We start from the raw sequence: 230,210 nt of genomic DNA on the forward strand, positions 1-230,210 counted from the left end.
GCTGACGGCAATCCCGCTGCTGACCCGGGGTTGCACAAACCACTGGCGCGCAGCGGATTCGCGATGGGTCACCGCGCAGGTCAGCACCACCGCCACCAGGGTGTTGGTGATCACGGTGAAGTAGCTGAAGAAACTCACCAGCCCGCCCAGCAGGCTGGCGCCGACACTCAGCCGTGCGAAGAAAATCAGGTACAGCTGAATCCCCAGCCCGGCCCAGCCCAGCACCGCGACCGAAGCGATCAGGCGTCGCCGCCATAGGGCGTTCATCTCAGAGCGGTCGCTTGGTGCGCATCAGCTTCACGTACAGACGCTCAACCTTTTCCCGCGCCCATGGCGTCTTGCGCAAAAAGGTCAGGCTCGACTTGATGGTCGGATCGCTCTTGAAGCAGCGGATGTCGATGCGCTCGGCCAGGCCCGACCATTCGTAGTGGGTTACCAGTGCATTGAGGATCTGTTCGAGGGTCACGCCGTGCAGCGGATCGGGATTGTGGTCGTTCATGCCGGGCCTTTGGGCGAAGTGAAAATGCAGAAGCCGCGCACCTTAGCCGAGGGGCAGAGCCGGTGGAAGGCCTTCCTTCAAATGTAGGTGAACCGCACAAGATCGCAGGCTCCATCATCCCGGGCAATGTGATCGATTGCCGCACTGTTACCGAATCCGAAAGGGTTCATGTCTGCAAAAGCACTTTGTGTTTTTGTAACAGGACATTATCCTGCCGCCCTTCTGCTGAATCGCTTCACTGCCTGCGTCAAATCGTAGCGGCCAGCTTATCCCCAAAAAGATCAAGAAAGACCTATTCAATGCTCGATTTTCCGCTCTCCAGAGACAGCGCTATCTCAACCCTGCGCCTGATCGGCGGCTGCACCGCCCTTGGCCTCGCCACCTGCACCCAGGCCGCCTCGGCCTTCGACAGTGAATCACCGTGGATGCTCGGTGACTGGAACGGCACCCGCAGCGAACTCTCGGCAAAAGGCATCGACTTCAAGCTCGACTACACCGGTGAAATGGGCAGCAACCTGCACGGCGGCTACGACCACGACCGCACCGCGCGCTACAGCGACCAATGGGGCCTCGGCACTCATCTGGACCTGCAAAAACTGCTGGGCTGGGATGACGCCGAATTCCAGCTGACCGTGACCAAACGCAGCGGCAACAACATCAGCAACGACCGCATCAACGACCCGCGCGTCGGTGGCTTCACCTCGGCCCAGGAAGTCTGGGGCCGTGGCCAGACCACCCGCCTGACGCAGATGTGGTACCAGCAGAAATTCTTCGATCAGAAACTCGACATCAAGGTCGGCCGCTTCGGCGAAGGCGAAGACTTCAACAGCTTCCCGTGCGACTTCCAGAACCTGGCGTTCTGCGGCTCGCAGGTCGGCAACTGGGTCGGCGGCATCTGGTACAACTGGCCGGTCAGCCAATGGGCAATGCGCGTCAAATATCACCTGACGCCGGAGCTGTACGCGCAAGTCGGCGCCTATGAGCAGAACCCGTCGAACCTCGATCGCGGTAACGGCTTCAAACTCAGCGGCAGCGGCACCCAGGGCGCGATCCTGCCGATCGAACTGGTATGGAAGCCGAAACTGAACGGCCTGCCGGGCGAATACCGCGCCGGTTATTACTACAGCAACGCCAAGGCCACCGACGCCTATAAAGACAGCAACGGCCAGCCGGCGGCCCTGAGCGGCGAAGCCTATCGCAGCGCTTCAAGCAAACACGGTGTATGGCTCGGCGTGCAGCAGCAGATCACCAGCGTCGCCAGCGACAACTCTCGCGGCTTGAGCGTGTTCGCCAACGGCACGATGCACGACAAGAAGACCAACGCCATCGACAACTACGTCCAGGCCGGCGTGGTCTACAAAGGCCTGTTCGACGCCCGCGCCAGGGACGACATCGGTTTCGCTCTGGCTCGGGTTCACGTCAATCCGGCCTATCGCAAGAACGCCGAAGCGACCAACCAGGCCCGCGCCGTCTACGACTACGACGATCCGTCCTACCTGCCGCCGCAGGACACCGAATACAGCGCCGAACTCTATTACGGCGTGCACGTCACGAACTGGCTGACCGTGCGCCCGAACCTGCAATACATCCGCCATCCGGGCGGCGTGGACAAGGTCGATGACGCGCTGATCGGCGGGATCAAGATCCAGTCGTCGTTCTGATCGACACCGCCCTGCACGAAATTTAGCTAGCTACACAAGTTTTACTTGAACCATGCCCACGCCAAATCGTCATCTACAGTGACTACAGCGCGGGACTACATAAACGTCACGGAGAATCACACTATGAGCACTGAAGGTGCTTCGAGTCGAAGCCGTCTTCTGCCGAACCTGCTCGGCATTCTGCTTCTACTGATGGGCCTGGCCATGCTGGCCGGGGAATCAAGCTGAGCACGCTCGGCGGCTCGCTGTACTACCTGCTGGCCGGCATCGGCATCACGCTGACCGGCATTCTGATGTTGATGCGCCGTCGCGCAGCACTGGGCCTGTACGCCATCGTGCTGTTCGCCAGCACCGTCTGGGCGCTGTGGGAAGTCGGCCTGGACTGGTGGCAACTGGTGCCGCGTCTGGCGCTGTGGTTTGTCCTCGGCTTCGTGATGCTGCTGCCGTGGTTCCGTCGTCCGCTGTTGCTCGCAGGCCCTGCGCCGATGGGCACCGGTGGTTTGACCGTGGCCGTGATTCTGGCCGGCGTCACCGCTCTGGCCAGTCTGTTCACCCACCCGGGCGAAACCTTCGGCGAACTGGGTCGCGACACCGCCGGTACCACCAGCACCGCGCCAGCCATGCCCGACGGCGACTGGCAGGCCTATGGCCGCACCGAGTTCGGTGATCGCTACTCGCCTCTGAAGCAGATCACCCCGGCCAACGTCGGCAAGCTGCAAGAAGCCTGGCGCATCCAGACCGGCGACCTGCCGAGCGCTGATGACCCGGTCGAGCTGACCAATGAAAACACCCCGCTGAAAGCCAACGGCATGCTCTACGCCTGCACCGCCCACAGCAAAGTGCTGGCGCTGGACCCGGACACCGGCAAGGAACTGTGGCGCTTCGACCCGCAGATCAAGAGCCCGGTCGGCTTCAAGGGCTTCGCCCACATGACCTGCCGTGGCGTGTCGTACTACGACGAAGCCGCGTACGCCAAGTCGCAAAACGCTGCGTCCGCCGTCATCTCCGAAGCCGGCAAAGCCGTCGCCCAGGCCTGCCCGCGTCGCCTGTACCTGCCGACCGCCGATGCACGCCTGATCGCACTGAACGCCGACACCGGCAAGATCTGCGAAGGCTTCGGCACCAACGGTGTGGTTGACCTGACCCAAGGCATCGGCCCGTTCACCGCCGGTGGTTACTACTCCACCTCGCCAGCCGCCATCACCCGTGATCTGGTGATCATGGGCGGCCATGTCACCGACAACGAGTCGACCAACGAGCCATCGGGCGTGATCCGCGCCTTCGACGTGCGCGACGGTCACCTGGTGTGGAACTGGGACAGCGACAAGCCTGACGCCACCGAGCCTTTGGCCCCGGGCGAGACCTACAGCCGCAACTCGGCCAACATGTGGTCGCTGGCCAGCGTCGATGAAAAACTCGGCATGGTTTACCTGCCACTGGGCAACCAGACGCCAGACCAGTGGGGCGCCGACCGCACCCCGGGCGCCGAGAAATTCAGCGCCGGCGTCGTCGCCCTGGACCTGGCCACCGGTAAAGTGCGCTGGAACTACCAGTTCACCCACCACGACCTGTGGGACATGGACGTCGGCAGCCAGCCAACCCTGCTGGACATGAAAACCGCCGACGGCATCAAGCCTGCACTGATCGCCCCGACCAAACAGGGCAGCCTGTACGTCCTCGACCGTCGTGACGGCACGCCGATCATCCCGATCCGCGAGATCCCGGTTCCGCAAGGCGCCGTGAAAGGCGACCACACCGCCCCGACCCAGGCCCGTTCGGACCTGAACCTGCTGGCCCCGGAACTGACCGAAAAAGCCATGTGGGGCGCCAGCCCGTTCGACCAGATGCTGTGCCGCATCCAGTTCAAGGAACTGCGCTACGAAGGCCAGTACACGCCTCCGTCGGAACAGGGCAGCCTGGTTTATCCGGGTAACGTCGGCGTGTTCAACTGGGGCGGCGTATCGGTCGACCCGGTTCGCCAGATGCTGTTCACCAGCCCGAACTACATGGCCTTCGTCTCGAAAATGGTGCCGCGCGAAAAAGTCGCCGCCGGCAGCAAGCGCGAGAGCGAAACCGCTGGCGTGCAACCGAACACCGGCGCGCCATACGCGGTGATCATGCACCCGTTCATGTCGCCACTCGGCGTACCGTGCCAGGCCCCGGCCTGGGGCTACGTCGCCGGTATCGACCTGACCACCGGCAAAGTCGTCTGGAAACGCAAAAACGGTACCAGCCGCGACAGCTCGCCAATCCCGATCGGCTTCACCCTGGGCGTGCCAAGCATGGGCGGCTCGATCGTCACTGCCGGCGGCGTCGGCTTCCTCAGCGGCACCCTCGACCAGTACCTGCGCGCCTATGACGTGAACACCGGTAAGGAACTGTGGAAATCGCGTCTGCCGGCCGGCGGCCAGGCGACCCCGATGACCTACACCGGCAAGGACGGCAAGCAATACGTTCTGCTCGTTGTCGGCGGTCACGGTTCGCTGGGCACCAAGATGGGTGACTATGTGATTGCGTACAAACTGCCGGAATAAGTTTTAGCGGCGGTAAAAGCAAAGGCGACGCCCTGCCAAGGGTGTCGCCTTTTTTGTGGGCGCCAATCGCCAATCGATATAAAAGACTGTCAACTCTGACAGGCGCGGTTCTGCTCATTTGCTCCGATCATCAACCCTGAGAAGCGGTTGAATCATGGAGCCAGCGATGCCCGCCCCCCACCACTTTGGCAACCACTGGATCGAGTCTCTGGTCAACGGACAGACCCGGCTCCATCAGTTGCCCGCACACCTTGCGCCCGATGAAGCCAACCTGATACGACGCGAGGCCCTGCAACGAATCAACGGGTCGTCCCTGCAGGCGATCGGCGAATATCAGCACGACGCGCGACCGGTTCATTGCGAGAACCGCATCGGCTCCATACAGATTCCGCTGGGTGTCGCCGGACCGCTGCTTGTCAAAGGCCAGGCCATTACGGCTCAGGAACCGGTCTATGTGCCCATGGCCACCACCGAAGGCGCGCTGATCGCCAGCACCTCGCGCGGTTGCCGCGCCTTGCATGCCGCCGGCGGCGCCGTAGTGCGGGTCGAGGACGTGGGCATTACCCGCGCGCCTGTGTTTCGCACCAGCGGCATTGAACAGGCCCAAACCTTTCTCGCCTGGATTCGCGACCACTACCCGCAGATCAAGCAATGTTGCGAACAGGACAGCCACTATCTGCAATTGCAGGAAATCGTGCCGGCAGTGGTCGGCAGAACGATTTACCTGCGTTTTCGCTTCCACAGCGCCGATGCCATGGGCATGAACATGGCAACCCTTGCCTGCGACCGAGCGATTATCCAGTTGATCAGCCCGGAAACAGGCGTGCCCTGCATCAGCATCTCGGGCAACTATTGCACCGATAAAAAAGCGGCAATGGTCAATTTCCTCAACGGACGCGGCCAGCGCATTCATGCCGAAGCCCACCTGAGCGCCGACATCCTGCGCGATATTCTCAAAACCAACTCCACCGACCTGTGCGAACTGCAATACCGCAAGAACCTGCTCGGTTCCGCCATGGCCGGCGCCATCGGCCACAACGCCCATCACGCCAATATCCTCGCCGCGTTTTTCATCGCCACGGGTCAGGATGTCGCTCAAGTGGCTGAAAGTGCGGTAGGCATTACGTGTATCGAAGCCTGTGAACACGGAGCCATTTACGCCTCGGTCCTGTTGCCGGACACGCCGTTGGGAACAGTCGGCGGCGGTACCGGGTTGTCCACCCAGCGCGAAGCCCTGGCCTTGATGGGGATCGTCCCGGGCAGTAAAAAACCAGGCGTCGACACCCGGCGGCTGGCGGAAATTCTCGGTGCGCTGGTACTGGCGGGGGAACTGTCGATCATGGCCGCCCAAGCCTCGCATCAGCTGGTTTCAGCCCATCAGCGATTGGGGCGCTGAGCATGCCCGTGATCCATGCCAGAGCGCCCGGCAAAATCATCCTGATGGGGGAACATGCCGCGCTGCATGGATGTCCGGCCATTGCCTGTGCCGTGGGGCTTTACTGCAACGTGTGGATATCCCCGCACGAGAGCCGGCAGATCGACGTGCAACTGCCCGACCTTGCGTTCCAGCACCGCTATGACCCCGAGCAATTGGCCGACTACATCCGCCATGTTCGTCTGGCCTGGGCGCATTATCGGCGCGTCCCGAGTACCTCCAGTTTTGCGCGACTCAACGTCAGCGCCCCCGACCACCTGATCAAATGCGCCATGGGTGAAATCCTGCTGCGACTCGCGCCCGCCAACTGGCAGGGCTTTGTCCTGCGGGTGCAATCACAGATTCCGACCGGCGCCGGCTTCGGCAGCTCCGGCGCACTGGCCGTCACGCTCATGGCTGCACTGTCACAGCTGTTCCGGCTGACAGAAGCCGATTGTCCGCTCGAACAGTTGGCCCTGGCGGTTGAACGCTATCAGCACGGCGAACCTTCGGGCATCGACCACAACACCAGCCTGCTGGGCTCGGTTGTCATAGGCCGGCGTGACGCGCAGGGCCCGTTCAATCTGCGCACGCTACCCGACAGCCCTGTGCTCCTGCCGCCCGGCACGTTGCGAGTGTTCAACACCGGAACCGCCCGCGAGAGCACCGGCCAAGTCATCGCCGCCACCCGATACCGGCTCGAAGGTGCCAACAATCCATTGCTGGCCAGCATGCAACGCAATACCGAGCGCTTCTGTTCGCTGCTGCAACAATCGCGACCGATGCCGGAAACGCTTCGTGCGGTGATACGCGATTACCAGGCGGATCTGGAAAAGCTGGGCGTCGTCCCCGCCGCCGTCGCCCGGTTGATTCGCTCGATAGAAAACGCAGGAGGAGCAGCCAAAATCTGCGGCGCGGGAGCCCTGACCGGTCACCAGGCCGGCGCGCTGCTGGTGACGGGCGCAGAAGAGGTGCCGCAGCTTTCGCGGTATCAACGAATCGACGCACCGCTCGCGGTGGCGGGACTCGAGATCATCCGTTCATGAATCGCACCAGCGTCTCGTCCCCGGCCAACATTGCACTGATCAAGTATTGGGGCATGCGCGACGCTCACAACACCTTGCCCAATAACGCCTCGCTTTCGATGACCCTGAGCCGCTGCGTCAGTATCTGCACGCTGGCGCCATTGCCCGGTGGCTCGGCCGATGAATTTCTATGGAAAAACAGGCAAGGCGCACTGGTACCGGCCGATCCCACCCTGCGCGCCGGGATCGAACATCACCTGCACGCCTTGCGCGAACATTTCGATCACTGGCAACCGCTACGCATCGCAACCACCAACAGTTTCCCGACCGGCGCCGGCATCGCCTCGTCGGCAGCGGGTTTCAGCGCACTTGCAGCGGCATTTGCCGTGTATCGCGGACACTCGCTGACGCATCCCACCCTCAGCGATCTTGCGCGCCTGTCCGGCTCCGGCTCGGCGGCGCGCTCGGTCTGCGGTGGTTTTGTGCAGTGGCCCGGCAATGCGCAGCTGCTTTCGGGGCCGGCCCTGCAAATCGCTCCCGCACGCCACTGGCCACTGCATGATCTGATCGCCGTGGTCGATGCCCGACACAAAACCGTCAGCTCCCGCCAGGGTCATCTGCTCGCCACCAGCAGCGAGTTTTATCCGACCCGTTTGAAGCTGCTGCCGGAGCGTCTGGAACAAGTGCACCGCGCCATTCTCGAACGCGACTTCACCCGACTGGCCGATGCCGTGGAGCGCGAAGCCATCGAACTGCACCTGATCGCCATGACTTCGCAGCCACCGGTTTTCTATTGGCATCCGGCGACACTGGCCGTGCTGGAACAGGTCCGCCAACTGCGTCGCGAAGGCCTGGACGTCTGCGCCACCCTCGACGCCGGCCCCAACGTACATGTGCTGTGCACGCCACAACATTCCCCCCGCGTGTTTGCTGCACTGCGCAAACTGCCTGACATCCAGCGCTGGATACTCGATAGAGCGGGCGACGGGCCCCGGCGGCTGGAGCAGCATCTGTTCTGATGCTTGCGTCCTACAGATGAGGTGTTTTTTGGGGACGATTCCGACAAGTCGCGTCGGTTGTCCCTAGGAAACGGGGTGGATAGGCTTCGGGGGTCGCTGAAACATTCAGCGATGGGGCGTCGCGGCCCGATAACTGATGCATAATCGCCAACCTCACGGCACCCCGGTGCCTGTTGTTTGTGTCATGGCGGCTGTGCGCGGGATACCTTCTCTGGAGGTATGCCGATTCCTCAGTTATCGGTCCGCGAACCCGCGTACAGCTGCCACCTCAGATTGCGTCGCGGCAATCGAAGGCAGCTCCAACTTCACCAACTGAGTATTCACCATGAAAAAACCAACACCCAATCCCCCCGAATCAAACGACGCATCGCCCTACGAATCGCCAGATTCCAAAAAACTCCACGAAGCCGCCGAGCGCGCCCTCGACCACTACCTGAAACCCAACGCCACCACCCTGCGCTTCCATAAACCCAGCACCATGTTCCAGGCCGCCCCCGATCAGGACAGCGAAAGCCTGCTGGTGCACGCCTGCGAATCACTGGCACAGGCCAGCCTCATGACCAGCGACATCGCCGCACACATCGACCTCCCGCAGCGGCGGACGATTCTGGCCATTCAGCAAATCATCATGCTGGCTGAACTGGCGGTGAATCGGGTGCTGGATAATGTTGAGGTTGATCGGTATCCAGCCTGATTATTGAAAATACCGCTGCGCGAAGAAGGGCTTGTGGTGCGTTCTGCCTGAGGCACCACGAGCCCTTCCGACCGTCATATCCGTTGTTTTTTGACAATGCCCGGAGCCAGCCGGTTTTTATCTCACCCTGATCATTTGCAGATCGTGTTCAAGCATATTGATCAAGTTCTGCAGGTATTTGAATCGCTTATCTTTTTTCTCCCAACGATCAATGAACAGCAAGCCGTGATCGTTGACCTGGATCGGTGTCTCGACGATTTCACCGGTCCTGGATTTATGCACCAGACGGAGCGCACTCGTGTCTGAACTGTCGATCATGAACATCCCGGCACCGGTCAGTTTGCTGCGGCTGACAGACTGCACCGGGACTGGTTTTTCCCCTCCGGCGACGGCCACCTCCATCAAGAAATCGCTGCGCAGGGCGCGGCTAGTGGTTCCCATCCTGCCGGCCACAACTTCCCACCCCCCGCGATGGATACCTTTGGCCAGTTCCGGAGCGGTGTCGCGCACATGGAGACTGACTGCCGAGAGGGTATCCGCCAGCCCCGGTACACCCAGGTTGTAATTGGTGTGGGCACTGCCGATCAGGGCCACCCATTTATGCGGTCCGTGTGCCAGTTGGTCGGCTTTGATCACCTGAGTGGCGAAATAGCTGAACATCTCGTTGCGAGAAATATCGGTGTCACGCAAGCCCTTGACGTGGTACGACGCCGTGCAATCGAGTGCCCTGATACGGATGTTGTACTTGGCCGCCGCCTGACAGACCTCTGTGTACGTATCGTTACCGGCATGGGTGGGCATCTGGCCACGGTCCTGAACGCGCAGATAAGCCTTCAGTCGGTCCGGCATGCGCTGTGTCCGGTAAAAAACATCCAGGTCAGCCTGATGCAGATCGGTGAACAGATGCTCCATGTACAGCGTGTCATACCCGGCTTGCTTGAGCGCCTTCATGTGTTTTTTCAGCAGCACTTTGCTCGATACGTCGCTATGGGCCTCGCCGATCAGCAGGTTCAAGCGTCCGTCAGCCAACTGCCGCAAAAAACCTTCGAATGAGGTGTCTGAGGTGATTGTCGGGAGCCTGGCAGCTGCGGGGGGAGTGTACTGAGCAAAAGTGTCCCGGGCTTTTTTCCCGAGACGCTCGCGGTTGGTGATGAATGCATCATGCGCCGGTCTTTCTTTAGGTGCGGACGGGGAATAACGTGAATCCAAGGCATGGCGTTGGTGCAACATGTTCGCGATATCGTCACGCAGGGAGGCCGGGATATCGTAGTCGCTGAAATGCTCGACAACAGAAGCAATCGGAGCGGGCCTGGAGACGGGCTGGGGAGCCTTGTATGCCGTCGGCCATTGCACACGATAATCGCCCTTGGCAGCCGCATCCCCCGCGTTTGTCCCGGCCGAATCGAGGCTGATACGTGCTGACTGATCCAGGGCAACGTCTTCTACACGCACGGCGACAGCAGCATGCAGGTCAGCCAGGCCAGGGGTTTTGTCGGAGGTGCACATGCGTGATTGTTCAGTGAGAACCACCCAGCGCTCCTCGGGCGCATCGGCGATATCGGCGGCCAGCGTCTTGTGTGAATAGAAATTTCTGATGAGGTTGCTTCGAGGGGTCAATGGCGAGACATCGGCCAGGACCAGAGCCCCGTCCAGGTTGTAGCTGGTCGAAGCATCCAGCGCATGGATTTTCAGACCTTTTTCGCGAGCCGCACGCACCAGTGCCAGATACGAGTGTGGTGCGTCTTTCTCATGTCCCAGTGCACGGTCGACGGCTTCAAGATGAGTTTTGATGTGCTTCCAGGTTCCACCCTTGTTCATTTTTGCCAGCTTGACATTGAAGACATCACCCGCCAGGTATTCCACGTAAAGCCGCTTGTAGCCGTGACTGACGAGTGCGTCCAGATTATCGATCAGCAGTTGTTTGCTGGCGATCGAATCGGGCCGGGCGCCGATCACCAGATTTTTCCCTTTGACAGTATCGCTGCCGATCAACCGGGCAAATGACAGGTCGCCGGCGACTGCCGGGACTTCGGCGCGGGCTGCCAGCGGGGCAAGTCCGGCGAAATGAGCAGTGGCGTCTGCGCTGAGCTTTTCGACCTGCTTGAGGTATGCGGTGCGTGTCGAGGCAAGCTCATGGGCGGCGCCTTCCATGACGACGGCGGGCGTGATGGCTATATCGTCCTGACTGCGCAGGAGGATGTTCTGCCTGGTTTGCGGATTCATCACCGTTTCGATGCGTTCCCGGTACTTGGGCTCTACGCCATAGTCCTTATACGGTCCGGGGGTCTCTGGTACAGGCTCATACTTGGGCGCTCCACCGACCATGCCACTACGTACCAGAACGCCATCGGAATTGCGCACGGTCAGAATGCCGGTAGAAACGAGTTCGCTGGAATCCGGCTTGAACCGATAGAGCAAATAACGACCGAGTTCGTCAGGACTGTTCCTGGTATAGAACAGTTGGTTTCTGAAAGACACCACATGCATGTCTTTCAAATGAGGTTGGGTTGCCACGTCATCAATCACGGCCATGACATGTTCCAGTTGATTTCTGGCGCTGGCACTGGAGAGGCGTGGCAGCAAAAGACTGCGTGTGGGTTTGAGCGGTTTCAACATCGGACGCAGGTCGGTCAGTACCGCCCCGGCACTGTTGAACAGATAGCCGAGCCAACGCTCAAAAGCTTCACCGTGGTCACCCTGGCGATAGGCGTGCAGGGCGAGCATGCCGTCCTTGAAAGCCAACAGCAGACCGCTACTCAGGCTCAGCAGCGGGAACGGCGCAGTGGCAATGGCGGTGAACAGTTCGACAGTGATCCATACCAGACCGGCGATCATTCCGGCACGGCTGGTGGTGGTCGCGTTAACGTCGTCGATCCGACGTTGCAGCTTCATGTTGTAAAGGGCAAAGCGCAGATCACTGACTGCCGCGACCGCGTGGGTCGAGTCGTAACGCGCAGGGCTGGGTGTCGTTTTATTGAGGCCTGCGGGCAGCTCCTTCCTGATATTTTCAAGGTACTTGCTTACACGGGGCCGGGCGCTGACGCTGACTCGCGAGACCAGGTATTCGAGCATGCCGGACAGCTGTTTAAGCAGGTAGTTGAACAGCCGCGCCTCGCGAAAAACCACGCCGTCGGGCGCATCGGGTGTGTAGAGCAGGACCGGGTTGTCGCCGTGGCTGAACAGCCACGTATCGATCACCCACTCGCCGTCGATCATCAGACGGTGAAGCGCATAATTGGTGCGCGTGGCACCTGAAGTCTCACCCATACTGTCAATACTGCGCTCCAGCCATTGCAGGTCATGACTGGCAATATGGCCTTGCAGCTGGCACTCCAGCGCGGCGTTTTTCATCTGGAGCCGGGTAATCGCCAGGGTCGCATTACGCCTGAAGTCATAGCCTTCGCTTGTCGAACTTTGCAGCTCGGCCTTGACTTTGTCGATGTAGCGTTGGCCGATCCATACACCGGTGACCGAACGCGCGACATTCTCTGCGGTCAGGTTGCTGATATCGATCCCCTGCGGACCTCTGAAGCGCGCCGAGCGGGAAAATTTTTCATCGAGAAAACCGACGCCGTCGGCGTAACCGTCGCGATAAAGCTCCGTGTACGTCAAAGGTGCCGGTGTCCACGAGGGCATGATGGAGGTCGGCGAGAATGCCCAGACGGTATCCGGGTCGACATCGTTGGCCGTGCGTTTGAGCAAGCGATTCAAGCTTATTTTTGCTTGCTCGTGCACATAGTCATCAAAGGTCGGAAAGCGACTGCCCGACAAGGCGTGGCTAATGAACGCACGCAAGACTCCGTCGGCGCCTTCGCCATGGGTCGTCAGTTTCCGGCGGTTGACGGAGGTGGTCGAGCGATACCACAACGGTGTACTGAAATCGTAGTCGTCGGTCCGTGTAGCGAGCATGTGCCTGGCCATCGCACCAAGGCAATCAAGATGACTGCCGTGAGCGAACGTGACCTTGTGATGCTCGTGCGCCTCTGGCTTGAAACTCAGTCCGGACAACACCTGGCGCACCTTCTGGCGAAAACGCATGGGCGCGCGACGGATCAGATAGCCGGCCATGCTGTCGGCGACACTTTGCCGGGCCCAGCCAAGCAAGTGAGTCTGGCATTCGAGCTCACTGTCGAAAGCCTGGAATTGCTGCTCTCGCGGCGCCTCTGGCGTACACAGCAACAACCGTTTGATCGCGCCGCCGTCATCGTTCTGGCACAGCACCCACAAGTCCTGTAACTGTGCGCCGTGCAGCGACACGGTGGCGGCGCGCAGGCGGGAATCGCGGCCGTCACGCAGGCGCTGGATCAGTTGCAGGTCACTGTCGAGCAGATGCCCTTGCAGCACTGCCGTGTGAGCGAGGGCGACGATACGGTGATCGAGCATCTGCTCGATGGCGGACTTGATCGCAGGCCTGGCCTGTAGCGCTTTTTGCAAGTCATAGAAATCAGTTCGAGGCTGCAGTTCCAGGGCTTGCTTGATCAGCCACGCTGGTGTCACGTCAGCGTAGGCTGGTGGCAAAGGCTCGTCATTGTAAGTGAGGGTGGTGTGCTTCAAAAACGCCGAGTCCGGTAATTCATCGCCGGTGTGCGGGCCGCGCAAGGTCAGCTCAAGCAAACTGCTTTGTTGCACATAATTACCGTATCCCGGTACTTGACGAACGGTGGATAGGCTTAATTTTTCGGGCTCGATATCGTCGATTTCCAGATCTTCGCTCAGGCGCTCCAGCCATTGCTGGCGGGCCAGGGCCGTCAGGCTGCCTGCCGGTCCCATCAGGTCGAGCAGGTGTTGCCGCCTCTGCTGGTAGTTGCGCAGGTGCTGCGTCAGTGCGTTTTTTTGCGCAGTGCTGGCGCTCCGATACCAGTGCGGTGCGCTATCGCGCAGATGGCGTTCGAACAAGGATTGCGCGCGCAATTCCATACGCGACGTGAGATCCGGCAATGCGGCGGCAATTGCGCGCTCCAGGGCCGCGAGCAATAGCGTGGGGTCTTGCAGCGGGTTATCGGAGAAGCTCAAGGCGCGCTCGATATCCTGCGTACGTTTTTCGATCAGCGCATCGTAGATGTGTTCGAACAAGGGCTTGCTGTCGATCGGTACGAGCGACAGCGGCCAGATACCTGCTGCGCCCACAGCGTGATAGCGCGTCGGCAGCATGTGCATGAATTCTTGGCTTGCACTGGCCTGGTTCAGTGACGCGCGCAACTGGTTGTCGAGATCAGCCAGGGAATTGAAGAATTCGATGCCCCTTGCGGGGGTGAACAGCAACGCGTAACCCATGCCTTGGTCTGTCTGCAGATCCTTGACCTGGCGGGTGTTTTTTTCCGTGACGAGGAAGGCGCCGGCCAGCTCGACGATGGTGTCCTGGTAGCTGAACTGCAGCGCGTAAGTGGCTGGACGCAGCATAGGTACCCTATTGAGTTTTTGAAGAAGCTCGCCGGCTTGCGGGTGCAGCAGGCGGTCGCTGACGGCTTGCCTTGCTTCGTTGCCGATGGCGGTGAAGCCCGCGTCATATACGAGGAAGCTTTTCGCCGGTTTGCCGTCGATGCGGTCGCGCATGTCCATGCCGGCCAGTTGGCTAGCCAGTCCGTTTTTCAGCGTTGCGATCAACTTTTTGCCGTCGGCGCTTTTCAGATCGCTGTTTTCCACCACCTGATACAGCGCGCGACTGCGTTGCAGGTAGCTTGTACGGTAGGTTTTCAGTTGCTCATCGAGGCGTTTCAGGAAGGCCTGTTCGCTGGTCGGTTTCTGTGCGGGAAGCAATGGGGTTGGGGTATTGAACAAATAATGGGCGATCACGTTGAGATCGTTTTTGATCTCTTCGGGTGTGGGAGGGGTGGTGATACTCATTGGCACACGTCCATGTTGAGAATGAGGGCGCAGCATGGCGAAGGGCAGTCCTGACAAGGTGGTACACATACACTTCCAGACGAGGTCCTAAACCTGTCAAAGCCCTGAACACACAACCAGAAACACCCACCCCATTGAAACCACCAAAACCCTGCCCCATCTAACAGCCATACCCCATTGCGCAGGTGCCCCATGAGCGACCAGCAAGAATTCCCCGAGAACCCCGACGACATCACCGAAACCGACGCCGAACACATCGAACACCACGTCCCAGGCAAAGGTCTGGCCCTGCCCGGCCAGAACCTGCCGGACAAGGTGTACATCATGCCGATCCACAACCGCCCGTTCTTCCCGGCTCAGGTCCTGCCGGTCATCGTCAACGAAGAACCCTGGGCTGAAACCCTCGAACTGGTCAGCAAATCCGAACACCACTCCCTGGCCCTGTTCTTCATGGACACGCCCCAGGAAGACCCGCGCCACTTCGACACCAAGGCACTGCCGCAATACGGCACCCTGGTCAAGGTGCACCACGCCAGCCGCGAAAACGGCAAACTGCAATTCGTCGCCCAGGGCCTGAGCCGCGTCCGCATCAAGACCTGGCTCAAACACCACCGCCCGCCGTATCTGGTGGAAGTCGAATACCCGCACCAGCCCACCGAGCCGACCGACGAGGTCAAGGCCTACGGCATGGCGCTGATCAACGCGATCAAGGAACTGCTGCCGCTCAACCCGCTGTACAGCGAAGAGCTGAAGAACTACCTCAACCGCTTCAGCCCCAACGATCCGTCGCCGCTGACCGACTTCGCCGCCGCCCTTACCTCGGCGACCGGCAATGAGTTGCAGCAAGTGCTCGACTGCGTGCCGATGCTCAAGCGCATGGAAAAAGTCCTGCCGATGCTGCGCAAGGAAGTCGAAGTTGCGCGCCTGCAGAAAGAAATCTCCGCCGAAGTGAACCGCAAGATCGGCGAGCATCAGCGCGAGTTCTTCCTCAAGGAACAGCTCAAGGTCATCCAGCAGGAACTCGGCCTGACCAAGGACGACCGCAGCGCCGACCTCGAACAGTTCGAGCAGCGCCTGGAAGGCAAAGTCCTGCCGACCCAGGTGCAGAAGCGTCTCGAAGAAGAGATGAACAAACTGTCGATCCTCGAAACCGGATCGCCGGAATACGCGGTCACCCGCAACTACCTCGACTGGGCGACCTCGGTGCCGTGGGGCGTGTACGGCGAGGACAAGATCGACCTCAAGCACGCGCGCAAGGTGCTGGACAAACACCACGCCGGCCTCGACGACATCAAGGACCGGATCCTCGAATTCCTCGCGGTCGGTGCCTACAAAGGTGAAATCAGCGGCTCCATCGTGCTGCTGGTCGGCCCGCCGGGCGTGGGTAAAACCAGTGTCGGCAAATCGATCGCCGAATCGCTCGGCCGGCCGTTCTACCGTTTCAGCGTCGGCGGCATGCGTGACGAGGCCGAAATCAAGGGCCACCGCCGCACTTACATTGGTGCGCAGCCGGGCAAACTGGTGCAGGCGTTGAAAGACGTAGAAGTGATGAACCCGGTGATCATGCTCGACGAGATCGACAAGATGGGCCAGAGCTACCAGGGCGATCCAGCCTCGGCGCTGCTGGAAACCCTCGATCCGGAACAGAACGTCGAATTCCTCGACCACTATCTGGACCTGCGGATGGACCTGTCGAAAGTCCTGTTCGTCTGCACCGCCAACACTCTGGATTCGATTCCCGGCCCGTTGCTGGACCGGATGGAAGTGATTCGCCTGTCGGGTTATATCACCGAAGAAAAAGTCGCCATCGCCAAGCGTCACCTGTGGCCGAAACTGCTGGAAAAGGCCGGCGTGTCCAAGGGCAGCCTGAGCATCAGCGACACGGCGCTCAAGGCCTTGATCGACGGTTACGCCCGTGAAGCCGGCGTGCGTCAGCTGGAAAAACAGATGGGCAAACTGGTGCGCAAAGCGGTGATGAAGCTGATCGACGACCCGAAAGCGGTGATCAAGATCGGCCCGAAAGATCTCGAAGCGTCCCTCGGCCATCCGGTGTTCCGCAACGAACAGGTGCTGTCCGGCACCGGCGTGATCACCGGCCTGGCGTGGACCAGCATGGGCGGCGCGACTCTGCCGATCGAAGCCACGCGGATTCACACGTTAAATCGTGGTTTCAAACTCACCGGGCAACTGGGCGATGTGATGAAGGAATCGGCCGAGATCGCCTACAGCTACGTCAGCTCGCACCTCAAATCCTTCGGTGGCGATACGAAATTCTTCGATGAAGCTTTCGTCCACCTGCACGTGCCGGAAGGTGCAACACCGAAAGACGGCCCGAGCGCCGGCGTGACCATGGCCAGTGCCTTGCTCTCCCTCGCTCGTAACCAGCCGCCGAAAAAAGGCGTGGCGATGACCGGTGAATTGACACTGACCGGGCATGTACTGCCGATTGGCGGGGTGCGCGAGAAGGTGATTGCGGCGCGGCGGCAGAAGATTTTCGAGTTGATTCTGCCGGAGGCGAATCGCGGCAACTTCGAGGAACTGCCGGATTACCTGAAAGAAGGCATCACCGTGCATTTCGCCAAGAAGTTTGCGGATGTGGCGAAGGTGCTTTTCTAACCCTCCCCTGCTGATCGTTCCCACGCTCCGCGTGGGAATGCATCCTTTGACGCTCTGCGTCACGCTTGCAAAGGACGCAGAGCGTCCCGGGCGGCATTCCCACGCGGACGCGTTCGACGCCTCGACGTGGGAACGATCACGCCAAGCCTGGCGTTGTCACACTTTGTCTCATCTTCAGTTATGCTCGCCGTTCGTCGCCAACGCCGGAGCCTCTGAATCCATGTCCCCCCTTCGCCTGTTTGTCCCCCTGTCTCTCGCCCTGCTGGCCGCCTGCGCCACGCAACCGAAAACCAACGTGACCGTGGAAAAACAGAGCGAATGCCCGGTGCAACTCACCAATGGGCAAAACCTGATCGTCATGCTCCCGAGCAACCCCACCACCGGCTACCGCTGGGCTATCCAGGATTCCGCCGGCGGCGTATTGCGCGCCCTCAGCCCCGAGGTCTACAGCAATCCGGAAGATGCCGGCGTGGTCGGTGCGGCCGGTCTCTCGACCTGGCGCTTCCAGGCTTTCGCCACCGGCACCGGTCGTCTGCGTCTGACTTCACAGCAACCATGGGCACCGGAAGTGTTGCCGGTGGAAACATTTGACTGCGCCATTTCGGTGAACTGATCGTGGGCTGGCTGATCCTCGCGCTGATGGGCGCCGTGACTTTTCTCTACGGCGTCAGTACCCACGCGGCGTTGCTTTGCCTGCTGGTCAAACCGCTGCCGGTGCTGGCATTGCTCGGCTGGTTGCACGATGCGCCGCCGAGCGAATATCGCCGCTGGATCAGCCTCGGACTGATTTTCTCGTTGATCGGCGATGTGCTGCTGGCGTGGCCGGGGGATTTGTTCGTCTTCGGCCTGGGTGCGTTTCTGGTCGCGCATCTTGCGTATCTCAAGACTTATCTCAGTGATTGCCGGCGCCTGGCATTGCTGCCGCTGATCCTGGCGCTCAGCGTCGGCGCCGTGCTGTTGGGCATTCTGATTTCCAGTGGACTGGGTCCGTTGACCGTGCCGGTGATCGTTTACGGCACCGCCATCAGCGCCATGCTCTGGCGCGCCCTGGCCCGGCTCGGCAGCAGCGTGCCGCAGCGCTCGGCATTGCTGGCGGCGGGTGGCGCAGTGGCGTTCGTGTTTTCCGACAGCGTGATCGGCATCGATCGTTTTGTCGCACCGTTCCACGCTGCTCCGTATGTGATCATCCTCAGTTACTGGCTGGGGCAGTGGGGCATCGCCGCCTCGGCATTTTCCCAGAGCAAACGTCCGGCCCTTTGACCCGGCGGTTTATCAGACAACCCGCGCATCTGCGCGCCAGTTTGGCTAAAATGCCGGCCTTTTCATCGACACCGCCGGAACCGCCGTGAGCAAAGAACCCGATCGCATTTTCGCCCAGCCGATGGCCCAGGTGCCTGACTTCGCCTTCAACGAAGACGTGGTGCGGGTGTTCCCGGACATGATCAAGCGTTCGGTGCCGGGTTACCCGACCATCGTCGAAAACCTCGGCGTGCTCGCCGCGCAGTTCGCCCAGCCGAACAGCGTGCTCTACGACCTCGGCGCCTCTCTCGGTGCGGTAACCCAGGCCCTGCGCCGGCACGTGCGCACCGACGGTTGCCGGGTGATCGCGGTGGATAACTCGGCGGCGATGGTCGAGCGCTGCCGCGAATACCTCAACGGTCAGGATTCGATGTTCCAGGAGTTGCTGCCAGTGGAGGTGATCGAAGGCGACATCCTCGCCCTCGATTTCAAACCGGCCTCGGTGGTGGCGCTGAACTTCACTCTGCAATTCATCGCCCCGGATCAGCGCACCGCGTTGCTGTCGCGCATTCGCCAATCGTTGCTGCCGGGTGGCGCGCTGATTCTGTCGGAGAAGCTGCGCTTCAACGATGCCGAAGAACACGCGCTGCTCACCGATCTGCACGTCGCATTCAAACGCGCCAACGGCTACAGCGAACTGGAAATCGCCCAGAAGCGCAGCGCCATCGAAAACGTCATGAAGCCCGACAGCCTCGAAGAACACCGCGAGCGTCTGCTGGCGGCCGGGTTCTCGAAAGTCGTGCCGTGGTTCCAGTGTCTTAACTTTGCCTCGTTGATTGCCTTGCCATGATTGATCTGTCTCCCCTCGCCCGCCGTCTGGCCGGTACGCCGCTGGCCGAATGGGCCAACACCCTGCAAGTGCAGCTCGACAAGAAAATGGAGAAAGGCCACGGCGATCTGGAACGCTGGCAAAGTGCGCTGGACGCTTTGCCGAAGCTCCAGCCGACCGAAGTCGACCTGCTCGACGGTCTGAAGCTGGACACCGATTGCGACGACGCAACCCGCGCACAGATGCGCACCGCGCTGATGGGCCTGTCGCCGTGGCGCAAGGGGCCGTTCGATCTGTTCGGCGTGCATGTCGACACCGAATGGCGCTCGGACTGGAAGTGGTCGCGGGTTTCTCCGCATCTGGACCTAAAGGGCAAGCGCATCCTCGATGTCGGTTGCGGCAACGGCTACTACATGTGGCGCATGCTCGGCGCCGGCGCCGACAGCGTGATCGGCGTCGACCCGAACTGGCTGTTCTTCTGCCAGTTCCAGGCGGTGCAACGTTATCTGTCAGAGCCGAATGCCTGGCACCTGCCGTTCCCGTTCGAAGACCTGCCGCCGAACCTGGAAGGCTTCGACACGGTGTTTTCCATGGGCGTGTTCTACCACCGTCGTTCGCCGATCGAGCATTTGCTGGCGCTGAAGGATTGCCTGGTGAAGGGTGGCGAACTGGTGCTGGAGACATTGGTGATCGAAGGCGACAAGCATCAAGTGCTGGTGCCGGAAGACCGTTATGCGCAGATGCGCAATGTGTGGTTTTTGCCATCGGTGCCGGCGCTGGAACTGTGGCTGCGGCGCGCGGGTTTCACCGATGTGAAATGTGTGGATGTGAGCACCACCACCGTCGAAGAGCAGCGCGGGACCGAGTGGATGAAGTATCAGTCGTTGAGCGACTTCCTCGATCCGCAAGATCACAGCAAGACGATCGAAGGGCTGCCGGCGCCGATGCGCGCCGTCATCGTCGCGAAGAAGTAACGACCCCTTCCAGACACTGCAAAAAATTGTGGGAGCTGGCTGGCCAGCTCCCACAGGGTTTGATGTTGTGCTTCAGTCTGCGGGTTTCGCCCGCCGCGCCCTGAAGAACTCGGTCAACACCGCCCCGCACTCCTGCGCCAACACCCCACCTTCATACAGCACTCGATGGTTGAGAAAGCCCTGAGTGAAGAACTGCCCCTGACTCTGCACAATCCCGGCCTTGGGCTCCAGCGCGCCGTACACCACCCGCGCAATCCGCGAATGCACGATCAGCCCGGCGCACATGCTGCACGGTTCCAGCGTCACGTAGAGCGTACTGCCCGGCAGGCGATAGTTGCTCACAGCCTGAGCAGCGGCGCGGATCGCGACCATTTCCGCATGAGCACTCGGGTCACTGGCGCTGATCGGGCAATTGAAGCCGCGACCGATAATCTCGCCATCCTGCACCAGCACCGCGCCCACCGGCACTTCGCCGAGGGCTGCGCCTTGGGCCGCCAACGCCAGGGCTTCGCGCATGAAGTCGCGGTCACGGCTGCGGTCGATGATCGCCGCAGGGCGAATCTGGCGCATCACTTCACCTCGATGGCGGCCATCAGGCCGGTTTCCATGTGGTCGATCACGTGGCAGTGGAACATCCACACGCCAGGGTTATCCGCCACCAACGCCACTTGCGCGCGCTCGTTTTTGCCCAGCAGATAAGTGTCGGTGAAGTACGGCACGATCTTGTGCCGGTTCGACGCAATCACCTTGAAGCTCATGCCGTGCAGGTGGATCGGGTGCTGGTACTGGGTCATGTTCTTCAGTTCGAAAATATAGCTCTGACCCAGTTTCAGGCTGGCGATCGGCCGGTCGGCGCAGGTCTTGTCCGTGATGTCCCAGGCCTTGCCGTTGATCTGCCACAGGCTCGGCGGCTTGCCGTTATCAACATTCACCGACACCGAACCGACCCATTCGAAATTGAAGTTGAGTTTCTCGGCATTGGCCAGGTCCGGCTCGGCCACCGGGTTGGCCGGCAGTGCGTTCGGCCAGTCGGTCGGCGCGTCATTGTTGGCTACCGAACGCAGAGTGCCCAGGCGAACCGGGCCATTGCGCAGCGACAGTTCTTCACCGGCAGCCGGCGCCTTGATCGCCAGACAGATGCGCATGCCCGGGCCGAGCCAGTATTCCTTGCCCAGCGGGCGCGGCTCGACCGGGTTGCCGTCCAGCGCATAAATCTGCGCTTCGACGCCGGGAATATTGATGCGATAGGTCAGGGTATTGTCGAGGTTGAGCAGGCGCACGCGGGTGATCTGCCCCGCCGGCAACTCGATCACCGGCGAAGGCACGCCGTTGATGGTCGACAGCCTTCCTGCCGTACCGCCCCGGGCCGCTTCACGCGGGATGCTGAATTCGACGAAATTGCCCTCGTCGTCGATATGCCAGTTCTTCAGGCTCAGGGTCTTTTCGTACTTGAACCCGGTCGGCTCGCGCTCCTCGACAATCAACGGCCCGACCAGCCCGCGACCGAGTTCTTCGCTGCTGCTGACGTGCGGGTGATACCAATAGCTGCCGGCGTCCGGCACACGGAATTTGTAATCGAAGTATTCGCCCGGCAGCACCGGCAATTGCGACACATACGGCACACCGTCCATTTCCAGCGGCAGGCGGATGCCGTGCCAGTGAATGGTGGTCGCGACCGGCAGATGATTGATGAAGCGAACCCGCAACCACTCGCCCTGACGCACGCGCAATTCGGTGCCCGGCGCCGACGGGCCGAACGCCCACGCCTCGGTCTTGTGCCCCGGCACCAACTCGACATCCAGTGGCGCGGCGATCAGCTCGTAGTCATGCCCCGCATCGGCATCGGCCATCTTGCCCAGCCAGTAACGCGACGCGCCCCCCGCTCCCACGCCAACGACAACAAGACCGGCCAGGCCACCGAGGATTTGGCGACGGGTAAAGGACATGAACTCAACTACCTCACGTATCTGCGGCGGGCCCGCAGGCCCGTAAAGGGCGAATACGATACACCTGCAAATGAGAAAGAAACAGCAACGCGGCCGTGACCACAGGCCGCAGGGGCATCACCCCACTCCACTCGCGAAGCAGCTTGTTACTGTTGAAAAACACAGCAACCTGACAAAAAGCGAAAACCTTCCGTAGAATGCCGGCGTGGCTATGGAGCACCTTCCTTCTAAACCCTATGAACTAGGGGCTCCGCTCTCCACACCGCGCCTGCTCTTAGCAGGCGTTTTCATATCCGCTGTAGACACTATGCTGCAGCTCGCTCACGACGGCGACAAAAGGAGAAAATCAAGCATGAATCAGGAGCTGTTCCTGCGTCGCCGTAGCAAAGTTCACGTTCCGATGGGCACTGGCGGTGCCACCCGCGCTCAGGTCGCGTCGGCTGTCCGGGAAATCGCGGCGTTCCGATGCGTACTGTCAGAGTCTCTGATTGAGCAAATCGGCCGGTTGTCGGCGACAGAACTCAACTCCTGGTTGCGTGACATTGTCAGAGTGCTTCGGCGCAGGAGTGGCGCTCATGTGCACCATCGGCCGTTTTATCCTGACTTTCCAGAGCAGGTTCTGACGACCTCGGAGGCCGAGCTGTACCTCAACGCCGTCATGCATTACCTCACGCTGCGACGTATACCAGCGACTGAAGAGTCTCGCCCCCCACTGCTTGAAGGCAACTTCATTTCCTGGGTTATCGAACCGGGAAGCATCCCTGAGTTCGAGTCACTGCTTGAGCCTCTGGTTTCATCACGCACCTCGCTCTCCGAGGAGGAAGCGACCGATGTCATCTGGTTTATCCGCGAGTACAAAAGTGATGTGTTCCGTCTGCTGCCTGAAGTCGTCCCGTTCCGGGAGATCCGGGCACAGGTTGGCGGCGCACTGATCCGGTATGTAGCCGGCGATACTCGGATAGATACATTCCTGGAGCAAAACGTCGAAACGGCGACTGACGTGCTACGACTGGCGATCGCGCTGCATGGAGGAGACGTGTCGCTGGCGACCGCTACGACACGTTTCAAAGCGATGAAGCGCTCGATGCGCCGCCTGCTGTTGAGTCTGCTCGATCAAATACCCAACGCTACAGAAGACGTGATGCGGCAAGCCGAGCGATGGAAACGCCTGGCTGAAGTGCTTCATCCGGGCGATTACGCCGATAAATACCCAAGAGCGCTGGCCGCCATCACCGCAGCGCGTCGCAACGAAGCGCTCGCCTCATTTGGTTCACGTGTCGAAACACTGTTCGCCCAGCGCGATATTGCCGAGCTTGTGTCCGTGCTCCAGAGTCGTCCCGGTGAGTTCGCACGACGGCTGGACGCGACCCTGCGGCGCGCGACGCAACCGGGGCCGGTTCTCGATGCGTTCGAGGCTGTTGCGGCACAAGTTGCCTCGCCTGTCCTGCTGCAGTTGCTGGCCCAGTCACGTGCGCCACGCCCCTTGCCTCTTAGAGGGTTCACACCCAAGGGTTCGTTCGCCAAAGTCTATGGCATCAAGGATGACCGAGAGCTTCTCGCACCCGAGGTGCTGGCCCGTGCAGCCCGAATCTGCGAGGACGCTCTGGTAACGCGGTTTGCGACACTACCGCCATTGGGTCGCTGTTACATCGATCCGGAATTAAGCGAATTCAGGGTACCGCTGGCACAACGCGCGTCTTCAAAATCGCTACGGACACTGGTGCGGGGCAGCCGATTGCCGATGCCTGACACACGTTTCATTCGTCTGTTCCTTTGGTGGAAAAACGGTCGTTCACGCACGGACATCGATTTGTCCGCCGCATTTTTCGATGCCAACTTCGTGTTCAGGGAAACGGTTGCGTACTACAACCTGAAAGATTACGGCGGCTGCCACAGCGGCGACATCGTCGACGCACCCGAAGGGGCTTCGGAGTTCATCGACCTTGACCTTGAAGTCCTCGTCGAGAAGGGTATCCGTTATGTCGTCACGTCCATCAACTCGTACACCCAGCAACCGTACTGCGATCTTCCAGAATGCTTCGCTGGCTGGATGGCCCGCACCGATACGGCATCGGGTGAAATATTCGAGCCGCGAACAGTGTTCGATCGTATCGATATTGCATCCGACACACAGATCTGCCTGCCATTCGTGATGGACCTGCAGGAGCACCGAGTGATCTGGGCTGACCTGGGACTGACCTCAGCTCCCCGGTGGAACAACGTCGGGAACAATCTCAGCGGAATATCGTTGATGCTGCGGGCTTTGGTACATACACCGCGGCCTGATCTGGAGACATTGTTCGATTTGCACGTACGTGCACGAGGCGAACGAGTGGCTTCGCCGCAGCATGCACAAGCGGTGTTTGCACCTGATCAAGGAATAACGCCGTTCGATACGGATTTGATTCGGTCACAGTTCCTCTAATACCTGCGCCCGCCTCCGCACTTTCCGCCCAAAAACAAAAAAGCCAGTCAGATTAACTGACTGGCTTTTTTATAACCCCTTTTGCGCCTCTGCGAATCCAAACTTGAACTCTAGAGGGCGCGACGCAGGATCACTCCCACTCAATGGTCGCCGGCGGCTTGCTCGACACGTCGTAAGTCACGCGGGAAATACCTTCGATTTCATTGATGATGCGGCCGCTGACAGTTTCCAGCAGTTCGTAAGGCAGGTGTGCCCAACGCGCGGTCATGAAGTCGATGGTTTCCACGGCACGCAGCGCCACGACCCAGGCGTAACGACGGCCATCGCCGACCACGCCAACCGATTTCACCGGCTGGAACACGACGAAGGCCTGGCTGACCTTGTGGTACCAGTCGGCCTTGCGCAGTTCTTCGATGAAGATGTGGTCGGCGCGACGCAGCAGGTCGGCGTATTCCTTCTTCACTTCACCGAGGATCCGCACGCCCAGGCCCGGGCCCGGGAACGGGTGGCGGTAGACCATGTCGTACGGCAGGCCCAGTTCCAGGCCCAGACGACGGACTTCGTCCTTGAACAGTTCGCGCAGTGGCTCGACCAGTTTCAGGTTCATTTCTTCCGGCAGGCCGCCCACGTTGTGGTGCGACTTGATCACGTGGGCCTTGCCGCTTTTCGCGCCAGCCGACTCGATCACGTCCGGGTAGATGGTGCCCTGGGCCAGGTACTTGATGTTTTCCAGCTTGCAGGATTCGGCATCGAACACGTCGATGAAGGTGCGGCCGATGATCTTGCGCTTCTTCTCCGGATCGGCTTCGCCGGCCAGGTTGTTCAGGAACTGCTCTTCAGCGTTGGCGCGGATCACCTTGACGCCCATGTTCTCGGCGAACATGGCCATCACTTGCTCGCCTTCATGCAGACGCAGCAGGCCGTTGTCGACGAAGACGCAGGTCAGTTGATCGCCGATGGCCTTGTGCAGCAGCGCCGCAACTACCGAGGAATCCACACCGCCGGACAGACCCAGCAGCACGTTGTCGGTACCGACCTGTGCGCGGATGTTGGCGATGGCGTCTTCGGCGATCTTCGACGGAGTCCACAGGGCTTCACAGCCGCAGATGTCGAGAACGAAACGCGACAGGATGCGACCGCCCTGCTTGGTGTGGGTCACTTCCGGGTGGAACTGCACGCCATAGTAAGCACGCTCGTCGTTGAACATGCCGGCGATCGGGCAGCTCGGGGTGCTGGCCAGAATGTGGAAATCGCCTGGCATTTTGGTGACCTTGTCACCGTGGCTCATCCACACGTCGAGGCCGAACAGGCCGTCGGCGTCGATGTGGTCTTCGATGCCGTCGAGCAGGCGGCTCTTGCCGACCACGTCAACGCGGGCATAACCGAACTCACGCAGTTCGGAGCCTTCAACCTTGCCGCCCAGCTGCTCGGCCATGGTCTGCATGCCGTAGCAGATACCGAAAACCGGTACGCCCAGATCGAACACCGCTTGCGGGCAGCGCGGGCTGTTGGCTTCGTGCACGGACTCGGGACCGCCGGCGAGGATCACGCCTTTTGGCGCGAATTCGCGGATCGCATCCTCGTCCATGTCGAACGGGTGCAGTTCGCAGTACACACCGATCTCGCGCACGCGGCGGGCGATCAGTTGGGTGTATTGCGAACCGAAGTCGAGGATCAGGATGCGGTGAGCGTGAATGTCGAGGGCCATGATTCAGTCTCGTCTAAGTAATTCAGAAACAGTCTTGATTCAGAAACAACTCGGGGCTGAATAAAACAGCCCCGGTCATTTGACGTTTTGCTTGAAGCCTCAACCTACGCGGTAGTTTGGCGCTTCCTTGGTGATCTGCACGTCGTGGACGTGGGATTCGGCCATACCTGCACCGGTGATCCGCACGAACTCAGGCTTGGTGCGCATCTCTTCGATGTTGGCGCTGCCGGTGTAACCCATCGAGGAACGCAGACCGCCCATCAACTGGTGAATGATCGCGCTCAGGGTGCCCTTGTAGGGAACACGGCCTTCGATGCCTTCCGGAACGAGTTTCTCGGCGCCTGCCGAGGAATCCTGGAAGTAACGGTCGGAGGAGCCTTGAGCCTGGGACATGGCGCCCAGCGAACCCATGCCGCGATAAGCCTTGTAGGAACGGCCCTGGAACAGTTCGATCTCGCCCGGCGCTTCTTCGGTACCGGCGAACATCGAGCCCATCATCACGCAGGACGCACCGGCCACGATGGCCTTGGACAGGTCACCGGAGAAACGGATGCCGCCGTCGGCGATCAACGGAACGCCAGTGCCTTCAAGGGCAGCGGCAACGTTGGCGATGGCACTGATTTGCGGAACGCCGACACCGGCGACGATACGGGTGGTGCAGATCGAGCCAGGGCCGATACCGACCTTGACCGCGTCGGCGCCAGCTTCGGCCAGAGCCTTGGCGGCTGCGCCGGTGGCGATGTTGCCGCCGATCACCTGCACTTCAGGGAAGTTCTCCTTGACCCAGCGAACGCGGTCGATCACGCCTTTGGAGTGACCGTGAGCGGTGTCGACCACCACCACGTCCACACCGGCATTGACCAGGGCAGCAACGCGGTCACCGGTGTCTTTACCGGTACCGACCGCAGCGCCGACGCGCAGACGACCCTGGTCGTCCTTGCTGGCCAGTGGGTAAGCCTTGGCTTTTTCGATATCTTTGACGGTCATCATGCCTTTGAGGGCAAACTTGTCGTCGACGATCAGGACTTTTTCCAGACGGTGCTTGTGCAGCAGCTCGCGGACTTCGTTCTTGTCGGCGCCTTCGCGAACAGTGACCAGACGCTCTTTGGGCGTCATCACTTCGCGAACGGTGGCGTCCAGACGGGTTTCGAAACGCACGTCACGGGAAGTGACGATGCCGACCAGGTCGCCATCGTGCAGAACCGGAACGCCGGAAATGTTGTGCATGCGGGTCAGTTCGAACAGATCACGAACCGTGGCGTCAGCCTCGATGGTGATTGGGTCCTTGACCACACCGGCTTCGAACTTCTTGACCTTGCGAACTTCGGCAGCTTGCTGCTCGATGGTCATGTTCTTGTGGATAATGCCGATGCCACCTTCCTGAGCCATGGCGATTGCCAGACGGGCTTCGGTAACGGTGTCCATGGCGGCAGAAACCAGAGGAATGTTCAGCTCGATGCCACGGGTAAGGCGGGTCTTCAGACTGACTTCGTTAGGAAGCACCTCGGAATAACCGGGCACTAGGAGAATGTCGTCGAAGGTCAGAGCTTCTTGGCTGATACGCAGCATCGCGGGGGCTCCCGAGCGGGAAAATGGAAGCGCGCCATTATAGTCAGACACCCCCTCGGGTTCAATGTAAAACTTGTCTTATATCAATGTTGCTGATGTACGGAAAAAGCGGCCTCTAAAGCTCGACCTTGACCCAGCTCACCGGCTGATCCAGCCAGTCGGCGAATTCGTCTATGAAGCTCTGCTTGAACCCCGCCTCCAGCCAGTTGTTGAAGATGAACCCGAGGTTGGAAAAACCGCACTCCTGCAAATACAGAAAGCCGTTGATGTCGTCTTCATGCCCGCACTCAGGGCAGGTGAAGTTGTCAGTGCGGCCCGGCATCCAGTCTTCCAGGCTTTCGAACAATGCTTCGCCGATTTCCTGACGACACTCGGCACAACCAGCCTCCTCGAGAAAACCCTTGGCTGGCGTGTAGATACAGCGCTTGGTGATGACTTCCAGCCCATTGATCGGCTCACCGAACGGCAACGCCTCGGGGTATAGCACCACCGCGCGGGCGCCATCGGCGATGGCGTAGGCCATGCGATTGCCGGTGCGTCCACAGGTGCTCAGCTCTTCCTTGACGATGTTCTTGCGCACCAGCCAGCGCAGGATCGCCCGGGCCCGGGGCTCGTGCACCGGCAGGTTGGAGATTTTCGGGACGATGATGCTTTGGGAATTCATGGTGCAAGCCTGCTGCGTCAAAGGATGTTCTGCGACGAACGCGGCCGGCAGCTTAATCCCTGACAAAATCCGGTCAAGTGCTTAAATAGCGGCCGATCAGCGCAATCCCGCTTGCCAGCACCAGCCAGGTCACCAGCCGCACGAAGGCCTCGCGGGACAGGCGCATGGTCAAGCGCCGCCCGCCCCACAAGCCCAGCGCCATGGCTGGCAACAGGCACAGCGCAAGCATCAACAAGGGTAGCTCGGCATACACACCGGCGATGGCGAACAGGCTCAAACGCACTACCGTGCTGCAACTGATCAGCGCACTTTGCGTGGCCCGGGCTGCGTCCTTGGGCAGTCGGCTGTTGAGGTAGATCGCATAAAGAAAGCCACCACTGCCGAACAAAGCCCCGAACAGCCCGCCCACCGTGCCCATCGGCAATGCCCACCCGGCGGACAACTGCGTCGGCCGTGCCTTGATCCACAAGCTGTAGATCGCATAGGCACTGATGAACAGCCCCATCAACAGCAGCAAAAGATCGGATTTGAGGTTAAGCAGAAAAATCACCCCCAGCGTGCAACCGACCGCCATGCACGGCAGCAGCCGCAGCAATTCCGGTTTCGCCACATCCCGCCGCGAAGGCAGCAAATTGCCGAACGCCGCGACGAAATCCAGCAACACCAGCAACGGCACGATTTTCGACAGCGGCATGAACAGAATCAGAATCGGCCCCGCCACCAGCGCCGTACCGAAACCGGCAATCCCGAAGACGATGTAGGCCAGCGCGATGGCCAGTCCGATCACCACCCAGCCCTGCGCGCCCCACGACCATTCGCTCAACAAACCCGCCACGCTCATCCATTCGCTTCCTTTATAGACCTGCGATGACTTTAGCCAGCGCCGAGGGTTGCGACTAATATCATCGAATTCGCCAAGCCATCTCGAAAAGGCATGCCTCGTGCTTTCAACCCGTCAATTGCGCTACTTCGTGGAAATCGCCGAAAGCGGCAGCTTCAGCGCCGCAGCCGAACGGCTGTTCATCGCTCAATCGGCGTTGAGCCGGCAGATCAAGGACATGGAAACCCGACTGCAAACACCGCTGTTCGAACGCACCGCGCGTCAGCCCCGGCTCACCGCTGCTGGCGAAGCGTTCCTGCCCCGGGCGAGAAACCTGCTCAATGAACTGAACAAGGCCAGCACCCTGGCCACGGAGATCGGCCAGGGCCAACGCGGCACTTTGCGCGTGTGTCACTCCAGTACCGTCCCGATCAGTGGCCGGCTGCTGAGCGACATGAGCGCATATCTTGAGCAACAACCCGGCGTTTCGCTGGACATCGGCACGCTCTCCTCGGAAGCACAACTTGAAGAACTGGCCGAGGGCCGGCTCGACATCGGCCTTCTGCGTCTGCCAGTACTGCGCCAGCGTGAAGGCGTTCAGGTTGTGCCGCTCTATACCGAGCGCCTGCTGCTTGCCGTGCCGATGAATCATCGACTGGCGTTGGTGGAGGCAGTCGACTTGGCGCAATTGAGAGACGAAGCGTTTATCTCCATCCCGCATCCGCAGCGCGGCGGGCTGAGTTATTTGTGCGCCGACCTGTGCATGCGTCACGGTTTCTTCCCTCAGGCTGCGCGGGTGATGTCGCGCAAGACCACGCAACTGCAGTTGATCCAGGCCGGATTCGGCATCGCGCTACTGCCGGAATCGATGCAGGATATCGCGCCCGCCGGTGTGAGATTTGTCCCGCTGACCGGCGATTGCCAGAGCACCGTCGCCCTCGCCTCTCGGCAAAATCCCACAGCTCTGGTGCAACACTTCCTCCAGACATTCACCGGCGAATGCCTTTAAACTGCGCCCCATGATTAAAGATCCCTTTGCAAGACTCGGCCTGGACCGCGAAGTCCTGACCGTCAGCCAGCTCAACGGCCGCGCGCGGGTGTTGCTTGAAGACGTGTTCAGTAACATCTGGGTCGAAGGCGAAATCTCCAACCTCGCCCGCCCGGCGTCCGGCCACGTGTATTTCACGCTCAAGGACAGCGGCGCGCAGGTGCGTTGCGCACTGTTCCGCCAGAATGCCGCGCGGGTGCGTCAGGCGCTGAAGGATGGCCTGGCGGTCAAGGTGCGCGGCAAGGTCTCGCTGTTCGAAGGGCGTGGCGACTATCAGCTGATCCTCGACACCGTGGAGCCTGCCGGTGACGGCGCCCTGCGCCTGGCCTTCGATGCGCTGAAGGAAAAGCTCAGCGCCGAGGGCCTGTTCAGTGCCGAGCGCAAGGTGCCGCTTCCGGCGCATCCGCAACGCATCGGCATCATCAGTTCACCGACCGGCGCGGTGATTCGCGACATCATCAGCGTGTTTCGCCGTCGCGCGCCGCAAGTGCAACTGACGCTGATTCCGACTGCCGTTCAGGGCCGTGAAGCCACTGCGCAGATCGTCCGCGCTTTGAAAATGGCGGATGCCCGTGGCTTCGACGCGCTGATCCTGGCCCGTGGCGGCGGCTCGCTGGAAGACCTCTGGTGCTTTAACGAAGAGGCCGTGGCCCGGGCGGTGGATGCCTGCATCACGCCGATCGTCAGCGCAGTCGGCCATGAAACCGATGTGTCGATCAGCGACTTCGTGGCCGACGTGCGCGCCCCCACGCCGTCCGCTGCTGCTGAACTGCTTGCACCGGACTCCAGTCACCTGATCCGTCAGGTCGAAAGCCTGCATCGCCGACTGGTGATGCGCATGCGTGATCGCCTGATGCGCGATCGACTGCGGCTCGAGGGCGTGACCCGCCGCTTGCGCCATCCCGGCGAACGTCTGCGCCAGCAGGCACAGCGTCTGGATGACCTCGACATGCGCATGCGCCGTGCCTTCGAGCGTCAGCTCAATACCCGCCGCGAACGCCTGATCCGCCTGGAAACCCGCCTCGCCGGGCAACACCCGGGACGCCAACTGGCCCTGTTGCGCCAACGCCTCGACAGCCTCGCCGAACGCCTGCCACGCGCCATGAACGAAGGCCTGAAACGCCGTCGCCTGCAGCTGCAAAGCCAGATGCAGACGTTGCACGTGGTCAGCCCGTTGGCGACGCTCGGCCGTGGCTACAGCATTCTGCTGGATGAGCGCGGCAACGCGATCCGCAACGCCGCGCAGACCCACACCGGCCAGCGCCTCAAAGCCAGACTGGGCGAAGGCGAGCTGCAAGTGCGCGTCGAGGACAACCACCTGACGCCCGTCACTCTTTCTTTACTGGACTGATCCATGCCGCGTTTTCTCGCTCCGCTGCTGTTGCTGTGCCTGACCTTCAACGCCCACGCCGACAGTTACATCACCCGCCTGCTAAACAAACCGGTGCCGGGCGGCGTGGCAGTCGTCAATCTGGGCAGCGCCGCGCAAGCGCCGAAAGCCACGTACCAGGGCAAACCGGTGCTGGTCGTCAAGGAACAGAACAACTGGCTGGCGATTGTCGGCGTTCCGCTGACCGTCAAACCCGGTATTCAACAGATCAGCAGTGGCGGCCGTAACCTCAACTTCAATGTCGGCAACAAGAAATACCCGGAACAGCACATCACCCTGAAGAACACTCAGCAGGTCAATCCGAACCCGGCCAATCTCAAGCGCATCGAGAGCGAACTGGCCGAGCAGATCAAGGCCTATCGCAGTTTCAGCCCGAACACCCCAAGCAACCTGCTGCTGGACAAACCGGTCAACGGGCCGCTGTCGAGCAAGTTCGGCGTGCGCCGTTTCTTCAACGGTGAAGAGCGCAATCCACACGCAGGTCTGGACTTCGCGGTGCCGGCGGGCACGCCGATCAAGACCCCGGCGGCGGGCAAGGTGATCCTGATCGGCAACTACTTCTTCAATGGCAACACGGTGTTCGTCGACCATGGCCAGGGCTTCATCAGTATGTTCTGTCATATGTCGAAGATTGACGTGCAGAACGGCCAGCAACTGGCGCGTGGCGCGGTGGTTGGCAAAGTGGGCGCCACAGGTCGGGCGACCGGACCGCATATGCACTGGAACGTCAGCCTGAACGATGCGCGGGTCGATCCGGCGATTTTCATCGGGGCTTTCCAGCCTTGATTTGCGGGTGAGGCGACGGCCCTCATCGCGAGCAGGCTCGCTCCCACAGCGATTGCGCACGACGAACGGACTGCGCAATCTCTGCAAACAATCAATCTGATTCAGAGAATAAAATCTCGGAAAAAACCGCTTTCCGAGTATTCCTCTCAATTTTTTTCGACTGCTTGCCATCCTCATCCCCCGCGGTTAGGGTTGAGGGCATGAAAACCTCTCACACCCTCATTCAGCTTCGCCAGCACCGCAGCCTGTGCCTCGTCAGCGCACGACTGCCGGGCTGAATCGCTGCGCCTCGTCCCACGCTTTTCCAAGAACGTTCGTTCCACCGGCAGGCCGCCTCTTTTCGGCCCAGACAATAAGGAATTTCCCGATGAGCATGCTCAAAGACCCGTCTTCGAAATACCGCGCGTTTCCTGTGATCAACCTGCCGGACCGTACCTGGCCATCGAAAACCATCGATGCCGCGCCGATCTGGTGCAGCTCCGACCTGCGTGACGGCAACCAGTCGTTGATCGAGCCAATGGACGCGGTGAAAAAGCTGCGCTTCTGGAAAACCCTGGTGCAGGTAGGCGTGAAGGAAATCGAAGCCTCGTTCCCGGCCGCTTCGCAAACCGACTTCGACTTCGTGCGCACCCTGATCGAAGACGGCCACATCCCGGACGACACCACCATCCAGGTGCTGACCCAGGGCCGTGAAGACCTGATCGAGCGCACTTTCGAATCCCTGCGCGGGGCGAAGAAAGCCATCGTTCACCTGTACAACGCCACCTCCCCTTCTTTCCGTCGCATCGTGTTCAACCAGGACAAGGACGGGATCAAGGCCATCGCCGTCAACGCCGCCAAGCTGTTCGTCAAATACGCAGCCATGCAGCCGGACACCGAGTGGACATTCGAATACTCGCCGGAAACCTTTAGCGCCACCGAGCTGGAATTCGCCAAGGAAGTCTGTGATGCGGTGATCGAGGTCTGGAACCCGACGCCTGAGCACAAGATCATCCTCAACCTGCCGGCCACCGTTGAATGCGCGACCCCGAACGTCTACGCCGACCAGATCGAGTGGTTCCACCGCAACATCAACCGTCGTGACAGCGTGATCATCAGCCTGCACACCCATAACGACCGTGGCACCGGCGTGGCCGCCACCGAACTGGGCCTGATGGCCGGTGCCGACCGCGTCGAAGGCTGCCTGTTCGGCAACGGCGAGCGTACCGGCAACGTCGACCTCGTGACCGTGGCACTGAACATGTACACCCAGGGCCTTGACCCGCAACTGGACTTCTCCGACATCGACGGCGTGCGCAAAGTCGTTGAAGAGTGCAACCAGATTCAGGTTCACCCGCGTCACCCATACGTCGGCGACCTGGTGCATACCGCATTCTCCGGCTCCCACCAGGACGCAATCCGCAAGGGCTTCGCCCAGCAGAAACCGGACGCACTGTGGGAAGTACCGTACTTGCCGATCGACCCGGCCGACATCGGTCGCAGCTACGAGGCGGTGATCCGCGTCAACAGCCAGTCGGGCAAGGGCGGCATCGCTTACCTGCTGGAACAGGAATACGGCATCAGCCTGCCGCGTCGCATGCAGATCGAATTCAGCCAGGTCGTGCAGCGTGAAACCGATCGCCTGGGCCTGGAGATGACTGCACAGCAGATCCACGCGCTGCTGCACAGCGAATACCTGCAAGCCAATACCCCGTACGCGCTGGTCAGCCATCGCTTGCAGGAAGAAAACGGCAATAGCGCCGTCGAAGTGGAAGTGGCGAGCAAAGGTCAGGGCGAAACCAACCTGCACTGGCGCGGTAAGGGCAACGGCGCGCTGGAAGCGCTGGTGGCCGGTCTGCCGATTCCGGTGGAAATCATGGACTACAACGAACACGCCATCGGCGCAGGCACCAACGCCAAGGCGGCGGCCTACATCGAACTGCGTGTGAATGGCGAGCGTGCGGTGCACGGTGTGGGTATCGATGAAAACATCACCACCGCCAGCTTCAAGGCCCTGTTCAGCGCGCTGAACCGCTCGCTGAGCCAGCCGGAAGCGAAAGCGGCGTAACTGATCGCTGCAATGCAAAAGGCCCCGGAGTTCGCACTCCGGGGCCTTTTTATTTTCTATCTGATCGTTCCCACGCGGAGCGTGGGAACGATCTAGGTGATCTGGGCTATCAGGTGAACTCGAAGGTGTCCGCATCCAGATTCGCCGGAAACCGCTCGCGGTAAGCCGCCAGCGAAGCCGCTTCCAGAACCACCTTGAACACCCCGTCAGCCTCTCCGGCCGCGAGCAACGTCTCGCCCTGGAAGTCCAGCACCTGACTGTCGCCTGTATACGCAAAGCCTTTGCCATCGGTGCCAACCCGGTTGACCGCCGCTACATAACAAAGGTTTTCAATGGCCCGGGCCGGTAGCAGCCGGTTCCAGTGCTGACGCCGCGCGCCCGGCCAGTTGGCGGTGTACAACAACAGATCGGTGTCCTGCGCGTCGCGGCTCCACACCGGGAAGCGCAAGTCGTAGCAGATCAGCGGACGCACCCGCCAGCCCTTGAGTTCGAACTGCACCTGGCGCTCGCCGGGGGTGTAGTGGTTGTGCTCGCCGGCCATGCGAAACAGGTGACGCTTGTCGTAATACAGCACTTCGCCGTCCGGGCGAGCCCACAGCAAGCGGTTGCGGTGGCTGCCGTCGGCGGCCTGGATGATCACGCTGCCGGTGACGACCGCGTTCAGCTTCGCAGCCTGGGCCCGCAGCCATTTGCTGGTCGGGCCGTTTTCGGCTTCGGCCAAGGTTTCGGATTCCATGGAGAATCCGGTGGTGAACATTTCCGGCAGGATAATCAGATCCGCACCGCGCGCCTGCTCCAGCAAAACGTCGAAATGCTCGAGATTGGCCTGACGGTCATGCCAGGCCAGGCTGGTCTGGATCAGCGCCAGATTGAGATCGGGCAACGCACTCAGATCACGCATAGTTTGGCCGCCGCTTCCCGCAGCGTCTCCTCACGTTTGGCAAAGCACAGGCGCACCAGGCGCTGGCCTTCAGGTGGACTCTGGTAGAACACCGACACCGGAATACTCGCCACGCCGTGCTCGCGGGTCATCCACATTGCCATTTCGACATCGTTCAGGTCGGGGCGAATCTGCGAGTAATCGACCAACTGGAAATAGGTGCCGGTGACCCGGGTGAAACTGAATCGCGACGGCGCGAGCAAATCACAGAACAGATCGCGCTTGGCCTGATAGAACCCCGGCAGTTCTTCGACGTGCTCCGGATGCTCGGCCATGTAATCGGCCAGCGCATACTGCAGCGGCGTCACGCCACAGAAACTGACGTATTGATGCACCTTGCGCAGCTCGGCGGTCAGCGCTGGCGGCGCCACGACGTAACCGGTTTTCCAGCCGGTGACGTGATAGGTCTTGCCGAACGAGCTGACCACGAAGGCGCGCTGATACAACTCTTCGTGGGCCAGCACGCTGACATGCGGAACGCCGTCGTACACCAGGTGTTCGTAGACTTCGTCGCTGATCACATAAATGTCGCGATCGCGGATCAGCGCCGCCAGCTGGTCCAGCTCTGCGCGACTGATCAGGGCGCCGCTGGGGTTGTGCGGGGTGTTGAGGATGATCATCCGCGTGCGCGGACTCAGCGCTGCACTGAGCTTGTCGAAGTCGATGGAGAAATCATCCAGACCGAGTTGCACATGCACACAGCGCCCACCGGCCAGTTCCACCGACGGCTCGTAGCTGTCATAGGCGGGGTCGAACACGATGACTTCGTCGCCGCTGTGGATAACCGCCTGGATGGCGCAGAAGATCGCCTGGGTCGCGCCCGGGGTCACGGTCACCTCGGTGTCGGCATCGACGTTGACGTTATAACTGCGGGCGATTTTCGCCGCGATCTGCTGGCGCAGCGCCGGCAGGCCGGTCATGGGCGAATACTGGTTATGGCCGCTGGCGATGTGTCGACCGACCGCGTCGCGCAGTGCCTGCGGGCCGTCGAAATCGGGAAAACCCTGGGAAAGGTTGATCGCTCCGGTCTGCGCCGCGAGCTGAGACATCTGCGTGAAAATCGTGATGCCGACATTCGGCAGCTTGCTGGTGATCATCGGGGTTCCCTGCTCTGCCCCGGCTCTGACGACGGCGCGGGAGAGCCCGAGGATAGCCCATCCGGCGCCCATAAAAAAAGGGCGCCAGACGGCGCCCTTCTCTCTTGATGACCGGGATCAGCGCTTGTCGCGGCGCTTCTTGCTGGCTTTCTTGTTGTGCGACATCAAGCGACGCTTCTTGTTGACCTGGCGGTCGGTCAGCGTGTTCTTGTTGCCTTCGTACGGGTTCTCACCGCCCTTGAACTCGATACGGATCGGCGTACCGACCAGTTTGAGCACACGGCGATAAGTGTTTTCCAGATAGCGCACGTACGAGTTCGGCACTTTTTCGATCTGGTTGCCGTGGATCACAATCAGCGGCGGGTTGGCGCCACCAAGGTGGGCATAGCGCAGCTTGATCCGGCGGCCGTTGACCATCGGTGGCTGATGCTCGCTGACCGCGTCTTCGAGGATCTGGGTCAGACGGCTGGTCGGCCAGCGGGTGACCGCCGACTTGAAGGAGTTCTGCACCGAAGCGTAGAGGTTCCCCACGCCAGTACCGTGCAGGGCCGAGATGAAGTGGATGTCGGCGAAGTCAACGAAGAACAACCGGCGTTCCAGCTCGGTCTTCACGTAGTCACGCTCGCCCGGCGTCATGCCATCCCACTTGTTCAGCGCGATGACCAATGCACGGCCAGACTCCAGTGCAAAACCGAGCAGGTTGAGGTCGTGATCGACCACACCTTCGCGGGCGTCCATCACGAAGATCACCACGTTGGCGTCTTTGATGGCCTGCAGGGTTTTCACCACGGAGAACTTTTCGACTTCTTCGTGGATCTTGCCGCGCTTGCGCACACCGGCAGTGTCGATCAGCGTGTACTTCTCGTCGTTACGCTCGAACGGGATGTAGATACTGTCGCGAGTGGTGCCCGGCTGGTCGTAGACGATCACCCGCTCTTCACCGAGCATGCGGTTGACCAGCGTCGACTTGCCGACGTTCGGTCGGCCGATGATGGCGATCTTGATGCCGTCCTTTTCGCTCGGGCCAGGAATACGCTTGGCTTCCTCGCCTTCGGCGACTTCCTCCTGCTCTTCGCCTTCCTGCGGCTCGTCCTCATCTTTCGGGAATTCGCTCAGGGCGATTTCCAGCAATTGAGTGATGCCGCGACCATGCGCGCCGGCGATCGGGATCGCATCGCCCATGCCCATCGGCGCGAATTCTGCGCGAGCCATTTCCGGATCGATGTTGTCGACCTTGTTGGCGACCACGTAGGAACGCTTGTTACGCTTGCGCAGGTGTTCGCCGATCATCTGGTCGGCGGCGGTGAAACCGGCCTTGGCATCTACCAGGAACAGAACGACATCTGCTTCTTCGATGGCCAGCAGCGACTGCTCGGCCATTTTTTCGTCCATACCATGCTCGTCACCGGAGATACCGCCGGTGTCGATCAGAATGTAGGAACGCCCTTGCCACTTGGCCTCACCGTACTGGCGATCACGGGTCAGACCGGACAAGTCGCCGACGATGGCGTCGCGAGTCCTGGTCAGGCGGTTGAACAAGGTGGACTTGCCGACGTTCGGTCGGCCCACCAGGGCGATTACGGGAACCATGCGGCTCTCCACTTCGTTATTTCAGAAAATACAAAAGCCGCTGCGAGGCAGCGGCTGGTGCTCGGGGCAACGCCCATGGGTGTTGCAAACCCTGCCGGAGCAGGGCCGCTTGGGGATCAACCCCAAGCATAGTCAAACCATTACTTGATGGTCAGGGCTTCCAGTTTGCCGCTGTTGCCATACACATAAATCGTGTCACCCACCACCAGCGGACGGGCGCGCAGGCCGTCGCTGTCGATGCGCTCGCGGCCGACGAAACGACCGTCCACCTGACTCAGCAGGTGCAGGTAACCTTCCAGGTCACCAACTGCAACGTAGCTGGAGAACACTTCCGGCGCCGACAGTTGACGACGGGCCAGGGAGTCGTTGCTCCACAGTGCTGTGGTGGAACGCTCGTCGACGCCTTCAACGGTGCCCGACGACAGGCTTACGTAAACGTTGCCGAAACCCTGTGCAACACCGGCGTAGCTCGACGCGTCGCGCTGCCAGAGTTGACGGCCGCTTTCCAGATCCAGCGCCGCAACGCGACCCTGATAGCTGGCTACGTACAAGGTGCCGCCGGACAGCAGCAGACCGCCGTCGATGTCGACCACGCGCTCCAGCTCCGAACGACCTTGTGGAATCGCGATCCGCTGTTCCCAGACCGGCACGCCGTTGGAAATGTCGAGAGCGACCACTTTACCGGTCGACAGGCCAGCCACCGCGAGGCGGTTGGTGACGATCGGTGCGCTGGTGCCGCGCAGGGTCAGTACGGCCGGCGTGCTGTCATACACCCAGCGCTGGTTGCCGGTGGACGCGTCCAGACCAATCAGACGATCGTCCTGGGTCTGTACCACCACCACGTCACCGTTGCTGGCCGGTGGCGCGAGGACTTCGCTGTTGACGCGCGAGCGCCACTTCTCTTCGCCGTTGATGGCATCGAGGGCAACGACTTCACCGCGCAGGGTACCGACCATGACCAGACCGTAACCCACGCCAACGGCGCCGGACACAGGCAGTTCAAGGTCTTTCTTCCATTTCACGTCGCCATTGCTGCGATCCAGGCCCATCACGATACCGGTCACGTCGGCCGCGTAGATGGTGTCACCGTCGATCGCCGGCACCAGCATGTTGTACGTTTCGCCCTGACCGTCACCGATCGAACGGCTCCACTGCTTGTGCAGGACCACTTCTTCTTTGAAGTCGGTCAGCTCGGCCGGTGGCAGTTCTTTTTTGCTGTTGCTGCTGCAACCCGCGGCCAGAATGGCCAGAGCCAGCACTGCTGCATGCTTCCAACCGATCACGTCACGCATCCCCTTTGGCCAGGTCGTCCAGCTTGATTTGAAGGCCACCGACCGCCGCTTCATCCGACAGTGCCGCCTTGGCTTTTTGATACGCCGCGTTCGCTTCGTCGGTACGGCCCAGCTGTACCAGCAGGTCGCCCTTGAGTTCTTCGCGAGTGGCCAGGAACGACTTGTCGGCATCGCCTTCGAGCAGTTTCAGGGCTTCATCGGCCTTGTTCTGTGCACCCAGTACCTGCGCCAGACGCTGACGGGCGATTTCGCCCAGCGCCGGGTTGGCCGGTTTGGCCACGATGGCCTTGAGTTCGGTCGCCGCGTCGTCCAGCTTGCCGCTGTCGACCGCTACCTTGGCCACGAACAGGCTGCCGTACTGCGCGTAGGCAGAACCGCCGAATTCGCTGTTGAGCTTGCCGGCCAGATCCGCAACGCGCGCGGCGTCAGGCTTGCCGTCCGGGGTCAGCGTGGTTTCCAGCAATTGCTGATAGAGCACCGAGGCGCCTTGCGACTGGTTGCTCTGATACTTGTGATAAGCCTGCCAGCCGAACACGATGACCAGCGCCAACAGGCCGCCGGTGACCAGAGGTTTGCCGTTGCGTGTCCACCAGTCCTTCAAATCCGCCAACTGTTCGTCTTCGGTACTCGACACCCCAATACTCCTTAATCGCTAAATCGGCTGTTTGGACAGCTTCAACCCTGCACGACGCAGGTGGCCAGGTGTGCAGCGAGCGCATCCCAGGCAATGCTTTGTTGTTCGCCCTGGCCACGCAGGGGTTTGAAACCTACCACTTGCTGGGCCATTTCGTCGTCACCGAGGATCAGTGCGTACAACGCACCGCTCTTGTCGGCTTTCTTGAACTGGCTCTTGAAGCTTCCGGCGCCGGCATTGACTTGCAGACGCAGGTTGGGCAGTTGGTCGCGTACACGCTCGGCCAGGGCCAGACCGGCCAGCTCTGCTTCTTCGCCGAAGGCGCAGAGATAGACGTCGACCTGACGGGAGATTTCTTCCGGAATCTGCTCCAGGGTTTCCAGCAGCAGCACCAGACGTTCGATGCCCATGGCGAAACCGACGCCCGGAGTCGGCTTGCCGCCCATCTGCTCGACCAGGCCGTCATAGCGCCCACCCGCGCAGACGGTGCCCTGGGCGCCGAGCTTGTCGGTGACCCATTCGAATACGGTCTTGCTGTAGTAATCCAGACCACGCACCAGCTTCGGGTTCAGCACGTAAGGAATGCCGACGGCATCCAGACGGGCCTTCAGGCCTTCGAAGTGGGCACGGGATTCGTCATCCAGGTAGTCGGCCATTTTCGGCGCATTGACCAGCACGGCCTGGGTGTCGGCATTTTTGGTGTCGAGCACGCGCAGCGGGTTGGTTTTCAGGCGACGCTGGCTGTCTTCGTCCAGTTTGTCGTGGTGCGCCGAGAGATACTCGACCAGCGCTTCACGATAACGACCGCGGGACTCGCTGGTGCCGAGGCTGTTGAGCTCGAGCTTGACCGCATCACGGATGCCCAGCTCGCCCCACAGGCGCCAGGTCAGCACGATCAGTTCGGCGTCGATGTCCGGACCGTCGAGGTTGAACACCTCCAGTCCGATCTGGTGAAACTGGCGATAACGGCCTTTTTGCGGGCGCTCGTGACGGAACATCGGGCCGATGTACCAGAGTTTCTGTACCTGGCCACCGCCGGTGATGCCGTGCTCGAGCACCGCACGCACGCAAGCGGCCGTGCCTTCCGGCCGCAGCGTGAGGGAGTCGCCGTTGCGATCGTCAAAGGTGTACATCTCTTTTTCGACGATGTCGGTCACTTCACCGATCGAGCGCTTGAACAGCTCGGTGAACTCGACGATCGGCATGCGGATCTGCTTGTAACCGTAGTTATCCAGCAAACGCGAAACAGTGCCTTCGAAGTAGCGCCATACCGGCGTCTGTTCCGGCAGGATGTCGTTCATGCCACGAATGGCTTGCAGGGACTTGCTCACAGAAATTCCTTAATTCGTTCGATCAGCCGCGCGCGATAACCGCTGCGTCAGCTTCGACCTTCTCGGCCGCTTTCTCGCGGATCAGCTTTTCCAGCTCGTCCACCAGATTGTCATTCGTCAGTTTCTGCGACGGCTTGCCGTCGATGTAAATCAGGTTTGGCGTGCCGCCGGTCAGGCCGATATGGGCTTCCTTGGCTTCGCCGGGGCCGTTGACCACACAACCGATCACCGCGACATCCAGCGGCACCAGCAGGTCTTCAAGGCGCCCTTCCAGCTCGTTCATGGTCTTGACCACATCGAAGTTCTGCCGCGAGCAGCTCGGGCAGGCGATGAAGTTGATGCCACGGGAACGCAGATGCAAAGACTTGAGAATGTCGTAACCGACCTTCACTTCCTCGACCGGGTCGGCCGCCAGGGAGATGCGGATGGTATCGCCAATCCCCTCGGCGAGCAGCATACCTAGGCCCACGGCGGATTTCACTGTACCGGAACGCAATCCACCGGCTTCGGTGATGCCCAGGTGCAGCGGCTGGACGATTTCCTTGGCCAGCAGACGGTAGGCTTCAACGGCCATGAACACGTCGGAAGCCTTCACGCTGACCTTGAAGTCCTGGAAATTCAGGCGTTCAAGGTGTTCGACGTGACGCAGGGCGGATTCGACCAACGCGGCCGGCGTCGGCTCGCCGTATTTCTTTTGCAGGTCTTTTTCCAGGGAACCGGCGTTGACGCCGATACGGATCGGGATACCGCGGTCACGGGCGGCATCGACCACCGCACGCACTCGGTCTTCGCGACCGATGTTGCCCGGGTTGATGCGCAGGCAATCCACACCCAGTTCGGCCACGCGCAAAGCGATCTTGTAGTCGAAATGGATGTCGGCAACCAACGGCACCTTGACCAGTTGCTTGATCTTGCCGAACGCCTCGGCGGCGTCCATGTCCGGCACCGAAACGCGGACGATGTCGACGCCGGCGGCTTCCAGACGGTTGATCTGCGCGACGGTGGCAGCGACGTCATTGGTGTCGCTGTTGGTCATGCTCTGCACAGCGATAGGGGCATCGCCGCCCACGGGCACGTTACCGACCCAGATCTTGCGCGATTCGCGACGTTTGATTGGAGATTCGCCGTGCATGACTTATTGACCCAACTTCAGGCGAGCGGTCTCGCCACTGGTGAACGGAGCAACATCGACCGGCTGGCCGTTGTAGCTGACCTGGGCGCCACGGGCTACGCCCAGACGCACGGCAAACGGAGGCTTGCCGACGACAGACAGGCTGTCGCCCTTACGCTTGAGGCCGCTGTACAGCACTTTGCCGCTGCCATCGGTCACTTGAGTCCAGCAATCGGCGATGAACTGCACCTGAACCTGGCCTTGACCTGCAGCCGGAGCAACTGGCGCTGTCGGCGCGGGTGCAGCGACGACCGGAGCTGCCGGGGCGGTGACGGTCGGCGCCGGCGTGGTCGGAGCGGCAGGTGCCGGATTCGCTGGAGCAGTAACCACAGGCGCTGGCGTATGGGCCGGGGCAGCCGGAGTGGCGGCTGGCGCAGCGGGTGCCGGAGCAACCGGTGCGGTCGCTGGGGCTGCAGTCTCGGCACCGGTCGATTCAGCCGTGGTTTCCGACTGTGGCAGCGCCAGAGAAGTGGAGCCCTCGGCCTCGCCTTCCGCGACGGCCTGGTCTTCCGGCTCGTCCAGCGGATGAATCTGGGTGGTGCCGTCGGCGCCTTCGACTTCGACGTGTTCCGGGGTCAGGCCGATCAGGTCCTTGGTACGCAGCGAAGTCTGATCCTGCCACCAGACGAAACCGCCGCCGATGACCGCAATCAGCAGCAACAGGCTGACGATACGCAAAATCGTGTGGGAAACCCGCACCGGCTCTTCGATACGGCCCAGGGCGTGGACGTTGCTGCCCTGGGAATCGGTGCCAGTGGACTGGTCGAATTGCTGGACCAGAACGGTCTGGTCCATGCCAAGCAATTTGGCGTACGCGCGAATGTAGCCGCGAGCAAAGGTATGCCCGGGCAACTTGTCGAATGCGCCGGCTTCAAGATTGCTCAGGGAAGTCACGGTGAGGTTGAGCTTGAGGGCCACTTCGGCCAGCGACCAGCCATTGCTTTCGCGGGCCTGGCGCAGGGTCTCACCGGGATTAACGCGATTCGCTGCTACAACTTCGGGATGCGCCGCTTTCATCATTGCTCCGACAGGTATTGCTGATATTCCGGCGTACCGGGATAGAGTCGTTTTAATTGCAGGCCCGCACTGGCGGCCTTGTCGCGATCTTCAAATACTTTTGCCAACCGAACGGCGAGCAACAGACTACGTGCATTTTGCTCGGAGAGCTGGCTGAAACGGTCGTAATAGTCACGCGCGGGCACATAATGCCTGTCTTCGAATGACAACTCAGCCATTTCCAGCAATGCCCTTGGCTGCTGGCGGTTCAAACGCAGCGCTTTTTCCAGCTGCTGCTGCGCCAGATCACGCTCGCCGAGCTTCGCCGCCGTCATGCCGAGGTTTTCGAATACCCGCGAACGCTCAGGATACAGGGTATCGGCGGCTGCCTGTTCAAATCGCTCGTAGGCTTCCTTGTAACGCTGTTCTTCGTAGAGAAAACTGCCGTAGTTGTTGAGGATGCGTGCATCGGCGGGACGGGAGGACAAGGCTTTGCGGAAGTGTTCGTCAGCCAGTTTCGGTTCCATTTCAGCCTGAAATACCAGCCCCAGCGCGGCATTGGCGTCGGGATCCGAACCGTCCAGCTCCAGGGCCTTCTTCAGTGGAACCTTGGCCCGCTCGGTCATGCCCTGCTGCAAGTATCCCAGCCCCAGCTGCACGTAGGCAGCCCGCGCTTCGTCACGGCCCTTGCTGGTCTTCATCGGGTTGTAATCGCCCGACAGGACACAACCAGCACACAGGCTGGTCAACAGCAACAGCAGCGCAAAGCGCAGGGACATAGAGATCCTCTCTTAGTTAGTGTTCGCGGCGTTCTGTGCCAGATCGCTGTCGGCGCTCAATTCACGCACGGCGATGTAACGTTCGCTGCGACGGGTGCGATCCAGCACCTGCCCTACCAATTGACCACAAGCCGCGTCGATGTCTTCACCACGAGTGGTGCGCACAGTGACGTTGAAACCGGCCTGGTGAAGCTGATCCTGGAAACGGCGGATGGCGTTGTTGCTCGGCCGCTCGTACCCGGAATGCGGGAACGGGTTGAACGGAATCAGGTTGATCTTGCACGGAATGTCTTTCAGCAACTCGATCATTTCCACGGCGTGCTCAAGCTTGTCGTTGACGTCCTTGAGCAAGGTGTACTCGATGGTCAGCACGCGCTTCTCGCCCAGTTCGGACATGTAGCGCTGGCACGACTCGAGCAGCATCTTAAGCGGATATTTCTTGTTGATCGGCACCAATTGGTTACGCAATGCGTCATTCGGTGCGTGCAGGGACAACGCCAGGGATACGTCGATATGCTTGGCCAGCTCATCGATCATCGGCACCACACCCGACGTGGACAGGGTCACGCGGCGCTTGGAGATCCCGTAGCCCAGGTCATCCATCATCAGATGCATGGCGGCCACGACGTTGTCGAAGTTCAGCAGCGGTTCGCCCATGCCCATCATCACCACGTTGGTGATGGCGCGGTCGATGGTAGCCGGAACACTGCCGAAAGATTTGTTGGCAATCCACACCTGGCCGATGACTTCGGCGGCGGTGAGGTTGCTGTTGAAGCCTTGCTTGCCGGTGGAGCAGAAACTGCAGTCCAGGGCACAGCCTGCCTGGGACGAAACGCACAGAGTGCCGCGTTTGCCCTGGGGGATGTAAACGGTCTCGACACAGCTGCCGGACGCCACGCGCACCACCCACTTGCGGGTGCCGTCGCTGGAAATGTCCTCGCTGACCACTTCGGGACCACGGACCTCAGCAACAGCCTTGAGCTTTTCGCGCAAGGCCTTGCTGACGTTCGTCATGGCGTCGAAATCATCGACGCCAAAGTGGTGAATCCATTTCATTACCTGACCGGCACGGAAACGCTTCTCCCCGATTGAGTCGAAGAATTTTTCCATTTCCGGCTGGGTCAGCCCCAGCAGGTTGGTTTTAACAGTCGATGTAGTCATGGATTCACCTTCACTCTCAAGCCAATGCTTAGCGAGTGGTTACTTCGGTAGCTGCGAAGAAGTACGAGATTTCGCGAGCGGCAGCGGCTTCGGAGTCCGAACCGTGAACGGCGTTGGCGTCGATCGATTCAGCGAAGTCGGCACGGATGGTGCCTGGAGCAGCTTCTTTAGGGTTGGTAGCGCCCATCAGCTCACGGTTGCGAGCGATGGCGTTTTCGCCTTCCAGAACCTGAACAACCACTGGACCGGAGATCATGAAAGCAACCAGGTCACCGAAGAAACCACGCTCTTTGTGCTCAGCGTAGAAGCCTTCAGCTTCGGCTTTGGACAGTTGCTTCATTTTCGAAGCAACCACTTTCAGACCAGCCTTTTCGAAACGGGTAACGATTTCGCCGGCAGCGCCTTTTGCAACGGCGTCAGGCTTGATGATAGAGAAAGTACGTTGAACAGCCATGGTGTAACTCCAGAAACGGTAATTTGCGAAAAATTAAACCCGCGAATTATACGCGGGTTCTTGGGTATTGCCTAACCTGCGAGACGATCAGTCCAATTCATTGGCCCAGAGCTCCTGAACCGCTTCCAGAACCTTCTCGCCAACGCGGCCAGAAGTCTTATCGAAGTCAGGCAGTTCCTCGATCATATGCTGCAGACGGACAAAACCTACAGAATACGGATCGAGCCCCTCATGGGCCTCGGCCAGCTCTTCTGCAATACGTTGAACATCATTCCAACCGTAGCTCATGACAGTCTTACCAGTCAGTGCGGCGCTTCGGCCGCATGGTTAAGCGAATATTTCGGGATCTCGACGGTGATGTCTTCTTCACCGACGATCGCCTGACAGGCCAGGCGCGATTGCGCTTCCAGACCCCAGGCGCGATCAAGGAAGTCTTCTTCCAGCTCGTCAGCCTCTTCCAGCGAGTCGAAACCCTCGCGGATGATGCAGTGGCAAGTGGTGCAGGCACAGACACCGCCGCAGGCGCTTTCCATCTCGATATGGTGTTCGTGGGCCAGCTCGAGAATCGAAGTGCCGGGCTCAGCCTCGACCACCATGCCTTCAGGGCAGAACTTCTCGTGGGGCAGAAAAATGACCTGCGGCATCAGATATCCTCGATTTCATTCAGATTGCGCCCCGACAGAGCGGCTTTCACCGTCTGATCCATACGACGGGCTGCAAAAGCATCGGTCACTTGCGACAGACGCTTGGTCTGCTGCTCGATGGCATAGCCATCAGTGCCTTTCATCAGTTCGGTCAGTTCCTGCACCTGCAGATCGATGACCATGCGCTCTTCGGCGTCGAGCAAACGCTCGCCATCCGCCTCCAGAGCCCCCTGCACCGCTTCGATCAGGCGCTGGGCATCGACTTGCTGCTCGCGAAGCACGCGAGCGACCTTGTCGTCATTGGCGTGCTGGAACGAATCTTTCAGCATCTTGGCGATTTCGCCGTCGGTCAGCCCGTAGGACGGCTTGACCTGGATGCTCGCCTCAACGCCCGAACCCAGTTCACGGGCCGAGACGCTGAGCAGACCGTCGGCATCGACCTGGAAGGTCACACGAATTTTCGCCGCGCCGGCCACCATCGCCGGGATGCCACGCAATTCGAAGCGAGCCAGTGAGCGGCAATCGCTGATCAACTCACGCTCGCCCTGCAACACATGGATCGCCATGGCCGACTGGCCATCTTTATAGGTGGTGAAGTCCTGTGCGCGTGCGACGGGGATGGTGGTGTTGCGCGGAATCACCTTCTCCATCAGGCCGCCCATGGTTTCCAGACCCAGGGACAACGGAATCACGTCGAGCAGCAGCAATTCGCCGCCATCACGCTTGTTGCCGGCCAGCGTATCGGCCTGGATCGCAGCACCAATGGCCACCACTTGATCCGGGTCGATTTCGGTCAGCGGCTGACGACCGAACGCTTCGGCGACAGCTTCGCGAACACGCGGAACGCGGGTCGAACCACCGACCATGACCACGGCGTGCACGTCTTCCAGCTCGACGCCGGAATCACGCACGGCACGGCGGCAGGCTTTAAGACTGCGGGCGACCATCGGTTCGATCAACGCATCGAAGGCTTCGCGGGTCAGCTGTGCTTTCCAGTCGCCGTAGGCAACTTCAACAGTGTCAGAGTCCGTCAGGGCTTCTTTGGCAGCGCAAGCGGCTTGCAGCAAGCTGCGCTGTGCACCCGGATCGAGGTCGGCGGACAAACCGGCACTTTGGATGATCCAGCCGGCAATCGCATGATCGAAATCGTCACCGCCCAGGGCACTGTCGCCACCGGTGGCCAGGACTTCGAACACGCCGCCGGTCAGACGCAGAATCGAAATATCGAATGTGCCGCCACCCAGGTCGTAAATGGCGACCAGGCCTTCGGCATGCTGATCCAGACCGTATGCCACCGCTGCTGCGGTCGGTTCATTGAGCAGACGCAGCACGTTCAGACCGGCGAGTTTCGCCGCATCCTTCGTAGCCTGGCGCTGGGCATCGTCGAAATACGCCGGAACGGTGATCACCGCGCCCACCAGCTCGCCGCCAAGGGTGGCTTCAGCACGCTGACGCAATACTTTCAGGATATCGGCGGAAACTTCGACCGGGCTTTTCGGGCCCTGCACGGTGTCGATGAACGGCATGTGCGATTCGCCGCCGACAAAGCGGTACGGCAGCTGATCGCCCAATTGCTTGACGTCGGACAGACCACGCCCCATCAGGCGTTTGACCGACAGCACGGTATTCAGGGGGTCGGAGGACGCAGCCAGCTTGGCCGACTCGCCGACTTCGACGCGATCGGCGTGATAACGCACGGCGGAAGGCAGGATGACCCGTCCTTCGGCATCGGCCAGCGGCTCGGAAAGACCACTGCGCAATGCAGCGACCAGCGAATTGGTAGTACCCAAGTCGATCCCCACAGCCAGACGACGCTGGTGCGGTTGAGGACTTTGGCCGGGTTCGGCGATCTGCAGTAGGGCCATCGTGATCAGGACTTATCTGTATATCAGGCGTGCGACCGGAGCGGCACTGGGTTAATCGTCGAGGCGCTCTTCTAACTGGCGCACTTCGTAGGTGAGCTTGTCGAGGAACTGCATGCGCCGCATCAGGCGTTCGGCCTGTTCGCGTTGCGCTGCATCATCCCAACAGGCTGCGAAGCTTTCGTTGAGCTCTTCCTGCGCGGTTTTCAGGCGACGCTTGAAAGCCGCGACACCGTCCAGGTCGGCACTGTCCTGCAGATCTTCGAGCTCTTCGCGCCATTGCATCTGCTGCAAAAGAAACTCGGGATCGTGGACGGTGACTTCCATCGGCACTTCATGCCCGCTGATGGTCAGCAGGTAGCGTGCACGCCGGGCCGGACTCTTGAGTGTCTGGTAGGCATCGTTGAGCCGCGCAGACTGCTCGAGCGCCGACCGCTGCTCGCGCTCGGAAGCATCGGCAAAGCGGTCAGGATGAACGCCGCGCGCCAACTCGCGATAGCGCGTGGCCAACTGCTCGAGATCCAGGCGAAAGCCCGGTTGCAGCTCGAATAAAGCGAAATGACAAGGAGTACCCACGACAAGCCTCAGATGTTGAAGCTTTCGCCGCAGCCACATTCACCGCGTACGTTGGGGTTGTTGAACTTGAAGCCTTCGTTCAACCCTTCCTTGACGAAGTCGAGCTCGGTGCCGTCGAGGTAGGCCAGGCTTTTCGGGTCGATGATCACTTTCTCGCCGTGACTCTCGAACACCTGATCTTCTGCAACCACCTCGTCGACAAACTCCAGCACGTAGGCAAGGCCGGAACAGCCCGTGGTGCGAACACCCAGACGAATCCCCTCACCCTTGCCGCGCCCGTCAAGGGAGCGCCGCACGTGTCGAGCAGCCGCTTCTGTCATGCTGATAGCCATCGTTGACTCCTTACTCGTCGCCAAATCTTGAAAGTCAGATCAAGCCTTTCTTCTGCTTGTAATCGCGAACGGCGGCCTTGATGGCGTCTTCAGCGAGAACCGAGCAGTGGATTTTCACTGGCGGCAGGGCCAGTTCTTCAGCCAGCTGAGTGTTCTTGATGGTTTCAGCTTCGTCCAGGGTCTTGCCTTTCATCCACTCAGTAGCGAGGGAGCTGGAGGCGATAGCCGAACCGCAGCCGTAGGTCTTGAACTTGGCGTCTTCGATAACGCCCTGATCGTTGACCTTGATTTGCAGACGCATCACGTCGCCGCACGCCGGAGCGCCGACCATGCCGGTGCCAACGTCCGGATCTTCGGCGTTCATCTTGCCGACGTTACGCGGGTTTTCGTAGTGGTCGATGACCTTTTCGCTGTAAGCCATGATTCTCAATCCTCACTCATCAGGGCCGCTCTTGAGACCCTGCAACTGCGCTGCGTAAACCGCCGCGTCGCTACAGGATCCGTATCCGGCGGCTTCTATATTTAGTGTGCCGCCCACTCGATCTTCGAGATATCGACGCCGTCTTTGTACATGTCCCACAGCGGCGACAGAGCGCGCAGCTTGGTAACGGCCTCGCAGACTTTCTGCGCGGCGTAGTCGATTTCTTCCTCGGTGGTGAAACGGCCGAAGGTAAAACGGATCGAGCTGTGTGCCAGTTCGTCATTGCGGCCCAGGGCGCGCAGTACGTACGAAGGCTCCAGCGACGCCGAGGTGCAGGCCGAACCGGACGAAACCGCCAGATCCTTGAGCGCCATGATCAGCGACTCGCCTTCAACGTAGTTGAAGCTCAGGTTCAGGTTGTGCGGAACGCGCGCGGTGAGGCTGCCGTTGACGTACAGCTCCTCCAGATGCTCGACCTGCTTGTAGAAGCGATCGCTCAATGCCTTGATGCGAACGTTTTCGGCAGCCATGTCTTCCTTGGCCACACGGAACGCTTCGCCCATGCCGACGATCTGGTGAGTCGCCAGGGTGCCGGAACGCATGCCGCGCTCATGACCGCCGCCGTGCATGGTCGCTTCGATGCGCACACGCGGCTTGCGGCTGACGTACAGCGCGCCGATGCCTTTAGGGCCGTAGGTCTTGTGCGCGGAGAACGACATCATGTCGACTTTCAGTTTCTGCAGGTCGATTTCGACCTTGCCGGTGGACTGAGCGGCGTCGACGTGGAACAGGATGCCTTTGGAACGGGTCAGCTCGCCGATGGCGGCAATGTCGTTGACGGTGCCGATTTCGTTGTTCACGTGCATCACCGACACCAGGATGGTGTCTTCGCGCAGCGCGGCTTCGATCATGGCCGGGGTGATCAGGCCGTCTTCGGTCGGATCGAGGTAGGTGACTTCGAAACCTTCACGCTCCAGCTGGCGCATGGTGTCGAGGACAGCCTTGTGTTCGATCTTGGAGGTGATCAGGTGCTTGCCCTTGGAGGCGTAGAAATGTGCCGCACCCTTGATTGCCAGGTTGTCGGACTCGGTGGCACCGGAGGTCCAGACGATTTCACGCGGGTCGGCGTTGACCAGGTCGGCCACCTGACGACGGGCGTTTTCGACGGACTCTTCGGCCTTCCAGCCGAACACGTGGGAACGGGACGCCGGGTTGCCGAAGTTTCCGTCGACCAGCAGGCATTCACTCATTTTTTGCGCAACGCGCGGATCGACCGGGGTGGTCGCAGAGTAATCAAGGTAAATCGGCAATTTCATGGACTATCTCCTAAATCAGGCTGGCTGGCGTGCCGCTAGCTCTCTGGCTGTCATTCGACGGCGGACGCTTCAATCTTGTCCAGGCGCGGCGCCTTGCCATTGCAACGACGCTGATCCTGACGCTGGGCCACTTCCTGCACCTCACGGCGAGTTACGAGGTCGGCCAAGCTGATACCACTGAGAAATTCGTGAATCTGCAGGCTCAGATCGCACCACAGGTGGTGGGTCAGGCAAGTGTCGCCGGAATGGCAATCGCCCTGGCCCTGGCATTTTGTTGCATCGACCGATTCGTTCACCGCATCGATCACCTGCGCCACCTGGATGCCCTGCATGTCGCGGGACAACTGGTAGCCACCGCCCGGACCGCGAACACTGGAAACCAGGTTGCTGCGGCGCAGCTTGGCGAAAAGCTGTTCGAGATAGGACAGGGAGATGCCTTGGCGCTCGGAGATATCGGCCAGGGACACGGGCCCGTGTTGCGCGTGCAACGCCAGGTCAAGCATGGCGGTCACGGCGTATCGGCCTTTTGTAGTCAGTCGCATGGACAATTACCACGGAGTTCGGAATGGGCGGGAGTATGCAATTCCCGAGCATTTAAGTCAACTATAAGACCTAGTGCTTTAGTCGGGTTTACCCGCAAAAGAGCGCGCGAATGATAGCAGGGTCTGCGGCCTAATGGCACACCGGTCGGCAGCAGCCCTGCAAGCACGTCAATGGAGCTTGGATTCGTCCTTGCCCTTGACGCAGGCGAAGTCTTCTTCACGCAGCTCGGGCAGATCTTTCGCACAGTAATTGCTGCCCAGATCCTTCAGCGCGCCGCACATTCCCTCCAGACGCCCGTCCACCGCTTGCAGGTGATCGAGCAACTGGCCAATGGCGCGCGCCACCGGATCGGGCATGTCTTCGCTGACGCCGTAGGCATCGAAACCGATCTTTTCGGCCATCGCCTTGCGCTTGGCGTCGACCTCATCATCAGACTTGACGATGATCCGCCCCGGAATCCCCACAACAGTCGCGCCCGGAGGCACTTCCTTGGTGACCACGGCGTTGGAACCGACCTTGGCGCCAGCACCTACAGTGAACGGACCAAGCACCTTTGCGCCCGCACCCACCACAACGCCGTCACCGAGCGTCGGGTGACGCTTGCCCTTGTTCCAGCTGGTGCCACCCAGAGTCACACCCTGATAGATCGTCACGTCATCGCCGATTTCAGCGGTTTCGCCGATCACGATGCCCATGCCATGGTCAATGAAGAAGCGTCGACCGACCTTGGCGCCCGGATGGATCTCGATCCCGGTCAGCCAGCGACCGAAGTTCGACACCAGCCGCGCCAGCCATTTCAAATCGTTGCGCCAGAGCATGCCGGCCAGTCGGTGAATCCAGATTGCATGCATGCCGGGGTAGCAGGTCAGGACTTCAAAAGCGTTACGCGCCGCCGGGTCTCGGTGGAATACGCTCTGGATATCTTCACGCAAACGCTCGAACATCATTAATCCTTCCGCTTAAGGAGCTCGCCACGGGCCGCTTTCTGGGTTTCCGTGAGGATGCCACGCAAAATATTCATTTCCGCCCGGCTGACCGAGCTGCGTCCGTACAACCGGCGCAGGCGCGCCATCAAGTGCCGCGGTTTTTCCGGATCGAGGAATTCGATGGCCACCAGGGTTTGCTCAAGGTGTTCATAGAACCGCTCCAGCTCATCCATGGTCGCAAGCTCTGCGCTTTTCACGGAGGCCACTTCTTCCTTCTCGATCTTGGTCGGCTGGCCTTGTGCACCCAGCCACGCCATGCGCACTTCATAACTCAACACCTGCACCGCCGCCCCGAGGTTCAGCGAGCTGAACCCAGGATCGGAGGGGATGTGCACGTGATAGTGACATCGCTGCAGCTCGTCATTGGTCAGGCCGGAATCTTCACGACCGAACACCAGCGCGATTTCCGCGCCCTGCCCTGCCTCCTCGACCACTTTGGTCCCGCACTCGCGCGGATCCAGCAATGGCCAGGGAATACGCCGGTCACGGGCACTGGTGCCGAGAACCAGATTGCAACCGACCAGGGCGTCTTCCAAGGTGGCGACGACTTGCGCGTTTTCAAGGATGTCGCCGGCACCCGAAGCGCGGGCATCGGCTTCGTGATGCGGAAAGACACGCGGATCAACCAGCACCAGACGCGACAGACCCATGTTTTTCATGGCGCGCGCGGTCCCGCCGATGTTTCCCGGATGGCTGGTATTGACCAGGACGACACGAATATTTTGCAGCACGGCGGGCGCTCTCGGACTCGGCAAAGGGGTGCAAATCTTACAGAACAGCCTACCGTTAAGCTATGAAAGCGAACAGCGACCTTCACCTGAAGAAAAGTTCTGATAGAATGCGCGGCTTTCTTTAACAACCTTAGGTGACACATCCATGCAGCCCATGCTGAATATCGCGCTGCGCGCCGCCCGCAGCGCCAGTGAACTGATCTTCCGCTCCATCGAGCGCCTGGATACCATCAAGGTCGACGAAAAAGACGCCAAGGATTACGTATCCGAGGTGGATCGCGCTGCCGAACAGAAAATCATCGACGCCCTGCGCAAGGCTTACCCGAATCACTCGATCATGGGTGAAGAGACTGGCCTGCACGCCGGCACCGGCATCGAAGGCGAAGAATACCTGTGGATCATCGATCCACTGGACGGCACCACCAACTTCCTGCGCGGCATTCCTCACTTCGCTGTCAGCATTGCCTGCAAATACCGCGGCCGCCTGGAACACGCCGTTGTTCTGGATCCGGTTCGTCAGGAAGAATTCACCGCCAGCCGTGGTCGCGGCGCTCAACTGAATGGTCGTCGCCTGCGTGTCAGCGGTCGCACCAGCCTTGAAGGCGCCCTGCTCGGCACCGGTTTCCCGTTCCGTGACGACCAGATGGACAACCTCGACAACTACCTTGGCATGTTCCGCGCCCTGGTTGGCCAGACTGCCGGTATCCGCCGCGCCGGTGCGGCGAGCCTGGACCTGGCTTACGTAGCCGCCGGTCGTTTCGATGCGTTTTGGGAGTCGGGTCTGTCCGAATGGGACATGGCTGCCGGCGCCCTGCTGATTCAGGAAGCAGGCGGTCTGGTGAGCGACTTCACCGGCGGTCACGACTTCCTTGAAAAAGGCCACGTCGTTGCCGGCAACACCAAATGCTTCAAGGCAGTTCTGACGGCGATCCAGCCGCACCTGCCGGCCTCGCTGAAGCGCTAAGCGTTTCGCGAAACCAAAAACACCCTTCGGGGTGTTTTTTTTATGGGCATGAAAAAAGCACCTCGAAAGGTGCTTTTTCTATAAGCCATCAGCCAATCACTGACCTGGCTGGTTCTGCGACAGGATCAGCTTGCCTTCCTTGTCGACCGGAATCTGGTTGCCCGGATCACGATCCATCCGCACCTTGCCTTCCTTGCCGTCCAGCGAATACCGGACGTCATAGCCCACGACCTTGTCGCTGATGTCATTCACCGTGTTGCAGCGAGTCTGAGTCGTCGTGTAGGTATCACGCTCCTGCATACCCTCCTGAACCTTGTTGCCGGCGTAACCGCCACCGACCGCACCGGCCACCGTGGCAATCTTCTTGCCGGTACCGCCACCGATCTGGTTACCCAGCAGGCCACCTGCCAGCGCACCGACCACGGTGCCGGCGATCTGGTGTTGGTCTTTCACCGGCGCCTGCCGGGTCACCGTCACATCCTTGCACACTTCACGTGGAGTCTTGATCTGTGTCTTGACCGGCTCTACCGCCAGCACTTGCGCATACTCAGGGCCGCTTTTCACCAGGCTGTAGGTGGCAACAGCACCCCCGGCAGTCACACCGACAGCACCCAATACCGCACCAACCAGCAACGACTTGTTCACATGAACCTCCTGACCATCACATGCGGGAACGCGCCCGCGCTTCTCCCAGCCTTGGAGCAAAAAAAAAGACGCGAGTTCAACTCGCGTCTTTTTTGACTGACCGCCGGGAAAACGATGACCGTTATGGACGGTCGTCGACTTCCTTCTCGGTGTTGGCCGGAGGAATGAGATCTTCAGAACTCAGGTTCAGCCAGATCAACACCACGTTCGCGATGTAGATCGACGAGTAGGTACCCGCCAGAACACCGATAAACAGGGCGATGGAGAAGCCGAACAGGTTATCGCCACCGAAGAACAGCAGCGCCGCGATCGCCAGCAGGGTGGAGATCGACGTCGCCATGGTCCGCAGCAGAGTCTGAGTTGTCGAGATGTTGATGTTCTCGATCAGCGAAGCCTTGCGCAGGACACGGAAGTTCTCACGCACCCGGTCGAATACGACGATGGTGTCGTTGAGCGAGTAGCCGATGATCGCCAGCACCGCCGCCAACACCGTCAGGTCGAAGGTGATCTGGAAAAACGACAGGATACCGATGGTCACGATCACGTCGTGGACCAGCGATACGATGGCGCCGACCGCGAACTTCCACTGAAAGCGGAAAGCCAGGTAGATCAGGATGCCGCCGAGTGCCAGCAGCATGCCGAGGCCGCCCTGGTCACGCAGCTCTTCACCGACCTGCGGGCCGACGAACTCCACGCGCTTGACGGTAGCGGGGTTATCGCCGCCGACCTTTTGCAGCGCTTCTGCAACCTGATGACCCAGTTGCGGATCTTCACCCGGCATGCGCACCAGCAGATCGGTGGTTGCACCGAAGTTCTGCACGACGGCCTCGTGGTAACCCGAAGTCACCAGCTGCTCGCGCACCTTGGTGACGTCAGCCGGACGCTCGTAGGTCAGCTCGATGAGCGTACCACCGGTGAAGTCCAGTCCCCAGTTCATGCCCTTGTGGAACACACTGAAGATGGCCAGCAAGGTCAGAAATACTGTGACGCCGAACGCAAAGTTGCGGACGCCCATGAAGTTGATTGTACGTAACATGGCAGCCCCTTAAATCCACAACTTCTTGAAGTCACGTCCGCCAAAGATCAGGTTGACCATTGCGCGGGTCACCATGATGGCCGTGAACATCGAGGTAAAGATCCCGAGGGACATGGTCACTGCAAAGCCCTTCACCGGGCCGGTGCCCATGGCGAAGAGGATGCCGCCGACCAGCAAGGTGGTCAGGTTGGCGTCAAGAATCGCAGTGAATGCCCGGCCGAAGCCTTCGTTGATTGCACGCTGCACGGTCATGCCGGCGGCGATCTCTTCACGAATCCGCGAGAAGATCAGCACGTTGGCGTCGACCGCCATACCCATGGTCAACACGATACCGGCGATACCCGGCAGGGTCAGCGTAGCCCCCAGCAGCGACATCAGCGCCAGCAGCAACACCATGTTCACTGCCAGAGCAACGGTGGCGATGACGCCGAAGAAACGGTAGATGGCGATGATGAACAGCGAGACGAACAGCATGCCCCACAGCGATGCATCGATACCCTTGGTGATGTTGTCCGCACCCAGGCTCGGGCCGATGGTGCGCTCTTCAGCGAAGTACATTGGAGCAGCCAGGCCACCGGCACGCAGCAGCAGCGCCAGTTCGGACGACTCGCCCTGACCGTTCAGGCCGGTGATACGGAACTGCGCACCCAGCGGCGACTGAATGGTCGCCAGGCTGATGATTTTCTTCTCTTCCTTGAAGGTCTGCACCGGCACGTCTTTCTCGACGCCATCAACCATTTGCTTGACGTAAGTAGTGACCGGACGCTGCTCAATGAAGATCACCGCCATGCTGCGACCGACGTTACTGCGGGTCGCGCGGTTCATCAGATCGCCACCGTGACCATCCAGGCGGATGTTCACTTCAGGCGTACCGTGCTGCGAATCAAAACCGGCCTTGGCATCAGTCACCTGGTCACCGGTGATGATCAGGCCACGCTCGATCTGGGCAGGAGGACGCTTGCCTTCACGGAACTCGAAGGTTTCGGAAGTGGCTTTCGAAGCGCCAGGCTCTGCAGCCAGACGGAACTCGAGGTTGGCGGTCTTGCCGAGGATACGCTTGGCTTCGGCAGTGTCCTGCACGCCCGGCAGCTCAACCACGATACGGTTGGCGCCCTGACGCTGGACGATCGGTTCGGCAACCCCCAGCTCGTTGACGCGGTTACGTACCGTGGTCAGGTTCTGCTTGATGGAGTATTCACGGATTTCCGCCAGCTTGGCCGGGGTCATCGCCAGACGCAGCACCGGTTGACCGTTGAGGTCGGCCGGAACAATGTCGAAATCGTTGAAATTCTTGCGGATCAGCGCGCGGGCCTGTTCGCGGGAGTCAGCATCGCTGAAGCCCAACTGAATGGCGCCATTGAGTTGCGGCAGGCTGCGATAGCGCAGTTTCTCTTTGCGCAGCAGGCTCTTGACGTCGCCTTCATAGACTTTCAGGCGGGCGTCGAGGGCTTTGTCCATATCCACTTCCAGCAGGAAGTGCACACCACCGGACAAGTCCAGACCCAGCTTCATCGGGTGCGCGGCCAGGTTGCGCAACCATTGCGGGGTGGTTTGCGCCAGGTTAAGCGCGACGACGTAGTCATCACCCAATGCCTTGCGGACAACGTCCTTGGCCGGCAGCTGGTCTTCAGCCTTGGTCAGACGGATCAGACCGCCCTTGCCGTTCGCAGCCAGGCTCGAAGCCTTGACGTTGATCCCGGATTCCTTGAGCGCGGTACTCGCGCGATCCAGATCGGCCTGATTGACCTGCAGGGCCGTGCTGGCGCCGCTGATCTGAATGGCCGGGTCATCGGGGTATAGATTCGGAGCGGAATAAATCAGACCGATCGCCAGCACCGCCAGGATCAGAATGTATTTCCACAGAGGGTATTTGTTCAGCATCACGCCGCCCGTTATGAACGCGGGGCGCCTTGCGCGCCCCGTCGATTGAGTAGAAGTTGGAACCTTAGATCGCTTTCAGCGTGCCTTTTGGCAGCGTGGCGGCGATGGCGCCCTTCTGGAACTTCATTTCCACGGTGTCGGAAACTTCCAGAACCACGAAGTCATCGGCCACTTTGGTGATCTTGCCGGCGATGCCGCCGGTGGTGACCACTTCGTCGCCCTTCTGCAGGCTGTTCAGCAGGTTCTTCTGCTCTTTGGCGCGCTTGGCCTGTGGACGCCAGATCATCAGGTAGAAGATGACCAGGAAGCCGACCAGGAAAATCCACTCGAAGCCGCCGCCCATAGGCGCTGCAGCCGGTGCAGCCGCGTCAGCCATGGCATTAGAGATAAAAAAGCTCATTTAGCACTCCAGTTGCAAATGTTGAATCTTGGGGTCAGAAAACTCAGTCCAAAGGCGGAACGGGAAGCCCGCGTTTGGCGTAGAAGGCATCGACAAAGGCGGCCAATGTACCCTGTTGAATAGCCTCGCGCAAACCAGCCATCAGCACCTGATAATGGCGCAAATTGTGGATGGTATTGAGCATGCTGCCGAGCATTTCGCCGCACTTGTCCAGATGATGCAGATAAGCACGGGAGAAGTTCTGGCAGGTATAGCAATCGCAGGTCGGATCCAGAGGCGAATCATCATGGCGATGGAACGCGTTACGGATCTTCAGCACGCCTGTATCAATGAACAGATGCCCGTTGCGGGCATTACGGGTTGGCATCACGCAATCGAACATGTCCACACCGCGGCGCACACCCTCAACCAGATCTTCCGGTTTGCCAACGCCCATAAGGTAACGAGGTTTGTCAGCCGGCATCATGCCTGGCAGGTAATCCAGCACCTTGATCATCTCGTGCTTGGGCTCGCCCACCGACAGGCCGCCGATGGCCAGGCCGTCGAAGCCGATCTTGTCCAGGCCTTCCAGCGAGCGCATGCGCAGGTCCTGGTGCATGCCGCCCTGGACGATGCCGAACAGCGCCGCCGTGTTGTCGCCATGGGCGTTCTTCGAACGCTGGGCCCAACGCAGCGACAGCTCCATGGAGACACGGGCAACGTCTTCGTCAGCCGGGTACGGGGTGCACTCGTCGAAGATCATCACGATGTCCGAGCCCAGATCGCGCTGAACCTGCATCGACTCTTCCGGGCCCATGAACACTTTCGAGCCGTCGACCGGGGAGGCGAAGGTCACGCCCTCCTCCTTGATCTTGCGCATGGCGCCGAGGCTGAACACCTGGAAACCGCCGGAGTCGGTCAGGATCGGGCCTTTCCACTGCATGAAATCGTGCAGGTCGCCGTGTTCCTTGATCACTTCGGTACCCGGACGCAGCCACAGGTGGAAGGTGTTGCCCAGAATGATCTCCGCGCCGGTGGCGACGATGTCACGCGGCAACATGCCCTTGACCGTGCCGTAGGTGCCCACCGGCATGAAGGCCGGGGTCTCGACGGTGCCACGCGGGAAGGTCAGACGACCGCGACGAGCCTTGCCATCGGTGGCAAGCAGCTCAAACGACATACGGCATTGGCGACTCATAGTGTTTCCTCAGGGCCACGTGGTGCGGGATTACGGGTAATGAACATCGCATCACCGTAGCTGAAAAAGCGGTATTGGTTGTCGACGGCAGCTTTGTAGGCGGCCATGGTCTCGGGATAACCGGCAAACGCCGAAACCAGCATCAACAGCGTGGATTCGGGCAAATGGAAATTGGTGACCAGCGCATCGACCACATGGAACGGCCGGCCCGGGAAGATAAAGATGTCGGTGTCGCCGCTGAACGGCTTGAGCACGCCGTCGCGGGCGGCGCTTTCCAGCGAACGCACGCTGGTGGTGCCGACAGCAATCACTCGACCGCCACGGGCGCGACAGGCCGCGACCGCATCGACCACTTCCTGACCGACTTCCAGCCATTCAGTGTGCATGTGGTGATCTTCGATCTTCTCGACGCGCACTGGCTGGAACGTACCCGCGCCAACGTGCAGCGTGACGAACGCAGTCTCGACGCCCTTGGCGGCGATCGCCTCCATCAGCGTCTGATCAAAATGCAGCCCGGCGGTCGGTGCCGCCACGGCGCCGAGCTTCTCGGCATACACGGTCTGATAGCGCTCGCGATCCGAACCTTCGTCCGGGCGATCTATATAAGGAGGCAACGGCATATGCCCGACGCGATCAAGCAGCGGCAGCACTTCTTCGGCAAACCCCAGTTCGAACAGCGCATCGTGACGCGCCAGCATCTCGGCTTCACCGCCGCCATCGATCAGGATCTTCGAACCCGGTTTCGGCGACTTGCTGGAACGCACATGGGCCAGCACGCGGTGGGAATCGAGCACGCGTTCGATGAGGATTTCCAGCTTGCCGCCGGACTCCTTCTGCCCGAACAGGCGCGCCGGAATCACCCGGGTATTGTTGAACACCATCAGATCGCCGGGGCGCAAATGCTCCAGCAGATCAGTGAATTGACGGTGTGCCAGGGCGCCGCTGACCCCATCCAGGGTCAACAGGCGACTACCGCGACGCTCGGCCAAAGGATGGCGGGCAATCAGCGAATCAGGAAGCTCGAAGGTAAAGTCAGCAACGCGCATGATGGGGTTCGTCTAGCAGGGCCGGAAAGTCTAGCGGAAATATCGAAAATTGACCATGAAACGTGATTGACCAACGGTAGGCACCTCTCTATACTTCGCCGCCATTGAGCCCTGATGGCGGAATTGGTAGACGCGGCGGATTCAAAATCCGTTTTCGAAAGGAGTGGGAGTTCGAGTCTCCCTCGGGGCACCAAAATCAAGAAAGGTCTTGCTTAGCAAGGCCTTTTTTTTCGTCTGTCGGAAAGTGCCGCTGGCCCTCCGGCGTGATCTCGCACAGGTTCACCCCATGGAAACGTCACTGGAAACCGTCGCCCTTTTCTCCCTGAAACTCGCTTACGAGGAAGAAGGCCTGAGCCCGATTCTGCGCGATGACATGGTCATGGGCGATTATCAGAAAGACGTGTTCGAACTGCTGGTGCGCCGGGGTGATGTCCAGACGATCCAGTTCAAGATGAACGAGTGCCTGGCGCTGGCGATGGATGCCTTGGGTGGCGTCGAGAAACCGCTGGGGCGGGAACTGCACAAGTTGTCGACCGACCTCAGTCAGGCGCAGTCGCTGGAGCAGCTGGATCAGCCGCTCCTCGCGCTCAAGGGTTATCTCAAGGACATTCTGTAATTAAGACGCGCGATCCGGAGAAACGGGGCGACTGCTTTGCAGTCAGCGCCGAGCCTTCAACACCCGAACATCCGTCGCAAAACCGTCTGCACCGACCATTTTCTTCCAGCCCACATACTGGAATTCGCCCCGCCCATCGATGTAATCCCCCTTCTCCACCGACCTGCCGCCGACGATCGCCACGCGTTTTTCCTCACCACAGCCGCCATCCGACGGCCGAACGGTGTAGATCACATAAGGCTTCACATATTGCGTGGCGCGAAAGTATTGGCCGCAGACTTCATCGACGGTAATCAGCATGGTTTTCAGGCGTGCTTCACCGTCCGTGTCTTCGTGGAGTTTGAGGAAGGAAATTTCGCCGACATCGCTGAAGCCGAGCGAACGGGCGCGTTGGTATTCGGGGAGTTCTGGTGGGCGATGCGGCCTTGCTCGGCGGCCTGGTTCATTCTGTCGGCGAACTCGGCTTTGCCACGGGCAATCATCGCATCGGCCTCGACTGCCACGTTTTCGCATTGAGCGAATTCCCGCGAGGCGAGGTATTGGGGAGGCAGGTTCGTGCGGTGTTCATTCATGCTCCCCAGGCTGTTCTCCAGATTGCCCATCACCTCAAAGGCGCCGGATACACGACCGCTCTGGACGTCGGCCATTTTTTCCTGCATGCGCTGACAGTTGGCAAGGTAATACTTCCAGCTGTTTTCCGGGTGCTCTTTCCAGGCGGCGAATACCGGGGTCATGGCGCTGGCGAAAGTGATTGCACACAGCAGACGCAGAGCAGGGGCGACTTTTGACATGAGTAGTCCATTACAGGAATCAGGAGTGGCGCGAAGCTACTATTTTGCTATCGTGCCGTCCACTGTCGCCAGGCTTATCAAACGCATGCAACGCGACTGATTCAAAAGGATGAATTCGATGGATGGTGTGATTGCCTTAATGGCTTGGGCCGGCATGTGGGTGTGGGTTGTCCGGCAACGCGGCGCGTGGAATCTGCTTCTCGCCAATGTGCTGGGCGCAGCCAGCGGCATGGTGGTGGCTGTGGCGGTCAGCGAGCTCTGTATCGGCCTGTTCGGATCAACCCGACCGCCGATTTACGGCGTCATGGGCATATTGCTGGAAATAATGGCAACGGTTGCCACGCTGGTGGGTGTCTGGATGCTGGTTGCCCGTCGCTCGCAGGCTGAACACCCCGCCATGCGTCAGCTTCAAGGCGCCGCATGCGGCATGGGGGCGTGCTTGGCGGCGATCATATTGTTTGCAATCATCAATTCACCCAAAAACGGCATGTAAATGTCTTCGTGGCGTCAGACTTCCATTTTGGTATCTTGCCGCCCCATCGTCGGGACTCACTCTGCGCGACGCACTGTTTTCAGGTTTTTGCAGGTTAAGGAAAGGATCGAATGGAGTTTCTGCGTTTTCTGGCATTTGTCGCGGCCTGGGGTTTCATGTGGCGCTGGGTAGTGAAAAACCGCGGCAGCTGGCATTTGTTTTACGCCAACCTGGTCGGTGTAGCGGGCGGTTTCATTGTTTCGATGGTGGTGCTGGCGATCACTTTTTCGCTGTTCCCGTCGGCGCATCGCTACGAAACTGCGCAGACTGAAAACGTCGTGGCACAGCAGGAAGCCGAGCCGACCTCGTTGCTGCCGGAAGCCGAAGCGGTCGCAAGCCCTGCTGTGCTGAAAGACGCACCGGTGTTTGCCGCTATCGAGCCGGACAACAAGCCTTCTCCAGCGGATTCCGCATTGCTGCCGAACTACGCCAGTCGCGCCCCGAAGACGATGTCGGTGCAAACCGTGATCGACCAGAGTGACGATCAGGGGCGCAAGGCCCTGACGGCGCTGAGCAAAAAATCGCGCGCCGACGCCCAGGGCGACAAATCGATGCTCGCGTATGTGATGTGCAGCCCGTTTGTGACCAGCACCTTGCGCTTCCCCGCCTCTGCCCGGTTTGCCGACAGCAAAAGCCTCACGCCACAGCGCTTCAAGGATCAGGTTTACTCGTTCAGCAACACCGTCACCGCACGGAATATGAATGGCGACGACGTGACGTACCGCTTCGACTGCTCCGTAAAGGAACAGCCAAGCGTCGACGCGACACCTGCCGCATGGCGCCTGCTGGCGCTGAAGCTGGAAAAAGCCGGCTCTTAAGCCTGGTTTAAGGGTTCAAGGCGCCGGCTGCGCTATCATCGCCGGCCTGTGCGCCTTGAGCTTTTTCCCCAATGCCTGCGACACCTGATGACCTGAGCCCGTTGCCTGCTGTTCTGGCCGGGCCACTGCTGCGCCGACTGGAACCGACGCGCCTGGTGCTTTGGCTGGTCGGCAGCCGCGAGCTGTCGCTGACCTTGCGCCTGCAAGGCGTAGGAGACATTCCACTGGATGCCGGGAAATGCACGGTCATTCCTGTGGGCACCGGGGCGTTTGTTCACCTGATCGACGTTGCGCTGGAAACGGCCCTGCCCTGCGACACCCGCATCGACTACGACCTGTTGATCGATGGCCAGCAGCCCATCGCCGACTGGGCGCCACACCTGCTCTACGACAACGCCAGCGGCCCGAACTTCGTCCTGCGCTCGCGCATCGACCAGTTGCTCCACGGTTCCTGCCGCAAGCCGCATCATCCGGCCGCCGACGGTCTGCTCTGCGTTGACCGGTTGCTGGCTGCCGAAACTGATCCGCAGCAGCGCCCCGCGCTGTTGATGATGAGTGGTGATCAGGTTTACGCCGATGACGTGGCCGGTCCGATGCTGCGGGCAATTCATGCCCTGATCGAGCGCCTCGGCCTGTTTGGGGAGCACCTCGAAGGCGCGGTGGTCAGCGACAGCGCGAAGCTCTACGAACACCCGGCCAGTTACTACCACCGTGCGGATTTGCTGCCGGCACTGGAAGGTAACGAGACACTGCGCGAGCGTTTCTTCGGGGGGGCGCGCAAGCCGATCTTCACCAGCAGCAGCGCCGACAATCACCTCGTGACGTTTGCCGAAGTGATGGCGATGTATTTGCTGGTGTGGTCGCCAACCCCTTGGGCACTGGTCAACCCGCAACCGCCAGCGCTGACGACTGAACGCCTCAAGCGCTATGCCCTCGAGCAGACCCGCATTGACGGGTTCAAGGCCGGACTCGGCCAGGTTGCCCGGGCGTTGGCGCACTTGCCGAGCCTGATGATTTTCGATGACCACGACATCACCGACGACTGGAACCTGTCCGCGCAATGGGAGGAAACGGCCTACGGCCACCCGTTCTCCAAACGCATCATCGGCAACGCGCTGATCGCCTACATGCTGTGTCAGGGCTGGGGCAACCATCCGGATGCATTCAGCGCAGTGCTGGAGAAAACCCGAGGCCTGAGCGCGAGCGGTGACGATCGCTACCTCGACGCGCCCGTGCAGGACGCATTGATCGAGGAACTGCTGCGTTTTCAGCAATGGCATTTCGTATTGCCGACCAGCCCGGCGCTGGTGGTGCTCGATACCCGCACCCGACGCTGGCGCAGCGAGATGGCGCTCAAGCAACCGTCGGGTCTGCTGGACTGGGAAGCTCTGAGCGAACTGCAGCAGGAACTGCTCGACCACCCTTCGGCGATCATCGTTTCGCCGGCACCGATCTTCGGTGTGAAGCTGATCGAAACCGTGCAACGAGTCTTCAGCTGGTGCGGTTATCCCCTGCTGGTGGACGCGGAAAACTGGATGGCCCATCGCGGCGCGGCCCAGGTGATCCTGAACATTTTCCGACACTCACGTACACCGGGCAGTTACGTGGTGCTGTCAGGCGACGTGCATTATTCCTTCGTCTACGAAGTCCTGATCCGACATCGCAAGGCCGGCCCGCGCATCTGGCAGATCACCAGCAGCGGCATCAAAAACGAATTCCCGCCGACCCTGCTGGAATGGTTCGACCGCCTCAACCGCTGGCTCTACTCGCCGCGCTCACCGCTCAACTGGCTGACCAAACGCCGCCGCATGCGCATCGTGCCTTATGTGCCCGAGCACGCCGAAGCGGGTGAACGCCTGTGGAATTCGGCGGGGATCGGCCAGGTGTTTTTCAATCAACAGGGACAGCCGAACGACATCATTCAGCACAACGCGAACGGCGCACCGAAGACCCGAATGCTGGCGCCGGATTTGTCGGACTACCCTGATTAAAAAAAATGGCTGCCGAAAAAACGGCAGCCATTTCAGACGCGACCGGGACAATCAGCTTTCGCCCAGCACCCGAGCCACCCCTCTGACAATCATCCCCACCTCCCGCTCATCAATCGTCAGCGGCGGCAGCAGCCGGATCGTCTTGCCGCGAGTGACGTTGATCAGCAGTCCATGATCCCGCGCGGCAATCAGTGTCAGGTCGCGGATCGGCTGTTTGAGTTCGATACCGATCATCAGCCCTTGCCCACGAATCGCCAACACATTCGGATTGTCCGCCAGCTCTACACCCAAGCCGGTCAGCAGGCGCTCGCCCTGGACCTTGGCATTTTCCAGCAGGCCTTGTTCCTCGATGATCTCGAGTACGGTGCAACCCACCCGGCATGCCAGTGGATTACCGCCGAAGGTGCTGCCATGGCTGCCGGGGGTGAACAGATCCGCCGCCCGCCCGCGAGCCAGGCAGGCGCCAATCGGCACGCCGTTGCCCAGGCCCTTGGCGAGGGTCATGACGTCGGGAACGATGCCTTCGTGCTGGAACGCAAACCAGCGACCGGTACGGCCGATGCCGGTCTGGATTTCGTCGAGCATCAGCAGCCAGGCGTGGCGGTTGCACAACTCGCGCAGGGCCTTGAGGTAGCCGGGCGGCGCCAGTTGCACGCCGCTTTCACCCTGAATCGGCTCGACCAGAATCGCCACGATCCGCTGGCCATGTTTGCGCTGCACCTGCTCCAGCGCCTGAAGATCGCCGAACGGCACTTTGACGAAATCCCCGGGCAAGTCATTGAAACCCAGGCGCACCGCCGGGCCATCGCTGGCGGACAAGGTGCCGAGGGTACGGCCATGAAACGCGTTGGCCATCACCACCACCAGCGGCTGTTCGATACCTTTGCGCCAGCCGTACAGACGCGCCAGTTTCAGCGCGGTTTCGTTGGCCTCGGCACCGGAGTTGTTGAAGAACGCCCGCTCCATCCCCGCCAGCCGCGTCAGCTTCTGCGCCAGCGATTGTTGCCAGTCGATGCTGTAGAGATTGGAAGTGTGCAGCAGCAATCCCGCCTGCTCGCTGATCGCCGAGACGATGCGCGGGTGCGAATGGCCGACATTGGTCACCGCCACGCCCGCCACCGCATCCAGGTATTCGCGGCCCGCCTGATCCCAGAGTCGGGTGCCCAGGCCTTTGATGAAGCTCAAGTCCAGCGGTTGATAGGTATTCATCAGGGCGGCAGTCATGTCGGCAAACTCCAGCAAGGTGAGAGGTGCTGGCAGTATGGTTATCCACCCGAACTGGATAAACTCGGCAAAACTTCAATCATTTAAAAGCCGGGCTTGATAATGGATCTGTTCCAGTCGATGAGCGTGTACGTCAAGGTTGTGGAGTCCGGAAGCATGACGGCGGCCGCGCTGCAGTGCGAAATGTCCACGACCATGGTGGGCAACCACCTGCGGGCGCTGGAGCAACGGCTCGGTGTGCAACTGTTGCAACGCACCACCCGCCGCCAGCGGCTGACCGAATTCGGCAGCGTTTACTACCAGCGCTGTCTGGAAGTGCTCGGTCTGGTCGCCGACTCCGAACGGCTCGCCGAGCAGACGCTGGATGAACCGCGCGGCATTCTGCGGGTTACTGCGCCGCTGACCTTTGGCGTTGAACGTCTGGCCCCGGCGCTCAGTGAGTTTTCCCTGCAATGTCCGCAGGTCAAACTCGACGTGATCCTGACCAACCGTCGCCCGGACCTGCTGGAAAGCGGTCTCGACGTGGCCTTCCGACTGGGCCACTTCGACCAGTCCAACCTGATCGCCCGCCCCCTGATCGACTACACCCTGACCGTCTGCGCCTCCCCGGAATACGTGGCCCGACGCGGCATGCCGCTCACGCCTGAAGAGCTGCGTCAGCACGACTGCCTGTCCTTCGCCTACCCCGCCGGCGATGACTGGCAATCGGTGGAAAAACAGTGGCGCCTCAGCGGTCCGGACGGAGAAATCATGGTCGACGTCAAAGGCCCGATGCTGATCAACAGCTCCGCCGGCCTGCATCAGGCCGCGCGCACCGGCATGGGCATCGTGATGCTGCCGGACGCGCTGGTGGAGCAGGACCTGCGCGACGGCCGACTGGTCGTCGTGATGCCGGACTACCAGCCGCCAAACCGCCCGATGCATCTGCTCTACGCGCCGGATCGCTACCGGCTGCCGAAACTGCGTCGCTTCGTCGAGTTCGCCATGCAGATGTGGGGCAGACCGTAAGCAACGCGACTACTGTTGGAAATACACCAGGGACGGGATCAACGAATGAACAAAGACATTTCAATACGCGACCTCCTGCCCACGGAAGTGGAGGCGGCAAGGCAGTTTCTCGAGCGGCACGGCTGGGGCCACCGCACCGGCACCGCCGAGCATTTCGCCCAGCTCATCCAGAACTCCCAACGCACCGCCGTTGCATTGAGCGGCCAGCAGATTGTCGGTTTCGCCCGAGGCCTCACCGATGGTTTGTCCAACGGTTACCTGTCGATGGTAGTGGTCGACGGGCAACATCGGCGCGCGGGCATCGGGCGGGCGCTGGTTGAACATGTGATGGGCGACAACACCGACATCACCTGGGTCCTGCGTGCCGGGCGCGAAGGTGCGGAGGCATTTTTTGCCAGCCTGGGGTTTGAAACATCGGTGATCGCAATGGAGCGTTTGCGGTTGAAATAGCCGACGGTTGCCGTGACCCCGGCTATGCTCCACCCTCCTCCTTTTCCAGCATGGATGCTGCGCAATGCTCACGATTCTGCAAAACACCCCGTTGCGGGTTTACCTGATTCTTCTGCTGGTGGTCTGTCTCGGTATCAAGGCATTTTCTCCTCGCCGTGAAAGCCGCGCCTCAATGCTCATAACACCCCCGGCGTTTCTCGCGTGGTCGCTGTACTGCGTGAATCTGACGATCAACCCGGTCTTGTTTTTGAGCATCTGGTTCGGTTCGCTTATGTTGGGTGGAATCTCGGCCTGGCTGGTGTTCTCCCGGCGGGGCGTAGTGCTCGACGACTCCGCGACCGGGCTGATCATGCCCGGCACGGTAAAAACCCTGATCATGTATTTGATGTTCTTTTTCGCAAACTACTACTTCAATTATCAGCATGACGTGCATCCGGAGCTTTCCTCCTCCCCCGACCTGCTGCTGCTCAAGTCCGGTATTGCAGGTTTCATGTGCGGCCTGATCGGTACCCGCTCGTTGAAGCTCTACTGGTCGCTGCGTGACCTGGCGTCCCGGCGGTTGCCGATAAATGCCGTCGCCAATGAATAACGCAGGGCGCTCGCGGTGCCTGGTTACCCATCAGAAAACATCAGGATAAATAATCGGCACCGCCGGCCCCTTGCTCCGTGACAACGCCGCCGCGCTCCCCTAAATTAGTCGGCCTGAAAAAGCCTTCAGCGCTTTCTCGTCTCATCTCAAGTTAAAAAAGTAGTGAAATTTCAATGTCCGATTTCAACACCGCTGAATCCGTAGTCACTCTGTCGTCCAAAGCGGAATACGAAAACTCCATCAATCTTTCACAACACATTCCACAAGCGAAGATCATCAGCGAGATGGTGCTCGACGCGTTTCAATCGACCCGCGAAAGCGAGCAGATCCGCGAACTGCGTGCCGCGATCCGTCAGGCTCACGATCGCTTCGATGACGATCAGGCCTACGAGCTGATGGGTCAGCTCAAGCGCCTGAAGGACGCCGAGGCCGCCGACATCGCCGCCCTCGAAGACCTCAGCAGCAAATTCCCGATCAGCCGCATCCTGTCCAGCTTCAAGGACGATCCGGCGTTCCAGGAAATCGTCTACGGCCTGGCCCTCAAAGTGCTGAACCAGACCCATCAAGCGATCAGCAACCCGAGCGGCGGCAAGGGCAAAGCCGCACGCGCCAAGAAAGACGTCGAAGTATTCAGCATCAGCAAGGACGGCATCAGCGTGACCTTGCCGATGCGCACACCACGTTCGCGCCTGAGCGTGGATCGCGAGGCGCTGGAATTCCTCGGTTTCACCTTCGTCGGTGAAGGCGATGAGGCGGAAATCGAAGGCGAAACGTTCGTCGACAACGCTGGCACCGAGCACGCGATCAACCGCAAGAACATCATCACCGCCCTGCAACAGCAGACCGCGTTCGACGGTTACAGCATCGCCGCCCAGTAATACCGGCGCTGACGAAAAAGCCCCGCTCTGAAATTCAGGCGGGGCTTTTTGTTGGGCTCTGGTTGGCGATTATGCCGATGGGTGCACGGCGGCAATCATGTCGACTTCGATGGCTGCATTCTTCGGCAACTGATAAACGCCGACGGTGGTGCGAGTGTGACGCCCGACATCGCCCAACACATAACTGAATACATCCGAAGCGCCGTTGGCGACTTCGCTGAGGTCAACGAAATCCGGCGTGGACTTCACGTACACCGTGACCCGCAACAACGCCCTGACCTTGTCCAGCGAACCGACTGCATCGACGATGAACGCCAGGCAACGCATGGCGCTGATGCTCGCGGCGGCTTGCGCATCCTTGAGCGTCAGCTCCAGCCCGACCCGGCCGGGATACTGAATCTTGCCCTCGGTGCGCGGCACCATGCCACTGATGTACAGCTCATCGCGATGACGCACCAGCGGCGCGTAATTGCCGCCCACCGTGTTCTCGCCATTGATGTCGTAATTCAGCTCTTTTGCAAGGGCAATGAAGCGCTCGTCGCAGGTCATCCTCTCAGTCATTTCGCCCAGCCTCTTGATCGATGCATGTCGTTGGATCCGAATCTAGGGCTTTTGCCTACCGACCGCAACCTGTCGATTTCGAGCGAGTCGCTTCGGGAGAATGGCTGGTTACCGCGCCCTTTCGGGAGAAGGTCTGTCGGCGACAATTGACGTCGTTTCTCCAGCATCCGAGCAACAAAAAACCCCGCTCATCTCTCGATGAACGGGGTTTCTCGTACAACGTTCGAACCTTACGGCGCGTACGTCAGCAGCAGCTCGGTCGGCACCTTGAAGTCCAGGGACATCATGACGCTCAGCGCGGTGATGGTGAAGATCGAGAACACGAACAGCTTGCGTGCCCAGACCGTGTCATCCACCGCCTTGTAGCCGGTCCAGGCCATGTACAGCCAGTACATGCCCATGGCCGCGGCGACGGCGAGGTAGCTCATGCCGGCGTAACCGCTGAAGGTCAGCATCAAGGTCGCCACGAGGAAGGCCAGGATGTAGAACAGGATGTGCTTCTTGGCCACCTGGATCCCGCGCTTCACTGGCAGCACCGGAATCGATGCGGCCAGGTAATCATTGAAGCGGAAGATCGCGATGGCGTAGGAATGCGGCATCTGCCACAGACTGAACATCACCAGCAGGGTCAGCGCGGCCATGTCGAAGCTGTTGGTCACGGCCACGTAACCGATCACCGGCGGCATGGCGCCCGACAGACTGCCCACCAGCGTGCCGTGAACCGACTTGCGCTTGAGGTACAGGCTGTAGAAGCCGACGTAGATGATGAAGCCGATCACGGCGAACAATGCAGCCAACGGGTTGGCCACCTTGTACAGCAACGCAACGCCGGCGACACCCAGGACGGTCGCATAGACCAGGGCCAGTTTCAGGGAGATCAAGCCCTGGACCAGCACCCGGTTCTTGGTGCGTTCCATCTTCAGGTCGATGTCGCGGTCGATGCAGTTGTTGAACACGCAACCGGAGGCCACGACCAGGGAAGTGCCGATCATGGCGGCCAGGAACACCGCCAGATCTACATGCCCTTTCGAGGCCAGGAAGAACCCGCCTGCCACAGAAAGCACGTTACCGAAAATGATCCCCGGTTTGGTGATTTGGATAAAGTGCTTGAGCGACATCGGGTTTACCTCACTTCGCCATCATGTAGGTGTGGATGCTGAACATGATCCACAGCGACAGACCGACCAGCAGCACGATCACGATGGCCGTAAAGACGAACGCAATCACGTTGTTACGTTGAGCGATGGAACGGTCCAGGTGCAGGAAGTAATACAGGTGAACGATCACCTGGATCACGGCGAACAGCAGGACGATTGCCAGCGTCGTCGACTTCGGCAGGGTTGGGTACATCACCAGGCCGAACGGGATGACGGTCAGGATTACCGACAGGATGAAGCCGATGGCGTACGACTTTACGCTGCCGTGGCCAGCATCATGGCTGTCATGGGAGTGTGCATTAGCCATTACAGGGTCCCCATCAGGTAAACAACGGTGAATACGCAGATCCACACCACGTCCAGGAAGTGCCAGAACAGGCTCAGGCAGCTCAGACGGGTCTTGTTGGTCGCCGTCAGGCCGTGCTTGTTGACCTGGTACATCATGATGCCCATCCAGATCAGACCGGCGGACACGTGCAGACCGTGGGTACCGACCAGCGTGAAGAACGCCGACAGGAAGCCCGAACGGCTAGGACCGAAGCCCTCGGAGATCAGCAGGTGGAACTCGTTGATCTCCATGGCGATGAAGCCTGCGCCGAGCAGGAAGGTCATGAACAACCAGCCCAGAACCTGCTGCTTCTTACCCTTGTACAACGCCAGCATGGCGAAGCCGTAGGTGATCGAACTGAACAACAGCAGAGCGGTTTCGCCCAGCACGTATGGCAGTTCGAAGATGTCGTGGCCCGACGGGCCACCGGCGACGTTGTTTACCAGTACCGCGTACACCGCGAAGATCGACGCAAACAGAATGCAGTCGGTCATCAGGTAGAGCCAGAAACCGTATACGGTCATCTCGCCCGAGTCGTGGTGATGGTCATCGTGCCCATGGTCATGACCATGGGCGTGTCCAGCATTGGTCACTAAGTTCGACATTGTTTAAGCCTGTTCCAACTTGGTTTCAACACGGGTTGCGGAAGCAGGGATCTTCCCGGCCGCTACCAGACGCTTGTGCTGCTCGGCTTCGATGCGCTCGATCACATCGACCGGCACCATGTAGCCCTGATCGTCACGTGCTGCGTGGATCACGAAGTAGATGACAGTGCCGGCCAGGCTGGCGATCGCCAACCACCAGATGTGCCAGATCATCGCGAAACCGAACACGGTCAGCAGTGCGCCCATTACCACGCCAGTGGCGGTGTTGTTCGGCATGTGGATCGGTTCGTACTTGGCCGGAGCCTTGTACGCGGTACCGTTTTCCTTGGCCTCGGTGAACGGATCGATGCAGTCTGCTTTTGGCAGTACAGCGAAGTTGTAGAACGGAGGTGGCGACGAGGTCGACCATTCCAGGGTATGGGCATTCCACGGGTCACCGTGTTCGCACATGTTTTCCGGCTTGTTGCGGTCACGTACCGACACGTACAGCTGGATCAGCTGGCAAGCGATACCCACAGCGATCAGGATCGCACCGAACATGGCAACGTACAGGTACGGTACCCACTCAGGGTTGGTGGTGGCGTTCAGACGACGGGTCATGCCCATGAAGCCCAGAGCGTAGAGCGGCATGAACGCGACGAAGAAGCCCGAGATCCAGAACCAGAACGCTGCTTTACCCCAGCCTTCGTGCAGCTTGAAGCCGAACGCTTTCGGGAAGTAGAAGCCGAAGCCTGCGATGTAGCCGAATACCGCGCCGCCGATGATCACGTTGTGGAAGTGAGCGATCACGAACAGGCTGTTGTGCAGAACGAAGTCAGCACCCGGGATGGCCAGCAGTACGCCGGTCATGCCGCCGATGGCGAAGGTCACCATGAAGCCCAGGGTCCACAGAACCTGACTGGTGAAGCGCAGACGGCCCTGGTAGATGGTGAACAGCCAGTTGAACAGTTTCACACCCGTCGGGATGGAAATCAGCATCGTCGCCAGACCGAAGAAGGCGTTGACGCTGGCACCCGAACCCATGGTGAAGAAGTGGTGCAGCCAAACCATGAAGCCCAGTACCGAGATCGCGCCCGAGGCGTAGATCATCGAGTGGTGGCCGAACAGTTTCTTGCCGGTGAAGGCCGAGATGACTTCCGAGAAAATGCCGAACGCCGGCAGGATCAGGATGTAAACCTCAGGGTGGCCCCACGCCCAGAACAGGTTGACGTACATCATTGGATTGCCACCAAGTTCATTGGTGAAAATGTGGAAATCCATGTAACGGTCAAGGGTCAGCAGTGCCAGGGTAGCGGTCAGGATCGGGAACGAAGCCACGATCAGAACGTTTGCCCAGGTGCAGGTCCAGGTGAAGATCGGCATGTCCATCAGCTTCATGCCCGGGGTACGCATTTTCAGCACGGTCGCCAGGAAGTTAACCCCGGTTAACGTTGTACCCAGACCCGATAGCTGTAGCGCCCAGATGTAGTAGTCCATCCCCACGCCAGGGCTGTATTGCAGACCCGACAGCGGTGGATAGGCAACCCAGCCGGTCTTGGCGAATTCGCCGACGCCCAGGGACAGGTTGATCAGCACGACGCCGGACACCAGCAGCCAGAAGCTCAGGGAGTTCAGGAACGGGAACGCAACGTCACGCGCGCCGATCTGCAGCGGCACTGCAAGGTTCATCAGGCCGGTGAAGAATGGCATCGCCATGAAGATGATCATGATCACACCGTGAGCGGTGAAGATCTGGTCATAGTGTTCAGGTGGCAGGTAGCCAGGCGAACCCTCGGTGGCCATGGCCAGCTGGGTACGCATCATGATGGCGTCGGCAAAGCCGCGCAGCAGCATGACCATGGCGACGATGATGTACATCACGCCGATTTTCTTGTGGTCGACCGACGTCAGCCACTCGGTCCACAGGTAAGTCCACTTCTTGAAGTAGGTGATTGCAGCGAACAACGCCAGACCACCGAGCGCGATCATCGAGATGGTGACCATCACGATCGGCTCGTGGAAAGGGATCGCTTCCCAACTTAATTTACCAAACATCGTTTACTCCTCTGCCCCGGCAGCTGAATGCGAATTCGAGTCCATATCCGTTGCCGCCACTTCTTTCTCTTTCTTCTCGTGCTTCAGCGGCTTGCCCGGTTTCATGCCTTCGTACTTGTCGACGATGGTCTGGAACAGGTTCGGCGTGACCGAGGAGTAGAGCTCGACTGGATTGTTCTGGCTTGGCTTGGCAAGGGCTGCGTATTCAGCTGGTTCAAGCTGTTTAGGTGCCTTTTTGACTTCACTTACCCAGGCGTCGAAATCTTCCTGAGAAGTTGCGATCGCTTTGAATTTCATACCGGTGAAACCAGCGCCGCTGTAGTTGGCGGAGATACCGTCCATTTCAGCGTTGCGGTCAGCGATCAGGTGCAGCTTGGTGGTCATGCCCGCCATCGCGTAGATCTGGCCGCCCAGGCCCGGGATGAAGAACGAGTTCATCACCGCGTCCGAAGTGATCCGGAAGTTAACCGGGGTGTGCGCCGGGAACACGATCTTGTTGACCGTGGCGATGCCTTGTTCCGGGTAGATGAACAGCCACTTCCAGTCCAGCGCGACCACTTCGATGGTCACCGGCTTGACGTCGGATTCGATCGGACGATACGGATCCAGCGAGTGGGTCGACTTGTAGGTGATGTAACCCAGGGCAATGATGATCAGGACCGGGATGGTCCAGACTGCCACTTCGATCTTGGTCGAGTGCGACCATTTCGGGGTGTAGACGGCGTTCTTGTTCGAGGCGCGGTACTTCCAGGCGAACAGGAAGGTCATGACGATGACCGGCACAACAACCAACAGCATCAGCAGCGTAGCGGTGATGATCAGGTTGCGCTGTTCCAGGCCGACCTGGCCCGTTGGATTGAGCAAGGTCATGTTGCAGCCTCCCAGCAACAACGTGCCGAGCAGCGGCACTAGGCCTAGTAATCTGGGGTACCTGTTTTTACTCATCTCACGACCTCTAAAGCAGCTTGCGCAATGCAGTTGGGTTTTGATCGCCAACACTTCACCCTGCCAAGGGTTGGCATTTTCTTTGGATTGAATAAGGGCCGCCCGTCGCGCGTCAGACGCTCGACAAAACCTGGGACAGCGTTCAGTTCTTATTCGAATTCGTGGTCAAAGGCCTTGTTACAGACCAATTCCATTTGGTGCGGAAAGTTGGAAGGCACCGACACCTGGGTGTCTCGCATGCCTCTCGGCTGCTCGACACCCGACTTCCTGCTCGCCTCCTTAATAAAGGCTGAACAGTGCCGGGAATTCAGTGCGGGCGATTGTAGATAGGTAGCGCCCTATACACCATGTCTTATCCCGAAATAATTTTTATCGCTCAGAGCAACAATCCATCACCGTTTTTGCAAAAGTTCCGCATGTTATCGAAATCGATTCTCAACAAAAACACCAAAAAATGTAGGCCTATCGGCATCAGTTCAGACAGCTCCGAGGGCTTTTTCCCACCGCGCGATCCGCGCAAAGCCCGATATGCCAAGGCTTTTGGCCATCTGTCGGAGTCTGTTAAAACTGCCTGATCCGGCACACGCGTGCAAAAACCGAAAAACGCTGAAACAGACCAATCCTTTTTTGTAACAGCACTCCAATCCGGCCCTGTGAATCGCCCTGCGACAGGGCGTGTGTGACAACATGTCGCACACCTGTCGCACCCTTCCTTGCCGTTCGTCACGGTGTTTTCACACAGACCCTGAAATGCAAAACGCCTCGAGTCGCATCACTGCAAATCGAGGCGTTTGTTTTATCGGCGCAAGCGCCGAAAAATTGATTCAGCGCAGTGCTTTTCGGTTACGCGAGGTCAGCAGCGGCACCAGAATCACCACCAGCACGAAGGCCACCAGCGCCCATTGCGCCAGCGACAGGCCGAGGATCGGCGGGTACGGCGTCGAACAGAAACCGTCGACCTGGAAGCCCAGCGGGAAGATCTTCGCCAGCGGCAGATCATCGACGATCGGCTGCAACACATCGATGCCGCAACTCACCGCCGGATAAAACTGGGTGTACACGTGATGCCCGGCAACACCGGCCCCGGCGATGGCACAAATCACCACCAGCACCTCGAACACCGTGATGCTGCGGCGGGTACGCATGGCCGCGCCGATGAACGCGAACAGCGCGATCAGCAGCAACGCATAACGCTGCAGGATGCACAGCGGGCACGGTGCCTCGCCCAGCACGATCTGCATGTACAGCGCGCCGCCGATCAGCGCCAGGCAGATGATGCCCAGCAACACCAGATAGCGCCGTTCACGTCCCAATCGAATCGTTTCCTCGCTCATCGCGTTTCCCTTTCATGTCCATGGTTCAGCTGGCCGGCGGCTGCGCTTGCAGTTGCGCCATCAGGCTGATGTTGTCTTCGATATGCCAATTGGCCGCGATGCGACCGTTGTCGATCTGATAGATATCGGTAGCCCGGAAGTCTACACGCTGGCCCTGCCCTTTGAGAGCCTTGAACGTGCCGGTGAAATGCCCGCGAAAGTGCAGATGCACCACCACGCGATCCCCGGCGACGATCATTTGCTCGATCTCGCAACTCAAGTCCGGCACCGCCGTGCGAAAGAACTTCGATGCCAGCAGTGGCCCGGTCGGCCCCTGCACCCGGCCTTCCGGCGGGGTCTTGTCGACAAACTGCGGCGACAGGGCCGCAGTGGCCAGCGCCTCTTCGCCGGTGTTCCAGAAACTGCCGTAACGCCGTGCCGCCAGTTCCATCGCATCACGCTGCGCCTTGGGCAGGCTCTGATCGACGATCAGGGTCCGGGGTTCGATCAAGGCAGACTCGGCAAAGGCAAACGGGCTGGACAGCAAGGCAACCGACAGGCCCAACGTGGCCAGGCTGAAACGACGGGAAGAGGCGAAGTGCGACATGGGGCGATCCTGATCATGTAAACGAACGAGCGCCTATCATCAGCATCGGGGAATAAACGATAAACCGGTTAAGAAACGATTAACCTTTAAACAGAATTTAAGAATCAAGACCGCATAACGGCCAATCGTCGGATCGCCGCCCGGAGCAGGCTCGCTCCCACAACGGATTGCATTCCAGTGTGGGAGCGAGCTTGCTCGCGAATGAAGGCGACTCGATTCCGGATTATTCCAGAGCAGCAGCCGGCCCGAAGAACTCATACCGGCTCTGCTTCTCCGGCACGCCCAGCGCCTTCAGATGACGCTTGATCGCCCCCATGAAGCCTTTGGGCCCAAGGAAGTAGGCGTCCACATCACGCTCCGCCGGCAACCACTCGCCCAGTTGCTCCTCGCTCAACAACCCGACCTTGTCCGCCGCCGGGCTCACGCCGTCATCTTCGGCGTAGCAATAGAAGCGCTTGAGCTGCGGATGACGCGCGGCGAGCCCGTCGATCCAGTCACGGAACGCATGCACGCTGCCGTTGCGGGCACTGTGGATGAAGTAAACCGGACGCTCGGTTTCCAGTGCCGCTTCCAACATCGCCAGCGTCGGCGTGATACCGACGCCGCCGCTGATCAGCACCAACGGTTTGTCGCTGGCAGTCAGGGTGAACTCGCCCGATGGCGGGAACAGTTGGATGCTGGAACCGACATGCAACTGATCGTGCAAATAATTGGAAGCTCGGCCACCCGGTTCACGCTTGACGCTGATGCGGTACTGACCTTTGTTGGCCAGGGCCGACAGCGAGTAGTTACGGCGGATTTCTTCGCCGTCGAGCATCAGCTTCATGCCGATGTACTGACCGGGCTCGGCTGCCAGGATCGGGCCCTTGTCCGCCGGCTCGAAGTAGAACGAAGTGATTTCCGCACTCTCTTCGACCTTGGCTGCGACGATGAACTCCCGCGCCCCGCGCCAGCCGCCGACGGCTTGCTCTTTCTGGTCATAAATGGCGGTTTCGGCGCCGATCAGGATCTCGGCCAACTGACCGTAGGCCGCGCCCCAGGCGCTCATCACTTGCGGGGTGGCGATCTCTTCGCCGAGCACTTCGCTGATCGCGCGCAGCAGGCAGGCGCCGACGATCGGGTAGTGTTCGGGCAGAATTTGCAGGGCCACGTGCTTGTTGATGATCTTCGCCACCAGATCGCCCAATTGGTCGAGCTGATCGATGTGACGGGCGTACATCAACACGCCGTTTGCCAAGGCGCGAGGCTGGTCACCGCTGGCCTGGTGGGCCTGGTTGAACAGCGGGCGGACTTGCGGGTATTCGGAGAGCATCATGCGGTAGAAATGGGTGATCAGCGCTTCACCGCCGCTTTCCAGCAGAGGCACAGTGGATTTGACGATGGCACGATCCTGGACGCTAAGCATAAGGGTGACTCCTGAGCTTTCTCTAAAAGTGCCTTATCCATTCCAGTATTCGTGCCAACTATTTTTTCTATACAAATCAATCACTTGAAAAGTATGTAGTCAGATCGACACAAACACCTCTATAGTCGCTTCGACTACAACATGTCTCTTTGACTACAAATCTATGTCCGCCAAATCATTGCTCACCGCCCTGCTCCCACTGGTCTCCGACCTGTCCCGCGAACTGCCCGAAGGCGAGCGCTACCGACGCCTGCTCGAAGCCATGCGCGCCCTGCTGCCGTGCGACGCTGCGGCCCTGCTGCGTCTCGACGGTGAATGGCTGGTGCCGCTGGCGGTGGACGGTTTGAGTACCGATACCCTCGGCCGCCGCTTCAAGGTCAGCGAACATCCGCGTTTTGAAGTGCTGCTGGCCGGCGAAGGGCCCACCCGCTTCGCCGCCGACAGCGATCTGCCCGATCCGTATGACGGACTGGTCGACGGCCTCGACGATCACCTCGAAGTTCACGATTGCCTCGGTTGCCCGTTGTTCGTCGATGAAAAACTCTGGGGGCTGATCACCCTCGACGCCCTCGATCCCGAACGTTTCGAACCGATCGAACTCGACGCCCTGCAAGCCTTCGCCAGCCTCGCCTCGGCCACGGTCAATGCCGCCGAACGCATTGAGCGCCTGGCGATTCGTGCCGAGGACGAACACCAGCGCGCCGAGGTCTATCGCCAGGCCAGCGGCCAGCAGAACCGCGAAATGATTGGCCAGAGCAAGGCGCATAAACGGCTGGTGGAAGAAATCAATCTGGTCGGTGGCAGCGACCTGACCGTGCTGATCACCGGCGAAACCGGGGTCGGCAAAGAGCTGGTGGCCCAGGCGATCCACGCCGCTTCCAAGCGCGCCGACAAACCGATCATCAGCCTCAATTGCGCAGCCCTGCCGGACACGCTGGTGGAAAGCGAACTGTTCGGCCATGTGCGCGGCGCCTTTACCGGCGCCACCAGCGACCGACGCGGCAAGTTCGAACTGGCCAACGGCGGCACGCTGTTTCTGGATGAAGTCGGCGAGTTGTCGCTGACCGTCCAGGCCAAGCTGTTGCGGGTGTTGCAGAGCGGCCAGTTGCAACGTCTGGGTTCGGACAAGGAGCATCAGGTCGATGTGCGCCTGATCGCCGCGACCAACCGCGACCTGGCCGAAGAAGTGCGCAGCGGCCGCTACCGCGCCGACTTCTACCATCGCCTCAGCGTCTACCCGTTGCGGGTGCCGGCACTGCGTGACCGGGGGCGCGACGTGTTGCTGCTCAGCGGCTATTTCCTGGAGCAGAACCGCTCGCGCATGGGCCTTAACAGCCTGCGCCTGAACAGCGACGCCCAGGAAGCGCTGCTGGCCTACACCTGGCCGGGCAATGTGCGGGAACTGGAGCATTTGATCGGACGCAGCGCACTGAAGGCGCTGGGTAACTGCAAGGTGCGGCCGAAGATCCTCAGCTTGAGCGCGATGGATCTCGATCTGCCGCGCGAGATTGTGGATAACTCGCCGGCGCCGTCTGAAGCGACTGCCACTGCGCCATTGATCAGCGGTGACCTGCGTGCAGCCACCGAGCAGTATCAGCGGCAGTTGATCAGTGCAGCGCTTGAGCGCAATCAGGACAACTGGGCCAGCGCCGCCCGCGAACTGGGGCTGGACCGGGCGAACCTGGGGCGGCTGGCCAAGCGGTTGGGGATGAAATAAAAGTCCCGCCGTCGGATTGGCGCCAGAATCCCTAAAGCCTGCCGGTTACAAGTCGATAACCCGGCATCGATACCTGCTGGCGATCCGTGCGATCGCCGCTCACCTTTTCCACAGAAGGTTTTTATGTCTTCCAACAAAGCCCGCGCAGATTCACTTTCGCTTCTGCTGTTTACCTTGCGCAGCGGCAAGCTGATGGCGATCAACCTGCTGAAGGTCAGTGAAATCATCCCCTGCCCGCCGCTGACCAAGCTGCCGGAGTCGCACCCGCACGTCAAAGGCATCGCCACTCTGCGCGGTGCTTCGTTGTCGGTGATCGACCTGAGCCGCGCCATCGGCGAGCGGCCGCTGGAAGACCCGAACGGCGGCTGCCTGATCGTCACCGACGTCAGCCGTTCGAAACAGGGTCTGCACGTACAGGCGGTGAGCAAGATCGTGCATTGCCTGACCACCGACATCAAACCGCCGCCGTTCGGCTCCGGCGGTTCGCGCGCCTACATCACCGGCGTGACCTCGGTGGACGGCACGCTGGTACAGGTGCTGGACATCGAAAAAGTCATCCACGGCATCGCCCCGGCGCAGATCGAAATGGCCCCGACCGAGCTGAGCATGGAAGACGCCGAAGTGCTGGGCAACGCGCGAATCCTGGTGGTCGACGACAGTCAGGTGGCGCTGCAGCAATCGGTGCACACCCTGCGCAACCTCGGCCTGCAGTGCCATACCGCGCGCAGCGCCAAGGAAGCCATCGACTGCCTGCTGGACCTGCAAGGCACGGCGCAGCAGATCAACCTGATTGTCTCGGACATCGAAATGTCCGAGATGGACGGTTACGCCTTCACCCGCACCCTGCGCGAAACCCCGGACTTCGCCCACCTCTATGTGCTGCTGCACACCTCGCTGGACAGCGCGATGAACAGCGAAAAGGCCCGCCTCGCCGGGGCCAACGGCGTGCTGACCAAGTTCTCCTCGCCCGAGCTGACTCACTGCCTGATCGAAGCGGCCAAGCATGTCGCTGCTCACGGCCACTGAGTCTTGAGCGAGACGTTCTGTTTTCTGATGCGGCGCGACCTGAACCAGGACGTGCCGGCCATCGAATGGCCGAACGGTACCAAACTCACCCCCTACAGCGCCGAACGCGCGGCCGTCGTGCATGAACTGATGCTGATCGGCTACCGCGAAGGCGGTGGTCGGGTGCCGGCGCTGGACGTCTGGCAACAGCAGTTCGAAAACGATCCGGAATACGATCCGGCACTGTGTTTCATTGCAAGCGATGCCGCAGGCGTCATTGGCGTGGCGCAATGCTGGACCAGTTCCTACATCAAGAATCTGGTGGTGCATCCTCGCGCCCAGGGCCATGGACTGGGTCGGGCGTTGCTGCTGCATGCGTTCAAGGTATTTCAGGATCGGCGTGAAGGGTTTGTCGACCTGAAGGTGCTGGAGAGCAACCATCGGGCCCTGAGCTTGTACGAAAGGTCTGGAATGTATGTGGTCCGCCGGGAACTGGTGCCGGACTGACAGACTGCCATTGCTGGCAAGCCAGCTCCCACAGGTTTCCGGGTGTTTGCAAAATCTGAATACGTCATCAATCCCCTGTGGGAGCGGGCTTGCCCGCGATGACGGCCGCAAGACAACTTTCCCCGCTCAGGCATACTCCAATCCTGGACTGAACCCAAGGATGCCCGAACCATGAAACGCCTCGCCCTCTCCGTACTTTGCCTCATCGCCCCATTGACCCACGCCTCCAGCCCCGACGCCTGGGCGGCCTACGACAAAACCGTGCTCGCCAGTTGCACCAAGGCCAGCGGCCTGAAAAACGCCAAACCAGTCGGTAACGCCGCGCAATTCGATGACCGCGTCGGCTACACCGCGCTGTTGCTGCAAGGCCAGTACCCGCAAAAACACATGAAGGGCCAGCAAGGCACCGAGCTGTGCCTGTACAACAAAAAGTCGAAAACCGCGTTTGTCACCGAGTGGGACTCGATCCGCCCGACTGCCAAACCCTGAGCGAGTGGCGCACAACTTGCTTCACTCCGGGCCTGTACGGCGGCTTTATGTCGCCGATTCACACCCTGATTGAAGATTGCCCGCTCAATGAATACGACCTTTTCCTGCGTAGGCTGCGGCAAATGCTGCACCGATCACCATGTGCCCCTGACCCTGGCCGAAGCCCGTATGTGGGCGGCCGACGGCGGTCAGGTGATCGTGCTGGTGGAGGCGTTTCTCGCCAACGGCCTGGGCCTCCCGGAACAGCAGCGCGAACATGCGCAACGTCGTTCGGCGGTGGTGCGCAGCGGAATGTCCGACGCCCATGTGGCAATCACTTTTGCCGCCTACAACGTCGGCCCCTGCCGGAATCTTGACGAAGACAAGCTGTGCCGCATCTACGAGCGCCGGCCGCTGGTGTGCCGCATCTACCCCGCCGAAATCAATCCGCACATTGCGCTGAACCCTGCCGCCAAGGACTGCCCGCCAGAGTCGTGGGAGCAAGGGCCGGACCTGATCGTCGGTGGTGAACTGGTGGATCAGGAACTGCTGACACTGATCCAGCGCTCCCGTCAGGCAGATCGCGACGACATCCGGATCAAGGATGCGATCTGCGGTTTGCTCGGCATCCGCACCACCGCGCTCAAGGGCGACGGGTTCACCGCATACCTGCCGGACATGAGCGCGTTTGCCTCGGTGATCGATCAGGTCACGTCGCAGCCACTGACTGCCGGCCACAGCGAATGGCTGTTCCATGTCTCCGGCGACGACATCGCCGGGCAAGTGCGCGCGGCCGGAGCACAAGTGGTGTCCGAGCCGCCGCAGACTTACGCGTTCATTTCGTTGCGGGCGGCCTAAACGCCCTGCCGCCGCCCCCAGAACTCCCGCGCCAGCGAACGCAAATCCCCCGCCAGCCCCGCCACATCCTGTGAGTTGAGCTGGCTCTGGCGCCCTTCATCCACAGTCAGCTCGCAAGCCGTGCGAATGCTGACGATGTTGCGGTTGATGTCCTCGCTCACCGCGCTCTGTTCTTCGACCGCTGCGGCAATCTGCAGACTCATCTCGGTAATCTGCTCGACCCGCCCGCTGATCCCGTCCAGCGCCCGCGCCGCACGTTGCGCCTGTTCGACGCTGTTATCCACATGCTCGCTGCTCTGCTGCATCACCAGCACCGCATCCCGCGCACCGTTCTGCAGGGTGCTGATCATCCGTTGAATCTCGTTGGTCGACTGCTGGGTGCGCTGGGCCAGCCCCCTCACCTCGTCGGCCACCACCGCGAACCCACGCCCGGCATCCCCGGCCCGGGCCGCTTCGATCGCCGCGTTGAGCGCCAGCAGATTGGTCTGCTCGGCGATGCTGCGAATCACCTCCAGCACCCCGGAAATCTCGCTGCTGTGGCCTTCGAGCTGATGAATCACCTCTGTCGCCCGGCCCAACTCTTCCGCCAGTCGCAACACCGCACTGCGACTCTCGCCGACCAACAGATGCCCCTCACGGGTTTCCGTCCCCGCCATATCAGCCGCCACCGACGCTTGCTGCGCATGGCTGGCCACCTCCGCCACACTGGCCGCCATCTGATGAATCGCCGCCGCCACCTGATCGGTTTCCGCCTGCTGCGCCAGCGTACTGGTATGACTGCTGTGCAGATGATCGGCCAACTGCGCCGCATGCCCGGCCAGCCGTTGCGACGCATCACCGATCCGCCCGACCACCGCACCGACCTGCGCTTCAAGCATCTGCAAGGCAAACTCGATCTGCCCGAACTGATCCCGCCGCCCGGTATAAATGCCCTGGCTCAACGGGTTATCAGCAATCACCCGAGCACGCTCGGTCAGCCGCTCCAAGGGCCCCAGTAACCAACCCACGCCCAGCGCACACGCCCCACTGCCAGCCACCAGCGCAGCGGCTTCGATGCCCATGGATTCAGGCCGCAGCCAGGCTTCCATCCCCAGCACCACCGCCAGCACCGAACTGGTCAACGCCATGATCTTCGCCCGCAAACCCAACACCGGCAGCCGCTGCCACCGCGCCACCCGCCCCTCGCGCAACTGCGCATACGCCCGCTCCGCCGCCGCAATCTGCCGTGCATCCGGCCGCGTGCGCACCGACTGAAACTCCACCGCCGCACCATTCTGCGTAACCGGCGTGACATAGGCACTGACCCAATAGTGATCACCGTTCTTGCAGCGATTCTTCACCAGCCCCATCCACGACCGCCCGCGCTTGAGCGTCTGCCACATATGGGCAAACGCCTGCGCGGGCATGTCCGGATGACGCAGCAGGTTATGCGGCGTGCCCAGCAGCTCATCGCGGCTGTAACCGCTGATCTTGATGAAGTCGTCGTTGGCGTAGGTGATCGCGCTGGTCAGATCGGTGGTCGAGAGAATGTTCGCATCCGGCGCAACATCAACATTGCGCCCGGTCACCGGGAGATTGATCTTCATGGAAAGCGCGCTCGTTTTATTGGAAAGAGTCGGCAGGGCTGCTGACTCTAAGCGCACTCATCGGTTAAACGTTGATCTGGCTCAGGAACTGAGCAATTAGCCATCACTGTGACCGAAAATCACAGCGACGGCCGAGGCCGGAATGAATCAGCGCTTGCCCATCGAACGGCGCGTGCCCGACGGCGCCACACCCGGGGTCCTGGCGTGACGGTCACCGTCCTTGCCCTTGAACTGCGGCTGCCTGGCGCCTTTGGCGGCGGCCAGCTCACCTGGCTTGAACGGAAACTTGAAGGCAGGAATGGTCGGTTTGGATTCGCCGGCCTCGGCCAGCTCTGCCGGGACATCGCTCACAGCGTTGTCGATTGGGGAAGTCATGAAAGCTCCGGGAAGCAAAAGTCCGGCCCGGTGGATGAGCCGCGAAGGCGCGCAGTATACCTGCGCGCGCAGACTTTAAAGAGTCCCCGAAAGGGCATGACCGGTGCCTTTTCGGGACTCTTCGACTAGCGGATCACGTTGGCGGATCAACCCGATCCAGCGCCCGATTCACTGCAAGCTCAGCCAGCATGATGATCTGCTGGATCCCGAGCGCCGTACTGCGCTGCGGGCCTGTGAGTTCGTTGGCGAAATTGCTGGCGATGGTACTGGCCGAGGCCAGGGATTCGCAGGCATTGACCAACAGGCTTTCGGTATCGACGTTGGGAGTGACCATGTACATCGTGCTCGGGCGTGGTTTCGAGGGCTTCGGGCAAAGGTAATAGTCGAGGGCGCGTTTGATGGCTTCGCGGTTACGGGCGAGGTCTTCGGCGCGCATGGCTTCTTCGAGGGGGTGGGGGATTCGTAGGGTGGATCGGGTATCAGTTTGTCCATGAAAAACTCCTACTTGGCTATGGAGCCATCCCTCGTCGTTTCCACACGACAAAAGGTGGCAGCTGTACGCAGGGTGGAAAACCGATAAGTAGGCAACCGGCCAGACCGAAGTCTGCCTGCGCACAGCCGCCGCGACGCAGTTTGCAGACGAAAGAAGACGTCGGCAACGGTTACGGGGAGAAGCTTTGCAACTACTTGAAATCAGGTTTCCACACCTGTTCGCTGAATTGGCAGCGACAGCCAAAGACTAGAGAGCGTGCTTCCGACGGACAACCTGAAAACCTTGTGGGAAGGTTCAGTGAATCCCACACATCTTTAAACATTCGAAAATGGAACGCGGAGCGTCCCGGGCTGCATTCCCACGCGGAGCGTGGGAACGATCAAAAGCACTGCAACAACAAACGGTACCCCCCCCCCACATTTCCAAACATCCGAAAATGGAACGCGGAGCGTCCCGGGCTGCATTCCCACGCGGAGCGTGGGAACGATCAGAGCAAAAGCAGTCCGCTTTCTGCTTTCTGCTTTCTGCTTCTAACCACTCAACACAATGAGCGTTAGCTCGAGTACCGCTTTTGACGTGCCGGCCCCATCGGAAGGCTGAGTGGAGGGATTTATCCGGGGGTGGGAGCGCAGCGACCGTGCGGCGCAGCCGCATGCATCGAGAGGAGGTGCAGCGAAGCAAACCGTAGGCGATGCCCCCGGATGAATCCCGGAACGAAGGAACGCCGAGCCACAGCGAGGCGCCGAACGCAGGGGCCAAGCCTTTTGGTTCCTTTTTGGCGTTTGAAAAAGGGACTCGCCGTAAGGGCGAAACCGCCAGCCGCAACACCCGAAGAAACGGATATACACCCAAACCCAAAACAGCATGGTCGGCCCAAAGGCCGCCAAGTCAAAAGCCGAAACTGACAGCGCCGTCAGTTAGCCGTCACCCTCCTGACCCGCAAACAAGTTTATAAAGACAAAACCTGCCCAAACCCCGTCCCCCTGGCGCCCCACAAGCATGCAAATCCAGAAGAAAAAGGCCCTGCTCGCCACCCTGCTGATCGCCCTCGCAGCCGCCGGTCTGTGGTACGCATACAAACCCGCCCCGGCCAAACTCGCCGCCCCCACCGCCATCCCGGTGCGGGTCGTCGCCGTCAGCGAAAAAGACGTCCCCCGCTACACCAGCGGCATCGGCTCGGTCCTCTCGCTGCACAGCGTGGTGGTGCGCCCACAGATCGACGGCATCCTCACCAAGCTGTTGGTCAAGGAAGGTCAACTGGTAAAACAGGGCGACCTGCTCGCCACCATCGACGACCGCTCGATCCGCGCCAGCCTCGACCAGGCCCGGGCGCAACTGGGCGAAAGCCAGGCGCAACTGCAAGTCGCTCTGGTCAACCTCAAGCGCTACAAACTGCTGAGCGTCGACGACGGCGTATCGAAGCAGACCTACGACCAGCAACAGGCACTGGTCAACCAGCTCAAGGCCACCGCCCAGGGCAATCAGGCTTCGATTGACGCGGCTCAGGTACAACTTTCCTACACCCAGATTCGCTCCCCGGTCACCGGCCGCGTCGGGATTCGCACGGTCGACGAAGGTAACTTCCTGCGCATGACCGACACCCAGGGTCTGTTCACCGTGACCCAGATCGACCCGATCGCCGTCGAGTTTTCCCTGCCCCAGCAAATGCTGCCGACCCTGCAAGGCTTGATCAGCGATCCGCAGCGCGCTCAGGTCAAGGCGTACATCGGCGCCGACACCGACGGCGAAACCGGCAACCTGCTGGGCGAAGGTCACCTGACGCTGATCGACAACCAGATCAACGCCAACACCGGCACCATCCGCGCCAAGGCCGAATTCGACAACCCGGATCAGAAGCTCTGGCCCGGCCTGCTGGTGACGGTAAAGATTCAGACAGCGCTGGATAAAGATGCGCTGGTGGTCCCGCCCACCGTCGTACAACGCGGCCTCGATCAACATTTCGTGTATCGGGTCAACGGCGACAAGGTTGAAGCCGTGCAAGTGCAGATGGTCTATCAGGGCAGCGGCCAGGACATCATCAAGGGCGTGAAACCCGGCGACGTATTGGTCAGTGATGGCCAGTCGCGGCTCAAGCCCGGCTCGACCGTGCAGGTCATGAGCGAACCGCCGCAGGTGGTGCAAGCGGAGCCCCAGCCATGAAGCAGCACAAAGGCGTTTCGACCTGGTGCATCGATCATCCGGTGGCGACGATTCTGCTGACCATCGCGCTGGTACTGGTCGGAGTGATTGCCTTCCCGCGCCTGCCGGTCGCCCCGTTGCCGGAAGCGGAATTTCCGACGATTCAAGTTTCCGCACAGTTGCCCGGCGCCAGTCCGGACACCATGGCCTCGTCCGTGGCCACGCCGCTGGAGGTGCAATTCAGCGCCATCCCCGGCATGACCCAGATGACCTCCAGCAGTGCGCTGGGCTCCACTCTGCTGACCCTGCAATTCACCCTCGACAAGAGCATCGACACCGCCGCCCAGGAAGTGCAGGCCGCAATCAACACCGCCGCCGGCAAACTGCCAAAAGACATGCCGACCCTGCCGACCTGGAGGAAGGTCAACCCGGCCGACAGCCCGGTGCTGATCCTCAGCGTCAGCTCCACGCAAATGCCCGGCACCGAACTCAGTGACCTGGTGGAAACCCTCCTTGCGCGTCAGATCAGTCAGGTCGACGGCGTAGGCCAAATCAACATCACCGGCCAGCAACGTCCGGCGATTCGCGTACAGGCCTCGGCGGACAAACTGGCGGCCATCGGCCTGACCCTCGCCGATATTCGCGTGGCGATCCAGCAGACCAGCCTCAACCTCGCCAAAGGTGCGCTGTACGGCGAGTCGAGCATTTCCACGCTGTCGACCAACGACCAGTTGTTCCACCCCGAGGAATACAGTCAGCTCATCGTTTCCTACAAGGACGGCGCCCCGGTTCACCTCAAGGATGTCGCCAAAGTCGTCAACGGTTCGGAAGATGCCTACGTCCAAGCGTGGGCTGGCGATCAGCCGGGCGTGAACCTGGTGATCTTCCGCCAGCCCGGCGCCAACATCGTCGAAACGGTGGACCGGATTCAGGCCGCCCTGCCCGGCCTCGAAGCCATGCTGCCGGCCTCGGTGCAGGTCAAAACCCTGATCGACCGTACCCAGACCATCCGCGCCTCGCTGCATGAGGTGGAAATCACTTTGCTGATCGCGATCCTGCTGGTGGTGGCGGTGATGGCACTGTTCCTGCGTCAGCTGTCGGCGACGATGATCGTTTCGGCGGTACTCGGCGTGTCGCTGACCGCCAGTTTCGCCCTGATGTACTTGCTCGGTTTCAGCCTGAACAACCTGACGCTGGTGGCCATCGTCGTGGCGGTAGGTTTCGTGGTCGACGATGCGATCGTGGTGGTGGAAAACATTCACCGCCACCTCGAGGCCGGCGACAGCATGCGCGACGCCGCAATCAAGGGCGCCGGCGAGATCGGTTTCACCGTGGTCTCGATCAGTTTCTCGCTGGTGGCGGCGTTCATTCCGCTGCTGTTCATGGGTGGCGTGGTCGGGCGGTTGTTCAAGGAATTTGCCCTGACGGCCACCTCGACCATCCTGATTTCCGTGGTGGTGTCGCTGACCCTGGCGCCAACCCTCGCCGCGCTGTTCATGCGCAAACCGGTGCATCACGCCCATGACAGACCGGGCTTCAGCGAACGCCTGCTCGGCTGGTACGAGAAAGGCCTGCGCCGCGCCCTCGCCCACCAGAAACTGATGATCGGCGTGTTCGGCCTTTCCGTCGCACTGGCGATTGGCGGCTACGTGTTTATCCCCAAAGGATTCTTCCCGGTGCAGGACACCGGCTTCGTCCTCGGCACCACCGAAGCTGCAGCCGATATCTCCTACAGCGACATGGTGAAAAAACACCTGGCGATGGCCGAAATCGTCGCCGCCGATCCGGCCGTCCAGGCGTTTTCCCACTCGGTGGGCGTATCCGGCAGCAACCAGACCATCGCCAACGGACGCTTCTGGATTGCGCTGAAAAAACGCGGCGACCGAGATGTTTCAGCCAGCCAGTTCATCGACCGCATTCGTCCGCAACTGATGAAAGTCCCCGGCATCGTGCTTTACCTGCGCGCCGGCCAGGACATCAACCTCAGCTCCGGTCCGAGCCGTGCTCAGTATCAATACGTGCTCAAAAGCAACGACGGGCCGACCCTCGCGACCTGGACCCAGAAACTCACCGAAAAGCTGCGCAGCATTCCGGCGTTCCGTGACATTTCCAACGACCTGCAACTGGGCGGCAGCATCACCCACATCAGCATCGACCGCAGCGCCGCCGCGCGTTTCGGCCTGACGGCGAGTGATGTCGATGAAGCGCTGTACGACGCCTTCGGCCAGCGGCAGATCAACGAATTCCAGACTCAGGTCAACCAGTACAACGTGATCCTGGAGCTGGACACCAAGCAGCGCGGCAAGGCCGAAAGCCTCAACTATTTCTACCTGCGCTCACCGCTGAGCGGAGAAATGGTGCCGCTGTCGGCGCTGGCCCGCTTCGACGCGCCGACCATCGGCCCGCTGTCCATCGCCCACGACGGCATGTTCCCGGCCGCCAACCTGTCGTTCAACCTGGCGCCCGGTGTGGCACTGGGCGATGCAGTGATTCTGCTCAATCAGGCCAAAGCCGAAATCGGCATGCCGACCGCAATCAGCGGCAACTTCCAGGGCGCGGCCCAAGCGTTCCAGAGTTCGCTGAAAAGTCAGCCGTGGCTGATTCTCGCGGCGCTGGTGGCGGTGTACATCATCCTGGGCGTGCTCTACGAGAGCTTCGTCCATCCGCTGACGATCATCTCGACCCTGCCGGCGGCGGGTCTGGGCGCGGTGATCATGCTGTGGATCTGCGGTCAGTACTTTTCGATCATGGCGCTGATCGGGCTGGTGCTGCTGATTGGTATCGTCAAGAAGAACGGCATCCTGATGATCGACTTCGCCCTTGAGGCGCAGCGTCATCGCGGGCTGTCGCCGCAGGATGCGATTTTCGAAGCGTGTATCACGCGGTTCCGGCCGATCATCATGACCACCCTCGCCGCGCTGCTAGGCGCGCTGCCGCTGATGCTCGGCTACGGCACCGGCGCCGAACTGCGCCAGCCGCTGGGGATCGCGGTGGTGGGCGGCTTGCTGGTCAGCCAGATGCTGACGCTGTTCACCACGCCGGTCATATACTTGTGGCTTGAGCGGCTGTTCCACAAGCCCAAACCTGCGCCCGTCGCGGCGCTGGCAACGACAGACTGAGGCGGGTCATGCGCGTTCTGATTATCGAAGACGAAGAGAAAACCGCGGACTACCTGCACCGCGGCCTGACGGAACAGGGTTACACCGTGGATCTGGCCCGCGACGGTATCGAGGGCCTGCACCTGGCGCTGGAAAGCGACTACGCGGTGATCGTCCTCGACGTGATGCTGCCGGGCCTCGACGGTTTCGGCGTGCTGCGCGCATTGCGTGCGCGCAAGCAGACACCGGTGATCATGCTCACCGCCCGCGAGCGGGTCGAGGACCGGATCAGGGGCCTGCGCGACGGCGCCGACGATTACCTCGGCAAACCGTTTTCCTTCCTCGAACTGGTGGCGCGCCTGCAAGCGCTGACCCGCCGCAGCGGTGGCCATGAACCGGTGCAAGTGAGCATCGCCGACCTGTGGATCGACCTGATCAGCCGCAAGGCCACCCGCGCCGGTACCCGGCTGGATCTGACGGCGAAAGAGTTTTCGCTGCTCAGTGTGCTGGCCCGGCGTCAGGGCGAAATACTGTCGAAAACCGCGATTGCGGAAATGGTCTGGGACATCAATTTCGACAGCGACGCCAACGTCGTCGAAGTCGCGATCAAGCGCCTGCGGGCCAAGCTCGACGGGCCGTTCGAGGAGAAATTGCTGCACACGATCCGCGGCATGGGTTATGTGCTGGAGAGCCGCGGTGTCCAGTAACTCAATAGCGCTGCGCCTGAGCGGGATGTTCACGCTGGTGGCGCTGCTGGTCTTCCTGTTGATCGGCGGCGCGCTGTATCAACAAGTGGACAAGGGCCTCGGCCTGCTGCCGGAAGCGGAACTGGATGCGCGTTACAGCGTGCTCGAATCCGCGCTCAACCGCTATGGCACTCCCGAGCATTGGGTAAAGATCAATGCCAAGCTCAAGCTGCTCGGCGAAGAAGACAAGCGCATCCATTTCTGGGTGGTCAGCGGCAATCCGGGGTACGAATTCGGCGAGCCGGATGCCTTGATCCGTGCGTTCGCCCAAGGTGCGCCGGGCATGCGCGACCTGCAACTGCCCAACCATCCTTACCCGCTGAAAGTGCTGCTGACCGAACTGCCGGCCAAGGATCAGCGCCCGCCGCTGCGCTTCATGATCGGCATCGACACCGAGACCCTTCACCAGACCCAGCATCAGTTGCTGATCGCGCTGATCAGTCTGGCGGTGATCGGCGTGCTGCTGGCCTCGGCATTGGGTTACTGGGTGGCGCGAATCGGCCTCAAACCGCTGATCAAACTGTCCCATGAAGCCCAACGTCTGGCGCCGCCGTTGCGGGCCGGGCGCCTGCGCATGTCGCCATTGCCGCCGGAACTGGAGCAGTTCGTCGACTCGTTCAACTCGACGCTGGAGCGGGTTGAACAAGCCTATTCGCGGCTTGAATCCTTCAACGCCGACGTCGCCCATGAACTGCGCTCGCCGTTGACCAACCTGATCGGCCAGACCCAGGTCGCGCTGACTCGCGGGCGCTCTGCCGAGCATTATTTCGAAGTGCTGCAATCCAACCTCGAAGAGCTGGAACGCCTGCGCTCGATCATCAACGACATGCTGTTTCTGGCCAGCGCCGATCAGGGCAGCAAGGCCACCAAACTGACCTCGACTTCACTGGCCGATGAAGTGGCGACCACCCTCGAATACCTCGACTTCATCCTCGAAGATGCGCAGGTTCAGGTTCGGGTGAGCGGCGATGCGCAGGTGCAGATCGAGATCGCTCATCTGCGCCGGGCGTTGATCAATCTGCTGAGCAACGCGGTGCAACACACCGCGCCCGGACAGGTGATCGAAGTGCAGATCGCGGTCGAGGAACATCAGGTCAGCATCGGCGTGGCCAACCCCGGCTCGCCGATTGCCAGCGAGCATTTACCGCGCTTGTTCGAGCGTTTCTACCGGGTCGATGCATCGCGCACCAACAGCGGCAACAATCACGGGTTGGGGCTGGCGATCGTCAAGGCGATTGCGTTGATGCATGGCGGCGACGTGTTTGTGCGCAGTGATCGCGGGATCAATACCTTCGGGATTCACTTGCCGGTCTGACCCCACCCCTCATCGTTCCCACGCTCTGCGTGGGAATGCCGCCCGGGACGCTCCGCGTTCCATTCCAAAGTCGAACACAGAGCTTCCATCAAGGTGTTCCCACGCCGAACCCAGTAATGTTCACCTGTTGATCTTTGCTTGCGCTGTAACAGTCATTTATGAAAATCACGCTGTTTCCCAACGCCCGGCAACCTTATCTTTGCCCGCACCAAACAGCACTTGCCAAGCAAGAAGGTTTTCAAGATGTCCAACAGTATGGGTATTGCCAGCGCTTTCGTTTTGTCCTCATTGATCCTGTCGCCGATGGCGATGGCTGAAGAATCGCAGTTGTTCGCAGCGCACAATGCAGCTCGCGCTCAAGCGTATGAACAGCATCAGGCAGAAATGATGGCCAAGGCCAAAGACGCCACGCAAGCCCCGCAGGCCGGCCTTTCCCAAGCGCAGTCCGACTCCGGATCCGACAGCTGAGGCGCGCACCGCTCCGTTTCCCTCGACGCGGTTGTTTGGCTCTTCCCGTTCAACCGTCGTCCTTCCAGGCCGCTGATTTTCAGCGGCCTTTTTTCGTTGTGGTGTGAAAGCTGTCTGGTGCGTCTTTAACAACTGAAACATCCCGCACCTCAAGACATTGAAGTGTCAGTTGACCCAAGGAGCTTTACCGCACGTGCGTTACCCAGTTCGCTTTACCCCGCTGTTCATTGCAATTGCCGCAACGATTGCCCCCGCCGCCCATGCTGCCGAAGCCGAGAAACAAGGTTTCATCGAAGGCGCGAGTCTCAACCTCAACGCGCGCAACTACTACATGAATCGCAACCGTCTGCAGCAGACGGATGACAACATCGAGTGGGGCCAGGGTTTGCTCGGCAAATTCGAGTCGGGTTACACCGAGGGCACGGTCGGCTTCGGCATCGATGCCCACGCCATGCTCGGTCTGAAACTCGACGGCGGTGGTGGCACCGATAACTCCAGCATCCTGCCCGTCAGCGACGGCAACGGCAAAGCGCCGGGCTCGCTCTCCACGGCGGGCGGTACGCTGAAAATGCGTGCGTTCGATACCGAACTGAAGGCCGGTGACCTGTTCCTCGCCAATCCGGTGATCGCCGGTGGCGAGACGCGCATGCTGCCGCAGACTTTTCGTGGCCTCAGCCTGACCAACCACAGCTTCGACGGCTGGATGATCGAAGGCGGCCAGGCCAGTTTCACCAAACCCTACAACCAGAGTGGCCACAAACGCATCGGCACTTCTTACGGCACCCTCGCCGACGGCGACAAGAGCCAGCATCTGAACTGGGCCGGCGTGGCCTGGAGCGGTGTCGAAGGCCTGACCAGCAGTCTGTACGCCTCCGAGTTGAAGGACATCTGGAACCAGTACTACTACGACCTCGACTACACCTGGGCGCTGAACGATCAGGTGACCCTCAACCCGGGCCTGCACTTCTATCACACGCAGGACACCGGCGAAGCGCTGCTGGGCAACATCGACAACAACACCTACAGCCTGCATTTCACCGTGGGTATCGGCAATCACAGCGTCACCGCCGCGTACCAGCGGGTCAACGGCAACACGCCGTTCGATTACATCAGCCAGGGCGACAGCGTTTACCTCGACAACTCGCAGCAGTACTCGGACTTCAACGGACCGAACGAGCGCTCGTGGAAACTCAAGTACGCCTACGATTTCGCAGGACTCGGCTTGCCAGGCCTGACCTCTTCGTTGTCTTACTCGCGCGGCACGCTGGACCTGACCAAGGTCGATCCGCAGAGCAAGGGTTACGCCTCGTGGTACAGCGCCGATGGCCGCAACGCCAAACACTGGGAGCGCGATATCGACCTCAAGTACGTGGTGCAGAGCGGTCAGGCCAAAGACCTCGCAGTGCGCCTGCAATGGGCGACCAACCGTGGCGGCAACGGTTACGGTGCGCTGGATACGGACACGGATGAATACCGTGTGATCATTGACTACCCGATCAACGTCTTCTAAGATCGGCGCTACAGTTGAGAGGCCGGCCTTATGCGCTGGCCTTTTTCTTGCGTGTGCGGCAGCGACGTTTGTACAACTACGCTTATAAGACTCCTCAACCGACAACCCAACCATGATCGCGAGCCGTACCCCACCTGCTGCGGGCAAGACCGGACGTCCCGAGCTGCTGCTGATCCTCGGCAGCCTGCTGAGCGTGATCGCGATTGTGTGTATCGTCACGTTCCTGCTGATCCGCGAACACGCCAACGCTCAGGAATCGGCCACCCGCAGCGCCACTACCATTGCCCAGTTGATCGACGCCGATGTGCTGCGCACCGTCGAACTGTACGACCTGACTCTGCAAGGTCTGATTGCCGCCGCCCAGCGCGACGACCTGAAAAACGTGTCGCCGCAGATCCGTCACCTTGCGCTGTTCGACCGCTCCACCACAGCGCGTTTCAAGGGCGACATTCTGCTGCTCGACAAGCATGGCGAGGTCATCGCCGACTCCTCGCGGGTCGAACCGCTACCGGGCAATTTCGCCGACCGCGATTACTTCCTGGCCCACGCCTTCAACCGCGACGCCGGCATGTTCATCAGCCGCCCGTTCAAGCCCCGTTGCGATTGCGACGACGCCAACCAGTGGCGGATCAGTTTCAGCCGGCGGATTTCCTCGGACACCGGCGATTTCCTGGGCGTGGCCGTGGCGTCGATGAAACTCGACTACTTCGATCAGCTGTTCAACAGCCTCGATATCGGCATCGACAGCACCCTGAACATCATCAACAACGACGGCATCCTGCTGGCGCAAAAGCCTTACCTGCAAAGTGATTCGATCGGCAAGAGCTTCGCCACCCGGCCCAATGTGGTGCGGATCCTGCGCGACAGCAACGGCAGCGGCAGTTTCAACAGCATTTCGAGCATGGATTATCAGCAACGGCTGTACACCTATTCGCGGGTCGGCAATCTGCCGCTGACGGTGATCGTTGCCCTGTCCAGCGAAGAAGTATTCGGCGCGTGGCGACGCACGGCGATCCTGATCAGCGGCGCCACCGGCGTGCTGTGTGCCGGCCTGCTGTGGCTGACCTGGCTGCTGGCCCGGGAGCTGCGCCTGCGCCAGCGGGCCGAACGGGAACTGGCGCAATTGGCGGCGACCGATGCCCTGACGGGGGTCGCCAACCGGCGAATGCTCGATCAGTCGCTGCGCCACGAATGGTTCCGCGCCCAGCGCTCGGGCAAGCCGCTGTCATTGCTGATGATCGACGCGGACCACTTCAAGGCCTTCAACGACCGACACGGGCACCAGGCCGGGGATCAGGCGTTGCGTGAACTGGCCAGGGTAATCACCTCCAATGTGCGGCGTCCGGCGGATCTGGTGGCGCGGTATGGCGGTGAGGAGTTTTCGGTGATTCTCGCAGAGACCGACAGCCTGGGAGCACAACAGATCGCCGAGCACATTCGCGCGGCGGTGGAACAACTGCCGGGCGTGAATCAAGACCAGTCACCGATGACCGTGAGCATCGGCATCAGCACCTGGACAGCCACCAGCGAGATCAGCCTGGAGCAGCTGTTGTTCGCGGCGGACAAGGCGTTGTATCAAGCCAAGGAAGGTGGGCGAAACCGGGTGGTCATGGCCTGAGAACAGGCATAAAAAAAGGCCACCCAAAGGTGGCCTTCAAAAAACTAGAGAGGTTTTTTACTTACACCGCCGCAACCGGGCGCATGTAAGAGATTGGTGCAGTGCTGGCGTCTTCGAACGTCACGACTTCCCAGGCATCTTTCTGCTCAATCAACTTGCGCAGTAGCTGGTTGTTCAGTGCGTGGCCGGACTTGAAGCCCTTGAACTCACCAATCAGGCTGTTGCCCAGCAGGTACAGGTCGCCAATCGCATCGAGGATCTTGTGCTTCACGAATTCGTCTTCATAGCGAAGGCCGTCTTCGTTCAGTACGCCATCGGCATCGACCACGATCGCGTTTTCCACGCTGCCGCCGAGTGCGAGGTTGTGCTTGCGCAGGTACTCGATGTCACTCATGAAACCGAAAGTACGGGCGCGGCTGACTTCTTTTACGAACGAAGTGCTGGAAAAGTCCACGCTTGCACTTTGGGTGCGGTCCCGGAAAACCGGGTGATCGAAATCGATCTCGAAGCTCACCTTGAACCCTTCGAAAGGGACGAAAGTGGCGCGCTTGTCGCCGTCTTCCACTGTCACTTCACGCAGGATGCGGATGAATTTCTTGGCGGCGTCCTGTTCTTCCAGGCCAGCCGATTGAATCAGGAATACGAAAGGTCCTGCGCTGCCATCCATGATCGGGACTTCAGACGCGGAGAGCTCGACGTAGGCGTTATCGATGCCCAGGCCAGCCATGGCCGAGAGCAGGTGCTCCACCGTGTCTACCTTCACGTCACCGTTGACCAGCGTCGTCGACATGGTTGTCTCGCCGACGTTGGCCGCGCGAGCCGGTATCTCGACAACCGGATCGAGATCGGCACGACGAAAGACGATCCCGGTGTCGACAGGTGCAGGCTTGAGGGTCAGGTAAACCTTCTCCCCGGAGTGCAGACCTACACCGGTGGCACGGATAATATTTTTCAGTGTGCGTTGTTTAATCATGGCATGGGCCGCTTCAGCGCAAATTGCGAACTGGTATCAACAAAGGCTGGCGATGATAGCAGACCGAGCCTTTGCTGAACACCAATCACCTGAATACCCCTGATACATTTCATCAATCGGCCTGACGACGCAGGAAAGCCGGGATGTCCAGGTAGTCCAGGTCATCTTGCGGATTCATCTTCGCGGCAGTCGCAGCACCGGCCTGAGCCTGGTTGCGCATGACGGTCGGACGGTCCAGGTCACGGTAGTTCACCGCTGGCTGTTCCTGACGAGCGGGTGCCGGTTGCTGCACTGGAGCAGCCGCCATCGAGGTGTGAACGGTGTTGTCGATGACCTTCACAGGCTTCTCGATTTTCGCGCCCAGACCGGTAGCAACCACGGTCACGTGCAGTTCATCGCGCATGTCCGGATCGATCACGGTACCGACCTTGACCATGGCGTGCTCGGAAGCGAAGGCTTCGATGATCGAACCCACGTCGGAGTACTCACCCAGAGACAGGTCAGGACCGGCAGTGATGTTCACCAGAATGCCGCGTGCGCCTTGCAGGTTCACGTCTTCCAGCAGCGGGTTGCGGATGGCCGCTTCGGTCGCTTCACGTGCACGGTTCGGACCGCTGGCGCAGCCAGTGCCCATCATCGCCATGCCCATTTCGCTCATCACGGTGCGCACGTCGGCGAAGTCGACGTTGATCATGCCCGGACGCTTGATGATGTCGGAGATACCGCGAACGGCGCCGGCCAGTACATCGTCAGCCTTGGCGAAAGCCGACAGCAGGCTTGCGTCTTTACCGAGAATGGTCAGCAGTTTTTCGTTCGGAATGGTGATCAGCGAGTCGACGCTTTCCGAGAGCATGCGGATGCCTTCGTCGGCGATCTGCATACGCTTGCGACCTTCGAACGGGAACGGACGGGTCACGACCGCAACGGTCAGGATGCCCATTTCCTTGGCCACTTCGGCGATGATCGGCGCAGCACCGGTACCGGTACCGCCGCCCATGCCGGTGGTGATGAACACCATGTTGGTGCCGGCCAGCACTTCAGCAATGCGCTCGCGATCTTCCAGCGCAGCCTGACGGCCGACTTCCGGGTTGGCGCCGGCGCCCAGGCCTTTGGTCACGCCGGTGCCCAGTTGCAGAATGGTGCGCGCGCCGATGTTTTTCAGCGCTTGAGCATCGGTGTTGGCGCAGATGAATTCCACGCCTTCGATGTTGCTCTTGACCATGTGGTTGACAGCGTTGCCGCCGCCACCGCCAACACCGATAACTTTGATTACCGGGCTTGCGGGGATGTTGTCTACGAGTTCGAACATTTTCCCTCTCCTTACATTCTCTAGTTTTTTCGCCTACTGCTGATTTGTTGCGGTGCTGCGGTAAAGCGTCAGAAGTTGCCTTGAACCCACTTCTTCAAACGGTCCAGCAACGGCGCCTGCGGCTCATCGCTGCTGTAGCTGTCGCGGTTGCCGATGCCCGAGAACGAGATCCCGTCGGACTGCTTCTGCAGGCCGTACATCAACAAGCCAACGCCAGTGGAATAAATCGGGTTGCGTACCACGTCATCCAGCCCCTTCACGCCGTGCGGCACGCCCAGGCGGACCGGCATGTGGAAGATTTCTTCGGCCAGTTCGGTAGCGCCTTCCATCTTCGAGGTACCACCGGTCAGCACGATGCCGGCCGGGATCAGGTCTTCGTAGCCGCTGCGGCGCAGCTCGGCCTGGATCAGGGTGAACAGTTCGTCGTAACGCGGCTCGACCACTTCGGCCAGGGCCTGACGCGACAGTTCGCGCGGCGGACGGTCGCCGACGCTCGGCACCTTGATGGTCTCGCCGGCACCGGCCAGTTTGGCCAGGGCGCAGGCGTAACGGATCTTGATTTCTTCGGCGTACTGGGTCGGAGTGCGCAACGCCATGGCGATGTCGTTGGTCACCTGGTCGCCCGCGATCGGGATCACCGCCGTGTGGCGGATGGCGCCTTCGGTGAAGATCGCGATGTCGGTGGTGCCGCCGCCGATGTCGACCAGGCAAACGCCCAGCTCTTTTTCGTCGTCGGTCAGGACCGAGTAGGCCGAGGCCAGTTGCTCAAGAATGATGTCGTCGATTTCCAGACCGCAGCGACGCACGCATTTTTCAATGTTCTGTGCAGCGTTGACGGCGCAGGTGACCACGTGAACCTTGGCTTCCAGACGCACGCCGGACATGCCCAGCGGCTCGCGCACGCCTTCCTGGTTATCGATCACGTAATCCTGCGGCAGGGTGTGCAACACACGCTGGTCAGCCGGGATCGCCACGGCCTGGGCGGCGTCGAGTACGCGCTCCAGGTCAGCGGAGCTGACTTCGCGGTCGCGGATCGCGACGATGCCGTGGGAGTTCAGGCTGCGGATGTGATTGCCTGCCACGCCGACGAACGCCGAGTGAATGCGGCAGCCCGCCATCAACTGGGCTTCCTCGATCGCGCGCTGGATCGACTGCACGGTGGACTCGATGTTGACCACCACGCCTTTTTTCAGGCCGCGGGACGGATGGGTGCCGATCCCGACGATATCGAGCGTGCCGTCGTCCGCAACCTCGCCGACCAGCGCCACCACCTTGGAGGTGCCGATATCGAGACCGACGATCATTTTGCCGCTTTGCACGTTTGCCATGGGTCCTGCCTCTTCTTAATTCTTTGCGACAGCGGGTTGGGCTGTCGTCGGCGCTACTGGTTCCCGCCAGCCAACAGCGAGGCCGTTGGCGTAGCGCAGATCGATGCGCGCAATGTTCGTAATCTGGTCTTTAAGCGTCTTGTCGTAGATGGCAATGAAGCGGCGCATCCTTTCCACCAGGTTGCCGCGTCCCAGCAGCAGTTCGATCCCGGGACCGGAACTGCCGGCACCGGTGGTCAGGAACCAGCTGCCACGTTCACGCAGCTCGAGCCGCGCAATCGAGAAGCCCAATGGCCGGAGCATCTGGCTCAGTACCTGGTATTGCTGCATCACTTGCTGCTGGGCCCGCTGCGGGCCGAACAGCTGCGGCAGGTGTTCGTAGTTCGCCAGTTCCTTGGGCGTGAACGCCTGGCCCTGGTTGTTGAGCAACGACTCGTCGCCCCAGCGGGCCACCGGCAGTTGCTCTTCGAGGCGGATCACCACCTGATCCGGCCAGACCCGACGTACTTCGGCGTGGGCGATCCACGGCATCTGCTCAAGCTCGGTGCGCATGCTCGCCAGGTCGATGGTGAAGAAGCTCGACGCCACGTACGGGGCGATCCGCTGCTGCACCGCTTGCTGGCTGATGTAACTCAGGTCGCCCTGCACGGCGATCTTGGTGATCGGCCGGTCGGCGTACGGCAACAAACGCTGCGCGCCTTCGTAAGTACCGAACCCCAGGGCCACCAGCAGCACCGGCCAGAACAGACTTTTCAAGAAGCCGAAGTTGGCTTTCGGCAGGCGCGCGGACATCGGCTCTTTGGCCACCATTCGGCTGGCACCCCGCGGCACCGGCTTGCGGCCGGGTGCGGGTGGCTGATGTCTGAGATGTGCGCCTTGCATGGTCTTAACCTCGCGCCTCTTTCTTGCCATCGGCATCGACACTGGCGGCCAGAATGGCCAGGACCAGTTGCTGGAAATCCAGACCGGCCGCTTTCGCCGCCATCGGTACCAGGCTGTGATCGGTCATGCCGGGAGCGGTGTTGACTTCCAGAAACCAGAATTTGCCGTCGGCGTCCTGCATCACGTCCGCCCGGCCCCAGCCGGCGATGCCCAGCGCCTCGCAGGCTTGCGCCGTGAGGTCCATGAGTTCCTTTTCCTTGGCGGCATCGAGCCCGCACGGAATCCGATACTGGGTATCGTTGGCGATGTACTTGGCGTCGTAGTCGTAGAACGTGTGTGGCGTGCCCAGCGCGATAGGCGGCAACACCTGGTCACGCAGGGTGGCGATGGTGAACTCGGGACCGTGGATCCATTGCTCGACCAACACTTGCGAATCGTAGGTACTGGCCGCTTTCCATGCGTCGATCAACTCGGACGCAGAACTCACTTTGGCCATCCCGATACTTGAACCTTCATGCGCCGGTTTGACGATCAAAGGGAAGCCCAGTTCCGTCGCTGCCGAAATACAATCGGCCTCGCTGCGCAGCACGGCGTGACGCGGCGTCGGAATCCCGAGCGTGTGCCAGACCTGCTTGGTGCGCAATTTGTCCATCGCCAGCGCCGAAGCCAGGATGCCGCTGCCGGTGTACGGAATGCCGGCCACTTCGAGCAGACCCTGCATGCTGCCGTCTTCACCGCCGCGACCGTGGAGGATGATGAACGCGCGGTCGATCTTCTCGCTCAGCAGGCGCTGCAGAATGTCGGCACCGACGTCGATGCCGAACGCGTCCACACCGGCGCTTTGCAACGCAGAGAGCACCGCGTTGCCGGACTTCAGCGAGACCTCACGCTCGGCGCTCAGGCCACCGTACAGCACGGCCACCCGGCCGAAATCCTTCGGGGCGATGGTGGAAAACAGATTGGCGTAGGCAGCAGTCATTTCAACTTCCCCTCGACCGGTGCCGCCACGGCACCGGCGAACAACTCGCTTTTCAACAGTTTTGGTGCAAGGCCACCGATATCACCGGCGCCCTGGCACAGCAGGATGTCGCCGGCACGCAGCAGCGGCTTGACCAGCGGTGCCAGGTCGACGCCGCGCTCGATGTAGATCGGGTCAAGCTGGCCGCGCTGACGGATGCTGTTGCACAGCTTGCGGCTGTCGGCACCCGGGATCGGCTCTTCGCCGGCCGGATAGACTTCCATCAGCAACAACACGTTGGCATCGGCCAGCACATTCACGAAGTCGTCGTACAGATCGCGGGTGCGGCTGTAGCGGTGCGGCTGGTAAACCATCACCAGCCGGCGCTCAGGCCAGCCACCGCGCACGGCCTTGATGACTGCCGCGACTTCGGTCGGGTGGTGACCGTAGTCGTCGACCAGCATCACCTTGCCGCCGTCCACCGGCAGTTCGCCGTAGACCTGGAAACGCCGGCCAACACCCTGGAACCCGGACAGGCCCTGGACGATGGCTTCATCGCTGACGCCTTCGTCGGTGGCGATGCAGATGGTTGCCAGTGCGTTGAGTACGTTGTGGTTGCCCGGCATGTTCACGGACACATCCAGCGGCTCACGCTCGGGGCGCAGTACGGTGAAGAAGGTCTGCATGCCCTGCTGGCGAACATTGATGGCGCGCACGTCGGCTTCTTCGCTGAAGCCGTAGGTGACGACCGGACGTTTGACCTGCGGCAGGATTTCACGCACCACCGGATCGTCCAGGCACACCACTGCCAGACCGTAGAACGGCAGGTTGTGCAAAAACTCAACGAAGGTTTTCTTCAGCTTGTTGAAGTCACCGTCGTAGGTCGCCATGTGGTCGGCGTCGATGTTGGTGACCACGGCCACCAGCGGTTGCAGGTGCAGGAAGCTTGCGTCGCTCTCATCGGCTTCGGCGATCAGGTAACGGCTGGTGCCGAGCTGGGCATTGGTGCCCGCGGCGTTCAGACGGCCACCGATGACGAACGTCGGATCCAGGCCACCGGCCGCGAACACCGAAGCGATCAGGCTGGTGGTGGTGGTCTTGCCGTGAGTACCGGCGACGGCGATGCCGTGGCGGTAGCGCATCAGTTCGGCGAGCATTTCGGCACGCGGAACCACCGGGATGCGGCGTTCCAGAGCGGTCGCCACTTCCGGGTTGGACGTGTTGACGGCGCTCGACACCACCAGCACATCGGCGGCAGCGGCGTTCTCGGCACGATGGCCGATAAAGATCTGCGCACCGAAGGATTCCAGGCGCTCGGTCACCGGCGAAGCTTTAAGGTCCGAACCGGATACTTCATAGCCCAGGTTCAGCAGCACTTCGGCGATGCCGCACATGCCCACGCCGCCGATCCCGACGAAGTGGATGCGACGGATGCGGCGCATTTCCGGTTGCGGCATGGCTTTCTGATTCTCAACCATGGGCCACCTCCAGACAGGTATCCACCACGCTGCGGGTGGCTTCGGGTTTTGCCAGACGGCGGGCCGCTTGGGCCATTTGTTCGAGTCGTTGCGGTTGCATCAAGACCTCTGTCAGGCGCGCGGCAAGGTCCGCGGCGCCAGTCGTTCTTTGCGGCATCAGGAAGGCAGCGCCTTCGCGGGCCAAATAATCGGCGTTGCGGGTCTGGTGATCGTCGATCGCGTGGGGCAAAGGCACCAGCATCGAGGGCAGACCGGCGGCGGCCAGTTCGCTGATGGTCAATGCGCCGGCGCGGCACACCACCAGGTCAGCCCAGCCATAGGCCTGGGCCATGTCTTTGATGAACGGCTGCACCTGCGCATCCACGCCGGCGGCGCGGTAGCGCTCTGCAGTCACTTCAACGTGGTTTCTGCCCGCCTGATGGAACACTTCCGGACGCAAGTCGGCAGCGACTTGTGCCAGGGCTTCAGGCAGCAACTTGTTCAACGGCTCTGCGCCCAGGCTTCCGCCCAGGATCAGCAAACGCGCCTTGCGTCCGGCCAGGGCCGGGCGCGGTGTTTCGAGGAACAGCTCGCTGCGCACCGGATTACCGGTGGTACGGCGGCTGTCCGACAGGGTAAAGGTGTCGGGGAAGGCTTCACACACCCGGGCGGCGAACGGCACCAGCAACCGATTGGCGGTCCCCGCCACGGCGTTCTGCTCATGAACGATCACCGGCACGCCGGCCAGTTTGGCGGCGATACCGCCGGGGCCGGTCACATAGCCGCCGAATCCGACCACGCACACCGGACGCAACCGGCGAATGATCGCCCGCGCCTGCCATACCGATTTCAGCAACATGAACGGTGCCTTGAGCAACGACAGCTTGCCCTTGCCGCGCAGGCCGGTAGCGTTGATGCGGTGCAATTCAAGACCCGCCGCCGGCACCAGATCGTTTTCGATTCCGCGCGGCGTGCCGAGCCAGTGCACGGTGTAGCCGCGCGCCTGGAATTCACGGGCACAGGCCAGCGCCGGGAACACGTGGCCACCGGTGCCGCCAGCCATGATCAAAACGTTAGCGCCCATGGTTCGGCTCCTCGGCGAAGTCGCTCTCATGGAACTCCATCTCTTCACTGCCCAGGTGGGTCCGACTCTCCCACTCGATCCTCAGCAACAAGCCAAGGCAGGCGCAGCAGATCACCAGGGAACTGCCGCCATAGCTGAGGAACGGCAAGGTCAGGCCCTTGGTCGGCAGCAGGCCGACGTTCACGCCGATGTTGATCAGGAACTGGCCGATCCACAGGAAGGACAGCCCATAGGCAACGTAAGCGGCAAAGAACTGTTTGGCTTTCTCGGCCCACAGACCGATGTACATGCCACGAATACACACGAACACGAACAGCGCCACAGTGCACAGCGAACCCACGGCGCCGAGCTCTTCGGCCAGAACCGAGAACACGAAGTCGGTGTGTGCTTCCGGCAGGTAGAACTGCTTCTGCACGCTGTTGCCCAGGCCTACGCCCAGCCATTCACCGCGACCGAACGCGATCAAGGCTTGCGACAACTGATAACCGGCGCCGAACTGGTCTGCCCACGGGTCGGCGAAGTTGGTCAGACGCGCCATCCGGTACGGTTGCATCTGAATCAGCAACACCACCGCCGCCACGGCCAGCACCACCATCAGCGAGAACCGGAACAGCCCGACCCCGCCGAGGAACAGCATCGCCGCTGCGGCGCCCATCATCACGACGGTGGCACCGAAGTCCGGCTCCATCAGCAACAGGCCGGCCATCGGCAGCAGCACGATGAACGGCTTGAAGAAGCCCATCCAGCTCTCGCGCACTTCTTTCTGGCGACGCACCAGATAACCGGCGAGGTAGATCACCACGAACACCTTGGCGATCTCGGACGGCTGGACGTTGAAGAAGCTGAAACCGATCCAGCGCATCGAACCGTTCACCTCACGACCGATCCCCGGGATGATCACCATCACCAGCAGACCGAACGCACCGATCAGCATCATCCAGCCGAGGCGCTGCCAGGTGGCGATCGGGATCATCATCGTGACGACGCAGGCCCCCAGGCCCAGCACCACGTAAATCAGGTGACGAATCATGTAATACAGCGGGCTGCCCGACTGCACGGCGGCCACTTCGGTGGAAGCCGAGGCGATCATGATCAGGCCCAGGCCGAGCAACGCCAGGCAACCGGCGAGCATCGGGAAGTCGAGGTCGATCCCACGTCCGGTAATGAGCGGCGACGGGTATGGCTTGATGATGTTTCTCAAGCTCATGCCAGATCCTCCACGGCGCGGACGAACTGGTGACCACGGTCTTCGTAGTTCTTGAACATGTCGAAACTGGCGCAGGCCGGCGACAGCAGCACCACGTCACCCGGTTGGGCGGCGGCGCGGCATTTCTCGACGGCGTCGATCAGTGTGGTGGCGCGGATCAACGGCACGGCATCGCCAATGGCTTCGCCGATCTTGTCGGAGTCGCGCCCCATCAGGATCACGGCACGGCAATGGGCCGCCACCGGATCGCGCAGGTCCTTGAAGTCGGCACCCTTGCCGTCGCCACCGGCGATCAGCACGACCTTGCCGGTGATGTCCGCACCCAGGCCCTCGATGGCAGCCAGTGCGGCGCCCACGTTGGTGGCCTTGGAATCGTTGTAGTAACCGACGCCGTCCAGATCACGCACCCACTGGCAACGGTGTTCGAGACCGGCGAAGGTGCGCAGCGCTGCCAGCATGGCGTCGAACGGCAGCCCGACCGCGTGGCCGAGCGCCAGCGCCGCCAAGGCGTTGGACTGGTTGTGGGCACCGCGAATCTTCAATTCGCGCACCGGCATCAGGTTCTGGAATTCGAAGGCCAGGTATTTCTCGCCATTCTCTTCGCGCAGACCGAATGCCTTGAAATCGGGTTTGGTCAGGCCGAAGGTCCAGCACGGCTGGCCCTCGCCCATCAGCGGCCGGGTCAGGGCGTCCTGACGGTTGACCACGAACTGCTTCGCACCACGGAAGATCCGGTGCTTGGCCAGGTGATAGGCCGGCAGACCGCTGTAGCGGTCCATGTGGTCTTCGCTGATGTTGAGCACGGTCGCCACTTCGGCGTTGAGCTGGTCGGTGGTTTCCAGCTGGAAACTCGACAGCTCCATCACGTACAGCTCGACGTCATCGCTGAGCAGATCCAGCGCCGGCGTACCGAGGTTGCCGCCCACAGCGACGCGTTTGCCGGCCGCAGCCGCCATCTCGCCGACCAGAGTGGTGACGGTGCTTTTGGCGTTGGAACCGCTGATGGCCACGATCGCCGCCTTCGCGTTACGCGCGAACAGCTCGATGTCGCCGGACAGCTTCACGCCACGGGCCGCAGCGGCTTGCAGGGCCGGGGTCGCCAGCGCCAGGCCGGGGCTCACGTAGAGCTCGTCGGCACGGCACAGGAACTCGACGTCCAGCTCGCCACAACGCACTTCCACGTGCGGATAGTCACGCTGGAGCGTGGCCAGTTCCGGTGGATTTTCCCGCGTGTCGGCCACGGCAAACGCCACGCCCCGGTTCGCCAGGAAGCGAACCAGGGACATGCCGCTCTTGCCGAGGCCGACAACGATGCGGAAGTGGTCAGAAGCGATCAGAGACACTCGTTCTACCTCAGCTTCAGGGTGGCAAGGCCGATCAGCACGAGAATCACGGTGATGATCCAGAAACGGACGATCACGCGCGGCTCGGGCCAGCCCTTGAGTTCAAAGTGGTGGTGAATCGGTGCCATGCGGAACACACGGCGACCGGTCAGCTTAAAGGACGCAACCTGAATGACGACTGACAGGGTTTCCATCACAAACACGCCGCCCATGATGAACAGGACGATTTCCTGACGGACGATCACCGCGATGGTGCCCAGGGCCGCGCCCAGCGCCAGTGCGCCGACGTCGCCCATGAAGACTTGCGCCGGGTAGGTGTTGAACCACAGAAAGCCCAGGCCGGCACCGATCAGCGCGCCGCAGAACACGATCAGCTCGCCTGCGCCCGGTACGTAAGGGATCAGCAGGTACTCAGCGAATTTCACGTTACCCGACAGGTAGCAGAAGATGCCCAGGCCGCCGCCGACCATTACTGTCGGCATGATCGCCAGACCGTCGAGGCCGTCGGTGAGGTTGACCGCGTTGCTCGAACCGACGATCACGAAGTACGTGAGCACGATGAAGCCTGCGCCCAGCGGAATGCTGTAGTCCTTGAGCATCGGCAGGATCAGGGTGGTTTCCACCGGCGTGGAGGCGGTCATATAAAGGAAGATCGCCGCGCCGAGGCCGAACACTGACTGCCAGAAATATTTCCAGCGACTCGGCAGACCACGGGAGTTCTTCTCGATCACCTTGCGATAGTCGTCGACCCAGCCGATGGCGCCGAACAGCAGGGTCACCAGCAACACGACCCACACGTAGCGGTTGCTCAGGTCGGCCCACAACAGGGTGCTGACACCGATCGAAGACAGAATCAGCGCGCCGCCCATGGTCGGCGTACCGGATTTGGACAGGTGCGATTGCGGGCCGTCGTTACGAACGGCCTGACCAATCTGACGGTTCTGCAGGGTGCGGATCATCCACGGGCCGTAGCACAGCGACAAGACCAGCGCGGTCAGCACACCGAGAATCCCGCGCAGGGTCAGGTACTGGAAGACCGCGAAGCCTTTGTAGAACTGTTGCAGATACTCCGCTAGCAGCAGCAGCATTAATGTTTCTCCAGACTGGACCCGCACAGGGCCGCAACGATGTTTTCCATCGCCGCGCTGCGCGAACCCTTGATCAAAATGGTGGTGTTTGTGTCCTGCTCGGCGTCGAGGGCCTGGATCAGTTCGGCCTGAGTGCCGAAGTGATGCGCCTGTTCGCCGAATGCGTTCACGGCGTGGATCATGTTCGGCCCGACGGCATAAAGCGCGGAAACCTTGCCCCGGGCGTACTCGCCCACGTCGCGGTGCCCCTGCTCCGCCCAGTCGCCCAACTCGCCGATATCCCCGAGCACCAGGACGGTGCGGCCGGAAAAGCCGGCGAGTATATCAACGGCCGCGCACATGGAGGTGGGGTTCGCGTTGTAAGTGTCGTCGATCACGCGCATGCCGTTTTTCGCCAGCTGCGCGACGGTGCGACCCTTGACCGGTTGTACCGCGCCAAGCCCCGTGGCGATGCCGAACAGCGACACGCCCAAGGCGTGCGCGGCAGCGGCGGCAGCCATGGCGTTGGCGACGTTATGGGTGCCGAGCAGGTTCAGTTGAACCCGTTCCACACCTTCAGGAGTGTGCAGGTTGAACGCCGGGCAGCCACGGGCATCGGTGGCCAGGTCGCTGGCGTAAAAATCCGCCTGAGAGTTGCTCAGAGCAAACGTCAGTACCTTGCGACCGGCAGCGCGGGTCTTCCAGATGCCAAACGCCTTGTCATCGAGGTTCAGCACCGCGACGCCATCGGCTGCCAGTCCTTCGATGATTTCGCCCTTGGCTTCAACAATTTTCTCCGGCCCGCCAAACTCGCCGACATGGGCGGTTCCGGCATTGTTGAGTATCGCCACGTGCGGCTTGGTCAGCCCTACGGTGTAAGCGATTTCACCCAGACGCGAAGCACCCAGTTCGATCACCGCCGCGCTGTGCTCCGGGGCGAGTTCGAGCAGGGTCAGCGGTACGCCGAGGTCGTTGTTCAGGTTGCCACGGGTCGCGTGTACCGAACCGCGCGTGCGCAGGATGCTCGCGAGCATTTCCTTGACTGTGGTCTTGCCACTGGAACCGGTAACGGCGGCGACCGGCTTGGTGAACGCGGCACGGTTCAGCGCACCCAATTGGCCGAGCGCCTGGCGGGTGTCCTTGACCAGCAACTGCGGCAGCGTGCTGTCGGCGACTTCGCGCTCGACCAATGCAGCAACGGCGCCTTTGGCAGCGACTTCATTCAAATAGTCATGACCGTCGAAACGCGGGCCGGTCAGGGCGATAAACAGTTGGCCGGCCTTGATCGCGCGGCTGTCGATGCTCACGCCGTCAAAACTGGCGTCGGCACTGATCAGACGGGCATCGAGCGCGTTGGTCAATTCGCTGAGTTTCAGGGCCTTAAGCATGGGCCACCTCCCACGCGGTCAGGGCGTGATCGGCCTCGACCAGATCCGAGAATGCATGGCGTTCGCCGTTGATTTCCTGATAGTCCTCGTGACCTTTGCCGGCCAGAACGATCACGTCATCCGCCGAAGCGCCGGCGATCAGTTGCGCGATGGCCTGACCGCGACCGGCCACGAACGTCACCTTGTCCACAGCCGTGAAACCGGCGCGGATGTCATCAAAAATGACGGCTGGATCTTCGGTACGCGGATTGTCATCGGTCACCAGCACGCGGTCGGCCAGACGCTCGACCACTTCGGCCATCAGCGGACGCTTACCGCGATCGCGATCACCGCCGCAGCCGAACAGGCACAACAATTGGCCTTTGACGTGCGGACGCAATGCGGTCAGAACTTTTTCCAGGGCATCCGGCGTGTGGGCGTAATCGACCACCACCAGCGGCTGGGTACCGCCGCCGAGACGCTGCATGCGTCCGGCCGGACCTTCGAGTTTCGGCAACACCTTGAGGATTTCGTCGAGCGCGTAGTCGAGACCGAGCAAGGCGCCGACGGCGGCCAGTACATTGCTCAGGTTGAAACGACCGAGCAGCGTGCTGCGCAGATGATGCTCGCCCTGTGGCGTCACCAGGGTGGCGCGCACGCCATGGTCGTCGAACTGCGCTTCACGCACATAGAGATAGGCACTGCTGTCGAGCAGGCTGTAAGTGATCAACCGCGATTCGCGTTTTTCAGCGGCCAGTTGCCGGCCGAAATCGTCGTCAAGGTTGACCACGCGGCACTTCAGGTCATTCCAGGCGAACAGCCGGGCCTTGGCCTCGGCGTACGCTTCCATGGTGCCGTGGTAATCCAGGTGATCGCGGGACAGGTTGGTCATCACCGCGACGTCGAACGCCAGCGCGGTAACCCGGCCCTGATCCAGACCGTGGGACGAGACTTCCATGGCCACGGCTTTGGCGCCGGCCTTTTTCAGGTCGCCCAGAGTCGCTTGCATGGCAATCGGGTTCGGCGTGGTGTGCAGGCCGCTTTGCAGCGAGCCGTGGAAACCGGAGCCCAAGGTGCCGACGATGCCGCAATGCTGACCGAGCAGGTCCAGCGCCTGCGCCACCAACTGAGTCACGCTGGTCTTGCCGTTGGTGCCAGTGACGCCAATCAGATTCAGATGATGACTTGGCTCACCATAAAAACGCCCGGCGATGTCCGACAGCTGCGCAGCCAGGCCTTTGACCGGAATCAGCGGCACTTCGGTGATCGGCAGCACGGTGGCGCCTTCCACTTCATAAGCCACGGCAGCCGCGCCGCGCTGCAAGGCGTCGGCGATGTGCGCACGACCGTCGAACTTGCCGCCCGGCACCGCGAGGAACAGGTCACCCGCGCGCACGTTGCGACTGTCGAGCGCCAGTTCACGGATCAACAGATCGTGGCCGGCGTGGGGAAAAATCTTGTTCAGACTCAGAGACATCAGCCGCGCCCTCCATTGGCTTTCAGCGGAACGGCCGGGGTGGCGTTGGCCTGTTGTGTCGTCGGCAGGTTGTCCGGAGTGACGTTCATCAGGCGCAGGGTGCCCGACATCACGCGGCTGAACACCGGTGCCGAGACCAGACCACCGAAGTAACCGGCCTTGGTCGGTTCATCGATCACCACGACGATTGCATAACGTGGATCGCTCATCGGGCCGAAGCCGGCGAACAGCGAGCGGTAAGAGTTTTCGGCGTAGCCCTTGGTACCGACCGATGTCTTACGCGCGGTACCGGACTTGCCGCCCACGTGATAGGCCGGCACCTGCGCACGGAACACCCCGCGCGGGGCTTCGATCACTTGTTGCAGCATGCCTTGCATGGTTTTGGCGACGGCTTCCGGCAGCACCTGGGTGGTCTGCGGCGCCTTGTCGGTTTTGATCAGGGTCAGCGGTGCGAGACGACCGTTGTTGGCCAACGCCGAAAACGCGTGCACCAGTTGAATCGCGGTCACCGAAATACCGTAGCCGTACGACAGCGTTGCAGTCTCGGCCTTGCGCCACTCGCGGTAGTTCGGCAGGTTGCCGACACGCTCGCCCGGGAAGCCGAGGCCGGTGTCCTGGCCGAGGCCGACTTTCTGTGCGAGGCGGAAAATGGTTTCGCCGCCGATATCGAACGCGACCTTGCTCATGCCGACGTTACTGGAATTGATCAGAATACCGGTCAGGTCGAGTACCGGACCTTCGGTTTTCGATACGTCCTTGATCGTGTATTTACCGATCTGCAGGGAGCCCGGATACACCTCGACGGTGTCGCTCGGTTTCCAGCGGCCGGTTTCGATCGCGGCGCTCATCGAGATCGCTTTCATGGTCGAACCGGGTTCGAACACGTCGATCATTGCGCGGTTACGCATCATCGCCGGTTGCAGGTTGCGACGGTTGTTCGGGTTGTAGGTCGGCTGGTTGACCATGGCGAGGATCTCGCCGGTCTTCACGTCCATGATCACCAGACTGCCGGCCTTGGCGCCGTTCTCGATGATCGCGTTGCGCAGCTCGCGGTTGGCCAGATATTGCAGACGCAGGTCAATCGACAACGCCAAGGGCTTGCCGGCCTTGGCGTTTTTGGTGACCTGGACATCCTTGATCAGCCGTCCGCGCCGATCCTTGATGACTTGCCGCTTGCCGGGCACGCCGGCCAGCCATTCATCGTAGGCCAGCTCGACGCCTTCACGACCGTGGTCATCGATGTCGGTGAACCCGACCATGTGCGCCGTCACCTCACCGGCCGGGTAGAACCGGCGGAATTCTTCGATGCCGTAGACGCCCGGCACTTTCAGGTCGAGCACGGCCTGGCCCTTCTCAGGGGTCAACCCGCGCACCAGATAAATGAATTCTTTGTTGGCCTGTGCTTCAAGACGTTCGGCCAGTGCTTTAGGATCCTGCCCCAGCGCCGCAGCGAGTGCCGGCCACTTCTCTTTGGCCAGCTGCATTTCCTTGGCGTTGGCCCACAGGGTGGTCACCGGCGTACTGACGGCCAGCGGCTCGCCGTTACGGTCGGTGATCAGACCACGGTGCGCCGGAATCGGGATATGACGAACGCTGCGCGCATCACCCTGGCCTTTGAGGAAGTCGCGGTCGACCACTTGCAGGTCGATGATGCGCCAGCAGATCGCGGCCACCATCATACCCAGCAGACCGACCACCAGACGGAAGCGCCACGGGAAGAGTGCCCCTTCGAGCTTCATCATGGCGCCACCATCTTCACGTCAGCTGCGCCGGGGATGTGCATCTTCAGTTGTTCGGTAGCCAGCACTTCGATCCGGCTATGGGCGGTCCAGGTGCTTTGTTCCAGAATCAGGCGCCCCCACTCGGCCTGCGCCTTGTCGCGCACGCTCAGCTCGTTGTAAAGGGTGTTGAGCAATTGCCGGTTCCAGTGGGCGCTGTAAGACACGCCGATGGCCGACACCAGCACGCCGATGAACAACAGCAGCATCAAAAAGCTGCCGCCGGGCAATGGCTTGGCGAAAAGCTTGCTCACCGCAATTTCTCCGCGACGCGCATGACGGCGCTACGGGAACGTGGGTTGGCTTTGAGTTCGGCGTCGGAGGCCGTCTGCGCTTTGCCATGGACTTTGATTTTCGGTTCGAACGCAACGTGGCGAACCGGCAGGTTGCGCGGCAAGTTGTCGGCTTCGCCTTTCACCAGCTTGCGCATGAACAGTTTGACGATACGGTCTTCCAGCGAGTGGAAGCTGATTACGACCAGACGACCGCCCACTTCCAGGCATTCGATCGCGGCTTCGAGGCCCGCTTCCAGATCGCCCAGTTCGTTGTTGACGTGAATGCGCAGGCCCTGGAAAGCGCGGGTTGCCGGGTTCTTGCCCTTTTCCCACGCCGGGTTGGCGACTTTCAGGACTTCAGCCAGATCGGCGGTGCGCTCGAACGGCGTGATGTCACGACGCTCGGCCACGGCACGGGCCATGCGACCGGAGAAACGTTCTTCGCCGTATTCTTTGAAGACACGGGCGATTTCTTCCACCGGCGCGGTGTTGACGAACTCGGCGGCGCTGATGCCACGGGACGGATCCATGCGCATGTCCAGCGGGCCGTCGTTGAGGAAACTGAAGCCGCGCTCGGCATCATCGAGCTGAGGCGAAGACACGCCCAGATCCAACAGAATGCCGCTGACCTTGCCTGTAAGCCCCTGTTCGGCAACCACCGAGCCGAGCTCGGCAAAGCTGCGTTGCACAACGACAAAGCGGCCGTCTTCGGCCGCTAGCGTTTGCCCGGTGGCAATCGCTTGAGGATCCTTGTCGAATCCGATGAGCCGACCATCCGGCCCGAGCTTGCTCAGGATCAACCGGCTGTGCCCGCCGCGTCCGAACGTGCCGTCCAGATAGCAGCCATCAGGACGTACGGCGAGAGCCTCGACGGCTTCGTCAAGCAGTACGGTGATGTGGTTGAAGCCGCTATCAATAGTCACAGGATCAGATCACGCAGTTCGTCAGGCATGGCGCCCGGTTGTTGTATGGCAGCCAGGTCAGCGGCAGAAACCGCGTTCCAGGCATCTTCGTCCCACAGTTGGAACTTGTTCAGTTGGCCCACCAGCATTGCGCGCTTGTCGAGCTTCGCGTATTCGCGCAGACGCGGCGGCACCAGGAAACGACCACTGCCGTCGAGCTCGAGGTCAACGGCATTACCAATCAATAAACGTTGCAGACGACGGTTCTCTTCGCGAAGAGAAGGAAGCGCGCGCAACTTGGTTTCAATAATTTCCCACTCATCGAGCGGGTAGACACACAAACACGGATCAACGGCATCAATGGTCACGATCAACTGGCCGGAGCTGCGCGAAACGAGCTCGTCACGGTACCGGCTCGGCATGGCGAGACGGCCCTTTGCGTCGAGACTGATAGCGTTAGCTCCGCGAAACACGTCAGCGTTTCTCCAATTTTTATCGTTTTGAGCTCAAAAAACCCACTTCATGCCACTTTCCGCCACTTGCGCACACTATAGGAATGCGCCCACCACACCGTCAAGGCGCGGATTAAAGGAAAACCCTTACAGAACGGAGATTTAGGAGCATAAAAGGAGGAGCAACGAGAATCTGGCGGATGCTTTTATCCAATAACTTGAAGCAGCACTGAAAGCTGCGCTCGAAAGTTAAAGTAATTTGTTAAGAGTAAGATTTTTTCGGTATTACAAAAGCGCTTCTGCTGTTGATTGAAGCAAGGTGGGAAATGGCTATTACTGCGTTTGCCGCTGCCGGATTTCCAGCGCAGGCCTGCTGATAATAAACAGCCCTGTCGCCTTTAATTCAAGCAGGGAAAAGAAAAAGGTGGAGAGTCGATCTGTAAGCCGGGTTCTGTCTTGAACAGTCATTCGTCTACGATGGCCATCACTGGACATCTTTAGCAACCTACCCGGTCCCAGCGCGGGCCACGCCTTGGGACCCTATTTGGTCTTGCTCCAAGTGGGGTTTACCTAGCCACGAACTGTTGCCAGACGTGCGGTGCGCTCTTACCGCACCTTTTCACCCTTACCGGCGCCGAAGCACTTAGGCGGTTATTTTCTGTGGCACTTTCCGTAGGCTCACGCCTCCCAGGCATTACCTGGCACTTCGCCCTATGGAGCCCGGACTTTCCTCCCCCCTCTAATTTTCATAGAGGGCAGCGACTGTCCGATCGACTCTCCGCCGCGCAGGTTAACGGCAGAGCGGCCGAAGAACAAGCGCTAATAGCCCGCAAACCGGTCTGCGCGACGGGTTACGCGTCTTTTTGCTGATCCAGCGCCACCTGATACAGCACGTTTTTGCGCTCACCGGTGATTTGCGCCGCCAGGGCCGCCGCACGCTTGAGCGGCATCTCTTCCAGCAACAGATTGAGGATGCGCATCGCCTCGCTGCTGACGGCGTCTTCGGATTCCGGCGCGGTCCAGCCCGCCACCACCACGACGCATTCGCCACGCTGTTGATTGCTGTCGGCCTCGACGAATGCCCGCAACTCACTCAGCGGCAATCCCTTGAGTGTTTCAAAGGTCTTGGTGATTTCACGAGCGAGCAATGCCGGACGATCAGCGCCGAATACCGCCTCCATATCCTGCAGGCACTCCAGAATACGATGCGGCGCCTCGTAGAAAATCAGTGTGCGCGGTTCTTCCTTGATAGCTTCCAGGCGCGCTTTGCGCCCTACGGCCTTGGCCGGAAGAAAGCCTTCGAAGATGAAACGGTCGGACGGCAGGCCGGCAGCCGATAACGCTGCGATCAACGCGCATGCGCCCGGCACCGGCACCACATTGATCCCGGCGGCACGCGCCTGACGCACCAGGTGATAGCCCGGATCGGAAATCAGCGGCGTACCGGCGTCGGAAATCAGCGCGACGTTGTCACCCGCCAGCAGACGGGTAATGAAGCGACTGCCTTCATCCCGCTCGTTGTGCTCGTGGCAGGCTGCAAGCGGAGTGGAGATGCCGAAGTGCTGCATCAGGCGCTGGGAATGGCGCGTATCTTCCGCAGCAATCAGTGCCACCTCGCGCAGGATCTTCAACGCCCGGGCGCTGATGTCATCCAGGTTGCCGATGGGCGTCGCCACCACATAAAGCGAGCCCGCAGCGGAATTCAAAGGACCTGGAGCAGTCAAAGCGCACACCTCATGATCGGTAAAAGCCGCCATTGTAGCGCGTCGTGCGCCGGACGATGCGTCCGGGTCGGAAACGGTTTGTCGCACCATTGTGAGGCTGCGCAGTCTTTGTATCAGCTAAATTCACGGTTTCACGCCAGTAACATCGCGCCCCGGCCAGTGCTTGGGTACAATTCGACGCTAATTTGATCGAGTATCAGGAACACTTACATGATCGCTTGCCTGCGGCTGTTCACTGCCCTCTGCCTCGCTGCCTTGCTGGCGGCTTGCGCCAGCCCCCCTTCCTCCAGCCTTGGCGAACTTCCACGGACCCCGGATGCCACCATCGAGCAACTGCTCGAACAGGCTGCCCAGGCCAAATCGCCGGACAAGGCTGCGCTGCTGCGCCTGAGTGCGGCAGACATGGCCTACCGTCAGGGCAATGCCGGACAGTCCGCGCAAATCCTGCAGCAAGTACCGATGGATCAACTCCAGCCTGGCCAGCAGGCGTTCGCCAGCACGCTGTCAGCTGAACTGGCCATGACCCGTAACCAGCCGAAAGCCGCGCTGACTGCCCTGAGCCATCCAAGCCTGCAACGCCTGAGCGAAATGTCCGTACCGCTGCAAGTTCGCGCCGGCACCGTTCACGCCCGCGCCCTTGAGGCCGACGGCCAGACTCTGGCCGCCGCCCGCGAGCGCATCTTCATCGCGCCGATGCTGGAGGGCGAAGCCGCCAGCAAGAACCACGAGGCGATCTGGACCCTGATCGCATCGCTGCCGGCCGATCAACTGCAAGCGAACACCACCGATGATCTCGGTGGCTGGATGAGCCTGGCCCTGGCAGTGAAAACCGCCGGCACTCTGGAACAACAGCAAGCCGCCATCGACAACTGGCGCAACCAGCATCCAAAACACCCGGCCGCGATCAATCTGCCTCTACCCCTGACCAAACTCAAGGAGTTGGCCAGCCAGCCCCTGAGCAAGATCGCCCTGCTGCTGCCACAGGACGGCCAACTGGCCTCGGTCGGCAAGGCCCTGCGTGACGGCTTCATGGCTGCGCACTACCAGGCTCAGCAAGCCGGCCAGAAACCACCAGCCATCGAGTTCTATGACAGCTCGAAGCTGACCAACCTCGACGAGTTCTACCGCAAGGCCCAGGCCGATGGCGTGCAACTGGTCGTCGGCCCGCTGGAGAAGCCGCTGGTCAAACAGTTGAGCACCCGTCCGCAACTGCCGATCACCACCCTCGCCCTGAACTACAGCGAAGGCGATCAAGGCCCGGCGCAATTGTTCCAGTTCGGCCTGGCCGCTGAGGACGAAGCCCGCGAAGTCTCCCGCCGCGCCCGTGCCGACGGCCTGCATCGCGCCGCCATCATGGTGCCGAAAGGCGAATGGGGCGACCGCGTTCTGCGTGCCTTCAGCCAGGACTGGCAGGCCAACGGCGGCAGCATCGTCGCCACCGAACGTGTCGACCAGCCGGTGCAACTGGCCCAGCAGATCGCCGACATGTTCCAGCTGCGTCAGAGCGAAGCCCGCGCCAAGAGCCTGCAGAACGCTGCCGGCACCAACGTTGCCGCCCAGCCTTCGCGTCGCCAGGACATCGAATTCATCTTCCTCGCCGCCACCCCGCAGCAGGCGCAGCAGATCAAGCCGACCCTGAACTTCCAGTACGCCGGTGACGTGCCGGTCTACGCAACCTCCCACGTGTTCAGCGCCAGCGGTGATGTCAACCAGTACAACGACATGAACGGCGTGCGCTTCTGCGAAACCCCATGGCTGCTGGAAACCAGCGACCCGCTGCGTCAGCAGGTCACCGCGCAATGGCCACAAGCCGCCGGCAGCCTCGGCCGTCTTTATGCGATGGGCGTCGATGCCTATCGCTTGGCGCCGCGCCTGGATCAGCTCAAGGCACTGCCGGACAGCCGCATCGAAGGTCAGTCGGGCAGCCTGGGCATGACCCAGTCCCAACGCGTCGTACGTCAGTTGCCATGGGCGCAGTTTGTCAGCGGCCAGATCCAGCGCCTGCCGGACACTCCACGCTGATGCCCGACAGGTCACACCTGCAAAGCGGCAAGGATGCCGAGCGCCAGGCGCTCGAGCATCTGCAGTGCCAGGGTCTGCGCCTTCTGGCGCAGAACTGGTCATGCAAACGCGGTGAGCTTGATCTGGTCATGCTTGATGGCGATACAGTAGTATTCGTCGAGGTTCGTTACCGAAAGAACACTCAATGGGGCGGCGCACTCGATAGCATCGATGGGCGCAAACGGCAGAAACTGATTTTCGCCGCGCAGTTTTTTCTTCAGCGCGAGTCGCGTTGGGCCAATTCCCCCTGCCGCTTCGACGTGGTGGCCATCGACAGCCACCAGGGTCAGCTGAACTGGTTGCAGAATGCGTTCGACAGCTGAGCACCTGCTCCGACCCGGACATTTTCACTCAACACTTTTGCTCTTTGCTTTGCGGGCTGCACATTCACGTGCCGGACAGCCGCGCTAATTAAGGTCACACAGATGGACATGCAATCCCGAATTCGCCAGCTTTTCCAGGCCAGCATCGACACCAAGCAACAGGCGATGGACGTACTTGCACCGCACATCGAGCAAGCCAGCCAGGTGATGGTCAACGCCCTGCTCAACGAGGGCAAAATGCTCTCGTGCGGCAACGGCGGCTCGGCCGGCGATGCCCAGCACTTTTCTTCGGAACTGCTCAACCGTTTCGAACGTGAACGCCCCAGCCTGCCGGCGATCGCGCTGACCACCGACAGCTCGACCATCACCTCGATCGCCAACGACTACAGCTACAACGAAGTGTTCTCCAAGCAAATCCGCGCACTCGGCCAGCCGGGTGACGTGCTGCTGGCCATTTCGACCAGCGGCAACTCGGCGAACATTATTCAGGCGATCCAGGCCGCACATGATCGCGAAATGATTGTCGTAGCATTGACCGGACGCGACGGCGGCGGCATGGCTTCGCTGCTGCTGCCCGAAGACGTCGAGATTCGCGTACCGGCCAACGTCACCGCACGTATTCAGGAAGTCCACTTGCTGGCGATCCATTGCCTTTGCGATCTGATCGACAGCCAACTGTTCGGGAGTGAAGAATGACCCCTAATCGCCTTGGCCTTCTGGCCTTGACCCTGTGCCTCGGCATCAGCGGCTGCACGTCGGTGGTGAATGCCAGCCGTGAAGCGCCGATCGAAGACGACCGTGGTACCCGCACATTCGGCAGCAAGATCGATGACTCGCTGATCGAAACCAAAGTCGGCGTCAACGTGGCCAAGGCCGATCCGGCCCTGGACAACGACTCGCACATTGTCGTCACCAGCTTCAACGGCGTCGTGCTGCTGGCCGGCCAGACCCCGCGTGCAGACCTCAAGGAAAAGGCCGAACAAGCCGCCGCCAACGTTCAGCGCGTGAAAAAGGTCCATAACGAACTGCAAGTAATCCCCCCTTCCGGCTTCATTGCCCGCCAGAACGATTCGTGGCTGACCACCAAGATCAAGACCCAGATGCTCACCGATGCCAGCATTCCCGGCTCGCGCATCAAGGTCGTGACCGAGAACGGTATCGTCTATCTGCTGGGCCTGCTGACCAAACAGGAAGCCGCCCAGGCGACCAACCTGGTTCAGGGTGTTTCCGGTGTGCAGAAGATTGTGAAGCTATTCGAGTACATCGACTGAACCGCAAAATGCAGGCACAAAAAAAGGCGATCCAACTGGATCGCCTTTTTTATTACTTCACCACTTTCAGGCTTGGCCGGCCGCTTGGGCGCGGTGGCTCGCTGTCCGGTGGAGGAACATCGTCATCCTGCTCGATCTCGTCTCCGTCATCCATCGGCGACTCCAGATCGAACACCATGCCCTGACCGTTTTCCCGGGCGTAGATCCCCAGGATTGCAGCAATCGGCACATAAAGGCTGTGCGGGACGCCGCCGAAGCGACCTTCAAAGGTCACAACGTCGTTGTCCATGTGCAAGTGCCGCACGGCACTTGGCGAAATGTTCAGGACAATTTGCCCGTCGCTGGCAAAACCCTGCGGCACCTGCACTGCCGGGTATTCGGAATTGACCAGCATGTGCGGGGTGCAATCGTTATCCACAATCCACTCGTAGAGCGCGCGGACCAGATAAGGTCGACTGGAGTTCATAGCGGCTCCTTAAGCCTTAGCGCATGTCGCGTTCGACACCAGACAGACTCGCCTGGAAAGCCTCACGCGCAAACTGACGCTCCATATAATCAAGCAGCGGCTTGGCCTGCCGCGGCAGTTCTATACCCAGAATCGGTAAACGCCAGAGTATTGGCAATAGGCAGCAATCCACCAGACTTTGTTCCTCACTGAGGAAAAACGGCTTGTCGGCAAACAGCGGCGACACGCCCGTCAGGCTTTCGCGCAATTCCTTGCGCGCCACGGCACGAGCCGCTTCCTTGGTGCGCGAATCCAGAATCAGATCCACCAGACCACACCAGTCGCGCTGAATGCGGTGAATCAGCAGACGGCTGTTGGCACGCGCCACCGGGTACACAGGCATCAATGGCGGATGCGGGTAACGCTCATCCAGGTACTCCATCACCACGGTCGACTCCCACAACGCCAAGTCACGATCGACCAGCGTGGGCAGACTGCCGTAAGGGTTCACTTCAATCAGTTTAGGCGGCTGACGACCAGCCTCCACAAAAATGATTTCGGCGCTGACACCCTTCTCTGCAAGCACGATGCGCACTCGGTGGGAATAGTGGTCGGCGGGGTCGGAGTAACAGGCCAACCGATTGGTCACGCCCATGGCGATCCTCCTCGCTTGTTGAAATAGTCGGAGCCGGAAAAACGCGCGCGCCCAGAGGGCGCCTCCCGCAACGGCCGGCGAACCAGGCGTTGCGTTTTCAGAGGCGCCCTTGGGCGCGCGCGATTAACAGCAATTGCTTGAAGCGTTATCAGTGCACGTCTTTCCAGTATTCACGCTTGAGCAGGTAGGCGAACACAAAGAAGAACGCCAGGTACAGCAAGACGTAAGTACCGATGCGCTGATGTTGCAGCTTAACCGGGTTAGCCGAGTAAGCCAGGAAGGTTACCAGATTCTTGACCTTCTCATCGAACTGCTCTTCGTTGAGGGTTCCGGTTTTCGGCACGATGGTCAGTTGATCGCACGCTTCATGAGTCAGAGGCGTACCGGTCAGCGGGTCATATTGTTTCTTGCCGTCTTCGACGATCTGTACCTGTTTGCAACCCACAACCTGACGACCTTGCAGGCCGACCAGCACGTTAGGCATGCCGACGTTCGGGAAGACCTTGTTGTTCACGCCCCATGGACGCGCAGGATCTTCGTAGAACGACCTGAGGTAACCGTAGAGCCAGTCGGTGCCGCGAACACGAGCCACCAGGGTCAGGTCAGGCGGCGCTGCGCCGAACCAGGTCTTGGCGTCGGCCGGCTGCATGCCGATGTTCATGTGATCGCCGATCTTGGCGCCGGTGAACACCAGTTTTTCCAGCATCAGTTCGTGCGGGATTCCGAGGTCATCGGCCACACGCTCGTAACGCTGGAACTTGGCACTGTGGCAACCCATGCAATAGTTGGCGAAAGTACGCGCACCATCCTGCAGGGCAGCCTTGTCGGAAACGTCGATGTCGACCTTTTCCAGTTCCGGACCACCGTGTTCGGCGGCAAAGGACAGCACTGGCAGAGCAGCAAAAATCAGAGCAAAAAATAACTTTTTCATCAGCCAGTCACCCTTTCCGGAACCGGTTTGGTCTTCTCGAGCCTGGTGTAGAACGGCATCAGAATGAAGTAGGCGAAGTACAGGAAGGTGCAGACCTGCGACAACAGCGTACGGCCTGGCGTCGGGGCCAGAACGCCCAGAATGCCGAGGATCACGAACGAAATGCAGAACACCACCAGCCAGATTTTGCTCATCCAGCCTTTGTAGCGCATCGACTTGACCGGACTGCGGTCGAGCCACGGCAGAACGAACAGCACCGCAATCGCTGCGCCCATGGCGATAACGCCCATGAGCTTGTCAGGGACCGCACGCAAGATTGCGTAGAACGGTGTGAAGTACCAGACCGGTGCAATGTGCTCAGGCGTCTTGAACGGGTTGGCTTGCTCGAAGTTAGGTTTTTCGAGGAAGTAGCCGCCCATTTCCGGGAAGAAGAACACAATGAAGCAGAAGATAAACAGGAACACCACAACGCCGACGATATCTTTCACGGTGTAGTACGGGTGGAAGGCGATGCCGTCCAGCGGAACACCGTTTTCGTCCTTGTGTTTCTTGATGTCCACGCCGTCCGGGTTGTTCGAACCGACTTCGTGCAACGCCAGGATGTGCAGCACCACCAGACCGAGAATCACGATCGGCAGGGCAACCACGTGCAGGGCGAAGAAGCGGTTCAAGGTGATCCCGGAAATCAGGTAGTCACCACGGATCCACTGGGTCAGGTCGTTGCCGATGACCGGGATCGCGCCGAACAGCGAGATGATCACTTGGGCACCCCAGTAGGACATCTGGCCCCACGGCAGCAGGTAACCCATGAAGGCTTCGGCCATCAGCGCCAGATAGATCAGCATGCCGAAGACCCACACCAGCTCACGGGGTTTCTGGTACGAACCGTAGAGCAGACCACGGAACATGTGCAGATAGACCACGATGAAGAACGCCGAAGCGCCGGTGGAGTGCAGCAGACGCAGGATCGAACCGTACTCGACGTCGCGCATGATGTATTCGACAGAAGCGAACGCTTCTTCCGCCGACGGGGTGTAGCTCATGGTCAGCCAGACACCGGTGACGATCTGGTTGACCAGAACGAGCAGCGCCAGCGAGCCGAAGAAGTAGAAGAAGTTGAAGTTTTTTGGAGCGTAATATTTGCTGAGATGGTCTTCCCACATTTTGGTGGCGGGGAAGCGCGCATCAACCCAATCCATGAACTTGCTCATCACGCTTTCTCCGTATCGACGCCAATGACAATCAGCTCATCGGTCTCATAGGAATGCGGGGGTACTGGCAGGTTCAAAGGCGCAGGTTGCGACTTGTAGACGCGGCCAGCCAGATCGTAGTGGGAACCGTGGCAAGGGCAGAAATAGCCGCCTACCCAGTCTTTGCCCAGATCCGCGGGTGCAACTTCGGGACGGAAGGTCGGTGAGCAACCCAGGTGAGTACAGATCCCGATCAGCAGGAGGATTTCCGGCTTGATCGATCGCACTTCTGGGTCGACATAAGTGGGTTGCGTGGAGTTTTTGGAGGTCGGATCGGAGAGCTGGCCCTCGATCTTTTTGAGATTCCCCAGGATTTCCTCGGTACGGCGGACAATGAACACCGGCTGGCCGCGCCATTCAGCAATCATCTGCTGCCCTGGCTCGATTTTGCTGACATTCACTTTCACCGGTGCTCCGGCAGCCTTCGCCTTGGCACTGGGAAACCATGACCCCACGAACGGGACCGCAGCCCCCACCGCTCCTGCAGCACCCACCACGGATGTGGCTGCTACCAAGAAGCGACGCCGGCCTGCATTCACGCCGTCATTGCTCATTCAGTCCTCTCCCATCAGCTTTGTGGCCTGTTAAATCAGGCATCTACTAAATTGAAACTATGTACTTATAAAAATTTTGCCGAATGGTAATGAAAACCCCCAATTCTGACAAGGTAATTACCCGGAGGGCTGGCCCTCAAGCCTTGTAGTATAGGGGGTCTACGAATGTGGCAAGTTGTCACAGCGCAATTATTCAAGAAATCGCACGCATAAAAAAACGCCCGGTTCCGTGAGGAATCGGGCGTTCTTTTTGAACGTGGAAGCGAAATTAACGCTTCGAGTACTGCGGACGCTTACGCGCTTTACGCAGACCAACTTTCTTACGTTCAACTTCACGGGCGTCGCGAGTAACGAAGCCAGCTTTGCGCAGAGCGCTACGCAGGGTTTCGTCGTAGTCCATCAGAGCGCGAGTGATGCCGTGGCGGATTGCGCCAGCCTGACCACTTACACCACCACCGATGACGGTGACGTAGATGTCGAACTTCTCGACAGTCTCAGTCAGCTCCAGCGGCTGACGAACTACCATGCGGGCAGTTTCGCGACCGAAGAACGTGTCCAGCGAGCGGTTGTTGATGGAGATGTTACCAGTACCCGGACGCAGGAAAACGCGTGCGGTTGCGGTCTTGCGACGGCCAGTGCCGTAATTTTGAGTCGCCGACATAATGAACTATTCCGTTAAATCTTCAGTTCTTGGGGCTGCTGAGCAGTATGAGGGTGTGCAGCGCCCGCATAGACTTTCAGCTTACGGTACATGTCGCGACCCAGTGGGTTTTTAGGCAGCATGCCTTTAACCGCGGTCTCGATCACGCGCTCAGGGGCCTTGGCGATCAGCTTTTCAAAGTTGATCGACTTGATACCGCCCGGGAAACCGGAGTGGGAGTAGTACATTTTGTCAGTGGTTTTAGCGCCGGTAACACGGATCTGCTCGGCGTTGATTACGACGATGTAGTCGCCGGTGTCAACGTGAGGAGTGTACTCAGGCTTGTGCTTGCCACGCAGACGGCTCGCGATTTCGGTGGCCAGACGACCCAGGGTCTGACCAGCAGCGTCGACGACAAACCAGTCGCGCTTTACTGTTTCCGGTTTAGCAGTAAAAGTTTTCATTCTTTATAGCCTCAGGGGCCGCCTGTAAATAAGACGGCGGATCTTACTGAATAGTGCGTACTTTGACAAGTCAAAGGCAGCCGGATACAGACGCTTTCGGGGGCTCGGGTCGGCGCGTCCGTTCAACGGCAAGATTCTTCGGCGGCGGGGCATCACTTCCACTGCAGAAAGAGGTCGGCAATTATGCAGATTGCGAAAAAATTTCAACCTGCTTTTATGCTTGTTTTGCCCAAGGAGCACCCGATGGACTATCGCCAGCTAGGCCGTACCGACCTGAACGTGAGTGCAATCTGCCTCGGCACCATGACCTGGGGCGAGCAAAACACTGAAGCTGAAGCCTTCGCCCAGATCGAACGGGCAAAAGAGGCCGGGATCAACTTCCTCGACACCGCCGAGATGTACCCGGTGCCACCGAAAGCCGAAACCTACGCCACCACCGAGCGCTACATCGGCAATTACTTCAAGAGCCGCGGCGACCGCGCCGACTGGATCCTCGCCAGCAAGATCGCCGGCCCCGGCAACACCATCGACTACATCCGCGACAAGAACCTGCGCCACAACCGCCAGCACATCACCGAAGCGGTGGACGCCAGCCTCAAGCGCCTGCAGACCGACTACATCGATCTGTACCAATTGCACTGGCCGGAGCGTAGCACCAACTTTTTCGGACAACTGGGCTACAAGCACCAGACCGAAGCCAACCTGACGCCGCTTGAAGACACACTCGAAGCACTCGATGAGCAAGTGAAGGCCGGCAAGATCCGCCACATCGGTCTGTCCAATGAAACGCCGTGGGGCACCATGCGCTTTCTCGCTCTGGCCGAAGCCCGTGGCTGGCCGCGCGCGGTGTCGATCCAGAACCCGTACAACCTGCTCAACCGCAGCTTCGAGATCGGCCTGGCGGAAATCGCCATCCGCGAACAGTGCGGCCTGCTCGCCTATTCGCCGCTGGCGTTCGGTTTCCTGTCGGGCAAGTACGAAGGCGGGGCGCGTCCGCCGAAAGGCCGTCTTAGCCTCTACAGCCGTTTCAGTCGCTACTTCAACCCGCAATCGGAAGTGGCGTGCAGCCGTTACGTGGCCCTCGCCCGGGAACATGGCCTGGATCCGGCACAAATGGCCCTGGCGTTTGTAAATCAGCAACCGTTCGTCACCAGTAACATCATCGGTGCGACGACGCTGGAGCAACTGGACAGCAACATCGCCAGCTACGAACTGAAACTATCGAAGGAAGTACTGGAAGGGATCGAAGCGATCCACAAGGATCATCCGAATCCGGCGCCGTAATAAAGGACGATGATCGTTCCCACTTTGCGTGGGAACGATCATGCTCACCGCAAAACTCAAAGCGACCGCGCAATGATCTCTTTCATGATTTCATTGGTGCCGGCATAGATCCGCTGCACCCTTGCATCCGCCCATGCCCTGGCCACCGGGTACTCCCACATGAAACCGTAGCCGCCATGCAGTTGCACGCACTCGTCGAGCACCTTGCATTGCAGGTCGGTGCCCCAATACTTGGCCATCGCCGCTGTCGGCACATCAAGCTTGCCTTGCAGGTGCAACTCCAGGCAGCGATCGACGAACACCCGGCCGATCTGAATCTCGGTGGCCATTTCCGCCAGTTTGAAGCGGGTATTCTGGAAGTCGGCAATGGACTTGCCGAACGCCTTGCGGTCACGGGTGTAATCCAGCGTCCATTGCAGCGCCGCCTCGGCTGAAGCCAGTCCGCCAATGGCCACGGTCAGACGTTCCTGCGGCAATTCCTGCATCAGATAGGCAAACCCCGCCCCGGCCTGCCCCAACAGGTTTTCCTTCGGCACGCGCACGTCCTGGAAGAACAATTCCGACGTGTCCTGAGCCTTCATTCCGACCTTCTCCAGACGCTTGCCCTTGTCGAAGCCCGGCGTATTCGCCTCCACCAGAAACAGGCTGGTGCCCTTGGCGCCGGCCTTGGGATCCGTTTTGGCGACGACGATCACCAGATCCGCCAGAAAGCCATTGGTAATGAAGGTTTTCGAACCGTTGATCACATATTCGTCGCCATCCAGCACGGCCGTGGTCTTGACCCCTTGCAGGTCGGAACCGGCGCCCGGCTCGGTCATGGCGATCGCGGTGACCATCTCGCCGGACACCAGTTTCGGCAGGTATTTCTGCTTCAGTGCCTCGCTGCCGTAATGCAGGATGTACGGCGCGACGATGTCCGAATGCAGCGAGAAACCGATGCCGGTCAGGCCCAGCCGCCCGACTTCTTCGATCACGACCGCGCTGTAGAGAAAGTCCGCCCCCAACCCGCCGTATTCCTCTGGCAGATGCGAGCAGAGCATCCCCGCCTCCCCCGCCTTGTTCCATAGATTGCGGTCGATGTAGCCTTGCTTTTCCCATTGTCCATGGAACGGCACGGCCTCTTTTTCGAGGAATGTTCGTACGCTGTCGCGGAACAATTCGTGCTCGGAGCTGAACAAGGTTCTGGGAATCATGCGGCACCTTTTCTTTATTGTTGGAGGGATCAGACCTTCAGAGACTAAGCCTCGCTTCCGATACAGGACACTGGACACATCCGACAAAAAATAAGACGATCCAGCCGTCTGGTGACCACTTTCCCTTATAAAAACAAAAGTTGAATTATGTCCAAGCAAGTCTCCACGCCCTTGCGGCGCGTCAGCATCCTGGCGATCGACCGGGTTTTCGCTTCCACCCTCATGCAAGCCAAGGATTTCTTCCATCTGGCCAGCCTGCGTTACGGCAAACAACTGGGCCACGGCCTGACTCCGGTGTTCGAAACCCGCCTGGTCAGCCCCGACGGCAAACCGGTGAACAGCTTCAGTGATGTGGTCATGCCGGTGGACGGCGGCCTGGAAAACGCCGACGTCATCATCCTCCCGGCGTTCTGGGACGATTTCGATACGCTGTGCCAACGTTATCCACAGATCCTGCCGTGGCTGCGCGAACAGCACGCCCGGGGCGCCGTGCTCTGCGGCGAGGCCACCGGGGTGTTCTGGCTGGCCGAGGCAGGGTTGCTCAACGGCAAGGAAGCGACCACCTACTGGCGCTTCTTCAATGCCTTCGCCGAGCGTTTCCCCAAGGTCTATCTCAATCAGGACAAGCACCTGACCGACGCCGACAATCTGTATTGCGCCGGCGGCACCACCTCAGCCTGCGATCTCTACATTTACCTGATCGAGCGCTTCTGCGGTGCCAATGTGGCCCAGGCCGTGGCCCGCGACATTCTCTATGAGGTGCAACGCAGCTACGCACCTGGCCGCATCGGCTTCGGCGGTCAGAAGCTGCACCAGGACGTGATCATCCTGCAGATCCAGCACTGGCTTGAAGAGCATTTCGCCGACAAGTTCCGCTTCGAAGACGTGGCGCGCGAGCACGGCATGAGCATTCGCAACTTCATGCGCCGCTTCCAGACCGCCACCGGCGACAAGCCGCTGCACTACCTGCAACGGCTGCGCATCGAGACTGCCAAAGGCCTGCTCTCCGGCAGTCGCAAGAGCATCAAGACCATCAGCTACGAAGTCGGCTACGACGATGCGAGCTTCTTCGCGCGGCTGTTCCGCCAGCACACCGAATTGTCGCCGAACCAGTACCGGCAGCAGTTCCAGCAAGCTGCCTGACGATTCGACCAGACACAAAAAAAGGCCTGCATCTGCAGGCCTTTTTGTTTGCCGATTCCGCTTAAGGCTTGTGTGCCCGGGACAGGAATTCGTGCGATTGCATCTCCAGCAGACGGCTGAGGGTACGCTGGAACTCGAACGTCAGACGCCCGCCGGTGTACAGATCTTTCAATTCGACTTCGGCAGAAATGATCAGTTTGACGTTACGGTCGTAGAACTCGTCGACCATGTTGATGAAGCGTCGGGCGATGTCGTCGGTAGTGACGCTCATCTGCTCCACGCCACTGAGCAGCACGGCGTGGAAGATCTTGCCCAGCTCGATGTAGTCGTTCTGGCTGCGCGGGCCGTCGCACAGCTCGCGGAAGTCGAACCAGGCCACGTCATCGCAAGTACGCAGGGCACGGATTTCGCGGTTTTCAATGATCAGCACATCGTTTTCCACGGCGGCGGTGCATTCCGGCGTCAGTGCGCGGAAGCTCTTGCGCAGGCTTTCGTGGGCAACTTCGTCAAGCGGAAAGTGGAACAGTTCCGCTTGTTCCAGGTGGCGCAGACGGTAGTCGACGCCGCTGTCGACGTTGACGATCTCGGTGTTCTGCTTGATCAGCGCGATGGCCGGCAAGAAGCGCGCGCGCTGCAGGCCATCCTTGTACAGACCGTCCGGCACGATGTTCGAAGTGGCAACCAGCGTTACGCCGTTCTTGAACAGTTCTTCCATCAGCGTGCCGAGGATCATGGCGTCGGTGATGTCGGAGACGAAGAATTCATCAAAACAGATGACCCGCGATTCCGTCGCGAAACGCTTGGCGATGATGGTCAGCGGGTTTTTCTCGCCGCCGAGGGTTTTCATCTCTTCGTGCACGCGCTTCATGAAGCGGTGGAAGTGAGTGCGGGTCTTTTCCTTGAATGGCAGCGCTTCGAAGAAGGTGTCCACCAGGTAAGTCTTGCCACGACCCACGCCGCCCCAGAAGTACAGACCCTTGACCGGCGTCTGATCCTTTTTGCCAAACAGCTTGCCCAGCAAACCCGGCTTGTTCTGCTCGGCCGCGATCAGGTCGTCGTACAGGCGTTGCAGATGACGCACGGCAGTTTCCTGCGCCGCATCGTGGAAGAAGTCCGGGCGTTTCAGATCAGCTTGATATCGTTCTAGGGGCGTCATAATTCGTTAGCAAGGCAACAAAAACGGGCCGTCACTGTAGCGATGGCCCGTGGGAATGGCAATCGGCCCTTGGTCGGGCCGGCCCGTTGATTATTCCTGAACCGGTGTCAGAGCGATCCGCAAGGCCTCGACGGCCGCGTCCCGCGCTGCCACGTCGGCAAACGCCGGGCTGTCGCCGACACACTCGCCTTCCAGCCAGACACTGAAACTCAGGTCTTCGCTGCGCACATCCAGTGCCTGACCCGACTGCAGCTGCTTGGTCACCTGACCGGCGGTCTTGCCGTCGGCGAAGTTGCGCGACAGCAGCAGTTGCTCGCCATCGGCCGCCAACAGACGGAAACGGAAACTGCCGTCGTCTTCGCGGAAACTGACGAAACGTGCGGCTTTAGCGGCTTTCTTCTTGGTGGTCGCGGCGACCTGAACCTGATTGACGAAGGAGCGCAGGCCGACCGCTTCGCGCAGCTCGTTGAGGAACGGCGTCGCCACCGCACGGGCCTTTTTGGCACCGTGTTGCAGGATGTCTTCCAGATCGGCCGGACGTTCGATCAACTGGTGATAACGCTCGCGGGACTCGCCCAGCTCGTTATCGAGCAACTGGAACAGACGGTTCTTCGCCTCGCCCCAGCCCAGACCACCCAGCAGTTCGCTGCGGAACTCGTCGGCCTGCGCCGGCGTGGAGAAAGCCTGGAACAGGGTGAACAGGTGCGAGTTGTCCGGATCTTTCGCTTCGCCCGGCGCGCGGGAGTCGGTGACGATCCGCGAGATCGCGTCCTTCATTTCCTTGGCGCTGGAGAACAGCGGAATGGTGTTGTCGTAGCTCTTGGACATCTTGCGACCGTCCAGGCCCGGCAGCGTGGCAACGCTTTCTTCGATCAGCGCTTCGGGCATGGTGAAGAACTCCTTGCCCTGGCCGAACAGGTGGTTGAAGCGCTGGCCGATGTCACGAGCCATTTCCACATGCTGGATCTGGTCGCGACCGACCGGCACCTTGTGTGCGTTGAACATCAGGATGTCGGCCGCCATCAGCACCGGATAGCTGTACAAGCCCATGGTGATGCCGGCATCCGGGTCTTCGCCGGTCTCGAGGTTCTTGTCCACCGAAGCCTTGTAGGCGTGGGCACGGTTGAGCAGGCCCTTGGCCGCGACACACGTCAGCAGCCAGGTCAGCTCGGGGATTTCCGGGATGTCGGACTGACGATAGAAGGTCACGCGATCCACATCCAGGCCACCGGCCAGCCAGGTCGCGGCGATTTCCAGACGCGAGCGCTGAATGCGCAGCGGGTCATCGCATTTGATCAAGGCATGATAGTCGGCCAGGAAGTAGAACGAATCGGCATTGCTGTCGCGGCTGGCGAGAATCGCCGGGCGAATGGCACCGGCGTAGTTGCCCAGGTGCGGGGTGCCGGTGGTGGTGATGCCGGTGAGGATGCGGGTACGGTTCGTCATGGGTAATCGCTTGTCAGACTGCAATCAATTCGAGAGACGCGGCAGGATCAGATCCTTGAGATCGGTCAGCTTGCCATGAAAAAAGTGTCCGCATTCTGCCACTTTCAGCAGCTCATGGGGGCGCTGGAGTTTGTCGGACCAGTCGTAGACCCGCTGCGGCTCGATCACTTCGTCGGTTTCCGGCTGGATCACGGTCAGTTCGCCCTGCTGCGGCAGTTGATCCTGCTCGCCCAGGCGCATCACCGCCGGTGCGACCATGAACAAGTGCTTGAGCGTGATGCCTTGGGCTTCGAGACGGCCGCCGAGACTTGCTGCAACAAATCCACCGAAGGAGAAACCGAACAGGGTCAGTGGCAGACCCGGATGTTTGTCCAGCAGCCATGCAGCGGCAGCCTGGGCGTCGTCGACCTCACCCGTGCCCATGTCATGAGAGCCTTCGCTGGCACCGACGCCGCGATAGTTGAAACGCAAGGTGATCAGGCCGGCATCGCGCGCGGTGCGCTGCAGGGTCGAGACGACCTTGTTGAGCATGGTGCCGCCCTGCACCGGGTTGGGATGGCAGATCAGCGCGATGCCTCGCGGCTGCTCATTGTCCAGGTACAAAGACTCAAGTTGCCCCACCGGGCCATCAATCACTACAGGGGTTTCACGCATCAGCAAGGAAGGAACTCCGTGACCTCGGATCGGGTCGACTCGTCTAGCAAATTGTCTGTGCCAGTCTATTGCGAGTGAATCGCGGTATACAGCGCAGGTTCGAGCCGTTAACGTAAAGCAAAGCCGTTTATAGAGGAAGGACTCGTGGAACACTCGCTCTTAGTTTGGTTGTTACCGACTCTTGCCCTGGTTGTGGGTGTCGCCATTGGTTTCCTGATCGCTCGCGTTGCGCCGAACGCCGCGCCCAGCCGCACGCAGCGTCAACTGGATGATATTCAGGAACGTTTCGACAGTTATCAGAACGAAGTGGTGACCCACTTCAACAGCACCGCCAATCTGGTCAAGAAACTGACCCAGAGCTATCAGGAAGTGCAGGACCACCTCGCCGAGGGCGCCAACCGCCTGGCCCTGGACGAGCAGACTCGTCAACGCCTGCTGGCTTCCTTGCACTCCGAGGCAGCACAGGCCCCACGGGAACGCCTGACGCCGCCACGGGATCAGGAACCGCCGCGTGACTACGCGCCGAAGACCCCGAACTCGCCGGGCATGCTCGACGAGCATTACGGTCTGAAGAAGTAATCAGCCTTCGCGCCAACAAAAAGCCCCGGACAATCACTTGTCCGGGGGCTTTTTGTACCTGACGGTTACGGGTATTGCTGAACGGTGCCCGGCTGTTGCTGGCCACCGTACTGCTGGCCCGGGATTGCCTTGAGGTTGACCTCGACGCGGCGGTTCTGCGCGCGGCCATTGACGTCACCGTTGCTGGCGATCGGATTATCCGGACCCGCACCACGAGCACTCAGGTTGGCACCGCTGACACCTTGCGACGTCAGGTAGGTCGCCACGCTCTGCGCACGACGCTGGGACAGGTCCATGTTGTGCTGACGGCTGCCAGTGCTGTCGGTGTAGCCGACGATTTCGATCTGGTTCTGGTTGAACTCTTTGAGCGAGTTGGCCAGGTTGTTCAACGGCTGATAGAAGCTGGGAGCGATGTTCGCCGAATCGGTGGCGAAGGTGATATTGCCCGGCATGATCAGCTTGATCTGATCGCCCTGACGCTGCACTTCAACCCCGGTGTTGGCCATGCTGGCGCGCAGTTTTTTCTCCTGCTGGTCGGCGTAGTAGCCGTAACCGGCGGCCGAGGCACCGACGACAGCTGCGCCAATCAGCGCTCCCTTGCCGCGGTTGTTGTGGTCGATGGCGGCACCGGCCAGCGCGCCGGCCAGTGCTCCGAGGCCACCGTACTTGGCGGTTTTGCTCATGCCCTGGGAGCCACCGTCGGCCTGACCCTGATTGTCATACGGGTTGGGCGAGGCGCAGCCGGACAAAACGGCCACGGCAGTAGCGACAATAATCAAACGACGCGTGGTGAACATGGAGAGCTCCTACATTTTGCATTCTGTGGTGCAGCGGCCATTGGCAACTGGCCCATGCGGGCGTTGGATCATGACAATGCACAAAAATTCCGCTGCACACCCGTGACAAAATGTTTAGGCACGCACAAACGGGTTCTCGCGCATTTCATCTCCAAGACGCGTATCCGGACCATGCCCGGCCACGACAGTCGCGTCTTCATCCAGGGTGTACAGCCGCTGCTTGATCGATCGCACGATGGTCGCCTGATCGCCGCCCCACAAATCCGTGCGCCCTACTCCGCGACGAAACAACGTGTCGCCGGCAATCAACAGCTTAGCCTCGGAAAACCAGAAGCTCATGGAACCTGGCGTATGCCCCGGTGTGTGCAGTGCCACGCCACAGCCACAGGCCAGCTCTTCATCGTCGTTCAACCAGCGATCGGGAGACGGCACGGGAGTGTACGGCACGCCGAACATCTGGCACTGCATTTCGAGGTTGTCCCAGAGAAACTGGTCTTCCTTGTGCAGATGCAAGGTGGCGCCGGTCTTCTCCTTCATCTGGCCGGAAGCCAGGAAGTGATCGAGGTGCGCGTGGGTGTGAATGATGCTGACCACTTTCAGGCCCAGCGCATCGACGCGGGCCATGATCAGGTCAGGATTGCCGCCCGGGTCAACGACGATGGCTTTTTTGGTGATCGGGTCGCCGATGATCGTGCAGTTGCACTGGAGCGGGCCGACGGGGAAGGTTTCGCGAATGAGCGCGGGATTTGCAGCGGTCATGGGGGATCCTGAAAAGACATTCGAAACAATGCGCAGAGGCTGATTTGCGCCATTTTACGTTGTTGGCTCGCAGGATGACGACACAGCGCAAAACAGCAGATTCAGTTCAACACTCCCAACTCTTTCGCCCGCGCCACCGCCTGCGTGCGCCGCTCCACACCCAGCTTGCTGTTGATGTGACTGGCATGGGTTTTCACGGTGTGCAGAGAGATGAACAGTTGATCGCTGATTTCCTGATTCGAGCAACCCTGAGCGATCAGACGCAGCACCGCCAGTTCGCGGCTGCTGAGCTGTTCGGTAGCGGCAGACTCCGCAGTGGGGCGAGCCTGGGTCTGAGGGAATTGCTCAAGCAATTGCTGACCGACGGCTGCCGGTGCAGTCAGTGACAGTTGCCCGCGCAACCAGTCTGCATGCTCTTTGATGAGTAGATCGAAAGGCTGCAGGACACCGCCGGACGCCGCTTCCAATGCTTGAGCCAAAGCCTTGCGGGCCTCAGGTTCGCGGCCACCGGCCAGCAGCAGTGAAACCTTTTGCGTCAACGCCATCACGCTCAACAATTGCCTCCCGGTCTGCTGACCGTTTTCCAGGAGGACATTCAACCGCCCTTCAGCGAGCATCGGCTGCCCCTGAATGACATCCAGCAACGCCTGCTGCAACTCGACATGCAACGGCAGCTGCGGATGAAATTCCGGCGGAGCCGCTGCACGTTCGCCCGTGTAGGTCTGCCCCAGTCGTGCCAGCCACGCTTCGGCCAGATCGATGCGCCCCTGCGCCAGCCACAATTCGCATTTGACCAGGGTGATCATCGCCAGGTAGTAAATTGGCGGGACGTCCCAGATGTGCATCAGGCGTTCGGCTTCGGCCAGCTCGGCGAAGGCCCGTGCGTAGTCGCCGCTGCTGCCGTCAAGTCGGGCGATGACGCAATGGCCGATCAACACGCTGATATCCCGACAGGCCCGAGCTTCGCTCAAACCCGCCTGTAATCGCTGGCGCGCCGCTTCGGGCTGCAATCGCATGGCCAGCAGAAAACCCTCATACAGCGTCAGGCGCGCACGCACGGCGTACAAACGCTGTGCAGACAATCCTCGCAGGCGCTCCAGCCCTTGGCGCACTTCATCGAGCGCGCGCAGGATTTCGCCGCGCGCCTGCAGGACGCGGGCACGATCATAATGCGCCAACGCCTCGAACAAGGGATTGCCGACCCGCTGCGCCAGCTCAAGCGACTCGCGGTTCAGACCCCGTGCGCGCCACAGATCGCCGTCGGCAATTGCCAGGTTGGACAAGGTCGACAGGCACATCAGGCGCTGGCCGTAACGCTTGGCCGGCAGGCTTTCCAGTGCCTCGCTGCAATACTCGATGGTCTGCTCGCGATGGCCTCGCCCACGGGCGATGATGCCCTTGAGCGCCAGCCATTGGGCCAGCATCGATTTCTGTGCGGTGGCCGAGGGTGCTGGCAGAAACCGGCTCAAATGGCTGGCCAGTTCTTCGGCCGCATCTAGCTGACAGGCAAGCCCCAACGCCCAGCTGTACAACACAATCAGGCGCGGGGTGCTGATCAGCAGGCTGTCAGGCAAGTCCATTTTCCAGCGCAGCAGCATGCCGACGTTCTGCTCGGCCAGCAGTTGCTCCTCGGAGAGGTTTTGTACCAGATTGGCCGCGACGTCCAGATGCCCCGCGCGCAAGGCCTGCTCGACGGCTTCATCCAGCAGGCCCTGGGCGTTGAACCAGCGGCAGGCGCGCAGATGCAGCGTCGCGGCGGGGACCAGTGCCCGGGCGATAGGCCGGCTGCGCAACAGGTCGGAAAACAGGTGGTGATAACGGTACCAGTGCCCGTGCTCGTCCAGCGGCACCAGGAACACCTGATGCGCCAGCAGGAAACGCAGGATTTCAGCGCTGTCATGGGCCTCGCGCACCGCGTCACACAACTCGCTGCAAAAGCGCTCCTGCGGTGCGGTGTCATAAAGAAACGCCTGCACCTCGGCGGGCAGGCAATCGATGACTTCCTCCAGCAGGTATTCGCGGATCAGCCCTTCCCCACCGTTCAGCGCTTGCGGCAACGCCGACTCGGTGCCGACTTCGGAAATTGCCAGCAGCCAGAAGCGCAGGCCGGCCACCCAGCCTTCGCTGCGCTGGATCAGGTTTTCCAGCGCTTCACCGCGCAGGGAACTGCTGTGACGATCAAGCAGTGCCAGAGCTTCGTCGTGGGTCAGGCGCAGATCCTGTTCGTGCAGTTCCAGCAATTGGCGCGACAGCCGCAGACGGGCCAGGTGCCAGTCCGGGCGCTGCCGACTGGTGACCATGACCACCAGGCCGTCCGGTAAATGATTGAGGAAAAACTGCAGGCATCGATCGAGCACCGGCCCTTGAGCAAGATGGTAATCATCCAGTACCAACAGCAGCGGGGCCGTGGGTTGCAGATGCAGCGTCAACTCATCCAACAGGCCGTCCAGCCATTCTTCGAAGGCAAACGGTTGATGGCGTTGACGCATTTTCAGCAGCCCCAGTGCGCGGCTGCCGAGTTCCGGGAAGTAGTCCTGCAGGCCTTCGAGCAGTCGTTCGAGAAACCGCCCCGGATCGTTATCCCGCGGGCTCAGCCCCAACCAAAGGCTTTGCCAGTGCGCCGGCAGGCTCTGACAGAACTCCACCGCCAGCGAGCTCTTGCCGAACCCGGCCGGAGCGCTGACCAGCAACAGGCGCCCTCCGAGTCCGGCGCCAAGGCGTTCGCACAAACGGGGTCGCAGCACGTAGCCATCGGGTAATGGCGGGCGAAAAAAACGTCCGTCCAGTGCCGCGACGGCAACGCTTGCGGGACCCGGAAGTGGGGACAGATCAGTCATGGCCGGCTCTTGTTCGTATGGCTGTTGGCGGCGTAGCAGATGCCCGCAGACTAGCCTTAAACGGAGCGGTTATGAAGGTCGTTGCTACAAATGGCTACAAAAAGGCTACGGAAAAAGCGACAGACAAAAAAACGCCCCGAACCTGTCGGGGCGTTTTCACGAGGATGCGGCCTCGGTTTACAGGAGCTTAGCGAACACCATCCTGACGCAGAGCGGCTGGAGTGAAGTCGCTGGTGGTGGCGGTAAAACCGAAGTCATACGCCGACTTCTCTTCGTTCTTCATGCCCAGCGCCAGGTAACGGCCGGACTGCAGATCGTAAAGGGTCTCCAGGGTGTACCACGGTACCTGAACGTTGTAGTAGTCCTGAGCGTGAGCTTCCGCCACGCGCCACAATTGACCACGACCGTCGTAGTGATCGATCACCGCCGCTTGCCAGGTGTCTTCGTCGATGAAGAAGTCGCGCTTGGCATAGATGTGACGCTGACCTTCCTTCAGGGTCGCGGTCACGTGCCAGACGCGACGCAGTTCATAACGCGCCAGATCCTGGTTGATGTGCCCGGCCTTGATGATGTCGGCGTACTTGAGCTTCGGATCGTCGAGCTTGTAGCTGTCGGAGGCGATGTACATTTCTTGCTTGCCGATCAGTTTCCAGTCGTAACGGTCCGGTGCGCCGTTGAACATGTCCAGGTTGTCGGAAGTCCGCAGGCCGTCCGCCGCGGTACCCGGGCCGTCATAGGACACTTGCGGTGCACGGCGCACACGACGCTGACCGGCGTTGTAGACCCACGCCGAACGCGGTTCCTTCACCTGGTCGAGGGTTTCGTGCACCAGCAGCACGCCACCGGCCAGACGTGCCGGCGCGGTCACTTTCTGCTTGAAGTAGAACAGGATGTTGCCCGGGTTCGCCGGATCGTAGTCCTTCATCTTGTCGCGGAATACGAACTGGTCCTGGAAGTACACCAGGCTGAACGAGCCGTTCGGTTGCGGCGTGGCCTGGGTCACCAGACGGGTCACGCTGCCGCCGCGATAGCGGGTGATGTGGTTCCAGATGACTTCCACACCGCTTTTCGGAATCGGGAACGGAACGGCGGTATCGAAGTTTTCCAGGCCGTTGCCACCCGACACCAGGGTCGTGGTGGTGGCGTTCTTCTTGATGGCGGCGAATACCTCATCCGGCACGGTGGCACCACGATGAGACGGGTAGACCGGCATCTTGAAGGTGTCAGGGTAACGCTGGAACATCGCGTACTGACCCGGCGCAAGCTTGGCCTTGTACTGATCGACGTTCTGCTTGGTGATGGTGAAGAGCGGCTTTTCACTGGCGTACGGGTCGGACAGGAAGCCTTTGCTGTCGACGGTGCCGGCATTCTTCGGCATCGGTTTCCAGGCCGGGATCGAGCCGTCCGCGTTACCGGCCATTTCGGCGCCCATCGGGGTCAGGCTCTTGCCCAGCTTGTCCGCTTCGGCGGCAGGCACCGCCGCCATGACGCCGGTCGCCAGCAGCGACAGGCCCAGAACACCGGCGTGGAACAGACTTTTTGTTATTTTCATAAATTCGTTCGTCCTGAAAATGCAGTGCTTAGAAGTTCACGCCGAGGCTGAGCGCCACGAAATCGCGGTCATCCACGGTGCTGTACTTGCCGTCGAAGAAGTTGGTGTAGGCCAGGCTCGCGGTGTAGGTGTTCTGGTACTCGGCATCGACACCCAGGCTGACAGCCTTGCGACCTTCCTCGAAGTTGCCGCCAGGGCCTGGCGAGTAGCCGCTGACGTCGTGGGACCAGGCCACGTTCGGCTTGAGGTTCACGCCGGCGAACACATCGTTGTATTCCCAGATCGCACGACCGCGATAACCCCAGGACATCGACGTGGTGAAACCGTCATTGTCGCAATTGCGACTACGGTTGTTCTGCGGTGAGCCAGGTCCGGCGCCATTGATGGTGCCGTTGTTGAGGATGTTGACGCAGGTGTTGGTGGTACCGGTGGCTGGCAATTCGCCCGGGCCGAAGACCGGATCACGGCCATAGCGCTTGTCGGACCGGCTTTCCAGACCGCCCACGTAAGTCATGCCCACCTCACCCACCAGGGTCAGACGGCTAGCGCCCATGACCTGATCGAAGAAGTGCGTGAAGGTGGTTTGCAGTTGAGTGATTTCCTTGCGCTCGTAGCCATGCAGATCCTGGCCTGGCACACCGTTGAGCAGCGAAGCGTTGGCATACGGGCCGCCCAATGGACGCACACCGGCGAACAGGATGTCGGTGGAGTTCAGTTGTACCGGCGCATTCGGGCGATAGCTGATCTCACCGCTCCACGCCGTACCGGTAGGCAGGGTGGTGGAGAAGCTCAGACCGTAGAGGCGGATGTCCTCTGGGTATTCGACGAAGTACTTCGAATTGCCGGCGACCAGCAGAGGCCCGAGCGCCTGGAACGGACCTGGCAATGCGGCCACGCCGTTGTAGACCGATTGCGGCGCGCCAGTGGCACTGAAGATCGGCGCACGGCTGTGGTAGTTCATGAAGTAGGCACCGAACTCGGTGTCCAGCGGTTCGAACATGTACTTGAGGGACGCGCCCCACTGGCCGCTGTCGCGCGCATCGCGATCGGCGCCGCGCGGCACCAGCACACCTTCTTCATTGACGTTGACGCCGTTGGCCGCCAATGGCCCCAGGGCAATGGCCGGGATCTGCGAGCGCTTGTTCAGCACGCGCAGGTTGTCGGTGCAGCCATCGGCAATGATGTCCGGCTGAGAGAAGAACGTGCCGCAGTTGTCGACGACGGTCTGATCCCACTCGAGCTGATAGAAGGCTTCGGCCGACAGGTTGTCGGTCAGGCTCTGGGACACATAGAACATGTTGACCGGGATCAGGCCTTCCTTGATCTCGGCGCCCGGACGACGGAACGCGGAAACGTCGATCGGGTTGATCGAGTTGATGCCGCCGCCGATGAAGGTACTTTCACCCCAGCTCACCACCTGCTTGCCCAGACGCACGGAGCCTGGCTGATCGGCGATCGCGTAGTTGTGGTAGACGAAGGCGTCGAGGATCTGACCGCCGGCGGACTTGGCGCCTTCCTTGCGGTTGCTGTCGCTGATGTCCTTGAACTCGCGGCTCTCGTCCTTCAGTTCGAAGTCGTACCAGTACTTGCCACGGACGAACACGCCGGTGTCGCCGTATTTCAGCTCGAGGTCATGGATGCCCTTGAAGATCTTCGAGAAGGTCTCGCCGCTCTTGAAGTTGGCATGGCCGTCGTCGGAAGTCTGGGACAGACCGTGGCCGCCGTTGTTGACGCCGATGAGGTTCTTGTTCGGGCTCTGGGTGGACCAGCTGGCACCGATCGACAGGGAGGAGTCGAACTGGCCTTCGATTTCACCGACGTTGAAACTGACGCCGAAAGCGGGCCCGGCGAGCGAAGAAGCAAGACTGACGGCCAGAGGCAGCTTTGCCCGGCGCCAGAACTGGTTTACTGAGGTCATCGACGCTACTCCATGTGCATTATTGTTATGGCAGTGAGTACTTTTAAAAACGCCTGAAGGACCGGGCGCCAGAGGCTTACCGAAATCGCTTCAATGTTGCATCGCCCCGTTAGTGCGTGTGCCCCGTTCTTAAAAATCCTTGAGCGGACTATAGCCAGCAGGGGGTACTGCTTGATCCCTCTAAAGTGTGATTTGCAGCTGCCGGCCACTCTGGAACAGTCCTTTCGCCAGTCCGACACATGTCGGCACGGCAAGGATGGCTGAAAATTCGGATTTCACAAGCCAAGCGCTTGCTTGGTGGGTCTGGCGCGCCGTTTTCGGCGCGCCAGCGGACGCTCAGAGCGTCGAGAGGAAGGTGCTGTTGTTGGCCTGCCATTCGGTGATGTCGAGGCGGATGCGCTTCTTGTCGAGCTTGCCGACACTGGTCTTGGGAATTTCAGTAACAAGCGCGATCTGGCTCGGGATCGCCCACTTGCTCAAGTGCCCCAATTCAACGAATGGCTTGAGGTGTTCCTTGAGCTCGCGCGCCCCGATGGCATGCCCTTCGCGGACCACCAGCAAGGCAAATGGACGCTCGCCCCACTGTGGATCGGCAATGCCCACCACTGCTACTTCACGTACCGCGACATGGCGACTGATCAGGTCTTCGAGATCCAGCGAGGAAATCCATTCGCCGCCGGTCTTGATCACGTCCTTGATCCGGTCGCGGATGTCGATCACGCCCATGCTGTCGATCGTGGCGACGTCACCGGTGTGCAACCAGCCTCCGGCCCACAGCTCGGCGCCCTTCTGCGGTTCGTTGAAATAGCCTTCGGTCAGCCACGGTGCGCGCAGCACCAGTTCGCCTTGGGTTTCACCGTCGGCCGGGAGGAAATTGCCCTCGCTGTCGATGATCGCCGCCTCGACCAACGGTCCCGGCACGCCGGCCTTGATCCGGTAAGTAGTGCGCTCGTCTTCGGTGCCCGCCATCAACTCATCGTTCAAATGCGCGCAAGAGACCAACGGCCCGGTTTCCGACATGCCATACGCGGCCGTCAGTTGAATGCCCTTGCTCTTGGCCGTTTCATACAGCGTGCGATTGAGCGCACTGCCACCGATGACGATTTTCCAGCCGCCGAAATCGGTGTCTTGCGCGCCCTTGGCGTTGAGAACCATCTGCAGGATGGTCGGCACGCAGTGGGAAAACGTGACCTTTTCCTTGCGCCACAGCTCGACCAGAAATTCCGGGTCGTAACGCCCCGGATAAACCTGCTTGAGCCCGAGCATGGTCGCCACATACGGCAGGCCCCAGGCATGCACGTGGAACATCGGGGTGATCGGCATGTACACGTCGTTGGTGCCCAGCAGCCGCACGCTGTCGATGGCGCCCATGATGGTCGACACACCCATGGTGTGCAGCACCAGTTGCCGATGGGTGAAGTACACACCCTTCGGATTGCCGGTGGTGCCCGTGGTGTAGAACGTGGTGGCGACCGAGTTTTCGTCGAAGTCCTGGAAGTCGTACAGCGGACTCGCCGCCGCCAGCAGTTGCTCGTACTCGCCCACCAGGTTCGGCAGATCGGCGTTTTTTTCCGGCAGATCGGTCAGCAGCAGGGTTTTCTCCACCGTGGTCAGGTGTGGCGCGATGGCCTGGTAAAGCCCGACGAACTCGCTGTTGACCAGCACGAAGCGGTCCTCGGCGTGGTTCATGGTGTAGAGAATCTGTTCCGGCGACAGGCGCACGTTGATGGTGTGGATCACCGCGCCGATCATCGGGATCGCAAACATGCATTCGAGGTAGCGATGGCTGTCCCAGTCCATCACCGCCACGGTATCACCGGCCTTTACGCCGGCCGCCGTCAGCACGTTGGCCAGCCGCGCGACCCGCTCGATCAAGGTCGGGTAGCTGTAGCGCAACTGGTCACGGTAGATGATCTCGCGGGTTTTCTCGTAACGGGCGCCCGACATCAGCAGCCGTTTAATCAGCAGTGGATACTGGTACGCCCCTTCGGCGGGCGGAATAACGCGAGTCTGCAACATAAGAATCCCTTTTCTGACTGCACGGTGTTGGCTTTGGAGTTTCGTACTCTAGAACCGTTATACGTCAGCCAAATCAGCCAAAGGAATGATTTGCAGAGCCGTACAAATGCTAGCTTTGCGCCAGCATTTGCCGAAACAGATGACAGCTCAGAAGGATCAATGCATCTCGGTGAACGCGAGTTTCACGCCGATGGCGATCAGCACCGCGCCCATGGTGCGGTCGAACCAGTGGCCCATGCGGGCGAAACCGGCACGCACGCGCTGCTGGCTGAACAGCATCGCCACCAGGCAGAACCAGGTTGCAGTCGCAGCCGCCAGGTAAATGCCGTAACCGGCCTGCACTGCCAGTGGCGTGTGCGGATTGATCACCACGGTGAACAGCGACAGGAAAAACAGCGTGGCTTTCGGGTTCAGGCCGTTGGTCACGAAGCCTGAGGTGAAGGCGCCACGTGCGGTGCGCTCGCCGGCCTCTTTGTGCAGATCATCGGTCACGGTTTTCGCCGGTTGCGCACGCAGGGCCTTGAAACCGATGTACAGCAGATAAGCGGCGGCGGCCCATTTCAGAGCGTTGAACAGCACGATCGATTGGGAAACGATCAGGCCGATCCCCAGCAGCGAATAACCGACGTGCAGGAAAATCGCCGTGCCCACACCCAGTGCCGTCCAGGTGCCGGCGCGACGCCCGTGGGTCACGCTCTCGCGCACCACCACGGCGAAATCAGGACCGGGGCTGGCGACGGCCAACAGGTGGATCAGGGCAACGGTCAAGAATTCGGTCCAGTACATGGGGGCTCCTTTCGGCCAAGCGTAACGAGTTGTTTCATCTGGTAGGCTCGGCAGATTACGCCTTCCCTTCAAAGCACAACAGGTACAGTTGATGACGAACGCCCACCGCGCCGTATTCCTCGATCACCCGTCGCTGGATCTTGGCGATCTCGATCTGAGCCCTTTGCGTGACTGCTTCAGCGATCTGCAACTGTTCCCCCAGACGTTGCCTGGGCAAGTGAGCGACCGCCTGCAAGGGGCGACCGTGGCGATCAGCAACAAGGTCCTGATCGACGCCGCCGCCATGGCCGCCAACCCACAATTGAAACTGATCCTGATCACGGCTACCGGCACCAATAACGTCGATCTGGCCGCCGCCCGTGCCCACGGCATCACCGTGTGCAACTGTCAGGGTTACGGCACGCCGTCAGTGGCGCAGCACACGATCATGCTGCTGCTCAACCTCGCCACGCGCCTGGCCGATTATCAAAAAGCCGTCGGCGAGGGCCGCTGGCGACAAGCGAAACAGTTCTGCCTGCTGGATTACCCGATCGTCGAGCTGGAAGGCAAAACCCTGGGTTTGCTCGGACACGGTGAACTCGGCGGCGCAGTCGCGCGACTGGCCGAAGCCTTCGGCATGCGCGTGTTGCTGGGGCAGATTCCGGGGCGCCCGGCCCGTCCGGATCGCCTGCCGCTGGAAGAATTGCTGCCGCAGATCGACGCCCTGACCCTGCACTGCCCGCTCAACGAACATACCCGGCATTTCATCGGAGCCCGCGAACTCGCCGCGATGAAACCCGGCGCCTTCGTGGTCAATACCGCCCGTGGCGGGCTGATCGACGAACAGGCCCTGGCCGATGCCCTGCGCAGCGGTCATCTGGGCGGCGCGGCCACCGATGTGCTGAGCATCGAACCACCGACCAACGGCAATCCGCTGCTGGCGGTCGACATCCCACGCCTGATCGTCACGCCGCACAACGCCTGGGGCAGCCGCGAAGCGCGGCAACGAATCGTCGGCCAACTGGTGGAAAACACCCAGGCGTTCTACAGCGGTAAGGCGCTGCGGGTCGTCAGTTGATAAACTGCGGCACTTTTTTTCACAGGAGCAGTTATGGATCCGCGCAGTGAAGTACTGCTTCGTCAGGCCGAGTTATTCCAGGGTTCGGTATTGTTGGCCGGTTTGCCTGCCGATGATTTGCTGGGGCGTCTGCCCGACGCGTTTGGATGGTGCTGGCACGCCGGCGATCAGGCCGCACTCGATGCGCGTTTCGAAGGTCGCAGCCATTTTGGCGTAAACGTGCCGGAACGCGAATTCACCAGCGCCGTGGTGTTCCTGCCCAAGGCCAAGGACCTGACCGATTACATCCTCAATGCCGTGGCTGCGCGTCTGGCCGGGCGCGAGGTGTATCTGGTCGGGGAAAAGCGCAGCGGCATCGAAGGCGCGTCCAAACAGCTCAACCCGTTCGGCAAACCACGCAAGCTCGACAGCGCGCGCCATTGCCAATTGTGGCAAGTGACCGTGGCCAATGCCCCGCAAGCCAAACCACTGGAAAGCCTGGCGCAGACTTACGAACTGCCGCTGGCCGAAGGCCCATTGAAGGTCATCAGCCTGCCGGGCGTATTCAGCCACGGCCGACTGGATCGCGGCAGTGCCCTGCTGCTGGAACACCTGGACAAACTGCCGAGCGGACATTTGCTGGACTTCGGTTGCGGCGCCGGCGTGCTCGGCGCGGCGGTCAAGCGTCGTTACCCGCACAATCAGGTCACGTTGCTCGATGTTGACGCCTTCGCTGCCGCCAGCAGCCGTTTGACTCTGGCGGCCAACGGTCTGGAAGCCGATGTGCTGACCGGTGACGGCATCGACGCCGCACCGATGGGTTTGAACGCGATTTTGAGCAATCCGCCGTTCCATGTCGGCGTTCACACCGACTATTTCGCCACCGAGAACTTGCTGCGAAAAGCGGCCAAACATCTGAAAAACGGCGGTGAACTGCGCCTGGTTGCGAACAGCTTCCTGAAGTATCAACCGTTGATCGAAGAGCATCTCGGAGTCTGCGCGATCAAGGCCGAAGGCAATGGTTTCCGGATTTACCGGGCCAAGCGCGGCTAAAAATTAGCACTTGCCGAATGGATTCGGCCTAGGCAGAATCCGCTCCGTCCTAGGGGAGTAGTCTCCCACGAGCGCCAAGCTCGTCCGGCATACGTCAACATACTTGATCCTCAGATCATGGCGTATGCGACCCAAGCGTCCGCAGCAGACGGATCGCAGGGTTTGACAAGACCTATGACACGCACACCTTACCCGGGGCGGGAAGGCTGTACGTGTCATAGCCGTGTCGACCCGCCCCTTAGGAAATCCTGATGCTGGACTCGTTACTCGTTCCCACCGCAATCGTTGCCTTGGCCGAAATCGGCGACAAGACGCAACTGCTCGCGCTGATTCTCGCCGCTCGCTTCCGCAAACCCTGGCCGATCATTGCCGGTATCGTCGCTGCGACCCTGGCCAACCACGCAGCAGCCGGTGCGGTTGGCGCCTGGTTCGGCAGCTTCTTCTCGGATTCCGTCCTGCACTGGATTCTCGCCGCGAGCTTCGCCGCCACCGCCCTGTGGACGCTGGTGCCGGACAAGATGGATGACGATGAAGCCAGCACCGCCCGCAAGTTCGGGCCATTCCTGACCACGCTGATCGCGTTCTTCCTGGCGGAAATCGGCGACAAGACCCAGATCGCCACGGTGATGCTGGCCGCGCAATACCCGGAGCTGTGGCTGGTGATTATCGGCACCACGGCGGGCATGCTGATCGCCAACGTGCCGGTGGTACTGGCGGGTAATTTTGCAGCAGAGAAACTGCCGTTGACCCTGATCCGTCGACTGGCCGCCTCGGCGTTCCTGATCCTGGCGATCGTTGCGGTGTACAAGGCGATGCAGAGCAGCGGCTGGGTTTGATCCGGCAGAACGCTCCCGCACTCAGTGCGGGAGCGATCATTGTTTCAGGACTTGGGCGCTTTCTCGTACAGCGGCATGACCTTCGGAATTGCCGCTTCCAGGGAAGCGATCCGGCTGGACGACGCCGGGTGAGTGCTCATGAATTCTGGCGGTGCACCTTCGGACGCCTTGCTCATCTTGTTCCACAGGGTGATCGCGGCATTCGGGTTGTAGCCGGCACGTGCGGCCAGTTCCAGGCCGATCAGGTCGGCTTCGTTTTCGTTGGCGCGACTGTTGGGCAGCGTCATGCCGTAGTTGGCCACGGTGTCCGCCAGCGCCAGGCTGTCCTGACCCAGGCCGAGCAACGCACCGGCGCCCTGCTTGGCCATTTCGATGCCATAGGCCTTGGACATTGCTTCACGACCGTGCTCGCGCAGGGCGTGGGCGATTTCATGGCCCATGACCGCAGCGATTTCGTCGTCGGTGAGTTTCAGGCTGTCGATCAGCCCGGTGTAGAAAATGATCTTGCCGCCAGGACCGCAGTTGGCGTTGAGTTCGTCGCTCTTGATCAGGTTCACTTCCCACTTCCACTGCGCCGAATCCGGACGGAAATTCGGTGCCTGGGCGATCAGCCGGTTGGCGATGGCCTGAATGCGCTTGGCATCGTTGCTGGTCTTGTCCAGCACGCCCTTGCTGGACGCTTCGCCCACGGTCTTCTGATAGGACTGGGCATACATCTGGTCGACCTCTTGCGAGGACAGCATGCTGAACATGTACTGCTTGCGCTCCACGCCCACGGCACCGCCGCTGGTGGTGTTGACCGACTGACAACCGGCCAGCAACAGCGCCGCGCTCAGTGCACTTACAACCAATGTCTTGTTCATTCAAAAGCTCCCTGAAAACCTGCCGCGTATCCTAGGCGGGTAATTGTATCGACGCCAGATACAACGGACGTGTTGCACGCACTTTCAGAAAACGCCCTCTGACCTGTAGGAAAAAATTCATACCCACCGGCAAATCCTGCGCATCCGCGTCGCGCACGAGTCCATTTGCGACATCCGCCTGCAATTACTCGTCCGCAACCTCATGGCGCAATAGCGGCTGCCGATACAACAGCGCAGACGTCCTCTCGCGTGCGGAGCTCCCATGAAGTTCAAGTCGATCCAGTTTTCCGTGGCCGCCCTGGCAGGCGCCATCGTACTCAGCGTAGTCGCCGCGCTGGTGCTGTATGCGCTGTTCTCCGGTGCCCGTACCCAGGAAATGGTCCAGCAACGGACCCAGGCCCAGTTCGAGCAAGTCATCGAACAACGCCTGACCTCGCTGGCACAGACCCAGGTCAGCCAGATCCAGCGCGAACTGGAAGCGCCGCTGTTGATCGCCGGCGGACTGGTGCGGGTCAACGCCCTGCTCGGCACGCCGGGCGCCGATGGCCAGCCGCGACTGACCGTCAGCCGCGAGCAACTGATCAGCCTGATCAAAGAAAACGTCGAGAAGAACCCGAAGATTCTCGGCACCTACATCGGCTGGGAAAAGAACGCGCTGGATCACAATGACGCGGCTTTCGTCGGCACTAGTGTGGTCGGTATCGACCCTGCCAACGGGCGCTTCCTGCCATGGTGGTTCCGCAACGACGACGGCACCCTCGGCCTGGACAAACTGGTGGACGTCGATGACCAGAAAGTCCTGTCCACCGGCATACGCGCCAGCGAGTACTACCTGTGCTCGAAAGAAACCAAAAAATCCTGCGTGATCGATCCCGCCCCGTACAAGGTCGGCGACAAGATCGTCATGCTCGCCTCCTTCATTGAACCGATCATGCTCAACGGCGCCTTCCAGGGCATCGTCGGCGCCGACCTGTCGGTGAACTTCATCCAGGAAATGCTCCTGGGCGCCAACCAGAAGCTGTACAGCGGCGCCGGGCAAATGGCCCTGATCGGCGGCAACGGCCGGATCGTCGCCTACACCAAGGACCCGAGCAAATTCGGCGAGAAGGTCAGCGACATCCTCGACGCCCAGCAGATTGCCAGCATGGCCAACCTCAAGCGCGGCGAAGTGACCTATTCCGTCAATAAAGAGCAAGGCCGGATCGAGCTGTACCTGCCGTTCGGCATCGGCCAGACCGACGCGCGCTGGACGCTGATGCTGCAACTGCCGCTCGACGCGGTGATGGCCGATCTGCAAAAGCTGCAAGGCGACCTCGACGCCCAGCGCAAATCCGACACGTTCGGCATGGCCATGGTCGGCCTGCTCATCGCCGGCCTCGGCCTGCTGGTGATCTGGCTGGTGGGCCACGGCATCGCCCGACCGCTCAAGCAAATGGTGACCATGCTTGATGACATCGCCCAGGGCGAAGGCGACCTGACCCGTCGTTTGAGCAGTGACCGCAATGACGAACTGGGCTCGATCGCCAAGGGCTTCAATACCTTCCTGGCCAAGTTGCAGGCGATGATCACCCAAGTGGTGACTTCGGTGCAGAGCGTCAGCGACTCTTCGGAGCACACCGCCGATATCGCCATCCGCACCAACATCGGCGTGCAGAAGCAAATGGCAGAAATCGATCAGGTCGCCACTGCCGTGCAGGAAATGACCGCCACCGCCCAGGACGTGGCGCGCAATGCGACCCAGGCGGCGCAAGCCGCCAGCCATGCGGATCAGGCAGCGGCGCAAGGCATGCAGATCGTGCGCGACACCTCCAATTCGATTGGCGTGCTGGCCGTGGAAATCGGCAAGGCCGTGGATGTAGTGCAGACGCTGGCCAAGGACAGCGAAAACATCAACGCGATCCTCATCGCCATTCGCGGGATCGCCGAGCAGACCAACCTGCTGGCCCTCAACGCGGCGATCGAAGCCGCCCGTGCCGGTGAGCAGGGACGCGGTTTTGCAGTAGTGGCCGATGAGGTGCGCAATCTGGCGCAGAAAACCCAGCAGGCCACCGAAGAAATCCAGAGCATGATCCAGCAACTGCAACAGGGCACCCGCGATGTGGTGCGGGTCATGGAAGACAGCCAGAATCGCACCGATGAAAGCGTGCAGCACGCGGCCAAGGCCGCCGAGGCGCTGGAGACCATCACTCAGGCAGTGTCGGTGATCAACGACATGAACACCCAGATCGCCAGCGCTGCCGAAGAACAGAGCGCGGTGGCCGACGACATCAACCGCAACGTGATCAATATCGGTCAGGTGGCCAATGAAGTGGCCGGTGGCGCGGATGAGTCGAGTTCGGCGAGTGCCGATCTGACCAAACTGGCGGAGCAGCAGCGGCGGTTGATCAACCAGTTCAAGGTGTAAAGACGCCGGAAGGTCCTTCGGACCTTATCGCGAGCAAGCTCGCTCCCACAGGGGAGCGTGTGATCACAAAGTGTGTGAGCACCGAAAATCCAGTGTGGGAGCGAGCTTGCTCGCGATTGGGCCGCGAGCAGCGACACATCAGGCCGGGGTCAAACACTCCGGCCCGTTGAGCTTCGGATCATTGACCAGGTTCGCCAGCACCCGCTCGCGCAAAGTCGCAGGTTCGCTGGCGAGCAAACCCTGCAGGACATGCAGTGGCGTTTCGGGATCGAGCCACGCTTCCTGCCCGGCCTCATCAAGAATCAACGGTCGGCGCTGACTGGCCGCAGGCTGGGTAATGACCGCCGTGCTCAGCCAGACTTGTTCCTGCACCGGATACGCTTCCCAGATCGCCGCAAAAAACAACGAAGAACCTTCCCCCGGCGTCAGCCAGTACGGACGCTTGCGCGTGGTGCCGCGCCATTCGTAGAAGCCGTTGGCCGGCAACAGGCAACGGCGCAGGCGCAGGGCCTCACGGAACATCGGTTGCTCGGCGACGGTTTCGGCCCGGGCGTGGGCCGGCGTACGAGAAAGATCGGTCAGCCACGGCGGTGTCAGCCCCCAACGGGCACGGGCCAGCGCGCGCTGGCCGTCGGGTTCGGCGCGCAGCATCAATACCGAATCGTTGGGGGAAATGTTCCACTGCGCCTGCTGGTCGGCAGGAAAACCGGGCAGGTTCGCGAAATCGCGGTTCCAGCGAAACAGGGCATAACGTCCACACATGGGGCAACACGACTCACAAATAAAACGAACGCCAGCCTAACAGACCAGCGTCCCGGGATAGCTGTCCGGTTCATCGCCGGGCAGCGGCAGCGCGGCATTGTACGCACTGATCAGCTCGCGGGCGTATTCCGCCTGGTCGTCATCCACCGACAGGCCCAACAGACCGAAGATCGGCAACTCGCCCGTACCGCCCAGCAGATCGCGCCCGACCAGGTGCGCCTCGATGCCTTCGCTGGCGAGCATGCCCTTGAGCATCTCGCCTTCCATCAGGTTTTCCGGCTCGTAGATTCGCTGCATGGGCGCGCCTCACTCGTTTTCGCTGAAGACTTCCAGAAACCAGTCCTCTCCATGGACCTGCAACACAAAGGTGATCGGCCGACAACAGACCTGACAGTCCTCAATATAAGTCTGGTCGCCACCGGAGAGATCCACGGTCGTCTCGACCTCTTCACCACAATACGGACATTCATATACTGCGCTTTCCAGCATCGCGGTCTCCCAAGTGACTTGTGCGTATAATCGCCGGTCTATTTGCAGGGCTATTTTTGTCTGGCTACTTTTTCAGACCGTGCCCCGTTGGTTTTCGATCAAAACCTTTACTTACCCTAGCCGTTTCCAACAAGAGAGCATGATGGGCGAATTCGATGCCATCCGACCTTACGACGACAGCGAAGTACCTGCGGTACTGGCGCGACTGCTCGGCGACAAGGCGTTTCTAGATATCCTCACCCACTTCCGCTTCCCGCGTTTTGCCGGTGCCTTCGGCTGGATGCTCAAACCACTTATAGCCCATCGGCTGCGTCGTGAGTTTGCCGACGTGACCTCCGTGGCCACATTGCAGGACAAGGTCGAGTTCTACGTCGACCACACCATCGAGCGCGCCACCGATGGCGTGACCTACACCGGTGTCGAGCAATTCAAGTCCGGCAGCGCCTATCTGTTCATCGCCAATCACCGCGACATCGTGATGGATCCGGCCTTCGTCAACTACGCCGTGTACCACGCGGGCCTGCCGACGCCGCGTATCGCGATTGGCGACAACCTGCTGCAAAAGCCGTTCGTCAGCGACCTGATGCGCCTGAACAAGAGCTTCATCGTGCACCGCTCGATCACCGGGCGCCGGGAGAAAATGGCCGCGTACCAGTTGCTGTCGGCCTATATCAACCACTCGATCCGCAACGACTGCGCCTCGATCTGGATCGCCCAGGCCGAAGGCCGCGCGAAGGACGGTGACGACCGTACCGAGTCGGCGATCCTCAAGATGTTCCACATGAGCCGCAAGGACGAGCCGTTCGGCGAGGTCATCCGGTCGCTGAACCTGACCCCGGTGTCGATCAGCTACGAATACGATCCGTGCGATCAGGCCAAGGCCCGCGAGCTATATATCCGCGCCACCACCGGCACCTACAGCAAGGCGCCGGGCGAGGATGACGTGAGCATCGCCAAGGGCATCACCGGTTATAAGGGCCGGGTGCACGTGAACTTCGCCGCGCCGATCACCGAGCTGTTCGAAGACACCAAGCAATTGGCGGTCGAGATGGACAAGCAGATTCTCGGCGGCTACCGGCTGTTCCCGGTGCATTACCTGGCGTACGCACAGTGGGCCGATGCCGATCCGCAGTTGAACGTGCCGAAGGCTGCCGAAGTGTTCGGTGCCGAAGAACTGGCCAAGGCCCAGGAAGAATGGCAGAACCGTCTGGACGCCTGCCCCGAGGAGCATCGTCCGTATCTGGTGCTGCAATATGCGACGCCGGTGCGCAATCAGTACCGGGTCAAGGCTGGACTGCCGCTGTAAGCGGTATCGGCCAGATACAGGAACGGCGCCTTCGGGCGCCGTTTTTCGTTCAGAAGCGGGTACTGATCCAGGACACCAATAACGCCAGACCAAGGCAGGCGAAACCGAAGCGGTAGAAAAAGCGGTTCATGCGCAGGGTCGCCCAATCGAGCACCGGCTCCTGATCAGGCTTCTGCTGACGCTGGGCCGCGATACTGGCCATGGCCCGTTGTTCACGGCGACGGGTCGCATGCAGCAGCCAACCGCCGGGGAAGGCCAACAGCAGGGCCAGCAGGTTGATCAGTTTGGCGGGATGGGCGGTAAACAGCGTCATCAAGTGCAGCGACATCACAGACCTCAATCTAGACCGGTTTGGCGAACGCCAGACCGACGACCGCGGCGCGGATTCTACCGAAACACTCCCCGACTGCCCTACCCTTTGCGACAAATAACCCGTCAATCGACCGATGGCTGTCCTGTGTCACGGCATCGTCATTTGTTTCAGTCACCCTGCGCGCCTCGAAACCGACACGGAACGCGACATGCTTCACGCTGAAAACCAGGATCGCCTGTACCTCATCTCTCCGTCCGACGAACAGCAGACCCTCGTCGGCAGCCTGGCCTTCAATGTTCAGGATCGTCACTGGCTCGTGTACTGCGCCCTCGGCGGGCACCAGCATGCGGACTTGCCCGAGACCGATCTGCTGACCGGCGTCAGCGTCCTCGACTTCTATTCGCAAGCCGCCTGAACGAAAAAAACCCGGGGCCATCACTGGCTCCGGGCTTTTTCACATCTGGCGCATGCCTTATTCGGCGAGGATCTGGCCGATGCTCGGGTCCTTGAACAGACGAGTCAGCGCATCGCTCAGCACGTCGCTGACCAGTTTGGTGTTGGTCTCCTGATTCGGCGCCATGCCGAAACGCTGGTCCAGCGACGCGCCGTAACGGCCGCTGTAGCGACGGTTGCCGCTCTGCACGTCGGAGCGGAATGTCGCGCCGATGGTGGCTTCGGTCACATACATGCCTTCTTTCGGCGACTGGTATTTCAGTTCAGTCAGGGTCACGGTCAGCTGTGGAGCATTCATCGCGCCATTGGACGGGGTGAAGCCCAGCAGACGCACCGCCGCTTCGGCCTGGGCCTGCAACTTCGGCAGGATCTGCTCGCGCTGCACGGTAATGGCGCTGGTCTCCGGGTACAGACCGCCACGGGTGCCAAGGGTTGGCGACGGACGACCGTCCACGACGCGAACCACGACAGGCTGGCCGTGGCCGACCGGTGCCAGCTGAGTGGTCAGCTTCGGTTCCGGGCTCAGTTGTTGCGGGCTGTGGGCGCAGCCAACCAGGGTCAAACTGGTCACAGTGATCAAACCGAACAACAGGCGTTGCAACATGCTCTTCTCTCCAGAATCAGGCACAGACAGGCCGGCAGTATAGCGGTGGGCCACTGTGGGTCACCAGCACTGAAATCTCAGACAAAACCCGCTGCCAGCGGTTCCTGTCACACATTCTTCACCCCCCATACACGTTCGCGTCACGGCGTTTTGACAAGCTTCCTCACAGATCCCCAAAAGGAACACTGCCATGCGCTATCTGATCTCGTTGTTCGCTCCACGCCCGCTGCACCGCAGCTTCGCCCTGCTCGACCGCAACGGCCATTGCCAGGCTTTCAAACAGTGCAGCCTGCAGCCAATGGGTGACGGCTGGGTGGAAATCGAGGAAATCCGTCTCAACTGGTTGCACCAGCCACTGCCTGCCAGCGCCCGGGTCGAACAGCAGCGCCCACGCGCACGCGCTCAGGCGATGTTGAGCATCTGACCGGATGCCTAATAAAAGTCATTAAACTCGACCAACTCCCCGCATTTCTTCGATACAATCTCCCCCCGATTATAAGGACGTCTCCTGATCGGGCCTCGCAACAGCGTCAATGCGCTTGCATTGGCATCCAAATCGCCCACAGAGAGCCGCCCACACAGATCGAGTGAAGCTGGCGTGCTTGCTGTTTCCCTGGCAAATCCCGCTTTTCGCGAATCTGCAGAGCTGTCATGACGCTCGGCCACTGAGTTGTTTGCCCCTCCGGGCACGGTGCCAGCCCCGGACAGCCCTTTTTGAGGTTCACGTCTTCAAAAGAGCGTGAAAAAAACGGGTTTTCACAACTTCACAAGAGTGTGGCGAGCAAATGAATAGTTTTGCGTCTGAACATGCACCATTAGCGTCTGAAACAGCCCAACGACACAGGAACGGGAACGCCTCGAATACCGGAGCCTGAAGCCTGTCCGCTACGGATTTGGTTGCACAAACGGATGTCTCGACCATAAGTCGAATTGCCAGCCGCGTGCCGAAATGAGTTCATGGAACTCTTTAAGCCAGGCCGCACGCATCCGTCGAAGTTGCGAAAAATTGCGAAGATTCGGACATGGCACACCTGACCAAGGATACCCGGGGCCCAACTGACCTGCCCTGGACGCCTGGCAGCCATGCCGACAATTTGGTGCTGCAGATTTTGGAGACGCGTTAAATGGCGCATAACGAAGCAGTCGACGTAGTTCTGGTTGGGGCCGGCATCATGAGTGCCACCCTCGCAGTACTGCTCAAAGAGCTCGACCCGGCGATCAAGCTGGAAGTCGTCGAGCTGATGGATTCCGGTGCCGCGGAGAGTTCCAACCCATGGAACAACGCCGGTACCGGCCACGCCGGCCTGTGCGAGCTGAACTACACGCCGCAGGCTGCCGACGGCACCGTCGACATCAAGAAGGCCGTGCACATCAACACCCAGTTCGAGGTGTCGAAGCAGTTCTGGTCGTACCTGACCAAAAAGGGCACGTTCGGCTCATGCAAATCCTTCATCAGCCCTGTGCCGCATCTGAGTTACGTCGAGGGTGAGAAAGGCGTGTCGTTCCTCAAGGAACGCTTCAACGTGCTGCACAAGCACCACGCTTTCGCCGACATGGAATACACCGAAGACAAGGCGAAGATGGCCGAGTGGATGCCGCTGATGATGCCGGGTCGTCCGAAAGACCAGGTACTCGCCGCCACCCGCGTGATCAACGGCACCGACGTCAACTTCGGCGCCCTGACCAATCAGTTGCTCAAGCACCTGACCAGCGCACCCGATGCTCAGGTCAAGTACTGCAAGCGCGTGACCGGCCTCAAGCGTAACGCCAACGGCTGGACCGTCAGCATCAAGGACGTCAACAGCGGCAACACCCGTGAAGTCGACGCCAGGTTCGTGTTCCTCGGCGCTGGTGGCGCGGCCCTGCCGCTGCTGCAAGCCTCGGGCATCGAAGAAAGCAAAGGCTTCGGCGGCTTCCCGATCAGCGGCCAGTGGCTGCGTTGCGACAACCCGGAAGTGGTCAAGCATCACCAGGCCAAGGTTTACAGCCTGGCCGCCGTGGGTTCGCCGCCGATGTCGGTGCCGCACCTGGACACCCGCGTGGTCGACGGCAAGAAATCCCTGCTGTTCGGGCCATACGCCGGTTTCACCACCAAGTTCCTCAAGCACGGTTCCTTCATGGACCTGCCGCTGTCGGTTCGCGCCGGCAACATTGGCCCGATGCTGGCCGTGGCGAAAAACAACATGGACCTGACCAAGTACCTGGTCAGCGAAGTGATGCAGTCGATGGAGCAGCGCCTGGAATCCCTGCGTCGTTTCTACCCGGAGGCGAAAGCTGAAGACTGGCGCCTGGAAGTGGCCGGCCAACGGGTGCAGATCATCAAGAAAGACCCGAAAAAAGGCGGCATCCTGCAGTTCGGTACCGAACTGGTCGCGGCGAAGGACGGCTCGCTCGCCGCCCTGCTCGGCGCTTCGCCAGGCGCTTCGGTGACCGTTTCGATCATGCTGGAACTGATCGAGAAATGCTTCCCGGAAAAGGCCAAGGGTGAGTGGGCTGCCAAACTGGCGGAAATCTTCCCGGCCCGCGAAAAGGTCCTGGAAACCGACGCTGCGCTGTATCGCAAGATCAACACGCAGAACAACGTCGCGCTGGAACTGGTTGAAGCCAGCAACGAGACCGAAAGCTACGCCTGATTCGGCTCCATGAAAAAACGCCCCGCACTCGGTGAGTGCGGGGCGTTTTTTCATGCCTGTGGAAAACTTCGGGCTATCAGCCGCGGGCTTTCTCGATCAGCTCGATGTACTCCGCCGCGTTGCGTTGATCGCGGATCTGGTCGACGAAGGTCTTGCCGTGCTCGTCCTTGCCATCCAGGTCATAACCGGCTGCAACGAAGAACGTCAGGAAACGCTCGAAATCGTCGATGCGCAGGCCACGGTAAGCCTTGACCAGCTTGTGCAGCGACGGCGAGGTGGCGTCGACCGGCTCAAAATCGAGGAACAGCTTGATCTGCTCATCGCCGATCTCGTCACCAATCACTTGCTTCTTATCTTTACGCATTGCCGACTCCAGCTCGCAGACATTTCACGGGGCGGGCAGTTTACCCCTGCGCAGGCACAAGGCTCAACGCGAGCGCGTGCTGCCGGTGTGCAAATCGGCCCAGATGTGGCCGTTGGCGTAACTGAGGAACTGCACGTACACGGTGTCATTGCGCAGCAGGTCGATGATTACCCGGTACTGGGCCAGCGGATAGAACAGCGTCAGCGTCTTGCTCTTGTCGTCATACACCGGTTTTTTCAGGCTTTTGCTTTCGCCATCGAAGTTGACCAGCACCTGATTGATCGTCGCGCCCTTGTTCAGGAACTTGCCCTTGAGGCGGATCATCAGCGGCGAGGTCACCGGGATCGGCTGCTGATTGGACTGACGCTGGGCGCCCACGACGACCGAATAATCGGTGACCTGCAACAGTTGCTGCTGCTCGGGTTCGGCATCGCGCAGGGTCAGGTCGTCCGGCGGCAGGAACTGGCTGTGCATCGGGGCGGCGGCCAAAGGCAGGCTGAGGGTCAGCAACAGGGCGGCGCAGCTGCGGATCAAAAGGCTCATGACAGGCTCCGGGGGGCGGGGCCGAGCACTCTAGCATGGGTATTGCGGATGGATCAGCACACGCAAAACAACTGTGGAAGCGTGGCTTGCCCGCGAAAGCGTCGATCTATCCGACATCAATGTGTCAGACAATCCGCCATCGCGGGCAAGCCCGCTCCCACAGGGATCGGGGGTTACCCGCAATTACATGCCTTTGACGGCGAAGATCCCGTTGGCGTTGCGCCAGTAGCCTTTGTAGTCCATGCCGTAACCGAAGATGTAGCGGTCAACGCACGGCAGGCCGACGAAGTCGGCTTTCAGGTCAGGACGGGCCTTGCGGTCGTGGTCCTTGTCGATCAGCACGGCGGTGTGCACTTTGCGCGCGCCGGCGTGACGGCAGAAGTCGATGATCGCGCCCAGGGTGTGACCTTCGTCGAGGATGTCGTCGATGATCAGCACGTCGCGGTCGATGAACGAGACTTCCGGCTTGGCTTTCCAGAACAGGTCGCCGCCGCTGGTTTCGTTGCGATAACGGGTGGCGTGCAGGTAGGACGCTTCCAGCGGGAACTGCAGATGAGTCAGCAGTTTGCCGGAGAAGATCAGGCCGCCGTTCATCACGCAGAACACCACCGGGTTGCTGTCGGCCAGTTGTTCGTTGATTTGTGCACCGACGCGGGCAATGGCAGCCTCGACTTCAGCTTCGGTGTACAGGCAGTCAGCCTCTCGCATGATTTGACGGATATGCTCGAGATCAGCGGACATGGCGCTCTCCAGGGGGGACGGATTTCGGAAAAGCGGGCAAAGGTACGCATCAACCGGAGCCGAATCAAGCATTTGTGGACTAACGTACTGTATGTCCTATAGGACATCACCCTCGGATAGATTAATCTAGGCCGGTTTTTTTGCCCGCCGCCGGAGCCTTTCCCCATGTCCATCCAAGAGATCCGCCATCCGCTGATCCGTCACAAACTTGGCCTTATGCGCCGTGCAGACATCAGCACCAAAAATTTCCGTGAGCTCGCTCAGGAAGTCGGTGCCCTGTTGACCTATGAAGCTACCAAAGACCTGCCGCTGGAAACCTACGATATCGAAGGTTGGTGCGGCACGGTGTCGGTCGAGAAAATCGCCGGCAAGAAGATTACCGTCGTGCCGATCCTGCGTGCCGGCATCGGCATGCTCGAAGGTGTGCTGAGCCTGATCCCGGGCGCCAAGGTCAGCGCCGTCGGCGTTGCCCGTAACGAAGAAACCCTGCAGGCCCATACCTATCTGGAAAAACTGGTTCCGGAAATCGACGAACGCCTGGCGATGATCATCGACCCGATGCTCGCCACCGGCAGCTCCATGGTTGCGACCATCGACCTGCTGAAGAAGGCCGGTTGCAAGGACATCCGCGCGATGGTGCTGGTGGCCGCGCCGGAAGGCATTGCCGCTGTCGAGCAGGCTCACCCGGACGTGATCATCTACACCGCGTCCATCGATCAGAAACTCAACGAGCACGGTTACATCATTCCTGGGCTTGGCGATGCCGGTGACAAGATTTTCGGCACCAAGCAGAAGGACGCGTAAGCATGCAGCAAGAGTTTAACGATCCGCTCTGGCGCACGGTGCTGTCCGGCGCACAGATGCTGTTCGTGGCTTTCGGCGCCCTGGTGCTGATGCCACTGATCACGGGCCTGGACCCGAACGTGGCACTGTTTACCGCAGGTCTGGGCACGATTTTGTTCCAGATCGTCACCGGGCGTCAGGTGCCGGTATTCCTGGCGTCGAGCTTCGCCTTCATCACCCCGATCATTCTCGCCAAGGGCCAGTTCGGCCTCGCCGCGACCATGGGCGGCGTGATGGCGGCCGGTTTCGTCTACACCTTCCTCGGCCTTGCCGTGAAGATCAAAGGCACCGGTTTCATTGACCGTCTGCTGCCGCCGGTGGTGATTGGCCCTGTGATCATCTCCATTGGCCTGGCCATGGCGCCGATTGCCGCGAACATGGCGATGGGCAAGGCCGGCGACGGTTCGGAGCTGATCCATTACCAGACCGCGATGATGATCTCGATGCCGGCGCTGCTGACCACGCTGGTCGTGGCGGTGTTCGGCAAGGGAATCTTCCGTCTGGTGCCGATCATTTCCGGCGTGCTGGTGGGCTTTGCCCTGTCCTTCTACTTCGGCGTGGTCGACACCGCGAAGATTGCCGCGGCACCGTGGTTCGCCCTGCCCGCCTTCACCGCACCGGAATTCAACTGGCAGGCGATCCTGTTCATCGTCCCGGTGGCGCTGGCCCCGGCCATCGAACACATCGGCGGCGTGATTGCAGTCGGCAGCGTGACCGGTCGCGACTACCTGAAGAAGCCGGGCCTGCATCGCACCCTGCTGGGTGACGGCATCGCCACCACCGCAGCCGGCCTGTTCGGCGGTCCGCCAAACACCACCTACGCGGAAGTGACCGGCGCGGTGATGCTGACCAAGAACTACAACCCGAAAATCATGACCTGGGCGGCGATCTTCGCCATCGCCCTGGCGTTCATCGGCAAGTTCGGGGCCCTGCTGCAAAGCATTCCGGTACCGGTGATGGGCGGGATTCTGTGCCTGCTGTTCGGTTCGATTGCGGCGGTGGGGATGAACACCCTGATCCGTCACAAGATCGACCTGGGCGAGGCGCGCAATCTGGTGATCGTTTCGGTGACCCTGGTGTTCGGTATCGGCGGTGTGCTGGTCGGCACCGGCACAGGTCCCGACGACTTCGGCCTCAAAGGCATCGCGCTGTGCGCGGTGGTGGCGATTGCGCTGAACCTGCTGCTGCCGGGCAATGACGGCTGGAAGCAGAAGAAAGCGGATGAGCCGCTGATCTAAGCCCTAGCTTCAAGATCGTTCCCACGCGGATCACCCCACACTGATCGTTCCCACGCGTGGGAACGATCAATCATCGACGATCATCAAAGGGCCAGTGGCGCCCGTTCGCACAGCGTTGCCAATGCCTTCGCCCATTGCGGGTCATCATTCAGGCATGGCACCAGCACCAACTCCTCTCCCCCCGCCTCTCGGAACTGTTCCTTGCCGCGATCGCCGATCTCTTCCAGGGTCTCGATGCAATCGGCAACGAACGCCGGGCACATGACCAGAATCTTCTTCACGCCGCTTTTGGCCAGTTCATCCAGGCGCGCTTCGGTGTAGGGTTCGATCCATTTCGCCCGGCCCAGCCGCGATTGAAATGACACCGACCACTTGCCGTCCGGCAGCCCCATGCGCTCAGCAAACAACGCCGCCGTGCGCAGGCACTGGGCGCGATAACAGGTGGCCAAGACGGCAGCCGAAGCGTTTTTGCAGCAATCTTCATTCTTGAAGCAATGATTGCCGGTCGGGTCGAGCTTGGTCAGGTGCCGCTCCGGCAAACCGTGGAAGCTGAGCAACAGGTGATCGTAATCCTGCTGCAAGTGCGGCTTGGCGCTCGCCACCAGCGCGTCGAGGTATTCCGGCTGATCGTAGAACGGCTGCAACACCGACAGTTGCACATCGAGCTTCTTCTCGCGCAGCACGCGCCTGGCCTCTTCGATCACCGTGGTCGTGGTGCTGTCGGCGAACTGTGGATAAAGCGGTGCGAGGGTAATGCGTTTGTGACCCGCCGCGACCAGCTTCAACAGGCTTGTCTCGATCGACGGCTCGCCGTAACGCATGGCCAGCTCAACCGGGCCGTGAGTCCACTGCGCCTTCATCTGCTGTTGCAGACGACGGCTGAGCACCACCAGCGGCGAACCTTCCTCCCACCAGATCGAGGCGTAGGCATGGGCCGACTGCTCGGGGCGCTTGATCAGGATCAGCGACACCAGCAGACGTCGTACCGGCCACGGCAGGTCGATCACGTATGGGTCCATCAAAAATTGATTGAGGTAGCTGCGCACGTCGGCCACCGAAGTGGAGGCCGGCGAACCCAGGTTGACCAGAAGCAAGGCGTGATCGGTCATGCAACGTCCTATTTCAGAGGCGGCCGGAAAGATCATCCAGGGCCGCGCGTAAATCCGTGAACCGGAAAGTGAATCCCGCTTCCAGCAAGCGTTTCGGCGTGGCCCGTTGGCCACCCAGTAACAACAATGACATCTCGCCGAGCCCGACCTTCAAGGCGAGGGCCGGCATCGGCATGAACGCCGGGCGGTGCAGCACGCTGCCCAGCGTCCTGGCAAATTCGCGATTGCGCACAGGGTTCGGCGCGCACGCATTATAAGGACCGCTCGCCTGATTGCGGTGCAGAAGAAAATCAATCAGGGCGATTTGGTCATCGATATGAATCCACGGCATCCACTGCCGACCGTTGCCCAAAGGCCCGCCCAGCCCAAGCTTGAACGGCAGCAGCAGGCGCGACAAAAAGCCGCCCTCGGCCGACAGCACCAGCCCGGTGCGCACCAGCACCACGCGAATGTCCATCGCTTCGGCGCGCTGCGCGGTTTCCTCCCAGGCGATGCACAACTGGCTGGCGAAATCATCGATCACCGGTGGCGAGTCTTCGGTCAACTCGCGCTCGCCGCCGTCACCATACCAACCCACGGCAGAACCCGAGATCAGCAGCGATGGTTTCTGCCCGCGATTTTCCAGCCACGCCAGCAACGATTCGGTCAACGTGATCCGGCTGCTCCACAACAGCGCCTTGCGTCGATGGGTCCATGGCCGGTCGGCAATCGGCGCGCCGGCGAGGTTGACGATCACGTCGACCGGCTCATCGCCAAGGTCCTCCAGACGCGCGATTCCACGCACCTGGGCGCCACAGATTTTCGCGACTTTTTCCGGACGACGACTCCAGACTGTCAGGCGATGCCCCTGCCCGGACCAGTGCCGGCAAAGCTGACGTCCGATCAATCCAGTACCGCCGGTCAGCAATATGTGCATGACTTCTTCCTCGCGTGGCGTTTTACCCCGATCACTAGTCTATTTTTATAAACAGGGATCTTTTCTATCGGGCAGGCTCTATTGTTTAACCATAGGCCAAGCTGTCAGAACCAGAACGCTGGAAGTTATACCAAAAAACAAAATTGTACAGGTTTCATCGACGGCGTAGTCTGTACAGAAAGGTAAACGAGGCCCCTATGACTGTACCTATCGCAATCATTGGCACCGGCATCGCCGGACTCTCCGCCGCCCAGGCCCTGACGGATGCCGGGCATACCGTTCAGTTGTTCGATAAAAGCCGCGGCAGCGGCGGACGCATGTCGAGCAAACGCAGCGACGCAGGCTCTCTGGACATGGGCGCGCAATACTTCACGGCCCGTGATCGGCGCTTCGTGACTGAAGTTCAGCGCTGGCAAAGCAAAGGCTGGGTCGCCGAATGGGCCCCGCAGCTCTACACCTTTCACGGCGGGCAGTTGAATCTGTCACCGGACGAACAGACCCGCTGGGTCGGCACGCCGCGCATGAGCGCCATCACCCGGGGACTGCTCGATGGGCTGGAAGTGCATTTCGCCTGCCGGATCACTGAGGTCTATCGCGGCGAAGAACACTGGCATCTGCAGGACGCCGAAGGCTTTACCCATGGGCCGTTCAGCCATGTGGTGATCGCCACGCCGGCGCCGCAGGCCACTGCCCTGCTGGCCGCTGCGCCGAAACTCGCCGGTGCCGCTGCCGGGGTGAAAATGGACCCGACCTGGGCCGTCGCCCTGGCCTTCGACACGCCGCTGGATACGCCGATCGAAGGCTGCTTCGTCCAGGACAGCGCACTCGACTGGCTGGCCCGCAACCGCAGCAAACCTGGCCGCGACACCACGTGCGATACCTGGGTCCTGCACGCCACCAGCGCCTGGAGCCGACAACACATCGACCTGCCCAAGGAAGCGGTGATCGAACAATTGCACGGCGCCTTCGCCGAATTGCTGCACAGCGCCATGCCGGCCCCGACCTTCAGCCTCGCCCACCGCTGGCTCTATGCCCGCCCGGCCAGCAGCCATGAATGGGGCACCCTGGCCGACGCCGATCTGGGCCTGTACGCCTGTGGCGACTGGTGCCTGTCGGGTCGCGTCGAAGGGGCCTGGCTCAGTGGTCAGGAGGCGGCAAGACGCTTGCACGAACACCTGCAGTGAATCGCATCAATCCGCGCAAATTGCTGCTGTCGAAATGGACAGCAGCCCACCCGCAAAACCGTGAAAAGCATTTTCTGGTGACCGAACTGTTCCGCGACGAGGACGGCACGGTGCTGGAAATCGAGTTGCAGGCAGTGCTGACCCGGCGTACCGAGCAATGCGACTGGCATGCTCTGCAAGATGATTCACGCTGGAAAATGGGCTGGAGCTGAAAAACTCATAAACTTGTACAAACCATTTGACTTGTACACCTTTGAATCTATGCTTGAAGAATGTTGTACAGATTTACTCGTCTGTACAGGTTCAGATTCGAGGTTGCTGCATGTCCGACTCATCGACGTCCCTGCCAAAAATCGCCATCAGCGCCTGCCTGATGGGGGCCGAAGTTCGCTACAACGGTGGCCACAAGGAGTCGCGGCTGTGCAGCCGCACCCTGGCCGAGCATTTTGAATTCGTTCCGGTATGTCCTGAAGTAGCGATCGGCCTGGGAATTCCTCGCGAGCCGATCCGGCTGGTGGGCGACCCCGCCCGGCCTGAAGCGGTCGGCACCGTCAATCCAGCGATCAATGTCACTCAGCCACTGGCCGCTTACGGCGAGAAAATGGCCGGCGAGCTCAGTGACATCTGCGGCTACATCTTCATGCAGCAATCGCCATCCTGCGGACTGGAGCGGGTCAAGGTCTACCACGCCAACGGCGCACCGGTGAATGGCGGCGGGCGCGGCATTTACGCCGACGCGTTCTGTGCACAGCACCCGGACCTGCCGGTGGAAGAAGCCGGGCGTCTTAACGATCCGGTGCTGCGGGAAAATTTCATCACCCGCGTACTCGCCTACCGCGAATGGCAGCAAGTGCTCAAGCAAGGCTTGAGCCGCCGCGCCCTCACCGACTTTCACTCGCGCTACAAATACCTGCTGATGGCCCACAACCCGGTGCAATACAAGGCGCTGGGCAGTCTGCTGGGCAACATGGGCCGGACCGACCCGATCGAGCTCGGCCCACGCTATTTCAGCGAACTGATGGCGGCGCTGAAGAAATGCGCCACCCGCCGCACCCACAGCAACGTCCTGCAGCACATCAGTGGCTATCTGAAGCAGGTCATCAGCCCCGAAGAAAAACAGGAAGTGCAACACATCATCGGTCAGTACCGGCACGGCATCGTGCCCCTGGTGGTGCCGCTGACGTTGCTCAAGCATCACTTTCGCCTCCACCCGGATCCCTACATTGCGCAGCAGGTGTACCTGCAACCGCATCCGGAAAACCTCAGCCTGCGAAACGCCATTTGATGAACGACTCACTCGACACCAGCGCCCGTGAAGACCTCGGCGCTGACTTCAAGAAAGCCCTCGACGAAGGCTGGCTGCCGATTCGAGAAGTCGCACGCCAGACCGGCGTGAATGCCGTGACCCTGCGCGCCTGGGAACGCCGCTACGGGCTGATCGTTCCGCACCGCACGCCCAAGGGCCATCGCCTGTACAGCGCCGACCATGTGCAGCGGATCCAGAACATCCTCACCTGGCTCAACCGGGGCGTTGCGGTTAGCCAGGTCAAACCATTGCTCGACACGGCGCAGGCGTTCAACGAACCGGTGGAGAACGAATGGCATCCGCTGCGCCAGGCCGCCCTTCTGGCAGTCACTCACCTGAACGAGCGCAGCCTCGACGACTGCATCAACCAGGCGATGGCGCTGTACCCGCCGCGCACCCTGTGCGAGCAATTGCTGCTGCCGCTGCTGGGCGATCTCGAACAGCGCTGGCAAGGCCAGTTTGGCGCGCAGATGGAGCGCGTGTTCTTTTTTGCCTGGTTGCGCAGCAAATTCGGCGCGCGCATCTACCATAACAATCGTCAGTTGCGCACCGCGCCGCTGCTGCTGGTCAATCAGTCGGATCTGCCACTGGAACCGCACCTGTGGCTCTGCGCCTGGCTGATCAGCAGCGCCGATTGCCCGGTGCAGGTGTTTGACTGGCCGCTGCCTGCCGGAGAGCTGGCGCTGGCAACCGATACCCTGCAAGCCCGTGGCGTCCTGCTGTATTCCAGCAAAGCCCTGAGCCTTGCGCAGCTGCCGAAACTGTTGAATGGCATCAACTGCCCAAAACTGATTGCCGGACCAACGGTGTGCATTCACCACGCCGAGTTGTCCGCAAGAACTTCCGAAATCGCTGACCTGCTCCTGGCCGAGGACCCTCTTTCGGCGCATCGGGTACTCATTCAGCGTGGGTTGATTTAGTGATTCAGGCAGAGACCGACATGCAATTGATCTGGCTGCGCAGCGACCTGCGCCAACACGACAACACCGCCCTCGCGGCCGCCGCCGAGCGTGGCCCGACCGTGGCCGTGTATCTGTTGAGCCCGCAGCAATGGCAGGAACATGACGACGCGCCGTGCAAGGTCGATTTCTGGCTGCGCAATTTGCGCGAGCTGAGCAAAAGCCTGGGCGACCTGAACATCCCGCTCCTGATCCGCACCGCGCCTCACTGGGATCAGGCACCCGACGTGCTGCTCGAACTGTGCCGGCAGCTGAAGATCGAGGCAGTGCACGTCAACGAGGAATACGGCATCCACGAAAGCCGTCGCGATGCCGCCGTCGCCGAGGCGTTGCAAGCGGCAGGCATAACCTTCCACAGCTACCTCGACCAATTGCTGTTCAAGCCAGGCAGCGTTCTGACCAAGACCGGTACCTACTTTCAGGTGTTCAGCCAGTTCCGCAAGGTTTGCTACGAACGCCTGCACCGCTCGATGCCTTCGCTCAAACAAGCGCCGGGCAAACAATCGGCGCTGAACATCGCCAGCGACACCGTTCCGCAAGCCATCGAAGGATTCCCGACACCCGACGAATCCCTGCGCAGCCTGTGGCCCGCCGGTGAAGTCGAGGCCCGACGGCGCCTCGACACGTTCGCCGATGCGCAGATCGATTACTACAAGAGCGAGCGCGACTTTCCAGCCAAACCCGGCACCAGCCAGCTTTCGGCCTATCTGGCCGCTGGCGTGATTTCGCCACGCCAATGCCTGCACGCCGCCCTGCAAAGCAATCAGGGCGAATTCGAAAGCGGCAAGGTCGGGGCTGTCACCTGGATCAACGAACTGCTGTGGCGCGAGTTCTACAAACACATCCTCGTCGGATATCCGCGGGTTTCACGGCATCGCGCATTCCGCCCGGAAACCGAAGCCCTGGCCTGGCGCGACGCCCCCGAGGACCTGGCCGCCTGGCAAGAGGCCCGCACCGGCTTGCCGATCATCGACGCGGCCATGCGCCAACTGCTGGAAACCGGCTGGATGCACAACCGCCTGCGGATGGTGGTGGCAATGTTTCTGACCAAGAACCTGTTGATCGACTGGCGCGAGGGCGAGCGTTTCTTCATGCGCCACCTGATCGACGGCGACCTGGCCGCCAACAACGGCGGCTGGCAGTGGAGTGCTTCGACCGGTACCGATTCGGCGCCTTACTTCCGCATCTTCAACCCGGTCAGCCAGTCGGAAAAATTCGACAGCGAAGGCTTGTTCATCAAGCACTGGCTGCCGGAGCTGGCCGGGCTGAACAAGAAAGAAGTCCACGACCCGGCCAGTGCCGGCGGGCTGTTCGGCGTGGCGGACTATCCGGCGCCGATCGTCAATCTGGGTGCATCACGGGAACGGGCGCTGGCAGCCTTCAAGAACCTGCCGTCGCGATCGCCGCAAGGAGAGAGCGATGAGTGAATTTCTGCGCGGTTTTGCCCAGCGGTTCGCACAGTTGAACAAAGACAACCTGCGAAACCTGAACGAACTGTACAGCGAAGACATTCATTTCACCGATCCACTGCATGAAGTGCAGGGGCTGACGAACTTGCGCGGTTATTTCAGCGAGTTGTACGCCAACGTCAACGAACTGCGCTTCGATTTCCACGGATTCGACCAGATCGGCGACGGCGAAGGTTATTTGCGTTGGGTCATGAGCTACCGCCACCCGCGTCTGAGCGGCGGGCAGCTGATCCGCGTCGCCGGCTGCTCACATTTGCTCTGGAGCGACAAGGTTTACCGCCACCGGGATTACTTCGATGCCGGAGCGCTGCTTTATGAACATTTACCTGTATTGGGCCGAGTGATCGCTTGGCTGAAAAGGAGATTGGGATGAGTCGTACAGCTCCACGGCGTTATTGGCTGACCGGCGCCAGCAGTGGCATTGGTGCAGCATTGGCAGAAGAAATCCTCAAGACCGGCGCACATCTGGCGGTCAGTTCCCGCCAGGTCGCGCCGCTCAAGGTGTTGTCGCAACGTTATCCGGGACAGGTGCTGGTGGTACCCGGCGACCTGACCAACAGCCAGACCGTGCGCGAGATCGGCGAACAGATCGCACACGACTGGGGGGCGCTGGACTCGGTCATCCTCAACGCAGGCACTTGCGAATACGTCGACGCTCGTCAGTTCGACGCCACGATCATCGAACACGTGGTGCGCACCAACCTGCTTGCCAGCAGCTATTGCATCGAAGCCGCCCTGCCCTTGCTGCGCAAAGGTACGGCGCCGCATCTGGTGGGGATGGCCAGCTCGGTGACTTATGTGCCGCTGCCCCGCGCCGAAGCCTATGGCGCATCGAAGGCCGGGCTGCGTTATCTGTTCGAATCCCTGCGTATCGACCTCGCCGACGAAGGCATTGACGTCACGGTAATCAGCCCTGGTTTCGTCGACACACCGCTGACCGCCAAGAATGATTTTCCGATGCCGCTCAGCTGGCCTGTGGAAAAAGCCGCGCGGCATATCTTCGCCAAACTGAAGGATCGCCCGCTGGAGATCGCTTTCCCGGCGCTGTTCATCGCCGCCCTGTGGCCCTTGTCGAAAATGCCCGCGCGCGTACAACTGGCGATTGGCAAACGCATGGTGCGCAGCAACCCGCCGCTCAGGGATGCAACATGAAAATCGCCATCGTCGGTAGCGGCATCGCCGGTTTGACCTGCGCGTATCTGCTCGCTCGTCGACATGAAATCACCGTGTTCGAAGCCGACGCCCGGGTCGGTGGTCACACGCACACGGTGCCGGTGACCGTGGACGGACGCGACTACGCAGTGGACACCGGCTTCATCGTGTTCAACGACTGGACGTATCCCAACTTCATTCGTTTGCTCGGCCAGTTGGGCGTGGCGTTCAAGCCTACCGAAATGAGTTTTTCGGTGAACGATCCCGACACCGGCCTGGAATACAACGGCAATAACCTGAACAGCCTGTTCGCCCAGCGCAGCAATCTGTTGTCGCCCGGATTCTGGGGCATGTTGCGTGACATCCTGCGGTTCAATAAAGAAGCCCGGCGCGACCTTGCCGAGCAGCGAATCGCCGCCGACACCACCCTCGACGACTACTTCAAGGCTGGCGGTTACGGCGAGCGCTTCATCCTGCATTACATCGTGCCGATGGGGGCGGCGATCTGGTCGATGCCGATGGCCGAGATGCTCAATTTTCCGTTGCAGTTCTTCGTGCGCTTTTTCGAGAATCACGGGTTGCTGTCGATCAGCAACCGGCCGCAGTGGCAGGTGATCGAGGGCGGCTCCAGTGCCTACATCGCGCCGCTGACCGCGTCGTTTAAGGAGCGCATCCGCCTGAACTGCTCGGTAGGCCGGATCGATCGCGATGCGCACGGCGTGGTTATCCACAGCCCCGCCGGCATCGAACGTTTCGACAAAGTGGTGCTGGCCTGCCACAGCGATCAGGCGTTGCGACTGCTGGGAAATCCTGACGATAAAGAACGGGCAATCCTCCATGCCCTGCCCTATGCCGACAATGAAGTGGTGCTGCACACCGACACCCGTCTGCTGCCCACACGCAAACGGGCCTGGGCCAGTTGGAACTATCGCCTCGGCGGTGCTGGCCATACCCGGGCTGCCGTGACCTACGACATGAACATTCTGCAGGGCATCCAGAGCGACACCACGTTCTGCGTCAGCCTCAACCAGAGCGCCGGCATCAGCCCGTCCAAGGTGCTCGCGCGCTTCACCTACGCCCACCCGCAATTCAGCCTTGCAGCCGTGGCGGCGCAACAACGCTGGGCCGAAATCGACGGCTCGCAGCACACACATTATTGCGGTGCCTATTGGGCCAACGGTTTCCATGAAGATGGCGTGGTCAGCGCCTTGCGCGTCGCCGCCGCTTTCGGAGAAAGCCTGTGAACAGCGCGCTCTACAGTGGCTGGATCGCCCATCGGCGATTTGCTCCGCGCCGCCATGAATTCCGTTACCGGATCGGCATGCTGTACCTCGATCTGGCTGAACAGGAGGCGGTGCTGGGCCTGTCCCCACTGGCGGGTTCCAGCCGCTTTGCAGCGTTTTCGTTTCGCGAAACCGACTACCTGAAAACTTTCACCGGCCGGGGCGTGCGCCTGAGCGATGCGGTTCGGCAACTGGTGGGCGAAGCCTTGGGCCATGCGCCAAAAGGTTCTATCTGCCTGCTGACCCAACCGCGCAGCTGGGGCCTTTCGTTCAACCCGGTGAGTTTTTTCTATTGCCACGAGGCCGACGGTCAACTGGCGGCGATTCTCTGCGAAGTCAGCAACACCCCGTGGCGCGAGCGTTATCACTACGTGCTGCCGGCCCGAGCACCGACCAACCTGCAGGACTTTCACCAGCACTTTGCGGTGGCCAAGGCGTTTCATGTGTCGCCATTCCTGCCGCCGGATCTGGAATACCGCATGAGTTTCAGCCCCGCCGCGCAGACCTTGGGCGTGCACATGGCCGACTGGCAAGGCGAGCAAAAACTGTTCGACGCCACCCTCAATCTGCGCCGCGAAACCCTTGATCGGCGCCGATTACATCAACACCTGTGGCGCTTTCCCTGGATGACCGCCAAGACCGCGCTGGCGATCTATTGGCAAGCATTGCGCCTGCTGCTCAAGCGCACCCCGGTGTATGACCACCAGCGCGCCGACGACCATTTTCGAACCGCCACCGTACCGACCAAGGAACGCCACCATGAAATCCACTAGCGTCTCGGCCAAAGCCAGCCTGTTCAGCCCCCACGGTTTGAGCAGTTCGCTGCTGCGCCGGGGAGTACTGCGCCAGTTGGAGCAGCTCAAACAGGGCCAACTGATCGTCATCGAGGACGGCGAACGTCACGTCTTCGGTACGCCGGGCAGCGCGCTGGTGGGGGAAATTCAGGTGCTGGATCCCGCCGCCTGGGGCCTGGTCGCGAGCAATGGTTCGATTGGTGCCGGCGAGGCCTTTATTCATGGTTACTGGCGCTCGCCGGATCTGACGGCAGTGGTGCGGGTCTTCGTCAGCAACCTTGAAGTGCTCGACGCAATGGAAGGTGGCCTGGCCCGGCTCAGTCGCCCGCTGGTGCGCGGGCTGCACTGGCTCAATCGCAATACGCGCAAGGGCTCGCAGAAAAACATCGCCGCTCATTACGACCTCGGCAATGACCTGTTCGAGCAGTTTCTCGACCCGACCATGATGTACTCGGCCGCGCAGTTTCTCCGCCCGGACGACAGCCTGGAGCAGGCGCAACTGAACAAACTGGAGCGGATCTGCCAGAAGCTTGCGCTCAAGCCCGACGACCATCTGCTGGAAATCGGCACCGGCTGGGGCAGCATGGCGCTGTACGCGGCGCAGCGTTACGGCTGCAAAGTCACCACCACCACGCTGTCGAAGGAGCAGTTCGCCTTCACCGCCGCCCGTATCGAACGCCTCGGCTTGCAGGATCAGGTGACGCTGTTGCTCAAGGACTACCGGGACCTTACCGGCCAGTACGACAAACTGGTGTCGATCGAGATGATCGAAGCGGTCGGCCACCGCTTCCTGCCGACTTACTTCAAACAGTGCGCACACCTGCTCAAGAGCAACGGCCTGATGCTGCTGCAAGCGATCACTATCCGCGAACAGCGCTACGAGCAGGCGCGCCGTAGCGTGGACTTCATCCAGCGTTACATTTTTCCCGGCGGCGCCCTGCCCTGCGTGCAGAAAATGCTCGAGATCGTCAGCCGCGACACCGACATGAATCTGTTGCACATGGAAGATTTCGGCCTGCACTACGCCCGCACCCTGCGTCTGTGGCACGAGAATTTTCGGCAGGCTCACGGGCGTCTGACCGAGCTGGGCTATGACGATTACTTCCTCAGGCTGTGGGAGTTCTACCTGTGTTATTGCGAGGGCGGATTCCTCGAACGCACCATCGGCACCGCGCAACTGGTGCTGGCCAAACCGGCGGCCATGACCGCGCCTTTGCTGGGCCGGTTCGATGCTTGAGCGGTTGGCCAACGCAGCCCTGTTCCAGATCGGCTGGCTGGCCTGCGTGCTCGGCGGTAACAGTTTGTGGTTGCTACTGGCGCTGATGGTACTGGTGGTTCATCTGCGCTGGATCAGCAGTTGGGCGGATGAAGGCCGGTTGATCCTCAGCGTGGTGATTATCGGCACGGCGGTGGACAGCGCGCTGCGCGGCCTCGGGGTTTTCGAGTTCAAGGATATGTCGCCACTGATTCCGCTGTGGCTGATGTTGCTGTGGGCGTTGTTTGCCACGACGTTGCGTCATTGCCTGCAATGGAGCGCACGGCCGTGGTGGCTGGCCAGTCTGCTTGGCGCGGCAGGGGGCGCGCTGTCCTATGGCGCCGGCGGACGACTGGCCGGCGTGCAATTTCCTTTCGGTGAACTCCCCAGCCTGATTGGCATCGCGCTGCTGTGGGCGTTGCTGTTTCCGCTGCTGCACCAATTGTCCCGGCGGCTGGCGCGCTGAACGCCTGTCAGGCCTTTCACACGGTCGCCGGTCACTGCCGTACACTGGCGCCATGAAAACCATTCCCCATCGGCAAATCGCCGAGCCCGAGGTCACCTGCTCGACCTGCGCAGCCTGCTGTTGTCAGCTCGAAGTGATGCTGATCACCGACACCGGCGTACCCGAGCGTTTTATCGATACCGACGATTGGGGTGGTGAAGTGATGCTGCGTCTGGACGACGGTTGGTGCGCGGCGCTGGATCGCGACACGATGATGTGTACGATCTACGAGAAGCGCCCGCTGATCTGCCGCGAGTTTGAAATGGGCGCGCCGGAATGCATCGATGAGCGCCAGGGTATTGCCACGGCGTATCGCTGATTACAAAAAAAAGGAGCGCTGAGCGCTCCTTTTTTCCTGGGCTTAACTTTCGAGGTTTACAGCGGCATCGTGTAATGCAGTGCGTAGCTTTCAACCCCGTCGTTGTCGCTGCTCAGACCGGCGTTGGAATAGTGCGTCGCACGGATCCCCACCTCATGCCCGCCATTGAAGCGCAGGCCGAAACCGATACGGTCCTCGAACTGGAAGGAACCGCCGAGCTTGTTGTCTTCGTACTCGGTGTTGGAAAACAGCGCCACGCCGATCCCCGCCTCGACATACGGCTTGACCGATTGACCGGCGAACTCGTACACAAATACCGGCGAGAACGAAAGGCTGTTGTTGCTGGAGGTCTTGTCACCTTCCCAGTAGGTGTAGGCGCCACTCCAGTAACCGGTCAGACGACCGACGTCGCTTTGCAGCCAGCTTTTGTCCCAATCGAAATTCATACCCAGGCGATAAGTCATCGTCGAATCGCTGGTACCACCCACTGCAAACTCGACGCCAGCAGCTTGTGCGGTAAAACTTTGCCCCATCAGTGCAGCCGCAATCGCGGCCAAGCAGAATAGTCGCTTCACGTTGAAACTTCCTTTTCGGAACGATCGTTTGGTTTTCTAGGTCACTCTGCGCTATAGAAATCTGCGCTTGGTCAGAAGTTCAGCTGACTTTTTAGATATTTCACATTTTTTTACAAGGTGAATTTTTCGACTTCGCCGGCGACCTGCCCCAACAGCACCAGCGTGCTGCGCAAAGACGCGGGGTCGGCGCTGGTCCAAAATCTGACCGGCCGGTTCGGCCCTTCGGCGAGCAGGTCACGCTCGGCCAGCAACCGTTGCAATTGCCGCGCTACCGCCGCGCCCGTATCGATCAGGCTGATGCTCTCGGGGATCATCGACTTGAGCATCGGTTTGAGAAACGGATAGTGGGTGCAGCCCAGGATGATCGTGTCGCATCCGTTGGCGAGAAGTGGATCGACGTAGTGCTTGAGCAAGGCTCGTAACTGGGGACTGTGCAGATCGCCGCTTTCAATCAGCTCCACCAGTCCGGGGCACGGTTGAGTGATGACCCGCACATCCGTGGCGAAGCGGTCGAGCAGCGCCGCAAATTTCGCACTCTGCAAGGTGCCCGTGGTGGCGAGTACCCCCACCACCCCGCTGCGAGTGGCAGCAGCGGCCGGTTTGACCGCCGGCTCCATGCCGACAATCGGCCACTCGGGGAAATCCCGGCGCAGATCGGCGACGCCGGCCACGGTCGCAGTGTTGCAGGCGATCACCAGCGCCTTGGCGCCCTGCTCCCGGAAAAAACCGGCCATCACGCTGCAACGCTGGCGGATGAATTCAGGGGTTTTCTCGCCATAAGGAATATGGCCGCAGTCGCCGAGGTACAGCAGCGACTCATTCGGCAGCAGGTGCTGGATTTCCGCCAGCACCGATACACCACCGACGCCGGAATCGAATACGGCGATCGGCGCTTCACGCATGCTGCGAACCACAGACGCTGCAACCGGGATCGCGCTTGACCCGCAGTTCACGGAAACGCGAGCCCAATGCATCGATCAACAGCAGACGGCCCACCAGCGGCTCACCGAACCCCGCCAGCAACTTCAAGGCTTCCAGCGCTTGCAGGCTGCCGACCAGACCCACCAGCGGCCCGACCACTCCGGCTTCGCTGCAAGTCAGTTCGGCTTCGCTGCCGTGACCGTACAGGCAGTGGTAGCACGGGCTATCGGCGCGACGTGGATCGAACACCGAAAGCTGTCCTTCGAGGCGAATCGCCGCGCCGCTGACCAAAGGCCTGCGCGCGGCCACGCAGGCGGCATTGACCGCTTCGCGGGTGGAGAAGTTGTCCGAGCAGTCGAGCACCAAGTCCACCGCCGCCACGGCTGCGGCGAGGCAATCCTCGTCCAGCGCCTGGCGATGGGGCACCAGTTTGATTTCGGGATTGATCGCGCTCAGGCGCTTGAGCGCCGAGTCGACCTTGGTCATACCGACGCTGTCGGTGTCGTGGATGATCTGGCGTTGCAGATTGGTCAGATCGACCGTGTCGAAATCCGCCAGGTGCAACTCACCGACACCCGCCGCCGCCAGATACAAGGCAACCGGCGCACCGAGACCACCGAGGCCGACAATCAACACCCGACTGTCCTTGAGCTTCAACTGACCATCGATGTCGATGTGTTGCAGCAGGATCTGCCGACTGTAGCGCAACAATTCCTGATCATTCAGCACGGCAGACGCCCCAGGCTGATCCGTTGATGGCCGCCCAGATCGGTGCGGCTGTGGACTTCTTCGAAACCTTGGGTCAGCAGCAGATCGCGCACGGCTTCGGCTTGATCATAGCCGTGTTCGAGCATCAGCCAGCCACCGGCCTCCAGATGGGCTGGCGCCTGGGCGATGATCAGACGCAGATCGTCGAGCCCGTCGACGCCGGCCACCAAGGCGCTTTCCGGTTCGAAACGCACGTCGCCTTCCACCAGATGCGGATCGGCGGCGCGGATGTACGGCGGATTGCTGATGATCAACTCGAAACGCTTGCCTTCGAGGGCACTGAACCAGTGACTGCTCAGTACCGTCGCGTTGTTCAGGTGCAGGCGCTGGCGATTGCGCTCGGCGAGGGCCACGGCTTCCAGCACCCGATCCACGGCGGCGACCTGCCACGCCGGGCGCTCGCTGGCCAAGGCCAGGGCAATCGCCCCGCTGCCGGTGCCCAGATCGAGCACTTTGGCCGGGGTTGCCGGCAGCAGTTCCAGCGCGGCTTCCACCAGCAGTTCGGTGTCCGGGCGCGGGATCAGCGTGTGCGGGGCGACTTCCAGATCGAGCTTCCAGAAACCCTGCTGGCCCAGAATATAAGCCACCGGCTCACCACTGCGACGACGTTGCAGGTACTCGGCGAAGACCAGTGCGGCTTCGCTGGGCACGATGCGCTCGGGCCAGGTGTGAAGAAAACTGCGCGACTTGCCCAGCGCGGCGGCCAGAAGCAGTTCGGCGTCCAGACGCGCGGTGGGCGAATCCGGCAGTTCGGCGGCGCGCAACAGGCTGGCGATGATGGTCATTTACTCACCTATCGCTGCGAGCTGGTCGGCCTGGTATTCGGCCAGCAACGGCTCAATCACTGCTTCGACGCCACCGGCGAGGATTTCGTCGAGGGAATACAGGGTCAGGTTGACGCGATGGTCGGTCACCCGGCCCTGGGCAAAGTTGTAGGTGCGGATACGCTCGGAGCGGTCACCGGAACCCACCAGCAATTTACGTTCGCTGGCGATGGCGTTGGCCGCCGCAGCGGTCTGCTGGTCGTTGAGCTTGGCCGACAGCCAGGCCATCGCCCGAGCACGGTTCTTGTGCTGGGAACGTTCTTCCTGGCACTCGACCACAATGCCGGTCGGCAAGTGAGTGATGCGGATCGCCGAGTCGGTCTTGTTGACGTGCTGACCACCGGCCCCGGAGGAACGGTAAGTGTCGACGCGCAAGTCCGCCGGGTTGATCTCGATCGCTTCCTGCTCGTCCGGCTCAGGCAGCACCGCCACGGTGCAGGCCGAGGTGTGGATCCGGCCCTGGGATTCGGTGGCCGGCACGCGCTGTACGCGGTGAGCGCCGGACTCGAACTTCAGCTTGCCGTAGACGTTGTCGCCCTCGACCCGGGCAATGACTTCTTTATAGCCGCCATGTTCGCCTTCGTTTTCCGAGAGAATTTCCACGCGCCAGCCACGTCGTTCGGCGTAACGCGAGTACATGCGGAACAGGTCGCCGGAGAAGATCGCCGCCTCGTCGCCACCGGTGCCGGCGCGGATTTCGAGGAACACGTTGCGCCCGTCGTTGGGATCCTTGGGCAGCAGCATGCGTTGCAGGTCGGATTCCAGCGTAATCAACAGTTCCTTGGCTTCGCGGACTTCTTCCACGGCCATTTCACGCATGTCCGGGTCGCTGTCCTTGAGCAGCGCCTGCGCGCCTTCAAGATCGCTTTGTACGCTGAGCAGCTTTTTATAGGCTTCGACCACCGGCTCGACTTCGGCGTATTCCTTGGAATAGGCGCGGAATTTGGCCTGGTCGGAAATGACTTCGGCGTCGCCGAGCAGCGCGGTCAGTTCCTCGAAACGGTCCTGGAGGATGTCCAGCTTATTGAGCAGTGACGCTTTCATTGCGGTTTTTTATCCGAAAAGCTATCCGGTGAGCCCTCGAGGGCAAAGAGTTCCTGAGCCATGGCCAGCGCATCGAGGCGGCCTTCGGCAGAAAGCTTTTTCAACTGTACGCTCGGGGCGTGCAGGAGTTTGTTGGTCAGGCCACGGGCCAATTGCCCGAGCACGTCTTCAGCGTTGCCGCCGTTGGCCAGCAGGCGCAGGGCCTTTTGCAGCTCCTCGTCGCGCAGGCGTTCGCTCTGTTGACGATAGGCCTTGAGCACATCGACCGCTGCCAGCTCGCGCAGACGCACCATGAAGTCGTCGGCACCGACCGAGACCATCTCCTCGGCGGCCTGGGCTGCACCCTGACGGCTCTTGAGGTTTTCGGCGACCACTTCGTGCAGATCGTCGACGCTATAGAGGTAAACGTCGTCGAGCTCGCCGACTTCTGGCTCGATGTCACGGGGAACGGCGATGTCGACCATGAAGATCGGCTTGTGCTTGCGCAGCTTCAGCGCGCTTTCCACAGCGCCTTTACCGAGGATCGGCAACTGACTGGCGGTAGAACTGATCACGATGTCGCTGCGCACCAGTTCGGCCGGGATGTCCGAGAGCAACACCGCGTGGGCACCGAACTGCTCGGCCAGCAGGCTGGCGCGTTCCAGCGTCCGGTTGGCGACCACGATGCGCTTGACCCCGAGGTCATGCAGATGGCGGGCGACCAGGGTGATGGTCTCGCCGGCGCCGATCAGCAGGGCCTGGCTGCGCTGCAGGTCGCTGAAAATCTGTTTGGCCAGGCTGACCGCGGCGAACGCCACGGACACCGGGTTTTCGCCGATGGCGGTGTCGGTACGCACTTGCTTGGCGGCATTGAAGGTCGCCTGGAACAGACGCCCGAGCAGCGGCCCGATGGTGCCGGCCTCGCGGGCCACGGCGTAGGCCGATTTCATCTGGCCGAGAATCTGCGGTTCGCCCAGCACCAGCGAGTCGAGCCCGGAGGCGACGCGCATCATGTGACGAACTGCCGCATCATCTTCGTGCACATAAGCACTCGCGCGCAGCTCATCGAGGCTTAAATGGTGATAGTCGGCCAGCCAGCGCAGCACGATATCGGCCGAAAGCTGATCCTGTTCTATATACAGCTCGCTGCGATTGCAGGTGGAGAGGATCGCAGCTTCGCGGCTGTCGGTGAGTCGGCAGAGCTGCTGCAAGGCCTCCACCAGCTGCTCAGGGGTAAAGGCCACGCGCTCGCGGACGTCTACTGAAGCAGTCTTGTGGTTGATACCGAGTGCAAGGAAGGCCATTCAAGGTCGCTGATGGTGACGTGAAGCCGGCAATTGTCCTACTTCGTCAGATTCAGAACAACTACCGCTGACTATTGTCCCAATTGTCGGCCCCTGTAATGGCCACAATCGAGACTCGGTTATGTTTGGCCGAAGGCTTGTGTCATGATGATCCGACCGCAGGTTAGTCGTCCTCTTCCTATATGAATAGATCTTCCGCGTTGCTCCTCGCTTTTGTCTTCCTCAGCGGCTGCCAGGCCTTGGCCCCCGTTTCGCAGGACGGTGCCTCACCGGTCGAAGACACCACGCCGGCTCCTGAAAAGCCCAAGGTTTACAGCTCGTTCAGCCAGGAAACGGTGTTCAGCCTGCTGACTGCCGAACTCGCCGGCCAGCGCAATCGTTTCGACATTGCCCTGGACAACTACGTGACCCAGGCCATCAACACCCAGGATCCAGGCGTTTCCGAGCGCGCGTTCCGCATCGCCGAGTACCTGGGCGCCGACCAGCCGGCCCTCGATACGGCGCTGATCTGGGCGAAAAACGCCCCGGACGACCTCGAAGCGCAACGCGCAGCCGCCGTGCAACTGGCCCGCGCCGGGCGCTATGACGACTCGATGGTCTATATGGAGAAAGTCCTGCAGGGCAAGGGCGACACCCATTTCGACTTCCTCGCGCTGTCGGCTGCCGACACCGATCAGGAAACCCGCAACGGCCTGATGAAAAGTTTCGACCGCCTGTTGCAGCGTCACCCGAACAACAATCAGCTGATTTTCGGCAAGGCCCTGCTGATGCAGCAGGACGGCGACACCCAAGGCGCGCTGACCCTGCTCGAAGACAATCCGCCGGAAGACGGCGAGATCGCCCCGATCCTGCTGCGCGCACGCCTGTTGCAAGGGCTCAACCGCGGCGACGAAGCGCTGCCACTGCTGCAAAAGAGCATCAAGAAGTATCCGGACGACAAGCGCCTGCGCCTGACCTACGCACGGATGCTGGTGGAACAGGACCGGATGGACGACGCCAAGGTCGAGTTCTCCACCCTGGTTCAGCAATACCCGGAAGACGACGAACTGCGTTACTCGCTGGCGCTGGTCTGCCTGGAAGCCAAGGCCTGGGACGAGGCCAAGGGTTATCTGGAAGACCTGATCGCCCGGGAAAGTCATGTCGATTCGGCGCACCTGAACCTGGGGCGCATCGCCGAAGAACGCAACGACCCGCAAGGCGCGCTCATCGAGTACGCCCAGGTTGGCCCCGGCAATGACTATCTGCCGGCGCAATTGCGTCAGGCCGATATTCTGATGAACAACGGCAAGACCGCCGAAGCCCAGAGCAAGCTGGCCGCCGAGCGTGACGAGCAGCCGGATTACGCAATCCAGCTGTATCTGATCGAAGCCGAAACCCTGTCCGCCAACAATCAGGGCGACAAGGCCTGGAAAGTCCTGCAACAAGCGTTGCAGCAGTACCCGGACGATCTGAATCTGCTTTACACCCGCGCGATGCAGGCGGAAAAACGCAATGACCTGGCGCAGATGGAAAAAGACCTGCGCCTGATCATCAAGCGAGATCCGGACAACGCCATGGCCCTCAACGCCCTCGGCTACACCCTGTCCGACCGCACCACCCGCTACGCTGAAGCCAAGGCGCTGATCGAGCAGGCCCACCAGATCAACCCGGAAGACCCGGCGGTGCTCGACAGCCTCGGCTGGGTGAACTTCCGCATGGGCAATCTGGAAGACGCCGAGAAATACCTGCGTCAGGCCCTCGAGCGCTTCCCCGATCACGAAGTCGCCGCGCACCTGGGCGAAGTGCTGTGGACCAAGGGCAAGCAGCGCGAAGCGAAACAAATCTGGGGCAAGTTCCTCAAGGACCAGCCTGACAGCACCATCCTGCGCAGCACCATCAAGCGCCTGACCGGATCCGAGACTCTTTAACTCATGTTTTTGCGCCACGTCATAGTTTTCAGCTTCATCGCCCTGCTCGCCGGTTGCGCGGGCTTCGGCGCCCGTGAATCGGTCGAAGGCCACGGCAATCCTGGCCAATGGCGCGAGCACAAACAGCAATTGACCGGCCTTGATGGCTGGCAGATCGACGGCAAGATCGGCATCCGCGCCCCGAAAGATTCGGGCAGCGGCACGCTGTTCTGGCTGCAACGTCAGGATTACTACGACATCCGTCTGTCCGGCCCGCTGGGTCGTGGCGCGGCGCGTTTGACCGGCCGTCCGGGCGCGGTGTCGCTGGAAGTGGCGAATCAGGGCCGTTATGAAGCGCCGACACCGGAAGCGCTGGTCGAGGAACAACTGGGCTGGAAACTGCCGGTCTCGCATCTGGCCTGGTGGGTTCGCGGCCTCCCGGCACCGGACAGCAAAAGCCGCCTGACCCTGGACGGAAACAGTCGTCTGGCCAATCTGGATCAGGATGGCTGGCAGGTCCAATACCTCAGCTATGCCGAACAGAACGGTTACTGGCTGCCCGAGCGGATCAAGCTGCACGGCGCCGATCTGGACGTGACGCTGGTCATCAAGACCTGGCAACCGCGCAAGTTGGGGCAATAACGCATGACCGCTCCACGCCTCACTTTGCCATCGCCAGCCAAACTCAACCTGATGCTGCACATCCTCGGTCGCCGTGAAGACGGTTATCACGAGTTGCAGACGCTTTTTCAATTTCTCGACTACGGCGACGAAATCACCTTCGCCGTGCGTGACGATGGCGTGATTCGCCTGCACACCGAATTCGAGGGTGTTCCCCACGACAGCAACCTGATCGTGCGCGCGGCGAAAAAACTTCAGGAGCAATCCGGCTGCTCGCTCGGCATCGATATCTGGATCGACAAGATCCTGCCGATGGGCGGCGGCATCGGTGGCGGCAGCTCGAACGCGGCCACCACCCTGCTCGGGCTCAATCATTTGTGGCAATTGGGCTGGGATGAGGATCGCCTGGCTGCACTGGGCCTGACGCTGGGCGCCGACGTGCCGGTGTTCGTGCGTGGCCATGCGGCTTTTGCCGAAGGTGTTGGCGAGAAACTGACCCCGGTCGAGCCTGCCGAACCGTGGTACGTTGTACTCGTTCCGCAAGTCTCTGTTAGTACGGCAGAAATTTTTTCAGATCCATTGTTGACACGTAACACGCCGCCCATTAAAGTGCGCCCCGTTCCCGAGGGAAACAGTCGAAATGACTGCTTGCCGGTGGTCGCAAGGCGTTATCCAGAAGTACGTAACGCATTGAATTTGCTAGGTAATTTTACTGAAGCAAAACTCACCGGAACTGGAAGTTGTGTGTTTGGGGGCTTCCCAAGCAAAGCTGAAGCTGATAAAGTCTCGGCCCTTCTGACAGAGACCCTTACAGGGTTTGTAGCAAAAGGAAGCAACGTTTCGATGTTGCATCGCAAGCTGCAAAGTCTGCTCTAAAGGAACCAAGTGCCCGGCACTTGCAAGCAACAGATACAGGGGCGTCGCCAAGCGGTAAGGCAGCAGGTTTTGATCCTGCCATGCGTTGGTTCGAATCCAGCCGCCCCTGCCATTTTCCTATACTCATCCAGGTATACCCTCAGCCTTCAGGTACTGCGCGTGTCCAAGATGATGGTCTTTACGGGGAACGCTAACCCCGATCTGGCTCGGCGTGTAGTACGTCAGCTGCATATCCCTCTCGGTGACATCTCTGTCGGTAAATTCTCCGACGGCGAAATTACAGCCGAGATCAATGAAAACGTTCGCGGTAAAGACGTCTTCATTATTCAGCCGACTTGCGCTCCGACCAACGACAACCTGATGGAACTGGTAGTGATGGCTGATGCCTTCCGCCGCTCCTCGGCTACTCGTATCACTGCTGTTATTCCTTATTTTGGCTATGCCCGTCAGGATCGCCGTCCGCGTTCCGCACGTGTGGCTATCAGCGCGAAAGTCGTTGCTGACATGCTCACCGTAGTCGGCATCGACCGTGTTCTCACGGTTGATCTGCATGCTGACCAGATTCAGGGTTTCTTCGATATTCCGGTAGATAACATCTACGGCTCCCCGGTTCTGGTGGATGACATCGAAGATCAGCGCTTCGAGAACCTGATGATCGTGTCCCCGGACATTGGTGGCGTCGTGCGTGCACGTGCCGTTGCCAAATCCCTGGGCGTGGATCTCGGGATCATCGACAAACGCCGTGAGAAAGCCAATCACTCTGAAGTGATGCATATCATCGGTGATGTCGAAGGGCGTACCTGCATCCTGGTCGATGACATGGTCGATACCGCCGGCACTCTGTGCCATGCGGCCAAGGCCCTGAAAGAGCATGGCGCAGCCAAGGTCTTTGCCTACTGCACACACCCTGTGCTGTCGGGTCGGGCCATCGAGAACATCGAAAATTCCGTGCTGGACGAGCTGGTGGTCACTAACACCATCCCGCTGTCCGCTGCAGCACAAGCCTGTGCACGTATCCGTCAACTGGATATCGCACCGGTTGTTGCCGAAGCGGTTCGCCGCATCAGCAATGAAGAATCGATCAGCGCGATGTTCCGTTAAGGGCCCTGCCCTTCTCGAAATGTCTCGTTGACGAAAAGCGCCCCGCCCCGGCATTCCTGCCGGGGCGGGGCTTTTTTGCCCATACCGTGTTCGGCGCTGGTCGCAAACGCCACTCGGTCATGGCTATTTTGGAGATACAAAATGAACGATTTTACTTTGAATGCTGAACTGCGTTCCGACCTGGGGAAAGGTGCGAGCCGCCGCCTGCGTCGTCTCGCCAACCTGGTTCCAGCTGTTGTTTACGGTGGCGACAAAGCCCCTGAATCCATCAGCATGCTGGCCAAAGAAGTTGCCAAACTGCTCGAAAACGAAGCTGCCTACAGCCACGTTATCGAACTGAACGTTGGTGGCACCAAGCAAAACGTGATCATCAAGGCTCTGCAGCGTCACCCGGCCAAAGGCCACGTGATGCACGCTGACTTCGTACGCGTTGTAGCTGGCCAGAAACTGACCGCTATCGTTCCTGTGCACTTCATCAACGAAGCTGCTCCAGTGAAGAAAGGCGGCGAAATCTCGCACGTTATTGCCGAGATCGAAGTTTCCTGCCTGCCAAAAGATCTGCCTGAGTTCATCGAAGTCGATCTGGCTGACGCTGAAATCGGCACCATCGTTCACCTGTCGGACCTCAAAGCTCCTAAAGGTGTCGAGTTCGTTGCTCTGGCACACGGCGATGACAAGGCTGTTGCCAACGTCCACGCTCCACGTGTTGCTCCAGAAGCTACCGAAGAAGGCGCAGCAGAGTAATTCACTCTGTCATGCCTGAGTGAGCAGGTAACATCGCGGACTGGAACGTAGCGAGAAAGCGGGCGGGAACGCGGAGTTTACATCCATGGTAAATGAGCATTTTTCGTCCACTTTCGCCGCCTTCACGGATTGCGGCGATGTTATCCACCACTCAAAGGAAGGGCCCCTATCGTGACTGCCATCAAACTGATCGTTGGCCTGGGAAATCCAGGCGCTGAATACGAACAGACCCGGCATAACGCAGGGGCCCTTTTTGTTGAGCGCATCGCCCACGCACAGAACGTGAATCTCGTGGCCGATCGCAAGTATTTCGGCCTGACCGGGCGCTTTTCGCATCAGGGTCAGGATGTTCGTCTGCTGATTCCCACCACCTACATGAACCGCAGCGGCCAGGCCGTGGCGGCACTCGCCGGTTTCTTCCGCATCAAGCCTGAAGAAATCCTGGTGGCGCACGACGAACTCGATCTGCCTCCGGGCGTCGCCAAGCTCAAGGTTGGCGGCGGTCATGGCGGTCACAACGGGTTGCGCGACATCATTGCGCAATTGGGCAATCAGAATACGTTCCACCGCCTGCGGCTTGGCATCGGCCACCCGGGCGTTGCCAGTATGGTTTCAAATTTCGTCCTGGGTCGTGCGCCTCGCGCCGAACAGGAAAAACTCGATGCCAGCATCGACTTTGCCCTCGGCGTGCTGCCGGATATCCTCGCCGGTGAATGGAACCGCGCGATGAAAAACCTGCACAGCCAGAAGGCCTGACTCTAATCCGAGGGGAAACACCATGGGATTCAATTGCGGCATCGTCGGCCTGCCTAACGTCGGCAAGTCCACCCTGTTCAACGCCCTGACCAAATCCGGGATCGCGGCCGAGAACTTCCCCTTCTGCACCATCGAGCCGAACAGCGGCATCGTGCCGATGCCCGATCCACGCCTGAACGCCCTGGCGGAAATCGTCAATCCGAAGCGCATCCTGCCGACCACCATGGAGTTCGTCGACATCGCGGGTCTGGTAGCCGGCGCTTCGAAAGGTGAAGGCCTGGGCAACAAATTTCTGGCCAACATCCGCGAAACCGACGCGATCGCTCACGTTGTGCGCTGCTTCGAAGACGAAAACGTGATCCACGTTTCCAACAGCGTCGACCCGAAGCGCGACATCGAAATCATCGACCTGGAACTGATCTTCGCCGACCTCGACAGCTGCGAGAAGCAACTGCAGAAAGTCGCGCGCAACGCCAAGGGCGGTGACAAGGACGCAGTGGCCCAGAAAGCCCTGCTGGAGCAATTGATCCCGCACTTCACCGAAGGCAAGCCTGCACGCAGCCTGATGAAGAACATGAGCGCCGAAGAAAAGGCGATCATCAAGGGCTTTCACCTGCTGACCACCAAGCCGGTCATGTACATCGCCAACGTCGCTGAAGACGGTTTCGAGAACAACCCGCACCTGGACGTGGTCAAGGCCATCGCCGAAGAAGAAGGCGCCATGGTCGTTCCGGTCTGCAACAAGATCGAAGCGGAAATCGCCGAGCTGGACGACGGCGAAGAGAAAGACATGTTCCTCGAGGCCCTGGGCCTGGAAGAGCCTGGCCTGAACCGCGTCATCCGCGCCGGCTACGAAATGCTGCACCTGCAGACCTATTTCACCGCCGGTGTCGAAGAGGTCCGCGCCTGGACCGTCCGCGTCGGTGCCACCGCACCACAAGCCGCTGGCGTGATCCACACCGACTTCGAAAAAGGCTTCATCCGCGCTGAAGTGATCGCCTACAACGACTTCATCCAGTACAAGGGCGAAGCGGGCACCAAGGAAGCCGGTAAGTGGCGCCTGGAAGGCAAGGATTACATCGTCAAGGACGGCGACGTGATGCACTTCCGCTTCAACGTGTAAAAGCTGCACCCAAGAAAAAGCCGCGTTTGATACGCGGCTTTTTTATGCCTGAAATTCAGCCCGTCAGGCCTTTTTGGTTCTTGGCAGGAAGATCGCCAGCACCCCGAACAGCGGCAGGAACGAGCACAGGAAGTACACGTATTCGATGCCGTGAATGTCCGCCAGATGACCGAGCAACGCCGCGCCGATCCCGCCAAAGCCGAACATCAGACCGAAGAACACCCCGGCAATCATTCCGACATTGCCCGGCACCAGTTCCTGCGCGTACACCACGATCGCCGAGAACGCCGAAGCGAGGATGAAGCCGATCACCACGCTCAGGACGCTGGTCCAGAACAGGTCGACATGCGGCATCAGCAGCGTGAACGGCGCCACGCCAAGGATCGAGAACCAGATCACTGCCTTGCGCCCGATCTTGTCACCAATCGGCCCGCCGAAGAATGTGCCCGCCGCCACCGCACCGAGGAACAGGAACAGATGCAACTGGGAACTGGCCACCGACAGGTCGAACTTCTCGATCAGGTAGAAAGTGAAGTAACTGGTCAGGCTGGCCATGTAGAAGTACTTGGAGAACACCAACAGCCCGAGCACCACCAATGCACTGATCACCCTGCCCTTCGACAGTCCATGAGTGGCGGCCTGGCCAGCCTTGAGCTTGAAAAGGTTCAGGTGATGGGCGTACCAGCGGCTGATGCGATAGAGCACGAACAACGCAAACACCGCGAACAGCCCGAACCACGCCACATTGCCTTGCCCAAAGGGAATGATGATCGCCGCGGCGAGCAACGGACCGAACGCCGAACCGGCATTACCACCGACCTGGAACGTCGATTGCGCCAGACCGAAACGCCCACCCGACGCCAGCCGTGCGATACGAGAAGCTTCAGGATGAAAGGTCGAAGAGCCGATACCGATCAGCGCCGCCGCCAGCAAGATAAGAGGGAAACTGCCGACCATCGACATCATCACAATGCCGATCAGCGTGCACACCGAACCTGCCGGCAACAGCCACGGTTTCGGATGCCGGTCGGTGTGATAACCGACCCACGGCTGCAACAGCGAAGCGGTCAGCTGGAACGTCAAAGTAATCAGGCCGACCTGGGTGAAGCTCAGGCCATAGTTGGCCTTGAGCAGCGGATAGATCGACGGCAGCACTGACTGGATCAGGTCGTTGATCAAATGCGCCAGCGCGACCGCGCCGATGATGCGCATCACCAATGGACTGCTCTGGGGAGGAGCGGACGCCGAGGCAGCGGCGGTCTGAACGTTGCTGATAGCCATGAAATTTTCCGGACTGCAGATGGGTGCACGCGGGCAGGTGCGTCAATGTGCCATTTTTCGGTGCGCCAGCGCCATCCCCTTAGCCAGCTAACGAACTATTCAGTCGTCGCGCCGCAAGTGATAGCGCAACGCCATGGTCTGAATCTTGCCTTGCTTATCCGCTTGAACGCGGCGCCCTTACAAAGGGCATCGAGAATGGGAAGTTTCGCTACAGAGCCGGCCTACAGAGCGGGCAAGGGTGAACTTTCGAGGCCTTTTAGCAGGGCACCAATCCCGGTCGCAACGACCGCGATGCACGCCGATGGTGCGTGGTGTCCAGAGGAGTCATGAGGCATGCAGGCTTTTTTATCACCGGGGATCGGATTGCTGGGGCGGTTTGGCTTCGCGCGTAAATTCCAGTTGTTGTTTCTACTGTTTATCCTGCCTTTGGCCGGCAGCCTGTTGATGATCGGCCAGGATTATCGCGACAAACTCAATCTGATCGCCGGCGAGCGCGCCGGTGTGCGGCAATTGCTCGCCCTCGATGCACTCGACAACCTGCTCGCCGCCCAACGCGACCGCGCCGCCCGCTGGCGCGCCACGGAAACCAACCGCCAGCCGACGCCCGCGACCCTTGCCGCGATGGCTGCGTTCGATGGCGTACAACCCGCTGTCGCCCAAGCGACAGTGGACTTGGGCAATGCCCTGCAAGCCGAAGGCGCGGAAGGCGAAACCCTGGCTCGCTATCAGGCCCTGCAAGCCGCGCTCGATGGTCTGGACTCGAAAAGCCTTTCCGGTGTCGGTTGGTGGCCGGACGGTTACGACCGGTTCACCAATGCCCTCAGCGCCCTGCAAGCCTTGCGCGAGCAGATCGCGATGGACAATCGCCTGATCCTTGCACCGTGGCTGGAAACCTATCTGCTGACGCAGATTTCCACCCAGCACGCACCGGATCTGATCGAGCGGGTCGGCCGACTCGCAGCCGTCGGTCAGGCGTCCGTGGTGTCCGGCCAGTTCACCCTGCAAAGCCGTCTGCAACTGCGTGACCTGCGCAGCCGCATCGGCGATGCCCGCGAGCAACTGGTGAAAACCGCAAATCTGCTGGAGTCGCGTCTGCCGCCAGCCCTGCAAGGCTGGGCCGGGCAATATCACGACAGCCTCAAGCAACTGGATGCCGGTTTGAAAGTGCTGGATGACGGCGTGTTCGGCGGCAGTATCAATCTCAAGCCTGAAGAATTCGAGCGCACTCTCGATGCTCTGCTCGGCAACCTCGCCACGCTGCGCCAGCAATCGCTGGTGGCGCTGGATCAGCGGCTGGATGACTATCACGGATCGGCGATTCGTCAGTTCATCGTTGTCGCGGCGGTCTTCGGGGTTCTGTTGCTGGCGGCGCTGTACCTGTTCGTCTGCCTGCAAGCCTCGATCCGCCGCAGCGCCAGCGGCATTACGCTGCTGGCTGAAGCCCTGCGTGACGGTAATCTGAGCCTGCAAGTGCCTGTCGTGGGCCGTGATGAACTGGCCTCGATCAGCACCGCGCTCAACGTGGCCGTGGTGCAGTTGCGCACCAGCCTGCTGGGCGTCGATCACGAGACTTCGCAATTGAGCAACGCGGTGCGCAGCCTCAACGATCACTCCAGCGGCGCGCTCAGCGAAGTCGAAGCACAGCAATTGCAGATCAGCCAGATTGCCGCAGCAGCCACGCAATTGGCGGCGACGTCTCAAGGCGTGGCGCAGAGTTGCGAACAGGCTTCCGGCAGCGCCCAGCAGACCCGACGCATCGCTACCGACAGCAGCCGTGACAGTCAACGGACCACGGCGAGCATTCAACAGCTCAATCAGCGTCTGAACGAAACCGCAGCAGCGCTGGGTCGGGTCAGTGAGCAAGGGCAGCAGATTCAACTGGTGGTCGATACCATTCGCGGTGTCGCCGAACAGACCAATCTGCTGGCGCTCAACGCCGCCATCGAAGCCGCTCGCGCCGGAGAACAAGGTCGCGGTTTTGCCGTGGTGGCCGACGAGGTGCGCAGCCTGTCGCAACGCACGCAATCGTCCACGGCGCAGATCGCCGCGACGGTCGACAGTCTGCGCAACACGGTCAACGAAGCCGTGAGCCTGATGGAGGCTGCGTGCGGCCAGGCGCAATCGGACGCAGAAGCGGTCACCGGACTTGGTGAACGACTCGGGGAAATCGCCAGCGCCGTGCAAAGCGTCACCGACACCCTCGCCCAGATCGCCACGGCGGTCGAAGAACAGGCCAGCACCGCCGATGAAGTCAGCGGCAATATCCAGCAGGTGGATCAGGCGGCGGTTCGCCTGCTCGACGGCGCACGGGCAGTCAACCTGGCGGCAGACACCTTGAGCCAGGGCAGCAAGGCCTTGAGTGACAACACCGCACGCTTCCGGCTCAGTTGATCAACGCTTCGGGAAAGTCCTGTTCCAGTTCAGACTTGAGCCATTGAATGAACCACGCCGCATCCGCCGACAGCTCGGCGGACGGCGTCAGCACCCGATAGCTTTCCAGCTTCACCTGAGCCTCCACTGCGCGCACCAGTTTGCCGGACCTGAGCTCTTCGCGGACCAGCACCTCATTGGCCAACGCAATGCCCTGCCCGCTCTCGGCCACCGATAACGCGTGATCGTTGTTGACGTAGAGCATGTCGGAATTGAGGTGAATATCCAGGTCATGGGCGGCGAACCAAAGGTTCCACCACTCGCCATCATCAACGTGGATCAACTCGTGCCGGACCAGGTCGGCCGGGCCACTGAGCGGCTCGATGCTTGCCAGATATTGCGGGGTGCAGATCGGAAACACACGGGGACAGATCAATGCTTCACGGGAGTCCGCGTACTGCCCGTCGAGACCGTAGACGATGCCGAGATCGGCGCTTTTGCCATCGACTTCGGTGAAGGTCGAGTTCGGTTCGATGGCGAACTTCAACCCCGGGCGCAAGTGACGCATGGCCTCGATGCGTGGCATCAGCCAGCGCTTGGCAAAACCCGGCACCACCATGATCCGCAGCCAGCGTTCGGCTTCTCTGGGGCGCGCCTCCTTGCCGGCCTCGATGATCAACTGCAGGGCGGCCGCAATCTTGCGGTGGTATTTCTCACCGGCCGGCGTCAGGTTGACCCCGCGCGACGTGCGTTCGAACAACTGAATGCCCAGCCAGTCCTCCAGCAACTTCACATGCCGGCCAATCGCCGGCTGAGTCACGTGCAAGGCTTTCGAGGCCTCGACATAGCTGCCCAGGCGGGCAGCAGCATCGAACGCTCGCACTGCATTGAGTGGCGGCAAACGGTGGTCGGGCATGTTTCTGGCACCTGTCGGTATTAAATTAACTAACACCTGCCATGTTTAAATTGAAGTTTCGCCCCGCGCAACCCCTCGCCGATAATCGAGCCACAGCAGAACAACAAAGACAGCTGGTTTCACCCCGTACGCAATCTCGATCCTGCCCAGAAAAATAATATCCATGGCCCGACAGATTCGCTGACTTGCAGCGCAATCGCAGGCGATGGGGGAATCGGAGGTAACGCATGAATGCCCTGCATTCGCTGCAAACGCTGGCGGTGTCGATCCGCTCGGTGCGCAAGGTCTACGGCGATCCGGACAGCGGTCCGGTGGCGTTGAAAAATATCGATCTGGATATCCGCGACAACGAATTCTTCACTCTCCTCGGGCCCTCCGGCTGTGGCAAGACCACGCTGCTGCGGATGATTGCCGGGTTCGAGTTTCCAACGCAGGGCGAGATCCTGCTCTACGGCGAAAACATCGCCGAACGCCCACCGTTTCAGCGCCCGGTCAACACGGTGTTCCAGCACTACGCACTGTTCCCGCACATGACCATCGCCGAAAACCTGGCCTTCGGCCTTGAATCGCACCCGATGGGCAAGGTCCTGACCAAGGCGCAGATCGCCGAGCGCGTGCGCGAGATGCTTGCTCTGGTGCAGATGGAGCGCTTCGCCCATCGCAAGCCGGTGCAACTTTCCGGCGGCCAGCAGCAGCGCGTCGCTCTCGCCCGCGCCCTGGCGCCGCATCCCAAGGTCCTGTTGCTTGACGAGCCGCTGTCGGCACTTGATCTCAAGTTGCGCCAGGCCATGCGCGAAGAGCTGAAAACCATCCAGGCCAGGACCGGCATCACCTTCATCTTCGTCACCCACGACCAGGAAGAAGCGCTGACCATGTCTGACCGCATCGCCGTGCTGTCCGAAGGCGAAGTGCAGCAAGTCGGTCGCCCGGAAGACATCTACGAACGGCCGCGTAATCGCTTCGTGGCCGACTTCATCGGCGAAACCAACTTCATCCAGGCCAGCGTCACTCGCGTCGAGGACGGTATGGCGTGGTTCGCCGGGCCGGCCGGGCACCCTCTGCCGGCGCAGCCGTGCAACGACGTGCAACCGGGTGCCGGCGTCACCCTGTCGGTGCGCCCCGAGCGCCTGCACCTGGTGCCTGCCAATACTGAGGCGGCGTTGCCGTGCCGGGTCCAAGCGCAGATTTATCTGGGCACCGACCTGCAATACCAGGTCAGCCTCGGCGACGGTTCGCGCCTCACAGTGCGCACACCCAACTGCGTCGATCAGAGCCTGCGTTTTGCCGTGGGCAGCCAGGCCGGTCTGCTGTTCGACCGGGGAAGCGCCAGCGTCCTGCACGATTGAACCCGAGGAGTTGTCATGCACGCCTTACCCATAACCAACACGCTTGAACGCCGACGGGCATTGCAGAGCTTCCTCGGTGTCAGTCCGGCGCTGATCGCCATCGCTCTGTTTCTGGTAGTACCGATCCTGATCGTCATCGGTTATTCGCTGATGGAAGCCAACCCCTACGGCGGGGTGAACAAGGTGTTCAGCAGCGACGCCTACACCTCACTGCTGTTCGAACGGCAAATGGACGATAGCCTGGCCTTCGCCGACTCCTACCTGATCATCGCCCTGCGCTCGGTCGGGATCGCCGGCCTGACCACCGTCATCACGCTGCTGATCGGGTTTCCGGTGGCGGTGTGGCTGGCCATGCAGCCGGCGCATCGGCGCGGTCTGTTGATCTTTCTGATCACCGTGCCGTTCTGGGCCAACCTGCTGATCCGCACTTACGCGTGGATTCTGCTGCTGCGTAACACGGGGGTGATCAACAACAGTCTGATGGGCATGGGCGTCATCCATGAGCCGCTGCAGTTGCTGTACACCGACGGCGCCGTGTTGCTGGGGCTGGTTTATACCTATGCGCCCTTCGTGGTTTTGCCCATCTACGCCACGCTGGAAAAAATGGATATCCGCCTGCTCGAGGCCGCTCAGGACCTGTATGCCGGACGCCTGCGCACCTTGCGCAAAGTGGTGCTGCCGATCGCCAGACCGGGAATTCTCGCCGGCGCCATTCTTACCTTCGTGCCGTGCCTGGGCGCGATGATCGCCCCGGAACTGCTCGGTGGCGGCACGCGGATGATGCTCGGCAACCTGATCTTCCGACAGTTCAGCGATGCCCGTAACTGGCCGTTCGGCGCGGCGCTGTCGCTGGTGCTGATGGCGGCAGTGATGCTGGTGCTGACGGTCTATGCCTTGCGCGCCGAACGCCAGCGCATCGCCAAAGGAGGTGCGTGATGATCGGTCTGCTCAAACGCAAGGGACTGGGCGTACAGGATTTCCCAAGATTCGGCGGTTTCAGTTTTCTGTTCTACCTGTACCTCTACGCGCCGATCGTGGTGCTGGTGGTGTTCTCGTTCAACGCCAACCAGTCGGCCACGGTATGGACCGGTTTCAGCCTCGACTGGTATCGCGCCGCATTCGCCAATCAGGCGCTGCGCCAGGCGGCCGGCAACAGTCTGCTGATCGCGGTGTGCGCCAGCATGGTCGCCACGGCGATTGCCACCCTGGCGGCCCTCGGTACCTCACGGGGCGCGAAGTTCAAGGGCCTGCAACTGTCGATGGGCGCGATCATGCTGCCGCTGGTTCTGCCGGAAATCGTCGTCGGCGTCGCCACGCTCGCGCTGTTCTCAACCATCGGCCTGTCGCTCGGCTACGGCAATCTGATCATCGCCCATACGGTGTTCTGCATTCCGTTTGCCTACCTGCCGATCCGGGCTCGGCTCAACGACATGGACCTGTCGCTGGAACAAGCCTCGGCCGACCTGTATGCCGGCCCGTGGCGGACCTTTCGCAAAGTCACCCTGCCGTTGCTGATGCCGGGGATTTTCTCCGGGCTGATGCTGGCCTTCATCGTCTCGCTGGATAACTTCGTGATCTCGATGATGGTCTCCCAGGCCGGCACCACAACGCTGCCGATCTTCATCTTCGGCCTGTTGCGCATGGGCGTGACACCCGACGTCAACGCCGTGTCGACCCTGATCCTGGGCGTCTCGGTGCTGTTTGTCAGCCTCTCTTACCTGCTGGGCAAAAAGAACGCCTGAACCTTCCAAGAACCGTGGGGAAATAGCATGAGCAAGTGGATAAAAAGCGTCGGCACTTCGTTGTTTCTGACTGTGCCGCTGGTCATGGCCGGGAGTGTTCAAGCCGCCGAAAAACTCAACGTGGTGAGCTGGAGCGGTTACTTTTCACCGGAAATTCTCGCCAAATTCCAGAAGCAGACCGGCATCGAAGTCACCGTCGACTCCTACGACTCCAACGAGACGCTGCTGGCCAAACTGAAACAGGGCGGCGCCGGTTACGACGTGGCGATTCCCTCGCACCAGTTCATTCCGATCCTGATCAAGGAAAACCTGCTGGAGCGCTTCGATCCGGTCAAGGAGCCGTACTACGCCAGTGTGGTCGACAACCTGAAAAAACCGACCTGGGATCCGGAAGGCGCCTATTCGGTGCCGTTCATCTGGGGCACCACCAGCGTGGTGCTCGACAGTGGCCGCTACAAAGGCCTGGCCGACAGCTACAAAGTGCTCTATGAGCCGCCGGCCGAGTTGCAGGGGCGGATCAACATGTTCGATTCGGTCAGTGACATGGTCGACATGGCCAGCCTGTACCTGAACATTCCTCTGTGCAGCGAGGACCCGAAACAGATGCAACAGATCCTCACGTTGCTCAAGGCGCAGAAGCCATTCGTCAAGACCTACAGCTCCAAGGCCGGCTCAATCCGCGAGAACCTCGCCTCGGGCGAAATCGATATGTCGATGTTCTGGGGCGGTTCGTCCATGCGCGCCCGCGAGATGAAACCGAGCCTGAAATATCTGTATCCGAAAGAAGGAGTGCTGGCCTGGGTCGACAACATGGTCATCCCCGCCGGCAGCAAGAACCCGGCGAATGCCAAGGCGTTCATCGCGTTTCTCAGCCAGCCGGAAAACTCGGCGATGACCCAGAACTTCCTCAAGCATCAGAGCCCGATCAAAGGCGTCGAACCGTTCCTCGATGCGAGCCTCAAGGATGCACCGGAACTGCATATTCCCGAGGGCACCCATGTGGTGTTCAGCAAGACCTGCGGTGAAGGCGCGATCCGTCTGGCCGATCGTATGTGGACCAACCTGATGCGTTGATTTCTACCGCCCCGGCACGAGGCCGGGGCGTTTTTCCAGCCGTCTGAAGGGCGCCGTCGTCATGAACTCCAATAACATCAGCGAACTGGTCCTGTTGCCGGCCATCGAGCTCGCCGAACGCATCCGTCTGCGGCAGGTTTCCTGCCGCGAAGTGATGCAGACCTATCTTGCCCACATCGACCGGTACAACTCGTCAGTCAATGCACTGATCAGTCTGCAGGCGCCGGAGGATCTGTTGGCCCAGGCCGACACACGTGACGCAGAACTGAGCCGGGGCCAGTACCGAGGCTGGATGCACGGCCTGCCCCACGCCATCAAGGATCTGTCGCTGACCTGCGGCATCCGCACCACGCTGGGCTCACCGCTGTTCAAGCACTTCATTCCCGAGCGTGACGGGATCATGGTCGAGCGGATCAAGGCTGCCGGCGCGATCATCATCGGCAAGACCAACACCCCGGAATTCGGCCTCGGTTCGCAGAGCTACAACCCGCTGTTCGGCGCCACCGGCTGCGCCTTTGACCCGAGCAAAACCGCCGGCGGCAGCAGTGGCGGCGCGGCGGCGGCACTGGCGATGCATCTGGTGCCGGTGGCCGATGGCAGCGACATGATGGGCTCGCTGCGTAACCCGGCAGCGTTCAACAACATCTTCGGTTTTCGTCCATCTCAGGGCCGCGTGCCGTTCGATGACAGCGCCGATCTGTTCTTCGATCAACTCGGCTATGAAGGGCCCATGGCGCGCAGTGTGCGTGATGCCGCGATGCTGCTGTCGGTGCAGGCCGGTGGCGATGCGCGGGCACCGCTGTCGATCAGTGAACCCGGTGAGGCCTTTGCCGCGCCGCTGGAACGCGACTTCACCGGTACAAGGATCGGCTGGCTCGGCGATTTCGGCGGGTATCTGCCCATGGAGAACGGCATTCTCGCGTTGTGTGAAAGGACCTTTGCCGACTTTGAAAGCCTGGGTTGCCATATCGAGTCGGTGCGTCCGGAGTTTGCCCCTGAGAAGCTGTGGAGCAGTTGGCGTACCTTGCGCCACTGGATGGTCGCCGGATCCCTGGGCGCTGCTTACGCCGATCCGCAAAAACGGACGCTGCTGAAACCGGAAGCCTGCTGGGAAGTGGAAAACGGTCTGAAGCTCTCGGCCAGCGAAGTGTTCGCCGCCTCGGTGGTGCGCAGCGACTGGTATCGGGCGATCTCACGCTTGTTCGAGCAATACGACTATCTGCTGCTGCCCAGCGCGCAGGTCTTCCCGTTCGACAAGACACAACCCTGGCCGACCGCGATCGAGGGAGTGAGCATGGACACTTATCATCGCTGGATGGAGGTGGTGATTCCCGGCACGTTATCCGGTTGCCCGGTGGCGAACGTCCAGGCCGGCTTCAATGCCCGGGGTTTGCCGATGGGGTTGCAGATCATCGGCCGGCATCAGGCGGACTTCGCCGTTCTGCAACTGGCGCACGCGTATGAGCAGGCCAGTCGCTGGTTCCTGCGCTGCCCTTCGCCACTGTTGAACGCCTGATTTTGATAAACGGTTGAAAGCGTAGAAAAAATTTTGAAATTTACGCTTGACGCTTTTCCATTTCAGGGGAATAATGCGCGCCACTTGGCTACATAGCTCAGTTGGTTAGAGCATAGCATTCATAATGCTGGGGTCCGGGGTTCAAGTCCCTGTGTAGCCACCAAGTACTAAAAACGGCTTACCGAAAGGTAGGCCGTTTTTTTATGCCTCGAGAAAAGCGATCCTCCGGGCGAACTGACCAGATTCCGTAGGACCAGGGTGCGAAAGACGTACGAAGAGGATTTTTCGTTCGAGCAAGCACCGGAATCGAATTGATCGCCGTTCAGCCTGACCGACAAGCTCCCCTGTCTCGATCCCAAGACAGGGAATTGTCATGGACCTGGACAAATACCTTTTCGACGATGAATGGCATCGAAAGCGCTGGAATGGCGGTGCCTCGTGGGCCACCTGGAATCCACCCCAAGAGCCAGAACCCCTCTACGTTCCAACAGATGAATGGCCCACCCCAAAACCCCGCGACGATCTGGTTTTCGCCAAATCCTGCACACCGGATAACTGGTGTCGAACGGATGCCGGCACGACACCCGAGCCCGCCTCAAGTTTTGGCAAGGTCATGGTGGCGGGCGCCATGCGTGTTCCTGCTGCCAGCCATGACGTAGCGAAGGCAATCGGCGCTGATCTGGCCCTGGGGCGCATGGCCGGTGGTGGCATCCTGCAGCAGCGTCTCAACTGGGCCCTGCGTGTCGCCGGCGGCCCGGCCAGTATGCTCATCCTCGGGATGCTGCCGACCCGAATGGGCGACGGCACGCTCTACACCGACGATCAACTACGCACCTTGTCTCGCGCAACCACTCGCGTGCGCTTCCAGTTCCGACGCGATGCCGAAGGCGTCATGCAGGTCTACGGCATCCACACCGGAGCCTCAGACGACGACTCGGTACGTACCGTAAAAGTCCAGTGGAACAGCGACAAGACCGCCATGGAGGCGAAGCTCAACGGCATCACCATTCTGTGGACACCGCAACGCGGGCCGCTGGGAGCGATGCCGCCGCTGGTTTATCCGGAGCACGGCGAGCCACTGAGCACGATCCTCGTCCACCCGATCGCCGCGAACACCGACAGCCAGATAGAAATCCTGCCCGGCGAAGACATCACCGCCGAAGATTGCATTCTGGTGTTTCCGGCGGAGACCGGACTGAAGTCGTTGTATGTGGTGTTTTCGAAACCGGCCAGGTTGATGCCGGGGATGGTGACGGGGGTTGGGGAGGATGTTACCGGTGTATGGCTTGACCATGCCCGGGCGGGATCTGGCGCGCCGATCCCAACCAGCATTGCCGATTCGCTAAGAGGCCGTGAATATTCCAGCTTTGATTCATTCAGGCGCGCCTTCTGGGCCGAAGCCTCAAAAGATACCAGGCTAGCCGAGCAGCTCAGCGAAGACAGCCTGGAGCGCATGCGCAACGGAAAGGCACCTCGCGCCCGATTAGCTGATGCAGTCGGCAAGAGAATCTCTCACGAAATTCATCATGTGGAACTGATATCTCAAGGCGGCGAGGTCTATAACGTTGACAACCTCAGAGTCCACACCCCCAAAAATCACGTCGAAGTACACCAGGATTGAGGTAACTGCATGAGCGACCCTTTCATCAAAAACAACTTTTCTGATTACACCGAACAAGACTTCGTTGAGTTCATTGACGAGATCAGAAAGGAAGACAAAGCACCGACAGATGACCGTGCAGATATTCTATTGCTGCACTTCAACGAGATCGTTGGGCATCCGAGCAAGATGGACCTTATCTACTACCCTGAGCCAGGTGCTGACACGTCATCCTCTGGCATAGCCCGCACAGTCGCGACATGGCGTGAAGCAAACGGGCTGCCAGGATTCAAGAAATGAAGATCTATGAGAAAACCATTTCTGACTACACGGAAGCCGAGTTCATTGAGTTTCTGAACTCCGTGCTGGCGGCCAATACAAGACCTGATGAAATACTTGACCCTCTAATTTTTGAGTTTGAACGTCTCAGTGAGCACCCGGCAGGATCTGACTTGATTTACTGGCCAAAGGATGGCGCGCAATGCACTCCCGAAGGCATCACAGAAACGGTGAAAAAGTGGCGCGCTACCAACGGACTGCCTGGCTTCTAGCAGTAACCATCCGGCATTCATAGTCAAAACCGCTGCGCACCACCAGGCCGCCAAAGCGGCTTACCGAAAGGCAAGCCGTTTGTTTATCCCTCGCCCGCTAAAGCCCTGAGCCCCTTCGCCCATATCTGCCGCGTGCGCAATCCCACCATCGCCCGCCAGTCCGGATCCGCCGGATAGAACTGCTCCAGCAGGTTCAACTTGATCGCCCGCCCGGTCGCATCCAGCGGATCGCCGTGCAGATGCAGCCAGTGATCATCGCGCAAGTAGCGATGTACATCCGGCCCCGGGTAAGTCCCGCACTCGATCACAAACGGCATCAACTGCACTCCCGGCAGCGCATCGAGCAGCGCCTGCGAGGTGTACCCGGTGGCGGTCGCCGCAACACCGGTTTCGCTCAAGGTTTCGGCACCGGTGTGCAGGGTATAGAGCCATGGGCCATAGATCGATTGCGCTTTGGCTAACGCCGGATACGGCCCTCGGGTGATCGTCAGCAGCATCGGATGGCCATACTCGCCGGCGCCGGTGTGCAAGTCGAAACACATCACGGTTTCAGCACCGGCCAGATGATTCTCGATGATTGAATGCAACGTGCGATTCGACCAGCTCGGCGCAAGTCCGCCAAAAAACAGTCCGTCGGGATGACTGTGCTGGCCACCCTCGACAATCGACATGACGGCCGGCCAGCCATGCTTGGCGATTTGCGCATCAAGCAAGCCATCAGCTTTTTGCCGCTCGGGGCCGTTCAAATCGGTGCAGGCGTAAATTTCATGCAGAGTGGCGTATGCCTGGTTATCCGGAAGCGGTCGGTTGAAATCCAGATGATTGCGGTTGAGGTCGATGTTGTCTTCGTTGACCCGCCGCAGCCATGCCGTGCCCCACGGGTTGATCAGGTGAATCATCACCACCGCGACATCCTTCGCCAGCGACTCCTGCGTGAAATGCTTGAGCCAGTCGATCTGGCACTCCGAACCGTAATAACCCTCAACCCCGTGGGTGCCGCTGAGCGCCACCAGGCGCCGCTTGGCCGATGGATCCCCCAGTACCGCGACATCGGTACTCAAAGACTCGCCAAACGGCCCATTGAGCGGATGCGCGTACGAAGAGAGCGTTGCGCCCGCCCCCTTCGCGGCGGCCAGAAAGCGCTCGCGCTGTTCGCGATAGCTGGGCCGGGTCGGAAACTCGTTGTGCATGGCGACCTCTTGTTGATTGTTCTGGCTTCACGTTTGCCCATGACCCTACAGAAAATCCGCCAAGGCATGAAGGACAAAGATACCTGCGGTTTGCGTCGTACACGGTCGGCCGATACAGTCCGTCAGACTTTTATCCCACGGACGGAGAGCCCGCGTGTTTCCAGCCCTGCCCCTGAACCGTTTTCGCCTGCCCGCCCTGGCTCTGATCGTCAGCGCCATCGCCCTCACGGCCTGTAACGCACCGCCCTCCTCGACCCTGCCGCTGGCACCGGAAGCCGCCTCCGGTTACCGCACCGGCCTGCAAGCCAGCCACGCTGAAAAACACATGGCCGCCGCTGCCAATCCGCTGGCCGCCGAGGCCGGTCGCGAGATGTTGCGTCAGGGTGGTTCCGCCATCGATGCCGCCATCGCGATGCAAGCCGTGTTGACCCTGGTCGAGCCGCAGTCCTCCGGGATCGGCGGTGGCGCGATGATCGTGCTGTGGGACGGTAAACAGGTGCGCACCTACGACGGTCGCGAAACCGCACCGGCCGGCGCGACCGAGAAGCTGTTTCTTCAGGCCGACGGCAAACCGATGCCGTTCCCGCAGGCGCAGATCGGCGGACGCTCCGTCGGCACACCGGGCGTGATGCGAGCGCTGGAACTGGCGCACAAAAAGCACGGCCGTTTGCCGTGGGCGACGTTGTTCGAGCCGGCGATCAAACTGGCGGAACAGGGCTTTGCAATTTCCCCGCGCCTGCATTCGCTGCTGGAATCCGATCCGGTGATTCGCCGTTCGCCGGACATGGCCAGGTACTTTCTGAACAGCGACGGCAGCGTCAAGGCAGTCGGCACGCGATTGCAAAACCCGGCGCTGGCCGGCGTGCTCAAACGCATCGCCAATGAAGGTGCGGACGCGCTGTACAAAGGCCCGATCGCGGAAGAGATCGTGGCCAAGGTTCAGGGGCACGCCAACCCCGGTAGCCTGTCACTGACCGACCTTCAGCACTATCAGACCAAGGAGCGCGCGCCCCTGTGCACCGACTACAAGCGCTGGCAGGTTTGCGGCATGCCGCCACCCTCATCGGGCGGGATTGCGGTGGCGCAGATTCTCGGCACCTTGCAGGCGCTGGAAACCCGCGATCCGCGCCTGTCCCTGACGCCGCTCAAGCCTGTGCAAACCGATAAACCCGCCGCTATCGAGCCCGCGCCGCAAGCCGTGCACCTGATCGCCGAAGCCGAACGTCTGGCCTACGCCGACCGCGCGCAATACGTAGCCGATACCGACTTCGTGCCGGTGCCGGTCAAAGGCCTGGTCGATCCGGGTTACCTGGCCAGCCGCGCCAGCCTGATCGGCGAACGCAGCATGGGCAGCGCCAAACCCGGCACACCGCCGGGCGTGGAAGTCGCCTACGCGCCGGATCGCTCGCCGCTGCGCATTTCCACCTCGCAAGTGGTCGCGGTGGATGACTTCGGTGGCGCCGTGTCGATGACCACCACCATCGAAGCAGCGTTCGGCTCGCACCTGATGGTTCAGGGCTTCTTGCTCAACAATCAGATGACCGATTTCTCGTTCATCCCCGAAGAGAACGGACAGAAAGTCGCCAACCGCGTAGAGCCCGGCAAACGCCCTCGCTCGTCGATGGCACCGACCCTGATCTTTGATCGCAACAGCGGCGAATTCGTCGCCACCGTCGGCTCACCCGGCGGCTCGCAGATCATCGAATACGTGGCCAAAACCACCGTCGGTCTGCTCGACTGGAACCTCGACCCGCAAAGCGCCATCAGCCTGCCCAACTTCGGCAGCCGCAATGGCCCCACTGAACTGGAACAGGGCCAGTTCAGCCCGACGCTGATCCAGGCACTCAAGGACAAGGGCCACGCTGTGAGCGAAATCGACATGACCAGCGGCACCCAGGCCATCGTGCGGGTCAAGGATGCCCAGGGGAATGCAACACTGACGGGTGGGGCAGATCCTCGGCGCGAAGGAATAGCGTTAGGGGATTGAATTCCCTACCAGCCAACTGAAAAAGGCTTACCGATAGGCAAGCCTTTTTTGTATTGCAACATCCGGCCATGACCTGTCATCAGGCGGCGCTCACACCGACAGCGTCTTGCCATCCACCGGATCGCCAATTGTCAGGAAGTGTCCACCGGCCACATGGTGCAGCGTGCGCAAGCCGTCATGCCCCTCGAAGTGCCAGCGTCCATCGCTGAAGACTCGCGAATCAGCGTGCGCCGCAATGACCTCGGCCAGGAACAGATCGTACTGTTCATGATTGCGCGGCTCCGGCAGCAACCGGCATTCGAGCCAGGCGACACAACCGTCCAGCAACGGTGCCTCGACCTGCTCACCGGCGAAAGTCGGCAGGCCATAAGCCTGGAACTTGTCCCGCCCCTGATCCCGATTGATTTCAAGACCCGAAGTCGAACCCACGGTCTGCACGATGTCAGCCTGATTCACACAGGGAACGTTGAGAACAAAGGTGCCCGAGGCTTCGAGCAGTTGTCGGGTCCAGGTGGATTTGTCGAGGACTACCGCCACTTTCGGCGGATCGAAATCCAGCGGCATGGCCCACGCAGCAGCCATGATGTTGCGCTGCCCGTCATGGGCGGCGCTGACCAGCACGGTCGGCCCGTGATTGAGCAGGCGGTAGGCTTTGTTCAGGGGAACCGGGCGACGGAAGGACTCGCGCATGGGATCTGCTCCGGGAAAAAGAGCCGATTGTAGCGGGATAGAAACAACGAAGGGATGACCGCGAACCATCCCTTCGCCCGACAGGCATCAGCTCGATAACTGGTTGGCGAACTGGCCGACCGCATCCACCACTTTCTGCGCGCCGTCCTGAATCTCGACGATTACCGTACCCGCCTCCGCCGCCAGCGCCAACCCTTGTTCGGCCTGTTGCTTGCCGTCAGTCATCAGGGCCACGGCGTTGCGCGCCATGTCCTGGTTCTGGCGCACCACACCGACAATTTCTTCGGTCGCCTGGCTGGTGCGCGAAGCCAGTTGCCGCACTTCGTCGGCCACCACCGCAAAGCCTCGACCCTGCTCACCGGCGCGAGCGGCTTCGATGGCGGCGTTCAGCGCCAGCAGGTTGGTCTGTTCGGCAATGCCGCTGATGGTCTTGACGATGGTGCCGATCACCTGGGATTGCTCGTTCAGCGCCTCGATGCCCTCGCCGGCGGTCTGCATGTGTTTCGACAGATCGCGCATCACGTTGACTGCTTCAGTTACCACACGGGTGCCGCGCTGGGCGGTGCTGTCAGTTTGCAGGGACGTGCTGTAGGCGATGTTGGCGGCGTCGGCGACAGCCTGTTCCTGATTGACCTGATCGGTGATCACCGTGGCGAACTTCACCACTTTGTAGAGTTTTTCGTTGGCGTCGAGCACCGGGTTGTAGGACGCCTCCAGCCAGACTGTCCGGCCATGGCTGTCGACCCGCTTGAAACGGCCGGCGACGAATTCGCCGTTGTTCAGGCGACGCCAGAAGTTCTGGTACTCGGCGCTGTTGTACTCCTCCGGCTCACAGAACTGGCGGTGATGTTTGCCCTTGATCTGCGCCAGGCTGTAACCCATGCCCTGGAGGAACCGGTCGTTGGCAGTCAGCACATTTCCGCTGAGGTCGAACTCGATCACGGCGGTCGAACGTACCAGCGCGCCGATCAGGTTCTCGTGTTCGCGGGAGGCCTCGATGGTGCGGGTCAGGTCGCTGGAGAAAATCGAGAAATGCTTGATCCGGCCATCCGATGAACGAATCGGCTGGGCGATCGAACGCAACCACGCCTCTTCGCCATTACCGCGGGAAAGACGCACAGCGCCGGCGAAATGCTCGCCACGGGTCAAAGCGGCCTTGAAGCGGTGATGAAAATCGTCGGACTTCACATGCGCCGGCACGATGTCTTCGATCGCTCGGCCGATCAGGTCCTGACTCTTGTAGAACATTTCACTGAGGAAATTCTGGTTGACCGACTGAATCCGTCCGTCGGGCTCAAGGGTAAGCACCAGCATCTCGCTTTCCAGGCTTTCCTTCACTTGCAGAAGGCTGGAGAGTTCTTCACGAAGAGCCGCCAGCTCTTGCTTCAGGCGTTTGTTGAACATGGGAAAGCACCGATGGACTGGATGGATAGCGGGTATGCAGCCTAACCATCGGCCTTGGAAATCTTTTCTGAAGAGCGCTTGAGGCTTGTCCTACAAAAATAGTTACGCCTCGACAAATCAGGCAGTGCCGGCTACCGGACACTGTTCTGCGCGCGGCATGCGCGAACCGAAATACGCCGCAGTGAAGACGCCCACTGTGCCCATCGCTGTGCAGAACATCACACAGATCCAAGGGCTCCATGGCATCAGACCGATCAGCAGCAACGGTGTGACACTGGCCCAGGCGGCGTAGGCAATGTTGTAAGTGAAGGAGATCCCGGAAACGCGGATCCGCGCCGGGAACAGGCTGACCATCACCGACGGCACCGCACCGACCACGCCACAGCACAACCCGGCGATGGCATAGGCCAGACCGACCCAATCCCCACCGCTGATCAGGCAGGTGTAAAGCAGGCCGATCCCCAGCGGCAGCAGCAGGCTGTAGAGCATGACCGTGCGCCAGGCACCGATGCGATCCACCAGTCGTCCGGCAATCACGCAGCCGATGTTCAGAAAGACGATGCCCAGCGCACTTAACGCGAAGGTGTGGCCGGCAGTCATGCCGAAGGTTTTCTGCATCATCGTCGGGGTAATGACCACGAACACCACCACTGCCGAGGTCAGCACGCAGGTCAGGAGCATGGCCGGCAACATGGCCAGGCGATGGTCGCGCAGCACAGTGCGCAGCGGCAGTTCGACCCGCGCCTCGCGCTGCGCCTCCATGGCCATGAACACCGGGGTTTCGCTCAGCCAGCGGCGCAGCCAGACGCCGATCACGCCGAATACACCGCCCAGCAGAAACGGATAACGCCATGCGTAATCCAGCACCTCAGCCGGGGTGAACACCTGCGCAAGAAAGGTCGCGGTCAACGCGCCGATCAGATAACCGAAGGTCAGCCCGGCCTGCAGAAAGCCCAACGCATAACCGCGATGCCCGGCCGGCGCGTGCTCGGCGACGAACACCCAGGCGCTCGGCACTTCACCGCCCACCGCCGCGCCTTGCAGGATGCGCAGCGCCAGCAGCAACAGCGGTGCGAAATAGCCGATCTGCGCGTAGGTCGGCATGATCCCGATCAGCAGGCACGGCAGCGCCATCATCAGGATGCTCAGGCTGAAAACTTTCTTGCGCCCCAGCCGGTCGGCGAAATGCGCCATCAGGATTCCACCCAGCGGGCGCGCCAGATAGCCGGTGACAAAGATCCCGAAACTTTGCAGCAGGCGCAGCCACTCAGGCATTTCCGTCGGGAAGAACAGCTGGCTGAGGGTCAGGGCGAAGAACACGAAAATGATGAAATCGTAGATCTCCAGCGCCCCGCCCAGTGCCGCAAGGCCGAGGGTCTTGTAGTCGGAACGGCTGAACGGCGCCGGTCGGGCAGTGGAATGGGCAGTCATGGCAAAGAACTCTGGCAGGCAAAAAACCAAGGCGCCCATGGTCTACGCAAACGGTCCGCCGGACAACCCGTTAGACCATAGTCTGATTCAGTGAAACACGGTCACAAAAATCCGCCGGTTGATTTACTGTTGGCACCTGTCCAGACGGGCCGGCCAAGCCCCGAAGACCACAATAAACATAAAAATCCGAGGTACTCCCGTGGCCGTTGATATCGAAGATAGCCGCTCTGCGCGCTTTGCCTTGCGCTGCTCCAGTTTTGCCGAACGCTGGTTTCCCGACTCCTGGGTGTTCGCCGCACTTGCCGTGATCATCGTCGCACTGGCGACCCTGGCCATGGGCGCCAGACCCACCGACGCCGCCATGGCGTTCGGGGACGGATTCTGGAGCCTGATCCCGTTCACCATGCAGATGGCCTTCGTGGTGATCGGCGGTTATGTCGTGGCCAGTTCGCCGCCCGCCGTGAAACTGATCGATCGCCTGGCGCGGATCCCGAAGAACGGTCGCTCGGCCGTGGCCTGGGTCGCGCTGATCTCGATGGTCGCGTCCTTGTTGAACTGGGGCCTGTCGCTGGTGTTCGGCGGTTTGCTGGTCCGCGCCCTCGCCCGCCGCACCGATCTGAAAATGGACTACCGCGCCGCCGGTGCGGCCGCCTACCTTGGCCTCGGCGCCGTGTGGGCGCTGGGCCTGTCGTCGTCCGCCGCGCAGTTGCAGGCCAACCCGGCCAGCCTGCCGCCGTCGATCCTGTCGATCACCGGGGTGATCCCGTTCACCCAGACGATTTTCCTCTGGCAGTCGGGGGTGATGCTGCTGGCACTGATCGTGATTTCGATCATCATCGCCTACGCCACCGCGCCCGGCCCGAACTCGGCGCGTGACGCCAGGGCCTGCGGCATCGATCCGGCCTTCAACCTGCCGCCGCTGCAACCGCGCACCCGGCCCGGCGAGTGGCTGGAGCACAGCCCGCTGCTGATCATCCTGTTGGTCTTGCTGGCGGCCGGTTGGCTGTTCCACGAGTTCTCGACCAAACCTGCGATCACCGCGATTTCCGGGCTCAACACCTATAACTTCCTGTTCATCATGCTCGGCGCGTTGCTGCACTGGCGCCCGCGCAGCTTCCTTGATGCGGTGTCGCGCGCCGTGCCGACCACCACCGGGGTGCTGATCCAGTTCCCGCTGTACGGCTCGATTGCCGCGCTGATGACCACGGTCAAGGGCACCGATGCCCAGACCCTGGCCCATCACATCTCGACGTTCTTCGTCAGCATCGCTTCCCACGACACCTATGCGTTGCTGATGGGCGTGTACTCGGCGATTCTCGGTTTCTTCATTCCGTCTGGCGGCGGCAAGTGGATCATCGAGGCGCCATACGTGATGCAGGTGGCCAACGATCTCAACTATCACCTCGGCTGGGCGGTGCAGATCTACAACGCCGCCGAAGCCCTGCCGAACCTGATCAACCCGTTCTACATGCTGCCGCTGCTGGGCGTGCTGGGGCTGAAGGCGCGGGATCTGATCGGTTTCTCGTTTGTGCAATTACTCGTGCATACGCCGCTGGTATTGGTACTGCTGTGGGCGCTGGGTACGACGCTTTCGTATCTGCCGCCCGTCATGCCGTAAACGATGACGACAGGACGCCGGCTCCGGCGCCCTGTCTTTCCCTTCGACAAAAACGATCCTTCCTGCGGCTGCCTGTCGCAAATAATGGCTCAGAGCCATCATCTTTCTTTACCGCGCCACTGCCTCGGTAATATTCTTGCGCGCCCAATATCTGTTTCATTTTTTGTCTGAGCGCAAAGGGAGTTCGTTGCAATGATCGTCGGGATTGACCTGGGAACCACCAACAGCCTTGTTGCCGTATGGCGCGGCGATGCCACTGAGTTGGTGCCTAACGCCCTGGGGCAGTTTCTGACACCCAGCGTGGTGGGCCTGGACGATCAGGGCCGGATTCTGGTCGGGCAAGCCGCCCGCGAACGCCTGCACACTCATCCGCGCCTGACTGCGTCGCTGTTCAAACGCCATATGGGCAGTGCGACGGAGGTCTACCTCGGGGATAAAAAATTCCGTCCCGAAGAGCTGTCGGCGCTGGTGCTCAAGAGCCTCAAAGAAGACGTCGAGCGCACCTACGGCCATACCGTCACGGAAGCCGTGATCAGCGTGCCGGCCTATTTTAGCGACGCCCAGCGCAAGGCCACGCGCATCGCCGGTGAACTGGCGGGCCTGAAAGTCGAAAAGCTGATCAACGAACCCACCGCCGCCGCACTCGCCTACGGCCTGCACCAACGGGACAAGGAAACGTCGTTTTTGGTGTTCGACCTGGGTGGCGGCACGTTCGACGTGTCGATTCTCGAACTCTTCGAGGGCGTCATGGAAGTGCGCGCCAGCGCCGGTGACAACTTCCTCGGCGGCGAGGATTTCGACAACGTGCTGCTCGAGCACTTTATCGATCAGCATCGCAACGTCTCGGACTTCCCCGAGCGCTCCACCATCCTCCAGCCGCTGCGCCGCGAAGCCGAGCGCGTACGCCGCGCACTGGGCCAGGACGCCAGCACCGAATTCAGATTGCAGGTCGGCGAAAAACAATGGACGCAGACCATCACTCAGGCGCAGATGGCGACGTTGTACATGCCGCTGCTCGAACGCCTGCGCGCGCCGATCGAACGGGCCCTGCGGGACGCACGCATCCGCGTCAGCGACCTCGATGAGATCCTGCTGGTCGGCGGCACCACCCGCATGCCGCTGGTGCGCAAACTTGCCGCCGGGCTGTTCGGCCGTTTCCCGTCGATCAGCCTCGATCCGGATCAGGTCGTGGCTCAGGGCGCCGCGATTCAGGCAGCACTCAAGGCCCGTTCGGCCGCGCTGGAAGAAGTGGTGCTCACCGATGTCTGTTCCTACACCCTGGGGATCGAGACTTCCACGCAGGTCGGTCGCCAGTATGAAAGCGGTCACTACTTGCCGATCATCGAACGCAACAGCATCGTCCCGGTCAGCCGGGTGAAAACCGTGCAGACCCTTCACGACAACCAGGAACAGGTCGTCGTGAAGATCTTTCAGGGCGAAAGCCGCCTGGTCAAAGACAACGTGGCGCTCGGCCAACTGGACATCAAGGTGCCCAAGCGCAAGGCCGGCGAAGTCGAGCTGGATGTGCGCTTCACCTACGACAACAACGGCTTGCTCGAAGCCCAGGTCAGCATTCCCCTGACCGGTCAGCAACACTCGCTGGTCATCGAGAACAACCCCGGCGTGCTGACGCCCGAGGAGATCCAGCAGCGCCTGCAAGCCCTGGCGCAACTGAAGATCCATCCGCGCGAGCAGCAGGTGAACACTCTGCTCAGTGCACGGTTGGAACGTCTCTATCAGGAAAGCCTGGGCGACCTGCGCGATCAGATCGGCTACTGGGCCAAGCAATTCCAGCAGGCGCTGGATTCCCAGGACGAGCGGCAGATCCGTGAAACCCGTACCGAACTGAGCAAACAGTTGAGCGCCCTCGACCGTAACCCTTGGCAGTAAGGAAGCACGACATGGAATGCTGGTCTGTCCTGCAACTGCCCGAAGACGCCGGGCTGCGTGATATCAAGCGCAGCTATGCGCGCCTGCTGAAAGTCTTTCGGCCCGATGAGGATGCCGCAGGTTTTCAGCGCCTGCGCGAAGCCTATGAGCGCGCGCTGTCGATTGCCCAATGGCGCCTTGAAAACGAGGAGACCGAGGAGCACGGCGACGTCATGCTGGCTCCGGGGATCGCCGCGCTGGCGGTACAAGAGCAGTCCATGGCTCAGCCACTGCAGAAGACCGGAACCGATGCGTGGGATTACCCTTCGCCGCCATTCGAGCCGGTGACCCCGGCCGCGCCCGAAGCACCGCTCGAGTCTCCGGTCTTGCGGGTACAGCCCCTGAATCCGGAGCCTGTGGAACCGACCGTTGATCCGGCCGTTGAAGCCGCGTCGCAATTGCTGAACGGCCTCTCGGACACCAATCTGGACCAACGCTGGGAGCAAGCGCGCCAGCAGGATTGTGCGCAAGCGTTCCAGACACTGTTGCTGACGTTGTGCTTCGACCATCCCGCCCTGCGCCTTTCGATTGCCCGTTGGGCAGTGCAGCACCTCGGATGGCTGGGCCCGTGGCAGGAGATCGTGATCGGCGACGGGCAGCGCGGCATTCTTGCCACCGAGTTGCTGATGGACTACCGGCAATCGCTGGAGGCATTGCTCGCCTCGCAGAACGAGCGTGAATTTCTCGTGCAGCTCAAGACTTATACGGCCCAACCCTGGCTCCAGGTGTTCGACCGTCGGGAACACTGGCAGCAGATCATCCTGCAACTGCTGCAGGACACGGAATGGAGCGTGCCGCTGTTCGACCGTGTGTCCCAACTGTTCGGCTGGGACGACACCAAGGGCATTCATCCGCAACCGGACTGGCTCTGGCAGGCGCTGATTGAGCGCTGCAACCAGGAAAGCCTCTACGACACCCTGTGCGCCCGGGCCGAAGATCAGCGCAACGGGTCGCCCGACGCGCTCGCCGCGCGGATGCTGATCAGCCCGATGAAGCCGCGGCAACAGAAAGACATGACCGACCGGTTCATTCCGGCTGACTGGCAGGCCTGCCAGCAACTGTCGGAAACCCTCAAGTGGCGCTTCCCCGACCTGCTCGCCCGTTTGCCGTACGCCGACGTTTTCTACTGGCGACGGTTCTTGCCACGCTACATCGCCGCCGAAACCTGGTTGCGGTCATGGGCTGCGATTGCGCTGGCGCTGTGGCTGTTCTATCTGCCTGCCGAGCACAAGAGCACGGCCATGAGCATCGTCATTCCCCTGGCCTTCGCCTGTGTTCCTGTCTGGTTTTTCCGGATCGGCTTGAGTTATTGGTTTCTGATCAGCGCCCATTTGATCGTTCAGGATCTGTGGTTGACCGAAAGGATCATTCCACGCCGATGGAACCCTGATACACGCTGGCTCGTGCTGCGCCATGGCCTGCCGCAAGCCGTCATGATCCTGCTGTTCTCGGTCATGCTCGGAGGTCTGGGAGCCTTCACCTATATCGGGGTGATCCTGATCGGGCTCTGGCACAAGCGGCGCATCGGTACGCTCGACCCGGAGTTCAGCGACAAGCACCCTTGGCTGACTGCGCTGCATTGGGCGCATTTCAGTCCGCTGCAACTGCTGTTTCTGGTGGTCATGACCGGCGTGATTCTCGCCAGTCAGCTCGGTTATTCGCTGAAACTCCTGTTCCCCGGCTAGGCTAGATGCGGGCCGGATTGCCCCTCCACCAAGGTTTTACCCTCGCTGAAAAGGATCTGAGCATGTTGAAACTTGCAGGCCTCACCCTCGCGGCGCTCACGTTGAGCGCCGCCGCCCACGCCGATGTCGACCTGAAACTGGGCAGCACCGAGCGCGTTACCCGTCTCTTCGCCTACCCCAACAATTGCAGCGTGATCTGCTTTCGCAACTGGACGCTGGAGCAGACCGTCGCCCATTACCTGAGCCAGAGCGTGCAGCGCGACGGCTACACCAACGCCAAAGTGCTGGTGAAAAACGACAACAATCAGCTTTACGCCGAAATCAGCGGCGTACCGAAGGGCTACGACAAACCGCTGACCGCGCTGCTGGACGCCGGCGACCTGGCCTATAACGGCGCCAGCAAACTCAACGCCGACGGCAAATGGGCGTACAGCTGGTACCTGTTCCTGCCACTCGGCATGGCTCTGGAAAACCGCAAAAGTGTCGAGCTGCTGCACTTCCCGCCGGATTACTCGCTGACCCAGGCCCAGGATTACCTGCGCTCGAACACCACCGACCGCTGGGCCGCGCTGCTGACCGACAATGGCATCCCCGCCGATCAGACGCCGGCTTACCAGACCATCATCGACATCGCCCCGATCGCCGCGCCCGCCAGCGCCGGCAAGGATCTGGAAGGCGTGTACGACTACTTCAAGGATTACCAGACCACCATGGTCAAGCAGGTCAGCCAGAACGCCAGCGGCGCCGTGCTGCCAATGGTTGCCTTTGGTGCGCCGGTGCGTAACTGGATCAAGCAGCAATACGGTGCGACCGTGAATGTACTGGGTCTGGCAACCATCAGCCCGAGCGCGGGCGTGAACGTGCCGGTGCTGGGTTCCAACCACCCGAGCTACATCTGGTACGCCGCCGATCCGAGCAACTACACCGGCGACGATGCCCAGGCCAAGGCCGATGCAGCCGGTCTGAAGGTGATGGGACAAGATTTGAGCGCTGCCTGCTGGCAGGCCGGAATGGGCAGCAAACCCGGCACCGATCCCAAGACCCTGCTCAACAGCTGCACCCAGACCTGGCAAGTGACACAGAAAGCCAAGACCTGCGAGCTGTTCTACACCACGATCCGCAACCAGACCGTGGCACAAGCGGACAAGACCTGCTCGACCGCACCGATCAAATCCCAGCTGCAACAGCTGAAAAGCCCGCTGCCGGACATGGCCGCGCCCGCCGCCCATCTCTGAACGGACATGTGGTGCTCCCGTGTCAGTCCTGGCTGACGCGGGAAAGCGTCTATTTCGACTGTCAGATCTGACAGTAGACCGCTAGGGTAATTTGCAGGATCTTGGATCCAATCAGCGTGTTGCAGGACTGACAGGACGTCAGCCGACGGAAGTCGCGACACCGAAGCCAACAGGGACCGTTATGAACACATACGCATTACCGGGCAAACCGGCACGCGATACCGAAGGCATTTATCCTTTTGCCGGACTCCCCGTCCGCCTCGGATTTCCGTCGAAGCAGGATTTCCAGATTGTTCACGACCCCGAAGGGGTGGCCACCGCTGTCATAGCGTGCCGGGCATTCCTGCGAATCACCCGAATGTGTCGGGTTTCAGGCCAACTGCTGCCTTATCGCTGTCGGCAGACCCGGCAGATGCTGGCCGGTATCCATCTCTACGATCCGCGCTTTTGCGGCGCGTTCGAGCATTGCTGCGACCCGAACACCTTTCTCGACATGAGCGAGTTATGGCTGTGGGCCCTGCGAGATATTGTCGAGGGAGAACGGCTGACGGTGGACTACACCGCCACCGAAGACAAACTGCTGCGCCAGTTCGCCTGCGGTTGCGGGTCCTCGCGCTGCCGTGGGTGGATCACCGGTTACGACGAATCACCCAATCTTGAAGGCCAGCGCTATCTGCTGAGCTGGCGGCGTCGGCAAGGTTTACGCTGAACGACCGATCAAGGCGCGCCGACCGGGCGCAAGCGGTATTGCGGCGGCAATTGCTCGAAACCGCTGATCGTGGTGTTCAGGCTCTTCCAGCGACCATCCTTGATGCCGTAGATGCAGCCGTGGATCGACAGGCTCTGCCCGCGATGCCAGGCGTTCTGGATGATGCTGGTGTGGGCGACGTTGGCCACTTGCTGGATCACATTGAGCTCGCACAGACGATCGACCTGTTCTTCTTCGGTCGGCAGCTTGGCCAGTTCTTCGCGCTTTTCGTAGTACAGGTCGCGGATCGAACGCAGCCAGCCGTCGATCAGGCCGAACTGGCGATCCTGCATCGACGCCCGCACACCGCCGCAGCCGTAGTGCCCGGTCACCAGAATGTGTTTGACCTTGAGCACGTCCACCGCGTACTGGATCACCGACAGGCAGTTGAGGTCGGTGTGCAGCACCACGTTGGCGACGTTGCGGTGAACGAACAGATCGCCCGGCAGCATGCCGACGATTTCGTTGGCCGGCACCCGCGCGTCGGAGCAGCCGATCCACAGATATTCCGGTGTCTGCTGGCGGGCCAGCTTGGCGAAGAAATCCGGGTCTTCCTTGGTGATCGCGTCAGCCCAACGCTCGTTGTTATCAATCAGGTCTTGTAAGTCATGCATGCTGTAAGGCCTCAAGAAAGATGCGCTGGTATGACAGTCGACCGCCGGTCGGGGTCACTCCGGAATCAAGGGTGATTTGCTTTGAATTTCTGGTGCGCCCGGTGAGTCCATCCCAGTAAGGCCCACAGTATGAGGAATTGCCATGACTGATTCACGACGTCCCTTCGATGCGGTGCAACCGGAGCCCATCGATGATAACGAAGACCGCATGGGTTCAGTGCATGAGCTGGACTTCGACGACGAACAGCCCAGCGCAAAGATCGGCGAGGAACTGCCCGAGCGCGAGCGCGAACAGTTGTTGCCCCGTGAGCGTGTGCGCGAAGCGGGTCTCACCGGGGCATCGACCGCCGACCATGAGCCCACCGACGATGACCTGAGCCCGGAAACCCTGATCCGTGAGGACGGTGCCCGGGATGCCCAGGAGCTCGGCGGCGACAATCAGGCCGATTGGGATCTGAGCGTGGTCGACGAGGACGACATCGGCGGCGGCAACGGACTGGATGAGGCGGAGCTGGCGCGCCGCGATCCGCTGGATCGCAAGCGTTGATTTGTATTGCCTGACAGGACGCCATCGCGGGCAAGCCCGCTCCCACAGAGAGCCGGGTCGTACTCAAATTATGTATACGACACTAAAACCTGTGGGAGCGGGCTTGCCCGCGATGCTTCAACGTTTCAATTGACCAGCGTGCAGGCCATGACCACGGCATCTTCACGCCCGCCGACCGCCGGGTAGTAATCCCGGCGCCGGCCGATCTCGTTGAAGCCATAGCGTTCGTACAGGCGAAAGGCTGACGTGTTGCTGTCGCGCACTTCCAGGAAACATTCCCGGGCATCGGCCGCGTAGGCGCGGGACATCAGGTATTCGAGCAGGGTCAGCCCCAGTCCGCGCCCCTGGTTTTCCGGCTTGACCGTGATGTTGAGCAGGTGTGCCTCATCAAGAATGATCTGCACCACCCCGTGGCCCACTTGCTGCTCACCTTCGAACATCAGCCAGATCTGGTACTTGCCCAGGCCGTCGAGAAAAATCCCGCGGGTCCACGGATGGCTGTACGCGGCGTATTCAATCTTCAGCACAGCGTCCAGATCCGCCTCGGTCATCGGGCGAAACGATACAGCGTCACTCATTCGATTCTTTCCAGCGCGCCATCAGCCGACGCATGGCTTGCCACACGGCGGCCTTGCGCTGTGGCTCTTCCATCAACAATTCCAGCCCCGGCACCGCCCACGCCAGGCCCAGACCCTCGATCTGCAACTCACGGTTGAACGCCTCGGCATCCGCTTCACCGGCAAAGCGCACCGCCGGCAGTCCGATCAGCCACAGGCAGGCGCACGGCGCCGCCTCCATCTGCACCGACAGGAAACCCTGGACGAAATCCCGGGCCGCTTCCGGGCCCTGATCCATCGTGCCGCGGTTCAGCCATGGCCAACGCACCGGCTCACCGACAATCTGCGGCGCGTCCGGCAGACCGGCGGCACGCAGCATGTCCTTAAGTAACAGATAGGCAGGATCGCGGGACTGGAAAGCTTCGCCTGTGGGTAACTCCACCAGTAGCAGGCAACGGCCGGCGCGCAGCAATTGCAGGGCAAACCGCGGTGGCGGCACCGGTGCCGGCCTGGACACCACAGGTGTTTCGTCGACTTCTTCGACCGGTTTGGCGCCCGTGCGGGGACTGGCCGGCGAAGGTCGCGCAATCTCGATCTTCGGCCGTTCGACCGGACGCGCGGCCGGCTGCACCGGCGCTTCGACCGGGGTTGCCGGGATCTGCGGCGCGGCAACTTCGGGCTCGGGCATGTCCAGCAGCTCGGGCCGCGACGGGGCGGCAAAGGGCAATTCGGTGCGCGGCAGCCAGTTGACCACCTGCATGGCGTTCAAATAGGCGCGGCGGCGGGACTCGATTAGCAAGGGTCGGCCACTTGTGGATAACTGAAGTGCGCCGATTCTACCGCCGTTCGCTCAAGATCGCGCGCTGTTGATCGATAGTCTTGACCGATAACTTGACGCAAAGAAAAGCGACAGCCCGTCCCGAGAGTGAATCGCATCCTTCGTGATGCAGTACAATCGCGGCTTTTAATCGCCAACCAGCCGGCCATTCCGATGATCGAACCCAAGCGCGTCTTGCGCGCCCTCGCTGAACACTGGGCACTTCTGGAGCCACTGTGCGAGCACTTCGACCAGGGCACCCTGAGCCTCAACGAACTGCGCACGCAACTGGCCGCCCAACAACTGGACAGCACGCCGCAGGACATCACCAGCCTGCTCGACGTGTGGATCCGCCTCGACATTCTGGTTCCCGTGGCGAAAAGCCCGAACCGTTTCGAGCTCAATGCGCAGATCCACGATTTCCTGGCCTACCTGCGCCGCGAGCACCGTCTGGGCCTGTGCCTGGAGATCGAAGCCTATCTGCGCCACCTCGAGCGTCTGGCCGGTTATATCCAGGACGCGTTCGACGTCCGTGACGGCAATGATCTGGCCCGTCAGTTGCGCCTGCTCGACATGCGCGTGCGCGACGTTCTGAAGAAACTCGATAACGACGAACAGGCGCTGGTGGCCGTGGCCGAACGGGCCAAGACCAGCGACCGACAGATTCCGCTGCGTCAGCGTTACGCTGAAGTACTGGCGACCTGGGACGAATACGTCGAGCCGATGATCGATCTGGTGAACGCCGACGGCGCCTTCGAACAAGGCGTGCGCAAGGTCGAAACCGTGCTGCTGAAAATGCTCAGCGAACAGCAGCGCCTGGGCCATCTGGTCGATGACGACATGCTGCTGCGCACCCACGCGCGCATCCTCGAAATGCAGACCAGCGCCCAGTTGACCCTGCGTCACGCCCGGGAACTGCTGCTGCCACTGCGTGAGGAAGCGCGCCGACACAACGCTGTGACCCGTGGTGCCGCGCTGGCGCTGGCGGCGATCCGCCGCAAAGGCATCGACGCCGTGCCGCAAGCCGCGATGCCGCTGTTCACCCGGCCGCAAAGCACCTTCCTCGGCAGCGCCAGTCAGGTCGAAGCCTACGTCTACGCCCTCGCCCGTTTCGAGCCGAAACCGGCGCGTTTCCCCAAGGCACACAAGTCGCAGAAAACCGGCGATGCCCCGCGCGCACCGCGCACCGTGCGCGAGATGGTCGACCGCTGCGAAGAATCCCTGCCGATGCCGGATCTGATGACCTGGCTGCTGGAGCAGGAGCCGGACGGCGCGACCGACGAATTGCTTTATTGGTTCTCGCGCCTGTCGCGGGAAAAACGCTTCAAGCGCGAGCGTCTGGAACGCCGCGAATACCACACTCAGGAGCACCAGGTCAGTCTGCGCTCCTTCGCCCTGCTCTCGGCCGGCGACGCCACCGAGGATTCTGCGAGCACCCTCTCTGCAGGTACGTCTAATGCATCTTGATCTTTCCGAACTGTCGCAACTGGCGCCGATCTTCCGCGAGTTGTTCAAGGGTTACCACGTCAGCCGTCGTGATCCTGAGCTGTATGCACAACTGTCGAATTTCCAGGACCAGTACCGCACGCTGTTCAAGGCACTGGGTTTTGAACTGGTCTGCGACACCCGTGGTTTCTACTACTTCGTACCGGACATGGCTGCCGCAGCGGTGAACAAGACCGCTCAGCGTCTGGCGCTGTTCACTTTCATCCTGGTGGAGCATCTGGCCGATCAGGGCCGCGATCCGATCGCCGTGCTCGACGGCGGCAGCCTCGGCCGCGAAGAACTGCCGTCGCTGCTGGAAAAGTACCGCGACCTGTTCATCCAGGCCGAAGTGCAGACCGTTGAAGAGCTGGAAGAAAAGATCATGCGCCGCATGACCCAGCTCGGCTTCGCCAGCGAGGAAAACGGCGTGTACCGTTTCCTGCCGCCAATGCACCGCTTCCTAGACGTCTGCCTGTCGGTTCAGCAGGACCGCGACCTGGCGGCCAGCGTGCACAGCGTTCTGCCGCTGCCGGCACCGGTGCTGATCGACGAGGCCGCCGAGGCCAAATTCCTCGCCACCGACGACCCGCTCGATCTCAGCGAATTTGAGGAAGAGAGCGAAGAAGACGCACTGGCCCGCGCCATTGCCGAAGAACAGGAGTCCGATGCATGAGCCAGGAACGCTACGGCATCCGCCGCTTTGCCCTTTTGAACACCGCCGGTTACAGCCTCGGCCTGTTCCCGCTGGAAGAGCCGCTGTCGGTCTACGGCGCGAACAACCTCGGCAAATCCGCCTCGATCAACGCCTTGCAGTTCCCGATCCTGGCGCGCATGTCGGACATGAGCTTCGGCAAGTACAGCTTGGAACAATCCCGGCGCTTCTACTTTGCCTCCGACACCAGTTACATCCTCGTTGAAGTGAACCTGCCCCACGGCCCGCACGTGATCGGCGTGGTTGGTCGCGGCCCGGGTGGCGGTTTCGGTCACCAGTTCTTCGCCTACGCCGGCAAGCTCGACCTGGCTCACTACCAGAAAAACGACACCTGCCTGCGTCAGAAAGAGCTGTTCAGCAACCTTGAGAAAGAAGGTCTGAAAGCCTACGAACTCAAACCTGACGAGCTGCGTCGTTTGCTGGTCGGCGGTCATACGTCGATCCCGCTCGACCTGACTCTGATTCCGCTGCGCTCCACCAGCGAGCAGAGCCTGAAGACTTTCCGCGCGCTGTTCATCAACCTGCTGCACATGCGCGAAATCACCGCAGCCAAGCTCAAGCAATTGTTCCTCGATGCCTTCGAACATAGCCTGCGTTCCGGCAGCGTCGATTACATCGCGGCGTGCGAAGAAGCCTTCCGCGACGTGCGGCGCATGGAACAGGATTACAACTCGCTGGTGGCTGCCGGCCCGTTGGTCGAAGCCTTGTCCAATGGCGTGAAGCAGCGCGATGTGCTGCGCGGCAAACTGCATCGCCTGTCGCCGCTGCTCGACTCGTTGCTCGGCACCTGGTCGGACTACGCCACGGCGCGCAAGGAAGAGCTGACCATTCAGGCCGAGCACTACCGTCGCGAGCAGGACGACCTGCAAAACGATCAGCGGGGTGGCACTCAGGAGCTGATGCGTCTGGAACGGGAAATCTCCGGCATCCAGCGCTGGCTCGGCGAACTGTCGGTACTGAAAAACCGCTTTGCGCTGGTCGATGACGTCAAGGTGCTGGAGCAGCAACTGCTGGCGGCCAAGGACGCTCACGATGAACTGGCCGGTGCACTGGCGCAGTCCCGTCAGTTCAGCGCCGAGGATCTGGAAGAACGTCTTCGCGATCTGGAAAAACGCCTGAAGTCGGTGAAGCAGCAACTCGATCACGCCGACAACAACAGCTACGCCCGCCTGCGCGAAGAGTTCTCGCAACAGGACGTCGAACGCCTGATGCGCCTGTTCAACAGCGCGCTGTTCAGCCTGCCGCTGGGCGAACATGGCATCACCCTCGACGAGGATGGCGAATGGGTGAAGTCGGTCGAGCTGATCCTCGACGGTTTCAAGGGCGAGCGTTTCGAAGTGCCGGGTCTGTCGATCGACATCTCGCACATCGAGCCACCGGCGCTGCAAGCGCTGGCCGACCGCGCCGCGCTGCGCGATCAGAAAGAACGCCTGGAAAAAGAGCTCAAACAGCTCAAGACCCAACAAGCCGTAGCCGCCGACCGCGCTGCGAGCAAGACCCAGACCGAGGCGCTGTACCAGCAGGTACTGGATGCGCAGAAGGCGCTGGAAGACTTCCGTCGCACCCAGACCTTGAGCGCCGAAGAAGGCGACAAGCTCGAGCAACTGGCGCAGATGGAGGCCGCGCAGGACGAACTCAAACGCTCCAGCGATGCGTTCACCGAGCGCGTCCAGCAACTGTCGGCCAAGCTGCAACTGGTCGGCCGGCAGATCGCCGACATGGAAGCCAAGCAACGCACCCTCGACGACGCCCTGCGTCGCCGTCAGCTGTTGCCGGCAGACCTGCCGTTCGGTACGCCGTTCATGGATCCGGTCGACGATTCGATGGACAACCTGCTGCCGCTGCTCAACGACTATCAGGACAGCTGGCAAGGCCTGCTGCGTGCCGACGGTCAGATTGAAGCGCTTTACGCACAGGTTCGCCTTAAGGGCGTGGCCAAGTTCGACAGCGAAGACGACATGGAGCGCCGCCTGTCGTTGCTGATCAACGCTTACGCGCACCGTACCGACGAAGCCCTGACCCTCGGCAAGGCCCGTCGTGCAGCCGTGACCGATATTGCCCGAACCCTGCGCAACATCCGCAGCGACTACGACAGCCTCGAGCACCAACTGGCGTTGTTCAACCGCGAGATCAACAAGCGTCAGGTGTCCAACCTGCAGAGCTTCCGCATCGTGCTCGCACCGAACAAGGAAGCCCTCAAGCACATCGACCAGATCATCCACAGCGCCGGCCAGTACGAAGAAGGCGAAACCCTGTCGGTGTTCGACCTGAGCCAAAGTGCGGAACAGGACAACAAGAACGAAGAGGCCAAGGAATACCTGGCACGGCTGGTGGCGGCGAACCACAACCAGCTTGGCCTCAAGGACTTGTTCGAACTGGCGTTCGAGATCACTAAGGTCAACGGCCAGCCGGTGATCCACACCGATATCGACGGCGCGGCGTCCAACGGCACCACGATGACCATCAAGGCGCTGACCAACATGTACTTGTTGCTGCACTTGATGGACCGCGACCTGGCCGGCCGCGTGCGTCTGCCGTACTATCTCGACGAGGCGGCGGACATCGACGAGAAGAACCAGGCCGCCCTGCTGGAAACCAGCCTGCAACTGGGCTTCGTGCCGATTCTGGCGAGCGTGAAGCCGCAGGTCTGCGCCAGTGTCGCCATCGACCTGGAAGGTGGCAGCGGCCCGGCCGGTATCTACATCGACGAGGCGGACTGGAAGTACATCCGCCGCCACGATGTGGTGAAGGCCACGATCAACGTCGACGCGGACGAGCCGGAGCTGGATGCGGTTTGATGCGTAACTGACGGGTACAAAAAAGGGCCGCGATCCATTGGATCGCGGCCCTTTTCTATGTCTTGGAATTTTGTGCTGAATGACAGGGCCTCTTCGCAGGCAAGCCCGCGAAGGCGCCCTCAACAACGCCCCATATTTCCCGGATTATTTACCGAGGGGGATTTTCGGCGCCCAGTTCAGCCACTCGTCTTCGAACTTGTCGAACAGCGGGAAGGTTTGTTCGGCGCGGGCCGGATTGCCCATCTTCTCGCCGTCCGGGGTGGCGAAGGCGATACCGCCCTGAATCACTGTTTCAAGCGACTCGGTGCGCATGGTCACGCCTTTGAACAAGCCGATATCGAAACCGACGCCGCTGGTGTTCCAGAAGCGACTGCCGCTGCGCACCAGTGGCGCGTACTTCGGTTCGATCAGGATGTGCACCAGCACGCGATCCGCTGTCTGGCCCAGTTCGTAACCGGTGACTTTGCCCACAGTGATCTCGCGGTAGGTGACCGGCACACCCGGTTTCAGCGAGCCACGACGAGCAGCGCTCAATACCAGACTCAAACCAGCCTCTTGCTTGGTGACCTCCGGTGGATTGGCCAGGGCCACGAAGTTCTTCTGCGGGCCGAGGTTCTTGGCCGCCGGTTGCACTTCGATGTACTGGCCGGTAACCAGGGTCTCCAGGTTCGAGGTCTTGATCAGCCCCAACTCCGGTTTGACCACCCAGAACTGACTGCCGACCCGGGCGATCTTCTCCGGCACTTCAGTGATGCGCGCGGTGAGGATCACCGATTGCAGATCATCGGTCAGGTCGACACTTTCGATCTTGCCGACGTCCAGGCCTTTGAAGCGAACCGGTGTGCCGCTGCGCAGACCGTCCGCGCGATCGACCTTGATGGTGACGACAGCGCCTTTCTGATTCGCTTCGTCGTGGCTGGCGAACAGACGGAAGCGTGGAATGCGTTTTTGCAGCGGTGCCTTGGCTTGCGGCGTTTCGAAGGCAATACCGCCGGCCATCAGGGTCTGCAACGATTCACTCTTGACCTGAATGCCGCCCGTCAGACCGCCAGTCAGCGTGACGCCGCTGACGTTCCAGAACCGGGTCGAGGCGTTGACCAGGTTTTCGTATTCCTTCTCGATGTGGACGCCGATCACCAGTTGCTTGCGGGTCTTGGAGAACTGATAGCTCTGCACCGAACCGACCTTGACCTGCTTGTAGAGAATCGGGCTGCCGACATCGATCGAACCGAGGGTGTCGGTGAACAGCACAAGGTGCAGCCCGGGGGCGCGCAGATCCAGCGGCGGTGCTTTTGGCCGGGCCTCGAATTCACGTTGTGGCGCACCCCCCTTGTCGCCTGGACGGACCGCGATGTAGTTACCTTTGACCAACGCTTCCAGACCGGTGATGCCTGCCAGTGAGATCGAAGGTTTGACCACCCAGAATTGCGTGCCGGTGACCAGATAGTCTTCAGCCAGCGGATCGAGGGTCAGCTCGGCGGTTGCGCTGGACAGGTCCGGATCGATCTTCAGCGCTTTCAGGTTACCGACCTGAATGCCCTTGTACATCACCGGGGTACGCCCGGCCTGCAGGCCTTCGAAATCGCTGAGTTTGACCTTCACACGGATGCCGGCGGCGGCCGCGTCGAAGTCTTCATAGAGACGAAACGGCAGGCTCGGATCGGTGGGCGGGCTGTCCTTGCGGTTCTCCGGGGTGGCGAAGGCGATACCGCCGGCGACGATACTGGCAAGAGATTCGCTGCGCACTTTCACGCCGGACAGGTTGGCGTCGATGCTGATGCCGCTGGCGTTCCAGAAACGGGTGTGTTTGCGCACCAGTTTGGCGTAGGTCGGTTCGATGAATACCTTGAGCTCGACCGTGCTCTGGTCTTCCGACAGCACATAACTTTTGATCTGACCGACTTTGATCTGTTTGTAGAAAACCGGGCTGCCACGATTCAACGAACCGAGGCGATCGGCCTTGATGGTCAGGTGCAGGCCGGGCTTGGAATCCGATAGCGGTGGCTCTTCGGCCAGGGCCTTGAACTTGCGAGTCGGCTCGCCTTCGCCGGGGCTGATGGCGACGTAGTTACCCGAAACCAGAGTTTCCAGACCGGTGATCCCGGCCAGGGTCACGCTTGGCTTGACCAGCCAGAATCGGGTGCTGGTCTTGAGGTACTGATCGACATCCTTGTTCATCTCGATAGTCGCGATGACACCTTTGGAGTTGCCTTCATCATCGAGCTTGAGGGCTTTCACCTTGCCGACCGGCATGCCTTTGTAGACCACTTCGGTCTTGTTGGCCTGAATGCCTTCACCACTTTCAAAACGCACCTGAATCTCGATGCCGGTTTCGGTATAGGCACGCCAGCCGAGCCAGCCACCGATAATGAGGGCGATCAGGGGCAACACCCAGATGGCGGACCAGTTCGAAGCCGGTCGGGTTTTCGCTACAGGCAAATCAGTCATGGTCGGCGTCCGACTCCGTGTTATCCCAAATCAGTCGGGGATCGAAAGTGACAGCGGCGAGCATCGTCAGAATCACCACACTGGCGAAGGCGATGGCGCCAAGATTGGCTTCGACGCTGGCAAGCCGGCCGAAGTTGACGACCGCCACCAGAATGGCGATCACAAAAATATCGAGCATCGACCAGCGGCCGATGAACTCGATGAAGCGGTACATCCAGATCCGCTGACGGGCGGACAAGGGCTGGCGGCGCTGCACGGAAAACAGCAGCAGCGCGATGCCCACCAGCTTGAACGTCGGCACCAGGATGCTGGCGATGAACACCACGGCGGCAATCGGAATCATGCCGTGCTGCACCAGCTGGATGACGCCGGACATGATCGTGCTCGGATCACCCTGCCCCAGTGAGCTGACGGTCATGATCGGCAGTACGTTGGCCGGGATGTAGATAATCGCGGCCGTGATCAACAGCGCCCAGGTTCGCGCAAGGCTGTTGGGCCGCCGGGCGTGAACCAGCGCACCGCATCGGGTGCAGGTCTGCACATCGCTGTCGGTATCCTGCCTGTTCAGTTCGTGGCATTCGGTACAGATCAGAATGCCTGCATCAATCGCCCGCATGGGCATCTTCTCCTGATAACGCCTGCCAGATCTGGTGCGGCGACATCACCACTTCGAGCCAGACCTGAACCAGTAACAAGCCGATGAAACACGCCAGACCGAGGCCCACGGTGATAGCTGCCATGTCCGCCAGTTTGACGATTGCGACCAGGACGCCCATCAGGTAGACCTCGAGCATGCCCCAGTCTTTGAGGTGGTGATAAATGCGGTAGAGCAGCAGGCCATAACTGCGTCCGGTGTTGAAACGGATCGTCAGCAACACAATCAATTGGCACAGCAGTTTCAGCAGCGGAATTGCCATGCTGCAAAGGAATACCACCACTGAAACACCGCGCATATCGGTGTTGAAAAGACCGATCACACCGCTCCAGACAGTGTCCTGCGACGATTGCCCGAGAAGATTGAGCTGCATGATGGGTAAAAAGTTCGCCGGCACGTAGAGCAACAACGCGGCAATGACCAGGGCGAGACTGCGCTGCACCACGTTATGACGGTGAGCGTACAGTTCGTAACCGCAGCGTGGACAGAGAGCTTTTTCGCCGTGAGCAAGCTTGGGCTTGCGCATCAGCAGATCGCACTCATGGCAGGCCACCAAGTCATCCAGCGGTAAATCTGACAGCCCGGGGGCGTCAACCGAATCTGACATAAGGGCTCTGACTCCGAAAAAGTTGGGATCTATTCTAGTGTTCTGATTCGAAAATAACTGTGCAAATTTGTTCGCTGACGCGAGCAAAAACTTTCCTGCGGGCAAAACAAAACCCCAACTGCTTTCGCAATTGGGGTTTCGGAATTTAATCTTGACGATGACCTACTCTCACATGGGGAAACCCCACACTACCATCGGCGATGCATCGTTTCACTTCTGAGTTCGGGATGGGATCAGGTGGTTCCAACGCTCTATGGTCGTCAAGAAATTCGGGTACTGACTCGTGACCAGATGGCCTCGCTTCAGCAAATTGAGTATGTGACAGCTTTCGGTGTTTTGTGAGCGTCGAACTTTCGGTTCATTGCGTCTTCACACACCGCAATCTGATCTCTTTCGAGTCTGCAGATTGCTTGGGTGTTATATGGTCAAGCCTCACGGGCAATTAGTATTGGTTAGCTCAACGCCTCACAGCGCTTACACACCCAACCTATCAACGTCGTAGTCTTCGACGGCCCTTCAGGGAACTCAAGGTTCCAGTGAGATCTCATCTTGAGGCAAGTTTCCCGCTTAGATGCTTTCAGCGGTTATCTTTCCCGAACATAGCTACCCGGCAATGCCACTGGCGTGACAACCGGAACACCAGAGGTTCGTCCACTCCGGTCCTCTCGTACTAGGAGCAGCCCCTCTCAAATCTCAAACGTCCACGGCAGATAGGGACCGAACTGTCTCACGACGTTCTAAACCCAGCTCGCGTACCACTTTAAATGGCGAACAGCCATACCCTTGGGACCGGCTTCAGCCCCAGGATGTGATGAGCCGACATCGAGGTGCCAAACACCGCCGTCGATATGAACTCTTGGGCGGTATCAGCCTGTTATCCCCGGAGTACCTTTTATCCGTTGAGCGATGGCCCTTCCATACAGAACCACCGGATCACTAAGACCTACTTTCGTACCTGCTCGACGTGTCTGTCTCGCAGTCAAGCGCGCTTTTGCCTTTATACTCTACGACCGATTTCCGACCGGTCTGAGCGCACCTTCGTACTCCTCCGTTACTCTTTAGGAGGAGACCGCCCCAGTCAAACTACCCACCATACACTGTCCTCGATCCGGATAACGGACCTGAGTTAGAACCTCAAAGTTGCCAGGGTGGTATTTCAAGGATGGCTCCACGCGAACTGGCGTCCACGCTTCAAAGCCTCCCACCTATCCTACACAAGCAAATTCAAAGTCCAGTGCAAAGCTATAGTAAAGGTTCACGGGGTCTTTCCGTCTAGCCGCGGATACACTGCATCTTCACAGCGATTTCAATTTCACTGAGTCTCGGGTGGAGACAGCGCCGCCATCGTTACGCCATTCGTGCAGGTCGGAACTTACCCGACAAGGAATTTCGCTACCTTAGGACCGTTATAGTTACGGCCGCCGTTTACCGGGGCTTCGATCAAGAGCTTCGCGTTAGCTAACCCCATCAATTAACCTTCCGGCACCGGGCAGGCGTCACACCCTATACGTCCACTTTCGTGTTTGCAGAGTGCTGTGTTTTTAATAAACAGTCGCAGCGGCCTGGTATCTTCGACCGGCGTGGGCTTACGCAGCAAGTGCTTCACCCTCACCGGCGCACCTTCTCCCGAAGTTACGGTGCCATTTTGCCTAGTTCCTTCACCCGAGTTCTCTCAAGCGCCTTGGTATTCTCTACCCAACCACCTGTGTCGGTTTGGGGTACGGTTCCTGGTTATCTGAAGCTTAGAAGCTTTTCTTGGAAGCATGGCATCAACCACTTCGTCGCCTAAAGGCAACTCGTCATCAGCTCTCGGCCTTGAAACCCCGGATTTACCTAAGATTTCAGCCTACCACCTTAAACTTGGACAACCAACGCCAAGCTGGCCTAGCCTTCTCCGTCCCTCCATCGCAATAACCAGAAGTACAGGAATATTAACCTGTTTTCCATCGACTACGCTTTTCAGCCTCGCCTTAGGGACCGACTAACCCTGCGTCGATTAACGTTGCGCAGGAAACCTTGGTCTTTCGGCGTGGGTGTTTTTCACACCCATTGTCGTTACTCATGTCAGCATTCGCACTTCTGATACCTCCAGCAAGCTTCTCAACTCACCTTCACAGGCTTACAGAACGCTCCTCTACCGCATCACTTGCGTGATACCCGTAGCTTCGGTGTATGGTTTGAGCCCCGTTACATCTTCCGCGCAGGCCGACTCGACTAGTGAGCTATTACGCTTTCTTTAAAGGGTGGCTGCTTCTAAGCCAACCTCCTAGCTGTCTAAGCCTTCCCACATCGTTTCCCACTTAACCATAACTTTGGGACCTTAGCTGACGGTCTGGGTTGTTTCCCTTTTCACGACGGACGTTAGCACCCGCCGTGTGTCTCCCATGCTCGGCACTTGTAGGTATTCGGAGTTTGCATCGGTTTGGTAAGTCGGGATGACCCCCTAGCCGAAACAGTGCTCTACCCCTACAGTGATACATGAGGCGCTACCTAAATAGCTTTCGAGGAGAACCAGCTATCTCCGAGCTTGATTAGCCTTTCACTCCGATCCACAGGTCATCCGCTAACTTTTCAACGGTAGTCGGTTCGGTCCTCCAGTCAGTGTTACCTAACCTTCAACCTGCCCATGGATAGATCGCCCGGTTTCGGGTCTATTCCCAGCGACTAGACGCCCTATTAAGACTCGCTTTCGCTACGCCTCCCCTATTCGGTTAAGCTCGCCACTGAAAATAAGTCGCTGACCCATTATACAAAAGGTACGCAGTCACAGAACAATGTCTGCTCCCACTGCTTGTACGCATACGGTTTCAGGATCTATTTCACTCCCCTCTCCGGGGTTCTTTTCGCCTTTCCCTCACGGTACTAGTTCACTATCGGTCAGTCAGTAGTATTTAGCCTTGGAGGATGGTCCCCCATATTCAGACAAAGTTTCTCGTGCTCCGTCCTACTCGATTTCATGACTAAGAGACTTTCGCGTACAGGGCTATCACCCACTATGGCCGCACTTTCCAGAGCGTTCCGCTAATCTCAAAGCCACTTAAGGGCTAGTCCCCGTTCGCTCGCCACTACTAAGGGAATCTCGGTTGATTTCTTTTCCTCAGGGTACTTAGATGTTTCAGTTCCCCTGGTTCGCTTCTTGCACCTATGTATTCAGTACAAGATAACCATCTTATGATGGCTGGGTTCCCCCATTCAGACATCTCCGGATCAAAGTCTGTTTGCCGACTCCCCGAAGCTTTTCGCAGGCTACCACGTCTTTCATCGCCTCTGACTGCCAAGGCATCCACCGTATGCGCTTCTTCACTTGACCATATAACCCCAAGCAATCTGGTTATACTGTGAAGACGACATTCGCCGAAAATTCGAATTTCTCAACTAAGAGAACTCACAAATTTTACCTTAGCCTGATCACCACCAGTGAAAGTGGCTTTCAGTCTATCTTTCTATCACATACCCAAATTTTTAAAGAACGATCTAATCAAAAGACTAGAAATCAATATTCAAATCGAATATTCATTTCTAAACTCTCAAACTTCGAAGCAGTTTATGGTGGAGCCAAGCGGGATCGAACCGCTGACCTCCTGCGTGCAAGGCAGGCGCTCTCCCAGCTGAGCTATGGCCCCATAACAAAATTGGTGGGTCTGGGCAGATTCGAACTGCCGACCTCACCCTTATCAGGGGTGCGCTCTAACCAACTGAGCTACAGACCCAATTTCGAGCTTGTAACTGTTAGCTCAGAGCTATCAGCTTGGAGCTTAAAGCTGCTTCTATCGTCTTCTTCAATGAATCAAGCAATTCGTGTGGGAGCTTATGAAGCAGCTGATGTCGTCGATTAAGGAGGTGATCCAGCCGCAGGTTCCCCTACGGCTACCTTGTTACGACTTCACCCCAGTCATGAATCACACCGTGGTAACCGTCCTCCCGAAGGTTAGACTAGCTACTTCTGGTGCAACCCACTCCCATGGTGTGACGGGCGGTGTGTACAAGGCCCGGGAACGTATTCACCGCGACATTCTGATTCGCGATTACTAGCGATTCCGACTTCACGCAGTCGAGTTGCAGACTGCGATCCGGACTACGATCGGTTTTATGGGATTAGCTCCACCTCGCGGCTTGGCAACCCTTTGTACCGACCATTGTAGCACGTGTGTAGCCCAGGCCGTAAGGGCCATGATGACTTGACGTCATCCCCACCTTCCTCCGGTTTGTCACCGGCAGTCTCCTTAGAGTGCCCACCATAACGTGCTGGTAACTAAGGACAAGGGTTGCGCTCGTTACGGGACTTAACCCAACATCTCACGACACGAGCTGACGACAGCCATGCAGCACCTGTCTCAATGTTCCCGAAGGCACCAATCCATCTCTGGAAAGTTCATTGGATGTCAAGGCCTGGTAAGGTTCTTCGCGTTGCTTCGAATTAAACCACATGCTCCACCGCTTGTGCGGGCCCCCGTCAATTCATTTGAGTTTTAACCTTGCGGCCGTACTCCCCAGGCGGTCAACTTAATGCGTTAGCTGCGCCACTAAGAGCTCAAGGCTCCCAACGGCTAGTTGACATCGTTTACGGCGTGGACTACCAGGGTATCTAATCCTGTTTGCTCCCCACGCTTTCGCACCTCAGTGTCAGTATCAGTCCAGGTGGTCGCCTTCGCCACTGGTGTTCCTTCCTATATCTACGCATTTCACCGCTACACAGGAAATTCCACCACCCTCTACCATACTCTAGCTCGCCAGTTTTGGATGCAGTTCCCAGGTTGAGCCCGGGGATTTCACATCCAACTTAACGAACCACCTACGCGCGCTTTACGCCCAGTAATTCCGATTAACGCTTGCACCCTCTGTATTACCGCGGCTGCTGGCACAGAGTTAGCCGGTGCTTATTCTGTCGGTAACGTCAAAATTGCAGAGTATTAATCTACAACCCTTCCTCCCAACTTAAAGTGCTTTACAATCCGAAGACCTTCTTCACACACGCGGCATGGCTGGATCAGGCTTTCGCCCATTGTCCAATATTCCCCACTGCTGCCTCCCGTAGGAGTCTGGACCGTGTCTCAGTTCCAGTGTGACTGATCATCCTCTCAGACCAGTTACGGATCGTCGCCTTGGTGAGCCATTACCTCACCAACTAGCTAATCCGACCTAGGCTCATCTGATAGCGCAAGGCCCGAAGGTCCCCTGCTTTCTCCCGTAGGACGTATGCGGTATTAGCGTTCCTTTCGAAACGTTGTCCCCCACTACCAGGCAGATTCCTAGGCATTACTCACCCGTCCGCCGCTGAATCAAGGAGCAAGCTCCTTTCATCCGCTCGACTTGCATGTGTTAGGCCTGCCGCCAGCGTTCAATCTGAGCCATGATCAAACTCTTCAGTTCAAACATCTTTGGGTTTTTAAGAAACCCTAAACTTGGCTCAGCAATCGTTGGTTACATCTTTGATTTCTCGCGGAGTAACTTGTGATGCTGATAATCTTGTTGACTATCAGTCTGACTCCACAAGCACCCACACGAATTGCTTGATTCAGTTGTTAAAGAGCGGTTGGTTAAGATCTTTCGTCTCAACCGAGGCGCGCATTCTACAGCAGCCTCATTTACTGTCAAGTGATTATTTTCAGAAGTTTTTGAAGATTTCTTCAACAACTTCAACCACTTGCGCTTCCGATCTCTCGTTAGCGGGAGGCGAATTGTACAGCGTTACACGCTGCTGTCAACACCTCTTTTTCTTCGCTTTCGACCGAGAAGATCGAATCGCTGAAAGCGCCCAGCAAACCGGCATTTCCAACGCCTTCCAGGCTTCGACGAACTGAAGCGACCCACCGTCGAAACCTGCTTAACTCACTGAATCTCAAGGAGTTTTCCGTTTCGACTGCGCCGGAAGTGGGGCGAATTATAGAGACTCAGAATCTGCCGTCAACACTTAATTTCGCTTTTCCTGAAAAACCTGCTTTTTACCCATCAAACGAGGGATCCGGCGAGTCAAAGGAGGAATACGCAGTGCCAAAAGGAAAACACCTATCAGGGCATAGATTGCCCACTCCTTAAGGTCAGCACGCACAATCCACAGCATATGCAGCAATCCCAATCCGAGAATCACGTACACCAACCGGTGCAACTTCTTCCAGCGGACACCTAAGAGGCGCTGACTATATCGATTGGAGGTAACAGCCAATACGAGTAACCCCAGAAACCCCAGAGCACCCACAATGATGTAGGGACGCTTACGCAGCTCGACACCCAGTTGCGACCAGTCGAAACCGAGAATGAACGCCATATAGCTGAAGAGATGCAGAACCACATAGGCAAAACACCAGAGCCCCAACTGCCGACGCACAGCAATCCATCCGGCCCACCCCGTCAGTTTCTGCAGCGGCGTCATACTCAGCGTGATCAACAGCAATACCAATGTCCCAAGCCCCAATCGATCAACCAGGACTTTTCCCGGATCCGGCCCAAGCAGATCCGCAAAAGCCTGATAGAACCAGAACAGCGGCCAGATCGCCGCAGCCAGGAAAACGCCTACGCGCCAGATCGGATATCGCATCAGTAGTTCTTCCGCAGATCGAGCCCTGTATATAAAGAAGCGACCTCATCCGCGTAGCCGTTAAACATCTGCGTATCACGCACATTCGGCTTGAACAGGCTGTTGGGCAGTCGCCGCTCCCGGGCCTGAGTCCAGCGTGGATGGTCGACTGTAGGGTTCACATTCGCATAGAACCCGTACTCATCAGACGCAATACTCTGCCAGGTTGTCTTCGGCTGCTCACTGACCAGACTGATCCGCACGATGGATTTGACGCTCTTGAAGCCGTACTTCCATGGCACTACCAGACGCAGCGGTGCACCGTTCTGATTCGGCAATTCACGGCCATACATACCCACCGCCAGAATCGCCAAGGGATTCATCGCCTCATCCAGACGCAAGCCTTCCACATAAGGCCAGTCGATCAGGGCAAATCCCGAACGCTGTCCGGGCATGGACTTGGGATCCTGCAGGGTTTCGAAGCGAATGTACTTGGCATTGGAGGTAGGCTCTACCTGCTTCAACAGTGCCGAAACAGGGAAACCGATCCAGGGAATCACCATCGACCATGCCTCGACACAACGAAGGCGATAGATGCGCTCCTCCAGCTGGTAAGGCTTCATGAAATCTTCCAGAGCATAACGCCCCGGCTTACCCACCTCCCCGTCCACCACAACACTCCAGGGTTCGGTTTTCAACGAACCGGCATTGGCCGCAGGATCCCCCTTGTCGGTGCCGAACTCATAGAAGTTGTTGTAATGGGTCGCGTCTTTGAAAGGCGTAATCGCCTCATCCTTGACGTTCACCGCCCCCCATTTGACAGAGGGCAGCTTCTCGGCAAACCAGGCGGGCGCCTTTCCGGCTTCGACATCGGCATAGCGGGCAGCCTCTTCGGCACTGGCCCAGCGCGGCAAAGTGCTCATGGCCAAGCCGGCCGCAGTCGCTCCGAGCAATTGTCGACGAGAGAGATAAATGGATTCAGGCGTGACGTCCGACTCATGGCAATCGGACGCTTTAGGGACTTTGATCAGCATGGCAACTCCGCAGCTTTGGAGGACAGATGCACCATAGACTGCGGAGTATGAGGGAAATTACATCACTCGGCGTGTTTGTGACGACGAAGATGCAACAAGTACTGCACCGGGCCCGAAGCGGCGTAGGCGAGGAACACCAGCAGCAGAATGCGAGGCGGATCGCTGAACACCACGGCAAACACCAGCACCACTGCAAGGATAGCCACGAAAGGCACACGCCCCTTCAGATCCAGCTCCTTGAAGCTGTTGTATTTGATATTGCTGACCATCAGCATGCCGGCGGCCGCTACCATCAACGCAACCAGGAATGACATCTTCGAACCCTGGATCCCGTAATCGCTGAACGCCCAGACAATCCCGGCAACCACACCGGCAGCAGCCGGGCTGGCCAGACCGATGAAGTAGCGTTTGTCGGCGGTCCCCACCTGAGTGTTGAAGCGCGCCAGACGCAATGCCGCACCCGCCACGTAAATGAAGGCAACCATCCAGCCGACCTTGCCCATGTCACCCAGCGCCCAGCCAAAAGCCAGCAACGCGGGGGCGACGCCGAAGGCAACCATGTCCGACAACGAGTCGTACTCGGCACCAAACGCACTTTGGGTATTGGTCATGCGCGCCACGCGACCATCGAGACCATCGAGCACCATGGCGACGAAAATCGCGATGGCGGCAAAGGCAAAGTATTTGCTCGCATTCGCGGCATCCCCGGCGCTCAATGCAGCCTGGGCACTCATCGAGTTGATGATGGAATAGAACCCTGCGAACAAGTTCGCAGTGGTGAACAGATTCGGCAGAAGATAGATACCACGATGCCGGACTTTACGGCCTTCTGCGTCATGCCCTTCTTCGATGTGCTCATCGATGGGCAGCAGGCTTTCGGCGTCGGAAGCCTGGTTCGGCTCTTCGGGACGTTCGCTCATGGACAGTACCTTGCAACGGATTGGACATTTTCGACAGGCGCCTGGGACGACGGTTCGGCCACAAACGATGCAGCTTTATACCAGAACCGCTCGCCCATACGAAAAAACGCGGCCTAGGCCGCGT

Annotated in this window: 207 protein-coding genes, 5 tRNA genes, 3 rRNA genes, 1 other RNA gene, 6 pseudogenes and 1 riboswitch (1 of these 223 cut by a window edge); of the genes and pseudogenes, 96 read left to right on the plus strand and 126 right to left on the minus strand. The window is 60.4% G+C overall.

Features of this window, described 5'->3' with window-relative positions:
* A pseudogene (locus I5961_RS22765) lies at positions 1-267 on the minus strand (Pr6Pr family membrane protein); it reaches 371 nt to the left of the window's first position.
* Position 268: 1 nt separating this feature from the next.
* The gene (locus I5961_RS22770; RefSeq protein ID WP_007956650.1) at positions 269-499 is read right to left on the minus strand and encodes a VF530 family DNA-binding protein; all 231 of its coding nucleotides are present in this window, start codon (positions 497-499) and stop codon (positions 269-271) included.
* Between the two features lie 299 nt (positions 500-798).
* Between I5961_RS22770 and I5961_RS22775 the strand changes: the two genes are divergently transcribed.
* The 6 genes and pseudogenes from I5961_RS22775 to I5961_RS22800 all read left to right on the plus strand — a co-directional run bounded on the left by I5961_RS22775 (position 799) and on the right by I5961_RS22800 (position 8,846).
* Entirely contained in the window at positions 799-2,160 is a 1,362-nt protein-coding gene (locus tag I5961_RS22775; protein ID WP_227233444.1) for a carbohydrate porin, read from the plus strand.
* A gap of 123 nt (positions 2,161-2,283) precedes the next feature.
* A pseudogene (locus I5961_RS22780) lies at positions 2,284-4,694 on the plus strand (glucose/quinate/shikimate family membrane-bound PQQ-dependent dehydrogenase).
* A gap of 166 nt (positions 4,695-4,860) precedes the next feature.
* Positions 4,861-6,090, plus strand: coding sequence for a hydroxymethylglutaryl-CoA reductase (locus I5961_RS22785; protein ID WP_227233445.1), 1,230 nt, complete (start codon positions 4,861-4,863; stop codon positions 6,088-6,090).
* 2 nt (positions 6,091-6,092) lie between these two features.
* The gene (locus I5961_RS22790; RefSeq protein WP_227233447.1) at positions 6,093-7,154 is read left to right on the plus strand and encodes a mevalonate kinase; all 1,062 of its coding nucleotides are present in this window, start codon (positions 6,093-6,095) and stop codon (positions 7,152-7,154) included.
* Positions 7,151-8,152, plus strand: coding sequence for a diphosphomevalonate decarboxylase (gene mvaD, locus I5961_RS22795; protein ID WP_227233448.1), 1,002 nt, complete (start codon positions 7,151-7,153; stop codon positions 8,150-8,152). Before I5961_RS22790 ends, mvaD begins: the two co-directional genes overlap by 4 nt.
* A gap of 325 nt (positions 8,153-8,477) precedes the next feature.
* Entirely contained in the window at positions 8,478-8,846 is a 369-nt protein-coding gene (locus I5961_RS22800) for a DUF6124 family protein (protein WP_227233450.1), read from the plus strand.
* A gap of 117 nt (positions 8,847-8,963) precedes the next feature.
* Here the strand turns inward: I5961_RS22800 and I5961_RS22805 are convergent, their stop codons facing one another.
* A complete protein-coding gene (locus I5961_RS22805) occupies positions 8,964-14,690 on the minus strand; it encodes a membrane-targeted effector domain-containing toxin (RefSeq protein ID WP_227233451.1) in 5,727 nt (1,908 codons plus the stop codon).
* Between the two features lie 192 nt (positions 14,691-14,882).
* Between I5961_RS22805 and lon the strand changes: the two genes are divergently transcribed.
* The 5 genes from lon (at position 14,883) to cmoB (ending at position 20,348) form a co-directional block, all read left to right on the plus strand.
* Entirely contained in the window at positions 14,883-17,306 is a 2,424-nt protein-coding gene (gene lon, locus I5961_RS22810; RefSeq protein ID WP_085699790.1) for an endopeptidase La, read from the plus strand.
* Between the two features lie 220 nt (positions 17,307-17,526).
* Positions 17,527-17,919 carry a protease inhibitor I42 family protein gene (locus I5961_RS22815; RefSeq protein WP_085699792.1) on the plus strand — a complete coding sequence of 131 codons (393 nt, stop codon included), beginning with the start codon at positions 17,527-17,529 and terminating at the stop codon, positions 17,917-17,919.
* Positions 17,920-17,921: 2 nt separating this feature from the next.
* Entirely contained in the window at positions 17,922-18,566 is a 645-nt protein-coding gene (locus I5961_RS22820) for a lysoplasmalogenase (RefSeq protein ID WP_227233453.1), read from the plus strand.
* A 121-nt stretch (positions 18,567-18,687) separates the two neighbouring features.
* On the plus strand, positions 18,688-19,395 hold the full coding sequence (gene cmoA, locus I5961_RS22825) for a carboxy-S-adenosyl-L-methionine synthase CmoA (RefSeq protein WP_218888027.1): 708 nt from the start codon (positions 18,688-18,690) through the stop codon (positions 19,393-19,395).
* Positions 19,392-20,348, plus strand: a complete 957-nt coding sequence (cmoB, locus tag I5961_RS22830; RefSeq protein WP_227233455.1) for a tRNA 5-methoxyuridine(34)/uridine 5-oxyacetic acid(34) synthase CmoB — start codon at positions 19,392-19,394, stop codon at positions 20,346-20,348. Before cmoA ends, cmoB begins: the two co-directional genes overlap by 4 nt.
* A gap of 72 nt (positions 20,349-20,420) precedes the next feature.
* Here the strand turns inward: cmoB and tadA are convergent, their stop codons facing one another.
* Both tadA and I5961_RS22840 read right to left on the minus strand, forming a co-directional pair.
* Positions 20,421-20,918, minus strand: a complete 498-nt coding sequence (gene tadA, locus I5961_RS22835) for a tRNA adenosine(34) deaminase TadA (protein ID WP_085699800.1) — start codon at positions 20,916-20,918, stop codon at positions 20,421-20,423.
* Positions 20,918-22,294 (minus strand): multicopper oxidase family protein, encoded by a 1,377-nt coding sequence (locus tag I5961_RS22840; protein WP_227233456.1) that lies wholly within the window; start codon positions 22,292-22,294, stop codon positions 20,918-20,920. Before I5961_RS22840 ends, tadA begins: the two co-directional genes overlap by 1 nt.
* A gap of 352 nt (positions 22,295-22,646) precedes the next feature.
* On the opposite strand from I5961_RS22840, the gene I5961_RS22845 reads away from it, so the two are divergent.
* A complete protein-coding gene (locus I5961_RS22845; protein WP_227233458.1) occupies positions 22,647-24,719 on the plus strand; it encodes a TerD family protein in 2,073 nt (690 codons plus the stop codon).
* Between the two features lie 130 nt (positions 24,720-24,849).
* Here I5961_RS22845 and guaA read toward each other — a convergent pair whose 3' ends face one another.
* From guaA to I5961_RS22865, 4 genes are all read right to left on the minus strand, one after another.
* Complete coding sequence (gene guaA / locus I5961_RS22850) at positions 24,850-26,427, minus strand: glutamine-hydrolyzing GMP synthase (protein ID WP_085699807.1); 1,578 nt, start codon at positions 26,425-26,427, stop codon at positions 24,850-24,852.
* A gap of 99 nt (positions 26,428-26,526) precedes the next feature.
* Entirely contained in the window at positions 26,527-27,996 is a 1,470-nt protein-coding gene (guaB, locus tag I5961_RS22855) for an IMP dehydrogenase (protein ID WP_011335798.1), read from the minus strand.
* 115 nt (positions 27,997-28,111) lie between these two features.
* A complete protein-coding gene (locus tag I5961_RS22860; protein WP_085610914.1) occupies positions 28,112-28,660 on the minus strand; it encodes a sugar ABC transporter ATPase in 549 nt (182 codons plus the stop codon).
* A gap of 73 nt (positions 28,661-28,733) precedes the next feature.
* Complete coding sequence (locus I5961_RS22865) at positions 28,734-29,501, minus strand: sulfite exporter TauE/SafE family protein (protein WP_085699809.1); 768 nt, start codon at positions 29,499-29,501, stop codon at positions 28,734-28,736.
* Positions 29,502-29,601: 100 nt separating this feature from the next.
* Between I5961_RS22865 and I5961_RS22870 the strand changes: the two genes are divergently transcribed.
* The 4 genes from I5961_RS22870 to leuA all read left to right on the plus strand — a co-directional run bounded on the left by I5961_RS22870 (position 29,602) and on the right by leuA (position 34,751).
* Positions 29,602-30,489: a LysR family transcriptional regulator gene (locus I5961_RS22870; RefSeq protein WP_227233460.1), complete on the plus strand. Its 888-nt coding sequence runs from the start codon at positions 29,602-29,604 to the stop codon at positions 30,487-30,489.
* Between the two features lie 10 nt (positions 30,490-30,499).
* Entirely contained in the window at positions 30,500-31,879 is a 1,380-nt protein-coding gene (gene xseA / locus I5961_RS22875; RefSeq protein ID WP_227233461.1) for an exodeoxyribonuclease VII large subunit, read from the plus strand.
* 3 nt (positions 31,880-31,882) lie between these two features.
* Complete coding sequence (locus I5961_RS22880) at positions 31,883-32,704, plus strand: peptidoglycan DD-metalloendopeptidase family protein (RefSeq protein ID WP_085701755.1); 822 nt, start codon at positions 31,883-31,885, stop codon at positions 32,702-32,704.
* 367 nt (positions 32,705-33,071) lie between these two features.
* Positions 33,072-34,751 carry a 2-isopropylmalate synthase gene (gene leuA / locus I5961_RS22885; protein WP_227233463.1) on the plus strand — a complete coding sequence of 560 codons (1,680 nt, stop codon included), beginning with the start codon at positions 33,072-33,074 and terminating at the stop codon, positions 34,749-34,751.
* A 109-nt stretch (positions 34,752-34,860) separates the two neighbouring features.
* Here leuA and I5961_RS22890 read toward each other — a convergent pair whose 3' ends face one another.
* From I5961_RS22890 to trmJ, 21 genes are all read right to left on the minus strand, one after another.
* Positions 34,861-35,652, minus strand: a complete 792-nt coding sequence (locus tag I5961_RS22890; protein ID WP_085699819.1) for an amidohydrolase — start codon at positions 35,650-35,652, stop codon at positions 34,861-34,863.
* Complete coding sequence (locus I5961_RS22895) at positions 35,640-36,788, minus strand: pyridoxal phosphate-dependent aminotransferase (protein WP_227233465.1); 1,149 nt, start codon at positions 36,786-36,788, stop codon at positions 35,640-35,642. Before I5961_RS22895 ends, I5961_RS22890 begins: the two co-directional genes overlap by 13 nt.
* A 117-nt stretch (positions 36,789-36,905) precedes the next feature.
* Positions 36,906-38,378: a ribosome biogenesis GTPase Der gene (gene der, locus I5961_RS22900; RefSeq protein WP_085699823.1), complete on the minus strand. Its 1,473-nt coding sequence runs from the start codon at positions 38,376-38,378 to the stop codon at positions 36,906-36,908.
* Positions 38,379-38,518: 140 nt separating this feature from the next.
* Positions 38,519-39,670, minus strand: coding sequence for an outer membrane protein assembly factor BamB (bamB, locus tag I5961_RS22905; RefSeq protein WP_227233466.1), 1,152 nt, complete (start codon positions 39,668-39,670; stop codon positions 38,519-38,521).
* The gene (locus I5961_RS22910) at positions 39,663-40,304 is read right to left on the minus strand and encodes a tetratricopeptide repeat protein (protein WP_011335807.1); all 642 of its coding nucleotides are present in this window, start codon (positions 40,302-40,304) and stop codon (positions 39,663-39,665) included. The genes bamB and I5961_RS22910 overlap by 8 nt, the downstream gene beginning before the upstream one ends.
* Before the next feature lie 41 nt (positions 40,305-40,345).
* Positions 40,346-41,635 (minus strand): histidine--tRNA ligase, encoded by a 1,290-nt coding sequence (hisS, locus tag I5961_RS22915; RefSeq protein ID WP_085699827.1) that lies wholly within the window; start codon positions 41,633-41,635, stop codon positions 40,346-40,348.
* Positions 41,636-41,657: 22 nt separating this feature from the next.
* A complete protein-coding gene (ispG, locus tag I5961_RS22920) occupies positions 41,658-42,767 on the minus strand; it encodes a flavodoxin-dependent (E)-4-hydroxy-3-methylbut-2-enyl-diphosphate synthase (protein ID WP_007956680.1) in 1,110 nt (369 codons plus the stop codon).
* A gap of 3 nt (positions 42,768-42,770) precedes the next feature.
* Positions 42,771-43,823: a helix-turn-helix domain-containing protein gene (locus I5961_RS22925; protein ID WP_085699829.1), complete on the minus strand. Its 1,053-nt coding sequence runs from the start codon at positions 43,821-43,823 to the stop codon at positions 42,771-42,773.
* Positions 43,823-44,581 carry a type IV pilus biogenesis/stability protein PilW gene (gene pilW / locus I5961_RS22930; protein WP_085699831.1) on the minus strand — a complete coding sequence of 253 codons (759 nt, stop codon included), beginning with the start codon at positions 44,579-44,581 and terminating at the stop codon, positions 43,823-43,825. The genes I5961_RS22925 and pilW overlap by 1 nt, the downstream gene beginning before the upstream one ends.
* 12 nt (positions 44,582-44,593) lie before the next feature.
* Entirely contained in the window at positions 44,594-45,742 is a 1,149-nt protein-coding gene (gene rlmN / locus I5961_RS22935; RefSeq protein ID WP_085684616.1) for a 23S rRNA (adenine(2503)-C(2))-methyltransferase RlmN, read from the minus strand.
* Between the two features lie 28 nt (positions 45,743-45,770).
* On the minus strand, positions 45,771-46,196 hold the full coding sequence (gene ndk / locus I5961_RS22940) for a nucleoside-diphosphate kinase (protein WP_065257687.1): 426 nt from the start codon (positions 46,194-46,196) through the stop codon (positions 45,771-45,773).
* An 87-nt stretch (positions 46,197-46,283) separates the two neighbouring features.
* Positions 46,284-46,484 carry a Fe-S cluster assembly protein IscX gene (gene iscX, locus I5961_RS22945; protein ID WP_085699835.1) on the minus strand — a complete coding sequence of 67 codons (201 nt, stop codon included), beginning with the start codon at positions 46,482-46,484 and terminating at the stop codon, positions 46,284-46,286.
* Between the two features lie 14 nt (positions 46,485-46,498).
* Entirely contained in the window at positions 46,499-46,840 is a 342-nt protein-coding gene (gene fdx / locus I5961_RS22950) for an ISC system 2Fe-2S type ferredoxin (protein ID WP_007964424.1), read from the minus strand.
* Positions 46,840-48,705, minus strand: a complete 1,866-nt coding sequence (hscA, locus tag I5961_RS22955) for a Fe-S protein assembly chaperone HscA (protein ID WP_085699837.1) — start codon at positions 48,703-48,705, stop codon at positions 46,840-46,842. Before hscA ends, fdx begins: the two co-directional genes overlap by 1 nt.
* A 51-nt stretch (positions 48,706-48,756) precedes the next feature.
* Positions 48,757-49,278 (minus strand): co-chaperone HscB, encoded by a 522-nt coding sequence (gene hscB / locus I5961_RS22960; protein WP_085699840.1) that lies wholly within the window; start codon positions 49,276-49,278, stop codon positions 48,757-48,759.
* An 8-nt stretch (positions 49,279-49,286) separates the two neighbouring features.
* Positions 49,287-49,610, minus strand: coding sequence for an iron-sulfur cluster assembly protein IscA (iscA, locus tag I5961_RS22965; RefSeq protein WP_003227904.1), 324 nt, complete (start codon positions 49,608-49,610; stop codon positions 49,287-49,289).
* Between the two features lie 34 nt (positions 49,611-49,644).
* Positions 49,645-50,031, minus strand: a complete 387-nt coding sequence (iscU, locus tag I5961_RS22970) for a Fe-S cluster assembly scaffold IscU (protein WP_003227907.1) — start codon at positions 50,029-50,031, stop codon at positions 49,645-49,647.
* Between the two features lie 101 nt (positions 50,032-50,132).
* Positions 50,133-51,347, minus strand: a complete 1,215-nt coding sequence (locus tag I5961_RS22975; RefSeq protein ID WP_064599246.1) for an IscS subfamily cysteine desulfurase — start codon at positions 51,345-51,347, stop codon at positions 50,133-50,135.
* Positions 51,348-51,397: 50 nt separating this feature from the next.
* Positions 51,398-51,889, minus strand: coding sequence for a Fe-S cluster assembly transcriptional regulator IscR (gene iscR / locus I5961_RS22980; RefSeq protein WP_007956690.1), 492 nt, complete (start codon positions 51,887-51,889; stop codon positions 51,398-51,400).
* 168 nt (positions 51,890-52,057) lie between these two features.
* Positions 52,058-52,834, minus strand: a complete 777-nt coding sequence (gene cysE / locus I5961_RS22985) for a serine O-acetyltransferase (RefSeq protein WP_085699842.1) — start codon at positions 52,832-52,834, stop codon at positions 52,058-52,060.
* Between the two features lie 2 nt (positions 52,835-52,836).
* Positions 52,837-53,607, minus strand: coding sequence for a tRNA (cytosine(32)/uridine(32)-2'-O)-methyltransferase TrmJ (gene trmJ, locus I5961_RS22990; protein ID WP_227233468.1), 771 nt, complete (start codon positions 53,605-53,607; stop codon positions 52,837-52,839).
* 145 nt (positions 53,608-53,752) lie between these two features.
* Between trmJ and suhB the strand changes: the two genes are divergently transcribed.
* A complete protein-coding gene (gene suhB / locus I5961_RS22995; protein ID WP_085699846.1) occupies positions 53,753-54,571 on the plus strand; it encodes an inositol-phosphate phosphatase in 819 nt (272 codons plus the stop codon).
* A gap of 96 nt (positions 54,572-54,667) precedes the next feature.
* Here the strand turns inward: suhB and I5961_RS23000 are convergent, their stop codons facing one another.
* The 6 genes from I5961_RS23000 to queA form a co-directional block, all read right to left on the minus strand.
* Positions 54,668-55,216: a glycine zipper 2TM domain-containing protein gene (locus I5961_RS23000; protein WP_011335818.1), complete on the minus strand. Its 549-nt coding sequence runs from the start codon at positions 55,214-55,216 to the stop codon at positions 54,668-54,670.
* A gap of 121 nt (positions 55,217-55,337) precedes the next feature.
* On the minus strand, positions 55,338-56,252 hold the full coding sequence (gene secF, locus I5961_RS23005; RefSeq protein ID WP_085699848.1) for a protein translocase subunit SecF: 915 nt from the start codon (positions 56,250-56,252) through the stop codon (positions 55,338-55,340).
* 9 nt (positions 56,253-56,261) lie between these two features.
* A complete protein-coding gene (gene secD, locus I5961_RS23010) occupies positions 56,262-58,133 on the minus strand; it encodes a protein translocase subunit SecD (RefSeq protein WP_085699850.1) in 1,872 nt (623 codons plus the stop codon).
* A 64-nt stretch (positions 58,134-58,197) separates the two neighbouring features.
* The gene (gene yajC / locus I5961_RS23015) at positions 58,198-58,533 is read right to left on the minus strand and encodes a preprotein translocase subunit YajC (protein ID WP_065257675.1); all 336 of its coding nucleotides are present in this window, start codon (positions 58,531-58,533) and stop codon (positions 58,198-58,200) included.
* Positions 58,534-58,576: 43 nt separating this feature from the next.
* Complete coding sequence (tgt, locus tag I5961_RS23020) at positions 58,577-59,692, minus strand: tRNA guanosine(34) transglycosylase Tgt (RefSeq protein WP_161794909.1); 1,116 nt, start codon at positions 59,690-59,692, stop codon at positions 58,577-58,579.
* Positions 59,693-59,706: 14 nt separating this feature from the next.
* The gene (queA, locus tag I5961_RS23025; RefSeq protein ID WP_227233469.1) at positions 59,707-60,756 is read right to left on the minus strand and encodes a tRNA preQ1(34) S-adenosylmethionine ribosyltransferase-isomerase QueA; all 1,050 of its coding nucleotides are present in this window, start codon (positions 60,754-60,756) and stop codon (positions 59,707-59,709) included.
* A 108-nt stretch (positions 60,757-60,864) separates the two neighbouring features.
* Here queA and I5961_RS23030 point away from each other — a divergent pair.
* Positions 60,865-60,949: transfer RNA gene (locus I5961_RS23030), tRNA-Leu, on the plus strand.
* 93 nt (positions 60,950-61,042) lie between these two features.
* Complete coding sequence (locus I5961_RS23035) at positions 61,043-61,372, plus strand: hypothetical protein (RefSeq protein ID WP_227233470.1); 330 nt, start codon at positions 61,043-61,045, stop codon at positions 61,370-61,372.
* A 42-nt stretch (positions 61,373-61,414) separates the two neighbouring features.
* On the opposite strand, the gene I5961_RS23040 is transcribed toward I5961_RS23035, so the two are convergent.
* On the minus strand, positions 61,415-61,672 hold the full coding sequence (locus I5961_RS23040; protein WP_227233472.1) for a hypothetical protein: 258 nt from the start codon (positions 61,670-61,672) through the stop codon (positions 61,415-61,417).
* 5 nt (positions 61,673-61,677) lie between these two features.
* Positions 61,678-62,106: a hypothetical protein gene (locus I5961_RS23045; RefSeq protein WP_227233474.1), complete on the minus strand. Its 429-nt coding sequence runs from the start codon at positions 62,104-62,106 to the stop codon at positions 61,678-61,680.
* Positions 62,107-62,281: 175 nt separating this feature from the next.
* Here I5961_RS23045 and I5961_RS23050 point away from each other — a divergent pair, with 175 nt between their 5' ends.
* The 3 genes from I5961_RS23050 to I5961_RS23060 all read left to right on the plus strand — a co-directional run bounded on the left by I5961_RS23050 (position 62,282) and on the right by I5961_RS23060 (position 65,504).
* The gene (locus tag I5961_RS23050; protein WP_227233475.1) at positions 62,282-62,656 is read left to right on the plus strand and encodes a hypothetical protein; all 375 of its coding nucleotides are present in this window, start codon (positions 62,282-62,284) and stop codon (positions 62,654-62,656) included.
* A 110-nt stretch (positions 62,657-62,766) separates the two neighbouring features.
* On the plus strand, positions 62,767-63,513 hold the full coding sequence (locus tag I5961_RS23055; protein ID WP_227233477.1) for a hypothetical protein: 747 nt from the start codon (positions 62,767-62,769) through the stop codon (positions 63,511-63,513).
* Positions 63,514-63,584: 71 nt separating this feature from the next.
* The gene (locus I5961_RS23060) at positions 63,585-65,504 is read left to right on the plus strand and encodes an alkaline phosphatase D family protein (protein ID WP_227233478.1); all 1,920 of its coding nucleotides are present in this window, start codon (positions 63,585-63,587) and stop codon (positions 65,502-65,504) included.
* A 51-nt stretch (positions 65,505-65,555) separates the two neighbouring features.
* Here the strand turns inward: I5961_RS23060 and I5961_RS23065 are convergent, their stop codons facing one another.
* A complete protein-coding gene (locus I5961_RS23065; RefSeq protein ID WP_227233480.1) occupies positions 65,556-66,728 on the minus strand; it encodes an aspartate aminotransferase family protein in 1,173 nt (390 codons plus the stop codon).
* Between the two features lie 102 nt (positions 66,729-66,830).
* Here I5961_RS23065 and I5961_RS23070 point away from each other — a divergent pair, with 102 nt between their 5' ends.
* The 4 genes from I5961_RS23070 to I5961_RS23085 all read left to right on the plus strand — a co-directional run bounded on the left by I5961_RS23070 (position 66,831) and on the right by I5961_RS23085 (position 69,653).
* The gene (locus I5961_RS23070) at positions 66,831-67,736 is read left to right on the plus strand and encodes a LysR family transcriptional regulator (protein ID WP_007956710.1); all 906 of its coding nucleotides are present in this window, start codon (positions 66,831-66,833) and stop codon (positions 67,734-67,736) included.
* A 45-nt stretch (positions 67,737-67,781) separates the two neighbouring features.
* Entirely contained in the window at positions 67,782-68,186 is a 405-nt protein-coding gene (locus I5961_RS23075; RefSeq protein ID WP_085699886.1) for a GNAT family N-acetyltransferase, read from the plus strand.
* Between the two features lie 64 nt (positions 68,187-68,250).
* The gene (locus I5961_RS23080) at positions 68,251-68,775 is read left to right on the plus strand and encodes a hypothetical protein (RefSeq protein ID WP_227233482.1); all 525 of its coding nucleotides are present in this window, start codon (positions 68,251-68,253) and stop codon (positions 68,773-68,775) included.
* A 173-nt stretch (positions 68,776-68,948) separates the two neighbouring features.
* On the plus strand, positions 68,949-69,653 hold the full coding sequence (locus tag I5961_RS23085; RefSeq protein ID WP_227233483.1) for a hypothetical protein: 705 nt from the start codon (positions 68,949-68,951) through the stop codon (positions 69,651-69,653).
* A gap of 69 nt (positions 69,654-69,722) precedes the next feature.
* Here the strand turns inward: I5961_RS23085 and I5961_RS23090 are convergent, their stop codons facing one another.
* The 9 genes from I5961_RS23090 to hmpA form a co-directional block, all read right to left on the minus strand.
* On the minus strand, positions 69,723-70,214 hold the full coding sequence (locus I5961_RS23090) for a RidA family protein (RefSeq protein WP_085699892.1): 492 nt from the start codon (positions 70,212-70,214) through the stop codon (positions 69,723-69,725).
* Between the two features lie 230 nt (positions 70,215-70,444).
* Positions 70,445-71,332, minus strand: coding sequence for a heme o synthase (gene cyoE, locus I5961_RS23095; protein WP_039765651.1), 888 nt, complete (start codon positions 71,330-71,332; stop codon positions 70,445-70,447).
* A gap of 10 nt (positions 71,333-71,342) precedes the next feature.
* On the minus strand, positions 71,343-71,678 hold the full coding sequence (gene cyoD / locus I5961_RS23100) for a cytochrome o ubiquinol oxidase subunit IV (RefSeq protein WP_011335842.1): 336 nt from the start codon (positions 71,676-71,678) through the stop codon (positions 71,343-71,345).
* Positions 71,678-72,304, minus strand: a complete 627-nt coding sequence (locus I5961_RS23105) for a cytochrome o ubiquinol oxidase subunit III (RefSeq protein ID WP_007956720.1) — start codon at positions 72,302-72,304, stop codon at positions 71,678-71,680. Before I5961_RS23105 ends, cyoD begins: the two co-directional genes overlap by 1 nt.
* A 3-nt stretch (positions 72,305-72,307) precedes the next feature.
* Complete coding sequence (gene cyoB, locus I5961_RS23110; protein WP_085699894.1) at positions 72,308-74,338, minus strand: cytochrome o ubiquinol oxidase subunit I; 2,031 nt, start codon at positions 74,336-74,338, stop codon at positions 72,308-72,310.
* A 3-nt stretch (positions 74,339-74,341) separates the two neighbouring features.
* Positions 74,342-75,283, minus strand: coding sequence for a ubiquinol oxidase subunit II (cyoA, locus tag I5961_RS23115; protein WP_085606895.1), 942 nt, complete (start codon positions 75,281-75,283; stop codon positions 74,342-74,344).
* An 824-nt stretch (positions 75,284-76,107) separates the two neighbouring features.
* Entirely contained in the window at positions 76,108-76,617 is a 510-nt protein-coding gene (locus I5961_RS23120; protein ID WP_007956723.1) for a disulfide bond formation protein B, read from the minus strand.
* A 25-nt stretch (positions 76,618-76,642) separates the two neighbouring features.
* Positions 76,643-77,203 (minus strand): ester cyclase, encoded by a 561-nt coding sequence (locus tag I5961_RS23125; RefSeq protein WP_085701770.1) that lies wholly within the window; start codon positions 77,201-77,203, stop codon positions 76,643-76,645.
* Positions 77,204-77,426: 223 nt separating this feature from the next.
* Positions 77,427-78,608, minus strand: a complete 1,182-nt coding sequence (hmpA, locus tag I5961_RS23130) for an NO-inducible flavohemoprotein (protein WP_227233485.1) — start codon at positions 78,606-78,608, stop codon at positions 77,427-77,429.
* Between the two features lie 163 nt (positions 78,609-78,771).
* On the opposite strand from hmpA, the gene norR reads away from it, so the two are divergent.
* From norR to I5961_RS23155, 5 genes are all read left to right on the plus strand, one after another.
* Positions 78,772-80,325 carry a nitric oxide reductase transcriptional regulator NorR gene (norR, locus tag I5961_RS23135; protein WP_085700815.1) on the plus strand — a complete coding sequence of 518 codons (1,554 nt, stop codon included), beginning with the start codon at positions 78,772-78,774 and terminating at the stop codon, positions 80,323-80,325.
* A gap of 123 nt (positions 80,326-80,448) precedes the next feature.
* Positions 80,449-81,351 (plus strand): chemotaxis protein CheV, encoded by a 903-nt coding sequence (locus I5961_RS23140; RefSeq protein ID WP_085700816.1) that lies wholly within the window; start codon positions 80,449-80,451, stop codon positions 81,349-81,351.
* Positions 81,352-81,378: 27 nt separating this feature from the next.
* The gene (locus tag I5961_RS23145) at positions 81,379-81,837 is read left to right on the plus strand and encodes a GNAT family N-acetyltransferase (RefSeq protein ID WP_227235634.1); all 459 of its coding nucleotides are present in this window, start codon (positions 81,379-81,381) and stop codon (positions 81,835-81,837) included.
* A 171-nt stretch (positions 81,838-82,008) separates the two neighbouring features.
* Positions 82,009-82,326, plus strand: coding sequence for a hypothetical protein (locus tag I5961_RS23150; RefSeq protein ID WP_085701773.1), 318 nt, complete (start codon positions 82,009-82,011; stop codon positions 82,324-82,326).
* Positions 82,327-82,413: 87 nt separating this feature from the next.
* Complete coding sequence (locus I5961_RS23155) at positions 82,414-83,163, plus strand: YkgJ family cysteine cluster protein (protein ID WP_227233486.1); 750 nt, start codon at positions 82,414-82,416, stop codon at positions 83,161-83,163.
* Here the strand turns inward: I5961_RS23155 and I5961_RS23160 are convergent.
* The 4 genes and pseudogenes from I5961_RS23160 to I5961_RS23170 all read right to left on the minus strand — a co-directional run bounded on the left by I5961_RS23160 (position 83,160) and on the right by I5961_RS23170 (position 85,616).
* Positions 83,160-84,224: a methyl-accepting chemotaxis protein gene (locus tag I5961_RS23160; protein WP_413541600.1), complete on the minus strand. Its 1,065-nt coding sequence runs from the start codon at positions 84,222-84,224 to the stop codon at positions 83,160-83,162. The genes I5961_RS23155 and I5961_RS23160 overlap by 4 nt on opposite strands.
* 243 nt (positions 84,225-84,467) lie before the next feature.
* Positions 84,468-84,749 (minus strand): annotated as a pseudogene (locus I5961_RS28935) (PAS domain-containing protein); the annotation flags it as partial.
* Positions 84,750-84,896: 147 nt separating this feature from the next.
* Entirely contained in the window at positions 84,897-85,124 is a 228-nt protein-coding gene (locus I5961_RS23165; protein WP_227233490.1) for a hypothetical protein, read from the minus strand.
* A gap of 133 nt (positions 85,125-85,257) precedes the next feature.
* Positions 85,258-85,616, minus strand: a pseudogene (locus I5961_RS23170) (DUF6124 family protein).
* 1,000 nt (positions 85,617-86,616) lie between these two features.
* Between I5961_RS23170 and I5961_RS23175 the strand changes: the two are divergent.
* The 7 genes from I5961_RS23175 to I5961_RS23205 all read left to right on the plus strand — a co-directional run bounded on the left by I5961_RS23175 (position 86,617) and on the right by I5961_RS23205 (position 96,511).
* Positions 86,617-87,777: an efflux RND transporter periplasmic adaptor subunit gene (locus I5961_RS23175; RefSeq protein WP_227233491.1), complete on the plus strand. Its 1,161-nt coding sequence runs from the start codon at positions 86,617-86,619 to the stop codon at positions 87,775-87,777.
* Positions 87,774-90,875, plus strand: a complete 3,102-nt coding sequence (locus tag I5961_RS23180) for a multidrug efflux RND transporter permease subunit (RefSeq protein ID WP_227233493.1) — start codon at positions 87,774-87,776, stop codon at positions 90,873-90,875. Before I5961_RS23175 ends, I5961_RS23180 begins: the two co-directional genes overlap by 4 nt.
* Positions 90,876-90,883: 8 nt before the next feature.
* A complete protein-coding gene (locus tag I5961_RS23185) occupies positions 90,884-91,561 on the plus strand; it encodes a heavy metal response regulator transcription factor (protein WP_227233495.1) in 678 nt (225 codons plus the stop codon).
* Positions 91,551-92,915, plus strand: coding sequence for a heavy metal sensor histidine kinase (locus tag I5961_RS23190; protein ID WP_085700826.1), 1,365 nt, complete (start codon positions 91,551-91,553; stop codon positions 92,913-92,915). The genes I5961_RS23185 and I5961_RS23190 overlap by 11 nt, the downstream gene beginning before the upstream one ends.
* Before the next feature lie 243 nt (positions 92,916-93,158).
* Positions 93,159-93,383 (plus strand): hypothetical protein, encoded by a 225-nt coding sequence (locus I5961_RS23195; RefSeq protein WP_227233497.1) that lies wholly within the window; start codon positions 93,159-93,161, stop codon positions 93,381-93,383.
* A gap of 193 nt (positions 93,384-93,576) precedes the next feature.
* Complete coding sequence (locus I5961_RS23200) at positions 93,577-94,893, plus strand: OprD family porin (RefSeq protein ID WP_227233498.1); 1,317 nt, start codon at positions 93,577-93,579, stop codon at positions 94,891-94,893.
* A gap of 112 nt (positions 94,894-95,005) precedes the next feature.
* Positions 95,006-96,511 (plus strand): sensor domain-containing diguanylate cyclase, encoded by a 1,506-nt coding sequence (locus I5961_RS23205; protein WP_227233500.1) that lies wholly within the window; start codon positions 95,006-95,008, stop codon positions 96,509-96,511.
* A 61-nt stretch (positions 96,512-96,572) separates the two neighbouring features.
* Here I5961_RS23205 and lpxC read toward each other — a convergent pair whose 3' ends face one another.
* The 18 genes from lpxC to rsmI form a co-directional block, all read right to left on the minus strand.
* A complete protein-coding gene (lpxC, locus tag I5961_RS23210; protein WP_007956752.1) occupies positions 96,573-97,484 on the minus strand; it encodes a UDP-3-O-acyl-N-acetylglucosamine deacetylase in 912 nt (303 codons plus the stop codon).
* A 112-nt stretch (positions 97,485-97,596) separates the two neighbouring features.
* Complete coding sequence (ftsZ, locus tag I5961_RS23215) at positions 97,597-98,793, minus strand: cell division protein FtsZ (protein WP_085700830.1); 1,197 nt, start codon at positions 98,791-98,793, stop codon at positions 97,597-97,599.
* 68 nt (positions 98,794-98,861) lie between these two features.
* The gene (gene ftsA, locus I5961_RS23220) at positions 98,862-100,121 is read right to left on the minus strand and encodes a cell division protein FtsA (RefSeq protein ID WP_085700831.1); all 1,260 of its coding nucleotides are present in this window, start codon (positions 100,119-100,121) and stop codon (positions 98,862-98,864) included.
* Between the two features lie 15 nt (positions 100,122-100,136).
* A complete protein-coding gene (locus I5961_RS23225; protein WP_085700832.1) occupies positions 100,137-101,003 on the minus strand; it encodes a cell division protein FtsQ/DivIB in 867 nt (288 codons plus the stop codon).
* Between the two features lie 4 nt (positions 101,004-101,007).
* Positions 101,008-101,982 (minus strand): D-alanine--D-alanine ligase, encoded by a 975-nt coding sequence (locus I5961_RS23230; RefSeq protein ID WP_085700833.1) that lies wholly within the window; start codon positions 101,980-101,982, stop codon positions 101,008-101,010.
* Positions 101,979-103,439 carry a UDP-N-acetylmuramate--L-alanine ligase gene (gene murC / locus I5961_RS23235; RefSeq protein WP_085700834.1) on the minus strand — a complete coding sequence of 487 codons (1,461 nt, stop codon included), beginning with the start codon at positions 103,437-103,439 and terminating at the stop codon, positions 101,979-101,981. Before murC ends, I5961_RS23230 begins: the two co-directional genes overlap by 4 nt.
* Entirely contained in the window at positions 103,432-104,502 is a 1,071-nt protein-coding gene (gene murG / locus I5961_RS23240; protein ID WP_227233501.1) for an undecaprenyldiphospho-muramoylpentapeptide beta-N-acetylglucosaminyltransferase, read from the minus strand. The genes murC and murG overlap by 8 nt, the downstream gene beginning before the upstream one ends.
* The gene (gene ftsW / locus I5961_RS23245) at positions 104,492-105,709 is read right to left on the minus strand and encodes a putative lipid II flippase FtsW (protein WP_085700836.1); all 1,218 of its coding nucleotides are present in this window, start codon (positions 105,707-105,709) and stop codon (positions 104,492-104,494) included. The genes murG and ftsW overlap by 11 nt, the downstream gene beginning before the upstream one ends.
* A complete protein-coding gene (murD, locus tag I5961_RS23250; RefSeq protein ID WP_227233503.1) occupies positions 105,706-107,052 on the minus strand; it encodes a UDP-N-acetylmuramoyl-L-alanine--D-glutamate ligase in 1,347 nt (448 codons plus the stop codon). Before murD ends, ftsW begins: the two co-directional genes overlap by 4 nt.
* Positions 107,053-107,057: 5 nt before the next feature.
* Positions 107,058-108,140 (minus strand): phospho-N-acetylmuramoyl-pentapeptide-transferase, encoded by a 1,083-nt coding sequence (gene mraY / locus I5961_RS23255; protein WP_085700838.1) that lies wholly within the window; start codon positions 108,138-108,140, stop codon positions 107,058-107,060.
* Positions 108,140-109,507, minus strand: coding sequence for a UDP-N-acetylmuramoyl-tripeptide--D-alanyl-D-alanine ligase (locus I5961_RS23260; protein WP_085701784.1), 1,368 nt, complete (start codon positions 109,505-109,507; stop codon positions 108,140-108,142). Before I5961_RS23260 ends, mraY begins: the two co-directional genes overlap by 1 nt.
* Positions 109,500-110,963, minus strand: a complete 1,464-nt coding sequence (locus tag I5961_RS23265; RefSeq protein ID WP_085701785.1) for a UDP-N-acetylmuramoyl-L-alanyl-D-glutamate--2,6-diaminopimelate ligase — start codon at positions 110,961-110,963, stop codon at positions 109,500-109,502. The genes I5961_RS23260 and I5961_RS23265 overlap by 8 nt, the downstream gene beginning before the upstream one ends.
* Entirely contained in the window at positions 110,963-112,702 is a 1,740-nt protein-coding gene (locus tag I5961_RS23270) for a peptidoglycan D,D-transpeptidase FtsI family protein (protein WP_227235635.1), read from the minus strand. Before I5961_RS23270 ends, I5961_RS23265 begins: the two co-directional genes overlap by 1 nt.
* The gene (gene ftsL / locus I5961_RS23275) at positions 112,702-112,995 is read right to left on the minus strand and encodes a cell division protein FtsL (protein ID WP_085700842.1); all 294 of its coding nucleotides are present in this window, start codon (positions 112,993-112,995) and stop codon (positions 112,702-112,704) included. The genes I5961_RS23270 and ftsL overlap by 1 nt, the downstream gene beginning before the upstream one ends.
* The gene (gene rsmH, locus I5961_RS23280) at positions 112,992-113,939 is read right to left on the minus strand and encodes a 16S rRNA (cytosine(1402)-N(4))-methyltransferase RsmH (RefSeq protein ID WP_413541583.1); all 948 of its coding nucleotides are present in this window, start codon (positions 113,937-113,939) and stop codon (positions 112,992-112,994) included. Before rsmH ends, ftsL begins: the two co-directional genes overlap by 4 nt.
* On the minus strand, positions 113,936-114,391 hold the full coding sequence (mraZ, locus tag I5961_RS23285) for a division/cell wall cluster transcriptional repressor MraZ (protein WP_003205355.1): 456 nt from the start codon (positions 114,389-114,391) through the stop codon (positions 113,936-113,938). The genes rsmH and mraZ overlap by 4 nt, the downstream gene beginning before the upstream one ends.
* Positions 114,392-114,794: 403 nt before the next feature.
* Positions 114,795-115,148, minus strand: an RNA gene (rnpB, locus tag I5961_RS23290) — RNase P RNA component class A.
* Positions 115,149-115,221: 73 nt separating this feature from the next.
* Positions 115,222-116,127 (minus strand): 16S rRNA (cytidine(1402)-2'-O)-methyltransferase, encoded by a 906-nt coding sequence (gene rsmI, locus I5961_RS23295; RefSeq protein WP_074690999.1) that lies wholly within the window; start codon positions 116,125-116,127, stop codon positions 115,222-115,224.
* A 177-nt stretch (positions 116,128-116,304) separates the two neighbouring features.
* On the opposite strand from rsmI, the gene I5961_RS23300 reads away from it, so the two are divergent.
* From I5961_RS23300 to I5961_RS23315, 4 genes are all read left to right on the plus strand, one after another.
* Complete coding sequence (locus tag I5961_RS23300; protein ID WP_227233505.1) at positions 116,305-118,116, plus strand: penicillin-binding protein activator; 1,812 nt, start codon at positions 116,305-116,307, stop codon at positions 118,114-118,116.
* A complete protein-coding gene (locus I5961_RS23305; RefSeq protein ID WP_085701787.1) occupies positions 118,116-118,478 on the plus strand; it encodes a YraN family protein in 363 nt (120 codons plus the stop codon). The genes I5961_RS23300 and I5961_RS23305 overlap by 1 nt, the downstream gene beginning before the upstream one ends.
* A 102-nt stretch (positions 118,479-118,580) precedes the next feature.
* Positions 118,581-119,174 (plus strand): phosphoheptose isomerase, encoded by a 594-nt coding sequence (locus I5961_RS23310; protein WP_007928463.1) that lies wholly within the window; start codon positions 118,581-118,583, stop codon positions 119,172-119,174.
* Positions 119,171-119,749, plus strand: a complete 579-nt coding sequence (locus I5961_RS23315; RefSeq protein WP_085700847.1) for a BON domain-containing protein — start codon at positions 119,171-119,173, stop codon at positions 119,747-119,749. The genes I5961_RS23310 and I5961_RS23315 overlap by 4 nt, the downstream gene beginning before the upstream one ends.
* 52 nt (positions 119,750-119,801) lie before the next feature.
* On the opposite strand, the gene I5961_RS23320 is transcribed toward I5961_RS23315, so the two are convergent.
* The 7 genes from I5961_RS23320 to rplM form a co-directional block, all read right to left on the minus strand.
* Positions 119,802-120,215, minus strand: a complete 414-nt coding sequence (locus I5961_RS23320; protein ID WP_085700848.1) for a ClpXP protease specificity-enhancing factor — start codon at positions 120,213-120,215, stop codon at positions 119,802-119,804.
* A gap of 16 nt (positions 120,216-120,231) precedes the next feature.
* Positions 120,232-120,849, minus strand: a complete 618-nt coding sequence (locus tag I5961_RS23325; RefSeq protein ID WP_085700849.1) for a glutathione S-transferase N-terminal domain-containing protein — start codon at positions 120,847-120,849, stop codon at positions 120,232-120,234.
* Between the two features lie 148 nt (positions 120,850-120,997).
* Positions 120,998-121,780: a cytochrome c1 gene (locus tag I5961_RS23330; protein ID WP_085700850.1), complete on the minus strand. Its 783-nt coding sequence runs from the start codon at positions 121,778-121,780 to the stop codon at positions 120,998-121,000.
* Entirely contained in the window at positions 121,780-122,991 is a 1,212-nt protein-coding gene (locus I5961_RS23335) for a cytochrome b (RefSeq protein WP_085684715.1), read from the minus strand. Before I5961_RS23335 ends, I5961_RS23330 begins: the two co-directional genes overlap by 1 nt.
* Entirely contained in the window at positions 122,991-123,584 is a 594-nt protein-coding gene (petA, locus tag I5961_RS23340; protein WP_041479967.1) for a ubiquinol-cytochrome c reductase iron-sulfur subunit, read from the minus strand. The genes I5961_RS23335 and petA overlap by 1 nt, the downstream gene beginning before the upstream one ends.
* A gap of 268 nt (positions 123,585-123,852) precedes the next feature.
* On the minus strand, positions 123,853-124,245 hold the full coding sequence (gene rpsI, locus I5961_RS23345) for a 30S ribosomal protein S9 (protein WP_007956794.1): 393 nt from the start codon (positions 124,243-124,245) through the stop codon (positions 123,853-123,855).
* 14 nt (positions 124,246-124,259) lie between these two features.
* Positions 124,260-124,688, minus strand: a complete 429-nt coding sequence (gene rplM, locus I5961_RS23350) for a 50S ribosomal protein L13 (protein WP_003228062.1) — start codon at positions 124,686-124,688, stop codon at positions 124,260-124,262.
* 243 nt (positions 124,689-124,931) lie between these two features.
* On the opposite strand from rplM, the gene I5961_RS23355 reads away from it, so the two are divergent.
* Complete coding sequence (locus I5961_RS23355) at positions 124,932-125,972, plus strand: NADP(H)-dependent aldo-keto reductase (RefSeq protein ID WP_085700851.1); 1,041 nt, start codon at positions 124,932-124,934, stop codon at positions 125,970-125,972.
* A 56-nt stretch (positions 125,973-126,028) separates the two neighbouring features.
* On the opposite strand, the gene I5961_RS23360 is transcribed toward I5961_RS23355, so the two are convergent.
* Positions 126,029-127,165: an acyl-CoA dehydrogenase family protein gene (locus I5961_RS23360; RefSeq protein WP_085700852.1), complete on the minus strand. Its 1,137-nt coding sequence runs from the start codon at positions 127,163-127,165 to the stop codon at positions 126,029-126,031.
* Positions 127,166-127,411: 246 nt separating this feature from the next.
* On the opposite strand from I5961_RS23360, the gene I5961_RS23365 reads away from it, so the two are divergent.
* A complete protein-coding gene (locus I5961_RS23365; protein ID WP_170929796.1) occupies positions 127,412-128,308 on the plus strand; it encodes a GlxA family transcriptional regulator in 897 nt (298 codons plus the stop codon).
* A 61-nt stretch (positions 128,309-128,369) separates the two neighbouring features.
* Here I5961_RS23365 and zapE read toward each other — a convergent pair whose 3' ends face one another.
* The 3 genes from zapE to I5961_RS23380 form a co-directional block, all read right to left on the minus strand.
* A complete protein-coding gene (gene zapE / locus I5961_RS23370) occupies positions 128,370-129,464 on the minus strand; it encodes a cell division protein ZapE (protein ID WP_085700854.1) in 1,095 nt (364 codons plus the stop codon).
* Between the two features lie 90 nt (positions 129,465-129,554).
* The gene (locus tag I5961_RS23375; protein ID WP_227233506.1) at positions 129,555-130,910 is read right to left on the minus strand and encodes a tryptophan--tRNA ligase; all 1,356 of its coding nucleotides are present in this window, start codon (positions 130,908-130,910) and stop codon (positions 129,555-129,557) included.
* Positions 130,911-130,934: 24 nt separating this feature from the next.
* Positions 130,935-131,564, minus strand: a complete 630-nt coding sequence (locus I5961_RS23380; protein WP_085700926.1) for an alpha/beta hydrolase — start codon at positions 131,562-131,564, stop codon at positions 130,935-130,937.
* 144 nt (positions 131,565-131,708) lie between these two features.
* Here I5961_RS23380 and I5961_RS23385 point away from each other — a divergent pair, with 144 nt between their 5' ends.
* Positions 131,709-132,143 carry a YhcB family protein gene (locus I5961_RS23385; RefSeq protein WP_039766275.1) on the plus strand — a complete coding sequence of 145 codons (435 nt, stop codon included), beginning with the start codon at positions 131,709-131,711 and terminating at the stop codon, positions 132,141-132,143.
* Between the two features lie 65 nt (positions 132,144-132,208).
* Here the strand turns inward: I5961_RS23385 and I5961_RS23390 are convergent, their stop codons facing one another.
* The 7 genes from I5961_RS23390 to I5961_RS23420 form a co-directional block, all read right to left on the minus strand.
* The gene (locus I5961_RS23390) at positions 132,209-132,940 is read right to left on the minus strand and encodes an OmpA family protein (RefSeq protein WP_085700856.1); all 732 of its coding nucleotides are present in this window, start codon (positions 132,938-132,940) and stop codon (positions 132,209-132,211) included.
* A gap of 114 nt (positions 132,941-133,054) precedes the next feature.
* Positions 133,055-133,699, minus strand: a complete 645-nt coding sequence (locus I5961_RS23395; RefSeq protein WP_227233508.1) for an MBL fold metallo-hydrolase — start codon at positions 133,697-133,699, stop codon at positions 133,055-133,057.
* 101 nt (positions 133,700-133,800) lie between these two features.
* Positions 133,801-136,536 carry a LuxR C-terminal-related transcriptional regulator gene (locus I5961_RS23400; protein ID WP_227233509.1) on the minus strand — a complete coding sequence of 912 codons (2,736 nt, stop codon included), beginning with the start codon at positions 136,534-136,536 and terminating at the stop codon, positions 133,801-133,803.
* A 187-nt stretch (positions 136,537-136,723) separates the two neighbouring features.
* The gene (locus tag I5961_RS23405) at positions 136,724-138,088 is read right to left on the minus strand and encodes a DUF1329 domain-containing protein (RefSeq protein ID WP_085700859.1); all 1,365 of its coding nucleotides are present in this window, start codon (positions 138,086-138,088) and stop codon (positions 136,724-136,726) included.
* Positions 138,089-138,116: 28 nt separating this feature from the next.
* A complete protein-coding gene (locus I5961_RS23410; protein WP_085700860.1) occupies positions 138,117-140,006 on the minus strand; it encodes a DUF1302 domain-containing protein in 1,890 nt (629 codons plus the stop codon).
* A gap of 336 nt (positions 140,007-140,342) precedes the next feature.
* Positions 140,343-142,025 (minus strand): fatty acid--CoA ligase, encoded by a 1,683-nt coding sequence (locus I5961_RS23415; protein ID WP_085700861.1) that lies wholly within the window; start codon positions 142,023-142,025, stop codon positions 140,343-140,345.
* A gap of 156 nt (positions 142,026-142,181) precedes the next feature.
* Positions 142,182-142,811, minus strand: a complete 630-nt coding sequence (locus tag I5961_RS23420) for a LysE family translocator (RefSeq protein ID WP_085700862.1) — start codon at positions 142,809-142,811, stop codon at positions 142,182-142,184.
* Positions 142,812-142,902: 91 nt separating this feature from the next.
* On the opposite strand from I5961_RS23420, the gene I5961_RS23425 reads away from it, so the two are divergent.
* The 3 genes from I5961_RS23425 to I5961_RS23435 all read left to right on the plus strand — a co-directional run bounded on the left by I5961_RS23425 (position 142,903) and on the right by I5961_RS23435 (position 145,736).
* Positions 142,903-143,868 carry a 2-hydroxyacid dehydrogenase gene (locus tag I5961_RS23425; protein WP_227233511.1) on the plus strand — a complete coding sequence of 322 codons (966 nt, stop codon included), beginning with the start codon at positions 142,903-142,905 and terminating at the stop codon, positions 143,866-143,868.
* 33 nt (positions 143,869-143,901) lie between these two features.
* The gene (locus I5961_RS23430; RefSeq protein WP_227233512.1) at positions 143,902-144,900 is read left to right on the plus strand and encodes a class I SAM-dependent methyltransferase; all 999 of its coding nucleotides are present in this window, start codon (positions 143,902-143,904) and stop codon (positions 144,898-144,900) included.
* Positions 144,901-144,940: 40 nt separating this feature from the next.
* A riboswitch (yybP-ykoY riboswitch) is annotated at positions 144,941-145,063 on the plus strand.
* An 88-nt stretch (positions 145,064-145,151) separates the two neighbouring features.
* A complete protein-coding gene (locus I5961_RS23435) occupies positions 145,152-145,736 on the plus strand; it encodes a TMEM165/GDT1 family protein (protein WP_007956837.1) in 585 nt (194 codons plus the stop codon).
* A 44-nt stretch (positions 145,737-145,780) separates the two neighbouring features.
* Here I5961_RS23435 and I5961_RS23440 read toward each other — a convergent pair whose 3' ends face one another.
* Positions 145,781-146,599, minus strand: coding sequence for a M48 family metallopeptidase (locus I5961_RS23440; protein ID WP_085700865.1), 819 nt, complete (start codon positions 146,597-146,599; stop codon positions 145,781-145,783).
* A 1,351-nt stretch (positions 146,600-147,950) separates the two neighbouring features.
* Here I5961_RS23440 and I5961_RS28940 point away from each other — a divergent pair.
* Both I5961_RS28940 and I5961_RS28945 read left to right on the plus strand, forming a co-directional pair.
* A pseudogene (locus I5961_RS28940) lies at positions 147,951-148,148 on the plus strand (HAMP domain-containing protein); the annotation flags it as partial.
* Positions 148,149-148,259: 111 nt separating this feature from the next.
* Positions 148,260-149,003: a methyl-accepting chemotaxis protein gene (locus I5961_RS28945; protein WP_371917943.1), complete on the plus strand. Its 744-nt coding sequence runs from the start codon at positions 148,260-148,262 to the stop codon at positions 149,001-149,003.
* A gap of 138 nt (positions 149,004-149,141) precedes the next feature.
* On the opposite strand, the gene I5961_RS23450 is transcribed toward I5961_RS28945, so the two are convergent.
* The 3 genes from I5961_RS23450 to I5961_RS23460 are packed head-to-tail and all read right to left on the minus strand — an operon-like array spanning position 149,142 to position 150,254.
* Positions 149,142-149,765, minus strand: a complete 624-nt coding sequence (locus I5961_RS23450; protein WP_085701797.1) for an SOS response-associated peptidase — start codon at positions 149,763-149,765, stop codon at positions 149,142-149,144.
* 36 nt (positions 149,766-149,801) lie between these two features.
* Entirely contained in the window at positions 149,802-150,062 is a 261-nt protein-coding gene (locus I5961_RS23455; protein WP_085684752.1) for a putative signal transducing protein, read from the minus strand.
* A 9-nt stretch (positions 150,063-150,071) separates the two neighbouring features.
* The gene (locus I5961_RS23460; RefSeq protein ID WP_007951671.1) at positions 150,072-150,254 is read right to left on the minus strand and encodes a CPXCG motif-containing cysteine-rich protein; all 183 of its coding nucleotides are present in this window, start codon (positions 150,252-150,254) and stop codon (positions 150,072-150,074) included.
* Positions 150,255-150,393: 139 nt separating this feature from the next.
* On the opposite strand from I5961_RS23460, the gene I5961_RS23465 reads away from it, so the two are divergent.
* Positions 150,394-151,560: a 1-acyl-sn-glycerol-3-phosphate acyltransferase gene (locus I5961_RS23465; RefSeq protein WP_085700868.1), complete on the plus strand. Its 1,167-nt coding sequence runs from the start codon at positions 150,394-150,396 to the stop codon at positions 151,558-151,560.
* 49 nt (positions 151,561-151,609) lie between these two features.
* Here I5961_RS23465 and I5961_RS23470 read toward each other — a convergent pair whose 3' ends face one another.
* Entirely contained in the window at positions 151,610-151,888 is a 279-nt protein-coding gene (locus tag I5961_RS23470) for a hypothetical protein (RefSeq protein WP_227233515.1), read from the minus strand.
* Between the two features lie 193 nt (positions 151,889-152,081).
* On the opposite strand from I5961_RS23470, the gene I5961_RS23475 reads away from it, so the two are divergent.
* Complete coding sequence (locus tag I5961_RS23475; protein WP_039766399.1) at positions 152,082-152,288, plus strand: hypothetical protein; 207 nt, start codon at positions 152,082-152,084, stop codon at positions 152,286-152,288.
* A gap of 57 nt (positions 152,289-152,345) precedes the next feature.
* Here I5961_RS23475 and I5961_RS23480 read toward each other — a convergent pair whose 3' ends face one another.
* On the minus strand, positions 152,346-152,930 hold the full coding sequence (locus I5961_RS23480) for a YajG family lipoprotein (RefSeq protein ID WP_085684758.1): 585 nt from the start codon (positions 152,928-152,930) through the stop codon (positions 152,346-152,348).
* A 190-nt stretch (positions 152,931-153,120) separates the two neighbouring features.
* Between I5961_RS23480 and I5961_RS23485 the strand changes: the two genes are divergently transcribed.
* Both I5961_RS23485 and mqo read left to right on the plus strand, forming a co-directional pair.
* Entirely contained in the window at positions 153,121-153,354 is a 234-nt protein-coding gene (locus I5961_RS23485) for a hypothetical protein (RefSeq protein WP_039766297.1), read from the plus strand.
* Positions 153,355-154,054: 700 nt separating this feature from the next.
* Positions 154,055-155,563 (plus strand): malate dehydrogenase (quinone), encoded by a 1,509-nt coding sequence (mqo, locus tag I5961_RS23490; RefSeq protein WP_085700870.1) that lies wholly within the window; start codon positions 154,055-154,057, stop codon positions 155,561-155,563.
* 76 nt (positions 155,564-155,639) lie between these two features.
* On the opposite strand, the gene I5961_RS23495 is transcribed toward mqo, so the two are convergent.
* From I5961_RS23495 to I5961_RS23505, 3 genes are all read right to left on the minus strand, one after another.
* The gene (locus I5961_RS23495; protein WP_085700871.1) at positions 155,640-155,927 is read right to left on the minus strand and encodes a PA4642 family protein; all 288 of its coding nucleotides are present in this window, start codon (positions 155,925-155,927) and stop codon (positions 155,640-155,642) included.
* 63 nt (positions 155,928-155,990) lie between these two features.
* Positions 155,991-156,470: a hypothetical protein gene (locus I5961_RS23500; RefSeq protein WP_227233517.1), complete on the minus strand. Its 480-nt coding sequence runs from the start codon at positions 156,468-156,470 to the stop codon at positions 155,991-155,993.
* Positions 156,471-156,653: 183 nt separating this feature from the next.
* A complete protein-coding gene (locus tag I5961_RS23505) occupies positions 156,654-157,211 on the minus strand; it encodes a hypoxanthine-guanine phosphoribosyltransferase (protein WP_085700873.1) in 558 nt (185 codons plus the stop codon).
* 165 nt (positions 157,212-157,376) lie between these two features.
* Here I5961_RS23505 and upp point away from each other — a divergent pair, with 165 nt between their 5' ends.
* Both upp and I5961_RS23515 read left to right on the plus strand, forming a co-directional pair.
* Positions 157,377-158,015: a uracil phosphoribosyltransferase gene (gene upp / locus I5961_RS23510; RefSeq protein ID WP_011335903.1), complete on the plus strand. Its 639-nt coding sequence runs from the start codon at positions 157,377-157,379 to the stop codon at positions 158,013-158,015.
* 2 nt (positions 158,016-158,017) lie between these two features.
* Positions 158,018-159,292 carry a uracil-xanthine permease family protein gene (locus tag I5961_RS23515; protein WP_085700874.1) on the plus strand — a complete coding sequence of 425 codons (1,275 nt, stop codon included), beginning with the start codon at positions 158,018-158,020 and terminating at the stop codon, positions 159,290-159,292.
* Positions 159,293-159,375: 83 nt separating this feature from the next.
* Here the strand turns inward: I5961_RS23515 and hemH are convergent, their stop codons facing one another.
* On the minus strand, positions 159,376-160,401 hold the full coding sequence (hemH, locus tag I5961_RS23520; RefSeq protein ID WP_085700875.1) for a ferrochelatase: 1,026 nt from the start codon (positions 160,399-160,401) through the stop codon (positions 159,376-159,378).
* Positions 160,402-160,414: 13 nt separating this feature from the next.
* Positions 160,415-161,317: a TIGR01777 family oxidoreductase gene (locus tag I5961_RS23525; RefSeq protein WP_227233519.1), complete on the minus strand. Its 903-nt coding sequence runs from the start codon at positions 161,315-161,317 to the stop codon at positions 160,415-160,417.
* 197 nt (positions 161,318-161,514) lie between these two features.
* On the opposite strand from I5961_RS23525, the gene I5961_RS23530 reads away from it, so the two are divergent.
* The 12 genes from I5961_RS23530 (at position 161,515) to I5961_RS23585 (ending at position 171,543) form a co-directional block, all read left to right on the plus strand.
* A complete protein-coding gene (locus I5961_RS23530) occupies positions 161,515-162,501 on the plus strand; it encodes an NAD(P)/FAD-dependent oxidoreductase (RefSeq protein WP_007951687.1) in 987 nt (328 codons plus the stop codon).
* The gene (locus I5961_RS23535; RefSeq protein ID WP_227233520.1) at positions 162,498-162,713 is read left to right on the plus strand and encodes a TIGR02450 family Trp-rich protein; all 216 of its coding nucleotides are present in this window, start codon (positions 162,498-162,500) and stop codon (positions 162,711-162,713) included. The genes I5961_RS23530 and I5961_RS23535 overlap by 4 nt, the downstream gene beginning before the upstream one ends.
* Before the next feature lie 110 nt (positions 162,714-162,823).
* Entirely contained in the window at positions 162,824-163,786 is a 963-nt protein-coding gene (locus I5961_RS23540; protein ID WP_227233522.1) for a YbgA family protein, read from the plus strand.
* Positions 163,786-164,727, plus strand: coding sequence for a MerR family transcriptional regulator (locus I5961_RS23545; protein ID WP_227233523.1), 942 nt, complete (start codon positions 163,786-163,788; stop codon positions 164,725-164,727). The genes I5961_RS23540 and I5961_RS23545 overlap by 1 nt, the downstream gene beginning before the upstream one ends.
* A gap of 20 nt (positions 164,728-164,747) precedes the next feature.
* Positions 164,748-166,193, plus strand: coding sequence for a deoxyribodipyrimidine photo-lyase (gene phrB, locus I5961_RS23550; protein ID WP_227233525.1), 1,446 nt, complete (start codon positions 164,748-164,750; stop codon positions 166,191-166,193).
* On the plus strand, positions 166,186-166,608 hold the full coding sequence (locus I5961_RS23555; protein WP_085700881.1) for a nuclear transport factor 2 family protein: 423 nt from the start codon (positions 166,186-166,188) through the stop codon (positions 166,606-166,608). The genes phrB and I5961_RS23555 overlap by 8 nt, the downstream gene beginning before the upstream one ends.
* Entirely contained in the window at positions 166,605-167,387 is a 783-nt protein-coding gene (locus tag I5961_RS23560) for an SDR family NAD(P)-dependent oxidoreductase (RefSeq protein ID WP_085700882.1), read from the plus strand. Before I5961_RS23555 ends, I5961_RS23560 begins: the two co-directional genes overlap by 4 nt.
* Positions 167,384-168,631: an NAD(P)/FAD-dependent oxidoreductase gene (locus tag I5961_RS23565; RefSeq protein WP_227233527.1), complete on the plus strand. Its 1,248-nt coding sequence runs from the start codon at positions 167,384-167,386 to the stop codon at positions 168,629-168,631. The genes I5961_RS23560 and I5961_RS23565 overlap by 4 nt, the downstream gene beginning before the upstream one ends.
* Complete coding sequence (locus tag I5961_RS23570; RefSeq protein ID WP_227233528.1) at positions 168,628-169,443, plus strand: DUF1365 domain-containing protein; 816 nt, start codon at positions 168,628-168,630, stop codon at positions 169,441-169,443. Before I5961_RS23565 ends, I5961_RS23570 begins: the two co-directional genes overlap by 4 nt.
* Positions 169,430-170,701 carry an SAM-dependent methyltransferase gene (locus I5961_RS23575; RefSeq protein WP_085700885.1) on the plus strand — a complete coding sequence of 424 codons (1,272 nt, stop codon included), beginning with the start codon at positions 169,430-169,432 and terminating at the stop codon, positions 170,699-170,701. The genes I5961_RS23570 and I5961_RS23575 overlap by 14 nt, the downstream gene beginning before the upstream one ends.
* Positions 170,694-171,185 carry a DUF2878 domain-containing protein gene (locus I5961_RS23580; RefSeq protein WP_085701807.1) on the plus strand — a complete coding sequence of 164 codons (492 nt, stop codon included), beginning with the start codon at positions 170,694-170,696 and terminating at the stop codon, positions 171,183-171,185. The genes I5961_RS23575 and I5961_RS23580 overlap by 8 nt, the downstream gene beginning before the upstream one ends.
* 52 nt (positions 171,186-171,237) lie before the next feature.
* On the plus strand, positions 171,238-171,543 hold the full coding sequence (locus I5961_RS23585; RefSeq protein WP_007951707.1) for a YkgJ family cysteine cluster protein: 306 nt from the start codon (positions 171,238-171,240) through the stop codon (positions 171,541-171,543).
* Positions 171,544-171,599: 56 nt separating this feature from the next.
* On the opposite strand, the gene I5961_RS23590 is transcribed toward I5961_RS23585, so the two are convergent.
* From I5961_RS23590 to hemA, 6 genes are all read right to left on the minus strand, one after another.
* On the minus strand, positions 171,600-172,118 hold the full coding sequence (locus I5961_RS23590; protein ID WP_085700887.1) for an acyloxyacyl hydrolase: 519 nt from the start codon (positions 172,116-172,118) through the stop codon (positions 171,600-171,602).
* Between the two features lie 110 nt (positions 172,119-172,228).
* Entirely contained in the window at positions 172,229-173,020 is a 792-nt protein-coding gene (gene murI, locus I5961_RS23595) for a glutamate racemase (RefSeq protein ID WP_227233530.1), read from the minus strand.
* A complete protein-coding gene (locus I5961_RS23600) occupies positions 173,013-173,768 on the minus strand; it encodes a molybdopterin-synthase adenylyltransferase MoeB (RefSeq protein WP_227233531.1) in 756 nt (251 codons plus the stop codon). Before I5961_RS23600 ends, murI begins: the two co-directional genes overlap by 8 nt.
* A complete protein-coding gene (gene prmC / locus I5961_RS23605; RefSeq protein ID WP_227233533.1) occupies positions 173,762-174,592 on the minus strand; it encodes a peptide chain release factor N(5)-glutamine methyltransferase in 831 nt (276 codons plus the stop codon). Before prmC ends, I5961_RS23600 begins: the two co-directional genes overlap by 7 nt.
* Complete coding sequence (gene prfA, locus I5961_RS23610) at positions 174,593-175,675, minus strand: peptide chain release factor 1 (RefSeq protein ID WP_085700891.1); 1,083 nt, start codon at positions 175,673-175,675, stop codon at positions 174,593-174,595.
* Entirely contained in the window at positions 175,672-176,958 is a 1,287-nt protein-coding gene (gene hemA / locus I5961_RS23615; protein WP_085700892.1) for a glutamyl-tRNA reductase, read from the minus strand. The genes prfA and hemA overlap by 4 nt, the downstream gene beginning before the upstream one ends.
* Before the next feature lie 182 nt (positions 176,959-177,140).
* Here hemA and I5961_RS23620 point away from each other — a divergent pair, with 182 nt between their 5' ends.
* From I5961_RS23620 to ychF, 8 genes are all read left to right on the plus strand, one after another.
* Positions 177,141-178,865, plus strand: coding sequence for a tetratricopeptide repeat protein (locus tag I5961_RS23620; protein WP_085701810.1), 1,725 nt, complete (start codon positions 177,141-177,143; stop codon positions 178,863-178,865).
* 3 nt (positions 178,866-178,868) lie between these two features.
* Complete coding sequence (gene lolB / locus I5961_RS23625; protein ID WP_227233534.1) at positions 178,869-179,486, plus strand: lipoprotein insertase outer membrane protein LolB; 618 nt, start codon at positions 178,869-178,871, stop codon at positions 179,484-179,486.
* A 3-nt stretch (positions 179,487-179,489) separates the two neighbouring features.
* Positions 179,490-180,341, plus strand: a complete 852-nt coding sequence (gene ispE / locus I5961_RS23630; RefSeq protein ID WP_085700895.1) for a 4-(cytidine 5'-diphospho)-2-C-methyl-D-erythritol kinase — start codon at positions 179,490-179,492, stop codon at positions 180,339-180,341.
* Positions 180,342-180,378: 37 nt separating this feature from the next.
* Positions 180,379-180,453, plus strand: a tRNA-Gln gene (locus tag I5961_RS23635).
* A gap of 47 nt (positions 180,454-180,500) precedes the next feature.
* Positions 180,501-181,442, plus strand: a complete 942-nt coding sequence (locus I5961_RS23640; RefSeq protein ID WP_003171603.1) for a ribose-phosphate pyrophosphokinase — start codon at positions 180,501-180,503, stop codon at positions 181,440-181,442.
* 141 nt (positions 181,443-181,583) lie between these two features.
* Positions 181,584-182,186 carry a 50S ribosomal protein L25/general stress protein Ctc gene (locus I5961_RS23645; RefSeq protein WP_085700896.1) on the plus strand — a complete coding sequence of 201 codons (603 nt, stop codon included), beginning with the start codon at positions 181,584-181,586 and terminating at the stop codon, positions 182,184-182,186.
* A gap of 171 nt (positions 182,187-182,357) precedes the next feature.
* On the plus strand, positions 182,358-182,942 hold the full coding sequence (gene pth / locus I5961_RS23650; protein ID WP_007951726.1) for an aminoacyl-tRNA hydrolase: 585 nt from the start codon (positions 182,358-182,360) through the stop codon (positions 182,940-182,942).
* A 22-nt stretch (positions 182,943-182,964) separates the two neighbouring features.
* Positions 182,965-184,065, plus strand: a complete 1,101-nt coding sequence (ychF, locus tag I5961_RS23655) for a redox-regulated ATPase YchF (RefSeq protein WP_085684819.1) — start codon at positions 182,965-182,967, stop codon at positions 184,063-184,065.
* Positions 184,066-184,128: 63 nt separating this feature from the next.
* On the opposite strand, the gene I5961_RS23660 is transcribed toward ychF, so the two are convergent.
* Positions 184,129-185,346 carry an MFS transporter gene (locus I5961_RS23660; protein WP_085700898.1) on the minus strand — a complete coding sequence of 406 codons (1,218 nt, stop codon included), beginning with the start codon at positions 185,344-185,346 and terminating at the stop codon, positions 184,129-184,131.
* A gap of 333 nt (positions 185,347-185,679) precedes the next feature.
* On the opposite strand from I5961_RS23660, the gene I5961_RS23665 reads away from it, so the two are divergent.
* Complete coding sequence (locus I5961_RS23665; protein WP_085700899.1) at positions 185,680-187,737, plus strand: methyl-accepting chemotaxis protein; 2,058 nt, start codon at positions 185,680-185,682, stop codon at positions 187,735-187,737.
* Here the strand turns inward: I5961_RS23665 and I5961_RS23670 are convergent.
* On the minus strand, positions 187,730-188,632 hold the full coding sequence (locus I5961_RS23670) for a LysR substrate-binding domain-containing protein (protein ID WP_227233535.1): 903 nt from the start codon (positions 188,630-188,632) through the stop codon (positions 187,730-187,732). The two genes, I5961_RS23665 and I5961_RS23670, sit on opposite strands and share 8 nt — an antisense overlap.
* Positions 188,633-188,859: 227 nt before the next feature.
* On the opposite strand from I5961_RS23670, the gene I5961_RS23675 reads away from it, so the two are divergent.
* The 9 genes from I5961_RS23675 to I5961_RS23715 all read left to right on the plus strand — a co-directional run bounded on the left by I5961_RS23675 (position 188,860) and on the right by I5961_RS23715 (position 196,461).
* Positions 188,860-189,978: an ABC transporter ATP-binding protein gene (locus I5961_RS23675; RefSeq protein WP_227233537.1), complete on the plus strand. Its 1,119-nt coding sequence runs from the start codon at positions 188,860-188,862 to the stop codon at positions 189,976-189,978.
* A 15-nt stretch (positions 189,979-189,993) separates the two neighbouring features.
* Positions 189,994-190,914: an ABC transporter permease gene (locus I5961_RS23680; RefSeq protein ID WP_085700902.1), complete on the plus strand. Its 921-nt coding sequence runs from the start codon at positions 189,994-189,996 to the stop codon at positions 190,912-190,914.
* Positions 190,914-191,720: an ABC transporter permease gene (locus I5961_RS23685; RefSeq protein WP_227233538.1), complete on the plus strand. Its 807-nt coding sequence runs from the start codon at positions 190,914-190,916 to the stop codon at positions 191,718-191,720. The genes I5961_RS23680 and I5961_RS23685 overlap by 1 nt, the downstream gene beginning before the upstream one ends.
* Before the next feature lie 27 nt (positions 191,721-191,747).
* The gene (locus I5961_RS23690; RefSeq protein WP_227233539.1) at positions 191,748-192,794 is read left to right on the plus strand and encodes an extracellular solute-binding protein; all 1,047 of its coding nucleotides are present in this window, start codon (positions 191,748-191,750) and stop codon (positions 192,792-192,794) included.
* Between the two features lie 61 nt (positions 192,795-192,855).
* Entirely contained in the window at positions 192,856-194,310 is a 1,455-nt protein-coding gene (locus I5961_RS23695) for an amidase (protein WP_227233541.1), read from the plus strand.
* Between the two features lie 86 nt (positions 194,311-194,396).
* A tRNA-Met gene (locus tag I5961_RS23700) sits at positions 194,397-194,473 on the plus strand.
* A gap of 210 nt (positions 194,474-194,683) precedes the next feature.
* Entirely contained in the window at positions 194,684-195,931 is a 1,248-nt protein-coding gene (locus I5961_RS23705; RefSeq protein WP_227233542.1) for an S-type pyocin domain-containing protein, read from the plus strand.
* Between the two features lie 9 nt (positions 195,932-195,940).
* Complete coding sequence (locus I5961_RS23710) at positions 195,941-196,210, plus strand: bacteriocin immunity protein (RefSeq protein ID WP_085700907.1); 270 nt, start codon at positions 195,941-195,943, stop codon at positions 196,208-196,210.
* Complete coding sequence (locus I5961_RS23715) at positions 196,207-196,461, plus strand: bacteriocin immunity protein (protein ID WP_085701818.1); 255 nt, start codon at positions 196,207-196,209, stop codon at positions 196,459-196,461. Before I5961_RS23710 ends, I5961_RS23715 begins: the two co-directional genes overlap by 4 nt.
* An 83-nt stretch (positions 196,462-196,544) precedes the next feature.
* Here the strand turns inward: I5961_RS23715 and I5961_RS23720 are convergent, their stop codons facing one another.
* Positions 196,545-197,651, minus strand: a complete 1,107-nt coding sequence (locus tag I5961_RS23720; RefSeq protein ID WP_227233543.1) for a M14 family metallopeptidase — start codon at positions 197,649-197,651, stop codon at positions 196,545-196,547.
* 154 nt (positions 197,652-197,805) lie between these two features.
* Between I5961_RS23720 and ggt the strand changes: the two genes are divergently transcribed.
* Positions 197,806-199,638, plus strand: coding sequence for a gamma-glutamyltransferase (ggt, locus tag I5961_RS23725; protein ID WP_227233544.1), 1,833 nt, complete (start codon positions 197,806-197,808; stop codon positions 199,636-199,638).
* A gap of 90 nt (positions 199,639-199,728) precedes the next feature.
* Here the strand turns inward: ggt and I5961_RS23730 are convergent, their stop codons facing one another.
* The 4 genes and pseudogenes from I5961_RS23730 to I5961_RS23740 form a co-directional block, all read right to left on the minus strand.
* A complete protein-coding gene (locus I5961_RS23730; protein WP_227233546.1) occupies positions 199,729-200,328 on the minus strand; it encodes a flavin reductase family protein in 600 nt (199 codons plus the stop codon).
* A gap of 87 nt (positions 200,329-200,415) precedes the next feature.
* Positions 200,416-200,847 carry a methyl-accepting chemotaxis protein gene (locus I5961_RS28950; RefSeq protein WP_371857323.1) on the minus strand — a complete coding sequence of 144 codons (432 nt, stop codon included), beginning with the start codon at positions 200,845-200,847 and terminating at the stop codon, positions 200,416-200,418.
* Between the two features lie 156 nt (positions 200,848-201,003).
* Positions 201,004-201,732, minus strand: a pseudogene (locus tag I5961_RS28955) (PAS domain-containing protein); the annotation flags it as partial.
* Positions 201,733-201,849: 117 nt separating this feature from the next.
* Entirely contained in the window at positions 201,850-203,163 is a 1,314-nt protein-coding gene (locus tag I5961_RS23740; RefSeq protein ID WP_227233547.1) for an MFS transporter, read from the minus strand.
* 199 nt (positions 203,164-203,362) lie between these two features.
* Between I5961_RS23740 and I5961_RS23745 the strand changes: the two genes are divergently transcribed.
* The 5 genes from I5961_RS23745 to I5961_RS23765 all read left to right on the plus strand — a co-directional run bounded on the left by I5961_RS23745 (position 203,363) and on the right by I5961_RS23765 (position 210,339).
* Positions 203,363-204,781, plus strand: a complete 1,419-nt coding sequence (locus I5961_RS23745; RefSeq protein WP_227233549.1) for a short-chain fatty acid transporter — start codon at positions 203,363-203,365, stop codon at positions 204,779-204,781.
* A 192-nt stretch (positions 204,782-204,973) separates the two neighbouring features.
* The gene (locus tag I5961_RS23750) at positions 204,974-206,671 is read left to right on the plus strand and encodes a molecular chaperone HscC (RefSeq protein WP_227233551.1); all 1,698 of its coding nucleotides are present in this window, start codon (positions 204,974-204,976) and stop codon (positions 206,669-206,671) included.
* Positions 206,672-206,682: 11 nt separating this feature from the next.
* Positions 206,683-208,395: a J domain-containing protein gene (locus I5961_RS23755; RefSeq protein ID WP_227233552.1), complete on the plus strand. Its 1,713-nt coding sequence runs from the start codon at positions 206,683-206,685 to the stop codon at positions 208,393-208,395.
* A gap of 62 nt (positions 208,396-208,457) precedes the next feature.
* On the plus strand, positions 208,458-209,630 hold the full coding sequence (locus tag I5961_RS23760) for a hypothetical protein (RefSeq protein WP_227233553.1): 1,173 nt from the start codon (positions 208,458-208,460) through the stop codon (positions 209,628-209,630).
* A 181-nt stretch (positions 209,631-209,811) separates the two neighbouring features.
* Entirely contained in the window at positions 209,812-210,339 is a 528-nt protein-coding gene (locus tag I5961_RS23765; protein ID WP_227233554.1) for a lysine methyltransferase, read from the plus strand.
* Between the two features lie 8 nt (positions 210,340-210,347).
* Here I5961_RS23765 and can read toward each other — a convergent pair whose 3' ends face one another.
* Positions 210,348-210,992, minus strand: coding sequence for a carbonate dehydratase (can, locus tag I5961_RS23770; protein WP_007951756.1), 645 nt, complete (start codon positions 210,990-210,992; stop codon positions 210,348-210,350).
* Between the two features lie 142 nt (positions 210,993-211,134).
* Between can and I5961_RS23775 the strand changes: the two genes are divergently transcribed.
* Positions 211,135-211,539 carry a serine kinase/phosphatase gene (locus I5961_RS23775; RefSeq protein WP_085701827.1) on the plus strand — a complete coding sequence of 135 codons (405 nt, stop codon included), beginning with the start codon at positions 211,135-211,137 and terminating at the stop codon, positions 211,537-211,539.
* Positions 211,540-211,664: 125 nt separating this feature from the next.
* Here the strand turns inward: I5961_RS23775 and rimI are convergent, their stop codons facing one another.
* On the minus strand, positions 211,665-212,117 hold the full coding sequence (gene rimI, locus I5961_RS23780) for a ribosomal protein S18-alanine N-acetyltransferase (RefSeq protein ID WP_085700920.1): 453 nt from the start codon (positions 212,115-212,117) through the stop codon (positions 211,665-211,667).
* Positions 212,110-212,856 carry an energy transducer TonB gene (locus I5961_RS23785; RefSeq protein ID WP_085700921.1) on the minus strand — a complete coding sequence of 249 codons (747 nt, stop codon included), beginning with the start codon at positions 212,854-212,856 and terminating at the stop codon, positions 212,110-212,112. Before I5961_RS23785 ends, rimI begins: the two co-directional genes overlap by 8 nt.
* A gap of 231 nt (positions 212,857-213,087) precedes the next feature.
* On the opposite strand from I5961_RS23785, the gene mksB reads away from it, so the two are divergent.
* The 3 genes from mksB to mksF are packed head-to-tail and all read left to right on the plus strand — an operon-like array spanning position 213,088 to position 217,908.
* The gene (mksB, locus tag I5961_RS23790; protein WP_170929660.1) at positions 213,088-214,380 is read left to right on the plus strand and encodes an Mks condensin complex protein MksB; all 1,293 of its coding nucleotides are present in this window, start codon (positions 213,088-213,090) and stop codon (positions 214,378-214,380) included.
* On the plus strand, positions 214,370-215,071 hold the full coding sequence (mksE, locus tag I5961_RS23795; protein ID WP_007951764.1) for an Mks condensin complex protein MksE: 702 nt from the start codon (positions 214,370-214,372) through the stop codon (positions 215,069-215,071). Before mksB ends, mksE begins: the two co-directional genes overlap by 11 nt.
* Positions 215,068-217,908: an Mks condensin complex protein MksF gene (gene mksF, locus I5961_RS23800; RefSeq protein WP_085701830.1), complete on the plus strand. Its 2,841-nt coding sequence runs from the start codon at positions 215,068-215,070 to the stop codon at positions 217,906-217,908. The genes mksE and mksF overlap by 4 nt, the downstream gene beginning before the upstream one ends.
* A 144-nt stretch (positions 217,909-218,052) precedes the next feature.
* On the opposite strand, the gene I5961_RS23805 is transcribed toward mksF, so the two are convergent.
* The 11 genes from I5961_RS23805 to pssA all read right to left on the minus strand — a co-directional run bounded on the left by I5961_RS23805 (position 218,053) and on the right by pssA (position 230,086).
* Positions 218,053-220,356, minus strand: a complete 2,304-nt coding sequence (locus I5961_RS23805) for a PqiB family protein (protein WP_085700924.1) — start codon at positions 220,354-220,356, stop codon at positions 218,053-218,055.
* Positions 220,349-220,972: a paraquat-inducible protein A gene (locus I5961_RS23810; RefSeq protein ID WP_007951771.1), complete on the minus strand. Its 624-nt coding sequence runs from the start codon at positions 220,970-220,972 to the stop codon at positions 220,349-220,351. Before I5961_RS23810 ends, I5961_RS23805 begins: the two co-directional genes overlap by 8 nt.
* Positions 220,959-221,618, minus strand: a complete 660-nt coding sequence (locus tag I5961_RS23815) for a paraquat-inducible protein A (protein WP_085701831.1) — start codon at positions 221,616-221,618, stop codon at positions 220,959-220,961. The genes I5961_RS23810 and I5961_RS23815 overlap by 14 nt, the downstream gene beginning before the upstream one ends.
* A 149-nt stretch (positions 221,619-221,767) precedes the next feature.
* Positions 221,768-221,883, minus strand: a 5S ribosomal RNA gene (rrf, locus tag I5961_RS23820).
* A gap of 156 nt (positions 221,884-222,039) precedes the next feature.
* Positions 222,040-224,928, minus strand: a 23S ribosomal RNA gene (locus I5961_RS23825).
* Positions 224,929-225,165: 237 nt separating this feature from the next.
* Positions 225,166-225,241: transfer RNA gene (locus I5961_RS23830), tRNA-Ala, on the minus strand.
* Positions 225,242-225,251: 10 nt separating this feature from the next.
* Positions 225,252-225,328 (minus strand) — tRNA-Ile (locus I5961_RS23835).
* A 123-nt stretch (positions 225,329-225,451) separates the two neighbouring features.
* Positions 225,452-226,988: ribosomal RNA gene (locus I5961_RS23840) — 16S ribosomal RNA — on the minus strand.
* The 16S, 23S and 5S rRNA genes sit together here with 2 tRNA genes alongside, the layout of an rRNA operon.
* A 541-nt stretch (positions 226,989-227,529) precedes the next feature.
* The gene (msrQ, locus tag I5961_RS23845) at positions 227,530-228,153 is read right to left on the minus strand and encodes a protein-methionine-sulfoxide reductase heme-binding subunit MsrQ (protein ID WP_227233555.1); all 624 of its coding nucleotides are present in this window, start codon (positions 228,151-228,153) and stop codon (positions 227,530-227,532) included.
* Complete coding sequence (msrP, locus tag I5961_RS23850; RefSeq protein ID WP_085697480.1) at positions 228,153-229,166, minus strand: protein-methionine-sulfoxide reductase catalytic subunit MsrP; 1,014 nt, start codon at positions 229,164-229,166, stop codon at positions 228,153-228,155. The genes msrQ and msrP overlap by 1 nt, the downstream gene beginning before the upstream one ends.
* 62 nt (positions 229,167-229,228) lie before the next feature.
* A complete protein-coding gene (pssA, locus tag I5961_RS23855; RefSeq protein WP_039771608.1) occupies positions 229,229-230,086 on the minus strand; it encodes a CDP-diacylglycerol--serine O-phosphatidyltransferase in 858 nt (285 codons plus the stop codon).
* Positions 230,087-230,210 lie beyond the last annotated feature (124 nt).

Source organism: Pseudomonas sp. IAC-BECa141 (assembly GCF_020544405.1).
Classification (GTDB): domain Bacteria; phylum Pseudomonadota; class Gammaproteobacteria; order Pseudomonadales; family Pseudomonadaceae; genus Aquipseudomonas.

Bases quoted from the DNA above. Each gene is read 5' to 3' on its own strand.
- I5961_RS23425 (WP_227233511.1), top strand. From the start codon at position 142,903: ATGACGAACGCCCACCGCGCCGTATTCCTCGATCACCCGTCGCTGGAT.
- I5961_RS23645 (WP_085700896.1), top strand. From the start codon at position 181,584: ATGAACGATTTTACTTTGAATGCTGAACTGCGTTCCGACCTGGGGAAA.
- cmoA (WP_218888027.1), top strand. From the start codon at position 18,688: ATGGCCCAGGTGCCTGACTTCGCCTTCAACGAAGACGTGGTGCGGGTG.
- mksB (WP_170929660.1), top strand. From the start codon at position 213,088: ATGATCGAACCCAAGCGCGTCTTGCGCGCCCTCGCTGAACACTGGGCA.
- cyoE (WP_039765651.1), bottom strand. From the start codon at position 71,332: ATGTCGCTCAAGCACTTTATCCAAATCACCAAACCGGGGATCATTTTC.
- bamB (WP_227233466.1), bottom strand. From the start codon at position 39,670: ATGCGTGACGTGATCGGTTGGAAGCATGCAGCAGTGCTGGCTCTGGCC.
- I5961_RS23675 (WP_227233537.1), top strand. From the start codon at position 188,860: ATGAATGCCCTGCATTCGCTGCAAACGCTGGCGGTGTCGATCCGCTCG.
- I5961_RS23125 (WP_085701770.1), bottom strand. From the start codon at position 77,203: ATGTCGCACTTCGCCTCTTCCCGTCGTTTCAGCCTGGCCACGTTGGGC.
- I5961_RS23055 (WP_227233477.1), top strand. From the start codon at position 62,767: ATGGAGTTTCTGCGTTTTCTGGCATTTGTCGCGGCCTGGGGTTTCATG.
- I5961_RS22865 (WP_085699809.1), bottom strand. From the start codon at position 29,501: ATGAGCGTGGCGGGTTTGTTGAGCGAATGGTCGTGGGGCGCGCAGGGC.
- I5961_RS22775 (WP_227233444.1), top strand. From the start codon at position 799: ATGCTCGATTTTCCGCTCTCCAGAGACAGCGCTATCTCAACCCTGCGC.
- hemA (WP_085700892.1), bottom strand. From the start codon at position 176,958: ATGGCCTTCCTTGCACTCGGTATCAACCACAAGACTGCTTCAGTAGAC.
- iscU (WP_003227907.1), bottom strand. From the start codon at position 50,031: ATGGCTTACAGCGAAAAGGTCATCGACCACTACGAAAACCCGCGTAAC.
- I5961_RS23410 (WP_085700860.1), bottom strand. From the start codon at position 140,006: ATGACCTCAGTAAACCAGTTCTGGCGCCGGGCAAAGCTGCCTCTGGCC.
- I5961_RS23185 (WP_227233495.1), top strand. From the start codon at position 90,884: ATGCGCGTTCTGATTATCGAAGACGAAGAGAAAACCGCGGACTACCTG.
- der (WP_085699823.1), bottom strand. From the start codon at position 38,378: ATGGTTCCCGTAATCGCCCTGGTGGGCCGACCGAACGTCGGCAAGTCC.
- I5961_RS28945 (WP_371917943.1), top strand. From the start codon at position 148,260: ATGGCAGAAATCGATCAGGTCGCCACTGCCGTGCAGGAAATGACCGCC.
- I5961_RS23555 (WP_085700881.1), top strand. From the start codon at position 166,186: ATGAGTGAATTTCTGCGCGGTTTTGCCCAGCGGTTCGCACAGTTGAAC.
- queA (WP_227233469.1), bottom strand. From the start codon at position 60,756: ATGCGCGTTGCTGACTTTACCTTCGAGCTTCCTGATTCGCTGATTGCC.
- I5961_RS23585 (WP_007951707.1), top strand. From the start codon at position 171,238: ATGAAAACCATTCCCCATCGGCAAATCGCCGAGCCCGAGGTCACCTGC.
- I5961_RS22785 (WP_227233445.1), top strand. From the start codon at position 4,861: ATGCCCGCCCCCCACCACTTTGGCAACCACTGGATCGAGTCTCTGGTC.
- cyoB (WP_085699894.1), bottom strand. From the start codon at position 74,338: ATGTTTGGTAAATTAAGTTGGGAAGCGATCCCTTTCCACGAGCCGATC.
- yajC (WP_065257675.1), bottom strand. From the start codon at position 58,533: ATGAGCTTTTTTATCTCTAATGCCATGGCTGACGCGGCTGCACCGGCT.
- I5961_RS22805 (WP_227233451.1), bottom strand. From the start codon at position 14,690: ATGAGTATCACCACCCCTCCCACACCCGAAGAGATCAAAAACGATCTC.
- hemH (WP_085700875.1), bottom strand. From the start codon at position 160,401: ATGACCGATCACGCCTTGCTTCTGGTCAACCTGGGTTCGCCGGCCTCC.
- pssA (WP_039771608.1), bottom strand. From the start codon at position 230,086: ATGAGCGAACGTCCCGAAGAGCCGAACCAGGCTTCCGACGCCGAAAGC.
- I5961_RS23040 (WP_227233472.1), bottom strand. From the start codon at position 61,672: ATGCTGATTACCGTCGATGAAGTCTGCGGCCAATACTTTCGCGCCACG.
- iscA (WP_003227904.1), bottom strand. From the start codon at position 49,610: ATGGCTATCAGCATGACAGAAGCGGCTGCTCGACACGTGCGGCGCTCC.
- tadA (WP_085699800.1), bottom strand. From the start codon at position 20,918: ATGCGCCAGATTCGCCCTGCGGCGATCATCGACCGCAGCCGTGACCGC.
- msrP (WP_085697480.1), bottom strand. From the start codon at position 229,166: ATGCTGATCAAAGTCCCTAAAGCGTCCGATTGCCATGAGTCGGACGTC.
- I5961_RS22840 (WP_227233456.1), bottom strand. From the start codon at position 22,294: ATGTCCTTTACCCGTCGCCAAATCCTCGGTGGCCTGGCCGGTCTTGTT.
- I5961_RS23505 (WP_085700873.1), bottom strand. From the start codon at position 157,211: ATGTCCGCTGATCTCGAGCATATCCGTCAAATCATGCGAGAGGCTGAC.
- I5961_RS23080 (WP_227233482.1), top strand. From the start codon at position 68,251: ATGCTCACGATTCTGCAAAACACCCCGTTGCGGGTTTACCTGATTCTT.
- I5961_RS23475 (WP_039766399.1), top strand. From the start codon at position 152,082: ATGCTTCACGCTGAAAACCAGGATCGCCTGTACCTCATCTCTCCGTCC.
- I5961_RS22800 (WP_227233450.1), top strand. From the start codon at position 8,478: ATGAAAAAACCAACACCCAATCCCCCCGAATCAAACGACGCATCGCCC.
- cyoD (WP_011335842.1), bottom strand. From the start codon at position 71,678: ATGGCTAATGCACACTCCCATGACAGCCATGATGCTGGCCACGGCAGC.
- I5961_RS22770 (WP_007956650.1), bottom strand. From the start codon at position 499: ATGAACGACCACAATCCCGATCCGCTGCACGGCGTGACCCTCGAACAG.
- petA (WP_041479967.1), bottom strand. From the start codon at position 123,584: ATGAGCAATGACGGCGTGAATGCAGGCCGGCGTCGCTTCTTGGTAGCA.
- I5961_RS22845 (WP_227233458.1), top strand. From the start codon at position 22,647: ATGAATCAGGAGCTGTTCCTGCGTCGCCGTAGCAAAGTTCACGTTCCG.
- I5961_RS23065 (WP_227233480.1), bottom strand. From the start codon at position 66,728: ATGACTGCCGCCCTGATGAATACCTATCAACCGCTGGACTTGAGCTTC.
- I5961_RS23665 (WP_085700899.1), top strand. From the start codon at position 185,680: ATGCAGGCTTTTTTATCACCGGGGATCGGATTGCTGGGGCGGTTTGGC.
- I5961_RS23320 (WP_085700848.1), bottom strand. From the start codon at position 120,215: ATGAACTCCAGTCGACCTTATCTGGTCCGCGCGCTCTACGAGTGGATT.
- I5961_RS23460 (WP_007951671.1), bottom strand. From the start codon at position 150,254: ATGCTGGAAAGCGCAGTATATGAATGTCCGTATTGTGGTGAAGAGGTC.
- I5961_RS23580 (WP_085701807.1), top strand. From the start codon at position 170,694: ATGCTTGAGCGGTTGGCCAACGCAGCCCTGTTCCAGATCGGCTGGCTG.
- murG (WP_227233501.1), bottom strand. From the start codon at position 104,502: ATGGGCGCTAACGTTTTGATCATGGCTGGCGGCACCGGTGGCCACGTG.
- iscX (WP_085699835.1), bottom strand. From the start codon at position 46,484: ATGAGCTACGGTTGGAATGATGTTCAACGTATTGCAGAAGAGCTGGCC.
- secF (WP_085699848.1), bottom strand. From the start codon at position 56,252: ATGTTACGTACAATCAACTTCATGGGCGTCCGCAACTTTGCGTTCGGC.
- I5961_RS23405 (WP_085700859.1), bottom strand. From the start codon at position 138,088: ATGAAAATAACAAAAAGTCTGTTCCACGCCGGTGTTCTGGGCCTGTCG.
- pilW (WP_085699831.1), bottom strand. From the start codon at position 44,581: ATGTCCCTGCGCTTTGCGCTGCTGTTGCTGTTGACCAGCCTGTGTGCT.
- I5961_RS23270 (WP_227235635.1), bottom strand. From the start codon at position 112,702: ATGAAGCTCGAAGGGGCACTCTTCCCGTGGCGCTTCCGTCTGGTGGTC.
- mvaD (WP_227233448.1), top strand. From the start codon at position 7,151: ATGAATCGCACCAGCGTCTCGTCCCCGGCCAACATTGCACTGATCAAG.
- ndk (WP_065257687.1), bottom strand. From the start codon at position 46,196: ATGGCTGTTCAACGTACTTTCTCTATCATCAAGCCTGACGCCGTTGCA.
- leuA (WP_227233463.1), top strand. From the start codon at position 33,072: ATGAGCATGCTCAAAGACCCGTCTTCGAAATACCGCGCGTTTCCTGTG.
- I5961_RS23335 (WP_085684715.1), bottom strand. From the start codon at position 122,991: ATGAGCAAGTTCATGGATTGGGTTGATGCGCGCTTCCCCGCCACCAAA.
- I5961_RS23415 (WP_085700861.1), bottom strand. From the start codon at position 142,025: ATGTTGCAGACTCGCGTTATTCCGCCCGCCGAAGGGGCGTACCAGTAT.
- I5961_RS22815 (WP_085699792.1), top strand. From the start codon at position 17,527: ATGTCCCCCCTTCGCCTGTTTGTCCCCCTGTCTCTCGCCCTGCTGGCC.
- I5961_RS23545 (WP_227233523.1), top strand. From the start codon at position 163,786: ATGAACGACTCACTCGACACCAGCGCCCGTGAAGACCTCGGCGCTGAC.
- I5961_RS23695 (WP_227233541.1), top strand. From the start codon at position 192,856: ATGAACTCCAATAACATCAGCGAACTGGTCCTGTTGCCGGCCATCGAG.
- fdx (WP_007964424.1), bottom strand. From the start codon at position 46,840: ATGCCGCAGGTCATTTTTCTGCCCCACGAGAAGTTCTGCCCTGAAGGC.
- I5961_RS23225 (WP_085700832.1), bottom strand. From the start codon at position 101,003: ATGCAAGGCGCACATCTCAGACATCAGCCACCCGCACCCGGCCGCAAG.
- secD (WP_085699850.1), bottom strand. From the start codon at position 58,133: ATGCTGAACAAATACCCTCTGTGGAAATACATTCTGATCCTGGCGGTG.
- I5961_RS23195 (WP_227233497.1), top strand. From the start codon at position 93,159: ATGTCCAACAGTATGGGTATTGCCAGCGCTTTCGTTTTGTCCTCATTG.
- cmoB (WP_227233455.1), top strand. From the start codon at position 19,392: ATGATTGATCTGTCTCCCCTCGCCCGCCGTCTGGCCGGTACGCCGCTG.
- ftsW (WP_085700836.1), bottom strand. From the start codon at position 105,709: ATGAGCTTGAGAAACATCATCAAGCCATACCCGTCGCCGCTCATTACC.
- I5961_RS23070 (WP_007956710.1), top strand. From the start codon at position 66,831: ATGGATCTGTTCCAGTCGATGAGCGTGTACGTCAAGGTTGTGGAGTCC.
- cyoA (WP_085606895.1), bottom strand. From the start codon at position 75,283: ATGAGTAAAAACAGGTACCCCAGATTACTAGGCCTAGTGCCGCTGCTC.
- I5961_RS23430 (WP_227233512.1), top strand. From the start codon at position 143,902: ATGGATCCGCGCAGTGAAGTACTGCTTCGTCAGGCCGAGTTATTCCAG.
- I5961_RS23120 (WP_007956723.1), bottom strand. From the start codon at position 76,617: ATGAGCGAGGAAACGATTCGATTGGGACGTGAACGGCGCTATCTGGTG.
- I5961_RS23525 (WP_227233519.1), bottom strand. From the start codon at position 161,317: ATGCACATATTGCTGACCGGCGGTACTGGATTGATCGGACGTCAGCTT.
- I5961_RS23390 (WP_085700856.1), bottom strand. From the start codon at position 132,940: ATGTTCACCACGCGTCGTTTGATTATTGTCGCTACTGCCGTGGCCGTT.
- I5961_RS23710 (WP_085700907.1), top strand. From the start codon at position 195,941: ATGAGCGACCCTTTCATCAAAAACAACTTTTCTGATTACACCGAACAA.
- ispE (WP_085700895.1), top strand. From the start codon at position 179,490: ATGACCGCTCCACGCCTCACTTTGCCATCGCCAGCCAAACTCAACCTG.
- iscR (WP_007956690.1), bottom strand. From the start codon at position 51,889: ATGCGACTGACTACAAAAGGCCGATACGCCGTGACCGCCATGCTTGAC.
- cysE (WP_085699842.1), bottom strand. From the start codon at position 52,834: ATGTTCGAGCGTTTGCGTGAAGATATCCAGAGCGTATTCCACCGAGAC.
- I5961_RS23315 (WP_085700847.1), top strand. From the start codon at position 119,171: ATGACCCCTAATCGCCTTGGCCTTCTGGCCTTGACCCTGTGCCTCGGC.
- I5961_RS23740 (WP_227233547.1), bottom strand. From the start codon at position 203,163: ATGACTGCCCATTCCACTGCCCGACCGGCGCCGTTCAGCCGTTCCGAC.
- lon (WP_085699790.1), top strand. From the start codon at position 14,883: ATGAGCGACCAGCAAGAATTCCCCGAGAACCCCGACGACATCACCGAA.
- I5961_RS23045 (WP_227233474.1), bottom strand. From the start codon at position 62,106: ATGACCCCGGTATTCGCCGCCTGGAAAGAGCACCCGGAAAACAGCTGG.
- I5961_RS23765 (WP_227233554.1), top strand. From the start codon at position 209,812: ATGAACACATACGCATTACCGGGCAAACCGGCACGCGATACCGAAGGC.
- I5961_RS23435 (WP_007956837.1), top strand. From the start codon at position 145,152: ATGCTGGACTCGTTACTCGTTCCCACCGCAATCGTTGCCTTGGCCGAA.
- I5961_RS23620 (WP_085701810.1), top strand. From the start codon at position 177,141: ATGAATAGATCTTCCGCGTTGCTCCTCGCTTTTGTCTTCCTCAGCGGC.
- I5961_RS23480 (WP_085684758.1), bottom strand. From the start codon at position 152,930: ATGTTGCAACGCCTGTTGTTCGGTTTGATCACTGTGACCAGTTTGACC.
- can (WP_007951756.1), bottom strand. From the start codon at position 210,992: ATGCATGACTTACAAGACCTGATTGATAACAACGAGCGTTGGGCTGAC.
- I5961_RS23075 (WP_085699886.1), top strand. From the start codon at position 67,782: ATGAACAAAGACATTTCAATACGCGACCTCCTGCCCACGGAAGTGGAG.
- I5961_RS23175 (WP_227233491.1), top strand. From the start codon at position 86,617: ATGCAAATCCAGAAGAAAAAGGCCCTGCTCGCCACCCTGCTGATCGCC.
- ftsA (WP_085700831.1), bottom strand. From the start codon at position 100,121: ATGGCAAACGTGCAAAGCGGCAAAATGATCGTCGGTCTCGATATCGGC.
- rlmN (WP_085684616.1), bottom strand. From the start codon at position 45,742: ATGACTACATCGACTGTTAAAACCAACCTGCTGGGGCTGACCCAGCCG.
- I5961_RS23155 (WP_227233486.1), top strand. From the start codon at position 82,414: ATGAATACGACCTTTTCCTGCGTAGGCTGCGGCAAATGCTGCACCGAT.
- I5961_RS23815 (WP_085701831.1), bottom strand. From the start codon at position 221,618: ATGTCAGATTCGGTTGACGCCCCCGGGCTGTCAGATTTACCGCTGGAT.
- I5961_RS23330 (WP_085700850.1), bottom strand. From the start codon at position 121,780: ATGAAAAAGTTATTTTTTGCTCTGATTTTTGCTGCTCTGCCAGTGCTG.
- suhB (WP_085699846.1), top strand. From the start codon at position 53,753: ATGCAGCCCATGCTGAATATCGCGCTGCGCGCCGCCCGCAGCGCCAGT.
- I5961_RS23395 (WP_227233508.1), bottom strand. From the start codon at position 133,699: ATGACCGCTGCAAATCCCGCGCTCATTCGCGAAACCTTCCCCGTCGGC.
- I5961_RS22860 (WP_085610914.1), bottom strand. From the start codon at position 28,660: ATGAATTCCCAAAGCATCATCGTCCCGAAAATCTCCAACCTGCCGGTG.
- zapE (WP_085700854.1), bottom strand. From the start codon at position 129,464: ATGACGCCCCTAGAACGATATCAAGCTGATCTGAAACGCCCGGACTTC.
- I5961_RS23485 (WP_039766297.1), top strand. From the start codon at position 153,121: ATGCGCTATCTGATCTCGTTGTTCGCTCCACGCCCGCTGCACCGCAGC.
- I5961_RS23670 (WP_227233535.1), bottom strand. From the start codon at position 188,632: ATGCCCGACCACCGTTTGCCGCCACTCAATGCAGTGCGAGCGTTCGAT.
- I5961_RS23785 (WP_085700921.1), bottom strand. From the start codon at position 212,856: ATGCAGGTGGTCAACTGGCTGCCGCGCACCGAATTGCCCTTTGCCGCC.
- I5961_RS23150 (WP_085701773.1), top strand. From the start codon at position 82,009: ATGAAACGCCTCGCCCTCTCCGTACTTTGCCTCATCGCCCCATTGACC.
- I5961_RS23805 (WP_085700924.1), bottom strand. From the start codon at position 220,356: ATGACTGATTTGCCTGTAGCGAAAACCCGACCGGCTTCGAACTGGTCC.
- I5961_RS23730 (WP_227233546.1), bottom strand. From the start codon at position 200,328: ATGCGCGAGTCCTTCCGTCGCCCGGTTCCCCTGAACAAAGCCTACCGC.
- rsmI (WP_074690999.1), bottom strand. From the start codon at position 116,127: ATGGCGGCTTTTACCGATCATGAGGTGTGCGCTTTGACTGCTCCAGGT.
- I5961_RS23085 (WP_227233483.1), top strand. From the start codon at position 68,949: ATGTCCGATTTCAACACCGCTGAATCCGTAGTCACTCTGTCGTCCAAA.
- I5961_RS23380 (WP_085700926.1), bottom strand. From the start codon at position 131,564: ATGCGTGAAACCCCTGTAGTGATTGATGGCCCGGTGGGGCAACTTGAG.
- I5961_RS23755 (WP_227233552.1), top strand. From the start codon at position 206,683: ATGGAATGCTGGTCTGTCCTGCAACTGCCCGAAGACGCCGGGCTGCGT.
- I5961_RS23705 (WP_227233542.1), top strand. From the start codon at position 194,684: ATGGACCTGGACAAATACCTTTTCGACGATGAATGGCATCGAAAGCGC.
- murC (WP_085700834.1), bottom strand. From the start codon at position 103,439: ATGGTTGAGAATCAGAAAGCCATGCCGCAACCGGAAATGCGCCGCATC.
- I5961_RS23160 (WP_413541600.1), bottom strand. From the start codon at position 84,224: ATGGGCATCGAAGCCGCTGCGCTGGTGGCTGGCAGTGGGGCGTGTGCG.
- I5961_RS23500 (WP_227233517.1), bottom strand. From the start codon at position 156,470: ATGAGCCTTTTGATCCGCAGCTGCGCCGCCCTGTTGCTGACCCTCAGC.
- I5961_RS23090 (WP_085699892.1), bottom strand. From the start codon at position 70,214: ATGACTGAGAGGATGACCTGCGACGAGCGCTTCATTGCCCTTGCAAAA.
- I5961_RS23690 (WP_227233539.1), top strand. From the start codon at position 191,748: ATGAGCAAGTGGATAAAAAGCGTCGGCACTTCGTTGTTTCTGACTGTG.
- I5961_RS23470 (WP_227233515.1), bottom strand. From the start codon at position 151,888: ATGTCGCTGCACTTGATGACGCTGTTTACCGCCCATCCCGCCAAACTG.
- guaB (WP_011335798.1), bottom strand. From the start codon at position 27,996: ATGCTGCGTATCAGCCAAGAAGCTCTGACCTTCGACGACATTCTCCTA.
- I5961_RS23205 (WP_227233500.1), top strand. From the start codon at position 95,006: ATGATCGCGAGCCGTACCCCACCTGCTGCGGGCAAGACCGGACGTCCC.
- I5961_RS23145 (WP_227235634.1), top strand. From the start codon at position 81,379: ATGCGGCGCGACCTGAACCAGGACGTGCCGGCCATCGAATGGCCGAAC.
- rimI (WP_085700920.1), bottom strand. From the start codon at position 212,117: ATGAGTGACGCTGTATCGTTTCGCCCGATGACCGAGGCGGATCTGGAC.
- msrQ (WP_227233555.1), bottom strand. From the start codon at position 228,153: ATGCGATATCCGATCTGGCGCGTAGGCGTTTTCCTGGCTGCGGCGATC.
- I5961_RS22975 (WP_064599246.1), bottom strand. From the start codon at position 51,347: ATGAAATTGCCGATTTACCTTGATTACTCTGCGACCACCCCGGTCGAT.
- mksF (WP_085701830.1), top strand. From the start codon at position 215,068: ATGAGCCAGGAACGCTACGGCATCCGCCGCTTTGCCCTTTTGAACACC.
- I5961_RS23360 (WP_085700852.1), bottom strand. From the start codon at position 127,165: ATGATTCCCAGAACCTTGTTCAGCTCCGAGCACGAATTGTTCCGCGAC.
- I5961_RS23465 (WP_085700868.1), top strand. From the start codon at position 150,394: ATGATGGGCGAATTCGATGCCATCCGACCTTACGACGACAGCGAAGTA.
- I5961_RS23165 (WP_227233490.1), bottom strand. From the start codon at position 85,124: ATGACTTCCCCAATCGACAACGCTGTGAGCGATGTCCCGGCAGAGCTG.
- I5961_RS22880 (WP_085701755.1), top strand. From the start codon at position 31,883: ATGCCGCGTTTTCTCGCTCCGCTGCTGTTGCTGTGCCTGACCTTCAAC.
- I5961_RS23305 (WP_085701787.1), top strand. From the start codon at position 118,116: ATGCCCGACAGGTCACACCTGCAAAGCGGCAAGGATGCCGAGCGCCAG.
- tgt (WP_161794909.1), bottom strand. From the start codon at position 59,692: ATGTCGTTTGAGCTGCTTGCCACCGATGGCAAGGCTCGTCGCGGTCGT.
- I5961_RS23450 (WP_085701797.1), bottom strand. From the start codon at position 149,765: ATGTGTGGACGTTATGCCCTGTTTCGCTGGAACCGCGATTTCGCGAAC.
- hmpA (WP_227233485.1), bottom strand. From the start codon at position 78,608: ATGCTTAGCGTCCAGGATCGTGCCATCGTCAAATCCACTGTGCCTCTG.
- I5961_RS23440 (WP_085700865.1), bottom strand. From the start codon at position 146,599: ATGAACAAGACATTGGTTGTAAGTGCACTGAGCGCGGCGCTGTTGCTG.
- I5961_RS23540 (WP_227233522.1), top strand. From the start codon at position 162,824: ATGTCCGACTCATCGACGTCCCTGCCAAAAATCGCCATCAGCGCCTGC.
- I5961_RS23300 (WP_227233505.1), top strand. From the start codon at position 116,305: ATGATCGCTTGCCTGCGGCTGTTCACTGCCCTCTGCCTCGCTGCCTTG.
- I5961_RS23060 (WP_227233478.1), top strand. From the start codon at position 63,585: ATGCCTGCGACACCTGATGACCTGAGCCCGTTGCCTGCTGTTCTGGCC.
- I5961_RS22925 (WP_085699829.1), bottom strand. From the start codon at position 43,823: ATGAAAGCGGCGCATCCCGAAGTTGTAGCAGCGAATCGCGTTAATCCC.
- I5961_RS23530 (WP_007951687.1), top strand. From the start codon at position 161,515: ATGACTGTACCTATCGCAATCATTGGCACCGGCATCGCCGGACTCTCC.
- ftsZ (WP_085700830.1), bottom strand. From the start codon at position 98,793: ATGTTCGAACTCGTAGACAACATCCCCGCAAGCCCGGTAATCAAAGTT.
- I5961_RS23810 (WP_007951771.1), bottom strand. From the start codon at position 220,972: ATGCGGGCGATTGATGCAGGCATTCTGATCTGTACCGAATGCCACGAA.
- I5961_RS23420 (WP_085700862.1), bottom strand. From the start codon at position 142,811: ATGTACTGGACCGAATTCTTGACCGTTGCCCTGATCCACCTGTTGGCC.
- I5961_RS23455 (WP_085684752.1), bottom strand. From the start codon at position 150,062: ATGCAGCGAATCTACGAGCCGGAAAACCTGATGGAAGGCGAGATGCTC.
- rpsI (WP_007956794.1), bottom strand. From the start codon at position 124,245: ATGTCGGCGACTCAAAATTACGGCACTGGCCGTCGCAAGACCGCAACC.
- mksE (WP_007951764.1), top strand. From the start codon at position 214,370: ATGCATCTTGATCTTTCCGAACTGTCGCAACTGGCGCCGATCTTCCGC.
- I5961_RS23515 (WP_085700874.1), top strand. From the start codon at position 158,018: ATGCAGCAAGAGTTTAACGATCCGCTCTGGCGCACGGTGCTGTCCGGC.
- I5961_RS23140 (WP_085700816.1), top strand. From the start codon at position 80,449: ATGTCTTCCAACAAAGCCCGCGCAGATTCACTTTCGCTTCTGCTGTTT.
- I5961_RS23375 (WP_227233506.1), bottom strand. From the start codon at position 130,910: ATGACGAACCGTACCCGCATCCTCACCGGCATCACCACCACCGGCACC.
- mqo (WP_085700870.1), top strand. From the start codon at position 154,055: ATGGCGCATAACGAAGCAGTCGACGTAGTTCTGGTTGGGGCCGGCATC.
- upp (WP_011335903.1), top strand. From the start codon at position 157,377: ATGTCCATCCAAGAGATCCGCCATCCGCTGATCCGTCACAAACTTGGC.
- hscA (WP_085699837.1), bottom strand. From the start codon at position 48,705: ATGGCCCTACTGCAGATCGCCGAACCCGGCCAAAGTCCTCAACCGCAC.
- xseA (WP_227233461.1), top strand. From the start codon at position 30,500: ATGATTAAAGATCCCTTTGCAAGACTCGGCCTGGACCGCGAAGTCCTG.
- phrB (WP_227233525.1), top strand. From the start codon at position 164,748: ATGCAATTGATCTGGCTGCGCAGCGACCTGCGCCAACACGACAACACC.
- I5961_RS23680 (WP_085700902.1), top strand. From the start codon at position 189,994: ATGCACGCCTTACCCATAACCAACACGCTTGAACGCCGACGGGCATTG.
- I5961_RS23180 (WP_227233493.1), top strand. From the start codon at position 87,774: ATGAAGCAGCACAAAGGCGTTTCGACCTGGTGCATCGATCATCCGGTG.
- mraY (WP_085700838.1), bottom strand. From the start codon at position 108,140: ATGCTGCTGCTGCTAGCGGAGTATCTGCAACAGTTCTACAAAGGCTTC.
- I5961_RS23715 (WP_085701818.1), top strand. From the start codon at position 196,207: ATGAAGATCTATGAGAAAACCATTTCTGACTACACGGAAGCCGAGTTC.
- I5961_RS23230 (WP_085700833.1), bottom strand. From the start codon at position 101,982: ATGACTGCTGCCTACGCCAATCTGTTTTCCACCATCGCCCCGAAGGAT.
- I5961_RS23495 (WP_085700871.1), bottom strand. From the start codon at position 155,927: ATGCGTAAAGATAAGAAGCAAGTGATTGGTGACGAGATCGGCGATGAG.
- lpxC (WP_007956752.1), bottom strand. From the start codon at position 97,484: ATGATTAAACAACGCACACTGAAAAATATTATCCGTGCCACCGGTGTA.
- I5961_RS22895 (WP_227233465.1), bottom strand. From the start codon at position 36,788: ATGATCACCAGCAAGCTGCCGAATGTCGGCATCACGATTTTCACGCAG.
- I5961_RS23565 (WP_227233527.1), top strand. From the start codon at position 167,384: ATGAAAATCGCCATCGTCGGTAGCGGCATCGCCGGTTTGACCTGCGCG.
- I5961_RS23560 (WP_085700882.1), top strand. From the start codon at position 166,605: ATGAGTCGTACAGCTCCACGGCGTTATTGGCTGACCGGCGCCAGCAGT.
- I5961_RS23050 (WP_227233475.1), top strand. From the start codon at position 62,282: ATGGATGGTGTGATTGCCTTAATGGCTTGGGCCGGCATGTGGGTGTGG.
- I5961_RS23265 (WP_085701785.1), bottom strand. From the start codon at position 110,963: ATGTCTCTGAGTCTGAACAAGATTTTTCCCCACGCCGGCCACGATCTG.
- I5961_RS23035 (WP_227233470.1), top strand. From the start codon at position 61,043: ATGGAAACGTCACTGGAAACCGTCGCCCTTTTCTCCCTGAAACTCGCT.
- I5961_RS23575 (WP_085700885.1), top strand. From the start codon at position 169,430: ATGAAATCCACTAGCGTCTCGGCCAAAGCCAGCCTGTTCAGCCCCCAC.
- I5961_RS23760 (WP_227233553.1), top strand. From the start codon at position 208,458: ATGTTGAAACTTGCAGGCCTCACCCTCGCGGCGCTCACGTTGAGCGCC.
- norR (WP_085700815.1), top strand. From the start codon at position 78,772: ATGTCCGCCAAATCATTGCTCACCGCCCTGCTCCCACTGGTCTCCGAC.
- lolB (WP_227233534.1), top strand. From the start codon at position 178,869: ATGTTTTTGCGCCACGTCATAGTTTTCAGCTTCATCGCCCTGCTCGCC.
- ychF (WP_085684819.1), top strand. From the start codon at position 182,965: ATGGGATTCAATTGCGGCATCGTCGGCCTGCCTAACGTCGGCAAGTCC.
- I5961_RS23750 (WP_227233551.1), top strand. From the start codon at position 204,974: ATGATCGTCGGGATTGACCTGGGAACCACCAACAGCCTTGTTGCCGTA.
- I5961_RS23775 (WP_085701827.1), top strand. From the start codon at position 211,135: ATGACTGATTCACGACGTCCCTTCGATGCGGTGCAACCGGAGCCCATC.
- I5961_RS23685 (WP_227233538.1), top strand. From the start codon at position 190,914: ATGATCGGTCTGCTCAAACGCAAGGGACTGGGCGTACAGGATTTCCCA.
- I5961_RS23660 (WP_085700898.1), bottom strand. From the start codon at position 185,346: ATGGCTATCAGCAACGTTCAGACCGCCGCTGCCTCGGCGTCCGCTCCT.
- prmC (WP_227233533.1), bottom strand. From the start codon at position 174,592: ATGACCATCATCGCCAGCCTGTTGCGCGCCGCCGAACTGCCGGATTCG.
- prfA (WP_085700891.1), bottom strand. From the start codon at position 175,675: ATGAAAGCGTCACTGCTCAATAAGCTGGACATCCTCCAGGACCGTTTC.
- guaA (WP_085699807.1), bottom strand. From the start codon at position 26,427: ATGGCCCTCGACATTCACGCTCACCGCATCCTGATCCTCGACTTCGGT.
- I5961_RS23325 (WP_085700849.1), bottom strand. From the start codon at position 120,849: ATGGGCGTGACCAATCGGTTGGCCTGTTACTCCGACCCCGCCGACCAC.
- I5961_RS23720 (WP_227233543.1), bottom strand. From the start codon at position 197,651: ATGCACAACGAGTTTCCGACCCGGCCCAGCTATCGCGAACAGCGCGAG.
- I5961_RS22790 (WP_227233447.1), top strand. From the start codon at position 6,093: ATGCCCGTGATCCATGCCAGAGCGCCCGGCAAAATCATCCTGATGGGG.
- I5961_RS28950 (WP_371857323.1), bottom strand. From the start codon at position 200,847: ATGCGCGATCTGTCGAAACACATGCAGACCGCCGGCGAGGGCATCGAG.
- I5961_RS23310 (WP_007928463.1), top strand. From the start codon at position 118,581: ATGGACATGCAATCCCGAATTCGCCAGCTTTTCCAGGCCAGCATCGAC.
- ispG (WP_007956680.1), bottom strand. From the start codon at position 42,767: ATGCACGGCGAATCTCCAATCAAACGTCGCGAATCGCGCAAGATCTGG.
- I5961_RS23355 (WP_085700851.1), top strand. From the start codon at position 124,932: ATGGACTATCGCCAGCTAGGCCGTACCGACCTGAACGTGAGTGCAATC.
- I5961_RS23105 (WP_007956720.1), bottom strand. From the start codon at position 72,304: ATGTCGAACTTAGTGACCAATGCTGGACACGCCCATGGTCATGACCAT.
- I5961_RS23400 (WP_227233509.1), bottom strand. From the start codon at position 136,536: ATGACTGATCTGTCCCCACTTCCGGGTCCCGCAAGCGTTGCCGTCGCG.
- I5961_RS23260 (WP_085701784.1), bottom strand. From the start codon at position 109,507: ATGCTTAAGGCCCTGAAACTCAGCGAATTGACCAACGCGCTCGATGCC.
- murI (WP_227233530.1), bottom strand. From the start codon at position 173,020: ATGCGTGAAGCGCCGATCGCCGTATTCGATTCCGGCGTCGGTGGTGTA.
- rplM (WP_003228062.1), bottom strand. From the start codon at position 124,688: ATGAAAACTTTTACTGCTAAACCGGAAACAGTAAAGCGCGACTGGTTT.
- I5961_RS22890 (WP_085699819.1), bottom strand. From the start codon at position 35,652: ATGCGTGATCTGAGTGCGTTGCCCGATCTCAATCTGGCGCTGATCCAG.